Below are 221,795 nucleotides of genomic sequence, written 5' to 3' on the forward strand. Positions count from 1 at the left end.
TCCGGCACCCCGTAGACGGCGGCACGCTTGGCGCCCCAGCCGCCGGCGAAGATCCCGGAGCCGCGGACGACGCCGTCGGGGTTGATGCCGTTGACCTTCACGCCGTAGTCGCCGAGCTCGGCCGCGAGCAGCCGCACCTGGTGGGCCTGGTCGGCCTTGGTCGCCGAATACGCGATGTTGTTGGGTCCGGCGAACACCGAGTTCTTGGAGGAGATGTAGACGATGTCGCCGCCGAGGCCCTGCTCGATGAGCACCTTCGCCGCCGCCTTGGAGACCAGGAACGACCCCTTGGCCATGACGTCGTGCTGGAGGTCCCAGTCGGCCTCCGTGGTCTCCAGCAGCGGCTTGGAGATGGAGAGGCCGGCGTTGTTGACGATCAGGTCGAGCCCGCCGAACTGCAGCAGCGCCTCCTGGATACCGGCCTGGATGTCGGCCTCGCTGGTGACGTTCGCCGCCACCCCGATCGCCACATCCGTGCCGCCCAGCTCGGCCGCGGCGGCCTGCGCCTTCGCGAGGTCGAGGTCGGCGATGACGACGCACGCGCCCTCGGCCGCGAGCCGGGTGGCGATGGCCTTGCCGATCCCGGAGGCCGCGCCCGTGACGAGCGCGATGCGGCCCGCGTGCGACTTGGGCTTGGGCAGGCGCTGGAGCTTGGCCTCCTCCAGCGACCAGTACTCGATGTTGAACTTCTCCGCGTCCGAGATCGGCGCGTAGGTCGAGAGCGCCTCCGCGCCGCGCATCACGTTGATCGCGTTGATATAGAACTCGCCGGCGACGCGGGCGGTCTGCTTGTCCTTGCCGTAGGAGAACATCCCGACGCCCGGGATGAGCACGATCGCCGGGTCCGCGCCGCGCATCGCCGGGGACTCGGGCGTCGCGTACTGCTTGTAGTAGGCGGTGTATTCGGCCCGGTACTGATCGTGCAGCTCCGTCAGCCGGGCGATCGAGTCCTCGACGGAGGCGTCGGCCGGGAGGTCGAGGATGAGCGGCTTGACCTTGGTGCGGAGGAAGTGGTCGGGGCAGGAGGTGCCCAGAGCGCCGAGCCGAGTGTGCTCGGAGGACGCGAGGAAGTCGAGCACCACGTCGTCGTCGGTGAACGAGCCGACCTGCGGCTTGTCCGTCGACGCCAGCCCGCGGATGGTCGGCGCCAGTGCCGCTGCCTTCGCCCGGCGCTCGGCCGGGGCCAGGGGCTCGTTCGCCGGGATGCGCGGCCCGAACGGCTCGGGTCGGCCGTGCGCTGCGATGTAGTCGGCGGCCGTCTGGATGATCCACAGCGAGTTCGCTTCGGCCTCCTCGGAGGTGTCACCCCACGCGGTGATGCCGTGCCCGCCGAGAACCGTACCGATCGCGTCGGGGTTCGCCCCCTTGATCGCGGCGATGTCGAGCCCGAGCTGGAAGCCGGGGCGGCGCCACGGCACCCACACCACGCGACCTCCGAAGATCGTCGACGTCAGCGCCTCCCCGTCCGCCGCGGTCGCGATCGCGATACCGGAGTCCGGGTGCAGGTGGTCGACGTGCGCGGCATCCACCAGGCCGTGCATGGCCGTGTCGATCGAGGGGGCAGCGCCGCCCTTGCCGTGAAGGGTGTAGTCGAACGCGGCGACCATCTCGTCCTCGCGGTCGACGCCGGGGTAGACGTTCTGGAGGGCGCGCAGGCGGTCCAGCCGCAGCACAGCCAGGCCCGCCTCCTTCAGCGTGCCGAGGTCGCCGCCGGAGCCCTTCACCCACAGCAGCTCGATCGGCTCACCCGTCACCGGGTCGGTCTCCACACCCTTGGCGGAGGCGTTGCCCCCGGCGTAGTTCGTGTTCTTCGGGTCGGCGCCGAGGCGGTTCGACCGGGCCAGGAGGGCCGCGACGGTCTCGTTCGTCATTCTGCGTGGTTCCTTCGGTGGGAGGTCTGCGAGTGGATGATGCGGAGGCTCAGGCGCCCCAGCCGGCCTGGGTGCCGCCGACGCGCTCGGTCTCGATCTTCTGCTGGTAGCCGGAGGCCTTGTAGGCGGCCATCGGGTCGGCGGGGAGGCCGCGGGTCTCGCGCCAGGCGGCCAGGTCGGCGCGGACGTCCGTGTTGAAGGCGTCCATGAACACCGTGTTGGCGGCGAGCACATCACCCGCGGTCTGCGCTGCGGCGAGCGCGTCGGTGTCGACCAGCAGCGCCTTGGCGGTGGCCTCCTGGACGTTGAGCACCGAGCGGATCTGGCCCGGGATCTTCGCCTCCAGGTTGTGGCACTGGTCGAGCATGAACGCGACGTCCGGGTTGGCGTAGCCGCCGCCGCGGATGACCTCGAATACGATCCGGAACAGCTGGAACGGGTCGGCGGCGCCCACGATCAGGTCGTCGTCGGCGTAGAACCGGCTGTTGAAGTCGAACGAGCCGAGCTTCCCGAGGCGCAGCAGCTGCATCACGATGAACTCGATGTTCGTGCCCGGCGCATGGTGGCCGGTGTCCAGGCACACCAGCGCCCGCTCGCCCAGCGCGGCGGTCTGCACGTAGCTGGTGCCCCAGTCCGGAACGTCGGTGTGGTAGAACGACGGCTCGAAGAACTTGTACTCCAGCACCAGGCGCTGGCCCTCGCCGATCCGCGCGTAGATCTTCTGGAGGCTGTCCGCCAGGCGGTCCTGCCGCGCCCGCATCGAGTCCTGACCCGGGTAGTTGGTGCCGTCCGCGAGCCAGATCTTCAGGTCGCGCGACCCGGTCTGGTCCATGATGTCGATGCACTCGAGGTGGTGGTCGATCGCCTTCTGCCGGATCCGGTCGTCCCAGTGCGTGACCGACCCGAACTTGTAGTCGTCGTCCTGGAACGTGTTCGAGTTGACCGTGCCGAGCTCGACGCCGTTGTCCTCCGCGTGCTTCTTGAGGTCGGCGTAGGAGTCGACCTTGTCCCACGGGATGTGCAGGGCGACCGAGGGCGCGAGACCGGTGTGCTTGTTCACCTGCGCCGCGTCCGAGATCTTCTCGAACGGGTCGCGCGCCGTGCCCGGCGTGCCGAACACCCGGAAGCGCGTGCCCGAGTTGCCGAACGCCCATGAGGGCAGCTCGATCGCCTGCAGCGCGAGCTGCGAACGGATGTCGTCGGTGAGGGTCATGGTCTCCCTTTCGGTCGGAACGGGTTGGAGTTCAGGCGTGAGCGTCAACGCTCACGGTCGACGGGACGGCGGAGCCATAGCGCTCCGCTTCGATCTGCCGCAGCGACTTCCCTTGCGTGGCCGGAGCCCAGATCACGCCGATCAGCAGCGCGACGGCGAGGAAGCCGATGAGGATGAGGCCGACGGTCGGCACGCCCGTGCTGGCGAGCAGCACCGGGAACACCGAGCTGAGCAGGCCGACGGCGATGCGCGCCGCGAAGAACAGGACGCCCTGCGCGCTCGCCCGGTACGGGGTCGCGAACAGCTCGGCCGTCCACACGCCGTAGAACGCCTGCGCGCCGATGCCGGAGGCCACGCCCCAGGTGATCGCGAAGGTCAGCAGGGTCGGGAGGCCGGGAGGCGCGAACACGAGCACGAACCAGGCGACGATGCCGAGCACGGCGCCGATCCCGTAGAGGATGCGACGGGACATCCGGTCGGCGAGCCGCATGAAGCCGAAGTAGGTCGCGGCGACCGTGCAGCCCCAGACCAGCACCTGCAGGAGATCCTGCTCGACCGCGCTGTGCACGCCCGCGGCCTCGTAGACCCGCGGCATGAAGATGCCCGCCTGGCCGGCGACCAGGTTCCAGAACCCGTAGACGCCGAACAGGAACAGCAGCGCGGTGAGGTTCACCCGCTTGGAGAACAGGGCACGCATCCCGCGCCCCGAGGCGGCGGTGGAGACGGCGCCGGTCTTGACGTCGGTCCAGAGCTTCGACTCCGGCAGGCCCTGGCGGACCCACCAGACGATGCCGACCACGACGAAGAGGTGGAAGAAGATGATCCGGCTGCCCAGCAGGCCGAGCGGCGCGAGCGCGGCGGCGAGGGCGAAGCCGATGAGCGGGCCGATCGACCAGGCGAGCTGCGCCATGCCGACGTGCTTGGCGCGGGCGTGGTCGGGCGCCTGCTCGGCGATGTAGGTCCAGGAGGCCGGGACTCCCGCGCCGACCGCGATGCCGGTGATGAGGAACGCCGCGAACAGCATCCCCGCGTTGACGGCGAACACCGCGAGCAGGACGCCGAGCATGTAGAGCAGGAGGTCGTAGGTGTAGATGAACTTGCGGCCGAGCCGGTCGGTGAGCGGTCCGCCGAGGATGGCGCCGATCGCCGCGCCGAACGCGTTGGCGCTGAACGCGGCGAGGATGCCGACGAACCCGTCGGTCAGATGGAACTCCGCCTGCCAGAACCCGAGGCTGGTGGCGATCGCGATGATCGACCCCGACTCGATGTAGTTGCTCATGGCGACGGAGCTGGTGGCCCGCCATCCGGTGGTGCTGCTGCTTCCGACTCTCACGTCTTCGTGTCCTCTCTGCTCAAACGAGGTGGAAGTACTCGGTCAGCCGCGTCATCGTGCTGTCCGGAGCGGTCTCCTCCGCGAAGAAGCCGGCCATCGTGGCCTGCCAGCGCGCGTTGACCTCGCGCTCGTTCATCGCGGCGATCGCGCCCTCGAAGTCGTCGGTCTCCAGGACACCGACGACGAGCGCTTCCTCCCGGTCGACGAAGAGGGAGTAGTTCGACCAGCCCGTCTCGCGCAGTGCGTCGAGCATCTCCGGCCAGACCGTCTCGTGCGCGGCCAGGTAGTCTGCGACCCGCTCCGGCTTCAGCCGCATCGTGAAGCACACCCGTTCCACGCCAACTCCCTCGTCGTCTGTGTTCATCGTTGATCTCAGTGTTGTGAATCGATTCAAGCTGAATCGATTCAAAGCATACCACGCGGCGCGGTGCCGAGCAGAGGCACTCGCGCCGCATGGTCGCTCACCCCGTCTCAGCGCAGCGCGCCCACGGACGAGGGAACCTCCGCGGTGACCGAGACCGGCCCTCCGCTGAGCCGCTGGTCCTCGCGGCCGGGCAGCCGCAGGATGCCGTCGACGCCCTCCGGGAGCTCGGCGTCGACCGTCAGGAGGTCGCCGTCGAGGCTCCAGCGCACCGACACCCGGCCGTGCCGGCTCTCCAGCGAGGTGGCCGCCTCGGTGAGGCCGCCGCCCGGCTGCGGGGCGACGAGCACCGACGCGTAGCCGGGCTTCAGCGGCGCGAGGCCGCCGACGACCCGGTGCATCCAGTCCGCCACGGCACCGAGCGCGTAGTGGTTGAAGGAGGTCATCTCGCCCGGGTTGATGGTGCCGTCCGGCAGCATCGAGTCCCAGCGCTCCCACACCGTGGTCGCGCCCATCGTCACCGGGTAGAGCCACGAGGGGCACTCCTTCTCCAGCAGGAGGCGGTAGGCGACTTCGGTGCGGCCGGTCCGGGTCAGCGCGTCCGCGATGAACGGCGTGCCGGCGAACCCTGTGGAGATGCGGTAGCCGGCCTCCGCCGCGAGCTCGGCGAGCCGGTCGCCCGCGAACTCCTCGTCCGCCTCGTCCAGCAGCCCGAAGACGATCGCCAGCGAGTACACCGTGGTGCAGTCGCTCTTCACCACGCCGCCGGAGACATACTCGCGGTTGAACGCGGCGCGGAGGTCCGCGGCGTGCGCCTCGAACTCCGCGTGCTCCGCCGTGCGGCCGAGCAGCGCCGCCGTGTCGGCCAGGATCCGCGCCGACCGGTAGGCGCACGCCGTCGCGACGACGCCCTTGTCGGCCTTCGCCTTCGCCGGGTCCTCCGGCGGCGCATCCGGGTCGATCCAGTCGCCGAACTGGAAGTTGCCGTCCCACACGCCGGCCGGCGAGAGCAGCGACTTCACCCGGCGGACGTGCGACGCCATCGAGTCGAACTGGCGCTCCAGCACCGCGGTGTCGCCATACGCCTCGTAGAGGTCCCACGGCACCCAGACGGCGGCGTCGCTCCAGAGCGCTGTCGTGTTCGGCTTGCCGAAGTCCTCGGGGTGCGGCATGTACTTGAGCACGTCCGGGATGACGAAGCCGACGATCCCGTCGTTGTGCTGCTGCTCCAGGTCGAGGTCGACCAGCCAGTCGGAGAGGAACGCGTCCACGTCGTAGAGGTAGGCGGCGGTCGGCGCGAACGCGGCGATGTCGCCGGTCCAGCCGAGGCGCTCGTCGCGCTGGGGGCAGTCGGTGGGGACGTCCACGAAGTTGCCGCGCATGCCCCACACCACGTTCTCGTGGAACTGGTTGAGCAGCGGGTCGGAGCTGCTGAACTCGCCGGTGCGGGTCAGCTCGGAGCCGATCGCGACGGCCGTCAGGTCCTCCGCCTTCAGCTCGCCCGGCCAGCCGGTGACCTCGGCATAGCGGAAGCCGTGGAAGGTGAAGGTCGGCTCGAACTCGTCCACGCCGCCGCTGAGGAGGTAGCGGTCGGTCGCCTGAGCCGAGCGCAGCGGGCGCACGCCGAGTTCGCCGTGCTCCAGCACCTCCGCGTGCCGGATGGTCACCTCGGTTCCGGCGGGACCCTGCACGCGGACCTTGATCCAGCCGACCAGGTTCTGCCCGAAGTCGATCAGCGTCTTGCCCGACGGGGAGGTGCTGATCTCCTGCACCGGGAGGGCCGCCCAGCGCTTCACCGAGGGGCCGATGTACGGCTCCAGCTTCGCGGTGTCGAACTCGACAGCATGCGTGCCGGTCCAGCCCTCTCCGGCGAAGCCGGGCTTCTTCCAGGCGTCGTCGCGCAGGCGGGCGTCGATGGTCTCGCCGTCGTACAGGTCGTTCGCGAGCACCGCGCTCGGGCCGCTGGTCCAGGCGTCGTCGGTGACGATCAGCTGCGTGCTGCCGTCGGCGAACTCCACCTCCAGCTGCGCGAAGGCGCCCTGGGTGTCGCCGTACCAGGAGCCGCCTCCCGACCAGCCGAGGCGGCCGCCGAACCATCCCTTGCCGAGGGCGAGGGCGAGCACGCTCGTCTCCTCGACCAGCGCTGTGACGTCGTAGGTCGCGTAGCGGAGGCGCCACTCGTAACTGCTCCAGCCGGGAGTGAGCACGTCGTCCGAGACGGGACGGCCGTTCAGCCAGGCCTCCACCACCCCCTGGGCGGTGAGCGTGAGCGTTGCACGGGTGACGGCGCCGTGGCCGTCCTCCAGTGCGAACTCCCTGCGCAGCAGCGGGGCTCCGTCGAAGGCCTGGTCGGCGGCGATCATCTGGGCGTGCCAAGTCATGTTTCCGTGTCTCCGGTTTCGTGTCGTTCGGTGTCGGTGTTCGTTGTCGGTGGATGGAGGCCGTCAGCCCTTGACCGCGCCGCTCGTCATACCGGCGACGATCTGCCGGTTGAAGAAGATGTACGCGACGAGCGGTGGGATGGTGATCAGCAGGATGTCCATGAAGAGCAGGTTGTAGAAGCTCAGGTTCTGCCCCGCGAAGGTGTAGAGCGTGGTCTGCACGGTGGCGTTGTCGGAGCCCGGCAGGAAGTACAGGGGACCTGCGAAGTCGTTGAAGACGAACACCGACTGCACCACGATCACGGTCACGATCACCGGCTTCAGCAGCGGCAGGATGACCTGGAAGAACAGTCGCACCCGGCCCGCGCCGTCCAGCACCGCCGCCTCGTCCAGCTCCTTGGGCACCGTGTTGAAGAAGGCCCGGAAGAGCAGGATGCAGAACGAGAGCCCGAAGGTGGTCTCGATCAGGATCATGCCCGGCATGGTCTTGTAGAGCCCCGTCCCCTGCAGCACCCAGATGGTCGGCACCACGGCGGGCGGCACGATCAGGCCGGCCAGCACGAAGAAGTTCACGACAGGGCCCCACTTGCTGCGCTTGCGGGCGAGGATGTAGCCGGCCATCGCCGACAGCACCACCATGAGCGCCACCGAGCCGACGGTGAGGATGAACGAGTTGAGGAACGCCCGCCAGATCAGGCCGTCGCCGCTCTGCAGCACCGCGATCAGGTTCGGGAGGAACTGCCACTCCTTCGGCCAGGTGAAGGCGAGGCTGGAGGCGTCGTCCGGGGTCTTCGACGCCTGCAGCACCACGAAGGCGAAGGGGACGAGGAAGACGACGACGGAGACGAGGATCGCGACGACGCCGACGATCCAGGCGCGGGCCTTCGTGCGGGTCACAGCTCCACCTGCTTTCTGTTCAAGACGTACGACAGCGGCACCATGATCAGCGTCACCACGAGGAAGAGGACGACGTTGCCCGCCGTCGACAGGCCGTAGAAGCCCGCCTGGTACTGCTTGTAGATCACCGACGCGAGCACGTCGCTGGTGAAGCCGGGGCCGCCTCCCGTGGTCGCCCAGATGATGTCGAACGAGCGCAGTCCGCCGATCAGCGACAGGATGATGACCGTCGCGGTCGCGCCGCGGCTCAACGGGATGGTGATGCGGCGCAGGATGTTCCAGCCGCCGGCGCCGTCGATGCGGGCGGCCTCGTAGTACTCGGTGGGGATGGCGACCATGCCGGCCATGAAGATGAGCGTCGCGATGCCGACGCCCTTCCAGATGTCGACGCCGGCGATCGTGTAGAGCGCCAGGTTCGGGTCGGTGAACCAGCCCGGCTGCGGGAGGCCGAAGAAGCCGAGCACCGCGTTGACCATGCCGTGGAACGGGTCCAGCAGCGACTTCCACAGGATGCCGACGCCGATCGTCGAGAGCAGGACCGGGAAGAAGACGACCGCCCGCAGGTAGCCGCGGCCCACGACCGGGGAGGTCAGCAGCAGCGCCAGCGCGAAGCCGAGGATCACCTTCGCGCCGGAGGTCAGCACGGCGTAGATGAGGGTGTGGATGAAGCTCGTGTAGAGCTGCGGGTCCTGGAAGAACTGCACGTAGTTCGCGAACCCGATGAACTGGGAGTCGAACAGCGACCAGCGGGTCAGCGAGAAGTAGAAGGACGAGACCGTCGGGATCGCGAAGAAGATCACGTAGAGGACGATCGCGGGGATGAAGAACCAGCTCGGGTAGTGCGAGCGCATCCGGCTCTTCCGTGGTCTGTTCCGTACCGAGGCCCCCACCTCGGTGATGATGTCGGCCGCTTGGGTGGCGGTCGCGGGGCTTGCCGTCGACATAGTCTGCTCCTCGTCGAGTCTTCTGGGGTGGTGCCCGGGCCGGCGCCGCAGCGCCGGCCCGGACGGGCTCACCAGCCCTTGATACCGAGCTGCTGGGCCTGAGCCTTCACATCCTGGTCGTAGAGGGCCGCGCCCTGCTGGGCGTTGGAGATGCCCGAGCCGACCTGGATCAGGATCTTCTCCAGGTTCGGGCCCTTGATCGGGGACAGGAACTCGAGCGCGAGGCCCGTCTTCTTGTCGTCCTGGTACTTGAGCTCATCCTTGACCAACGCCGGAGCGCTGTCCGGGACCGTGCAGGTGCTGATCGCGAACGGGCCGGCGGGGGTGCCTGCGCTGTTCTGGATGTCGCAGCCGGTGGGCGAGTTGATGAACGCGACCAGCTTCTTCGCGGCCGTCAGCTTGTCGCCGGTGGTGGTCTTCGGGATGTACGCGCCGCCCGGCTCCCAGACGGTGGCGTGCGGGGCGCCCGAGTCGGTCGGGACCGCGAAGTAGCCGATGTCGTTGATGTTGTCCGGGTTGGACTGCAGCACGTTGCTGATCACGGTGGTGATCATCGGGTACTGGGCGCCTTCGCCGGTCGCCAGCATCTTCAGGGCGTTGACGTTCGTCAGGGACGCGTAGTCCTTGTTCATCAGGCCCTTGTCGAAGATCTCCTGCGTGTGCGTGAAGCCCGCCAGCGCCGGCTGCTTCGAGTACTTCGCGTTGGACTTGTTGGCCGTGTAGTCGTCGGCCCACTTCGGGTCGCTCGCGTTGACGTTGGCGAAGTCGGCCAGCACGAAGAGCTGGCTGGTCCAGGTGTCGCCGTAGGACTGGATCACCGGGGTGATACCTGCGGCCTTGATCTTCTCGCTGTTGGAGATGAACTCGCTCCAGGTGGTGGGCACCGACAGGCCGAGCTTCTCGTAGACCTTCTTGTTGTACATGATGCCGCCGTCGAAGGTCGTGCCGGTCGGGGCGCCGTAGGTGCCCTTCGAGGTGCTGACCGTCTTCTTGAAGTCGTCGGTGATGTCCTTCACCCACGCTTCGTCGGTGAGCGGCTGGAGCTGGGTGTCGGGGTGCAGCGCCTGGAACAGCGAGCCCGAGTTGTAGAGGAACACGTCGTTCATGTCCCCGGTGGAGAGGCGCGTCTTGATGAGGTTGTCACCGTCCGTGCCCGTCGGCCGGGTCTCGACCTTGACCGTGATCTTGGGGTTGGCCTTGTGGAACGCGGTCGAGAGGTCGTTCGCGAACTTGGTGCTGGCCGGGTCGTTGCCCGCGGCGAGCAGTGAGATGGTCACTGGGCCGTTCGAGTTTCCGCCCGACGAGCTGCAGCCGGCGAGCGCGAGCGCCGCGATGGCGATGCCGCCGAGTGTGGCGACGACCCTGGTCGTCGTCCTGCGAGAGAACATCAAATACCTCCTTGTATTCGGGACGCTTCCGCCCCTGGGTGTTCGGGGTGTTTTGAAACGCTTCACATGAAGATAAGTCCTGTGGAGGATTACGTCAAGAACCAATTGTGTCGATTCAGTAACGACGGCCGAATGGCACGCTGAATCGCGCGTTCAAGCCGAGCGACTTCGCGCGCTGAGTTGATAATATGGCTTTGACCTGGTCTTTAATTGTGGTGCGCGTCAGGTGAAATCATTCTCATCCCGTGTCGACTTGAAAATTGTTTCGATTCAACCCGAGCATCCGTTACGATGACCGGCGAGAGGGGAATCACTATGGCTTCCGCAAGCGTCAAAGACGTCGCAGCACTGGCTCAGGTCTCGGTGGGGACCGTGTCAAACGTGCTCAACCGGCCCGAGATCGTGTCCGCCGAGACGGTCGAACGCGTCCACCTCGCGATGGAGAAGCTCTCCTACGTGCGCAACGAGGCCGCCCGCCAGCTCCGCCTCGGGCACAGCCAGGCGATCGGTCTGATCAGCCTCAGCGGCGCCAATCCGTTCTTCACCGACGTGGCCACGGCCGCCGAGAATGCTGCGGCGGACGCCGGCTACTCGGTGATCGTCGGCAACAGCACCGAGCGCCAGGACCGCGAGTCGGGCTACCTCAACCTGTTCGAGGAGCTCCGGGTGCGCGGCGTGCTGCTCGCCCCGGTCGGCGACGCGGCGGCGCGGCTGCGACGGATGCGCGACCGCGGCATCCCGGCCGTTCTGGTCGACCGGGTCAGCAGCGACAGCACCTTCAGCTCGGTGTCGGTGGACGACGTCGCCGGCGGCGCGATGGCCGCGACCCACCTGATCGAGACCGGCCGCACGCGCATCGCCTTCGTCGGCGGCCCGCTCGCCATCCAGCAGGTCGCCGACCGTCTGGCCGGCGCCCGCTCGGTCGTCGAGCGGCATGCCGGGGTGACCCTGGAGGTCGTGGACGTGGAGGCGCTCAACGTCCTGGAGGGCCGCCGCGCCGGCCAGGCCATCGCCGACCGCGCTCCCGCGGACCGTCCGGACGCGGTCTTCGCCGCCAACGACCTCCTGGCGATCGGCCTGCTGCAGACCCTGATCATCGACGGCACCCTCGCGGTCCCGGACGACATCGCCCTGATCGGCTACGACGACATCCAGTTCGCCGGCGCCTCGGTCGTGCCGCTCACCTCCATCCGCCAGCCGAGCCACCTGATCGGCGAGACGGCCGTTCAGATCCTGCTCGAGGAGGCGGCCGACCCCGAGCTGGAGGCGCGCCGGGTGCTGTATCAGCCGGAGCTGGTGGTGCGGGCGAGCACGACGCGGCGGTAGGGCGAACTCAGTCCTGGCGCTGGCCCTCCAACCGCCACACTTCGCCCAGCACCATCCCCTCGGGCCCTTCGGCGGTCGTGACGAAGTGATCGACGTGCTGGTTGATGAAGGCCTGCCAGCGCTGGTTGGCAGGGTCGTCGTCCAGCGCGCGCATCGCCGCGGCGAAGTCGTCGCACTCGACCAGGTGGAACAGGTCGCGTCCGCTGCGCCAGATCGTCCAATCGTGGACGCCGAGCCGCGCGAAGGAGGCGGCGAGGTCGTCGGGGATGACGACGTGCGCTTCCTCGTAGGCGGCCTCGTGGCCTTCGCGGAGGACGGAGTGCAGGGCGACGCGCATGAGGTTCCTTCCGGCGGTGGTCTTGGATTCCTATAGGAAATAGTAATAGGGTTGTGCAGACGGCGAAAGGACCCTCATGCGATTCATGCGACTCGGCCCGGCGGGTGCGGAGATCCCCGCCGTCAGTGACGGCGAGACGGCCTGGGACCTGCGTCCGTTGACCGCCGACCTCGACGGCGCGTTCCTCGCCGCGGACGGGCTGGCGCGCGCGGAGGCCGCTGCCCTCACCGGCGAACTGCCCGAACTCGACATCGCGGGCCTGCGTGTCGGCGCGCCGATCGCCCGCCCGCAGGCCGTGATCTGCATCGGCATGAACTACGCGGCCCACGCCCGCGAGTCCGGCTCCGAGCCGCCGACCGACATCGTGGTGTTCTACAAGCACCCCAACACGGTCGTGGGGCCGAACGACGACATCCTGCTGCCGCCCGGCTCCACCACGACCGACTGGGAGGTCGAGCTCGCCGCCGTCATCGGCACCCGCGCCCGCTACCTCTCCTCGCCCGAGGAGGCACTGGGACACATCGCCGGCTTCACCGTCGCCAACGACGTGTCCGAGCGCGAGTACCAGCTCCAGCGCTCCCTCGGGCAGTGGAGCAAGGGCAAGAGCTTCGAGACCTTCAACCCGCTGGGCCCGTGGCTGGTGCCGACCGCCGAGGTCGGCGACGGGTCCGGGCTGCGGATCTGGTCGACCGTGAACGGCGAGCCGCGCCAGGACTCCACCACCTCCGACCTGATCTTCGGCGTCGCCGAGATCGTCTACCGGCTCAGCCAGTTCACGGTGCTGGAACCCGGCGACCTCATCAACACCGGCACGCCCGAAGGCGTCGGCCTCTCCGGCCGGTTCCCCTACCTCGGCGCCGGCGACGACGTGACGCTCGGCATCGACGGGCTCGGCGAACAGCACAGCACCGTCCGCCCGGCCCCCTGACCAACCGCAATCCGTTCCGGAGTTGTGTACGCCCGCGCCCGGCGTGTCGCGTGCACGACTCCGGAAGCGATTGCAGACCAACACTAAGGAGACGACGTTGTCCGACTTCGAAGGGCTCGTGGCCGCGGTCACGGGCGGAGCATCCGGCCTCGGCAAAGCCATCGCCGACGAGCTCGCGAGCCGGGGCGCACGTGTTTACGCGCTCGACCTCGACGCATCCAACGTCGCCGAACCGCACACCGGCGTCCGCTGCGACATCGGCGACGACGAGAGCGTCCGGTCCGCGATCGCGGAGGTCGTCGCCGACGCCGGCCGCCTCGACATCGTCATCGCCAACGCCGGCATCGGCGCCCAGGGCGACGTGGAGGCCAATGACGACGCCGAATGGGCGCGGGTCCTCAACGTCAACGTCATCGGCTCCGCCCGCACCATCCGGCACGCCATGCCGCAGCTGAAGGCATCGTCCTCCCCCGCCGTCGTGCTCACCAGCTCGATCGCGGCATGGGCCGGCCTCCCGCAACGGGTGCTGTACTCCGCCTCCAAGGGCGCCATCTCGGCTATGACGCTCGCGATCGCCGCCGACTGCCTTCCGTTCGGGATCCGCGTCAACGCGGTCGCCCCCGGCACCGCAGACACCCCCTGGGTCGGTCGTTTGCTCGACAGCGCCGCCGACCCCGACGCCGAACGCGCCGCCCTCGAAGCCCGCCAGCCCAGCGGCCGGCTCGTGCAACCGCAAGAGGTCGCCGACGCCGTCGCCTACCTCGCCTCGCCGCGCTCCGCCTCCACCAACGGCGTCATCCTCGCCGTCGACGGCGGCATGTACTCCCTCCGCCCGCGCCGCTAGCCCCCCTCTCACCCGCGCCCAGCAACGCACGAAGGGCACGTCGTTGTCACTTTTCGAGTGGAAAAGTGACAACAACGTGCCCTTCGGCGGTCTCCGTCAGGTCAGGATGACGGGAGCGGGGGCGAGCTCGGGGTCGTAGAGGTGCGCGTAGAGCGACTCGGGGAGCATCTCCATGCCGATGCCCGGAGCGAGCGGCGCGCGGTAGCGGCCGCCCTCCAGCTCGACGGGGGTGACGAAGTGCTCGTGCAGGTGCTTCGTGTACTCGATCATCCGGCCCTCCTGGCTGCCGGAGACCGCGACGAAGTCGAACATCGAGAAGTGCTGCACCGCCTCGCACAGGCCGACGCCGCCCGCGTGCGGGCACACCGGCACACCGAACTTGGCGGCCAGCAGCAGGATCGCGATGTTCTCGTTCACCCCGGCGACGCGCGTGGAGTCGATCTGCACGATGGCGGCCGCCTCGGCCTGCAGCAGCTGCTTGAACAGCACCCGGCTCATCCCGTGCTCCCCGGTGGCGATGCGCACGGGAGCCACGGCGCGCGCGATCGCCGCGTGCGCGAGCACGTCGTCGGGGCTGGTGGGCTCCTCGACCCAGGCCAGGTCGAACGGCTCGAGCGCACGGATCCACTCGATCGCCTGGTCGCGGTCCCAGCGCTGGTTGGCGTCGATGGCGATGCGGATGTCCGGGCCGACGGTCTCGCGGGCGATGCGGAGGCGACGGAGGTCGTCCTCCAGGCGGTCGCCGACCTTCAGCTTGATCTGCTGAAAGCCCTCGTCGACCGCCTCCTTCGCCAGGCGGCGCAGCTTGTCGTCGGAGTAGCCGAGCCAGCCGGGCGTCGTGGTGTAGCCGGGATAGCCGACCGCGAGGAGCTCGGCCTCGCGCGTGGCCCGGCCGGGCTCGGCGGCGCGGAGGATCGCGAGCGCGGCCTCCCTTGTCAGCGCGTCGCTGAGGTAGCGGAAGTCGACCAGGTCGACCAGCTCCTCCGGCGTCATGCGCGCGAGAAGCTGCCAGAGCGGGAGGCCTGCACGCTTGGCCTTGAGGTCCCAGAACGCGTTGACGACCGCGCCGATCGCCATGTGCATCGCGCCCTTCTCCGGGCCGAGCCAGCGGAGCTGGGAGTCGTGGACGAACTCGCGCCAGAAGCCGCCGAGGTCGTCGAGCACAGCCTCCACGTCCCTCCCGATCACGCGGTGGGCGACGGCCTCGATCGCGGCGACCTGGACGTCGTTGCCCCGGCCGATCGTGAAGACGAAGGAGTGACCCTCCAGCCCGTCGGGAGCGTCGGTGCTCACGCGCAGGTAGGCGGCGGAGTAGTCGGGGTCGGGGTTCATCGCGTCGGAGCCGTCCAGCAGGGCGGACGTCTCGAACCGCACATCCAGGGTCTCGAAGCCGATCACGGTGCTCATAGGAAACATCCTATTGGATATAGGTACAAATCGCCACCGCAGCCACCCCCGCATTCGTGCCGAATGTGCGTTTTGCGGCGCGCAAAAGCGATATTCGTGACGAATGTGCGTGAGGGACTAGTCGTCGAGGCTCGTCGCGATGCGCGTGTACGACTTCGTGATGTGGTCGAGCATGGCCTTCTCGGCGCGCGCGGCGTCGCCGGCTCGCAGCGCCTCCAGGACGGCCTCGTGCTCGCCCGAGGTCTCGTCGACCACGCCGTGCTTGAAGTAGATGCGGTACTGGTGCATGTGCGAGCGCAGCCGGAAGATCGCGTCGGCCAGCAGCGCGTTGCCGGAGTGCGCCGCGATCAGGCGGTGGAAGTCGGCGTCCGCGTTGGCGAAGTCCTTGTAGTCCTTGAACCGGTCATCGCCGGTCTGCGCCGCCTCGCCGCTGCGGTGCATGTCCTCGCAGAGCTGCTCCAGCTGGTCCAGCGTCCCGGCGTCGATCTCCCCCGCCGCGTTGCGGGAGGCGTAGGGCTCCAGCAGGCGCCGCATCTCGAACAGCTCGCGCAGTCCCTCGCTGTCCAGCAATGGCGCCGCGGTGTACCCCTTGAGCGCCTTCTTCACGACCAGCCCCTCGGACTCCAGTCGCGCGAGCGCCTCGCGCACCGGGGTCGGCGAGACGCCGAGCTGGCGGGCGATCCCGTCGATGCTGGCCCGGCTGCCCGGCTCGATCACCTGGTCCATGAGCAGGCCGAGCACGGCGTCGTAGACGTCGTCGGCCAGCGCCCGCCGCGCGGGCAGGAAGTGTTCGCTGGAGGAAGGTTCGATGCTCATGTGCACATCCTAGGCTTGCGGGCCTGCTAGATAGAGGAAAGAGGATGCAGGATGTTCGGCGGCGTGAGCCCCGCGGCATCGAGCTCCGCCCACAGCTCGTCCGGCACCCGTGGCTCGGCCAGTGCGGCGTTGCGGACGATCTGCTCCGGGGTGTCGGCGCCGAGCACGACCGTGGAGATCGCGGGATGCCGCAGCGGGAACTGGACGGCGAGCTGCGGGAGGGTGAGACCGTAGGGCCGCGCGACATCCGCGATCCTGCCCGCACGCTCGACCAGGGCGGCGGGGGCGGCGCCGTAGTCGAACGTCGCCCCGGCTCCTGGACGGTCGGTCGCGAGGATCCCCGAGTTGAAGACGGCGGCGATCACCACGTCCACCCCGCGCTCCAGCGCCGCCGGGAGCAGGTCGGCCCCGGCGGTCCCGTCGAGCAGGGTGTAGCGGCCCGCGCACATGACGACGTCGAGGTCGGTGTTCCGCACGAAGCGCTCCAGCATCGCGGACTGGTTCATCCCTGCGCCGTAGGAGCGGATGACGCCCTGCGAGCGCAGCTCCTCCAGGGCGGGGAACGCGCCGTCGAGCGCCTCCCGCTCGTGCTCGTCGGGGTCGTGGACGAAGAGGATGTCGATGCGGTCGAGGCCGAGCCGGTTCAGGGAGTCCTCCACTGAGCGCAGCACGCCGTCGCGCGAGTAGTCGAGCCGCCGCCGTCGCGTCGACGGCACGTCGAACAGATTGGCGATGTCGGTGTCGCCCTGCCGGTGGTCCGGGTTCGGCTCCAGCACCCGGCCGACCTTGGTCGAGACCACGTACTCGTCGCGCGGGAGGCCGCGCAGCCCCTCGCCGAGGCGTTCCTCCGCGAGGCCGAGCCCGTAGTGCGGCGCCACGTCGAAGTACCGGATGCCGGCCTCCCACGCTGCGGGGACGATGCCGGGCCAGACGTCGTCCGGCCGCGCGCTGTAGAGGTTGCCGAGCGCTGCGACGCCGTAGCCGATCGGGCCGAGCTCGACGCGCGTCATCACGCCACCCTCCGGTCGTCGATCGCGTCGAGGTCCCACTCGATCCCGAGGCCCGGCGCGTCCGAGGCGACGCCGTGGCCGTCGCGGACGACCAGCTCGCGCTTCGTCACCGCGCGAAGCTGCGGGATGTGCTCCAAGTAGAGCGCGTTGGGCACGGCGCAGCAGAGCGCCACGTGCAGCTCCATGAGGAAGTGCGGCGCGACGGCCACGTTGAACGACTCGGCGAGGTGCGCGACCTTCAGCCACGGCGTGATGCCGCCGACCCGCGCGACGTCCACCTGCACGATGGAGGCGGCGCCGGCCTGCAGGTACTCGCGGAAGTGCCCGACCGAGTACATGGATTCCCCCACCGCGATCGGCAGCGTGGTCGACTCCGCGAGCCGGCGGTGGCCGGCGACGTCCTCCGCGGGCAACGGCTCCTCGAACCAGAAGATGTCCAGCGGCTCGAACAGCGCGGCCCGGCGGATCGCCTCCGCGGCCGTCATCGACTGGTTGGCGTCGACCATGATGTCCATGCCCGGCCCGACTGCGGCCCGCACGGCGGCGAGCCGCTCGGCGTCCTCGTGCCCGCGCGGCTTGCCCACCTTGATCTTCACCCCGTTCATGCCCCGGCGCTGCGACTCGACCGCCTGGGCGACCAGCTCGTCCGTGTCGAAGTGCAGCCAGCCTCCCTCGGTGTCGTAGAGCGGGATGCTCGGCCGCGATCCGCCCGCGGCGACCCAGAGGGGAAGCCCGGAGGCCTTGCAGCGCGCATCCCACACGGCGGTGTCCACGGCGGCGAGCGCCAGCGACGTGATCGCGCCGACTGTGGTCGCTCGCGTAGCCGAGAAGAGAGCGCGCCACACGGCCTCCGGACGATTGGCGTCCATCCCGACCAGCACGTCGAGCAGGCAAGTGCGCAGGAGGCTGAGCACAGCCTCCCCGCCCGTCCCGATCGTGTAGCTGTAGCCGATGCCCTCCACTCCGCCCGCGGTGCGGAGGCGGACGAAGATCGTCTCCTGCTTGAGGAACGACTGCACGGCGTCGGTGCGGACGGTCTCGACCTCGAGGTCGCTCAGCCACGCCTCGGCGCTGACGATGGTCCCGTCGACAGCGGTGCGGGCGGAGGGCGGGGCGAGAGTCATGCGGTGTCCTGCTTTCTGGTGGATGGTCGGGAGGCGGCCGGGCGGTGACCGGGTCAGCGCCCGCCGAAGCCGCCGAGGGCGACGCCCTTGATGAGCTGCCGCTGCAGCACCGCGACGATGATCAGCGACGGGATGATCGCGAGGGTGGAGGCGGCCATCATCAGGCTCCACTGCGTCCCGTGCTCGCCCGTGAACATCGAGAGCCCGAGCGGCACGGTCGCGAGGTCCTGGCTGTTGATGATGATGAGCGGCCAGAGGTACGAGTTGTAGTACCCGACGAACGAGAACACACCGAGCACCGAGATGGGCGCCGCGAGCTGCGGCAGGAGCACCGACCACAGCGTGCGGAATCGGGAGGCGCCGTCGATGATCGCGGCCTCCTCGTACTCGATCGGGATGGTCAGGAAGAACTGGCGCAGCAGGAACGTGCCGAACGCGGTGAACGCGAACGGGATGATGAGCGCCACGTAGCTGTCGACCAGGCCGAGCTGGTTCATCATGATGAACAGCGGCACGACCAGGACCTCCTGCGGCAGCACGAGCGTGAGCACGTAGAGCAGGAAGAGCCGGTCGCGGTACTTGAACCGCAGCCGCGAGAACGCGTAGGCCGACAGCACGGCGACGATCACCGAGAGCAGCGAGCCGCAGAGTGCGACGAAGAAGCCGTTGAAGATGAACCGGCCGAACGGCACGAGCGTCCACGCGTCGACGAAGTTCGACCACTTCACCTCGGAGCCGATGAACGACGGCGTGGGCGAGAAGACCTCCGACTCGGGCTTGAGCGCCGAGAAGAACATCCAGATGAACGGGAACGTGAACACCAGCGCGACGATCGCGACCGCCGCCGTGTTCAGCCAGGTCGTCGCGACCACCTTGCGCTGGGCGGGGCGCAGCCGGCGGCGCACCCGGGTTGCCTCACTTGTCATAGTTGACCCACCTCTTCTGTCCGGCGAACTGCAGCGCGGTGATGAGCATGACGACGATGAACAGCATCCACGCGAGCGCGGACGCGTAGCCGAGCCGGTCGAACACGAAGCCGTTGCGGTACAGGTAGAGCACGAACGTGTTCGTGGACTCGCCCGGACCGCCCTGCGTCAGGATCTGCGGCTGCACGAACACCTGGAACGCGCCGATCATCGTCATGGTCATGGTGAAGAACAGCGCGGGCGAGATCATCGGCAGGATGATCGAGCGCATCCGCTGCCAGGCGTTCGTGCCGTCCATCCGGGAGGCCTCCAGCAGCTCCTTCGGGATGCCGGCGATGCCCGCCGAGAGCACGATCACGTTGTAGCCGAACGACTGCCAGACCGACATCGCGATGACCGAGGCGAGCGCGAACCGGGAGTCCGAGAGCCAGCTCGGCCCCTGGATGCCGATGGAGTGCAGCGCCGAGTTGACGATCCCGTTGTCGCTGAGCAGCAGCCGCCAGACCAGCGCGTTGGCGACCATCGGCGTGATGGCCGGCAGGAAGAAGATGACCCGCCAGAAGCCGGCGCCCTTGACCCGCGTGTTCAGCCACAGCGAGACCGCCAGGGCGAGCGCGAGGTTCAGCGCGGTGTAGACGAACGCGAAGATCACCGTGTTCAGCAGGACGGTGTAGAACGTCGGGTCACTGAACAGCTTCTGGTAGTTGGCGAAGCCGACGAACGTCGGTGTGCCGAACAGCGGCCATTCGAAGAAGCTGATGACCAGCGATCCGAGCAGCGGTACCACGATGAAGAACGTGAAGCCGGCGAGACCCGGCCACAGGTAGGCGAGGGCGGTGAGGCCGTCGCCCTTCCGCTTCTTGGGGCCGCGCGGCGGCGACGGGTGCGGGACGTGGAACGGCCGGGTCTCGGGCGCGGCGGGCGCCGCCGTCTCCTCCGAGACGACGGCGCCCGTGATCAGTGGCGAGGACATCCGCCTACTGCCCCACCGAGTTCTGGATCGTGTTCATGACATCTTTGGCGGTCTTGTCACCCCGGTAGCCCTCGACGCCGTACTGGGTGAAGAGGGTCTCGACCTGGTTCCAGGTCGGAGTGGTGAGTTGTGCCTTGGCATCCTTCAACAGGGCCTGCACCGCGGTGTACGCCTCGGGGGTCTTGCCCTCCGCCCAGGCCGCCTGCGCGTCGGGACGGGACGGGACGATGCCGCGCTTCTCGGCCTGGCCCTTCAGGACGCTGGTGTCGGTCATGGCCATGATCGCCTTGAACGCGCTGTCCGGGTCCTTGCAGTTCTTCGCGATGCCGAAGCCGGAACCGGCCGTCATGCCCTTGGCGTCGCCCGACTGGGTCGGGACGATGGTCACGCCCAGCTTGAACTTGGCGGCGGCGGCGAAGGTGCCGTACATCCACGGACCCTCGATCAGCATGTCGCTCGCGCCGGAGGTGAACGCCGACTGGGCGACGTCGCTGCCGTCCGCGGCCTCCGGAGCCTTGGCGATGCCCTCCTTGGAGACGAGGTCGAAGTACGACTGCACCGAGTCGACCAGCTTGGAGTTGGTCAGGTCGAGCTTGCCGCCCTTGACCGCCTCTGCGCCGTCGGCGATGGCCCACGCGTTCGGGATGAAGAAGCCCGGCTCGATGGCGAGCGCCTTGTGGTCGGCGGTGGTCAGCTTCTTCGCGTCCGCGAGGAACTGCTGCCGGGTGTAGCTGGCGCTCGGCAGCGCGAGGCCGGCCTTCTGGAACGCGTCCGCGTTGTAGTAGAGGACGATCGGCTCGGCGTCGTAGGGGATGGCGCGGATGCTGCCGTCCACCGTCATGCCCTTGAGCATGGACGAGTCGAACTTCGAGGTGTCGAGCTTGTACTTCTTGATCAGGTCGGTCAGCGGCATCAGCAGCCCGGAGAGCTCCTGCGCGCGGGCGGCCTGCGTGGTCAGGAGGCAGGGCGGGTTGGATCCGCTCAGCCGGGTCTTGACCTTGGTCCAGTAGTCGTTGAAGCTCGGGCCCTCGATCGTCACGTCCAGCTTGGGGTCGACCTTCTTGCCGAGGTCGATGAAGCCCTGCCACTGGTCGCGGTCGCTCTGGCTGCTGACCCAGGTGTACATGCTGATCGGGCCGCCGGACGCGTTGCCGCTTCCGCCTCCCGCACAGCCGGCGAGCGCGGTGAGCGCTCCTGCCAGCAGAATGGCGGTACCGGCCCGTACCGCTGCGCGCTTGGTTCGTGGTGTCACGTGCTGTGCCTCCTTCATTGGATTCATCAAAGTGATCGCCGTGTTGGCGCGATCCTATAGGGTGTTTGATATAGGTTTCAAGTAGTCCGGACGTTCTATCCGGCGAGCGGCTCGAAGTCGATCGCGATCACGTCGATCAGCGCTCCCGAGGCGGCAGGCGCAGGGATGTGCAGCTCTCCCTGGGCCTCGCCGGTCTGCTCGGCCTGCTCGTGGACTTCGACGTTCAGCTCGAATGGAAGCTCCTCGCCGGTCGCGAGGAGCCGCACCGAACGGACCCGCTCCACAGGGATGCCGCGGACGATCACCTGCTCGATCGGACGCATGACGAGATGCAGGTAGAGCCTGCCCTGCCGCGCAGTGGACGGACCGTAGAAGTCGACGCCGCTGGTGGGCGCGACGCCGACGACACTCTCCGCGTGGGCGTCCATCCAGGCGCCGATCTCCTCCAGGGTCGTCACCTGCGACCCGTTGAGGCTGCCGTCTCCCTTCGGGCCGATGTTCAGCAGGAGGTTGCCGCCGCGGGAGGCGACCTCGATCAGCGTGGTCAGCAGCGACACCGTGCTCTTGCTCTTCGTGTCGCCTGGGCGCCAGGCCCACATCTGCCCGATGGTGAGGCAGAGCTCCCACGGGCCGTCCGGGGCCGTCACCGGGAAGCCTTGCTCCGGTGTCTTGTAGTCGCCCTGGCCGAGCAGCCGGTCGTTGATGACGACATCCGGCTGGAGCGATTTGATCAGCGCGCGCAGCCCGGCGCTGTCCCACTCCTCTTCCGACCGCTCCCACTCGCCGTCGAACCACAGCAGGTCGATCGTGCCGTAGCCGGTGAGCAGCTCGGTGAGCTGGCCGCGCAGGTAGTCCTGGTACCGCGACCACTCCTCCGGCGTCGGGCGGCGGTGGCGGTCGTCGGCGACGGGGGTCCCCGCGTTGGCGGGGTCGGCCGCGGCCGGCCAGTGCTCGAGCGGGTACGGCCGGTCGCTCATCGTGAACGCCGGGTAGTCCGGGTGGTTCCAGTCCGGGAGGCTGTAGTAGATGCCGACGCGGATGCCCTCCGCCCGGATGGCCTCCACGAACTCCCTGGTGATGTCGCGGCCGAACGGCGAGTGCTGGATGCCGAACTCGGAGTGCGCGGTGTGGAACATCGAGTAGCCCGCGTGGTGACGCGCCGTGAAGACGACGTAACGCGCGCCCGCCTGCTTGGCGAGCCGGGCCAGCGCCACGGCATCCCACTCGACCGGATCGAAGGTCGCCGCGGTCGACTGGTACTGCTCGACCGTCACAGTGTCCTCGACGCGGTCGGAACCGGGGATGATGGAACGACCGACCAGCGGCCAGGAGATCTCGATCCCCTGCTGGCTGGCGTGGTCCCAGTGCACGAACAGGCCGAAGCCGGCGCCGGTGAACCATTCGCCGCCTGGCAGCTTCACGAGGTCGGTGCGCACGAATGAGTCGGGCACAGTCGAGTCGGGCGCGGCGGTGAGGGTAGGGGTCACGGAACGAACTCTCCTTCGAGTAGGTCTTTCAGGGCCAAGCCTATTGCCTATAGGATATCTGCCAGGGGATCGATCCACAATCGCCCCGTCCACCACATCCATTCAGCGCAGAAGGAGCCTCAGCGTGGCCATGTTCAAAGACGACCCCGTCCGCCCCGAGAACTACCGCCGGTTCGAGCGCGAAGTCCCGCAGTGGTTCGGCGACGCCAAGCTGGGCGTCTTCGTGCACTGGGGCCCGTACTCGGTGCCCGCCTGGGCGGAGCCGATCGGCGAGCTCGGCACCATCGAGAAGGAGTACTGGTTCCGGCACAACCCGTACGCCGAGTGGTACTACAACACCATCCGCATCGAGGGCAGCCCCGCGGCAGAGCACCAGCGCGAGGTCTTCGGCGGCGCCCCGTACGACGACTTCCTCGACCAGTGGGATCCTGCCGAGTTCGACCCGGAGGAGTTCATCGCCCTGGTGAAGAGCACCGGTGCCGGCTACTTCGTGCCGACCACCAAGCACCACGACGGCGTCACCCTCTGGGACGCGCCGGGCACCGACGGCCGCAACACGGTCGCCCGCGGTCCGCGCCGCGACCTCGTGGGCGCGTTCGAGAAGGCCACCCGCGACGCCGGCCTCCGCTTCGGCGTCTACTACTCGGGAGGCCTGGACTGGCACTTCTCGCAGCTTCCGCCGATCACGTCGGAGGGCCAGGCTTTCGGCCGCCCGGTCGACGCGGCCTACGCCGAGTACGCGTACACGCACGTGGATGACCTCATCGAGCGCTACTCGCCCGACATCCTCTGGGGCGACATCGAGTGGCCGGACGCCGGCAAGCCGTCGGGGCCGTTCAGCATGGAGAAGCTGTTCGAGAAGTTCTACGCCGCCCGCCCGGACGGCGTCTCGAACGACCGCTGGGGCGAGACGCACTGGGACTTCCGCACGAGCGAGTACCAGCAGGGCACCGACGTGGAGGCCTCCGGCGCCTGGGAGAACTGCCGCGGCATCGGCTTCTCGTTCGGCTTCAACCAGGTGGAGGACGAGACGCACCTGCTCAGCGGACCGGACGCCGTCAAGTCGTTCGTGGACATCGTGTCCCGCGGCGGCAACCTGCTCCTCAACGTCGGCCTCACCGCGCGCGGCACCGTGCCCGACCTGCAGCGGCGGACGCTGGAGCACCTCGCCGCGTGGAACGCCGTGAACGGCTCGGCCGTGTTCGATTCGACCACGCTGGACTCGACTGTGGCCTCCGCTTCGGACGAGCCGTGGGTGCGTTGGACCCGCACTGACGACACCGCGAACGCCTTCGTGGACGCCATCGGAGAGGTCCACCTGCCGGCCTCCGCTGCGGTGGATGCGGCGAGCGCCCGTCTCGCCGACGACACCCCGGTCGCGGCATCCCGCGACGGCGACGTCATCGTCGTGGCGCTGCCGGAGCCTGCTGTCGCCGGCCCGACCCTCGTCCGTTTCGACCTGGCCGCCTGAGATGACGGTCGACGCCCACCTGCACCTCTGGGACTTGGACCGGGTCGCGTACCCCTGGCTGACCGACGCGCTGGCGCCGATCAACCGGACGTTCGCGTTCGGCGAGGTGCGGCCCCAGCTGGAAGAGGCGGGCGTCGACCGGGTCGTCCTGGTCCAGGCCGCGAACTCGGTGGAGGACTCGGCGGCGATGTTCGCCGTGTCCTCCCCGATGGTCGCCGGGGTCGTGGCCTGGGTCGACCTGCTCGACCCGGAACTCGCCGCGCGCCAGCTTGACGAGTGGTCGTTGCATCCGTCGTTCGTGGGGGTGCGGCACCTGATCCACGACGAGCCCGATGCCGACTGGCTGGCGCGACCGGACGTGCGCGCGTCGCTCGCGCTCCTCGCCGCGCGCGGTCTCAGCTTCGATGTGATCGGCGTGCTCCCCAGGCACCTGGAGCACGCGGTGTCGATCGCGGACGAGCTTCCTTCGCTGCGGCTCGTCATCGACCACCTCGGAACTCCGCCGGTCGGCGCCGCGAGCGCGGAGCCGTGGGCCGGGCTCCTCACCGCGCTCTCGCAGCGCCCGAACGTGTGGCTGAAGCTGTCGGGCCTGACCACCCTCGGCGCCGGTTCGGACGCAGCGCGCCTGCGCCCGTACGTCGAGCACGCTCTCGACGCCTTCGGGGCCGCGCGCGTGCTGTACGGCGGGGACTGGCCGGTGTCGACGCTGGCCGCCCCCTACGCGGACACCTGGACACTGACGCAGGATCTCCTCGCCGACCTCTCCGCCCCCGAGCGCGCCGACGTGCTGACGCACGCCGCCGAGCGCGCGTACCGCCTGCCGCCGAAACGTGACTAATCGCGGAAATTCAGCCGCGATTTCCGCAACTACTCACCGTTCGGTGGTGAGGTTGGTGGTCATGGAGAGGCCCGCGAAGGCTTGGCGGGCGAAGCGGGCGATGTAGCGGCGGAGGTTCTCGACCTCCTGCGGGTCCCAGCCGAGGGTGACCTCGTCCACCTGGGCCTGCGCGACCGCCATGATGCGCTCGCCCAGCTCGCGGCCGGCGGCGGTCAGCGCGACGAGCACGCTCCGCTCGTCCCGCGGCGACGGCACCCGCTCCACGAGGTCGATCTCCTCCAGGCGGCGGACGATCTTGGAGATGTTCGCCTTGCCCGTCCCGAGGGTCGCCGCCAGGTCGGTCGGCCGCAGTGCTCCGCGATAGGCGAGCTGGTTGACGACGACGAACATCGGAATGTCGTCGACCGGGAATCCGATCTGCTCCATCACCCGCACGCGCACGTCCCGGCTGTCGGCCCAGTGCACGATCGACGCGATCGACAGGCGCAGGTCGAGCGGGTCCTGCTCGATGACCGGCGAGAGGTCGGGGTCGTCCGACACGCTGCCACCTCCTTCTGTCGCGTGTGGCCAGTATCGCAGCCGGGCTCACCGCTCCCGCACGACTCGCACCGGTCCGAGCAGACCGTGCGGGCGCACGACGGTGACGTGCGGCTCCTGCCGCCCCAGCAGGAACAGCCCCATGTCCGGGATGTCGTCGTAGTACCCGCGCGCGATGAGCCGGTTGTTCAGGGAGCTCGCCACCCGGACCACGACCGTGTTCACTCCCTCCCGGGCCGCGTCGGTGATGTCGACCACCGGGCGCGAGGTGTCGAACCCCACGGCCTCGCCGCCGTTCACGACCACCGAGCCGAGCCCTCCCGCGGTCGAGCCGAGGTCGAGCAGCAGCCGCTCGCCGGACGCCGCGGCCGCCTGGAGGGTGAACGACGTGCGGTACTCCGCCACGCCCGACACCTCCGGCCCGACGCCCGCCAGCTCACTCCACGGCAGCAGTTCGGAGCCCTCCGCCGACAGCACGCCGACCGCCGTCGTCGGGCGCACCTCCCGGCTCTCGTAGCCGAGGCCGCGGTCCTCCACGATCAGCTCGTCCTCGCCGGCGTCCCAGCTCTCGACGGCGATCGTCCAGCCGTCGACCTCCGTCACGACCTCGCGCTCGACGGGCTGCGACGGCGCCGGACGCTGCGAGCGGTCCATCGTGAGCAGCGCGGTCTCCCCCGGTGCGAGCGCGACGGTCACGAGCGTGCGGTCGCCGTCCATGCGCACCCCGTGGTGCTCGGCGACCGCGCCGGTCCACGGGTCGACCCGGTACGGCGTCCCGAGCCCGGGCAGCGCGACCTCCACCACGGTGTCCTCGCCGGTCTCGTAGAGGAAGTGGTAGAGGTACACGTGCAGCAGGTCGCCGTCTTCGCGCAGGTAGCCGAGCACGTCGCGGTTCTCGGCGGTGAACTCGGCGCGGCCCACCACGCCGAGGTCGCGCAGCGCCGCCACGGTGCGTGCGGGGTCGTCCACCTCGGTCACTGTCGGGAGGCTGCGCAGCTCGGCCAGGATCGCGGCGAGCTCGTCGTCACGGTGGTCGAGCCCCGGCGTCCGGGAGGCCGCGCGCTCGTTGACGATGTACTCGCCGGTCATCAGCAGTTTCAGCTCGCGCGCGCCGTTGACGATCAGCACCCGGAGCCCCTGCCGAGCCCAGTCGAGCAGGTGCTGCGCGACATCCGCGCTCAGCGCCTCCTGGTACACGATCAGCGCCTGGTAGCCCGGACCGTCCGGCTGAACGAGCCCGTCGCCGAAGACCACCTCGTCGCGCAGCAGCAGCGAGCCGTCGAGGAACTCGTAGCTCCAGCCGGCGTCCTGCATGCCGAGGTCCTGCCACCAGTGGTTCTCGCGGTTCCGCATCCACATCTGCCCGTAGGCGACCTCGTCGGGGATGCGCTCGCCGTTCGCGTCGAGGAAGAACATCCCGGACATGTTGTCCACGAAGTGGTCGGTGCGCAGGATGCCGACGTCGATGCGCGGACGGCCCTGCCGCAGCAGGTACTGGAACCGACCCACAGCCTTGTTCCACTGCGGGTAGAACTCGCTGGCCGGCTGGCGGAGGTCGAATCGCTCCGAGAATCCGGGCCACATCCCCTCGTGCCCGGGCCACTCGGTCGCGCCCTCCGCGCCCGCCGTGCTCGCCCAGCCGTGCAGCACCGTCTTGGTGATGCCGGCCGCGAGCTGGGTCGCGATGATCTGGTCGTAGAAGCGGTGGTCGAGCATGTGGTTGCGCGTCGTCGCGCCGGTCTCCGACGAGTACTGCTTGCCGAACAGGTGCGCCGGCCCGGCGAGCAGCCGGTACGCGTCGATCTGGGAGCCGAACTCCAGGGACTCGGTCTCGATCCCGTCGACCTCCGGGCCGGGACGGGTCAGCTCGAACGGGAGGCCGTAGCTGATCTCCGAGCGCAGCAGGATGCCGTTCTCGTGCAGAAACTCCGCGAACGGCCGCAGCATGTTCTCGATGTAGAGGTCGGTGAGCGTCTCCACGTAGTCGTGCCGCACCTTCTCCACCGTGCCGCGCTGCGCCTCCGTCGGCTGGAAACGGTAGGTGGTGGCGGAGGCCATCAGCAGCACGCTGCGGGTGAGGAACGGCAGCCACGGCGTGATGTCGTACCCGCGGCGCTCGCGGAACTCCCGCGCGACCGACGCGCCCCAGAACAGCCCGCCGTCGCCCCAGGTGTTCAGCTCCAGGGAGTCCATGTACATCTGCGCGCGCGGGTTGCGGGCGATCAGGGCGCGCAGCTCGGGCGTCAGGACGGTCGAGCCCCAGTAGTCGATCACCGCGTCCACGCCGGCGCGCTCCAGGTAGTTGACCGTGTAGTTGACGCTCGCGGACGGGGAGGCCGTCTGGCCGGTGCCGTGCGACCAGAAGGTGAACAGCCTCCACTCGCGGTCGGCGGCGGGCTCCCAGTCGAGGGCGCCGTCGCCGACGAGGGCCGTGAGGTCGAGGACTCCGTCCGCGTCCAGGACGGGGACGTCGCCGTCCTCGACCACGGGCGCCGCCACCACCGCGAAGAACTCCTGCGTCCTCGGCGCGATGCGGTGGCCGGGCAGCAGGCTCTCCTCCCGCTGGGCGTCCAGGTCGATGCGTCGGAGCGCGCCGCTGCGGCCCGCGCCCGCGCGGACCTCCTCGACCACGTAGTTCAGCTCGCGCGCCGCGGCCGGGTGGTCGGGGTCGATCGTCGGCAGGTTCGCGTTCGACCAGTTGGTGCCGGAGGTGAAGCTCACCGACATCCCGCGCGCGGTGGTCTCCTCGACCACGAGCTGCGAATCGTGCACCCACTCCTCCGAGCCCCAGCCGTACCGCGCGTGATCGATCGCCTGCTCGTCCATCGCCAGGAACTCCATGCCGCCGAAGCCGAGCCGGTGCGCGGCGTCGATCTCGGAGCGCAGGGTGCGGTCGGTGTGGAGGCCTTCGGCCAGCCACCAGCGCAGCTCCGGGCGGTACTCGATCGGCGGGTCCTGCAGCGCTGCACGGTGGGCGTCGAACGTGCGGGGCTGGTCTTCTGCGGGCATCGGCGATCTCCTTCGAACGACGGGCTGGTGTCGTGAGCATAGCACTTGTTTTCCTCACGACACTACTGACCGTCGGTTCAGGGCGTCCCGCGACAATGTCGGTATGCAGCCTTCGCCATCACCTGCCGACCCGCACGCGCTCGCTGGGCGTGGCCTCCGTCTGGCCGCCGACGGCCGCCGCGCGATCGTGGGGATCGTCGGCAGCCCCGGTTCCGGCAAGACGACGCTGGCCCGCGCGGTGGTCGAGGCCGCGAACGAGCAGGCCGGCGAGCCGGTCGCCGCCTACCTCCCGATGGACGGCTTCCACCTCGCCGACGCCACTCTGGAGGCGCTCGGCCGCCGCGACCGCAAGGGCGCTATCGACACCTTCGACGGCTGGGGCTTCGTGGCGCTGCTCGCGCGCGTCCTCGCCGAGAGCGATCACCCGGTCTACGCACCGGCCTTCGACCGCGCGGTCGGCGAGCCCATCGCCGGGAGCGTGGCCGTCCTGCCCGGCACGCGGCTGATCGTCGTGGAGGGCAACTACCTGCTCGCGCCGACCGACCCGTGGTCGCGCATCCCACCGCTGCTGTCCGAGTCCTGGTTCGTCGCGACGCCCGAGGAGGAGCGGATGCGCCGGCTCGTCGACCGGCACACCCGCCACGGCCGCACCCCGGAGGCCGCTCTCGCCTGGGCGCGCGACGTCGACGGCGCCAACGCCCGCCTCATCGAGCAGACCGCGGCGAGCGCCACTCTCATCGTGGACGGCGGACTCCCAGTCGGCGCCGCTTAGCCTGGAGGCATGACCGACACTTTCGACACCGTCACGATGTTCGGCGCGGACTGGTGCCGCGACTGCATCCGCTCCAAGTCCCTCCTCGACCGCCTCGGCGCCGACTACGAGTACATCGACCTCGTCGCGCGCCCGGAGGAGGCCGACCGCGCCCACGCGATCAGCGGCCGCACCAACATCCCCGTGATCGTGTTCCCGGACGGACGGCACCTGGTGGAGCCGAGCGACGCGGAGCTGCAGGCGGCGCTGGAGGTCTAGCGAGCCATAGCGTCAAGAACTACGCGCCGCCAGCTATCAGCATCCCCGACGGACAGGTATAGCCATCGGAAATGCTGGTCGTCACTGAGCCGGACAGCCAGTGCCTCACCGGTTCCGGAGTAATTCCAGAAGTGCCGCTCACCGTTCAGGTGGAACGTTCCGCAGAGCTTGCCAAGGAAGTCGAGCCCCGGACCTCGCCACCCGATCGGGAGCCGCGCAGGTGAGTGCTCCACGCGAAGCTCAGTGATACTCGAAAGCGGAACGACGACAGCCCGGCGGCAGCACCACAGACGATCCAGCCCACGGGGAACGATGGTGAGCACAGAGTCCTCGACACGAATGTCGTTCCTACCCGTCATCGCAAGCTCACGGCCCATCCGCTGAGAGCGCGGGGGCGTCGGGGTCGCCGAAACGCGCAAGTAGTCGCCGAGGGAATCTGGGATGCACAAGCTCACCGAGCCTTGCGATCCGCGAACCGCTCGCGCACAAGACAGCGCCGATCATGACGAGCCCGAAACTGCCGATGCCGATCAGGGCGATGATCATGACGTGAAGGGCGATCGCCAAGGTGATCGCGACCTTCGCTGCGGCCGGTTTCGGGATGAATATCAGAACGACGATGCTGAGTTCCATCGCGATGGCACCCCACGAGGATGCCAATGTCACCAAGGGAACGCTCGTAAGGGCACGAGCAACGTCGCCGAGAGGCCCGCTTGCACCGAACATCTCCTCGCGGGTCACGTAGTACATCTGCGATCCGTCAGCCCAGGTGTCGACCGCGAACTTCGATGTCGCGCTTTGGAAGTAGATGAAAGCGACTTGAACTCGAATAGCGAATTGCGCGCCCTTCGAGATGCCGCGAAACACTGCGCTAGTCGATTCGCCTCGCCCCCAGTGCCAGAGACGCGGATCGCCGATATAGACGAATACCAGCAGGAACGAGAGGCTCGTGGCGATGAGGTCGCCACCGTCCGGCAATGCCAATACGCCAATGAAGGACACACTCATGTAGGCGTGGAGGATGCAGGTGTAACGCGGAAGAACCCCGGAGGCGACGATCAGCAGGGCGATCACTTCCACCACGGCCGCGCCGTCAGGCGAAGGTCCGATACAGAAGAGGGAGATCCTCCCGAGATACTCCCCACACGAATCCTGAATGGACTTGCCGCCTACCGGCACCAGGAATGCCCGTACGTCCGAGAACACAAATACCGTCGCCTGCGCCAGAGCGAGAAGAGACCGCCCGAGTCCGATGATCGGCGAAATGGTCACGCTGGCCCTGCGATCAACCTGCAACGCAACAGCGCTAGTCACAAGTGAGCTCGACCTTCACGACGCGAAGGTCCGTTCGCCAGCCTTCGTACTCGTCTCGGAACGACCACGGGACGGGCTCCGTTTCCGCGAGCATATGGGTACCGCACAACGTCGCAAAGGTCGAATGATTTCGCATCCTCACTGGCTCCTTCTCGTCCGCTGCTTGAACACAATCACCCGGTGTCGAGAGGCACACGGTCCACAGCCCCGGTTCGATTTCCATCGCGAGGTTCGCCATTTCCGGCCCTTGAGCGCGTTGCGATCGCGAGAATCCGAAGGCGTTCGAAGGCAGGGAATTGGGAAAGTCGGTCGCCGCCGATATTCGGTTGCCACTGACCGAGTAAGCCGCGTACTCCGAATCATCCGGAGGCTTGGTGAAGAACGGCCACGACTGCGGAAACACAGGCAGAACGTATCTGCGCAGGACGTCCCCCTCTCCTTGCTGGCGAGGGAACAACACGGTGCTGTTCGCGGACAGAAACGCCGAGAGCGCGATCATCGAGACCAGCATGAGTCCCGAGGCGCGCGACGCGAGCGTTTCGCGCGCACGAGAGTTCTCTTTCACGCGGCCGCTATGAGGCGAGAGCCCTGACTGTCGACTCGCGGACGCGATCCATGTCCGACGAGGAGGTCGCTCCTTCGACGTCGTCGAGGTACGCAATGAACACGCCCCCGACGAGCGCGATTGCCATCGCCGCTCCGGCGATGGTGGCCGCGATCCCGACCGTCGTAGCGACCACAGCCGCATTCGCGACGACGGCCACGTTCCAGACCACGACCAGGTCGCCCCGCGCGCTGCGCACGGGCTTGGTGGACATCACTTGGCGGAACTCGGTGAAGACGTCGTCCGTCTCCACGAATTCGATGAAGTCGACGCTGAAGCCGTTCAAGCCCTTGTTGATCTTGATCGGATCGCCACTTCGAATCGCAGGTGCCCACACTGCCGAGAAAGCCGGAAAGCGATCGATGAACGTGTCCGTGACAAGCGCTAACGCATCGGTATCGACATCCATTGGGACTCGCGCGAAGCCGAGTTCTAGCGGGAGTTCGGGATGAGCGTCTGCGATGGGTCCGGTGCCGGTTAGCAGAAGCCTCAGTAAGTCGCGATCCGAAGCGGTCGCGATTCGGCTATCGAATCCCCTCTCCTTGGTAACCGCGCGAGAACCGCTCTCGGCCTCAAGTCCAGCTCCGTACGCTGGTGGCGCTCCGATCGACACGGGGGCCATCACTAGGACGGCAGAAGAGACCCAGGCGGTTAGTTTACGTGAATGCATCATTGCCTCCGCTTTCGTTTAGCGTCTAGCTAACTACAATGCGAAATTTAAGGCAAGGCGGCGCTCGGCTGCGTCTGGTCACACTACGACTGGACCGCCAGCACCACTAACTCCCGCGTCGATCGCGTCATCGCCACGTACCGGTCGACCGCCCCCTCGATCCCGTCCCCGAGCCCGTCCGGGTCCAGCAGCACCACCAGGTCGAACTCGAGCCCCTTCGACTGCGCGGGCGTGAGGACGCGAAGGCGGTCGGAGGGCGACGACCACCCCAGCGTGCCCTCGGCGGCGATCACGCACCCGATCCCCGCCGGGTTCTCGTCGAGCCACCGCGCCACGATCCCGTCGAGGTCGTCCCGCCGACCGCGCACCACCGGCAGCCCGCTGCTGCGGACCGAGGTCGGCACGTTCGCGTCCGGGATGGCCGCCCGGATCACCGGCGCGGCCTCGGCCATGATCTCCTCCGGCGTCCGGTAGTTGACGGTCAGCGTGGACACGCGCACGTCCGGGATGCCCGCCGCCGCCAGCCGCCCGGCCCACGAGTCCGTGAACCCGTGCCGCGCCTGCGCCCGGTCGCCCACGATCGTGAAGCTGCGCGACGGGCAGCGCCGCAGCAGCATCCGCCACTCGGCGTCGGTGAGCTCCTGGGCCTCGTCCACGACGATGTGCGCGAACGGCCCGGCCAGCAGGTCGGGGTCGAGGCTCGGGAGGGCGGCCTTGTCGATGAGGGAGCGTTGCGCGTCCTCCCCCTTCAGCATCGTGACCAGCCCCTCGCCGTCGTCGGCGGCGATCAGGTCGTCCACCACGCGGTTGCGGCCGTCGCGTTCGAAGGCGAGCACGGCCTCCCGCTCGCGCGCCACCCGGTTCGCGGCCGGGTCGCCGATCCGCTGCCGTGCGGCGTCGAGCAGCGGGAGGTCGGAAAGCGTCCACGCCCGGGGCTCCTCCCGCCGCAGCGCCCGCACCTCCTCGTCGCTCAGCGACGGCGCGCACGCGCTCAGGTAGGCGGGTACCGAGAACAGGTCGCCGAGCACGCCGGCCGGGTCGAGGAGCGGCCACGCGCGGGTGAAGGCCGCGCGGAGCCCGTCGTTCCGGGTGAGCTGACGGCGCAGGGCGGCCTCCGGGATCGCGTCGCCGGCCTTCGCCACCAGGATCGTCAGCAGCTCCTCCCACACCTCGTCGCGCGCCTCGTCGTGCGGCGCGCCCGCGCCGACCGCGTCGAAAGCGTCCGCCCAGTCGTCGGGCGTCAACGGGAGGTCGGCCCACTCGGTCTCCACGACCATCCCGCGCGACGGCGGGACCTCGTGATAGCGGACCGCCCGCTCGACCGCCGTCACCATCGCGGCCGACGCCTTGAGCCGCGCGACCTCCTCGTCGACCTCCGGCTCGGCAGACGCGCCCTCCGGCAGCAGGTCGCGCAGCGTGCAGAGCTGCACCCCCTCCTCGCCGAGGCTCGGCAGCACGTCGGAGACGTAGGCGAGGTAGGCCGGGCTCGGCCCGACGAACAGCACGCCGCCGTGCCCCTGCGACAGCCGCGGGTCGGAGTACAGCAGGTAGGCCGCGCGGTGCAGCGCCACGACCGTCTTCCCGGTGCCCGGGCCGCCGTCCACGACGAGCGCGCCACGGGAGCCGTCCCGGATGATGGCGTCCTGGTCGGCCTGGATGGTCGCGAGCACGTCCCGCATCCGCGGCGACCGGCTCGCGCCGAGGCTCGCGATGAAGGCCGACTGATCGTCCAGCGCGGCCCGCTCGGTGGCGTCGTCGAGGGCGTCGGCCGCGAAGACCTCATCCCAGTAGTCGGCCACCCGCCCCTTCGCCCAGCGGTAGCGCCGCCGGCTGACCAGCCCCATCGGATCCCCGAGCGTCGCCCCGAAGAACGGCTCGGCCGCGGGCGACCGCCAATCCACGAGCAACTTCTCGCCGTCGCCGCCGGTGAGCCCGAAGCGGCCGATGTACACGGTCTCCGCGGCGTCGGTGACCATCCGCCCGAGGCAGACGTCGATCCCGAACCTGCCGAGCGCGCGCAGCCGGGCGCTCAGCCGCCGGACCTCGGTGTCCCGGTCGAGCGCCTTCTGCCCGTGACCGCCGGGCGCACGCAACTCGGCGGCTAGCTGATCGGACAGCTCGGCGACGGTCTTCCGGAGGGTGCCGTCGATGGCGGCGAAGTGCCGTTCGTCGTCGGCGATGAGGGCGGGAGCGGACTTGGCGCAGAGGTTCTCGGGCAGGGCGAAGGCAGGCGGGGAGGCAGTCACGATCGACGATTCTCCGCCCCCACCGGGGCCTTGCCGCAAGCCCCCTGCCCTCCCGTATCCTGGAAATGCAGGGGGAGAGCGTCACACCAGTCGCGCAGGTGCGCCGTGGCCCGGGCAGACGAGGCGCGGAGCGGACGCGGCGATCGCGGCGAGCGTCGCATCGGCGGCCGCGCGGTCGCTGATGAGCAGGCCAGGGAGGTGCACGAGCCGCCCGCCGGAGACGCGCGCGGCGTCGCCGATGAACGCGACCCCGCGCCACCGCACGAGGTGGTGGCCTGGCGTGTGACCCGGCGCCGGGACGGCGACGACACCGGGGGCGACCCCGGTCTCGGCCGTGTCGGAGAGCTCGGTCAGGTCCGGCAGCTCGGCGCGGCCCAGCCACCCGCTCCGGAACATCGCGCGGCGCATGCGCGTGGGCGGCGGCTCCTCGCCGCGCAGGATCCGCGCGTCCGCGGCGCCCAGCCACACCCGCGCGCCCGTCGCGTGCTGCACGGCCGCCGCGCCGCCGACGTGGTCGGGGTCGTAGTGGGTGAGGACGACGTCGGTCACCCTCGGGATGCGCGCTGCCGCGAGTTCGGCGACCACGGCCTCCGCCCCGGATCGGAGCCCTGTGTCGACGAGCACCGCCCGGTCGCCCTCCTCGATCAGGTAGGCGTTGCCGGCGCGGGCGGACTGCAGCCGATGGACTCCGGGAATCACTTCGCGCATGAGTGGGATGCTAGTCCGCGTGCAGCCTCCCGCCGAGGGGCACGTTGTTGTCACTTACGCGCCAGACAAGTGACAACGACGTGCCCCTCGGCGGCGATCGGCGTTAGCCGGTGGGGGCTTCCACCCGCGCGAGCTGGCGCAGGAAGGCCGCTGCCGCCGGGCTGGGCTCGTCGGACACGGCCACCGCCACTGTCCACTCCGGCACGTCCCCGCTGAGCGCGACCGCCCGCAGCAGCTCCGGCCGCTTGCGCCCGAAGCTCGCCGGGACGACCGCGATTCCGAGGTTGTAGCCGACCAGGTCGAGCAGGGGGTGGACGTCGTTGACCTCCATCGCCGCGCGATAGTCGAAGCCGGCCGCAGCGAACGCGCGCCTGGCCAGCGTCTGCGCGGCCCAGCCCTCCTGGAAGCCGACCAGCGGCTCGCCGCGCAGGGCCTCGATCGGGATGCTGTCCTGCGCCGCGAAGGGGTGCTCCGGGTGACAGAGCACGAGCAGCGACTGGGTGCTCAGCGGGCGCAGCCGCACACCGCTCGGCGCGTGGCCGGTGTCGACGACCACGGCGACATCGGCGCGGCCTCCGGCGACGGCCTCCACCAGCTCCTCCGACCCGGAGTACCGCAGCCGGACCTCCACGCCGGGGTTCGCCGTGCGGAAGGCCGCGAGCTCGGCCGGGAGGTCGACCGACCCGAGGCACGGCTCGGCGCCGATCGTCAGGCGGCCGCGCAACAGGCCGCGGACGGCGGCCACGGCATTGCGGGCCGCGGCGGCGCTGGCCAGGGTGCGCACCGAGTCCGCGAGCAACGCCTGGCCGGCCGTCGTCAGCTCGACGCGGCGGGTGCTCCGGATGAACAGCGACGTGCCCAGCTCCTGCTCCAGTGAGCGGATGGAGGCCGACAGCCCGGACTGGGAGATCTGCAGCAGTTCCGCCGCGCGCGTGAAGTGCCGCTCTTCGGCGACGGTGACGAAGTGCTCGAGCTGGCGAAGTTCCATTCAGCAATAGTACGTGTCAATCACCCTCCCTCCATCACCCCGACAAGTGACCGATTCGTGTCGAATGTCGACTCTGCGCGCTTCATACTCGCGATTCGTGCCGAATCGGTGCCGCCCGGGCACAATGAGCACCATGCGCATCCTGCTGATCGGCGCCGGTGGCGTCGGAAACGCCATCGCGAAGATCGCCGCCCGCCGCTCGTTCTTCGAGTCCATCGTCGTCAGCGACTACGACCTGTCCCGGGCGGAGGCCACGGTCGCGTGGATCCGCGAGCGGCACGGCGAGAACGTCGCCCGCCGCTTCACCGCGACCCGCATCGACGCCTCCGACCCGAGCTCGGTCGCGGCCGTCGCCCGCGAGCACCGCGCCACCCACGTCATGAACGCCGTCGAGCCCTCCTTCGTGGAGTCGATCTTCGCGGGGGCACTCTCGGCGGGCGCCGACTACCTCGACATGGCCATGAGCCTCTCCCACCCGCACGAGACCGAGCCGTACCGCCGCACCGGTGTGAAGCTCGGCGACGCCCAGTTCGCCGAGAACCAGCGCTGGGAGGCCGCCGGCCGCCTGGCCCTGGTCGGCATGGGCGTCGAGCCCGGCCTGTCCGACGTGTTCGCCCGCTACGCCTCCGACGAGCTGTTCTCGCACATCGACGAGCTGGGCACGCGCGACGGCGCGAACCTCGTGGTCCGCGACGACGACGGCAACGAGATCTTCGCGCCCTCCTTCAGTATCTGGACCACGATCGAGGAGTGCCTCAACCCTCCCGTGATCTTCGAGAAGCGCCGGCTCGCCGAAGAGGGCGACGGCTGGTTCGCCACCCCGCCGTTCAGCGAGCCGGAGGTCTTCGACTTCCCCGAGGGCATCGGCCCGGTCGAGTGCGTCAACGTCGAGCACGAGGAGGTGCTGCTGATGCCGCGCTGGCTGGACGCCGAGCGGGTGACCTTCAAGTACGGGCTCGGCGCGGAGTTCATCGGCGTCCTCAAGACGCTGCACCTGCTCGGGCTGGACTCCACGTCGCCCCTGCGGGTCCGCAGCGCGGCGGGCCCGGTGGAGGTCGCCCCGCGCGACGTGGTCGCCGCGGCCCTCCCCGACCCGGCCGGCATCGGCCCGCGGATGACCGGCAAGACCTGCGCCGGCGTGTGGGTGACCGGCACGGGAAAGGACGGCCTCCCGCGCAGCGTGTACCTGTACCACGTGGCCGACAACGAGTGGACGATGCGGGAGTACGACGCGCAGTGCGTGGTGTGGCAGACGGCGCTCAACCCGGTGATCGCGCTGGAGCTGCTCGCCAACGGGACCTGGAGCGGCGCCGGCGTGCTCGGGCCGGAGGCGTTCCCGGCGCGGCCGTTCCTCGAGCTGATGGAGCGGCCGGTGGCGGAGGGCGGCTACGGCCAGGCCTGGGGGCTGCGGGAGCCCTGACCGCCGATGCCGGCGCTACCGGCGCCCGCGCTACAGCCGCAGCACGCTCGGGCGCGGAAGCCCGAGGTCTTCGAGGAGGTCGCCCAGCTTCCGGTCCAGCTCGTAGCCGGCCTGGGTGATCTTGTTGTTGCCGAACCCGCGCAACGGCATGCTCGGCTGCTCCACGCTGAGCACGGTGCGGCCTCCACCCACGTCGTGCAGTTCGACGCGCAGCGGCGCGTAGAGCAGCGCGCCCGCGTCGTGCCGGTACATCCGCGCGGCCGTCGCGTAATCGCCGACGAGATAGCCGGCGCTCGCTATGTCGACGCCGCCCACCCGCATGACCGGGCGCGGGTCGTCGGTCCAGAACCGCACGAGGCCGTGCATCCCCGGGCCCTCGAGCATGCGCGTCAGCGTCGACCAGTCCGCGCCCTGGTCCAGGAGGCCGCTCTGCAACCTCCGATCGAGCTCGGGCACCTGCTCCTCGAACGCGCGCCGGAGCTGGGCGAACGGCACCTCGGCCTCCAGCTCGATGCGCCGCGCCTCGACGGTGTGGATGCGCTCGGTCGCGCGGTACGTCACGCGACCACGGTGCCGGCCGCGGACGGCACCGCGAACGGCGGGACGCTCACACCCTCGCTCAGCGCCTCCGCCGGGTCGGCGCCGACCGCGAGGATGCGGTTCCCGCCGTCGACGTGCACAACCGTCGGCACGAAGCTCTTCGCCTCCGCGTTGTCCAGCTGCGCGTAGGAGATGACGATGACGGTGTCGCCGACCTCCGCCAGGTGCGCCGCCGCCCCGTTCACCCCGATGACGCCGCTGCCGCGCTCACCGGCGATCAGGTAGGTCTCGAACCGGGAGCCATTGGTCACGTCGACGACGGCGACCTGCTCGCCGGGCAGCAGGTCGGCGGCCTCCATCAGGTCGAGGTCGACGGTCAGCGAGCCGACGTAGTGGAGGTCGGCGTGGGTGACAGTGGCGCGGTGGATCTTCGACTTGAACATGGTGCGGAGCACGGGACGTTCCTTTCGTGGCCTGATATCCATTCTCCCGCGGTTCGGGGCGGTCGCGGCGCGCTCGGGAGAATGCGCACGCGAGAATGGAGCGTGCACAACCTCGGACTCCTCTTCGACGTCGACGGCCCGATCGCCAGCCCCGTCACCCGGACCATCGCCATCCGCAGCATCGTCACCGACCTGGTCGCGATGACCGCTGCGGGCGTGCCGATCGCGTTCATCACGGGCCGCTCAGGCGACTTCATCCGCCACCAGGTGGTCGCGCCGCTGTGCGACGCCGGCCTGGGCGACGCGCTGGAGTCCCACGGCGCCCGGATGTTCGGCGTGTTCGAGAAGGGCGGCGCGTGGGCGCCGGTCACGGGTGAGGGGATGGGCGAGGTCGCGGTCGACGCGTCGGTCGCCCTTCCCGACGCGGCGGTCGACGGCATCCGCACGCTGGTTCGGGAGCGCTTCGCCGACACGATGTTCTTCGACGAGACGAAGCGCGCGATGATCTCCGTCGAGCAGCGCACCGACGTGGACGCGGAGACGTACCAGGAGGCCCAGGCCCGTTTTCAGGACGCCGCCTTCGACCTCCTGACCGGCCTCGGTCTCGGCCTGCGCTACGGCGAGCGCGTCGCCCCCGACGCGGCCGGCGACGTCCCGTTCCGGATCGACCCGACGATCATCTCCACCGACATCGAGTCCGTGCTGCTCGACAAGGACCGCGGGGCCCAGCGCGCGTTCGACTACTTCGCCGAGCGCGGCCCGCTGCCGCACCGCTGGAGGTCGATCGGGGACTCGCGCAGCGACTACAAGATGGCGGACTACGTCCACAGCACCGGCCGGGAGGTCGCCCACGTGGACGTCCGGCCTGCGGACGGCGTGCTGGAGCGGCCGTACGAGGTCATCACGATCGGCGACGCGGTGCACGACACCGCCGGCGCGGAGTTCCTGGCGCACTGGCGTCGGGAGCTAGGGCTCGACGAGGAGTAGGCGGCTCCCCGCGCGTCACGCCGCGCGGCCGCGCACGTGCGCGATCGACTCCCGCATCTCCCGAGCGAGCTCGAGCATTCCGGCCTCCTCCGCCGCCACCAGCGCGTCGGCCTGGTCGGCGTCCGCCGCCGTGAACCACGACGCGATCGTGACGCCGTGTCCCGGCCGCCGCACGACCTCCACCGCGTCGCCTGCGCCCACCGTCCCGGCGTGCACGACCGACAGGTACGCGCCCACGCGCCCCGCCTCGCTGAACCGGCGCACCCACTGCGGCTCGCCCATCCGGCGCTGGAACGTCGCGCAGGGATTGCGCGGACAGGTCACCTCGACCACCAGCTTCTCGCCGATCCGCCAGCGCTCGCCGATCTCGGCGCCGTCGACGTCCAGGCCCGCCGTGCGCAGGTTCTCGCCGAAGAGTCCGGGCGGGATGGGCCGGCCGAGCTCCGCGGCCCACCACGCGGCGGCCTCGTCGGCGTAGGCGTAGAGCGCCTTCGTGGAGCCGCCGTGGTGCTTGCGGTCGGCCTGCACGTCGCCGTAGAGTCCGAGCCCGCGCACCTTCAGCCGCGACTCCACCGGCTGCTTGTCGATCGCCGTCACACCCACATTGCCGTCATCCGGCCGCAGCTGCGCGACTCGGCACACCGCAAGAACCCGAGCCTCGTCACCCCGTTCACCCATGCCCCTCAGTATGCCCGCCCCGCACCTCCCCACCGCAGCCAACGGAGGAGATCACGCCATTCCGCGGCTCGATCTCCTCCGCTCACTATCGCCAACCGGCGTGCCGCGCGCGAACTCCTCCGTTGCCGACAGGCCCTACCGCACCCCGCGCATCATCCGCAGCACCCACGGACTCATCACCGCCAGCACAACGCCGATCGCCACCGCGACCGCGCCGATCACCCCGAAGTAGACGCCCTCCGTCGCCGGCGAGTACAGCTTCGCGAGTTGCCCCGACATCGCCGTCCCGAGCGCCACCGACAGGAAGTACAGCGCGACCATCTGCGCTTGGAACGCGTGCGGCGCCAGCTTCGTCGACGCCGACAGTCCGACCGGCGAGATCAGCAGCTCCGCGATCGTGAAGACGAGCAGGATGCCGACCATCGCGAGCAACGGCGTGCTGTTCGCTCCACCGCCCGCCCAGAACAGGAAGAGGAAGAACGCGAGGCCCATCACGACCGTCCCTGCCGCGAACTTCAGCGGCGTCGACGGCTGCCGGTCGCCCCACTTGGTCCAGATCGCCGCGAACACGCCGGACAGGATGATGATGAAGATCGGGTTGATGGACTGCACCCACGACACCGGGAACTCCCATCCGAAGAGGTTCCGGTCGAGCCGCTCGTCCGAGTAGATCGTCACCACCGTGAACTGCTGCTGGTAGAGCGACCAGAACGCCGCGCTCGTGATGAAGAGCGGGATGAAGGCGACGATCCGGCTGCGCTCCGTACTGCTCAGCAGCTTCGAGCTGAGGATGACGACGAAGTAGGCGATCGCCGCGATGATGGTGACGCCGATCACCCAGAGGGCGAGGTTGATCGCGTTGATGAGCCCGGTGAGGACGAGGGCGACGATGACGATCACGCCGGCCACGCCGATCCCGATGATCAGCGGGAGGCGCTTGCGCGGCAGAGGGTGCGGCACCTCGCGCGCGATGTCGGGGAGGCGCTTGCGGCCCAGCGAGTACTGGATGAGGCCGATGGCCATCCCGACCGCGGCGAGCGCGAACCCCCAGTGGAACCCGAGCGTGGACTGCAGAAGCCCGGTCAGCAGCGGCCCGAAGAATGCGCCGAGGTTGATGCCGAGGTAGAAGAGCGAGAACCCCGCGTCCCGGCGGGAGTCGTGCTCGTCGTAGAGCGTCCCGACGATGCGCGTTGCGTTCGCCTTCAGGCCACCGCTGCCGACGGCGACGAACAGGAGGCCGACGATCACACCGGCGAAACTGGGCAGCAGGGCGAGCGAGACGTGCCCCGCCATGATGACGACCGCACTCCAGAACAGCACCCGCTCGGATCCGAACAGCCGGTCCGCCAGCCACGCGCCGAGGATCGTGGAGAGGTAGACGGCCCCTCCGTACGCGCCGACGATGCCCGCCGCGGTCGCCTGGTTGACGCCGAGGCCGCCCTGGGCAGCGCTGTAGTACAGGTAGATGAGGAGGATGCCCTGCATCCCGTAGAACGAGAACCGCTCCCACATCTCCACACCGAAGATGTTGGCGAGCGAGCGCGGCTGCCCGAAGAACCCGTGACTGGCGTCGGTGGGCGTGGCCGTGGTGGTCGCTCCACCCGCCGCGGGCTCGCGGTCGGGGTCGTTGGGTGTGTTGCTGTCACTCATGGCGCCCATGCTCCCATGACCGGCGGCAGAGGTGAACGCCGGGATTCACATTTCGTACGTAAGACTCCACGGGCAGGAATGGTCCTGAAACAAAACAGGGGCCCCTTTCGGGGCCCCGCGCCCGGTAGCCGAAGCATCCGGGGGTGTTATTTCAGTCTAGCCCACATCCCCGGCTTTCCCGAAATCGCCCCTCACCGCTCCCCCAACTCCTGCAGCACCGCCTCCAACTGCTCCACCGCCCAGTCCAGGTCCCCCGGCTCCACCACGATCGGCGGCGCCAGCCGGATGTTCGAGCCGTGGGTGTCCTTCGCGAGCACCCCGCGCTCCATCAGCAGCTCGCACACCTCGCGCCCCGTGGCGAGCGCAGGGTCGATGTCGATGCCCGCCCAGAGGCCCGCACCGCGCACCTCCCGCACGCCGTGACCGATCAGCCGCGCCAGGTCGCTGTGGAGGCGGCGGCCCAGGAGTTCGGCGCGTTCCTGGGGCTCACCGGTCGCGAGCAGCGCGACGACGGCGCGGCCGACCGCGGCGGCCAGCGGGTTCCCGCCGAACGTCGACCCGTGCTCGCCCGGGTGGAGGACGCCCAGCACGTCGCGGTTCCCGACGACGGCCGACACCGGGACGATCCCGCCGCCGAGCGCCTTGCCGAGCAGGTAGAGGTCGGGCACGACCCCCACCAGGTCGCACGCGAACGTGGCCCCGACCCGTCCGAGGCCCGACTGGATCTCGTCGGCCACCAGGAGGACCCGTCGCTCGTCGCACAGCGCGCGCAGCGCGGGGAGGAACGACGGCGGAGGCACGACGACGCCCGCCTCGCCCTGGATCGGCTCCACCAGCACCGCGACCGTGTCGTCGTCGATCGCGTCGGCGACGGCGGCGGCGTCCCCGTACGGCACGCTGCGGAATCCCGGCGTGTACGGCCCGAACCCGTCGCGCGCGTCCCGATCGTCCGAGAAGCTCACGATCGTGGTGGTCCTGCCGTGGAAGTTGCCCGCCATCACGACGATGTTCCCGCGCCCGTCCGGCACGCCTTTCACCCGGTAGCCCCACGCCCGCGTCACCTTGATCGCGGTCTCCACGGCCTCCGCGCCGGTGTTCATCGGCAGCACCATGTCCTTGCCGGCGAGCGCGGCGAGCTCGGTGACGAACGGGCCGAGCTGATCGTTGTGGAAGGCGCGGCTGGTGAGCGTGATCCGGTCGAGCTGCGCCCGGGCGGCATCAAGCAGCAGCGGGTTGGAGTGGCCGAAGTTGACGGCCGAGTACGCGGCCAGGCAGTCCAGGTAGCGGCGGCCGTCGATGTCGGTGACCCAGGCGCCCTGGCCTTCGGCGATGACGACGGGGAGCGGATGGTAGTTGTGCGCCGCGTGCTCGTCCTCGAGCGCGATCGCCTGCGCCTGGCGCCCCGTCGGCGCGGGGGTGGACGGGTGGATGCGGTGGGCGACGGTGTCGGTCATGGTCGTCCTCTCTGGGTCGTGCGGCACGTCATCGTGCGGCAGGTCGTCGTACGGCAGGTCGGCGTGCGGCGGGTCGGCGACGGGCGCAGCCGTCCTGGGCAGGCTTCATCGCCGGCCGGGACGTCACGGCGCCGCCACCGAAGCTGTGAGCTAGTCTCACACGCGGATGTCAGCGATTGGCTGCGTCTTCGCGCACGAAATCGCCGCTCTTGCCCACGGTTCGCAGCATTCGTGCGCGAACGACCGCACGAACGCAGCCCAACTCGCCATCGCGCTCATCCGTTGCGCTTTCGCGCACGATTCCCGCGTAACCTCCACCTCCGCGCAAAGATTCACCGTATGCTTGCGCCGTGGACAACCTCGATCGCAGCATCCTCGACCTGCTCCGTCAGAACGCGCGCGCCGGCTACGGCGACATCGGCGGCGTGGTCGGGCTGTCCGCGTCCGCGGTCAAGCGCCGCGTCGACAAGCTGGTCGGGGACGGCGTCATCCGCGGCTTCACCATCCAGGTGGACCCGGCCATCGACGGGATGAGCACCGAGGCCTACGTCGAGCTGTTCTGCCGCGGCACCGTCTCGCCCGAGGAGCTGTTGCGCATACTCTCCGCCGTCCCGGAGGTCGTCGACGCGGGCACGGTCACCGGCAGCGCCGACGCGATCGTCCACATCCGCTCGCGCGACATCCCGAGCCTGGAGGCCGCGCTCGAGAAGGTGCGCCTGGCGCCGAACGTCGACCACACCCGCAGCGCGATCGTCCTCTCCCGGCTCATCAACCGCGGCAACAACTGACGTCGCGAATCTTCTATCCGCCCGCCGCCGACGGGTGGATGCTGTCCCCATGACCACGACAGCACGAGCGACCATCCACGTCGGCGTCCCGCGCGCCGACGTCTGGCACGCCATCACCGACCCCGACACGATCGCGCGCTACCTGTTCGGCAGCCGCGTGGAGACCGACTGGCAGGAGGGCAGCCCGATCCTCTACCGCGGCGAGTGGGAGGGCAAGCCCTACGAGGACAAGGGCACGATCCTGGAGGTCGTCCCCGGCGAGCGCCTCGTCTCCAGCTACTACAGCCCGCTGAGCGGCAAACCGGACGTTCCGGAGAGCTACCAGACCGTCTCCTACCTGCTCGCCGACGACGCTGGCGGCACCGAGGTGACCATCACCCAGGACGGCTGCGCCGACGCAGCGGAAGCCGAGCGGATGAGCGAGAACTGGGGCATGACGTTGGGCTCGCTCAAGTCCGTGGTGGAGGAAACCTGACGACCGTTCTGCGAAAACATTCAGCAGACGTCAAGCCTCCGACCCCCCGATCCGAGCGCGACCACGGCGATCAGTGGCACGATGGGCGCATGAAGCTGCTCGTTGTCGAAGACGATCCGGACATGGGAGGCCTCGTCGAGCGGGGTCTCGCCGCCGAAGGATACGACGTCACCCTGGTCACCAACGGCGTCGACGCCCTCATCGCTCTGCGCGGGGACACCTTCTCCGCCGCCGCGATCGACGTCATGCTGCCCGGGATGAGCGGCTTCGAGCTGTGCCGGCACATCCGGGAGGCCGCCAACCCGATGCCGATCCTGCTCCTCACGGCGCGCGACGCCATCGAGGACCGCGTGCACGGCCTCGACTCGGGCGCCGACGACTACCTCACCAAGCCGTTCGCGTTCGCCGAGCTGGCCGCGCGTGTGCGTGCGCTGCTGCGCCGGGAGCCGACCGGGATGCGGCCGCAGGTCAGCGTCGGCCGGCTCACCATCGACTCGCACGAGCACCAGGCGCTGGTGTCCGGGCACGAGATGCCGCTCAGCCGCCGGGAGTTCACCCTGCTGCGGCTGTTCGCCACGAACCCGGACAAGACGCTGTCGCGCGCCGACATCCTCGAGTCGGTGTGGGGCACGACGGACAACATCGGCACCAACGTCATCGACCAGTACGTCTCGTACCTGCGCAAGAAGCTCGACCTGGCCGGCGCGGGCCTGTCCATCGTGACGGAGCGCGGCCGCGGCTACCGGCTGGACGCGAAGAACGCTCTGGAGTCGAAGGGCGACAAGGCCGAGGCCAAGACGACGACGGAGACGCCGGCGCCGTGACCTGGCTGCGGCGCCTGTCGATCTCCGCGCGCATCACGATCGGCAGCCTCATCGTCGCCACCCTGTTCGGCCTGGTCGCGGTGGTGGTCATCCGGGTGGGGGTGTCCTCCATCCTCCACAACGCGACCGTCACGCTCCTCAACAACGACGTCACCGCGCCCGCCGCGTCGGTGCTGGCGAACCCATCAGGGCCGTTCGACCTGCCCGGCGGCGGCCAGGAGCTCGCCATCGTCGACTCGAACGGCGTCATCCTCGACTCCACGCTTCCGACGGCGCTGGAGAACCGGATCGACCATCTGCTGTCCTTCCCGCCCTCGGCGACGACGGTGCAGATCGCGGACGACACCTACGAGGTGCTCGTGAAGCCCGTGGTCACCAAGCGCGGCACGATGCACGTGGTCGCCGCGCGCAACGACGAGACGACCTCGCTCATCCTCGACCGCCTCACCCTCGCGCTGCTGATCGGCGCCGGTGTGCTCATCTTCGGTTTCGGCGGGGCGTCGTGGCTGCTGGCCCGCGCGGCGCTGAGACCGGTGAGCCGGATGCGCGAGCAGGCCGACCGGATCGCGGGCGGCGAGCCGGCGGGGACCGACGACGCCGCGGGCCTGCTGACCGTCGGCCCGGCCCAGGACGAGCTCTCCGAGCTGGCGACAACACTGAACGACCTGATCCGCCGGCTGCGGGCGTCCGCCGACCGCGAGCGGCAGATGGTGTCGGACGCCAGCCACGAGCTTCGTACTCCGCTGGCCGTGCTGCGCGGACAGCTGGAGCTGGCCGAGCTGGACGCGGGCGACGCCGACGCGCTGCTGGACGACATCCGCTCCTCCCACTCGACCGCCCTACGCCTGGGCACGCTGGCCAACAACCTGCTGGAGCTCTCGCGGATCGAGGCCGGCCCGTCCAGCGGGCGGATCAATTGGCGCACGCTGGTGGACGAGCTGACCGACGCGATCGACCGCGCCCGCCTCCTGGTCAGCAGCGCCGAGGACGTCGGCTCGATCTCGGTGGACTTCGAGTACGACCCCAAGCGGCGACCGAGCGCGGACGCCAGGGTGGCGCTCTCGCCCACGGACTTCGGGCGCATCCTGGACAACCTGCTCGGCAACGCGATCACGGCGATCCGTGCCAGGGACGCCCGCTCGGACACCGGGCCGGTGCCGCGGTTGAGCGATGTGGTGGACGGCCCGATCGAGGTCGTGCCGCCGGAGCCGCGGCCGGCCGCGGTGGAGGACGTCGTGAGCGCCGCGCTGCGCGTGGAGCCGGAGTGGGTGGTGCTCACCGTGCACGACTCGGGGCCGGGGATGCCGCCGGAGTTCATCCCGGTGGCCCTGGACCGCTTCACCCGTGCCGATGGGGCGCGCACCACCTCCCGGGCCGGTGGAGGCGGCGGTCTCGGCCTGGCGATCGTGGCGGCGCTGGCGGGTGCGGCGGGAGGCTCGGTCCAGCTCGCGAACGCACCGACCGGCGGTCTCGTGGTGACGGTGCGGCTGCCGCTCGTACGGGTCTGACGCGGAGCGACGTCGCCGGGTCAGTGCCCGGTGTGGTCGGAGTCCACTCCCGCGTCCGGCCCCTCATCCAGGCTGTCGATCGACGCGAGGTCGTCCGCGTCGAGCTCGAAGTCGAAGACCGCGAGGTTCTCCGCCATCCGCTCGGGGTTGCGCGACTTGGGGATGGCGACGAGGCCGTTCTGGACGTGCCAGCGGAGCACGATCTGCCCAACGGTGCGGTCGTGCTTCGCCGCGACCTCCGCGAGCACCGGCGCCGCGAGCAGGTCCCCAGAGCCGCCGATCGGGCTCCACGACTCGGTCACGATGCCGTGCTCGGTCCCGTACGCGCGCTGCTCGCGGCGCTGGATGGCCGGGCTGAGCTGGATCTGGTTGACCGCAGGCGCCACTCCGGTCTCGGCGATGAGGCGGTCGATGTGGGCGGGCTTGAAGTTGGAGACGCCGATCGCGCGTGCCTTGCCGCTCTCTTGGAGCCGGATGAAGGTCTCCCAGGTGGAGACGTACTGGTCGCGCCCGGGCAGCGGCCAGTGGATGAGCAGCAGGTCGACGTAGTCGAGTCCGAGCCGTCCGAGGCTGTCGTCGAGTCCGGCGACGGCGCGGTCGTCGCCCTGGTAGCCGCCGTCGAGCTTGGTCGTGACGAACCACTCCTCGCGGGTGAGCCCGCTGCCGCGCACTCCCCGGCCGACGCCGGTCTCGTTGCCGTACTTGGCCGCGGTGTCGACGTGGCGGTAGCCGAGCTCGGCCGCCGCGACGACGGCGCGCTCGACCTCCGCGTCGTCGAGCGGCCAGGTCCCGAGGCCGAGCTGCGGGATCCTGGTCCCCGCGTTGAGGGCGATCGCGGGCACGGCGACGGTAGGTCGGTTCTCGGTCATGCGTCTCAGCGTAGCCCCGGGTAAGGTGGCGCTCATCGGAAGGAGTGCCATGCCCGCCACACCCCCGCCTGACCCCGGCCTGCCGACCGACGTCCCGCTGCCGACCGACCCGGACGCTGTCGCCCTCGCCGTGGAGGCCGCGATCGAGGCCGACGACCTCGCCCTCCTGCGCCGACTCGCCGACGCCGGCAGCTCCGACGCCGAGGACGCCCTGGTCGAGCTCGCCGCCGAGCGCGGCGACCTCGACGAGCTGCGCCGTCTGGCGGCTCTCGGCAATCGCGACGCCGCCGACGAGCTCCTCGAGCTCGAGGAGGAAGAGGAGTAGCGTCCTCCGCCCCTAGATCACCCCTTCCGAGAACGTCGTCGGATTGCCGAAGCGGTGGTTGGTGATCGAGATGGCCTGCTCGTGGAGGAACGGCAGCACCTCGATCCGCCCGGACGGGGTGACCGCGCCGCTGTAGACCGCGACGTCCGGAGTCCCGCCGAGCGCCGTCGCGAGCGCCACCGGGTCACCGCCGATGAGGCGGATGCGGTGCGCCGTGATGCGGCGGCCGCGCACGCGCGACAGCCAGTGCTCGTCGGTCTCGACCACGACCTCCACCTCGCGGGCCTTGAGGAGCTGCTGCGTTCCGCGCGGCAGCGCGATGCTCGTGCTCACCGTGAACGCCGACCGCGCGACCGTCGCGGCCGCCATCACGCGCAGCAGCTCGGGCAGGCCGCCGCCCTCCGAGAGCCGGATGGCGACCGGGACGGGCCGGTAGCGGAAGATGTCCCGCTCCACCCCGAGTGCGGAGACGTCCTTCGCCTGGTGGTACTCGGTGGCTACGGCGATCGCGTCGCTGAGCGCCGAGCGGCGGACGAGGTCGAACGCCGGATAGTCCATCGACGACTGCCCGGACTCGATCAGGTCCTGGACGCGGGGCTCCAGGCCGCGCAGGTGGAGGCTGGAGCTGGACGCACCCGACTCCGGCTGCCAGGAGCCGAGGCCGAGAAGGTAGTTGGGGCCGCCCGCCTTGGTGCCGGCGCCGACCGACGAGCGCTTCCAGCCGCCGAACGGCTGGCGCCGCACGATCGCACCGGTGATGCCGCGGTTGACGTAGAGGTTGCCGGCCTCCACCGCCTCGAGCCACTGCGCGAGCTCGTCGGAGTCGAGCGAGTGGAGGCCGGCGGTGAGACCGTACTCGATCGCGTTCTGGAACCGGATCGCCTCCTCGAGGGTGCTCGCGGTCATGATCCCGAGCACCGGCCCGAAGAACTCGGTGAGGTGGAAGTAAGTCCCCGGCTGCACGCCGGTGCGGATGCCCGGCGACCAGAGCCGGCCGGTGTCGTCGAGCGGGCGCGGTTGGACCAGCCATTCCTCGTCGGCGCCGAGGGTGGTCAGGGCGTGCAGCAGCTTGCCCGACGCGGGCTCGATCAGCGGCCCCATCTGGCTCACCGGGTCCTGCGGGTAGCCGACGCGCATGCTCTTCGTCGCGTCGACGAGCTGGTTGCGGAAGCGCTCGGAGCGCGCCGCCGACCCGACGAGGATGACCAGGCTCGCGGCCGAGCACTTCTGCCCGGCGTGACCGAAGGCGCTCTTCACGATGTCGGCCACGGCGAGGTCGTAGTCGGCGCTCGGCGTGACGATGATGGCGTTCTTACCGCTGGTCTCGGCGAGCAGCGGGAGCTCCGGCCGCCAGGAACGGAACAGCTTGGCCGTCTCGTACGAGCCGGTGAGGATGACGCGGTCCACGCGCGGGTCCGCCACGAGCTGCCGGCCGAGGTCGTTCTCCGCGACGTCGACGAGCGCCAGCAGGTCCTGCGGGATGCCGGCCTCCCACAGCGCCTCCACCATGACGGCCGCGGCACGACGCGCCTGCGGGGCCGGCTTGATGACGACACCGCTGCCCGCGGCGAGCGCCGCCAGCACGCCGCCGGCGGGGATCGCGACCGGGAAGTTCCACGGCGGCGTGACGACCGTCAGCGCAGACGGCACGAAGACCGCGCCCTGCACAGCGTCGAGCTCGCGCGCGTGCGACGCGTAGTAGTGCGCGAAGTCGACGGCCTCGCTCACCTCGACGTCCGCCTCGGCGATCGTCTTGCCCGTCTCGCTCGCCATGACCTCGATCAGGCGGTCGCGGTTGGCCTCCAGGGCGTGCCCTGCCCGGTCGAGGACGGCTCCGCGCTCGGAGCCCGGCCGGGTGCCCCACGCGGCGCCCGATGAGCGGACGGCGGTCAGGATGCGGTCGAGGTGCCCGGCGTCGGTGACCTCCGCCGCAGCGATGGTCTGGTTGCCCAGGTCGCTCGTAGCCGAGCGGGCCAGGATGCGCCCTCCCCACGCGCGGTTCGCGGCGAGCGACGGGTCGGTGTCCGCCGTGTTCTGGAAGCCGGTCGAAGCGGCGCCCGCGACAGCAGGCGACTCCAGTGTGACGCCAGCCGAGCCCCGGGTCAGCCCCAGCACAACGCTGGTGAGCCCCTCGTCAGCCGCACCCGAACCGGAGCCACCGCCGAGCGATGCCTCCGCGTCCACCGCAGGCGGTCGCGTGAACGACTCCGCCGTCTCCTGCTCCCACTCGCGCGAGCGGTCCTGCTGCCGGTTGGGCAGCGGAGCCGCCCCGCGTGGCGAGGCGTCCGCCGCCAGCTCGGCGACCGACGCGAGGAAGCGGTCCCGCTCCCGGTCGAAGAGCCCCCGATCCGAGCCCAGCTCGAACACGGCCGACATGAAGTTCTCGGGGCTGGCGTTCTCCTCCAGCCGCCGGATGAGGTACGAGATCGCGACATCGAACTCGCCAGGGTCGACCACGGGTGTGTAGAGCAGGAGCTGCCCGACCGTGCGCTTGACGGCTTCCGCCTGCTCCGTCGCCATGCCGAGCAGCATCTCGAAGTCGATGCGGCCGGTCACGCCGCGATGCGACGCGAGCAGCCAGGCGTAGGCGACGTCGAACAGGTTGTGACCCGCGACGCCGATCTTGACGGCGTCGGCGTGCTCCGGGGTCAGCGCCCAGTCGAGGACGCGCTTGTAGTTGGTGTCCGTCGCCTGCTTGCTCCCGTAGGTCGCGAGCGGCCAGCCGTGGATCGCCGCGTCCACCCGCTCCATCGCGAGGTTCGCGCCCTTCACGACGCGCACCTTGATCGGCGCGCCGCCCTGGGCGCGGCGCTGCGCGGACCACTCGGTCAGCCCCTGGAGAGCGTCCAGCGCGTCGGGGAGGTACGCCTGGAGGACGATCCCCGCCTCCAGCCCGAGCAGCCCCGGGCGGCCGAGGATGCGCTCGAAGACCGCGATCGTGAGATCGAGGTCGCGGTACTCCTCCATGTCGAGGTTGATGAACTTGGGCGACGGAGAGGCCGCGGCCAGCTCGTACAGCGGCACGAGCCGTTCCACGACCCGGTCGACCGTCTCGTCGAACGACCACATCGAGAGCTGGGAGGCGATGGACGACACCTTGATCGAGACGTAGTCCACATCGTCGCGCGACAGGAGCGCGCGCGTGCCCTCCAGCCGCCTGGCGGCCTCCTCCTCGCCCAGCACGGCCTCGCCGAGCAGGTTGAGGTTGAGGCGGGCGCCGTGCCCTTCCGGGTCCCTCGGCGAGCGCAGGTGCGCGATGGCCGGCCCGAGCTTCTCGGGCGTCGCGTCTACCACGAGGTGCCCGACCATGCTGCGCAGCACGCGCCGGGCGATCGGGATGACGACCCACGGCAGCACCGGCCCGAAGACGCCGCCGAGCCAGACGGCCGCGCGCATGTACCAGGGCAGGAAGGCCGGGATCTTCTTGGCGACCCGCTGCAGGTTGTACCCGGCCACGAACAGGTCCTGCGGACGTGCCACCCCGTCGACGAACCCGACCGCGAAGTCGAGCCCGCGTGGGTCGCGCAGCACTCCGGCCAGTCGCTCGGCGGCTGGATCACGCGGGGCGTCCTGGCCGCTGCGAGCGCTCTCGGCGAGCCAGCGCCGAACGAGCTCGACGGCCTCCTGGGCCAGTTGCGCGGGCGGCACCTCGCCGGCAGCGTGCGCGCCGGCCACAGGCGCGCTCGGCGCCTCGGTCCGCAGCGTGCGTGCGTCGTCCGTGTCTTCAACCATGTCCACGACTGTATTCCTCGCTCCTGAGGCGACGCGGGATGTCCGGGGATCCGTGGATAAGTCGCAGTCGCCACTGCCTGTGGATACATTCTCGGTGTGGTTTACCATCGGCAATAGCGAACGTTTCCGAACAATATCGTTCACCTAGACCGAATGGTTGGCATGCTCGACATCCGCAGGCTCCGCCTCCTCCACGAGTTGAGGATCCGCGGCACCGTCGCCGGTGTCGCGGCAGCCCTCTCCTACAGCCCGTCCTCCGTCTCCCAGCAGCTCGCCACCCTGGAGCACGAGGCCGGTGCGGTCCTCCTCGTGAAGTCCGGGCGCCGCCTGCAGTTCACGCCGCAGGGCGAGCTGCTCGCCCAGCGCGCCGCCGCCATCCTCGACGCCCTCGACTCCGCGGAGGCCGCCGTCGCCGGCTCCGCCGCGACCGTCGCCGGCGTCGTCCGGGTCGCGGTCTTCCAGTCCGCCGCCCACGCGATCCTCCCCGCGGCCGTCGCGGCCCTCGCCCGCGACTACCCCGAGTTGCGGGTGGAGGTCGCCGAGCACGAGCCCGAGCAGGGCCTCTTCGACGTCTCGGCACGGGACTTCGACCTCGCCGTCGCCGAGCAGTACCCCGGCAGCACCCGGTCGCTGCGCGCCGACCTCGACCGCACCGCCCTGGCCGCCGACGGCATCCACCTCGCCACCTCGGCCGACCGCACCGCGCGCATCCGCGCGACCTCCCTCGCGCACGCCGCCGAGCTCCCCTGGGTGCTGGAGCCGGAGGGGACGGTGTCGCGCACCTGGGCCGTCCAGCTCTGCCGCGCCGCCGGCTTCGAGCCGGACGTGCGCTTCGAGACGGCCGACCTGGTGACGCACATCCGGCTGGTCGCGTCGGGCAACGCGGTCGGCCTCCTCCCCGACCTGGTCTGGGCCGGCGCGCGCCCGGAGGTGGCGCTCCTCCCCCTCCCCGGGTCGCCGCGGCGCACCATCTTCACGTCGGCGCGGCGCTCGTCCGCGTCGGCCCCCGGCGTGGTCGCCGCCCGCAGGGCGCTGGCCGACGCGGTGCCGCCCGAGCACGCGCCCTAGCTGAGTGCCAGTCAAAAGAATCTCCAAAAAGAAGTCCTCGGCATTGTGACCGTCACGATCAACCAGTCGCGCCACGAATGGCTGCGGCCACCAGCATCGAGGCAACCACAAAGGCAATGACGGTGAGCCCAATGCCAAGAAGAGGCAGCCACCAGGTGCGCCCGGAGCCGCCTCGACGAAGACTGACCGAGACAATCGAGAGAACGATTCCGACGAGGACAACAGTTGGCGTAATCCAGGTCGTGACTTCAAGGAGCTCATAGTCGCACTGTGTCGGGATGGCGCTGCACGCAGCAATCCCCATCTGCTGAAGAATCACGAAAAACGAGAGCACAGCGCCGACGACAATCAAGAGAATCAGCAACAAGATCGTCGCAACGAGATTCCCCGCACCAACAGAACCCCGAACCGCAGGTTCGACTCGTGCTCGAAACAGGTCATCCTCCAGGTCGAAAGACATCGCCCTCTCCCTTCATCAAACGGCTGAGCCCTGGGCTGTCAGATTCGTCTGACAAAAATAGTCCCCTGGAAGACAGTACGAACGAATGATCGGGAGGTACCCCAGGTTGTACGAGGGAGGCAGGTAAGTCAGCTGTCTGAAACTCTAATGCTAGTGGGATAGATGATGAGCCGGGGCATGGTCGGCGGGTGCTCACGGGGTGGTGGCGGGCGGGCAGCCTAGTAGTTCGCGCAGTTGCGTCTGCGGACCACGCGGTGCCGCCCGAGCACATCCCCTAGGCTCTGAGCCATGACCGACCCCGCAGCCTCCCCCGCAGCCGCGAGCCACGATGTCGTGATCGTCGGCGGCGGGCACAACGGCCTCACCGCCGCCGCCTATCTCGCCAAGGCAGGGCGCAGCGTCATCCTGCTCGAACGGCTGGACGACGTCGGCGGCGCGGCCGTCAGCGCCCAGGCGTTCCCCGGCGTGGAGGCCCGGCTGTCGCGCTACTCCTACCTCGTCAGCCTCCTGCCGCAGCGGATCATCGAAGACCTCGGCCTCGACATCCGGCTGGCCCGGCGGCGCTACTCCTCCTATACGCCCGTGCCCGGCGACCCCGACGGCGCGGGCCTCCTCATCGACAACACCGACGCGGAGGCCACAGCCGCGTCCTTCGCCCGGATCGGCGCCGCCGACGACGCCGAGGCGTTCGACCGCTTCTACGAGTCCACGGGGGCTGTGGCCCGCGCGCTCTGGCCCACGGTCACCGAACCGCTGCTCACCCGCAGCGAGGCGAAAGCCCTCGTCGGCGACGACGAGCTCTGGGACGCGCTCATCGAGCGCCCGATCGGCGGCTTCATCGAGTCCCGCCTCCGGAACGACCTGGTGCGCGGCGTCGCGGCGACGGACGCGCTGATCGGCACGTTCGCCAGCGTGGACAGCCCCGACCTGTCCCAGAACCGCTGCTTCCTCTACCACGTGATCGGTCAGGGCACCGGCGAGTGGGACGTCCCGGTCGGCGGCATGGGCTCCGTCACCGGCGAGCTCGCCCGCGTCGCCCGCGAGGCCGGCGCGCGCATCGTCACCGGCGCGGACGTCACCTCCATCAGCCCGGACGGCACCGTCTCCTACACGCGCAACGGCCACGAGCGTCGAGTGGACGGCGGCACCGTGCTCGTCAACGTCGCCCCGGACGTGCTCGACCGCCTCCTGGGCGAGACCGCCGACCCGCCCCGCCCGCGCGCGGAGGGCGCCCAGGTCAAGGTCAACCTCCTCCTGGAGCGGCTGCCGCGACTGCGGGACGAGTCGGTGGACCCGGCCGCGGCGTTCGGCGGCACGTTCCACATCAACGAGACGCTCACGCAGCTCGAGTCCGCGCACGACGGGATGCTGCGCGGCGTGATGCCCGAGCTCCTTCCCTGCGAGATCTACTGCCACACGCTGGCGGACCCGAGCATCCTCGACCCGGAGCTCGCGGAGAGCGGAGCGCACACCATCACGGTGTTCGGCCTGCACACCCCCGACCGCTGGCTGACCGACGACAACAACGACGCCACCCGGCAGCGGCTGCAGGACGCGGTGCTCGCCTCGCTGAACTCGGTGCTCGCCGAGCCGGTCGAGAGCCTCCTGCTCACCGACGGCGACGGCAACCCCTGCATCGAGACGAAGACCACCCGCGACCTCGAGCAGGCGCTCAACATGCCGGGCGGCAACATCTTCCACGGCCCGCTGTCGTGGCCGTTCGCGGAGGACGGCGACGACCTGCGCACCCCGGCCGAGCGCTGGGGCGTCGCGACGCGGCACGACCGCATCCTGCTCTGCGGCTCGGGAGCCCGCCGCGGCGGCGCGGTGAGCGGACTCGGCGGCCACAACGCGGCGATGGCGGTCCTGGAAGGCTGATCGCCCGCGCCTTCGAGGACTGGAAGGACTCGCACGCGACACCCAGGCGTGGCCCCCTGCCGGAATCGCGAACCGGTGACTAGTGTGTGGATCACGAGGGGGACTCTGTAGGAGGTCACCATGATGCCGCAGCCGACAGGACGACTCGTACGCAAGGACGACGGAGTGTACGTGGTGCTCGACCGCATCTTCAAAGCTCCGATCGAGGAGGTGTGGACCTACTTCAGCAGGTCCCCGCGGCTTGCCGAGTGGATCGGCGAGTACACGGGCACGGGCTCGACCGGCGCCGTCAAGTTCCGGATGAACGCGGAGGGCGACGATGCCGAGTGGCAGAACGTCGCCGTCATGCTCTGCGACGCCCCGCACCGACTCCACGTCGACGTCGGCAAGGCGCCGGACTCGCTCGTGATGTTCGTCCACCTGACGGAGGCCAGCGGCCACACGACCGTCACCTTCGGCCAGCGGCTGCGCGCGATCGGCACCTCGGCGGACTACTGCATCGGCTGGGACTACTACCTCGACCGCCTCGTGGCGGCGCACAACGGCAAGCCGCTGCCGAACTGGGACGACTACTACCCGGCGATGCGCGAGCACTACGAGACCCTGTGCCGCGAGCTGGACCACGACATCCGCGTCGAGCACCAGACCGCTCAGCGGAACGGCACCACCGGCTGAGCGCTCCTGCCGTTAACGGCCGCGCCGGCCGCCGCTCAGTGCCAGCGGTGGTCCTGAAGGGTGATGCGCGGCCCCCTGCGCTGGAACCGGAACCCGCTGGCCAGGATCAGCCGCACGACGCGCTGACGCTGGCCGCGCCACGGCTCCAGCAGTTCGAGCATGCCGTCGTCGTCCACGCGCGAGCCGGTGAGCGCCTCGCCGACCTGATGCGCCAGGTGGTAGTCGCCGACGCTGACCAGGTCGGGATGCGCGTGCGAGCGCTGCATGGTCTCGGCCGCGGTCCACTGCCCGACGCCGGAGATGGTGCGGAGGGCGGTCTCCGCTGCGTCGAGGGAGGCGGCGGCTCCGATCGCGCGCTCCAGCGACGGAGCCAGCACGAGCACCGCCTGCGCGGCACGGGCGCGCCGCGGGTCCACTCCGGCGCGATGCCAGTCCCACGACGGGATGCCGCGCCACTGCTGGAGCGTCGGCACCACCCGCATCCCCTCGGGTGCGGGCCCCGGCGCCGGCTCGCCGTACCAGCGCAGCAGCCGCGCCCAGGAACGGTAGGCCTCCAGGCTGGTGACGCGTTGCTCGATGATCGCCGGGAGGAGCGCCTCCAGCACGAGCCCCGTCCGCGTCAGGCGGAGCCCGGGGTTGCGGTGCAGGCTCTGCCTCAGCAGCGGATGCGACCCGACGTCGAGCGCCGACCAGTCGTCGCCGCTGCCGAGCAGCCCCGGCACCGCGGAGATCACCCAGTGCGCGCCGGGACCCCACGCTGCCGCCGCGACGCTGCCGTCGGCCACGGGCCGGAGGACGCGGAGCGTCGCCGGCCCCTCCGGCGTGCGCCAGGTGCGCCACATGCCGCCGAGGTCCCAGGTGGTCGTCGGGTCGTACGCCCCGCGGCCGAGCTGGCCCAGCGTGCCCGGGAGGTCCAGTGGACCGTCCGGACGGTACACGGTCTCCACGGCGCGCCCGGAGGGGGCGCCAGCGGGGAGCACGGCGGTCATGCACGGCATGCTACGTCACGCGGCTGACTGCGGCGCCGAGGACGGGGCTGGCCGCCTGTCGGTGGCCTCCCCTAGGTTCGCCTCATGGGAATCGACATCGAAGCCGACGCCGTCGCGCGCCTCCGCGACCGCGTCCACGGAACCGTCTACGTGCGCGGCGACGAGGGGCTGGCCGCCGAGGTCGCCTGTTTCAATCCCACCGTCCACCACGACCCGGATGTCGTGGTCGCCGTCATCGACGAGGAGGACGTCGCGGAAGCCGTGCGCTTCGCCCGGGAGCAGGGCCTCCCCGTGCGCGTCCAGGCCACCGGCCACGGCTCGGAGGCCCCGATCAGCGGCGGCCTCATCGTCTCCACCCGTGCACTCGACGCGATCGACGTGGATGCCGCATCCCGCCTCGTCCGCCTGGGCGCGGGAGTCCGCTGGGCGCCGGTCATCGCCGCGTCCGCCGAGTTCGGGCTGGCCCCGGTCACCGGGTCCTCGACCAGCGTCGGCGCGGTCGGCTACACCCTCGGCGGTGGCCTCGGCCCGCTGGCCCGCACGCACGGCTTCACCGCCGACTGGGTGCGCGGCTTCCGCGTCGTCACCGCGGAGGGCGACGTCGTGACGGCCGACGCCGACTCGCATCCCGAGCTGTTCTGGGCGCTCCGCGGCGGCAAGGGCGGCCTCGGTGTCGTCACCGAGATGACGCTCGAGCTGGTGCCGCTCACCACTCTCTACGCGGGCAGCGTGTTCTTCGAAGGCGAGGCGATCGAGCCGGCCTTTCGTGCGTGGGTCGACTGGGCGGGCTCGCTCGGCGAGGTGGCCACGACCTCCGTCGTGCTGCTGCGCATCCCCGACGTCGACGGGCCGCCTCCGCCGCTGCGCGGGCGCACCGTGCTGAGCGTGCGGTTCGCCTACCCGGGCGACGCCGCGGAGGGCGAGCGCCTGTTCGCCCCCATCCGCGCGGCGGCGCCGGTCTTCCTCGACGTCGTGGGCGAGATCCCGACGACGGCGGTCGCGACCATCCACAACGACCCGGAGGAGGGCTCCCCTGCCTGGATCCGCGGCTTCATGCTCGACGACTTCGACACCGCGGACGGCGACGCCCTGCTCGACGTCGCCGGCCCGCGGGTCGAGTCGCCCTTCCTCGCCCTGGAGATCCGCCAGCTCGGCGGTGCGGCCCGGCGCGACACGAACGACGGCACGGCGGTCGGCGGACGCGACAGCGGCTTCACCCTGAGCGCCATCGCCGCCGATCCCGCGACTTTCGCCTCCGCCGCGCCCGCGTCGGCAGAGGCGATCTCCCGCGCGCTGGAGCACCGCATCTCCGCGGTCACCAACGTCAACTGGGCGGCCGACCTGACCGACCCGGCCACGTTCGCGGCCGCCTGGCCGGCCGACGTGGGCGCTCGGCTCACCGAGGCGCGCGCCAGCTATGACCCGGAGGGCGTCTTCGCGTTCGGTCCGGCCTGAGCGGCGGCGCTCACTCGGCCCCAGCGCTCAGTCGGCCCAAAGCCTCAGTCGGCCCAGACGCTCGGCGCCTCTGCGCGCGTCGAGGGCAGCGTTGCGTCCGCGCCCCACTCGAGCAGCCACTCCGGGACGGTGACATCGGTCGGCGCGGGCCCGACGGCCTCCAGCAGCTCCTCGATGGACACGACCCCACCGCTGCGCTTCAGGAACCGGCCGCGGATGAATGCCTGGGTGTAGATCTCGCCGCCGACCGTGAACCGCTGCTCGACGTAGACGGCCTTCTCGTCGAACCCGAGGATGCGCGACTCGACCACGAACGACTGCCAGAGCTCCAGCGACTTGCGGAACGAGATGGTCTCCGACGCGACCACCGGATACCAGCCGCGCTGCTCGAAGATCCCCCAGACGCCGTTCCTGCGCAGCAGGTCGAACCGCCCGATATCGGCGATCGACAGGTACACGCCGTTGTTCATGTGCTTGAGGATGTCGAGGTCCGTCGGCATCACCCGGAAGCGGGTGCGCGCCACGTCCCAGTGGCCTAGTCGGGCGCCGAACCGGGAGAGGAGCGCGTGGAGCATCGTCCGGAAGATCATGTGCACGCGGTCATGTTAGTGAAGCGCCAAGCCCTCCTCATCTTCGTTGTGGACCCTCTCCAAGCCCACTAGGGTTCTGCGAGGGGGAAATCGTGCTGAATCGAATATTCCGGGGACTCACTGCGTCGAAAGCCGCTCGCGCACGTGCTCGACGAACGGCGGCCGTGGCGGTCGCCGCCGTCGCCGTCGTCTCGCTGCTCGCGGGCTGCGCGCTGTTCGGGGGCGGAGGCCGGCCGGGCGCCGCGCCCACGCACTCGCGGACGCCCAAACCCACCACGACGCCGATGGCGGAGGATCGCAGCTACGGCACGGCGACCGCGACACCCACGCCCACGCCCACGCCCGTTCCCCCGCCGACGCTCACGCCGGTCCCGGCCGGCACCGTGGTCGCGGAGGCGAGCGTCGCGTCGCCCAAGGGCAGCATCCACTTCCACTACCGGGTTGTCTCGAACGGGAACGACACCTACTCGGCGGAGTTCTCGAACTTCACCTCGACGGTCCCGGTCCCGGTGTCGGTCACCTTCATCGATACCCCGCCCCGCGTCGGCGACGGCCTGACCTACCACGGCGTCGGGGACCACCAGCTCGGTGGCCCGACTTCCGCCCCCGCCCCGGCGTCCACGGCGCTGCTGGCCGGGGCCGGCCAGCCGTCCTATCTCGGCACGCTCGTCACCTACTCCTCAGCGTCAACCTTCGACGGAGTACCGCAGGAGCTCGGCCCGGACAAGGTGCTCGCAGTGGACACGGTCCGCTGGTCGGTGCCGGTCCGTCCGTCGAACGTGCACCCCGTCGACTCGGGAGCCCGGCCCAACGCGGCCGGCGCGGTGACGGCGAAGACCGCGAGCGGCGCCCCGAGACGCTATGAGGTCGCGCAGGGCGACACGACGACGGCCGTCGCCGACCGTTTCGGCATCCCGGTGGAATGGCTGCTCTGGCTCAACCCGGACCTGCCCGGGGACGGCGGCAACCAGTACCTGCTCGCGTCGACGGCGCTGAACCTGGACCCGGACAGCCTGTAGGAAGGACGCCGCTCTTCGTCCCCGGTGGTCGAGACCACTCAGCGCGGCAGCGGCACCTCGAGGAGGCTCGCTCCCGCTGGCGGCGCCGAGAGCGCCTGGTCGAGCTCGCCCTTGGTGCCTGCACGCCCGTACTCCCAGCCGTACGCGCGCGCGAGCGCCGACAGGTCGACCGCCTGTGGCGTGTACAGCACCCGGTCGAACGCCTCGGCCGGCGCGGTCGCCGCGACCTCCAGCCCGTCGAAGATCGTCCCGCCGCCGTCGTTGCCGACCACGACCTGCAGGTGCGGGCGCGCCTCCCCCGCCCCTCCGAGCAAGGCGCCCACATCGTGCAGCAGGGTGAGGTCGCCGAGCAGCACACGGGTGACACCCGCGGCAGCGCCGGCCTCCGCCGCCCGCGCCTCGGCGGCGAGTGCGATGCCCGTGGCCGTCGCGATCGTCCCGTCGATGCCCGCGAGCCCGCGGTTGGAGTGCACCACGATCTTCTTCCCCTGCACCAGCCGGTCGGCGTCGCGGATGAGGCGGGACGCTCCCAGCACGAGCCGGTCGTGCGGCCAGGTGTATCGCCAGAGCGCCTCCGCCAGCAGCGGCCGGGTGATCGGCGCGCGGACCGCGGCCAGCTCGGCGCGCGCGAACGCGAGGGCGTCGGCCGGCTCGTACGATCGCGCTTTCTCGACGTCGGGGGCGGACGCCGCGGGGTCTGCCGCCCGCTCGGCCTCCTCGGTCAGGCGCCGGCTCGCGAAGACCCAGCTCCCGACCCACGACCGCACCTCCGGGCTGCGGAGGTCGACGCCGGCGGGCGCGCTGACGCCCCCGACGACCCGTGCGCGCCGGCCCGGGTTGTACGCTTCGCGACCGGTCGGCGCGACGACCAGCACCTCGACGTCGTCGCGCAAGAGAAGAGCCGGGACCTCCCGGCTGAGCGTGGGATGCCCGAACACGACGGCCCGCTGCACCCTGGCGCCGAAGGATTCGTCCCGCAGCAGCTCGCGGTACGCGACCACCAGCTCCGGCCCGAAGCGGGCGCCGCTCGACACCTCGGCGAGCAACGGGTAGCCGCCCGTGCGGGCGAGCTCCGCTGCCGCGACTCCGGCGTCCGCTCCGGCGACGACGACCGTGAGCGGGCCCTCAGGCAGCTCCACGACCTCACGGCCGAGCGCCGCCGGTCCGGCCGTCGCGGGCAGGTCGCCGCGGGCGACCCCCCGCACGGGCGGGACCGCGACCGACAGCGGCTCACGGAATCCGACGTTGAGGTGCACCGGCCCTGGGTCCGCGGTCGCCGCGCCCACGGCCTCCTCGACGGCGGAACGCGCGAGCGCCCGCGCCTCCTCGGCCTCGCCCTCCGCGCCGACGGGTGCCGTGACGTCATGGCTGGCGCGCACGACGGTCCCGTAGAGCCCGTCCTGCCGCGTGGTCTGGTTCGAGCGGATGCCACGCAGCTCGCTCGGCCGGTCGGCGGTGACGACGATCATCGGGATGCCGGCCTCGTGGGCCTCCAGCACGGCCGGATGGAGGTTCGCGGTCGCCGTGCCGCTGGTCGTGACGATCACCGTCGGGGCGCCGGTCTCCCGGGTCAGCCCGAGCGCGAGGAAGCCGCCGACGCGCTCGTCGATCCGCACGTGCAGCCGCGCGGCCCCCGCGCGTTCGAGCTCGGCCGCGGCGAGCGCGAGCGCCTGCGAGCGCGATCCCGGGCTCACGACGATGTCGGAGACACCCGCCTCCACGAAGCTGGCGAGGAGCGCGAGGGCGTAGTCGGTCGCCGGGTTCCCGGTCTGCTCCACCTCCGCGGGCTCTTCCGAGACCCGCGGGTCACCCATCCCGTCGGCCGGTCTGGTCGTCTGGACCGTTGTCGTCGAGGTCGGCCAGCTCCTTCTCGAGCCGGCGGATGCGCTCCTCCTGGTCGTGGTCGATCCGGAGCTTGCCGAGGAACGCGGGGTCGTCGTCCGGGGCGCTGATCCTCCGGCCGACGTCTGCGCGTCGTCGGCCGCGGCCGATCAGGAACCAGAGGATCCCGCCGATGATCGGGAACAGGACGATGACGAGCACCCACACGGGCTTGGGTAGGCCACGCACCCTGGAACGGTCGAAGAGAGCGCAGTCTGCCACCGAATAGATGTAGAAAACCGCGGCTGCGACGCCGAGGACTATCCAGAGGCGAACCATGCCTACATCGTAACTCTCAGCGAGCCTGCCTAAGCTGGGAGGGTGAAGCGGATTCCCTCTTGGTTGACCTACACCGTGCTGCGCCTCGTGCTGTTCGCGGTGCCGCTCGTGATCCTGCTTCTGCTCGGAATCGTCTGGTACGCGTCCGTCATCGCCGCAGCCCTCATCGGTCTGTGCCTCTCGTATATCCTGCTCGCCAAGCAGCGCCACGCGGTCGCGTCCGATCTGTACGCGGCGCGCCACCGCGACAAGCCGGCTCCGTCAGCGGACGACGCCGAGGACGAGGCCATCGACGCCGCGCAGGCGGAGGCCGCTGCGGGCGACGCCCACAAGAACGCGCCCGGTCAGAAGGCGTAGGCCGCGCCGAGCGCGAGCGCCACGAGCAGTCCGGTGAGGCTGGTGAGCTGCAGCGCCGTGATGAGCTCGCGCGGCGCCTTGCCGAACAGCGTGATGACGCACGCCGGCAGCGCGGCGAGCAGCGCGAACATCCCGAACCACGCGAACGGGTAGAACAGCGCCAGCACCGCGAGGATGCCGAACGGCACGAGCAGGAACACGCAGAACACGATCCGGGAGGCGCGGTTGCCGAGCAGGACGGCGAGCGTGCGCTTCTTGGCGAGGCGGTCGGGCTCGATGTCGCGGATGTTGTTGACCATGAGCACCGCGCACGCGATGAGTCCGGCGATCACGCCGCCGAGCCAGGCCTCCTGGTTGACCGTCTTGGCCAGCATGTAGGTCGTCCCCGCCGTGGCGACCAGACCGAAGAAGACGAAGACGAACACCTCGCCGAGGCCGTAGTAGCCGTACGGACGCTTCCCCCCGGTGTAGAACCAGGCGGCCGCGATGGCCGCGGCCCCGACGATGAGCACCCACCAGAGTTGGGTGAGCAGGACGAGGATGAGCCCCGCGACCGCCGCGAGGCCGAAGAAGGTGAGGGCGACCGTGAGCACCTTCTTGGGCGCGGCCTTGCCCGAGCCGGTGAGGCGCCCCGGCCCGACGCGGTACTGGTCGGTGCCGCGGATGCCGTCGGAGTAGTCGTTGGCGTAGTTGACGCCGATCTGGAGCAGCACGGCGACCGCCAGGCAGAGCAGCGAGCGGATCGGGTGCCAGATGCCCGCGCCTTCCACGACCTTCGCCGCGCCGACGCCGATGAGCACGGGAGCGATCGCGAGCGGGAGCGTCCGCAGCCGCGCGCCGGCGATCCAGTCGGATGCCGTGGCCGGACGCGCGGCGGAAGCCTTGGCGCCCGGGCGCCCGCTCCGCCCGCCACGAGGTCCGCGCGCCGGGGGCGGCACCATCCGCTGCATTCGAGGGTTGTTCTGGCTCATCACAGTGGGAATCGTAACAACAACCGCTATGCCCCAGGCCGTTCGGAGTTGTCGCCACGCGCGAGCCGCGCGGCCGCGACGCGGTCCGGCTTGCCGCTGCTGAGGTGCGGGAGCTCGCCGACGGTCACGATCCGGGCGGGCGCCGCCGCTCGCCCGAGCTGCTCGGCGACCAGGCTCCGGAGTCCGGCGAGCTCGGCGCTGCCCGTCGTGACGACGACCGGGACCTGGCCCCACCGCGCGTCCCCAGCCGCGACCACGACCGCGTCCCCGAGCCCGTCCCAGGAGCGGACGAGTCGCTCGACCGTGTCCAGCAGCACCTTCTCACCGCCCGAGATGATGACGTTGTCCGACCGCCCGCGCACGGTCACGCGACCGTCGCGCACCTCCCCGAGGTCACCCGTGCGATACCACCGGACGCCGTCCTCCTCGTGGAACGCCGTCGCCGTCCGCTCGGGATCGCCGAGGTAGCCCTCCGCGAGCGTCGGCCCACTGATCTCGAGCAGGCCGTCCACCTCCCGAACGACAGTCGGCCCGATCGGAACCCCGTCGTAGACGCACCCGCCCGCCGTCTCGCTCGACCCGTAGGTCGCGAGGAGCCGCGCCCCCAGTGCCTCGGCCCGCTCACGCAGCCCGCGGTCGAGCGCCTGCCCGCCGACGAGGATGCCGTCGAACCTGCGCAACGCGGACCCGACCTCGCGGGCGCCCCCCTCGGCCGCGTCGACGAGCCGCGTGAGCTGCACCGGGACGAGCGAGGTGTAACGGAGGTCATCGGCCAGCTCGCCGGCCAGCCCCGCGAACCGCAGCGGATCGAAGTGGCCATCGCCGTAGACGACGGGCTCCGTCCCGGCTGCCAGGGAGCGGACCAGCACCTGCGCTCCTGCGACGTAGTGCGCCGGAAGGGCGAGCAGCCACTGCCCCTGACCTCCCATCGCGCCGGCGGAGGCGGCCGCACTGGCCAGCAGCGCGTCGACGGAGAGGGCGACCCGCTTCGGCACCCCGGTGGAGCCGGAGGTCTCGATGACGAGCGCAACGTTCTGCGGAGCCCGCTCAGCCGCGCTGGGCCACGCGCCGTCCGCGCCTCCCGCGTCGCTCGGCCACGCGCCGTCCGCGCCCACGCTCCGCGGCACCACCGCCGCTCCGCCCTCCGAGAGCGCCTCCCTCAACGCCGCGAAGACCTCCCCCGTCCGGCGAGCGTCCACGACTCGATACGGTCGCGTCACCTCGCCCTCACCACTGCGTCCATCCGCCCGCTCCGATCACCCGCGCCGCACCCGCTCAGTACTGCCACGGGAACGGCGACCAGTCCGGCTCCCGCTTCTCGAGGAACGCGTCGCGCCCCTCCACAGCCTCGTCGGTCCCGTACGCCAGCCGCGTCGCCTCCCCCGCGAACACCTGCTGCCCGACCATCCCGTCGTCCACCGCGTTGAAGGCGAACTTGAGCATCCGGATCGCCGTGGGCGACTTCGTCAGGATCTCCTGCGCCCATTCGACCGCCGTCGCCTCGAGCTCGGCGTGCGGAACGACCGCGTTCACCGCCCCCATCTCGTACGCGCGCTGCGCCGAGTACTCGCGGGCCAGGAAGAACACCTCGCGCCCGAACTTCTGCCCGACCTGCCGCGCGAAGTACGCGCTCCCGTAGCCGGCGTCGAACGACCCCACGTCGGCATCGGTCTGCTTGAACTTGCCGTGCTCCTCGCTGGCGATGGAAAGGTCGCACACCACGTGCAGCGAGTGGCCGCCACCCGCCGCCCACCCCGGGACAACGGCGATGACGACCTTGGGCATGAACCGGATCAGCCGCTGCACCTCGAGGATGTGCAGCCGACCGCTGCGCGCAGCGTCGATGCCGGACGCCGTCTCACCCTCGGCGTACTTGTACCCGTCCCGGCCGCGGATGCGCTGATCGCCTCCCGAGCAGAACGCCCAGCCGCCGTCCTTCGGGCTCGGCCCGTTACCCGTCAGCAGCACGACCCCGATCTTCGGGTTCGTGCGGGCGTCGTCCAGCGCCGCGTACAGTTCGTCGACCGTGTGCGGGCGGAAGGCGTTGCGCACCTCGGGCCGGTCGAACGCGATCCGCGCGATGCGCCCGCTCACGTCGTGGTGGTACGTGATGTCGGTGAGCCCCCCGAATCCGGGGACGTCCGTCCACACCGCGGGGTCGAAGAGGTCTGATACTGCCGAAGACATGCCACAAGCCTACGGTCGAGCGCAATGCGAAATCGGGTCGCGTGCCAAACTGGTGGAATGCTGCCCGAACTCACCGACCTGTTAGGGACAGCGCGCGTCGTCACGCTCCCGATGCGCTCGCGATTCCGCGGCATCACCGTCCGGGAGGCCGTCCTCTTCGAGGGCCCGGAGGGCTGGACGGAGTTCTCCCCCTTCGTCGAGTACGACGACCAGGAGTCCGCCGCCTGGCTGCATGCCGCGATCGACTTCGGCTGGCGCACCGCCCCCGCGGCTCTGCGCGACCTGATCCCCGTCAACGCCACCGTCCCGGCCGTCGCGGCGGCCGACGTGGCCGCCGTCCTCGACCGGTACCCGGGTGCCCGCACCGCCAAGGTGAAGGTCGCCGAACCCGGCCAGACCCTGGCCGACGACGTGGCCCGCGTCCGGGCGGTCCGCGAGCACCTCGGTCCGGAGGGCCGCGTGCGCGTCGACGCGAACGCCCTGTGGAACGTGGACGAGGCCGAGCACGCCATCCACGCGCTCGCCCCGTTCGACCTCGAGTACGTCGAGCAGCCCTGCGCGACCGTGGAGGAGCTGGCCGAGATCCGCCGGCGCACGCGCTATATGGACATCCCGATCGCCGCCGACGAGAGCGTGCGCAAGGCGAGCGACCCGCTGGAAGTCGCGCGCGCCGGAGCCGCGGACCTGCTCGTCATCAAGGCCCAGCCGCTCGGCGGCATCCACTCGGCGCTGCGGATCGTGGCGGAGGCCGGCCTCCCGGTCGTCGTCTCCAGCGCGCTGGACACCTCGGTCGGCATCGCGATGGGCGCGCAGCTCGCCGCCGCTGTGCCCGACCTCGCGTTCGACTGCGGCCTCGGCACCGTCGCGCTGTTCGAGCACGACGTCGCAGAGTCGCCGCTCATCCCGGTGGACGGTGCGATCCGCGTCGGCCGCGCCCGGGTGTCGACGGCGCAGCTCGACCGCCTTGCCGCGCCGGACGACCGCACGCAGTGGTGGCTCGACCGCGTGCGCCGCTGCTACCGGATCGTGGAGCACGCGGCAGCGCTCTGACACCGGCGAGCGCGTCAGCCGTACAGCCGCTCCGGCACCTCGAGCCCGTAGATCGCGCGTCCCGAATCCCAGATCGCGCGGCACGCCGCCCGGAGCAGGTCGAGCTCATCGTCGCCCTCGCTGACGATACGGACATCGTTGCCGTCGACGGCGACCGTCGACTTCCCGACCGTGACCGCACCGTTCTTCGCGGTCTTCGCCTCCGGGTACGGCTCATCCAGCCCGCGCAGATCGCCCAGGATGTAGGTGGGCCGCGAGTTGGCGTCCGCCGCGAGCAGCTGCTTGGCGCGGTCGATCCCGGTGAGCACGAGCACGGAGTCGATCCCCGCGCGGTTCGCGCCGAGGATGTCCGTGTCGAGCCGGTCGCCGATGAACAGCGGCTTCGTCGCGTGGAACCGTGCGACGGCCTCCTCGAAGATCGCCACCTCCGGCTTTCCCGCGACGAGCGGGAGCCTGCCTGCAGCGGTGTGGACTGCGGAGACCAGCGTCCCATTGCCCGGCGCGATGCCGCGCTCGACCGGGATGGTCCAGTCCGTGTTCGTCGCGATCCACGGACGCTCGGCGTCGGTGCGACCCTGGAGGGCGAACGACGCCTCCGCGAGCTGCGCCCAGCCGATGTCGGGAGAGAAGCCCTGGATGACCGCGGCGGGGTCGTCGTCGGCCGAGCGCGTGACGGAGAACCCGCCCTTTTCGACCTCGTCCACCAGGCCGTCGCCACCGACGACGAGGATCGTGGATCCCGCCGGCACATGCTGACTCAGCAGCCGGACGGCGGCCTGCGGCGAGGTGACCACGTCGCGCGGTTCGACATGGAGGCCCAGCTCGCGCAGGTGCGCCGCGACAGAGGCGTCGGTCCGCGAAGCGTTGTTGGTGATGTAACCGACCCTGACGGTTTCAGCCACACTGTTCAAGCTGTCGACGGCATACGGGATGGCGTTAGGCCCTGTGTAGACGACCCCATCGAGGTCGGCCAGCACCAGGTCGACACCGTTCAACGGCGTCACAGCGTCACTCCTCCGTCGAAACAGCGCCATCGTGCCGCTCGTCCTCCGTGGTCTCATCGGTCACGGCGTCGTCGGCTGCGGCGGCGGCTACGGCCTCATGAGTCACAGCCTCATCAGCGACAGACTCATCGGCCGCGGTTTCGTCAGCGACAGCGTCTTCAGCGACAGCCTCATCAGCAGCGGACTCGTTAACAGCGGCTTCATCAGCAGTGACTTCGTCTGCCGCTTCATCGCCGACCGCGTACTCGTCTTCGGATGCCACGCCGACGCTGAACTCGCCGTCCGCCTCGTCCGCGTCCAACGACTCGAGGTCATCCATCACCACTGCCAGCTCGAACTCCTCCTCGATCACGTGGACCGTTTCGAGTTCGGCGTCGGCCTGGGCCTCCTCGAGCGCGAGCTCCGCACGTTCGGCGCGCTCGCGCCAGGACGCGGAGTCGGCGTCGCGGCCGAGTGCTTCGAGCACCTCGGCGTAGGCGTGGAAGAGGTCCGGACTCCAGGTGAACGCACGGTTCGGGTCGAGCTGCGGGATCTCCAGCTCGGCCAGCGCGGCCTCCTCCTGTCCCAGGTCGAGCCGGGCGCCCGACATGGCGATCGCCAGCGCGACCTGGACCTCGGACGGCAGCGTGCTGCGGTCGATCGACCGTCCCAGCTCGAGCGCGCGGTCGGGTCGGCCGACCCCGCGCTCGCTGTCCACCATCAACGCGATCTGGTCGTTGGAGCCGGTGATCCTCCGGTACGTGCGGAGCTCGCGCAGCGCGAGCGCGAAGTCACCGCTCGCGTACGCGGTGATGGCGAGCGTCTCGCGCACCACACCGATGCGTCCGGCGCGGCGCGCGGCCGACAGGGCGTGACGGTGAGCGAGCTCAGGGTCCTCGTCGATCAGTCGCCCGGCCATGACCAGGTGCTGCGCGACCCAGTCGGCGTTGTCCTTGCTGAGCGTCTTGAGCTCGACGCGCGCTTCCTTCGGCAGGTCGCGAGCCTCGACATCCGCGGGGAGGTCGGGGTCATCGTGCCGTGGGCGTACCGACCGGAGTTCCCGAGCCAGCTCCTCTTCGGCGCTGAGCTCGTACTCGTGCTCGCGGGCGTCGCGATCACCGCGCGCGGGACGACCGTCCCTCGTCCACAGCTTGTCGTCGGAGCGGCCATAGCCTTTCGAGCCCCCGGCGCCGCCCGGGCGACCTGCCCGATCACCGTGCGAGCCCTGACCGCCCCGGGACCCGGCGCCGTCGCGCCCGCCGGCGAACCCACGGGATCCGGCCCCGTCACGCGAACGTGTCGCATCCCAGGAACCACCGCGCTGCCCACCGCGAGCCTGCTCGCCGTCGCGGCGCTGCCCGTCCCGGTTCCACTGGCCCTCACGACGCTGCCCATCGCGGCCCTGACCGCCACCGCTCTGAGAACCGCGGCCCTGGCCGTCGCGATTCCACTGACCGCCACCGCCCTGGCCCTCGCGACGCTGACCATCGCGGTTCCATTGGCCCTCACGACGCTGCCCATCGCGGCCCTGGCCATCACGGTTCCACTGACCGCCACCGCCCTGACCGCTATGGCGCTGACCATCACGGTTCTGACCGCCACCGCCTTGGCCGTCACGGCGCTGCCCATCGCGGCCCTGACCGTCACGGTTCCACTGACCGCCACCGCCCTGATTGCTATGGCGCTGACCATCACGGTTCTGACCGCCACCGCCCTGACCGCCACCGCCCTGGCCGTCACGACGCTGACCATCACGACTCCACTGGCCCTCGCGGCGCCGCCCATCGCGGTTCTGACCGCCACGATTCTGGTTGTCATGACTCTGGCCATCACGGTTCTGCCCGCCGCGACCGTATCCGTCGCGGCCCTGCGCTCCGCGGCCCTGCGCATCATTGCGCTGAGCTCCGCCGCGCTGACCGTCGCGACTCCACTGACCGTCTCGCGGCCGGCTCGGTCCACCGGTGCGCGAGACGCCGCCGGAGCCACCCTTGTGGTCCGTGCGGTCGCCATCCCGGGACCGTCCGTAGCCCTGTCCGGAGTCGCGCCGAGGGGCGCCGCCGGAGCGGTCACCGTCCCGGCTGCCGCTGTTGCGTGGGCGATCCGAGCCTCGACCGCGGTCGCTGCCGCTCGAGGCGGACGTCCTGTCGTCGTCTGCCGGTGTATCGCTCACGACTTCTCCTGTCGGGGTGCCGGGGGTTTCCGCCCAGCCTATGTGCGTGGATCGCGCCGGGCACCGCCCGAGCGAAATTGTGCCGTTAACGCGAAATGGCCACCCATCACTGGGTGGCCATCTCACAAAGAAGTCCGGCGGTGTCCTACTCTCCCACAGGGTCCCCCCTGCAGTACCATCGGCGCAGAGAGTCTTAGCTTCCGGGTTCGGAATGTAACCGGGCGTTTCCCTCTCGCTATGGCCGCCGAAACACTATTGATGTATCAAAGTGAACGATCAAGCTTCGCTTGAATCAGTTCTCGACCGTACATCGAGAACCACATAGTGGACGCGGGCAATCTCAGCCCCTCATACCCGCCTTACAACGGTATGAGAGTAGTGATTATCAAATTATCGGCTTATTAGTACCGGTCAGCTCCATGGGTCTTTAGTCCCCACTTCCACATCCGGCCTATCAACCCAGTAGTCTAGCTGGGAGCCTCTCGCCCGAAGGCATGGAAATCTCATCTCAAGGCCGGCTTCCCGCTTAGATGCTTTCAGCGGTTATCCATCCCGAACGTAGCTAATCAGCGGTGCTCCTGGCGGAACAACTGACACACCAGAGGTTCGTCCAACCCGGTCCTCTCGTACTAGGGTCAGATCCTTTCAAATTTCCTACGCGCGCAGCGGATAGGGACCGAACTGTCTCACGACGTTCTAAACCCAGCTCGCGTACCGCTTTAATGGGCGAACAGCCCAACCCTTGGGACCTACTCCAGCCCCAGGATGCGACGAGCCGACATCGAGGTGCCAAACCATGCCGTCGATATGGACTCTTGGGCAAGATCAGCCTGTTATCCCCGAGGTACCTTTTATCCGTTGAGCGACAGCGCTTCCACAAGCCACTGCCGGATCACTAGTCCCGACTTTCGTCCCTGCTCGACTTGTCAGTCTCACAGTCAAGCTCCCTTGTGCACTTACACTCGACACCTGATTGCCAACCAGGTTGAGGGAACCTTTGGGCGCCTCCGTTACTTTTTGGGAGGCAACCGCCCCAGTTAAACTACCCACCAGGCACTGTCCCTGAACCGGATTACGGTTCTAAGTTAGATATCCAAAGTGACCAGAGTGGTATTTCAACATTGACTCCACGAACACTGGCGTGTCCGCTTCAAAGTCTCCCACCTATCCTACACAAGCCACTCCGAACACCAATACCAAGCTGTAGTAAAGGTCACGGGGTCTTTCCGTCCTGCTGCGCGTAACGAGCATCTTTACTCGTAGTGCAATTTCGCCGAGTTCGCGGTTGAGACAGCTGGGAAGTCGTTACGCCATTCGTGCAGGTCGGAACTTACCCGACAAGGAATTTCGCTACCTTAGGATGGTTATAGTTACCACCGCCGTTTACTGGGGCTTAAATTCTGAGCTTCGCCGAAGCTAACCCTTCCTCTTAACCTTCCAGCACCGGGCAGGCGTCAGTCCGTATACATCGTCTTGCGACTTGGCACGGACCTGTGTTTTTAGTAAACAGTCGCTTCCCACTGGTCTCTGCGGCCTTCAAACGCTCCCGGAGCAAGTCCGTTCACGCCTCAGGCCCCCCTTCTCCCGAAGTTACGGGGGCATTTTGCCGAGTTCCTTAACCACGATTCTCTCGATCTCCTTAGTATTCTCTACCTGACCACCTGAGTCGGTTTGGGGTACGGGCGGCTTGAACCTCGCGTCGATGCTTTTCTCGGCAGCATAGGATCACCCATTTCGTCAATAAAGACTACGCATCGTGCCTGGGCCTATGTGAGAGACGGATTTGCCTATCTCTCGGCTTACACACTTACACCGGGACAACCATCGCCCGGCTGGGCTACCTTCCTGCGTCACACCTGTTAATACGCTAGCCGCACCAGCATGGGGTCGAGCGTTAGGCCCGGACCGTCACCCCGAAGGGATCAGTGTCCAGGATTAGGACTCTTAGCACCACTGGATTAGCTTGGGCGGTTCTTCGCCGGTACGGGAATATCAACCCGTTGTCCATCGACTACGCCTGTCGGCCTCGCCTTAGGTCCCGACTTACCCAGGGCGGATTAGCCTGGCCCTGGAACCCTTGGTCTTTCGGAGGACGGGTTTCTCACCCGTCTTTCGCTACTCATGCCTGCATTCTCACTCGTGTGGCGTCCACGGCTGGTTTACACCGCCGCTTCACTCGCCACACGACGCTCTCCTACCCATCAACACGGCTGGACCACGAAGGCCTACCAATAATGTCAATGCCACAACTTCGGTGGCGTGCTTGAGCCCCGTTACATTGTCGGCGCGGAATCACTTGACCAGTGAGCTATTACGCACTCTTTCAAGGGTGGCTGCTTCTAAGCCAACCTCCTGGTTGTCTGTGCAACTCCACATCCTTTCCCACTTAGCACGCGCTTAGGGACCTTAGTTGGTGGTCTGGGTTGTTTCCCTCTCGACGATGAAGCTTATCCCCCACCGTCTCACTGCTGCGCTCTCACTTACCGGCATTCGGAGTTTGGCTGACGTCAGTAACCTTTTGGGGCCCATCGGCCATCCAGTAGCTCTACCTCCGGCAAGAAACACGCAACGCTGCACCTAAATGCATTTCGGAGAGAACCAGCTATCACGAAGTTTGATTGGCCTTTCACCCCTATCCACAGCTCATCCCCTCAGTTTTCAACCTAAGTGGGTTCGGTCCTCCACGACGTCTTACCGTCGCTTCAACCTGGCCATGGATAGATCACTTCGCTTCGGGTCTAGGACATGCGACTGAATCGCCCTATTCAGACTCGCTTTCGCTACGGCTACCCCTCACGGGTTAACCTCGCCACATATCGCTAACTCGCAGGCTCATTCTTCAAAAGGCACGCTGTCACCCCTACAAGGAGGCTCCAACGGTTTGTAAGCAAACGGTTTCAGGTACTATTTCACTCCCCTCCCGGGGTACTTTTCACCTTTCCCTCACGGTACTTGTCCGCTATCGGTCATCTGGGAGTATTTAGGCTTATCAGGTGGTCCTGACAGATTCACACGGGATTTCTCGGGCCCCGTGCTACTTGGGATACTCTTCGCGCCATTGGACCATTTCGGCTACGGGGTTGGCACCCTCTATGACCGGCCTTTCAATGCCGTTCGCCTATGATCCTTTGTAACGCTTGCAGTTCGGCAGAAGCTGCTGAAAAGTCCCGCAACCCCGACCATGCAACGCCTGCCGGCTATCACACATGATCGGTTTAGCCTCTTCCGGTTTCGCTCGCCACTACTAACGGAATCGCTTTTGCTTTCTCTTCCTGTGGGTACTGAGATGTTTCACTTCCCCACGTTCCCTCTACCCGCCCTATATATTCAGGCGGGAGTCACTGGGTCACCTTGCGGGCCCAGCGGGGTTTCCCCATTCGGAGATCCTCGGATCAAAGCTCGTTTATCAGCTCCCCGAGGCTTATCGCAGATTACTACGTCCTTCTTCGGCTCCAGATGCCAAGGCATCCACCGTTTGCTCTTAGAAATTTGAAATCACATGAGTTTTAGAATCGATCGACGTCTCATCTGCCGAAGCAGAATTTGACGCAGATTGACCAATGATCTAATAAATCAGATCATCTTTTGTGATCCGAACCCGAAGGTTCGAATCTAAGATGCTCGCGTCCACTGTGTAGTTCTCAAAGTACGGGCGGTACCTTCTCCGCCGGCCTAGTTATGGCCGACCAGAAAAGGTCCAGAGGATTCGGTTCTCATCCGATCGGATGAGGTCCGGTCCCTCAGGACCCAACAGCGTGCATGTACGGGGCTTCCAGGTCCGAACCTTTCCTATCTACAAGAGATGTACTGAGTTCGAGCCGTTCGGCTCCGCACCAATGTCAATGTTCCACCCATGAGCTAACCGGCTGAGACGTTCGCTCAGATCCGGCGCCTGGACACCCGAGGGTGCCAGATGCTCCTTAGAAAGGAGGTGATCCAGCCGCACCTTCCGGTACGGCTACCTTGTTACGACTTAGTCCTAATCACCGATCCCACCTTCGACAGCTCCCTCCACAAGGGTTGGGCCACTGGCTTCGGGTGTTACCGACTTTCATGACTTGACGGGCGGTGTGTACAAGGCCCGGGAACGTATTCACCGCAGCGTTGCTGATCTGCGATTACTAGCGACTCCGACTTCATGAGGTCGAGTTGCAGACCTCAATCCGAACTGAGACCGGCTTTTTGGGATTCGCTCCACCTTACGGTATTGCAGCCCTTTGTACCGGCCATTGTAGCATGCGTGAAGCCCAAGACATAAGGGGCATGATGATTTGACGTCATCCCCACCTTCCTCCGAGTTGACCCCGGCAGTCTCCTATGAGTTCCCGCCATTACGCGCTGGCAACATAGAACGAGGGTTGCGCTCGTTGCGGGACTTAACCCAACATCTCACGACACGAGCTGACGACAACCATGCACCACCTGTTTACGAGTGTCCAAAGAGTTGACTATTTCTAGCCCGTTCTCGTATATGTCAAGCCTTGGTAAGGTTCTTCGCGTTGCATCGAATTAATCCGCATGCTCCGCCGCTTGTGCGGGCCCCCGTCAATTCCTTTGAGTTTTAGCCTTGCGGCCGTACTCCCCAGGCGGGGCGCTTAATGCGTTAGCTGCGACACGGAAACCGTGGAATGGTCCCCACATCTAGCGCCCAACGTTTACGGCGTGGACTACCAGGGTATCTAATCCTGTTCGCTCCCCACGCTTTCGCTCCTCAGCGTCAGTTACGGCCCAGAGAACTGCCTTCGCCATCGGTGTTCCTCCTGATATCTGCGCATTCCACCGCTACACCAGGAATTCCATTCTCCCCTACCGCACTCTAGTCTGCCCGTACCCACTGCAGGCCCGAGGTTGAGCCTCGGGATTTCACAGCAGACGCGACAGACCGCCTACGAGCTCTTTACGCCCAATAATTCCGGACAACGCTCGCACCCTACGTATTACCGCGGCTGCTGGCACGTAGTTAGCCGGTGCTTTTTCTGCAGGTACCGTCACTTTCGCTTCTTCCCTACTAAAAGAGGTTTACAACCCGAAGGCCGTCGTCCCTCACGCGGCGTTGCTGCATCAGGCTTGCGCCCATTGTGCAATATTCCCCACTGCTGCCTCCCGTAGGAGTCTGGGCCGTGTCTCAGTCCCAGTGTGGCCGGTCACCCTCTCAGGCCGGCTACCCGTCGTAGGCTTGGTGGGCCGTTACCTCACCAACTACCTGATAGGCCGCGAGTCCATCCTTGACCGAAGTTCTTTCCACGCACAGGAGATGCCTCCGTGCGTCATATCCGGTATTAGCTTCCGTTTCCGGAGGTTATCCCAGAGTCAAGGGCAGGTTACTCACGTGTTACTCACCCGTTCGCCACTAATCCCCTAGAGCAAGCTCCAGGTTCATCGTTCGACTTGCATGTGTTAAGCACGCCGCCAGCGTTCGTCCTGAGCCAGGATCAAACTCTCCGTAAAATGTTTTGCTCCAAGTCGCAAGCGACTGGAAACATAGTGCAGGATCGGAGAGGAAATATCTCGTCTCCTGCGAGTTTGTCTTGACTAGTTTCGAATATCTACTGACATTCTGTTTCTAATCCAAAGGAATCTCATGCATCGACTTTCAGACCGAGGTCTTCGGGTCAATGCCGAGGTTTTTGGCATTTGACATTGTGCACGCTGTTGAGTTCTCAAGGATCGGACGCTCTCACCTTCAACCCTCTCGGGTTTCTCTGTGAGGCAACTTCTCTACCTTACCACTCTCAGTCAGTTTGTCAAGTTGGCCGTTTCGCGCTCTCGTTCATCCATCGTGGGATACATCCGATTTGCACGAACCGAACCGGTCAGACCTGCTCAGTGAGTGGGGTGTTAATCCTAAGCGCAACAAAGCAACTCTTTCAAGTTGAGATTTGCCGCTAGGCTAAGGATTCGGTCCCGCTTGAGGCCGGGGAGCTCTTCCGCTCTCCCGCACCTTTGGGGTGACAAGTAAGTACTTTACGCAGGCCTCCGGGACGTCGCAAATTCCGGGTACATCCCGGGCGTGTCGCAGGGCCGGATCCGCGTGATTCCGCGGAAGTCGCCCCCAGGAACGCGAAAACGCGGCCGCCTCGAGGGCGACCGCGTCATGCGGGAGGGACCGGATCGGCTCAGGAACCGAGTCCCGAATACGCGTGCAGTCCGTGGAAGAACACGTTGACGACGCCGAAGTTGAAGAGCACCGCAGCGAAGCCGATGATCGCGAGCCACGCCGAACGCGATCCGCGCCAGCCGCGCGTCGCCCGCGCGTGGATGTAGCCGGCGTAGATCACCCAGATGATGAACGTCCAGACTTCCTTGGTGTCCCAGCCCCAGTAACGACCCCACGCCTTCTCGGCCCAGATGGCTCCGGCGATCAGCGTGAAGGTCCAGGCGATGAAGCCGACGATGTTGATCCGGTACGCCAGGTTCTCGAGAGCGGCCGCGCTCGGAAGGGTGGCGAGGAACTTGAACTGCTGGGGCCGCGACTCCTCGACTTGGCGTTCGCGCCGGTACTGCAGGAGCTGGAGCCCCGACAGCGCGAAACCGAGCGCGAAGAACGCCGTGCCCAGCACGGCGACGATGATGTGGATGACGAGCCAGTACGACTGCAGCGCCGGCTGCAGCGGGACCACCGGGACGTAGTACCGCAACAGGGCGATCCCCTGCAGCACCAGGACCAGGCCGATGATGAACGTGCCGAGGTACTTGATGTCCCACTTGAGGTTCGCGACCAGGAAGACGCCGACGATGACCAGCGTGCCGGTCATCGAGAACTCCCACATGTTGGCCCACGGCACGCGGTCGGCCGCGATGCCGCGGAGCACTGCGGCGATCAGGTGGAAGCCCCAGCCCACGATGGTGAGACCGAACGCCCACTTGATCGACGCCGACGAGGCGGCGCCGTTCATCACGTCGTCCTCGAGTCGTGTGCTGATCCGGGATGACAGCCGGCCGAGCGCGGACGACGGCGGCGTCGCGGGAGGCGCTTCTGCCCCGCCGCCGGACGCGGACATCCGCGCGGCCGTCGCTCCCACCGGTAGGGCGACCTCCGCCCGCCGGGCGACGGCGCTCGGGACGACCGCGGCCTCCTCGGCCGTGGCTCTGGCTCCTCTGCGGGCGAGGTCGAGCGCGAACGCGATGAACGCGGCCGCGTAGAACCCCATCGCCACATAGATGAAGACCGTGGACAACTGGGACAGGGTTTCGGTCACGAGTGCAAGCCTAATTCGTCGGGGTTCGGGTGAGGAGTGCGGTGTGCTCGTCGGCGACGGCGGTCACAGCCGCAAGGAGGTTGGGGTCCTCACCACGGGCGAGGCCAGCGTACTCCAGGGTCAGCGAGCCGTCGGGGTTCTCGACGGCCTTGACCCAGATGCGCCGCCGCGGCACGAAGAGCGACGTCAGCAGGCCGCCCAGGATGAGGATCGCGAAGAGCAGGACCCAGCCCTGGGCGGGGTCGTGGTGGACGTCGAGTGACGCGTAGCGCTTGACGTCGCCCATCGAGATCGTGCCGAGCCCGCTCGGGAGCTCCACGGTCTGCCCCGGCTTCAATTGCAGGGCCTTCGTCTTCGTGCCGGGGCCGGCGAGCTGGGACATCTTGTCGGTGTTCAGGCTGTAGACCGATTGCGGGACGCCGCTGTCGACGCCGAGGTCGCCGGCGTAGACGTTGAGGCTGAGGACGGGATCGTTCAGCCCGGGGAACGTCGACGTCAGGGCGCCGGCCGCCGTCGCGCTCTTGCCGACCGTCGGGTAGAAGAAGCCGATCATGCCGACCTGCTCACGGAGGCCGTCCGGCACCTTCACCCAGCCGAGCGAGGTGAGCTGCGCGTCCTCGGCGATGAACGGCACCGAGTCGCTGAACACCACCTTGCCCTTCGGATCCCGGACGGTGATCGTCGGCGCATAGCCGTTGCCGAGCAGGTAGACGTTCGTGCCGCCGATCGCCAGCGGCTCGTTGACCTTGATCGTCGAGTCGCTCGAGGTGTCGCCCGGACCCGTCGTGGTCACCTTCGCGGTGTAGTCGAGCGGGGTGCCTTTAGCGTTCGGGTTCTTGGTCTCGTACGCGACATCCAGGCTGTTGACCCGGATGGAGAACGGCTCGAGCGACCCGTCGGAGAAGAATCTCCCCGGGTTGAACGAGTTGTAGGACGGCAGGCTGTTGACGAAGCTCTGGCCGACCACGACGACCTTCTGGCCGGTGTAGCCGAAGCCTCCGCCGATGCCGACGGCGACCAGCACGCCGAGCAGGGCGATGTGGAAGACGAGGTTGCCGGTCTCGCGCAGATAGCCGCGCTCGGCGGAGACCGAGGTCGATCGGGCGTCCTGGTAGAGGGAGACCCGGTAGCGCGAACGGCGGAGCACCTGGCGCGCCGCTTCGATCGGGTTGGGGCCGTCCGCGCGGAGCTCGGCAGGGAGGATGCGCGCCTGGAAGGCCGACATCCGGGTGAGCCGGACGGGCGTGCGCGGCGGCCTGGCACGGAGGGCGCGGAAGTGGTGCGCCGTGCGCGGGATGATGCAGCCGATCAGCGAGGCGAACAGCAGCAGGTAGATGGCCGAGAACCAGAACGACGTGTAGACGTCGAAGAGCTGGAACTTGTCGAGCACCGGCGCGAGCTGCGGGTTGTCGCTGAAGTACTTGGTGACGCCGTTCGGGTCGGCGCCGCGCTGCGGGAACAGCGAGCCGGGGACGGCCGCGATCGCGAGCAGGAGCAGCAGGAAAAGCGCCGTGCGCATGCTCGTGAGCTGGCGCCAGGCCCAGCGAAGCCAGCCGAGCGGGCCGAGCTTGGGCTGGACGACGTTCGGGTCCTCGCGCGGAGGCGCGACGTCGATGTGGTCAGATGGCCGGGACAAAGCCGGAGATCACCCCCAGGAACTGCGACATCAAGGCGGTCCAGAGACCGGTGGCCATCATCACGCCGATGACGACGAGCAACGCGCCGCCGATGATGTTGATGACCCGGATGTGCCGCTTGAGGAAGGCCACCGAGCCGGCGACCCAGTCGAAGCCGAGGGCGACCAGCAGGAACGGGATGCCGAGGCCGATGCAGTAGAAGAGTCCGAGCAGGGCTCCGCGCCACGGGGACCCGCTGCCGACGCTCAGCGCGCTGATCGCCGCGAGCGTCGGGCCGATGCACGGCGTCCAGCCCAGCCCGAACACGACGCCGAGCAGCGGCGCCCCGATCAGACCGGTCGCCGGACGCCAGGTCGGCTTGATCGTGCGCTGCAGGAAGGAGAACTGGCCGATGAAGACCAGGCCCATCAGGATGACGAGCACGCCGAGCACCCGGATGACCACCTCCTGCCAGCGGACCAGCCACAGGCCGAGCGCGCCGAACGCGGCTCCGTAGGCGATGAAGACGACGGCGAAGCCGAGGACGAACAGGGCGACCCCGGTCAGGACCCGGCTGCGATCGCGCTTGCCGCCCGGGTGGCTCATCCCGCCGACGTAGGCGAGATAGCCGGGCACGAGCGGGAGCACGCACGGGGAGGCGAACGAGACCAGTCCCGCGAGGAGCGCGATGGGGAGTGCGAGCAGGAGCTGGCCGCTGAAGACGATCTGACCGACGTTCACGGTCACTTCCCGGCCACGGCGTCGGAGATGAGCGAGTCGAGGATGCTCTTGTCCGGGATGGCGCCGAGGATACGGGCGGCCACACGGCCCTGCTTGTCGATCACGATCGTGGTCGGTGTGGCCTTGGGCGGGACGGTCTTGCTGAAGGCGAGCAGGACGGACCCGGTGTCGCGGTCGAGGACGGAGGGGTAGGTCACGCCCTTGTCCTGTTCGAAGCTGGCCGCGGTGCTCGCGGAGTCGTAGAGGTTGACGCCAAGGAAGCTGACGCCCTGCGACGCGTACTTCTGCGACAGCGACTCGAGGTCGGGAGCCTCCACCCGGCAGGGCGGGCAGCCCGCGTACCAGAAGTTCACGACGAGGACCTTGCCGGCGTAGTCCTTCGAGGACACCGCGGTGCCGTCGGCGAGCGTGCCGGAGAAGGCGACGGGGGCGCCGCGGTTCGCTGCCGCGTACTCGCTCACGCTGCCGTCGCCTGCGATGTAGTTCTGGCCGTTGCCGGAGCGGTACTGGTTGGCGAGGGCGTCGTTGGACGTGCACCCGGAGAGCAGGAGCGCCGTGGCCGCGGCGGCCGCGGGAAGGAGGAGCGCCAGGCGGCGTCGAGCGGAGAGTCGGACGGAGGTCACACGGCCCCCACATCGGTCGCTGCGCCGATCAGGCTGCCGGCGGGCTCGACGTAGCCGACCTCCACCACCCGGATGACGGGCGGGGCGTCCGGGTCGGCCGGGACCTGTGCCTCGCCGGGACGCGGCTGGGGTGCAGGGGCCGGTTCGGTGGTCCGCTCGAAGGTGGTGATGCTGGAGAGCGCGCAGCGCCGCTTGCGCGGGTCGTGCGGGAACCGCTCCCCCGCTGCCGAGAGGTGCATGACCCAGATCGGGAGCTGGTGGCTGACGAGGACGACATCGCCGGACTCGACGGAGTCGAACGCGTCGTCGACGGCCTCCTGCATCCGCTTCTCGATGCGGGTGTACGCCTCGCCCCAGCTCGGCCGCGGCGGGTAGACGATGAAGGGCCAGTTGGCCGGGTTCTTCAGGGCACGGCGCATGTTGGTGCCCTCGAAGTGGTTGGTGGGCTCGATGATCCGCTCGTCCACCTCGGGCTCCAGGCCGAAGGCCGCCGCGATCGGCGCCATCGACTCGCGGGTGCGCTGCAGCGGCGACATGCGCAGCAGGGACACCGGCCGGGAGCGGGCGGCCAGGTCGTCGGCGGCGGCCTGGGCCATCCGATGGCCGAGCTTGGACAGCCCGAAGCCCGGCAGCCTGCCGTACAGGATGCCGTCGGGATTGAACACCTCTCCGTGACGGACGAGATGTACCTGGCTTGCTACCACCGCACCAGTCTACGGAGCGGCTTGCCTTGAATTCACTGAGCGTGGGAGCGCTGGCCACCCGGCCTCCCCTCTCGGGCGGTAATGGCGAGCGGTAGGCTTGTCGCTCGTGACCGCACGCGCTTTGATCAAAGACCTCGCCGCTCTGCCCGACGGCCCCGTGAGCGTCGCCGGATGGGTCGAGACCGTCCGCGACCAGAAGAAGGTGCAGTTCGTCGTGCTGCGCGACGAGTCGGGCGCTGTTCAGCTCGTCAATCCGCGCACCGTCGACGAAGACGGCGCCGTGGTCGCCGACGAGCCCGCGACGACCATCTCCGGTCTGTCGCAGGGGTCGTTCGTGCGTGCCACCGGCGAGCTCAAGCACGACGAGCGGGTCAAGCTCGGCGGCATCGAGATCAAGCTGAACACCCTCGAAGTCGAGACGGCCGCCATCCCCGAGACGCCGATCGCCGCGGACAGCGGCATCGACAAGCGCATGGACTGGCGCTTCCTCGACCTCCGCGAGCCGAAGCACAACCTGATCTTCCGCGTGCAGACCACGCTCGAGCACGCGATGCGGCAGTACTGGGTGGACAACGGCTTCATCGAGATCCACACCCCGAAGCTCATGGCGTCGGCGTCCGAGTCGCGTGCGGAGCTCTTCGAGGTGCCCTATTTCGAGACGACCGCGTACCTCGCCCAGAGCCCCCAGATCTTCAAGCAGATGGCGCAGGCCGCCGGCTTCGGACGCGTGTTCGAGATCGGCCCGGCGTTCCGTGCCGACCCCAGCTTCACCAGCCGGCACGCGACCGAGTTCACGAGCGTCGACACCGAGCTGAGCTGGATCGACAGCCACGAGGACGTCATGAAGGTGCACGAGGACCTCCTGGTCACCGGTTTCACGGCGGTCAAGGAGAAGCACGGCGCGGAGATCGAGGCGCTGTTCGGCGTCGAGGTCACCGTTCCGACGACTCCGTTCCCGCGCATCCCGCTGGCCGAGGCCAAGCGCATCGTCGCCGAGCAGGGCTACGAGGTGCCGCGCGCAGACGACGACATGGACCCCGAGGGCGAGCGTCGCATCTCGGCGTACGTGAAGGAGACCCACGGGCACGAGTTCGTGTTCCTGACGGACTACGCGTCGAGCATCCGGCCGTACTACCACATGCGTCACGCCGAGGACCCGTCGATCACCAAGAGCTACGACCTGATCTTCAACGGCGTCGAGATCTCGACAGGCGCCCAGCGCGAGCACCGCGTCGAGATCCTCGAGGAGCAGGCCGTCGACAAGGGTCTCTCGGTGGAGGAGCTGGAGGACGTGCTCGCGACCTTCCGCTACGGCATCCCGCCGCACGGCGGATTCGGGATGGGGCTGGCGCGCGTGCTCATGCTGATGCTGCATCTCGCCAACCTGCGCGAGACGACCTATCTCTTCCGCGGACCGACGCGACTGACCCCGTAGGCGAGAGCGCAGTCCACTGCTCGCCGGCCACCAGGATGTGGCCGAGGAAGCGGAGCCCGATGGTGGCCGCCGCCTGATCGAGCCTGCGGGTGAGGACGGTGTCGGCCACGGACGGGTCGAGCGATCCCGCCGGATGATTGTGCGCGACGGCGAACGACCGCCCGCCGCGGGTGAGCACGGCCTGGAGGATATCGGCCGGCTGGATGGACCGCTCGTCGACGCCGCCGTCGCGAACGAGCACGAGCTCCAGAGGCCGGGCCGCGCGATCGGCGACGACCACGACGAACCGCTCGCTGTCGCGGTGCAGCAGCTCGGGTCGGACCACCTCCGCGATGGCGTCGTGGTCGACCAGCCGCGTCCATGCGGATGATCGCCCGGCTCTGCGCCAGATCTCGATGATGGCGACGAGCCGGCCTGCAGTCGCTGGGCCGACGCCCGGCAGGGTCTCCAGCCGGGCGAAGTCCATCGTCGCGAGCCCGGGGAACCCGCCGCAGCGGGCCAGGATGGCGCGCGCCAGGGACAGGACACTCCGCCCCACCTGACCGGAGCCGAGGACGAGGGCGAGGACTTCGTCGTCGGTGAGCGAGCCGACGCCGAGCCGGCGCATCCGCTCCCGTGGACGGTCGTGATTCGGTACATGGGCAAGGGACTCCTCTGCTTCTTCCGACTCGGACATGCGTCCACGCTAGGAACCGGACGGGGCCGTTCGTGGCCGATCGTCTCAATCTGTGGAGAACTGGCCAGCGGCCTCCACCTGTGGATGACAATGGGTGGAGAGAATCAGCCGACGAAGGAGTCGCCCCGCAATGACCAGCAGCATCCCCGAACCCCGCCCGAACGATGTCGTCATCCTGTCCGCCGCGCGCACGCCGCTCGGCAAGGTGACCGGCGTGCTCGCGAGCCAGACCGCCGTGCAGCTCGGCACCGTCGCGCTGCGGAAGGCGATCGAGGAGTCCGGGCTCCAGGCGTCCGACATCGACACCGTGATCTTCGGGCAGGTGCTCCAGGCCGGCGCAGGTCAGAATCCGGCCAGGCAGACGGCCATCGCCGCCGGGATCGGCTGGGACGTCCCCGCGACGACCATCAACAAGGTGTGCCTGTCCGGGCTTGCCGCCGTGATCGACGCCGCACGGCTCATCCGCGCCGGCGAGGCGACCGTGGTCGCAGCGGGCGGCCAGGAGTCCATGACGAACGCCCCGCACATCCTGCCCGGCTCGCGGAAGGGCTGGACCTACGGCTCGCTCGAAGCGCTGGACACGGCCGCCTACGACGGGCTGACCGACGCATTCGACAAGATCTCGATGGGCGCCTCGACCGAGAGCTACACGGAGAAACTCGGCCTCACGCGGGAGGCGCAGGACGCGTTCGCGGCGTCGTCCCACCAGCGCGCGGGCGCTGCGGCGGCCTCCGGGGTCTTCGCGGAGGAGATCGCGCCGGTCAGCATCCCGCAGCGCAAGGGCGACCCGATCGTGGTCGCGGTGGATGAGGGCGTGCGGCCGGACTCGACGGTGGAGGTGCTGGCCAAGCTGCGGCCGAGCTTCGCGGAGGGCGGGACGCTCACCGCGGGCAACTCGTCGCCGCTGAGCGACGGCGCGGCGGCGCTCATCCTCACGTCACGGGAGAACGCCGAGCGGCTCGGTCTGGAGTGGCTCGCCGTCGTCGGGGCCAGCGGGCAGGTCGCGGGGCCGGACAACTCGCTGCACTCGCAGCCGTCGAACGCCATCAATGCCGCACTGAAGCGGGCCGGGTGGAGCGTGGACGAGCTGGACCTGGTGGAGATCAACGAGGCGTTCGCTGCGGTGGCGCTGCAGTCGACGGCCGACCTGGACCTCGATGCGGAGAAGGTCAACATCCACGGCGGGGCGATCGCGCTGGGGCATCCCATCGGGGCGTCGGGGGCTCGGCTGGCCGGGCATGCGGCGCATGAGCTGGCCAGGCGGGGGTCCGGGCGGGCGGCTGTGGCGCTGTGCGGTGGCGGCGGGCAGGGGGATGCGCTGCTGCTGTGGCGTTGACAACGGAGGAGATCGGGGTGGGCTGACCCCGAATAAGCAGTCAACGGAGGAGATCCGGCCCGGGATGGGGCGGGTCTCCTCCGTTGTTTGCGGGTGGCCGGAGGCCGGGCTACGGGAGGTGGCGTTCGGTGGGGCCGGTGTAGAGGGAGAGGGGGCGGATGAGGGAGTTGGCGGCGTACTGCTCGAAGATGTGCGCGGTCCAGCCGGTGACGCGGGCTGCGGCGAACAGCGGGGTGAAGGTCTCGGTGTCGAAGCCCATCAGGTTGTAGGCCGGGCCGGACGGGTAGTCGAGGTTCGGCTTGATGTTCTTGCGGTCGCCCATCGCCTTCTCGAGCGCGTCGTAGAGGTCGAGCATGTCCTGGCGGTCGTAGTGCTCGACCAGCGTCTCCAGGGAGGCCCGCATGGTCGGGACGCGCGAGTCGCCGTTCTTGTAGACGCGGTGGCCGAAGCCCATGATCTTGCGCTTCTCGGCGAGGGCGTCATCCAGCCAGGCTTCGGCCTTGTCAGCGCTGCCGATCTCGTCGAAGGTGTGCATGACGGCCTCGTTCGCGCCGCCGTGCAGCGGGCCCTTGAGCGCACCGATGGCGCCGGTGACGGCCGAGTAGACGTCGGACAGAGTGGACGCGATGACGCGCGCGGTGAACGTCGAGGCGTTGAAGGAGTGCTCCGCGTAGAGCACCAGCGAGACGCGGAACGCGTTCACGACGACGTCGTCCGGCACTTCGCCGAAGGTCAGCCAGAGGAAGTTCTCGGCGTAGTCGAGGTCATCGCGCGTCTCCACCGGGTCGAGCCCGCGACGGCGGCGCTGGATGTACGCGACGATCGTCGGGAGCTGAGCGAAGAGGTAGACGGCGCGGCTGTGGTTGAGCTCCGGGTCGAGGATGCCGTCCGGCTGCTCCAGCGTCGGGTCCATGCCGCCGAGCTGGCTGACGGCAGTGCGCAGGGCGTCCATCGGGTGCGCCGACACGGGGATGTCGTCGAGCACGCGGCGGGTGCGGTCGTCCATGCTGCGGAGGCTGCGCTCCAGCTTCACGAACCCGGCCAGCTCCTCCGGCGTCGGCAGCTCGCCGTTCCACAGGAGCCAGGCGACCTCCTCGAAGGAGCAGTTCGCGGCCAGCTCCTGCACGGGGTAGCCGCGGTACAGCAGCGAGTTGGTCTGCGGGTTCACGGACGAGATGGTCGTCGTGTCCACGACGACGCCGGCCAGGCCCTTGTGGATCTCGGGGTCGGTCATTGTGCTGCTCCTTCGCTGCTGTGGTCGTGACTCGTGCTGGACGCGGGTGTGAGCAGTGCTCAGCGGCGCACCTCGAAGTTGTACACCGAGGTGTCGAACGCGTTGTAGCCCTCGTAGTCAATCAGGTCGTACAGCTCGGCGCGATGCTGCATCGATCCGAGCAGCGGCTCCAGGGTGCCCTCCGCCAGGAGCTGGTCGAGGCCGCGCTCGGCGGCCCCCATCGCCAGGCGGAGCAGGGAGACCGGCCAGATGACGATGTTGACGCCGATGTCGCGGAGCTGGTCGACGGTGAAGAGGTCGCTCTTGCCGAACTCGGTCATGTTGGCCAGGATCGGCACGTCCACGGCGGCACGCACCGCCGCGAACTCGGACAGGTCGGCCATCGCCTCCGGGAAGATCGCGTCGGCGCCCGCGTCGACCAGAGCTTTGGCGCGGTCGATCGCGGCCTCCAGCCCATCGACGGCGCGGATGTCGGTGCGCGCCATGATCAGCAGGTTCGGGTCGCGGCGGGCGTCGGCGGCGGCGCGGATGCGCTTGAGCGCGGTGTCCTCGTCCACGACCTGCTTGCCGTCGAGGTGGCCGCAGCGCTTCGGGTTCACCTGGTCCTCGATGTGGAGACCGGCGACTCCGGCGTCCTCCAGCGTCTGCACGGTGCGTGCGACGTTCATCGGCTCGCCGAAGCCGGTGTCGGCGTCGACCAGGGTCGGGAGGTCGGTCATCCGCGCGATCTGGGCCGCGCGGCCGGCCACCTCAGTGAGGGTGGTGAGCCCGATGTCCGGGAGGCCGAGGTCGGCGGACAGCACGGCGCCGGAGATGTAGACGCCCTCGAAGCCCTTGCGCTCGATGAGGCGCGCGCTCAGCGGGTTGAAAGCGCCAGGCATCCTGACGAGCTCGCCGGACGCCAGCCGCGCCCGGAACGCCGCGCGCTTCTCGTGCGCGGGAAGGGAGGAGTACAGCATCAGAACAGTCCTCTCGGCGCGGGAAAGCCGGCCAGCAGGCCGGGGCGCGCGGTGATGGTGAGGCCGCCGAGCTCGGCGGCGGACAGCTCGGGCAGGCGCTCGGCGAGGGCGAGGAAGCGCTCGATCTCGGCCTCCTCCAGCACCTCCGCCGCGAGCGAGCGGAACTTGGCGACGTAGTCGGCGCGGGCGAACGGCCGGGCGCCGAGCGGGTGGGCGTCGGCGACGGCGATCTGGTCCTCGATCACGCGGCCGTCGGCGAGCGTGATGACGACGCGGCCGCCGAACGCCTTCTCGGCCGGGTCGATCGAGTGGTAGCGGCGGGTCCACTCCGGGTCCTCGGTGGTGGTGACCTTGCCCCACAGCGCGACGGTGTCGGGGCGGGCGGCACGGGTCGGGAGGTAGGACTCCACGTGGTGCCAGCCGCCGTCCTGCAGCGCGACGGTGAAGATGTACGGGATGCTGTGGTCCAGCGTCTCGCGGGACGCGGCGGGGTCGTACTTCTGCGGGTCGTTCGCGCCGGAGCCGATCACGTAGTGCGTGTGGTGCGAGGTGTGGATGACGATGCTCTCCACTCGCTCGGGGTCGGCGGCCTCCGGGTGCTCCTTGTGGAGCTTGCGGGCGAGGTCGATCCACGCCTGCGCCTGATACTCGGCGGAGTGCTCCTTGGTGTACGAGTCGAGGATCGCGCGCTTGCCCTCGCCGGCCTCCGGCAGCGGCACGTCGTAGGACGCGCTCGGGCCGTCCAGCAGCCAGGCGATCACGCCGTCCTCGCCCTCGTAGATCGGGGTCGGGCTGGTCTCGCCGCGCAGCGCCCGGTCGATCGCCTCGACGGCCATCTTTCCGGCGAACGCGGGCGCGTGCGCCTTCCAGCTCGAGATCTCGCCCTTGCGCGACTGGCGGGTGGCGGTGGTGGTGTGGAGGGCCTGGCCGATGGCCTGGAAGATCGTCTCCGGCGGCAGGTGCAGCAGCGTCCCGATGCCGGCCGCGGCGCTCGGGCCGAGGTGGGCCACGTGGTCGATCTTGTGGGCGTGCAGGCTGATCGCCTTCGCGAGGTCGATCTGGATCTCGTAGCCGGTCGCGATGCCGCGCACCAGGTCGCGGCCGGTCAGCCCGTAGGCGCGGGCGGCGTGCTGGGCGACGGCGGTGATCGGCGGGATGTTGTCGCCGGGATGCGAATACTCCGCGGCAAGGAAGGTGTCGTGGTAGTCGAGCTCGCGCACGGCGACGCCGTTCGCCCAGGCGGCCCACTCCGGGCTGACGCGGGTCCGCTGCGGCTCGCCGAACACGGTCGCGCCGTCCTGCGGGTGCTCGGTGGAGGCGGCCAGCTCCTCCAGCTGCGCGGCGGGCAGCGGGTGGGCCAGCGCCTGCGAGCGGGCCGACACGACGGGCCGGCGGGTGAGGGAGGCCGCGGCGACGGCGGCGTTGTCGATGACGCGGTTGATCACCATATCGGCGACCTCGGAGTCGACCTCCACCGGGTCGGCGGCGACCTCCGCGATCTTCCAGGCGAGCTGATCCTGACGGGCGAGGTTCTCGTCGCTTCTGTGCACACGAACGTTGTGGAGCTTCACGTAACGAACCTACCTCGCCTACGCTCCTGCTATGGTCCCGCCGCCCTCCCTGCTCGCCTTCGCGCTCGCGTCGATCGCGCTCATCGTGATCCCCGGGCCGAGCGTGCTGTTCGTCATCGGCCGGTCGCTGGCCCTCGGCAGGCTGGGCGGCCTCCTGAGCGTGCTCGGCAACGCGCTCGGGATGCTGCCGCTCGTCGTCGCGGTCTCGCTCGGGATCGGGGCGCTCGTCGCGCAGTCGATGGTCGCGTTCACGATCGTGAAGTTCGCGGGAGCGGCCTACCTGATGTACCTCGGGGTGCAGGCCATCCGGCACCGCAGGCACACCGCGGTGACCCACGAGGCGACGCCGCCGCGGCGGTCGCGCTGGCGGATCATCGGCGAGGGGATGCTGGTCGGGGTCACCAACCCGAAGTCGCTGGTCTTCTTCGTGGCGGTGCTGCCGCAGTTCGTCGACTACCAGGCGGGCGGAATCCCGGCGCAGCTGTTCGAGCTCGGGCTGGTGTTCCTGCTGCTGGCGCTGACGTTCGACAGCGTGTGGGCGCTCGCCGCGGGGACCGCCCGGGCGTGGTTCGGGCGGTCACCGAAGCGGGTCGAACGGCTCGGCGCGACCGGCGGAGTGCTGATGATCGGGCTCGGCGGCATCCTCGCGCTGACCGGGAACAAGCACTGAGCAGCGGTCAGATGTCCCCTGCGGTCGCGACCGGGGTGACCACGGCGCGGCCCAGCGAGTGGAAGTGCGCGTTGAAGCCCAGCACGGCCGGCGTCGACTCCGGGTCGAGGTCGAGGCGGTCGACGTCGAGGGCGTGCACGACCACGTGATAGTGGTGCGTGCCGGTTCCGGGAGGCGGGCCAGCACCGGTGAAGCTCTTCGAGCGCAGCTCGTTGGAGAGCATGGCGGCGCCCTGCGGGAGGCTCGCGCCACCCTCCGCCCCCGCACCGGACGGCAGCGAGGTCACCGACGCCGGGATGTTGTAGACGGCCCAGTGCCAGAAGCCGGAGCCGGTCGGGGCGTCCGGGTCGTGGATGGTGACGGCGAAGCTCTTCGTACCGGCGGGGAACCCGCTCCAGGAGAGCTGCGGCGACACGTCGCCACCGCCTCCGCCCGCGCCCCACTGAGCGCGGCCGAGCGGGCGGTCGTCGGCGACGTCGTCGCTCGTGACCGTGAACTGAGGAACGGCGCCGAAGCGCTCCAGCGGATCTTTCGACATAGCGCTCACGCTACGCCTGCTGCGTCGTCTCCGTCACGGTCGCGGGGACGGGACGCCGGCGGAAGCGGCGCGGAAGCCCGACGATCCCCCAGCCGGTCACGCGCAGCATGGCCTCGGCGACGATGCCCCCGCTCATCTTGGAGACACCGTGCTCGCGCTCGACGAACGTGATCGGCACCTCCACGACGCTGAGGCCGGCGTCGTATGCGCGGCGCAGCATGTCGATCTGGAAGCAGTAGCCCTGGCTCTCGACGTTCTCGAAGTGGATGCGGCGGAGCGCGTCGGCGGTGAAGGCGCGGTAGCCGCCGGTCACGTCCTTCGCCGGGACGCCCAGCCAGAAGCGGGAGTACGTGCTGCCGCCCTTGGACAGGAACCGTCGGCGCGCGGGCCAGTTGACCACGCCGCCGCCCGGGACCCAGCGGGAACCCAGCACGAGGTCCGCGCCGTCCGCCGCATCGCCCTGCGGGAGGTGGCGGAGCGCCGCGAGCAGGGAGGGCAGCTCCTCCGGGCGGTGCGAGCCGTCGGCGTCCATCTCGACCACCGCGTCGTACCCGTCGTCGAGTGCCCAGGCCATCCCGGCCCGGTAGGCGGCGCCGAGGCCCTCCTTGCCTGCGCGGTGCAGCACCTTGACGTTGGCGTCGGTCGCGGCGAGCGCGTCCGCGAGCTCGCCCGTGCCGTCCGGCGAACCGTCGTCGACCACGAGCACGTCGACCTCCGGCGCCGAGGCGCGGATCCGGCCGACCACGGGTCCGATGTTCTCCCGCTCGTTATAAGTGGGCAGGATGACGATGGTTCGCATACAACCACTCTGGTCCATTCCGCTGAACGGATGACTAACGAATCTGTCTGTTCTCGCAGTCGCCGCTGCTAGCATCCCCCGGTGCCCGTCGCGAAAGTCCTCCTCTATTACGCCTTCGCACCCTTGTCGGACCCGGACGCCGTGAGGTTGTGGCAGCGCGATCTGTGCGAGGCGCTCGGGCTGCGCGGGCGCATCCTGCTGTCGAAGGACGGCATCAACGGGACGCTCGGCGGGGAGCTGGGCGCGCTCAAGCGGTACCTGCGCAAGACCAAGGAGTATGCGGCGTTCCACGACCTCGACGTGAAGTGGAGCGACGGGTCGGGGCTGGACGTGTCGGGCAGGAGCCTGGACTTCCCGCGGCTGTCGGTGCGTGTGCGCGAGGAGATCGTGTCGTTCGGTGCGCCTGCGGAGCTCCGTGTGGATGCGTCGGGCGTCGTCGGAGGGGGCTCACGGCTCGATCCGGATTCGCTGCACGCGCTCCTGGAATCCCGCGACGACGTGGTCTTCTTCGACGGACGCAACCGGTTCGAGGCGGAGATCGGCCGGTTCCGCGGAGCGGTCGTGCCCGAGGTGGCGACGACCCGCGAGTTCGTCGCCGAGCTCGAGAGCGGGCGGTACGACCACCTCAAAGACAAGCCGGTCGTGACGTACTGCACCGGCGGCATCCGCTGCGAGGTGCTGTCGGGGCTGATGCGCTCGCGCGGGTTCGGCGAGGTCTACCAGCTCGACGGCGGCGTGGTCCGCTACGGCGAGCGCTTCGGGGACGACGGGCTCTGGGAGGGGTCGCTGTACGTCTTCGACGGGCGCAGGTCGGTGCGGTTCTCCGACCACGCCGCCGTGGTCGGGCGCTGCGCGGGGTGCGGGACGGCGACTGACCGGATGCGGAACTGCAGCGATCCGTCGTGCCGGGAGCAGCTGGTGGTGTGCGAGGAGTGCGACGTGGTGGGGTGCGCCGCGCACGCTGCGTGACGCGAGGGTAGTCCTCCACAGACTCCGGGTTCGGCGAGTTCTCCACCGATTCGTGGGAACCATTGCTGGCCGTTTCGCGTTGCGGCCAAGATGAACCTCATGGATCCGGTCATCACCATCGTCTGGATCGTGTCCTTCGTCGTCGTCACGGTCACGGTCACTGGCCTCTCGCGGCGCGTCAACTGGTCGGCGCCCGTCGTGCTGGTGGTCGTGGGCGCGATCGCGTCCTTCATCCCCGGGGTGCCGCAAGTGGCGCTGGAGCCGGAGGTGGTGCTCTACGGGCTGCTTCCTCCGTTGCTGTTCGCGGCGGCCATCCAGACGTCGATCGTCGACGTGCGCGCCAGGCGCGACGGCATCCTCCTGCTCTCGGTCGGGCTCGTGGTGTTCACGGTGGTCGTGGTCGGCTTCACGACGTGGCTGGTGGTGCCGGCGATCACGGTCGCAGCGGCCTTCGCGTTCGGGGCTGTGGTGGCGCCGACGGACACGGTGGCGGTGACGGCGATCGCCGGCCGGGTGCACCTCCCGCGGCGACTCGTCACCGTGCTGGAGGGCGAGAGCCTGCTCAACGACGCGACCGCGCTGGTGGCGCTGAACGCGAGCATCGCCGCGATCGTCAGCATCGTGAACCCGTGGGCCATCGCCGGAGACTTCGTGATCGCGGTCGTGGTCGGGGTCGGGATGGGCCTCCTCGTGGGGTGGGTGCTCTCGCTCATCCGCAAGCAGCTCCGCTCACCCGTGCTGGACACCTCCATCGGGCTGATCACGCCGTACCTGGCGTTCATCCCGTCGCAGTTCCTGCACGGGTCGGGCATCCTGTCGGTCGTCGTGGCCGGCCTGTACCTCGGCTACCGCTCGCCCACCATCCAGACCGCGGAGGCCCGGATCGCGGAGACGATCAACTGGCGGACGATCGAGTTCCTGCTCGAGAACGCGGTCTTCCTCTTCATCGGGCTGGAGCTGTCGAGCATCCTGAACTCGGCGTTCCGTTCGGGCATCACGGTTCCCGAGACGGTGTGGATCTGCATCGCCGTGCTGCTGGCGCTGTTTCTGGCGCGGTTCCTCTGGATGGTCGGCACGACCGCGCTGTACCGATACGGGCCGCAACGCCTCCGGGAGCGCGGCTGGACATGGCCGACCGGCATCGCAGTGTCGTTCGCCGGGATCCGCGGGGTGGTGACGCTCGCGGCGGTGTTCCTGCTGCCGGAGTCGACGCCGCACCGCGAGTTCCTGCAGTTCCTGGCGTTCGTCGTTGTCGTGGCGACCCTGCTGGAGGGGCTCGCGCTGCCGTGGGTCATCCGGAGGCTGAAGCTGCCGCCCCCGGACTTCGCTCAGGAGGCGGGCGAGATGGAGCGGCTGCTCGCCGAGGCGCAGGCGGCCGGGCTGGAGCACCTGGAGTCGCGGGTGACTGGGCAAGAAGACGAACGGGTGATCGAACGGCTGCGCGTCAACGCGGTGTTCCTCTCCGAAGCGCTCGAGAACCCCGTTCCGGACGCGGAGGTCCCTGCTCCGCTGGAGTACCGGAAGCTGCGGCGGTCGATGATCGTGGCGGAACGGCAGGCGGTCCTCGAAGCACGGGCCGAAGGGCGATACCAGGAGCCGGCGGTGCGGTCGGTGCTCGCTTTCCTGGACGCCGAGGAGTCGGCGCTGAAGGCGGGAGGGGCGGAGGGGAAGAAGCTGATGTGAAGGTGAGGTTGGGGCCCTACTGGGTGGCGGGCTGCTGGGCTGCCGTGGCCGATTCCGTGGCGATCGCGGCGGAGGGCCCTCCGCGTCGCTCGCGCAACCGGGGGCGTCGGGCCCACAGCCGTGAGCGCTGGGACGACAGCGCGAGCACCACCAGGATGTCGAGCGGGAGGCCGAGGATGTTGGTGCGGAGGGTGACCTGCTCGCCGCCGTTGAAGAAGTCGATCGCGGCCAGGATGATCAGCAGCGCGCTGTACGACATGGCGACGATCCGCGCCCAGTTGCTCCCCGTGAAGACGAGCAGGGCGATCGCGAAGTAGAACACCAGGCCCGCCGCGAACAGGCCCATCGCGATCCCGAAGACCAAGTCGGCGCTCTGCTGTTCCGCGGCGGTGAGTGCTTTGCCGGTCGCGGACACGAGCTCCGACCGGATGAACAGCGGCCAGGCCAGCACGGTGAGCACCACGGTCAGCACGCCCGCCAGCACACGCAGCACCATGAGAAGGAAGCCGAGTGTCGTCGGCACCGGGCGGTGTTCCACGCGGGCGAGCCTTCGCTGATCCGCGTCCGCGGCGACCGCGACGGCGCGGGGCTCCACCAGCACTTCCGACAGGTCGACGACAGGGAGGTCGCCGTCGGTCTCGATCGCATCGCCGCCGCCGTTGCGTGCGTGATAGCCGGACGAGAAGTCGCGGATCACCGCGACCCCCGCGCCGACGTCGGCGCTCGTCAGCGTGGAGACGATGTGGTCGCGTTCGATGTCCGTGTTCGCGTCGATCTTGTGCGTGATCTGGAGTGTGAACAACGAGAAGCCCACCGAGCGGTCGAAAGTCCCGGCCGCCAGCCAGTCGACGCGGTGGCCGCCCGGCAGGAGCCAGCCCTCCGGGCACCGCCAGAACCGGACGTGGTGGCGCTTGGCCGGATTGCCCTTGACCTCCTGCTGATACGCGACGTCCTGCTGGTGCCCGAACAGGAAGAGCGGGCTCACCGGCGCCTCGTCGTAGCTGCGCCGCAGCACTGTGGAGGTGATGATGCGGCGGCTGGAGGCGGCGGTCACGTCGTCGGCGCGCGTCCACCCGGCCTGGGTCATCGCCTCGTCGAGCTGCGCCTCCGACCCCAGCAGCGCCAGGTTGATCGGGTCGCCGAGGAGACCGTCGCTGGTGCGGGCACGGCCGATGAAGTAGTCCGGCACGTAGATCTGGGTGAGGATGCGGTGCAGGCGCGGAAGCACCAGGTAGGCGAGGACGATCCAGAAGACGACGAAGAAGAGGAGCAGGAACCAGCCCCACGAGAAGCTCTCGGTGAAGATGAGAAACGCCAGCCAGACGGCCGCGACGCCGCCGAACACGAAGAAGAGGTTGTCGACGACGGCGTTGACGGACACGCGCCTCCCGGTGGCCGAGAGGGTCTTGACCGGACCGGGCGCGCCAGCGGTCGAGAGGGCGGCCGGATGCTCGATCGGCCCTCGCCCGCCCACCGCGGGCTCCGCTCGCGGCGGCCCCTCCGGCTCAGCGGCACCCGCCATGCGCTCATCCTAGAGCGCGCCGGGCGCGGGTCGTAGGGTGGCGTCATGACCACCATCACGGAACGCGGCGCCGAGCTGCGCCGCCTCCACGACGCCCCCGAACTGCTGCAGGTCGTCAATGTGTGGGACGCGATCAGTGCGAAAGCCATCGCGGCCCTCCCGGAGACCCGCGCCCTCGCGACGGCCAGCCACTCGATCGCGGCGACACTCGGGTACGAGGACGGCGAGAACATCCCGCTCGACCTGATGCTGGACATGGTCGGCCGCATCGTCGCGACCACCGACCTCCCGGTGAGCGCCGACCTCGAAGCCGGGTACGGCGACCCGGGCGAGACGATCCGCCGGGCGATCGGCGTCGGCGCGGTCGGGGCCAACCTGGAGGATCAGGTGCGCCCGTTCGAGGAGGCCGTCGCTCACGTGCGGGCGGCCGTCGCGGCGGCCGACGCCGAGGGCGTGCCGTTCGCGCTCAACGCGCGCACGGACGTGTGGATCAGGAACGTGTACCCGACGGCGGCGGAGAAGACCGAGGAGGCGATCCGGCGCGGTCGGGCGTTCCTGGACGAGGGTGCGACCTGCGTCTTCGTGCCGGGCCGCCTCGACGAGGAGACGGTGACGCAGCTCGTCGCCGGGCTCGGGGCGCGGAAGCTGAGCGTGATCGCGGTGCCCGGCTCGCTGCCGCCGGCGCGGCTCCACGAGCTGGGGGTCGCGCGGGTCTCGTACGGGCCGTGGCCGCAGCGCGTGGCGCTCGCCGCCGTGCAGCGGACGGCGGGTGAGCTGTACGCGGGTGGGGAACTGCCGGCGGATGTCCCGACGCTGAACTGAGCCGCGAATCGCCCACCCGTCGCCACGACCGAAGGACAAGAATGAACGACTTCCGTGCCATCGTCATCGAACAGGAGAAGGAGGGGTCGCGCATCCTAGCGCACACCGCCGAGGTGCGGCGGCTGACCGACGCCTTCCTCATGCCCGGGGATGTGACGGTCGCCGTCGAGTTCTCCGACCTCAACTTCAAGGACGGGCTCGCCATCGCCGGGAAGCCGGGGGTCGCGCGGGTGTCGCCGCTCATCCCTGGCATCGACCTGGTGGGCGTCGTGGAGGCCTCCGACGATCCGCGCTGGCGGCCGGGCGACCGGGTCGTGCTCAACGGCGACGGGATCGGGGAGAGTCATCACGGCGGCCTGGCCGAGCGAGCGCGGGTGCGGGGGGACGCGCTGGTCCGGGTGCCGGACGCGCTGAGCTCCGAGCAGGCCGCGGCGATCGGGACCGCGGGGTTCACGGCGATGCTGGCCGTACTCGCGCTGGAGCGCAACGGGGTCGAGCCGGAGGCCGTGCATGCAGCCGGATCGAGCGTCCTGGTCACGGGAGCGGCGGGCGGGGTCGGGTCGGTCGCCATCGCCTTGCTGGCGAAACTCGGTTATCCGGTTACGGCCTCCACCGGGCGCCCGGAGGAGCTCGAAGGCTACCTCACCGATCTCGGGGCGACGGCGATCGTCGACCGGGCCGAGCTGTCCCTGGAAGGGCGGCCGCTGCAGAGCCAGAAGTGGGCGGGAGCCGTGGACTCGGTCGGCAGCCACACGCTCGCGAACGTGCTCGCGCAGACCCGGTACGGCGGGACGGTCGCGGCGTGCGGGCTCGCGCAGGGCCCCGACCTTCCGGCGACCGTGATGCCGTTCATCCTGCGGGCGGTCACGCTGGTCGGGATCAACTCCGTGGAGGCGCCGGCCGCGCTCCGCGAGACGGCCTGGCGGCGGCTGGCGACCGACCTGGACGAGGAGGCGCTCGCCGCGATGACGCGGTTCGTCCCGCTCGCGGAGGCCATCCCGGCGGCGGAGGACATCCTGGCCGGGAGGCTGCGTGGGCGGACGGTGGTCGACGTTCGGGCGTGATGCGCCTCGCTGCCGTTAGGCTGACCGCATGATCGTGCTCGCGACCGTCGTCGTCACGCTGGCTGCTGCGCTCCACGTCGGGATCTTCTTCATGGAGAGCGTCGGGTGGGTGCGGCCCGCTGTGTGGAAGCGGTTCGGGGTCGCGGATCAGGCGGCGGCGAACACCACGCGGCCGATGGCATACAACCAGGGGTTCTACAACCTCTTCCTCGCGATCGGCGCGATCATCGGGCTGATCCTGTTCGGGGTGGGGGCGCACGCGGCGGGGCTGGCGCTCATCTACTTCACGATGGGGAGCATGCTCGCGGCGTCCGTCGTGCTCGTGACCACGGGTCGCGGGTATCTGCGCCCGGCGCTCATCCAGGGCATCCTGCCGCTGATCGGCATCGTGCTCATGCTGTTCTCGTAGCCCGGCGCTCAGCGCAGGGAGGGCGCGACCGACTCGGGACGGAGGCCGCGCCCGATCAGGCGCGCGGTGAGCCGCTGCGCGACGGGGGTGGCCGCGCCGATGGCCAGCCGCAGCGCGGGCGACGGCGAGCGCGACAGCAGCGGGCCGGCGCCGGGGCGGGAGATGCCACGATGGGCGGCGAGCTGGATGCGCTGCATCCACTCGACCGGCGGGAGGCGGCGGCGCTGCACGGCGTCGAGGAGGCGGAGGTCGACGGGGCCGTCGCGCAGCGGTGCGGCGAGCGCGTTTGCAGTGGCGACGGCGTCCTGGACGGCGTAGTTGACGCCGACGCCGAAGGCAGGGGACATCGCGTGCGCAGCGTCCCCGATGGCGAGGAAGCCGTGCCGGTACCAGCGCGGCAGCCGGTCGATCTGGACGCTCAGCAGCTTCAGCGGCTCCCAGTCGGTGATCGTCTCCAGCGGCTCGCGCAGGAACGGGGCGGCCCCCGCCACGGCCGAGCGGAACGCCGAGAGGCCTCCCGAGCGCAGAGCGTCGATGCCGCCCTTCGCGATCACGAGGCCGGTCTGGAAGTAGTCGCCGCGGTCGATCGTGATCACCATCGCGCCATCGCCGAGGTAGGCGAGCGTCGACGGCTGGGTCTGCGCTGGCTTCGGGAGGCGGAACCAGATGACGTCGATCGGCACGCCGAACCGCCGGGGACGCAGGCCGGCGGCGGCGCGGAGGGCGGAGTCGCGGCCGTCCGCCGCCACGGTGAGGTCGGCCTCCACCCGCACGGGTCCGTCCGGTCCCTCCGCGGAGAGCCCCCGCACCACGCCGCCGTCGCGGATCAGCCCGGTCGCCTCGGTGCGCAGGAGCAGCCGGAAGTTCGGATACCGCTCGGCCTGCTCGGCCAGGAAGGTCAGGAAGTCCCACTGCGGCGCGAGGACGAGGAAGTCGTCGGGCGGCGGCAGCCTCCCGAAGTCGATGGGATGCAGCCGGGTGCCGTCGACGACGGCGTCGAGCGTGCGGATGCTGGTGTGCGGGAGGCCGAGGAACGCGTCTCGCAGTCCGAGCTCGCCGAGCACGCCGACGGTCGACGGGTGGATGGTGTCGCCGCGGAAGTCGCAGAAGAAGTCGGCGTGCTTCTCCAGCACGACCACGTCGAGCCCGGCGCGGGCGAGGATCAGCCCGAGCATCATCCCGGCGGGTCCGCCCCCGGAGATGGCGCAGGATGCCTGCAGCGATTCCATCACCACGCAGCGTAGTCTCCCCCCATGACGATCCTCGGCTCCGTCCTCCTCGCGATCGCGGCCGTCGTGCACCTCGTGTTCTTCGCGATGGAGAGCATGCTGTGGTCGTCGCCGAACGTCTGGCGTCGGTTCGGGCTCACGACGCAGCGGGACGCGGACGTCGTGCGGCCGATGGCCTACAACCAGGGGTTCTACAACCTGTTCCTCGCGGGCGGCACGGCGGTCGGGCTCGTGCTGTACTGGACGACCCTGCGACACGTCGGCTTCGGGATCATGTTCTTCACGGGGGCGTGCATGGTCCTGGCCGCGATCGTGCTGCTCACGACGGGGCGTCGGTTCTGGGGCGCGGCACTGCTGCAGGGGGTGCCGCCGCTGGTGGGGCTGGTGCTGTTCTCGGTCGCACACGCGGGGTGAGCCGCGCGGCGGCGGTCAGTCGATGATCTCGCCGTCGGCCGGGATCTGCCCCACGTCCACGCGCAGCGCCTCCACCAGCTTCGCGGCGTGCGGCGTCGACACGATCACGCGCGAGAACTCCTCGCCGTCGAGGTCGACGACCACCGCGGCGCGCTGCTTGCCCTTGATGAGCAGGAAGTCCTTGCCGCCGTGGAACTTCCAGGTGCCGACCGAGAGCGTGAGCGGGACGGCGGCTCCCGGAGCGCGGATGCCGCGGATCCAGATCCACGGGTCCTCCGTGATCGCGACCGAGCGGATGCTCTCCCGCGGGATCACGAGATCCTCCCGACGCACGGAGAGCACCTTCTCGGCCCGGGTGAGGCGGATCTCCAGGCGGTCGGGGTGAACGTGCAGGTCGGCCATAGGTCTATCCTGCCCGCCGACCGGGGTCGGCGGGGGTCGCGAATCTCACAAACCCGTAACCGTTGGCTTGGAGGGCAGCCAAGGAGGGCGCCCAGCGGTGGCAGGACTCTCATGATCCGCTTGCCCGAGCGGCATGTATCCTTCTCGTCGTGGCAACGCAGCGGCGAACTCCGGGCTCGCAGACTTCACTTCGTGAAGCCAACCGGGCTCGCATTGTCGACGCCATCAAGAAGCACGGCGGCCTGACGCAGGTGGAGCTGGCCGGTGCGACGGGGCTCTCCCCCGCCACGGTCTCCAACATCGTCAAGGAGCTCGCCACCTCCGGCGTGCTGCACACCGCGCAGAGCATCCGCTCGGGCCGACGCGCCCAGCACGTCACCCTCGCGCACGCGCTCGGGCTCGTGGTCGGCGTCCACTTCTCCACCCGGCACCTGCGCGTCGCGCTGGCCGACGTGGCGAACACGGTCGTCGCCGAGAACCACATGCCGCTGGCCAAGGACCACCGCGCGGACAACGAGCTCGACAAGGTCGCGCTGCTGCTGAACGACATGCTCGACTCGGTGGACGCGTCCCGCGACGAGGTGCTGGCGGTCGGCCTCGCGGTGCCGGCGCCGCTCGACAGGGCCACCGGCACGATCGCGCGCAGCGGAATCATGCGGGGCTGGGACGGCGTCGTGATCGCGGATGCCCTGGAGCGCCGGGTGAAGCGCCCGGTCTTCATCGACAACGCCGCCAACCTCACGGCCCTTGCGGAGTCACGGCTCGGCGCCGGCCGCGGCAAGCGCACCTCGATCACGCTCGACGTCGGCGACGGGATCGGCGCCGGCCTGCTGCTCAACGGCCAGCTCTTCCGCGGGAACAACGGCGTCGCCGGCGAGTTCGGCCACACCACGATCCGGGAGAACGGCCCGCTCTGCCGCTGCGGCAACCGCGGCTGCCTGGAGGCCATCGCCGGGGGCCCTGCCGTCCTGGACGAGCTGCGCGACCACCTCGGCAGCCTGAAGCTCGGCGACGTCGTCCTCCAGGCGATGGCCGGCGACGCCCGGTGCATCCGCGCGATCGCGGACGCCGGCCGGCACATCGGGATCGCGACGGCCAACCTCTGCAACCTGCTCGACCCGGAGCGGGTCGTCGTCGGCGGCGAGCTCGCCCGCGCCGGGGAGCTGCTGCTCGGCCCGATGCGTCACGCGGTCGAACGCTCGATCATCGTCAACGAGGACCTGATGCCCGACATCGTCCAGGGCCAGCTCGGCGTCCGGGCGGCGACCCTCGGCGCCGTCGCCCACGCGGTCGACAGCATCTCGATCACGGGCGGCGGCGTCGCCGTCTGAGACCGCGACGAGCCGGTGTCCCCCGTTGTCCCCCGTCCGTGACGAACCGTTATCGAAAGCTTGAATTCAAGTATTGACGCCAAGCGGCGGCCCCTGACACACTCAACCCAGTCGCCAACGTCGGCGGCTTCGAATCGGAGGTTTTTCAATGAAGATCGCCACCAAGAGAGCGGTCATGGTGTCCGCTGCGATCCTGGCCACAGCACTCACCCTCACAGCCTGTTCGAACGGTTCCGGCAACACCTCGACGAACAACGCGTCGGGCGCCGCGAACGCCAAGATCGGTCTCCTCCTCCCCGACTCCGTCACCGCCCGCTACGAGGCGGCGGACAAGCCCTACTTCGAGGCGAAGGTCAAGTCGCTCTGCTCCGGCTGCACGGTCCTGTACGCGAACGCTGACGGCGACGCCAGCAAGCAGCAGCAGCAGGCCGAGTCCATGCTGACCCAGGGCGTCAAGGTGCTCGTCCTCGACCCGTTCGACGGGCAGGCCGCCGCGTCGATCGTCGGAGAGGCCAAGGCCAAGAACATCCCGGTCATCTCCTACGACCGCCTGATCAACAGCCCGGACCTCAACTACTACATCTCGTTCGACAACGAGAAGGTGGGACAGCTCCAGGCGACCGCGCTGGTCGACAAGCTGAAGAAGGACGGCGTCCCCGCCGGCAGCGGCATCCTGATGGTCAACGGCTCGCCGACCGACAACAACGCCACGCTGTTCAAGAAGGGCGCGCACAGCGTCATCGACAGCAGCGGCTACAAGGTCCTCGCCGAGTACGACACACCAGGATGGGACCCGGCCCAGGCCCAGAACTGGGTGTCCGGCCAGGTTTCGCAGTTCGGTAAGAAGATCACGGCTGTGTACGCCGCCAACGACGGCACCGGCGGCGGCGCGATCGCCGCTATGAAGGCCGCCAACGTGAGCCCGCTCCCGCCGGTCACCGGTCAGGACGCCGAGCTCGCTGGTATCCAGCGGATCCTCGCCGGCGACCAGTACATGACCGTCTACAAGGCGCTGAAGCCGGAGGCCGAGCAGGCGGCGACGCTCGCCATCGCTCTGACCAAGGGCCAGAAGCCGTCCGAGCAGACCGTTCAGGTGGCCACGGCAGGCGGCGCGAAGATCGCGTCCATCCTGCTGACCCCGGTCGCGGTGACCACGGACAACATCGAGTCCACGGTCGTGAAGGACCAGTTCTACGGTCCCAACTCCGCCGCGATGATCTGCACCGCGGACTACAAGGCGGCGTGCGACAAGTACGGCATCAAGTAGTCGTCGAACCACCAGGGGCCACCCGGCCCGGGGCGCGGAATCCCGCATCCCCGGACCGGGTGGTTCCGCCATACAGTTAGCCCAAGCACCGACAGCTACACGCGCACGACGCGTCAGGCCCGAAGGAGAACGCCGTGACGATGGAATCCGCGGTCACCGACCAGGAGCGGTCCAGCCGAGAGCCCATCCTCTCTCTACGAGGGGTGTCGAAGGGATTCGGTGCCGTCCAGGCGCTCACCGACATCCACCTCGACGTGTACCCGGGGGAGGTCGTCGCGCTCGTCGGCGACAACGGGGCAGGCAAGTCCACCCTGGTCAAGATCCTCGCGGGGGTCCACCCGCAGGACGCAGGGACGATCACCTTCGACGGCCAGGACGTCCACATCCCGTCGCCGTCCGCGTCCCGCGGGCTCGGCATCGCCACGGTGTTCCAGGACCTCGCGCTCTGCGACAACCTGGACGTCGTGTCCAATCTCTTCCTCGGACGGGAGGTCACCCGAGGAACGCTCGACGAGGAGGAGATGGAGAAGCGGTCGTGGAGCCTGCTGCGGCAGCTCTCGGCGCGCATCCCGTCGGTGCGCATCGCCGTCGCGTCGCTCTCGGGCGGTCAGCGCCAGACGGTCGCGATCGCCCGCTCGCTGATCGGCGACCCGCGCGTCGTCATCCTCGACGAGCCGACAGCGGCCCTCGGCGTCGCGCAGACCGCCGAGGTGCTCAACCTCATCGAGCGGCTCCGCGAGCGCGGGCTCGGGGTCATCCTGATCAGCCACAACATGGCGGACGTCCAGGCCGTCGCCGACCGGGTCGCCGTACTGCGGCTCGGCCGCAACAACGGGGACTTCCGCGTCCCCGACGTCAGCTACGAAGAGATCATCTCGGCGATCACGGGCGCCACCGACAACGTCGTCGCGCAGCGGGCCGAACGCATCGAGGAGCGCGTGGAGCACGTCGAGCACAGCGAAGGGAAGCAGGACTGATGACCAAGGCACCAGAGACTCCGGCCCAGGTCGCGGCCGACCTGCAGGACGAGCGGCTCATCCGCGAGGAGGGGCTCGGCGGCGCGGTCCGCGCCTTCGGGCGCCGTGTGCGCGGCGGCGACCTCGGCTCCCTGCCGGTCGTCGTCGGGCTCGTCGTGATCTGGGTGGTCTTCCAGATCCTCAACCCGAACTTCCTCAGCGCCAACAACCTGGTCAACCTGACGCTGCAGTGCGCGGCGATCGGGACGATCTCCATCGGCATCGTGCTCGTGCTGCTGCTGGGCCAGATCGACCTGTCGGTGGGCTCGGTGAGCGGTGTGTCCGCGGCCATCCTCGGCGTCGGCTTCACGCAGCTGCACTGGCCGCTGGCGCTCACCGTGATCGTCGCCATCCTGGCGGGCGCGGCGATCGGCTTCCTGTACGGCCAGCTCTTCACCCGGTTCGGCGTGCCGAGCTTCGTGATCACGCTGGCCGGCCTGCTGGGCTTCCTGGGCGTGCAGCTCTGGATCCTCGGGCCGAACAGCTCGATCAACATCCCCTACAACTCGTGGATCGTCAACTTCGCGCAGCAGACGTTCCTCCCGCCGTGGGCGGCGTACGGACTGGCGGTCATCGCCGCGGCCTCGATGTTCTGGTCCGACTGGCGTCGCAACGTCCGCCGTCGCAACGCCGGGCTGTCCGAGGGGTCGATGGCCGTCGTCCTGATCAAGGCGGGGCTGCTCCTGGTCGGCCTGTGCATCGCCGTCTGGTACCTCTCGACGGACCGCGGCACCGGTGCGATGTTCCTGTTCTTCGTCGTGCTCGTCATCATCATGAACTTCTTCCTGACGCGCACGAAGTGGGGCCGTTCGGTCTTCGCCGTCGGAGGCTCGGTGGAGGCCGCACGCCGTGCCGGTATCAAGGTGAACCGGGTGTTCATCAGCGTGTTCATCCTGTGTTCGACGTTCGCGGCGATCGGCGGCCTGCTCGCCGCGGCGCGACTCGCGTCGGTCAGCGCCGGATCGGGCGGCACCGACACGAACCTGAACGCGATCGCCGCGGCGGTCATCGGCGGTACGAGCCTCTTCGGCGGACGTGGATCGGCCTGGTCGGCGCTGCTCGGCATCCTGGTCATCCAGTCCATCTCGAACGGTCTGACGCTGATGAACCTCGACTCGTCGTACCGCTTCATGATCACCGGCGCAGTGCTGCTGCTCGCCGTGATCATCGACTCGCTGTCCCGCCGCTCGCGCGAATCGCACGGGCAGGCATAGCGGGACAGCACTCCGGGCGGGTGTGAGAAGGTGGACCGGTGACCCGAACCACCACCTTCCACGCCCGCCTTCTCCGTTCGGGAGTGGACCCGCAGACGGTGACCGTGCGGGCGTCGTCGGACATCCCGCCGCGCACGCTGCGCCGCGCGGCCGGTGGCGGCGGGGAGCTCAACTTCGACGTCTACGCACTGCTTGACGCCGACGGCTGGCCGCGGTCAGCGACCTACACCTACGTCGAATCCCTCTCCCGCACCCCCTCCCCCGCCGACACCTGAGCCGAGGGGCACGTTGTTGTCGCTTTTCGCGCCCGAAAGTGACAACAACGTGCCCTTCGGGGGGTGGGGGTTGGGAGTGCGTGGGTAGCGGGTTAGGCGGGCGTCGCTTGGGACGCGGCGCGGGCGGCGGCCGGGAGGGCCGCGAGGATGCGGTCGACGGCGGTGTCGTCGTGGGCGGCGGTGACGAACCAGGCCTCGAAGACGCTCGGCGGCAATGAGACGCCCGCGTCGAGCATCGCGTGGAAGAACGGCCGGTAGCGGAACGCCTCCTGCGACAGCACCTCGGCGTAGGTCCGCGGCGCGGCCGCGAAGTCGCCGAATACGAAGCTGAACAGGTTGCCCGCACGCTGCACGCGGTGGGCGACGCCCTCCGCGGCCAGAGCATCGGAGACCGCGCCCGACAGCGTCTCGGCCACGACGTCCAGCCTGTCGTAGACGGCCTCGTCGGCGTGGGCCAGCGTGGCGAGGCCGGCGGCGACCGCGACCGGGTTCCCCGAGAGGGTGCCCGCCTGGTAGACCGGGCCGGTCGGCGCGAGGAAGTCCATGAGCTCCGCGCGTCCGCCGACGGCCGCCAGCGGCATGCCGCCGCCGATGACCTTGCCGAAGGTGACCAGATCGGGCGTGTAGCTGCGGTCCAGGCCCCAGTAACCCGCGTCGCTCACGCGGAAACCGGTGAGCACCTCATCGAGGATGAGCAGCGCGCCGTACTCGTGGGCGAGGTCGGTCAGCGCGGCGTTGAAGCCCTCGTCGGGGGCGACGACGCCCATGTTCGCGGCGGCGGCCTCGGTGATGACGGCCGCGATGTCCGGGCCGTTCGCCTCGAAGGCGGCGCGCACGGCGTCCAGGTCGTTGTACGGGAGGACGAGGGTCTGCGCGGCCGTGGCCTCGGTGACGCCCGCGGAGCCGGGCAGCGACAGCGTCGCGAGCCCCGAGCCGGCCTCGGCGAGGAGGCTGTCGGAGTGGCCGTGGTAGTGACCGGCGAACTTGATCAGCAGCGGACGACCCGTGAAGCCGCGCGCCAGGCGGATCGCGGTCATGGTGGCCTCGGTGCCGGTGGAGACGAGCCGCAGCTTGTCGATGAACGGCACCCGCCCGAGCACGGCCTCCGCCAGCTCGGTCTCGGCCGGCGTGGAGGCGCCGAACGAGAGCCCCCGCGCGGCAGCTGCCTGCACGGCGTCGATCACGGCCGGATGCGCGTGGCCGAGGATCGCCGGACCCCACGACGCGACCAGGTCGACGTACTCGCGCCCCTGCGCGTCCACGATGTAGGGCCCGTGCGCCGACACCATGAACCGCGGGGTGCCGCCGACCGAGCGGAAGGCGCGGACCGGGGAGTTCACGCCGCCGGGGATCACGCGCTGCGCACGCTCGAACTGGGCGAGGTTCACATCGCCGATCGCGGCGCCGTCGGCAAGGCCCTGCAGGTCCTGGGAGTCAGTGTTGTTCATCGCAGCCATCCCGCGACCTCGGTCGCCCAGTAGGTGAGCACGGCGTCGGCGCCCGCGCGGCGCGTGCCGATCAGGGTCTCCTCGATGACGCGCTCGCGGTCGATCCAGCCGTTCGCGGCTGCGGCCTCCACCATCGCGTACTCGCCGGAGACCTGGTAGGCCCAGACCGGCACGTCGCTGATGGCGGCGACGTCGCTGAGGACGTCGAGGTAGCTGAGGGCCGGCTTCACCATGAGGATGTCGGCGCCCTCGTCGAGGTCGAGCTGCGCCTCGCGCAGGCCCTCGCGGCGGTTGGCCGGGTCCTGCTGGTAGGCGCGGCGGTCGCCGGAGAGCTGCGAGTCGACGGCCTCCCGGAACGGGCCGTAGAAGCCGGACGCGTACTTGGCGGCGTAGGCGAGGATGACGACGTCGATGCGGCCGGCGGCGTCGAGCGCATCGCGCACGGCGGCGACCTGACCGTCCATCATCCCGCTCAGGCCGAGGAGATGCGAGCCGGCCTCCGCCTGAGCGATGGCCATGTCCCGGTAGCGCAGCAGCGTGGCGTCGTTGTCGACATGGCCCTCGCCGTCGAGCACGCCGCAGTGGCCGTGGTCGGTGAACTCGTCCAGACACAGGTCGGTCTGGACGACGAGCGCGTCGCCCACTTCGGAGGCGAGCGCGCGGGTGGCGACGTTGAGGATGCCGTCCGGGTCGGTCGCGGCGGTGCCGGTCGCGTCGCGGGTCTCCGGGACGCCGAAGAGCATGACGCCGCCGACGCCGGCCTCCGCGGCCTCCACGGCCGCGCGCTTCAGGGAGTCGAGGCTGTGCTGCACGACGCCGGGCATGGAACCGATCGGCTGCGGCTCGGAGGCGCCCTCCCGCACGAACAGCGGCAGGATCAGCTCGGCCGGGTGGAGGCGGGTCTCGGCCGTCAGACGGCGCATGGCAGGTGACTGCCGGAGGCGCCGGGGCCGTACGACGGGATGCAACTCACTCACTCTCCCCAGCCTACGCCGCAGCGCCGGGTGCTCGCGCACGCTCAGGAGGCGGCGGACCGGTGCGCGGTCGCGGCGGCGGCGACCGCCTCGATGAGGGAGGCTGCCGTGCGCTCGTCGGCGATCACGTCGACGCGGAGGCCGTACTCCCTGGCATCCCGTGCGGTCTGCGGGCCGATGGCCGCGACGAGGGTGGTCTCCGGGATCGGGCCGAGCTGCACCTGCACCTGCTCGGCCACCGATCCGCTCGTGACGAGGATGGCCTGGACGAGGCCGTCCCGCACGTCCGAGACGATGTTCTCCGTAACGCGGATGCCGATCGTCCGGTACGCGACCACGGACTCCACGTCGTGACCGATACGGCGCAGCCCCTCGGTGAGGAGGGGTTTGGCTATCTCGGAGCGGAGGGTGAGGATGCGCAGCGGGACGACGCCCTCGGTCGCGGCCTCCCACTCGGCGAGCAGTCCGCGCGCAGAGTTGTCCTCCGCCGGGACGAGGTCGACGGCGTACCCGGCGGCGGCCAGCGCCGCGGCGGTGGTCTCGCCGACGGCCGCGATCCGCGTGGAGGGCGGGACGACAGCGCGGGCGGCGCTCAGCACGTCGACCGTGGTGGCGCTGGTGACCGTCACCCAGTCGAAGCCGCCGGCAGCGAGCCGCGCCAGGGCGGCCTCCAGTGCGGGGGCGTCGGCGGTCGGCGCGAAGTTGATCATCGCGGCCACGACCGGCGACGCCCCCTTGGCGCGGAGGTCGGCGGCGACCGAGTCGCCCCACGGCCCTCCCCGGGGCACGAGCACCCGCCAGCCGGCGAGCGGCTTCGGAGAGGACGGCGTGGAGGGCATCATTCGCTCCCGAGCGGGGCCAGGTCGGCAGCCCCCGCGCCGAGCAGTTCGGCCACCACGCGGGCGCCGACCTCGCGCGCGACCTCGTCGAGGTCGGCGTGGCTGAAGGAGTCCGGTGTGGCGGCGTGGGATGCCGTGAGCCGCTCGGTCCCGTCCGGGCGGTACACGGTGGCGGTGAGGAACAGGAGGCCGTCGTCGACCAGCGCGGACGCGCCGATCGGGGCGGCGCAGCCGGCTTCGAGTCCGGCGAGCACGGCGCGCTCGGCGGAGGCGCAGGCATGCGTGGTCGCGTGGTCGACGGCCTTGAGCGCGCGGGCGACGTCGCCGCGGCCCGTCTGCTCACCCGTGCGGACCTCCAGCGCGAGCGCGCCCTGGCCGGGAGCGGTGGGCACCTGCGACAGCGCGAAGAAGTCGGTCACCGCGTCGAGGCGGCCGAGCCGGCCGAGGCCCGCGGCGGCGAGCACGACGGCGTCGAGGTCGCCCTCCGCCACCCGCCCGAGCCGGGTGTCCACGTTGCCGCGGATGTCCACGACGTCCAGGTCCGGGCGCACCGACTTGACCTGGGCGACGCGGCGCGGCGAGCCGGTGCCCACCTTCGCGCCCTCCGGCAGCGTGTCGAGCGTGAGGCCGTCGCGCGCGCACAGCGCGTCCCGGGCGTCCGCCCGCTTGGGCACCGCGCCGATGACGAGCCCGGGCGCCGGCGCGGTCGGCAGGTCCTTGAGCGAGTGGACGAGCAGGTCGCACTCGTCGGCCAGGAGGGCCTCCCGCAGCGCGGTGGCGAACACCCCGGTGCCGCCGAGCTCCGACAGCGACTCGCGCGAGGTGTCGCCGTGCGTGGTGACGGTGACCAGCTCGATGTCGAGCCCGGTCGCGCGGGCGATCGACTCGGCGACGGCGGTCGTCTGCGCGACAGCGAGCGCGCTGCCCCGTGTGCCGATGCGCAGCACGCCGTCGCGGCGCGCGGACGCGCCCTCGGCCCTGCTCACCGTGCCGTTCACGGTGCGAGTCCCGCGGCCGCCGGCTTGAAGCCGAGGCGGACGTTCTCGCAGCAGCCAGGGCGGCACACGTCGTACCAGGGGCCGAGCGTGGTCAGGGCGGGACGCTGCTCGACCGGGACGCCGTCACGGCGCTCCAGGACGAGGTCGACCAGGCCCTTCACGTAGCGGGCGTGGGTGCCGGGGGTGGGCACGCGGACGGCGACGAGGCCGTTCTCCTCGCTGGTCTCCATCGCCTCGTTGTCGAGGTCCCAGAGCACCTCCATGTGGTCGCTCACGAAGCCGAGCGGGACGATGATCACGGCCTTGACACCGAGCGCCGGGAGCTCGGCGATGCGGTCGTTGATGTCGGGCTCCAGCCACGGCATCGACGGCGGGCCCGAGCGGGACTGGTAGACCAGGTCCCAGCCGATGACGCCGCCGGCGGCCTCCTGCGAGACGACCTCCGCGACGGCGAGGTGCTGGGCCGCGTAGGCTCCGCCCTCACCGAAGCCGCGGTCGGCGGGGCCGGACCTGGCGGCGTCCGTCGACGGGATGGAGTGCGTCGAGTAGAGGATGCGGATCTCGGTCGCCGGGTCGATGCCCGGGATGCGCTCGCGCAGTTCGTCCACGGCGTTGCGGACGCCCTCGATGAACGGCTCGACGAAACCGGGGTGGTCGAAGAACTGGCGCACCTTGTCGATCTGGATGGCGCCCTCCAGCCCCTTCTCCTCCAGCACGCGGGCGAAGTCCTCGCGGTACTGGCGGCAGCTCGAGTAGGAGGAGTAGGCGCTGGTCGCGATGGCGATCAGCTTGGTGAGGCCGCGCTCCTGCGCCTCGGCGAGGGCGTCCTCCAGGTACGGGTCCCAGTTGCGGTTGCCCCACAGCACGGGGAGGTCGATGCCGCGCGAGGCGAGCTCGGCCTCCAGCGCGGCCTTCAGCTCGCGGTTCTGGTCGTTGATCGGGCTCACGCCGCCGAAGTGGCGGTAGTGGTGGGCGACCTCCTCCAGGCGCTCCTCCGGGATGCCGCGGCCGCGGGTCACGTTGCGGAGGAACGGGATGACGTCGTCCTGACCCTCCGGGCCGCCGAAGCCGGCGAGGAGGATCGCGTCGTACGCGACGGGCTCGGTCACGTGCTCCGGGCCGGACGCGGCCGCGTCCGTCGCGCCGAGCACTCGGGGAACGGCCTCCGCCCCGATCAGGTCGGCGCTGGTCACTGCAGCACCTCGACGACCTCGGCGGGCTCGATGCGGCGGCCGGTGAAGAACGGGACCTCTTCGCGCACATGGCGGCGCGCCTCGGTGTAGCGGAGGTCGCGCATCACGTCGACCAGGTCGGTGAGCTCGTCGGCCTCCAGCGGCAGGATCCACTCGTAGTCGCCGAGGGCGAAGGCCGCGACCGTGTTGGCCAGCACACCGCGGAACGCGGCGCCCTTGCGGCCGTGCTCCGCGAGCATCTTCGAGCGGTCAGCGTCGGGCAGCAGGTACCACTCGTAGCTGCGCACGAACGGGTAGACGCACAGCCAGCTCTTCGGCTCCTTGCCGCGCAGGAAGCCCGGGACGTGCTGGCGGTTGAACTCGGCGTCGCGGTGCACGCCCATCGCGTTCCACGTCGGGAGGAGCGCCGTGAACAGGCGGGTGCGGCGGAGCTGGCGGAGACCCCACTGCAGGGCCTCGGCCTCCGGGCCGTGCAGCCAGATCATGATGTCGGCGTCGGCCTTGAGGCCGCTCACGTCGTAAAGTCCGCGGGTGACGACGCCGTGCAGCTCGATGTCGGCGATGACGCCTTCGAGCTCCTGGACGGCCTTGGGGACGTCGGTGCCGTCGAGGTCGTCAGGACGGGCGGGGTCCCGGCGCAGGACGGCCCACAGCGTGAAGCCGCTGGGGCTTTCGGGGGCGGTGTCTTCGGGGGCGGTCGACTCTGCCGGAACGGCAGCCGGGGTACTCATACCGACAGTCTCCCTCGCAAAGCTGAGAAGGCAAAAACCAGGGCTCAGCGGCGGGAGGCGGCGACGATCCCCCAGACCGCGCCTCCCACGACGACGGCCACCCCGACCGCCAGGCCGACGAGCGCCAGCGGGTTGTCGTCGCGGAGCCTTCGGAACCGCTCGGACGCCCGCGCGGGCACGTTGACCTTGTACTGGATGGCGTCGATGGTCGCGGCCAGGTCGGCGCGGGCCTTCTCGACGCCGCTTCGGTCAGTTGTCATACTTGCCCAGCCCCTTCACGGCGTCGATGTCGGACTTGACGCTGGCGATGGTCTCCTTGGGCGCCGCGCCGTCCACCCGTTTGAGCGAGCCGACGCCGAAGAGCACCAGGATCGCCGCGATGACCACGAGGCCGCCGAAGACGATGAGCGCGGCGGCCCAGCCGGGCAGCACGAGCGCGAGGCCGAGGATCGCGGCGGCGACGAGCACCCCGAGCGCGAAGAAGAGGAAGGCCGCGGCGACCCCGAAGAGGCCTATGCCGATCCCGGCATACTTCGCCTTCTCGGCGTACTCGGCCTTCAGGTTCGCCAGCTCGGCCTTGACGAGCTGGATCAGCAGCCGCGGGAGCGACGCGATCAGCTCACCGAGCGACTGCGACCTGGCACGTTCCCGATCGGTCATCGGCTCACCGCCCTTCCGTGACACTCGTACTGACTGCGCTACCGGATCACTTCGTCAGGATCATCTCGCGTGACGGCGACGACGGCCACCCCCGTGGTGCGGGAGTCGGCGCGAGCCTCCTTGCGGCGATCGTTCGCCCGGACCACGGCCTTCTTGATCGTGATGTAAATCGCCTCGGGAGCCTCGCCGACCTTCTCCGCGACGAAGTCCTCGACGGCGTTCACCTGCTTTTGCACCCCAGGCGACTCCCAGACCTTGAGGGCTGCCGACTTCATCTGGTCGTAACGCTTGCGACCGGCGCGCGTGCCGAGCACGTAGCCCACCGCCGCCCCCGTCACGAAGAGAATCTTGCCCCGCATCCGTCCTCACCCCTCCAGGTCGTCGGTCAGTGCCTTCCAGCGTAGACCCCTGGCCCGTTCCGCCACCCGGCGCGCGTCCGGGATGACGGACGCGAGACCGGTTCCGGTCAGCCAGGAGCCGGTCACCTCGAGCCCTTCGACGTTCTCAGCTCCGTCGCGGACGCGCTGGATGCGCTCCCGCTGCCCCACTGTCGCATAGGGGAGGGCGTTCGTCCAGGGGGTCCGGGCGAACGCGGAGACAGCGGATTCCGTGAGCGGAATATTCAGCAGCGCACCGGCGTCGGCGACCGCGCGCTCCCGGAGCTCGGCGTCGGAGAGGGCGAGCGTCTCCGACGCCCGGCCGGCGCGGCCGTAGGACAGCCGGACCACGTGGCGGCCGGAGCCGGCTGCCTCCGCGACCCACGCCCACTTGGCGCTGGAATGCGTCATCGCCTTGGCGGAGACGCCGGAGTCCGGGCCGTCGGCGACGAGCACGCCGGTGCCGCGCGGTGCGGCGCCGACCCGGTCGTCGGTCAGGACGAGCGTGACCAGCTCCACACTGGACGCGGGAGGCCAGTCGAGACCGGCGAGGTCGCCGAGCGCTGCGTCCATGCCGGGGAGGAGCGCGAGGGCGGCATCGGCGGGGGCGGTGACCACCACGGCGTCGGCGTCGAGGACGGTGCCGTCCGCGAGAGTGACCGTCCAGCGGGCGGCGCGCGAGGTGGCGGGCTCCGCGGCTGGCTCGGCCTGCTCCGCGGGGAGCTGCCCGGCGAGCCCGAGCCCGTCGAGCGCGGCCTCGTCGACTGCGTCGGCCATCGCGGCCTCCACCGCTGCGGCGGCGACGTCCTCCGGGTCGGGTGCGACCCGCGGCGTCACCGAGGCGACCGCCGCGTCGGTGCGGATGGTCCCGCCCCGCGCTTCGATCTCCGCGGCGAGCGCCGCCGGAAGGCGAAACATGCCCCCGCGGATGCCTCCGACCGCGCTGCCCGGCTTGGCGGCCGAACGCAGCTCGCCCACGGCCCCGGAGAGCGAGCCGAGCCGCGTGAGCGCGGCATTCAGTCCAGGAGCGACCACATCCACGTCGAGGTCGTCGGGATCGGCCGAGTACACGCCTGTCACGACCGGGGACACCAGCTCGGCGAGGACCTTCGACCCCATTCGCTTGCGCACCAGGGTGCCGAGCTTGCGCTCCTGGCCGATCTTCAGCACGGGGAGGAGCCGGTCCAGGTACGCGCGCACAGCGCCGCCCCAACCGATCGCGGCGACGACGTCCGTCGCCAGCGGGGAGCTCGGGATGCCGAGCAGGCCGGCCTTCGGCAGCGGGACCGTTCGGGTGCCGTTGCGGACCCACGCGCCGGCCGGGTTCGGCTCCACCACGTCGTCCGCGAGGCCCAGGTCGTCAAGCAGGGCGGCGACGTGGCCGCCGCGGGTCGCGAAGCTCTCGGCGCCGGCGTCGACCGTGATGCCGCCGAGCTCCAGCGGCGCAACCGAACCGCCCACGCGGCCGGAGGCCTCCAGCACGGTGACCTCGAAGCCCGGACGGGCGCACTCGCGCGCCACGACCAGCCCCGAGACACCTCCGCCGATCACGACGATGCGCGTCGGCGGGGCCTCCACCGCGTGCCGGATGCTCTCCGTGACGGCGTCGTGGTCGAGCGGCTCGGAGGTCATGCCCGCCATCCGTGGACGAGCTCGACCACGCGGGTCAGCACCGTCGGGTCGGTCTCCGGCGGGACGCCGTGGCCCAGGTTCAGCACGTGCGCCGGCGCCTCTCGGCCGCGCTCCAGGACGTCCACGACGTGCGCCGACAGGACCTCCCACGGTGCGTCGAGCATCGCCGGGTCGACGTTGCCCTGCACAGGGACGACGTGGCCGAGCCGGCGCGCGGCCTCGTCCAGCGGCGTGCGGTAGTCGACCCCGACCGCGTCGGCGCCCACCTCGTGCATGGCCTTGAGCAGCTCGCCGGTTCCGACGCCGAAGTGCACGATCGGCACATTGCGGACCAGCGGCTCGTCGTTCACGGGAGCGTCGGCGTCGGCGGCCTGCGGTCGCGGCACCTCGTAGGTGAGGTCGCGGATGTGCGAGAGCGCCCGCGCGGAGGCGGGGGCGACGTGCTCGACGTAGTCGTGCAGCGACAGGGACCCTGCCCACGAGTCGAAGAGCTGGGCGGCGCTCGCTCCCGCCAGGAGCTGCGCCCGCAGGAAGGCCCCTGTCACGTCGGCGCTCCACGCCATCAGCCGGGCCCAGGTCTCCGGGTCGGCGTGCATGAGCGTCCGTGCGCGGATGTGGTCCTTGGAGGGGCCGCCCTCCACGAGGTAGGCGGCCAGGGTGAAGGGGGCGCCGGCGAAGCCGATCAGCGGGGTGTCGCCGAGCTCGGCCGTCGTCAGGCGCACGGCCTCCGAGATCGGCGCGAACGTGTCGGCGCCGAGGGAGGCCGGGTCGACCTCCTCCAGCCGTGCCACGTCGGCGGCGGTGCGCACCGGGGTCTCGAACACCGGACCCTTGCCGGGCTGGATCTCCACGGCGACGCCGGCGAGCTTCAGCGGCACCACGATGTCGCTGAAGAAGATGCCCGCGTCCACGCCGTGCCTGCGCACCGGCTGCAGCGTGATCTCGCTCGCCATCGCGGGGTCGAGGCAGGCGTCGAGCATGTGGGTGCCGACGCGCAGCTCCCGGTACTCGGGCAGCGACCGCCCGGCCTGGCGCATGAACCAGACGGGGACGGTCTCCTGGCGTTCGCCCTGATAGGAGCGGATCAGGCGACTGCCCGCTGTTCGGCCTTCGGAGAGCGGGTGGGTCGGGTCGAGGGAGGTCACCCGACGATTCTGCCAGGGCTGAATCTGCCAATCCCCCGGGAATCGTGTCGAACAGACTCAGGACGGGGTATCCCGATTCGAGTCTGGTCGGCGCCGAGCGTATTCTTTCCCCCGTGCTTCTCTGCTTCTCGTCGAGCCACCGCACTGCGGAGTTCGACCTCCTCGAACGGCTCGAGCGCCATGCGCCCGCCGTCACCGCGGCACTCGCGGAGCAGCACGGGATCGTCGCAGGCTCGGTCGTCCTCGCCACCTGCAACCGCTTCGAGGCCTATCTCGACGTACACGCGCTCGACGTGGACGCGCAGCCGCTCGTCGCGGGCGCGACCACGGACCAGGTGATCGAGACCGTCGCCGCCGCCAGCGGCATCGACGCCGGCCTCCTCCGCTCCTCCAGCGCCGTCTACAGCGACGACGCCGTCGCCGAGCACCTCTTCTCCGTCTCCAGCGGCCTCGAGTCCGTCGTGGTCGGGGAGGGCGAGATCGCCGGGCAGGTGCGCAGGGCGTTGGAGTCGGCCCGCACCTCCGGCACCGTGACCGCACGCCTGGAGCGCGTCTTCCAGGTCGCGTCGCGGACCTCCCGCGGGGTCAAGAACCAGACCGGCATCATGACGGCCGGACGCTCGATGGTCCGCCTCGCGCTCGAGCTGGCGGAGAGCCGGATCAGCGACTGGGCCGCTGTGCGCGTGCTCCTCGTCGGGACCGGCAAGTACGCCGGCGCCAGCCTGGCCGCGCTCCGCGAACGCGGCGTGGTCGACGTGCAGGTGTTCTCGCCGACCGGGCGCGCGGCGAAGTTCGCCGTGTCGCACGATGTCGTCCCCGTCGAGTCCGACGACCTCCTGGAGGCGCTCGGCGCCGCCGACCTCGTCGTCACCTGCTCGGCCGTCACCGACCACGTGATCACCCGCAACCTGCTCGCGGACGCGATCGCCGCGCCGGACGCCGCAGAGCGCCGCCTCGTCATCGACCTCGGCCTCCCCCGCAACGTCGACCCGGCCGTCGCAGCGCTGCGCGACGTCGAGCTGCTCGACCTGGAGACCATCAGCATCCACGCGCCGGTCGAGGAGCTGAACGCCGCGGCCGACGCCCGGGAGCTCGTCGGCGCCGCCGCCGCGGAGTTCGCGGCGCAGAACGCCGAGCAGGCCGTCACGCCCGCGCTGGTCGCCCTCCGCACCCACGTCTTCGGCATCCTCGATGCGGAGATCGCCCGAGCCCGCTCGCGCGGCGACTCGACCGAGCAGACCGAGGCGGCGCTGCGCCACCTGGCCGGCGTGCTCCTGCATACCCCGTCTGTCCGGGCGCGCGAGCTCGCCAGGAGCGGCGAGGCGCAGGCGTTCGTGGACGCGACGTCGGCGCTGTTCGGCGTGGAGGTCGAAGAGGCGCCCAGCCCGCTGGCGCTCCGAGCCGTCGACGACGAGACCGCCGCCTCCTGACGTCCGTCCAGGAGCACCCACCAGAGGAGGACACGTGAGCGACGAGGCCACGATCACCGCCACCGAGCCGCACGCCGCCACCGGCCTGCCCTACGCCGCGGAGGAGCTGCGCACCGAGCGCCTGCTGCTGCGCCCGCTGAACAGCGGCGACCTGGAGAACGGGCACGAGTTCGAGCGCCTGAAGGACGTCGCCCGTTACCTGTTCTGGGAGGTGCACGACCACGACGAGTCGGCAGAGCACCTGCGCAAGCGCATCGCGATGAACCGCCTCGCCGCCGACGGCGACGGCATCGTCTACGCGGTCGAGCTCCCGGACCCGGAGGGCGGCCACAGCCGGGTGATCGGCCACGTGAGCCTGTTCCTCAAGAAGGCGGAGTGGGCGAAGTTCGAGATGGGCTGGGTCTTCCACCCGGCGGTGCACGGCCGCGGCTACGCGACCGAGGCGACGACCCGCCTCCTCGAGCTCTGTTTCGACACCCTCGGCGGCCACCGCGTCTTCGCCCAGCTCGACGCGCGCAACGAGGCCTCGGCCCGGCTCTGCGGGATCATCGGGATGAAGCAGGAGGCCCTCCTGCGCCAGAGCGAGATCTTCAAGGGCGAGTGGTCGGACACCGCGGTGTTCGCGATCCTGGAGGACGACTTCCGCGCGGGCCGGTGAGGTCGCCGGCATCTGAAATCATAGATGCGTGCACCTCTGCTATGTCGATGACTCAGGCGACCCGTCTCGGGGAAAGCTGCTGACGGCCCTTCTCATTCGAGACACCGATTGGGCCGACGTGCTCGACGCGTGGCTCACGGGTCGCGAGGAACTGCATCGGCTGTTCGGCGTCCACAAGCGCAGGGAGCTCCACGCGAACGAACTGTTCAAGGGACGCGGACAGTTCTGCGAGAGCCCGGAACAGGAATCGGCGTTCAGCAGCCGCGCCCGCGCCAAGGCTGCCCGCATCGCATTGGGTCACTTGAGCGAGGGCAGCTCCTTCGAACTGGTCACCACACGCTGCGATCGCGGCGTACATGCAGACCTCGGCCCACTGGCCGGCCGACAGCGACGAGGGCGTCCACTGGCTGAGCCCAACGCAAGAACCCCCGGCATGAGCCAGGGGTCCGCGGATCGCAATACCCCGCGAGCAGTCCAAAGCCTGCATGGAGTTTTGCAATGTCCAGGCTACTACAAAGTAGCTTCCCTGCTCTGACGAGCCCAAACGCGGTCGCCGCATCCTCAGTAGGATGGACGGGTCCCCCACAACCCCCGGCACCGAACAGGGAGCACCCATGGCCGCACCGTCGAGACTGGAATCCGTCATCACGCTGGCGCAGCACCGTGGATTCGTCTTCCCCTCCGGGGAGATCTACGGCGGCACCCGCTCCGCGTGGGACTACGGTCCACTCGGTGTCGAGCTCAAGGAGAACATCAAGCGCGAGTGGTGGAACGCCTTCGTGCGCGGCCGCGGCGACATGGTCGGCCTCGACTCGGCGATCATCCTGCCCACCGCCGTGTGGGAGGCCTCCGGTCACGTCCAGGTGTTCAGCGACCCGCTGACCGAGTCGCTCATCACGCACAAGCGCTACCGCGCCGACCACCTCTTCGAGGCCTACGAGGCCGAGCACGGCCACGCGCCGGCGAACGGCCTCGACGACATCGCCGACCCGGACCACCCGGACAAGGTGGGCCAGTGGACGCCGATCCGGCAGTTCTCCGGCCTCATGAAGACCTTCCTCGGCGTCGTGGACGACGAGTCCGGCCTCCACTACATGCGCCCGGAGACCGCACAGGGCATCTTCACCGACTTCGCGCACGTGCTGCAGGCCGCGCGCAAGAAGCCGCCGTTCGGCATCGGCCAGATCGGCAAGGCGTTCCGCAACGAGATCACGCCGGGCAACTTCATCTTCCGCACCCGCGAGTTCGAGCAGATGGAGATCGAGTTCTTCGTCGAGCCCGGCACCGACGAGGACTGGTTCCAGACCTGGATCGACCTCTGCTGGGACTGGTTCGTGGACCTCGGCATCGACCCGGCGAACATCCGCCGCCTGGAGCACGAGAAGGACAAGCTCGCGCACTACTCCAAGCGCACGATCGACATCGAGTACAAGTTCGACTTCGTCGGCAGCGAGTGGGGCGAGCTGATGGGCGTGGCGAACCGCACCGACTTCGACCTGAAGACGCACATCGAGCACTCGGGCAAAGACCTCAGCTACTTCGACCAGAACAAGAACGAGCGCTACGTCCCGTTCGTCATCGAGCCGTCCTTCGGCCTCACCCGCGCCCTGATGGCGTTCCTGGTCGACGCGTACGACGAGGAGGAGGTGCCGAACGCCAAGGGCGGCACCGACAAGCGCACGGTGCTGCACCTCGACCCGCGCCTCGCGCCCGTCAAGGTCGCCGTCCTCCCGTTGTCCCGCAACGAGGCGCTGTCGCCGCTCGCCCGCGGCCTCGCCGACACGCTCCGCAAGCGCCGCAACGTCGACTTCGACGACTCGGGCGCGATCGGCCGCCGGTACCGCCGCCAGGACGAGATCGGCACGCCGCTGGCGGTCACGGTCGACTTCGACTCGCTCGAGGACGACGCGGTGACCGTGCGCGACCGCGACACGATGAAGCAGGAGCGCATCCCGCTGGAAGGCCTCGACCGGTACCTCGCAGAGCGCCTCCGCGAGATCTGACGTGGCAGGCCCCGCACAGGCGGGTCAGCGGCTCTGGGCGTGGTGCGTGCGCCACGGCGCTCTGCTCTCGCTGATCGTCTCCGCCCTCCTGGTGCTCTACTTCGCCGTGTCGGTGATCCACTTCGCCCTCGACCGGCATCCGCTGTCGCTGCTCGACGAGCACGTCCACCTGGACACCGCCCTCAAGATGCACAAGGGTCAGCTCTCCTACCGTGGGGCGCTGATCGACCAGGGCGTCGTGAAGGAATGGGCGTGCGGGGTCGGCCACCAGGCCGGACCGACGCTCCGTGGCTGCGCCGACCCGCTGCTGTCCGCGGACTCGCTGCCGAGCGGCAAGTACACGAGCGGCTACATCCACTACCCGACGTACTTCGCGGGAGCCGAGCTGTTCCGGAGGCTCCTGGAGCTGTTCCCCGGCGACCACTACCCGCTGGACGAGTACCGGCTGTTCAGCGCCGTCGTGATGATCCTCGGCGTGATCGCCAGCGGTGTCGCCGCCTACGCGCTCGGCATCCGCCGGGTGGGGCTGATCGCGGCGGTGACCGCCCCGGTCGCCGCCTCGACCATCATGGTCATGGGCGGCATCGTCAACCCGAACGCGCTGGGCGTGCTCTGCGGCGCGCTCATCGCGGGCACCGGCATCGGCTGGATGCGCCGCAATCGCGGCTTCGTGTGGTTCGCCCTAGCGAGCGCGTTCGGCGCGTGCGTGGCGGTGGTGTGCTCGCTGCCGGTCGGAGGCTTCCTGTTCGCGATGCTCGCCGTCCTCGTCGGCCGGCGCTTCGGCTGGACCGTCGGGCCCGAACGCTGGGAGCCCCGGTGGTGGCAGCTCGTGACCACGGCCGCAATCGTGGTCGCGCCTGTCGTGATCTGGGGCCGCTACATCGCGGCCTCCGCCACGGTCTCGAACGCCACGGTGTACGGCGGGCTCGCGTTCGAGGGCTGGCGGAAGGTGATCGTCGGGGTCTTCCAGGAGATCGCGTCCGTCCACACGCCGTGGACCGACTGGGACAAGGCGATGCCGGCGTCCAAGGCCTTCCTCGGGCAGATCATGCGGGGGATCGCCGCCGGCTGGCCGGTCTGGCTGACCGTGCTGATCTTCGGAGCCCTCGTCTTCACGGTGCTGCGGAGCAACTTCGACGAGCGCTTCCAGTTCACCATCGTGAAGTTCGCGCCGCGTGTCCTGAACCCGCTCCACCTGCTCGCGCTCGGGACGCTGCTCACGCTGCTGCTCTACCCCGTCGCCCTGCGGCTCTCCAACGTCCTCACCTTCGGGATCGACGTGGGGATCGTCGCCCGCTACTCGATCGCCTTCGGCCCGCTCCTCGTCATCCTGCTCCTGCTCCGCGTGCCGCAACGGGCCATGCACTGGGTGCTCGCGTTCGCCGGGGCATTCGGCATGATCGGCGTTGCGGGCGTCTGGCTGTAGCGCCCTATCGACCCTCAGCCGCTAGGGTGGGGGCCACCGCGACGGAGACACCATGAGCACGGCTCCCACTGACACCGCACCGGCGCCGGCGGCCGATCCCTCCCCGGGACGCCCACCGGCGTGGGCGATGCTGCGCGCCTACGTGCAGGTCGCGCCCGCGAGCGTGACGCTCGCCGTGATCCTGCTCGCGACCTCCATCGCGACCGGCACGCTGTGGAGCGCCGCGAGCGTGGGCGGCGGCTCGCTGGTCTGGGCGGCGGGCGTCCCGACGACCATCCGGGCAGGGTACTGGTGGACGCCGTTCACGGCGCTCTTCGTGCCGGAGGACCCGATCCAGCTCGTGATCTCGTTCCTGCTGGCGCTGACGGTGCTCGCGGCGGCCGAACGGCTGCTCGGCACCGTGCGCCTCATCATCGCCTTCCTCGTCACCGGTGTGCTGGGAATCACGCTCGGCGTGCTCGGCCAGTGGGCGGCGGCGAACGTGGGAGAGATCCTCGCGCACGCCACCGAGTTCGACTTCACGCTGGACCCGACCATCGGGATCGTGGGGGCGCTGGTCACGGCGAGCGCGTTCGCGACGACACTGTGGCGCAGGCGCATCCGGCTGCTGACCTTCGCCACCGTGGTCATGTTCGTGCTCTACAACGGCGACCAGAACAACGTCTACCGCCTGTTCGCGGCGCTGCTCGGCCTCGCGCTCGGCGTCATCCTGCGCCGCGGGCCGCTGCACCGGATTCGCCGCAGCTCGCACGGGGAGACCCGCACTCTGGTCGCCGCGATCGTCGCGATCACCGCGATCGGCCCGCTGGCCGCGCTCCTGCCGCCCGGCGGCCTCGGCCCGCTCTCGTTCATCTCGGCCCTGTTCCAGCATCGGGAGGTCGCCGCAGCGACGGTGCTGGCAGCGTGCAAAGCCTCAGACACGACCAACTGCCATGACGAGCTCGCGGCCGTCTCCGTGCAGGGGGTCGGCCCCCTGCTGCTCAGCCTGCTGCCGCTGGTGCTGCTCATCGTGACGGCCATCGGCCTCCGCCGCGGCCGGCACTTCGCGTGGCTGCTCGGGATCGTCGTCAACGCGGCGATGATCCTCCTCCCGTTCACGGCGCTGCCCGGCGGCGACATCAGCATCAACGTGGACAGCATCGATGCACTCGCGCCCGCGATCGAGGTGCTGCTCTGGCTGCTGGCGACGCTGCTGGTTCCGCTGGCGTCGATCGCGCTGCTGGTGGCCACGCGGCGCCAGTTCCAGATCCGCGCGCCCAGGGACGCGGTCGTGCGCTTCACCATCCTGGCGGTCGTCGCGTTCGCGCTGCTGGCGGTCCTGTACCTGATCGCGGGCCTGGCGACGCTGTCGTCGTTCGTGCCCGAGGCCTCCATCGGCGATGTGTTCGCGTCCGCGCTGCGGCGGTTCGTGCCCTCGGGCTTCGAGTCGGTGCTGGGCCCCGTCATCGTGCCGACGTCGCCGTTCACGCTGCTGCTCTACCAGTGGGTCGGCCCGGTGTTCTGGCTGATCTTCGTGATCGGCACGATGCGCCTGTACCGGGCGACCTCCACCGGCCGCACGGTCGGCGACGAGCTGCGCTACCGGGAGCTCCTGCGCGCGGGCGGCGGCGGGACGCTCGGCTTCATGGGCACCTGGCCGGACAACGTCTACTGGTTCTCGGAGGACGGGGACGCCGCCGTCGCCTACCGGGTGATCAACGGGGTCGCGATCACCCTGTCCGATCCGGTGTGCCGCCCTGAACGGGCCGAGCAGACGATCATCGACTTCATCGGCTTCTGCGACGCGAACAGCTGGACGCCCGCGTTCTACAGCATCCACGGCGCGTTCCTTCCGGTGTTCGAGTCGCTCGGCTGGCAGAGCGTGTCGGTCGGCGAGGAGACGCTGATGCACCCGCAGACCTTCGACATGCAGGGCAAGCCCTGGCAGAAGGTCCGCCAGGCGCACAACCGCGGGGTGAAGGAGCGCATCTCGACCCTGTGGACGACGTGGGCCGAGCTGGCCCCGATCCAGCAGAACCAGATCGTCGCGCTGAGCGAGCAGTGGGTGTCGGAGAAGGAGCTGCCAGAGATGGGCTTCACTCTCGGCGGGATGGCCGAGCTGAAGGACCCCGAGGTGCGGCTCTACCTCGCCTACAACCCGGCGGGCGACCTCCAGGCGGTCACGAGCTGGCTGCCGAGCTGGCACGACGGCCGGGTGGTCGGCTACACGATCGACTTCATGCGCCGGGCGGACAAGAGCATCCCGGGCATCATGGAGTTCGTCATCGCGTCGGCTGCGCAGCGGATGCGCGGCGAGGGCGTGGAGGTGCTGAGCCTGTCGGGGGCGCCGCTGGCGACGAAGCCCGCCGGGCCCGCTGCTGCGGACACCGAAGCGGATGCCTCCGAGGAGGGACCGGCGGTGATGGACCGGCTGCTCGCGTTCCTGGCCAGGACGCTGGAGCCCGCCTACGGTTTCGCGTCGCTGTTCGCGTTCAAGAGCAAGTTCAACCCGACGTACGAGACGCTGTGGCTGGCGTACCCGGACGCGGTGTCCCTGCCCGCGATCGGCAACGCGATCGGGCGGGCGTACCTGCCGGACGCGAACGCGCGGGAGTACCTGGCGCTGGCGCGGACGCTGCTGGGGTGAGGGGCGTGCGCACCGCGATGATCATCGGCGGCACCGGGCAGATCGGCTCTGCCGCCGCACGCCGGCTCGCCGCCGACGGCTGGTCGGTGCTGGTCGCCCACCGCGGCCGCCATCCCGGCGACACCGCACTGAACGACCTGGACGTCGCGACCGTCCGCCTCGACCGCGACGACACGGACGCCTTGCTCGCGCTGGCCCGCGGTCACGACCTGGTCCTCGACACGGTCGCGTACGAGCCGAAGCACGCCGACCAGCTCGCCGCGCTCGCGGGCGACGTCGGCTCGCTCGTGGTGATCTCCACCGGCTCCGTCTACGTCGGCCGGGAGGGCGGCTACCTCGACATCGTCACCGGGCCGGACGACTTCCCCGACTATCCCCTCCCGCTGCGCGAGACGGACCCGACGGTCGACAACGACGAGCGTACGTACTCGCCGCTCAAGGCGGCGATGGAGCGCCGGCTGCTGGCAGTGGAGGGGCTGCCCGTGAGCATCCTCCGCCCTGGCGCCATCCACGGCCCGTTCAGCCCGGCGCTGCGGGAGTGGTACTTCATCAAGCGCGCGCTGGACGGCCGCCGGACGGTGCTGCTCTCCGACGACGGCGCCAACCGGTTCAGCACGTCGTCCACCGTGAACATCGCCGAGCTGGTCGCGCTGTGCGCCGCGCACCCCGGCCACCGCGTGCTCAACGCGGTGGACGAGGACGCCGTCAGTGTCGCGGAGATCGCCCACGCCGTGTACGCGGCGCTCGACCAGGAGGTGGAGGTCGTCGGCTTCCCGGGTCCGCCCGTGGACGGGGTCGGCGGCACGCCCTGGAGCGTCGCGCACCCGCTGCTGCTCAGCATGACGGCGGCCACCGTACAGCTCGGGTACCGCCAGCCGGTCCCGTACCGGGAGGCCGTCGTGGACGCGGTGGACTGGGCCGTGCGGGAGGTGCGCGCAGCCGAGCGCCGCGGGGAGGGCTGGGAGCAGGCCTTCCCGACGCTCGCGCAGCGCGCCAGGGACGACCGCTGGTTCGACTATGCCGGGGAGGACGCGTTCATCGCGGGGCGGTGACAGACAAGGCGCTGACGGCATTGCTGGTGGATATGGACGAATTGAGCGTTTTGAGCGATAATTGACCGCATGAATGCCGCTGCCCGCACGAAGGATGCCGTCGTCGTCGACCCCCCGCTCGACCTCAGCGAGTTGCTGAATCTGGCGAACTTCCTGGAGCACCACTCGGCTCCCGCCGTGCTGGTGGGTCCCGATGGCGAGCAGATCGCTCTGCCCCTCGAAGCGTACGAAGTGCTCTGTCAAGTGGTGACTGCGATGCAGCGCGGCGAGTCCGTGAGCGTCGAACCTATCGATCGACAGCTCACAACACAGCAGGCGGCGAGCCTCCTCGGCATCAGTCGCAGTACCTTGGTCCGGCTGCTGGACGAGAACGAGCTGCCGTTCGACCGGCTCGGCGAGTCTCGGCACCGTCGGTTGCGTCTCCACGACGTGCTCGCATATCGGGATCGCACACGCGTCGACCGGCGCGTTCGTCTCGACGAACTGACACGCCAGGCCGACGAGGACGGCCTCTATGACGTCGATGGCGAAGCCTATCGGCACGCGCTCGGCGAGGCCCGGAAGTCCTAGCGTTGGCGCTGTTCACGGCCTTCTGGATGCGTGCGTCCTCGTGCCTGTGGCCCCCTGCGACACGATGCTCCGACTGGCTGACAACGGCGCATTCAGGCCCTTGTGGTCCTCACGCGTGATCGAGGAGACGCAGCGTGCACTGGAAACGCGTGCATCCGACCGTCGATCCGAATCGGTTCCGCAGCAGGCTCAGATCGATGAACGATGCGTTCGACGACGCGCTCGTGACAGGGTGGGAACCGTTGACAGCGGGGATACACCTCCCTGACCCGAAGGACGCGCATGTCGTGGCGGCGGCACTGGTCGGACGAGCCGACGTCATCGTGACCCAGAACACGAAGGATTTCCCAGACCGCGTACTCAAGCCGCTAGGTCTTGACGTTGTCCGTGTCGATGAGTTCCTGCTCGATCAGTTCGATCTCTCCCCCGCGAGCGCCTGTCGTATCGTGAACGAGCAGGCGGCGGCGATGAAGCGACCGCCCGTGAGCACCGGGCAACTGCTGGACCGGCTCGCACGCAGCGGTGCACCCATTTTCGCGAGACGGGTCGAGATGGAATTCGAACGGGAGGCCTGAGCCGCCCTCAGAACACATACTCCAGCAGGTCCAGCCCCACCGTCCGCATCCCGTCGATCACCGACAGCCGCGCCGGCAGCGCCGTGTCGTCGAAGTACGTCGACACCGCATAGGTGACCCCCGCGCGCGGCCCGCGCAGAACGCCGACCTCGCTGCGGACTCCCGCGTCGGTTCCGGTCTTGTTGACCAGCAGGATGCCATGCTCTGGATGCCGGTGTGAGTGCGGGTCGAGGCCGAACGCGCTCGACACCAGGGAGAAGTCGCTGTTCAGCGACAGCCAGGAGATGACCTGGCGACTCGTCGCGGCGTCCACGACCTCCCCGCGGGCCAGCGCAGAGAACAGCCAGGTGAGCTCGTTGGCGCTGCCGACCGAGAGCTGCGGGGCGTCGTCCGGGCCGCGGTGGTCGCGGACCAGGTCGAGGAGGGCGGTGCGGGTGAGCCCCAGGGACTCCGTGCGGGCGCTCACGGCCTCCAGGCCGACGCGGCGCAGGAGGACGTTGGTGGCGAGGTTGTCGCTGGTGGCGCCGACGAGGGCGGCCAGGTCGGCGACCGGGAGGGCGGGGACCTGCAGGTGCTGCCAGATGCCGGACTCCCCCGCCGTGTCCTGCGGGGCGCGGTCGAGCTGGGCCAGCGGGCTGAGCTGCCGGGACTGGAGGCGCGCGGCGACCTCCACCAGCAGCAGCACTTTGCCGATGCTCGCCGTCGGCATCACGACGTGGTCGTCCACCGAGAAGAGCACCTCGCCGGTGGACAGGTCCGTCGCCCGTGCCGAGACCTGGACGCCCTGCACGGCCAGCCGGCCGAGCGCGTCGAAGCCGCGGCTGAACACCTCCGGAGCGGGTGCAGCAGACCGGCGGTGCCGCCCACGGCGTGCGCTCGTGTGCCTGCGGCGGTGGTCGGTCTCCGGGGTCTGGATCGTCACAGTCGCGCTGGGTCTTTCTTCCGAGTCGGGGCTTCGGTCCGTGCTGCGGTCCCCCCGGCCCGCGACGCGTCGAGGCAGGGTTTCCTCGACGCGATAGGGACGATGTTACCTCGCCGGAGGGGCGGCTGGGCGATCCCTTTCGCGCAGTCCTGCGCGCGTCACCAGATGGTCACGCGCTCCTCGGGCGACAGCCACAGCGCGTCGCCGTCCGCGACCCCGAACGTCTCGTAGAACGCGTCGATGTTGCGGACGATCTGGTTGCAGCGGAACTCGTTCGGCGAGTGCGGGTCGATCGCCAGCAGGCGGATGACCTCCTCGTCACGGCCCTTCTGCTGCCAGGCCTGCGCCCAGCTCAGGAAGAACCGTTCCGCGCCGCTCAGGCCGTCGACCACGGGAGGCTGCTCGCCGCCCAGCGAGAGGAGGTAGGCCTTCCAGGCGATGCCGAGACCGCCGAGGTCGCCGATGTTCTCGCCGATGGTGAGGGCGCCGTTCACATGATGGTCGGGCACCTGCGCCGGGGCGAGCGCGTCGTACTGGGCGATCAGGCTGCCGGTGCGCTTCTCGAACGCGCCGCGGTCGGCGGCGGTCCACCAGTCGTCCAGCTTGCCGTCGCCGTCGAACTTGGAGCCCTGGTCGTCGAAGCCGTGGCCGATCTCGTGGCCGATCACCGCGCCGATCGCGCCGTAGTTCGCTGCGGCATCCCTGGTCTCGTCGAAGAACGGGTACTGCAGGATGGCCGCGGGGAACACGATCTCGTTGAAGCCCGGGTTGTAGTAGGCGTTGATCGTCTGCGGGGTCATGAACCACTCGTCGCGGTCGATCGGCTTGCCGATCTTGTTCAGCTCGCGGTTGAACTCGAACAGCGCGGCAGCGCGCACGTTGGCGACCAGGTCGGTCGGGTCGATGACGAGCGCGGAGTAGTCGCGCCACTTGACCGGGAAGCCGATCTTCGGCGTGAACTTGTCGAGCTTGTCGAGGGCGCGGTCGCGGGTGTCCTCGCCCATCCACTCGAGCTTCTGGATGCTCTGCCGGTACGCCTCGATCAGGTTGGCGACCAGCTCGTCCATCTCCTGCTTGGCCGCGGGCGGGAAGTGCTTCTCGACGTAGATGCGGCCGACGGCCTCCCCCATCACGCCCTCCACGAGCGAGACGCCGCGCTTCCAGCGGGCCCGCATCTCGGGCGTGCCGGTGAGGGTGCGGCCGTAGAAGTCGAAGTTGGCGTCCACGAAGTCGCCGGTCAGGTACGGGGCGGAGTCGTGGATGATCTGCCAGGCCAGCCAGTCCTTCCAGGACTGCAGCTTCTCCTCGGTGAGGAGGCCCGCGACGCCGAAGGTGAAGGACGGCTGGCGCAGGACGACCTCAGCGAGCGCGCCCTGCGGTGCGCCCAGGCCGACGGCCCAGTCGTCCAGGCCGGCCGAGCCGAACAGGGCCGTGGCGTCGGCCCAGGAGAACAGGTTGTAGGTCTTCTCGGAGTCGCGGGAGGTCACGTTGTCCCAGTGCTGCGCGGCGATCTCCACTTCCAGGTCGTAGACCCGCTGGGCGCGCTCGGGCGCGTCCTGGAAGCCGGCCAGCTCGAACATCCGCTGCACGTGCGCGGCGAAGGCCTCCCGGATGGGCGCGAACCGCTCCTCGCGGAAGTAGGACTCGTCGGGCAGCGAGATGCCCGCCTGCTCGGCGAACACGAGATAGCGGCTGGGGTCGCCCGGGTCGTTGTCGACGAAGAGCTGGTAGATGCCGCCGACACCGTGGCGCTCCAGCTCGCCGAGGGTCTTCAGGAACTCCGGGATGGTGGCGACGTCATCGGCGATCGCGAGCTGCGCCCGGATCGGCTCGACGCCGAGCGCGTCGACGCGGTCCTCGTCGAGGAAGCTCGTGTAGAGGTCGCCGAACTTGCGCTCCTCTGTACCCTCGGGGGCGGACTGCGCGGCCTCCACGATCTCGCGGACGGCGGCCTCCGACTTCTCGGCGAGCTCCATGAAGGAGCCCCAGCGCGCCTTGTCTCCCGGGATCTCGGTACGGTCGATCCAGGTGCCGTTCACGTGCCGGAACAGGTCGTCCTGCGGGCGGATCGTGGGATCGAGTTCGTCGGTGGCGATGCCGGAGGAGAGCGTCATGCGCTCCAGCCTACGGCGCGGGCGCCCCGCCTGTCAGGTGCGCGCGCCGCCGGAGACGCGCGGGCGGGACTGCTGCCGCGCCGGGACCTCGGGAGGCGCGGTCCGCCGCGGACGGAGACAGGCGTACGAGTTCAGGAAGAGCGCCGCCAGGACCAGCTCGGCGAGGATCGAGACCGTGCCGGAGAGGCTGCCGAACCCGGCGAGCGAGAAGCCGATGTTGACCACGGCGAGCAGGGCGTAGCCGACGCCGAAGACGCCGGACAGGAGCGGCCGGTTCGTCATCCGCCACCACGGCCGCGCCGCCCGCACGGGCTCCCCCGGCCCGCGGAACATCCGGGAGACGATGTACCAGCCGGCGACCTGCAGCACGGTCAGCACGATGGAGGCCGGCTCCGAGTGGAGCGCGTCGAACAGCAGCGCGAGCGCCACGTTGACCGCGAGCAGAACCGCGACCACCAGCGCCTTCCGCGCCGGAGTGGTGAAACGCATGTCGATCCCCCTGGTGAGTCCGATCATTAGCATTTCAGATGTTCACGGGCGGCAGGCGAGGCACGCCGCTCGCGCGTCACATATCGCGCGACGCCCGGATCTGCTCCCACTCGTTCAGCATCTCCGGCAGTCGGTCCTGCATGAACCGGTAGAAGCCGGCCATGTCGCGCAGCCGCTCGGTCGCCGGGTCGTCCGGGTCGTCGAGGGCGGCGAGGCCGGCGTCCGCCTGGTCGGCGAGCACGCCGTAGATCGGGCTGTTGCGGACCATCAGCGCGTACCAGTCGGCCGGCATCTGGTACAGGTCGCGGCGGCTGCCGTTCTGCGACAGGCGCCGCACGATCCCGAGGGTCTGGAGGTAGCGGACCGCTCCGGAGATCGCCGCCGGGCTCGCGTCCAGCCGCTCGGCGAGCTGCGCCGCGGTGAGACCGGCCGAGTCGGTGACCGTGAGCGCCATCAGCACGCGGGCGGGCATCTTCGGGAACCCCGCGGCGGTGAGCACCGCCGCGGAGTGCTCCATCATCTCCGTCAGAGCCCGTTCGTCCCTGGCCATGCCCGTCCCTAACCGATCGCGAAGTCCCGGCGTCGGATGAGCGCCGCCGCGGCGGCGAGCGCGACCACCGCGATGCCGAACATCCAGTATCCACCGGTCCAATCGACCTTCCCGACGACGACAGGGGCGTCGGCGAACGGGGAGAAGTGGCGCAGCCAGTCCGGCACCTTGATCAGGGCGCCGAAGATGCCGAGGAAGGCGCCGGCGCCGAGGGCGGCCCAGCCGACCGGGACGGTCCAGCTCGGCAGCACCACGAACACCAGCGTCAGCACGCAGAGGTAGACGAGCGCCACCGGGAACTGGGCCGCCGCGGCGGCGAACGCGTCGTTGAAGACGGACGCCTTCTCCCCGGCCGCCGTCGCGGACAGGCCCGCCGCGAGTGCCGCCGCCAGCAGCACGAGCACGATCGCGATCAGTCCGACCAGCACGAAGTCGAGCAGCCAGCGGACCCGGGAGACCGGGGTCGACATCATCACCTCGGCCGAGCCTCCGACCTCCTCCTGGCGCAGCCGGATGACCGCCTGCACCGCGCACGCCGCGGCGAGCACGCCGACGATCGACATGATCGCGGAGAGGAAGAGCGCCGTCATCGGGCCGGAACCACCTGCGCCCAGGTGGGCGACGGCGTCCCGGATGTTCCCCAGGCTGGGGTCGTTCGAGATGGATGTGCTGACCACGCTGCCGAGCGCGCCGGCGAGCACGCCGGTGGCGAGGCCGCCGATCGTCCAGCCGAGGACGGTCGGCCACTGGAGGCGCCAGGCGAGCCCGAGCGGGCCGTTCAGCATCGGGAGGGCGTCCCGCCGGCCCGCACGCTCCGGGACGATCCCCGCACCCGAGTCGCGCACGGCCTGGAGGCCGAACACCGCCGCGAGGAGCACGACCGCGAAGCCGAGCTGGAGGAGCAGCGGCGTCCAGTCGTTGCGGACGTACGGAGAGAACTGCTCGCCCCAGCCGATCGGGGTGAGCCAGGTCGGCCAACCCGAGACCATCGTCGTGCCGGAGCTCGTCACCGTGCCGATCGCGTCACCGATCCCGCGCAGCACCCAGGCGAACACCACGACGGCGGAGGCGTAGCCGTTCGCGCCGCGCGAGGTGCTCATCACCTGGGCGAGCAGGAGGCCGACCGCGAGGAAGGCGATGCCCGCCCCGCCGACCGCGGCCCCCGCGACGAGCGAGCCGTACGCCGGGAGGCCGGACGCCATGAAGCCGAGCGCCGTGGCCAGCGCGAGCACGATGTCCGCGAGGACGCCGTGGATGACCGTCGCGACCGTCGGAGTGAGCCGCGCCGCGGGGGTCGAGCCGACGAGCTCGGCGCGACCGGACTCCTCCTCCGCCCGGGAGTGCCGGACGGCGAGGAACGTGTTCATCAGCCCGGCGAGCAGCGCGAGGAAGGTGTAGATCTCGAAGAAGGTGACCGCGGCGAGGCCCGTGCCCTGCGGGAGGCCGCGGAGGACGAGCACGGTCGGGTTCGCGATCGCGAGCCGGATCAGCTCCGCGCGGCCGGTCGCAGACCCGTAGGTCTGGTCGATGCTCGCCGCGGAGAACAGCGCGAGGAACGCGATGCAGAGGATCCAGATGAGGAGCTGCCAGCGGTCGCGGCGCAGACGCTGGCGGAGCAGGACGCCCAGGGTCGCGACGCGCCCGCGTTCGGGGACGGCGGTGTGCCCGGCGCGCGTGGCCGGGCGGTCGGTGGTCGTGGTGCTCATCGCCCTTTCGCCTCCGCCTCCAGCTCGGTCACACCGGCGAGCTCGTCGCCGTAGTGGCGGAGGAACAGCTCCTCCAGCGACGGCGGGGCGACGGTCAGGCTCTTCGCGTTCAGGTCGGCGAGCGCCGCGAGGACTGGCGGGAGGCCGTCGCTGTCGGCGGTGAACTTCACGCGGCCGTTGTCGGTGCGAAGGTCGTGGGCGTCGGGGATGCGGGCGAGCTGCTCGTCCGTCACCCCGTCGGCCGCGAACGAGATCTCGGTGCGGGTCAGATGGCGGAGCTCGTCCAGGGTGCCGGTCTCGACCGTCTTGCCCTCGCGGATGATGCTGACCCGGTCGCAGAGCTGCTCCACCTCGGAGAGGATGTGGCTGGACAGCAGGACGGTCGCGCCGTCCCGGGAGATGCGGGCGATCTCGGCGTTGAAGGTGGCCTCCATCAGCGGGTCGAGCCCACTGGTCGGCTCGTCGAGGATGTAGAGGTCCGCCGGGGTCGCGAAGGCGGCGACGAGCGCGACCTTCTGCCGGTTGCCTTTGGAGTAGGCGCGGCCCTTCTTGGTCGGGTCCAGCTGGAACACCTCGATCAACCGCTTCTTGCGCTCGGCGTAGGCGGCCTTGTCGGCCGTGCCGCCGCGGAGCCGGGCGAGGAGGTCGATGGCCTCGCCGCCGGAGAGGTTCGGCCAGAGGCTGACGTCGCCGGGGACGTAGGCGATGCGGCGGTGCAGGGCGACGGCGTCCCGCCAGGGGTCGCTGCCGAAGACGCGGGCGGTGCCGCCGTTGGAGCGCGCGAGGCCGAGGAGGACGCGGATGGTGGTCGACTTGCCTGCGCCGTTCGGCCCGAGGAATCCGTGGACTTCACCCTCGGTGACGGTGAGGTCGAGCCCGTCGAGTGCCCGGACCCGGCCGAATCGCTTCTCGAGGCCCGAGGCCTCAATCACTGTGGTCATGCGCGTGACTTTACGCTTAATTCAGTAATTTGTGAAAACTTTTAACGGAGCCCTTACACGTGTCCGGGTCAGGTCGGGACGCACTGCAGGTCGTCGATGCCCGCGTACTGGTGGGTGGAGGCGGTGTCGGGGACCGTGTAGGTGTACGGGACACCCGCCTTCAGAGACACGGTGTCGGTGTGCTGATCGATGGAGTCGCCGTCGACGGTGTCCGCGAACCCGACGATCACCTCGGCGGCGGGGCAGTCGCGCTGGGAGGTCAGCAGGAAGGTCCACCCCTGCTCCGGCTGGATCGTCACGCCGTCGATGACGTAACTCTGGTCGGCCGCCGACGGGTCTCCGCTCGACGGGGCGGCGGACGGCGCGGCGGCGGAGCCGTGCGGGGAGGCGGCGCTCGCGAGGCCGCGCTGGGCGCTGCCGGCGAGGGCGATGACCGCGACGAGCAGGACGACGAGGAGGAGGGCGGTGCTGCCGAGGGCGATGCCGATGATGGCGCCGTTGGAGAGCGGCGTGCGGGGGCGGGTGGGGTAGGCGGGGGGTTGCGGAGGATATGCCGACTGCTGAGGAGCGGTGTACTGCGGCGCGGGGGCAGGCTGGGATGGGAACCCGGGCTGCGGCGGCGGGTATGCGGCGTGCCGGGGTGCCACTCCCTGCGGCACTTGAGCCGGCTGCGGCGGGTATCCCGGCTGATTCGTGTTCGGCGCCGGCGGCACCCCCCCGCCCGGCTGCGGCCCCAGTCCGATCGGCGTCGTCCCGCCCTGCGGCCGTCCCCAGCCCTGCGCCGCACCAGTGCTCTGCGGCGGCTGCCAGCGGACCCCGGCGTGCAGGGCGTCCCGGGCCCGCGCGAGCGCGTCGACGGCGGCGATCTCGCTCTCCGGAACGGTCGCGATGTGCGCGGCGTACGCTTCGGTGATCTGCGCTTCGGTCGCGTTCTCGGGGAGCCCGAGCAGGGCGGCCGCCTCGGCGGGCGTCATGGTCGCACCGCGGTGACGCCGGACCGGCCGGGGATCATGCGCTCTTGCTGCATGCGTTGATCGTAGCGGCCGGTCGCGGCCCGACACGGGGTCGGCGCGGCGCTCAGCACCCGGCCAGGATCCCCTTCAACGCCGCACCCTCCGCGGCCGTCACCCACAGTCCGTACTTCGCCTTGACTGCGACCTGGCGGGCCGCATACTCGCAACGGAATCCGCGATTCGGCGGCAGCCAGGTCGCTGCGTCGCCCGCGCCCTTCGCCTGGTTCGTCGCCCCGTCCACCGCCAGCAGCTCGAGCGGGTCGTTCGCGAGCTGGACGCGCGCCTCCTGGCTCAACGCCTGGGCGCCGGTCTGCCAGGCGTCGAGCAGTGCGACGACGTGGTCGATCTGGACGAGCGCGGAGGTCTGCACCCCACGGGTGAACGCGATGCTGCGGCCGGTGTACGGGTCGCTCAGGGTGCCGGTGAGGACCGCGCAGTCCGTGCGACGGGTGACCGCGGCCAGGTCGCGGGCGAGGACGTCGTCCCGCGTGTCGCAGCCGTTCTTGTCGACGTCGAGCCACGCCTCGCCGAAGCGGCCGACGCGGTCGTACCCGGTCGCCGGCGCGCGGCCCTTCACCGGGAGCTGCGCGAGCGCGGCGCGCGCGCCGGGCGCGTCGAGCAGGCCCGCCGCCGTGCGGGCGCCGGGCGGGGAGGCGGGTGCCGGCGTCGAGGCGCCCGCCGTCGTCGGCTCGGCCGGTGCAGCTCCGCCGTTCAGCGCCGCGTAGCCTCCCGCTCCGGCGAGGGCGAGCAGAAGCGCGACGGCAGCGACCGGCCACGGCGCCGCACGGACGTCCTGCTCACAGGAACGAGTCGTCGGCGAGGCCGCGATGAAGCCCGCGCCGGGAGAGGTGGACTCCCGGCCGTTGTGAGGTCGCGATCTCGCCGAGCTCCCGCATCACCCTCCCGAAGTACGGCGCGGCGGTCGCGTTGCGGTAGGCGCCCGGGTTGAGGTCGGCCTCGTTGCGCAGCCGGATCTCGGCGCGGGCGGCCTCGACCGGGGCGATGATCTTGGCGCCGCTGCGGTAGCGGATGAGCCGATGCACCCACTGGTCCAGAGCCTCCGGAAGCCCAGCCGGGACGCGATCGTGCTCGGCGGCGAGGGAGGCGCGGTGGGCTCCCGCGCTGTCGGGCGCGGTGGCGTACCGTTCGCGCGCCGGGCCGTCCGCCGCCCGCCGCTCGGAACGGAGCACCGCCAGGAGGTCGTCGCTGCGGTTGGCCTGCTGCGCGAGCAGGCCCAGCGCGTCGACGGCCGAGCTGTACTCGTCCTCGTAGCCCGAGTAGTCGCCCGGATGCGCAGACCGGTCGTGGAGGAGGTCGGTGCGCGCGGACGCCGCCTGCCCCTTGGTGAGCACCGTGCGCCCGTTGCGCACCCGCTCGAGACGCCAGGACCAGGTGGACAGCAGTTCCGGCATCAGGTGGCTCATCCCTCCACTGTAGGAACAGCCACCGACACCGGGGCGACCGACACGAGGTCGCCGGGACGCGGCCGTGTTCCGGGGACCACCAAACGATGTCACCCCCTCGCGATAGCGTTGTCCCCGCCGTGAACGTCCTCCCCCGCCGACCGCTCGACCGCGAGATCCTGCGCCTCGCCGTCCCTGCGCTCGGCGCCCTCGTGGCCGAGCCGCTCTTCCTGCTGGCCGATTCGGCGATGGTCGGGCACCTGGGCGTCGCGCCGCTCGCCGGGCTCGGGATCGCGAGCGCCATCCTGCAGACCGTCGTGGGGCTCATGGTGTTCCTCGCCTACTCGACCACGCCCGCCGTCGCACGTCGGCTGGGCGCGGGTGACGAGCGCGGGGCGGTCGCCGCCGGCGTGGACGGGAGCTGGCTGGCGCTCGCGCTCGGAATCGTGCTCGCGGCGGCCGGATGGGCGGCCTCCCCACTGCTGGTGGGGCTGTTCGGCGCGTCCGGGGAGGTCGCCGCCCAGGCGGAGACCTACCTCACCATCTCGATGCTCGGGCTCCCGGCCATGCTGCTCGTGTTCGCGATGACCGGGCTGCTGCGCGGCCTCCAGGACACGCGCACCCCGCTCGCGGTCGCCGTCGCGGGGTTCGGGGCGAACATCGTGCTCAACTTCTGCTTCATCTATCTGGCCGGGCTCGGGATCGCCGGCTCCGCGATCGGGACCGTCGTGGCGCAGTGGGCGATGGTCGTCGTGTACGCGGTCGTCGTCGTCCGGCACGCGCGACGCGTCGGCTCCCCGCTGCTCCCGCACCATGCCGGGATCGGCCGGACCGCCCGGGCGGGGGGATGGCTGTTCCTGCGCACGGCGAGCCTGCGCGCGGCGATGCTGCTGGCCGTGTTCTGCGCGACCCGGCTGGGACCGGAGGAGCTCGCGGCCTTCCAGGTGACGATGACCGTGTTCGCGACGCTCGCGTTCGCGCTGGATGCGCTCGCGATCGCGGCGCAGGCGCTGGTCGGCAAGGGGCTCGGCGCCGGGGAGCTCGGCGACGTCCGGGAGGTGCTGCGCCGCTGCGTGCAGTGGGGGCTCGGCGCCGGCCTGGTCCTGGGGGCGGCGACGGTCGCGCTCAGCCCGGTCGCGGCTGGGCTGTTCACGAGCAGCCCGTCGGTGGCGGCGCTGCTTCCGGCGGCGCTCGCCATCATCGGGGTGAGCGCGCCGCTTGGCGGCTACGTGTTCGTGCTCGACGGCGTGCTGATCGGTGCGGGGGACGCGCGGTATCTGGCGTTGACGGGGGTGCTGAACGTGGCGGTGTTCGTTCCGCTGGCGCTCGCGGTGGTGGCGTGGGGGTCGCCTGACGCGGGCGGGCTGGCGGCGCTGACGGCGGCGTTCGCGTTCGGGTACCTCGGTGCGCGGGCGGTGACGCTCGGGCTGCGGGCGCGTGGGCGGGCGTGGATGCGGGCGGGAGCGGAACGGTAGCGGGGCGCGATCGCGCACCCCGCTACCTTCAGCTCACCCCAGCCACTCCCGCGCCGCCACCACCAGCGCCCGCACGCCCACGTCGATCGTCGGCTGCGCCACCGGCGCGAAGAACGGCGAGTGGTTGGACGGGATGTCCGTCTCCACGGTTCCCGCCGCGATCGCCGCGCGCACGGTCTCGGGGTCGCCGCCGCCGAGCAGCCAGTAGACGAGCGGGACTCCCGCCGCCGTCGCCAGGTTGCCGACGTCCTCGCTGCCGGACAGCGCACCCGGCTCGAGCACGGCCTCCTCGCCGAACTCGGACGCGAACGCCGCGTTCACGCGGGCCGTGGCCTCCACATCGTTGACCGTGACCGGGTAGCGCTCGCCCCACTCCGTCGTCGGCTCGTGCGGGGAGCCGCTGGCCTGCAGCTCCGCGCGGAGGATGCGGTCGACGCCCTCCAGCACGCGCGCGCGGACCGTCTCGTCGAAGCTGCGCACGCTGATCCCGAGGGTCGCCGACGGCGCGATGATGTTGTTCTTGGTGCCGGCGTGGAGGGTGCCTACGGTGACGACCGCGGTGTCCTGCGGGGCGGTCTCGCGCGACACGACGGTCTGGAGGCGCATGACCGCGGAGGCCGCCATCACCACCGGGTCGATGGTGGTCTCCGGGCGCGAGCCGTGGCCTCCGCGGCCGCGCAGGGTCACCTCGAAGGCGTCGACCGCGGCCATCGCGGCGCCGGGATGCGCGCCCACCATGCCGGCGGGGAACGGGGTCACGTGCTGGCCGAGCACGACGTCCGGCGCAGGGACCTTCGCGTAGAGGCCGTCCTGGACCATCACGTCCGCGCCGCCGCCGTGCTCCTCCGCCGGCTGGAACACGGCCACGATCGTCCCCGACCAGTCGTCGGTGGACGTGGCGAAGCGCTCGACGGCCCCGAGCAGGCAGGTGATGTGGATATCGTGGCCGCACGCGTGCATGACCGGGACGGGGTTGCCGTCGTCGCCTGGCGCGGTCTGGGTCGACGCCCACGGGAGGCCGGTCTCCTCGCGAACGGGCAGCGCGTCCATATCGGCACGCAGCAGCACGGTCGGGCCGTCGCCGTTGCGGAGCACGCCGGCGACGCCGGTGCGTCCGATGCCGGTGTGCACCTCCAGGCCGAGGGCGGACAGCTGCTCGGCGACGATGCCGGCGGTGCGGTGCTCCTGGAATGAGAGCTCGGGGTGGGCGTGGAGGTCGCGGTAGAGGGCTTCGAGGTCCATGCGGTCCACCCTATGCGGCGAGGGCGGTGAGGCCTCTACCTCCGCGGTTCCGCCGTCGTGTTGCCGCGGTGGAACTCGCTGGTGAAGGAGGTGGGGGTCGGGGCGCGGCCCTCCAGCATGTCGACGATGGCGCGGCCGGCGGCGCGGCCCTTCTCGACGGCGGGCTGGACAAGGGTGGTCAGGTCGTAGGGCCAGAGGCCGTCGACGCGGACGCCGTCGAAGCCGACCACGCTGACGTCGCCCGGCACCTCCAGGCCGAGCTCCTCGGCGGCGCGGATCACGCCGGCGGCGAGCAGGTCGCTCTGGGCGACGATCGCGGTGGGGCGTCGCGACGGGTCGGAGAGGAGGGCGGCGCCGGCGATGCGGCCCTCCTCCACGAACGAGCCGCGGGTCGTCCAGCCGCCCGCGTCGGGGAACACGTCCCGGGCGCCGGCGAGGCGCTCGGTGGCGGTCGTGGAGCTGCTGGCGCGCACGATCGCGGACGTCAGCGGTCCGCGCGCGCGGTCGCGCGGGAGCGGCAGTGTGACGACCGCGATGTCGCGGTGGCCGAGGTCGTGGAGGTGCTGGGCGGCGAGGCGCGTGGCCTCCCGGTTGTCCTGGCCGATCGAGGGGACGTCGTCGGCCGGGTCCCCCTCGATCGCCACGAGCGGGATGCCGCGCCGGCGCAGCATCGCGACCGACTCGTCGAGGCGCGGGCTGCAGCCGACCAGCACCACGGCGTCCATCGGGGCGTCCTCGATGCGCTGGGCGGTCTCTCCCGCGTCGGTGAGGATGAGGAGGCCGGCGTCGACGGCGGCGATCTCGTCGGAGATGCCGTCGAGCAGGGCGATCTTGATCGGGTCTCGGAACGCGTCGCCGACCCGCTCCTCCATCACGACGCCGACGATCCCCGACCGGCCGCGGCGCAGCGAGCGGGCGCGCGGGTCGGGCCCGGCGTAGTCGAGCTGCTTGGCGGCGTCCAGGACGCGCTCGCGCGTGGAGTCCGAGACCGGGCCCGTGCCGGAGAAGGCAAGGGAGGCGGTGGAGTTGGAGACACCGGCGAGGCGGGCGACGGCGGCCAGCGTCGGCCGGGCGCCCGCGAGGGGTGTGCTGCTGTCGTTCACGTGTGGTAGCTTAGTCGAATCGTTTCGATCGAAACGATTCGAGTGACGAAATCCACTCCCCCACCAGAACCCGCCGGCCGCTCGCGGCCCCCGCTCCCCCCAGGACAGCCGATGTCACAGCCGACCCCGACGACGACCCGCGACCGCGGCGAACTGCGCGCCTGGCGCAACGCGGTCTTCGTGATCTTCATCCTCAGCGGACTCGCGATGGCGACATGGGTGGCCCGCATCCCCGGCGTGCGCGACGACCTCGACCTCGGCCGCGACCCGTCGTCGGTCGGACTGCTCATCCTCGGGATGTCGGCCGGCGCCATCGTCGGACTGTCGGTGTCCTCCCTCGTGCTGGTGCGCTTCGGCCCGCACAAGGGGATGGTGGGGAGCCTGGTGATCGTGGCGATCGGCACGCTGGCGATCGGCTTCGGCTCCACGGTGTTCCACGCGGTGCCGATGGTGGCGGTCGGCCTCATCCTGCTCGGCTTCGGCAACGGGATGGTCGACGTGATGATGAACGTCGAGGGCACCGCGGTCGAGCGCCGGGTCGGCAAGACCCTGATGCCGCTCATGCATGCCTTCTTCAGCCTGGGCACGGTGCTCGGAGCCGGGATGGGCGCGGCCGCCGCGGCCCTCCACATCGGTGTCGTGTGGCACCTCTCCTTCATCGCCGTGGTGCTCGTCGTGGTGGCGCTGGTCGCGATCCGCTTCATCCCGCGGGAGGCGGACCTCGGCGATGAGACGGCCGAGAAGCCGCGCATCCCGTTCGCTCAGAGGCTGCGCGCGTCGCTGGCGGTGTGGGCGGACTGGCGGCTCATCCTCATCGGCGTCGTCATGCTCGGCATGGCGTTCGGCGAGGGCTCGGCGAACGACTGGATCGCGCTGGCCACGGTCGACGGCCACGGCCAGTCCAACTCCACCGGCGCGCTCGTGTTCGGATTCTTCGTCGCTGCGATGACGCTCGGCCGCGTGCTCGGCGGGCCGATCGTCGACCGCGTCGGACGCGTCGCCGCGATCCGCGTGACGGCGGCGATGGGCGTGGCCGGCCTCCTGCTCTTCATCCTCGGCGGCCCGCTGTGGGTGGCCGTGATCGGCACGGTGCTGTGGGGCTTCGGCGTCTCGCTGGGCTTCCCGCTCGGGATGTCGGCGGCGTCGGAGGGCAACGAGAACCCGGCCGCGCGCGTGTCCGCGGTCGCGATCATCGGGTACTGCGCGTTCCTGGTCGGGCCGCCGCTGATCGGGTTCCTGGGCAAGGAGTTCGGCCTCCTGAACGCGCTGTACCTCATCCTCGTGCTGCTGGTGGCGTCGTTCCTGGCCGCGCCGGCCGTGCGCCCCGCGGCCGAGCGCCGGACGCGCCTGCAGCCCGCCGCCGAGTAGCCCCGCCGCCGCACTCCGCACATTCGGCACGAATGTGGGGTATCGCGCCGCCGAACGCGACATTCGTCACGAATCGTGCGTCGCAGTGATGCCTGGATTCGGCACGAATGTGGGGTATCGCGGCGCGAAAGGCGACATTCGGCACGAATGTGCGAGCTACGCGAACGCGATGCAGACGGGGGTCGGCACCGGCGTCGCGCCGAGGCGGCGCAGCGCGCGTGACGCGGCGTCGAACGCGAAGACGACCACCTCGTCGCTGTCCTGGCACGCGGCGAGCACCCGGTCGCCCTCCGGCGACAGCACCAGGTCGCGTGGGGCGCGGCCTCCTGCCGCTACGACCTCTACGAGCTCCACCGCCGACCCCGCCGCATCGAAGGCGAACACCGCGATGGTGTCGTCCCCGCGGTTGGTTACGAGCACCGTTCGCCCGTCGTCCGTCACCCGCACGGCGGCGGGCAGGTTCGCGCCCGCGGCGTCCGGGCCGCGCGTGCCCGCCGAGGCGACCCGCTCGAACCGGTCGCCCTCCCGGCGCAGCACGTCGAGGGTGCTGTCCAGCTCGTTCAGGAGGAGGGCGTGCCGGCCGTCCGGGTGGAACGCGAGATGCCGCGATCCCGCAGCGCCGACCGCGACGGTCGCCCCCGGGCGCAGCGTCAGCGCACCCGCCGACGACAGCGCGTACCAGCGCACCTCGCCCAGCCCGAGGTCGACCACCACGACGTCCCCGGTCACCGGGTCGACCGAGAGCTGGTGGACGTGCGGAGCCTCCTGCCGGGCAGCGTCGGGGCCGCGGCCCTCGTGCTGCACGAACGCGGTCCGCTCGCCGATCGCGCCGCCGTCGAGCGCGAAGACCGAGACCGTGCCGCCGACGTAGGTCCCGGTCAGCAGGAATCGGCCAGAGGGATGCAACGCCAGGTGCGCGGGCGAGTCCCCGCCGCTCGACACGCGGCCGAGCGGCCGCAGGGAGCCGTCCGCCGAACGCGCGAACGCCGAGACGCCGCCGTCGGGTCCGGTCTCCTCGACCGCGTAGACGTGGGAGCCGTCCGCCGACACCGCCACCCACGACGGGTTCGGCACCTCGGCCGCCACGGCGACGTCCACGACCGCCGTGCCGTCGAAGCGCGCCGAGAGCACACCATCGGCGTGACCGTCGACGTGCGGGAGGCGCTGCGTGTACGTGCCGATGAGGAGGTCGTGGGCCATCCCCTCATCCTGCCAGCACCGCGAATGCGCCGGCGCCGCGGCTGTGCCAGCATCGCCGATGTGCCAGCACCGTACACTTGACCGGTGCGCCTCGTGATAGCCAACTGTTCCGTCGACTACGCCGGCCGCCTGAGCGCCCACCTCCCGCTCGCCAAGCGCCTGCTCATGCTCAAGGCCGACGGCAGCCTCCTCGTCCACTCCGACGGCGGCTCCTACAAGCCGCTCAACTGGATGAGCCCCCCCTGCACGCTCACCGTCGACGAGCCGGACGAGCTGCAGCAGGAGGCCGGGATCACCGAGGTCTGGCGCGTCAGCCAGGCGAAGACGGCCGACATGCTCGTCGTGTCCATCCACGAGGTGCTGCACGACTCCGCCCACGAGCTCGGCATCGACCCCGGGCTGCAGAAGGACGGCGTGGAGGCGCACCTCCAGAAGCTGCTGGCCGAGCAGATCCAGCTCCTCGGGGACGGCCACGTGCTGGTCCGCCGCGAGTACATGACCGCCATCGGCCCTGTCGACATCCTGGCCCGCGACGAGCGCGGTGCGTCGGTCGCCGTCGAGCTCAAGCGCCGCGGCGACATCGACGGCGTCGAGCAGCTCACCCGCTACCTCGAGCTGATGAACCGCGACCCGCTGCTGGCGCCGGTGTCCGGGGTGTTCGCGGCTCAGGAGATCAAACCCCAGGCCCGCACGCTGGCCGAAGACCGGGGCATCCGCTGCCTGGTGCTCGACTACGACGCCATGCGGGGGCTGGACGACAGCGACAGCAGGCTCTTCTGATGGCCGCACCCGTTGGACGCTTCCCGCAGACCTACGAGAACGGCGCCGTCCGAAAGGCCCTCGCCGCCATCGCCGCCGAGCCGACGATGGAGCACCTGGACGCGCTGCTCGCCGCCGCGACGAAGGGCGGCCTCGTGGTCGACGTCACCGGGTCCGAGCCCGGTGAGGTGCGGCTGCGGACCATCCAGTCGACCGCGGGCGAGCCGGTGCTGCCGCTGTTCACCTCGATGAAGGCGCTGCGCAACGCCGTCGGAGCCGCGGGAGGCACGGGCACGCGCGTGCAGGCCGTGATCGTCCCGGCCGCCGAAGCGCTCGGCTACATCGCCAACGCCGACTTCGTGGCCGTGCAGTTCGACCCGGGAGCCGCCAACACGATGGTCGTCGCCCGCTCGCACATCGAGTCGGCTCTCAGCGAGCACTGACGATACATTCGTACATCTCACATAGCATTAGACGGCTATGACAAACCCGACCACCACCACTGAGGCGCCCGCGCCCGTCGCGCGCACCTGGACCTGTGTCCTCTTCGACCTCGACGGCACCCTCACCGACTCCGCACCCGGCATCACGTCCTCCCTGGTGCGCATGTTCGAGACGCTCGGCCTCCCCGTCCCCACCCCCGCCGAACTCGTGGAGTACGTCGGGCCTCCGCTGCTCGACTCGCTGCAGGGGATGGCCGGCTTCGACGAGGCGGGCGCCCGTGACGCGCTCACCGTCTACCGGGCGGACTATGCGGCCAACGGCGCGTTCGACAGCGCCGTGTTCCCCGGCGTCCGCGGCCTCCTCCAGCGACTGCAGGCCGCCGGCATCCCGCTCGCCGTCGCCACCAGCAAGCCGGAGGCCCAGGCCACTCGCATCCTGGAGCACTTCGAGCTCGCGCAGTACTTCGACGTCATCGCCGGCGCGACCGAGGACGAGAGCCGCAGCGCCAAGGCGGACGTCGTGGCCGACGCGCTGCGCCGCCTCGGCGAACTGGGCGTCGCGCTCGACCACACCGTGATGGTCGGCGACCGCGCGTACGACGTGGAGGGTGCGGGCGAGCACGGCATCCCGACGATCCTCGTGGAGTGGGGCTACGGCTCCCCGGCCGAGGCGGCGGGCGCGATCGCGGTCGTGCACTCGGCCGACCAGCTCAGCACGCTGCTGCTGGGCTGAGCGGGCCGCCAGAACCCACGGCGGTCAGCGTCGGAGGGTGCGCAGTAGGCTGGAGTGTTGTACTACCGAACCGCATACAGCACTAGGAAGAATGATGCGCACCAACAGCAAACTGCTCGTCCCCGCCGCCGTCGTCGCGGCACTGTCCATCGCCGCACTGACCGGCTGCTCCGGCAGCGGTAACGGCTCCAGCTCGACGCCCTCGGCGTCGGCTTCCCAGGAGGCGGCCTCCAAGTCGCTCCCCTCCGACTTCCCGAAGTCGGACGTCCCGATCGTCGCCGGCACCATCCTCGTGGCCAACGGCGACAAGAACGACGGCTGGTCCGTCACCGTCCAGCCGAAGGACAAGAACGGCTTCGCCGACGCGAAGGCCGCTCTCGAGAAGGCCGGTTACACGGTCCAGCCCGGCGCGACCGACAGCAAGGCCGTCTACAAGAACGCCACGTACACCGTGGCCGTGGGCACCCCCGGCGTCGCCGTGACGTATCTCGTCACCGCCAACTGACCCGGTAGCCGAACAGTGAGTAGTGGCGGGAATCGCACGGTCGATTCCCGCCACTTCTCACGTTTCGGGGGCGCTACGCGTCGATGATGCGGACGAGTTCGTCGATGAAGGCGGTGAAGGTGTCGGCGCGGCGGATGAGGCCGAGGACGGCCTCCCGGTCGGAGAAGACCTCCACGAACTGATCGAAGACGGTCTGGAACGCGGCTCGGCCGCCCTCCGAGAAGGCGATGAACGCGATCACGTTCACCCGCGCGTCACCCCAGTCCATCGCGGTGTCGTTGACGACGATCGCGATCGCCGTCCGCTTGGCGTTCATCGTCATGGCGTGCGGCACCGCGAGGGTGTCGGTGAACGCCGTGGACGACATCTGCTCGCGCTCGACCGCCTGCTCCACGTAGTCGCGCCCGATCGCGTCCGCGGCGATCATCCTGTCCCCGAGCGCGCGGATCATCGTGATCGCGTCGCGCGCGTAGAAGTTGCGCAGGAACAGGCTCTCGTCGAAGTACTCGAGCAGCTCGTTCTTGATCCCGGCCCTGCGGCGCTGCCGGCGGATGCGCGCGACCGACTGCCGGATGTGCTCCACGTCCGTTGCAGTGAGGAACGGCTGCACGATGACCGTGTTCTCCCGCCGCCCGCGCGGGTCGATCGTGGTCAGCACGAGGTCGGCGTCGATCGCGGACCAGTCGGCGTCGGTGGAGGTGATGACGCTGACGATGTCCAACTCGTCGCCGAGCGCGCTCTCCAGCTTCTCGCGCAGCAGGATGTGCATGTCGTAGTAGTTCGGGCAGACGACCGCGGTGCGCACGGCGTCCCGGCGGCGCGATTGCTGCTCCAGGTACGCGCCGACGTGCATCGCGATGTAGGCGATCTCGTCGTCGTTGACCGCGATCCCCTCCGCCGCCTGCAGCCGGCTGGCGATGTAGACGGCCAGCTCGTAGGTCATCGGGTACGAGCTCTTGATGGAGCGCGTGAGCGGGTTGCGGGAGTAGGTGTTCTCGTGCGCCCTCGCCACCAGGTTCTGGACGTGCAGGGTGAGCCGCACGATGAAGTCCTCGTCGCGGAGGTCGACCAGGTACTCGGCGGAGGCGCGCGCGACGATCCCGCGCACGATGTCGAGGTCCGCCTCGCTGACGAACTCGGCGACGCTGTCCGCGCGCGCTCCCGGCGCGATGACCCGCGTGCGCAGCAGGATGGCGAGGTAACGCAGCTCGGTCGGGTCGAGCTCCACGTCGAAGTGCGTGCGCACGAGGCCGCCGAGGTCGTCCGCCAGCCCGCGCAGGGCCTCCCCCGCCTCTGCCGTGCCTGTCGCGGGGAGCACCCGATCCTTGGCGACGCGGTCGAGGGCGACGGCCATGTGCAGCAGCACGTCGTTGATGCCGTACTCGTTGACGAAGAACCCGCGCGCGTCCAGCATCTCGACCAGGTCGGACTTGAACGCGGCCAGGCCCTCCGACGCGAACGCCTCCTGGATGCGCGAGATGTCCACGACGCCCTGCCGCATCTCGTCCCGGAACAGCCGGCTGATCAGCTTGCGCCGCGCGATCTCCGGCCCGTTCAGCCGCGCGACCGGACCGTGGCGGTCGAGCTCGAGCTCGGTGTCGGCGAGGAGGCTGCGGACCCGGGTGAGATCCGACTCGATGGTCGAATCGCTCACGAAGAGGCTTTCCGCCGTCTCGTAGACGTCGATCCCCTCCGGCTCGTCGAGCAGCCGCCTAGCGAGGAACGCGAGGCGCTCCTGCGGCGAGCCCGCCGCCGGGGAGGCACCCGTCGCGTCGGCCAGGTAGGCGGCGTACGCGTCGCCCTTCACGCGGTAGCCGCTCGGCCCCGACTCGACCAGCTCGCCGAGCGCGGCGGAGTAACTGCGGATGCTGCGGGAGGTCACGCCCAGGTCGTGCGCGAGCTCGGCGGCCGTCACCCAGGCAGCACGACGCGCCAGGATGTCGAGCATCCTCGTCTGCTTCGCCGAGAGCGCCATGCGACGCGACCACCTTTCCGCAACCGAGTCAATCACTCGGCCGGGGTTCCCGCAGGCGGGCCGCGCCAGATTTCCGCCCCTCAGGAAGAACGGCTGGGCGCGCGTTCAGCCCTCCGACTGCGCTCCTTCCCTGCCGGCTCCCGCCGTCGCTCCAGCCGGGCGACGGGCGAGAAGACGAACGCGAACAGCGCACGCCAGACCTTCGCTCCCGCCCGCTCGACGACGAGGTGGATGCCCGCTGCCACGATCAGGACGACGACGAGAGCAGCCACGACCCCGGGCCAGATCGCCTCCGGGTCCACCCAGGCATTGAGCAGCGCATACCCGAACACCGCGTGCGCGAGGTACAGCGGATAGGTCAGCGCGCCCAGAAACCGGCTCCCCGGGATCGGGAGGGCGGCCACTTTCGGCCGGGTCAGGACGAACACCAGCGCGAAGAGCAGGACCACGACGACGCCCAGCACGACCGGGTTCGTCGCCGCGCCTTCGCCGGACTCCTCCGCCCGCCGGACGGTCGCGACGACGCCGCCGATCGCGCTCGCGACCAGACCGGCCGCCCGCAGCGCCGTCCATCCCGAGCGGGACACCATCGCGATGATCGCGCCGCCCGCGAACAGGGTGAACAGGTCGCCGCACAGCGGGAGCGCCGCCACGCGCGGCACGAAGAGGGTCGTGCCCAGCATCCCGACCGCCCAGAGCGGGAAGAACGTCTCCAGCCAGTGCCGCCGCCGGAGCAGCAGGAAGAGGAACACCAGAGCGTAGAACTGCAGCTCGAGCGTCAGCGTCCAGTAGACGCCGTCGAGCTGCGGCTGCCGGAAGGCGGCCGGAGCCATCGTGAGGTTGGCGAGGAACTTCGGGAGGAGCTCGGCGGGCGGCGACTGCGCAGTGAGCAGCAGCGTGGCCGAGGTGAGCGCGACGCCCGCCCAGTAGGCGGGATAGAGCCGCGTCGCCCGTCCGGCAGCGAACGCCGACGCCTCCCGGCCGGAGGCGGAGAGGAAGATGACGAACCCGCTGATGAGGAAGAAGAGCTGCACGCCGAGGAAGCCGTAGGCGGCGAGCCAGGTGACCGGCGTGGAGGTGAAGGCGTGCACGGCGCCGTTCTCGGGGCCCCAGAACAACCAGTGGTAGGCGACGACCGAGAGGGCGGCGGCGAGGCGGAGGATGTCGAGGAGGGCGAGGCGGGAACGCGTCGCGTGGTCGGTGGGGATCGGCATACGCGCTCCTTCGGTCGACTCCCGATTTTAGAGCATCAATGTCAATGTAGCATTCCTGCCTGAGCAAGCCGTTTCCGCACCCCCAGGAAGAAACCTTCCTGGCCCCCACCTGGGCGTCAGGACGAGCATGGTCACGATCCACCGGACCACCCGATCCACTCCGTTTCACCCGTTCGTGCACCACCGAAAGGCATGAGGTCGATGAAGATCATCGTTGTCTGCGGCGCCGGCGCCTCCAGCACCTTCGTCGCCGTGAAGCTCCGCAACGCCGCTGCGGCGCGCGGGCTGCAGGTGCAGGTCGCCGCGGGCAGCGCGAGCCAGCTCGACTCGCTCGCCGCGGTGGACGTCGTCCTGGTCGGCGCGCATCTGGAGTCCGTCGTCCCCGCGCTTCGTGCGCGGGCCGCCGCCACCGGCACCGCCGTCGCCGTCCTCCCCGCCGTGTCGCCCGCCGCGCTCGACGGCGCACTCGCGCTGGATCTGGCCCTGAACGCGAAGGCCGAGGCACGATGAGAGCCTCTGGCACCGCGGAACCGCGGCGTACCGTGCCAATCGACAACGAAGGAGACCGGAACAATGGCTGAGCGGATCATCACCGTCGGATCGACCCACGGGCTGCACGCCCGTCCCGCCAAGCTCTTCGTGGAGGCCGTCGGCGCCTCCGGTGCGAAGGTGTCGCTGTCGAAGGAGGGCGGCCGCACGGTGGATGCCGGAAGCATCCTCGGCGTCATCTCGCTGGGCATCGACCACGGCGACAAGATCGTGCTGACGACCGACGCCGCGAACGGCGAATCCGTCCTCGACGACCTGGCCGTGATCCTCACCACGGACCACGACGCCTGATCATGTCCGAGATCGTGGAGACGACACAGCTCACCGGCGCCGGCATCGGCCAGGGCATCGCCCTGGGCCCGGTGCTCCGGATGTCCGACCCGCTCCCCGAGCCGGAGAACACGTTCAGCACGCGCACCCCGGACGAGGAGAAGGCCCGCGTCGCACAGGCCGTCGCGACCGTCGCCGCCGACCTGCGCGAGCGCGCGGGCCGGGTGTCCGGGACGGCGGCGGACGTGCTGGAGGCGCAGTCGATGATGGCGGAGGACTCCTCCCTCGCCGACGACGTGGCCTCCCGCATCGACGGCCGCGCCACGGCCGAGCGTGCGGTGTTCGAGGCCTTCGGAGTCTTCCGCGACATGCTCATCGGCCTCGGCGGCTACATGGGCGAGCGCGCCAGCGACCTGGACGACGTGGCCCAGCGGGTGATCGCGGCGCTGGAGGGCCGCGCCGCGCCGGGCGTGCCGGAGTCCGACGAGCCGTACATCCTGGTGGCCCGCGACCTCGCTCCGGCCGACACGGCGCTGCTGGACCTGACGAAGGTGCTCGGCCTGGTCACCCGGGAGGGCGGCCCGACCTCCCACACCGCCATCCTGGCCCGCGAGAAGGCGATCGTCGCGATCGTGGGCGTCGCCGGGGCGGACGACCTGGCCGCGGGCACCGAGGTGATCCTCGACGCCGGGGCCGGCACGGTCACCGTGGCGCCCAGCGCGGCGCAGAGCGACGACGCGCGCCGCCGCATCGCCGAGCGGGAGGCTGCCCTCTCCGGCGGTCTGGAGCCCGGCGCACTGGCCGACGGCACCGCGATCCCGCTGCTGGCCAACCTCGGTTCGGCCGAGGGCGCGCAGAAGGCGATCGACGCGGGAGCGGAGGGCGTCGGCCTGTTCCGCACGGAGTTCCTCTTCCTCGACGCGCGGATGGCGCCGACCGTCGAGCAGCAGCGCGAGCAGTACGTGAAGCTGCTGCAGGCGTTCCCCGGCAAGAAGGTCGTCGTGCGGGTGCTCGACGCGGGCGCGGACAAGCCGTTGGAGTTCCTCAACGACGCGCACGAGGACAACCCGGCGCTGGGCCTGCGCGGCATCCGGTCGCTGCGCGCCAACGAGGACATCCTGCGCGAGCAGCTCACCGCCCTGGCGGAGGCCGACGCCCAGACGAAGGCCGACCTGTGGGTCATGGCCCCGATGGTCGCGACCGTCGAGGAGACCCGCTACTTCGTTAAGCTGGCCGGCGAGTTCGGGCTGAAGACGGTCGGCGTGATGGTCGAGGTCCCCTCCGCCGCACTGCTGGCCGACCGGGTGCTGGCCGAGGCCGCGTTCGCCTCCATCGGCACCAACGACCTCACCCAGTACACGATGGCCGCCGACCGCCTGCTCGGCTCGGTCGCCGGCTTCCAGGACCCGTGGCACCCGGCCGTCCTCCGCCTCGTCGGCGAGGTCGGCGCGGCCGGCACGGCGCACGGCAAGCCGGTCGGCATCTGCGGGGAGGCCGCCGCCGACCCCCTGCTCGCGGTGGTGCTCGTCGGCCTCGGCGCGACCACCCTCTCGATGTCGCCCGCGGCTCTCGCCGACGTGCGGCTGTCCCTCACGCGTTACACCCTCGACCAGGCGAGAGCCCTGGCCGGGGCAGCACTGGCCGCCGATGGCGCGGCCGAAGCCCGGGAGGCCGTCCGAACCACGGCCGCCGGGTTCGCCCAACCACCTGCCTAGGCAGGACCGACACAGAAACGAGGCACCATCATGACATCGGCGACAGCGACGACGCCGAAGCAGCCCAGAAGCGCTCGCGTCCACGTGCAGCGCTTCGGGACCTTCCTCTCGAACATGGTCATGCCGAACATCCCGGCGTTCATCGCCTGGGGGTTCATCACGGCCCTCTTCATCGCCACCGGCTGGCTCCAGAACACCGGCTGGGCGATCAGCGGGATCCTGGGCGGCTTCGGCGACCAGGCCAAGATCGGCTGGAGCGGCGCGGCGACCGTGCTCGCCCAGGACCCGAGCGGCCACACCTTCCAGCAGTACGTGGGCCTCGTCGGCCCGATGATCACCTACCTGCTGCCGCTGCTGATCGCGAACACCGGAGGCCGCATGGTCTACGGCGTGCGCGGCGGCGTGGTCGGCGCCATCGCGACGATGGGTGTCATCGTCGGCTCCAACATCCCGATGTTCATCGGCGCCATGATCATGGGCCCGCTCGGCGCCTGGGTGATGAAGCAGGTGGACCGCCTCTGGGAGGGGAAGATCAAGGCCGGCTTCGAGATGCTGGTCAACAACTTCTCCGCCGGCATCGTCGGAATGCTGTTGTCGATCGGCGCCTTCTTCGGGATCGCACCGCTCGTCGAGTGGCTGAGCAGTGTCCTGAGCAACGCGGTCAACTGGCTGATCTCGGTGCACCTGCTGCCGTTCGCCAGCCTCCTGATCGAGCCGGGCAAGGTGCTGTTCCTCAACAACGCGATCAACCACGGCGTGCTCACCCCGCTCGGCATCGAGCAGGCGCAGCAGCAGGGCAAGTCCATCCTGTTCCTGCTGGAGGCCAACCCCGGTCCCGGCTTCGGCATCCTGATCGCCTACTCGATCTTCGGGATGGGCATCGCCAAGGCCAGTGCGCCGGGTGCGGCCCTGATCCAGTTCGTCGGCGGCATCCACGAGATCTACTTCCCGTACGTGCTGATGAAGCCGATGATCGTCATCGCGGCGATCCTCGGCGGCATGACCGGCATCGCGATCAACGTGACCTTCAACTCCGGCCTGCGCGCCCCGGCGTCCCCCGGATCGATCATCGCCGTGCTGATCCAGTCTCCGCTCACGAGCATCCCCGGCGTGGCACTCTCCGTCGTCGGCGCAGCGACGGTGTCGTTCGTGGTCTCGTCGATCATCCTGCGGGCGAGCCGCCGCCGCGACATCGCCGCGGGCAACCTGGGCGACCTGACCGCCGCCGTCGCGCAGACCGAGGCCAACAAGGGCAAGGAGTCCTCGATCCTCGAGGGCCTGGTCCAGGAGGGCGAGCACGACACCGGCGACGCGCAGGGCGACGGCACCGACCGGCTGGTGCGCAACATCGTCTTCGCGTGCGACGCTGGGATGGGCTCGTCCGCGATGGGCGCGTCCGTGCTGCGGAACAAGATCAAGAAGGCCGGCGTGGAGGGGGTCACGGTGACGAACCAGGCCATCAGCAACCTCGACGGCACGGCCGACCTGGTGATCACGCAGCGCGAGCTCACCGACCGGGCCAAAGGCCAGTCGCCTGACTCGCTACACGTTTCCGTCGACAACTTCATGAACAGCCCCAAGTACGACGAGGTCGTCGACCTCGTCGCCAAGCAGCAGACCGTCACGGAGGACGCCACCAAATGACCGACACGATTCTCGACCGGGCGAACGTCGTGGCCGCGGGCAACGCGACCACGCGGGAGGACGCGATCCGGGAGGCGGGTGAGCTGCTCGTCAGAGCCGACGCCGTGCAGCCGGGTTACGTCGACTCGATGGCGCAGCGCGAGGCGACCGTCTCCACCTTCATGGGGAACGGCCTGGCCATCCCGCACGGCACCAACGAGTCCAAGGACGAGATCGTGCGTTCGGCGCTCTCCTTCATCCGCTACTCCTCGCCGCTCGACTGGGGCGGCGAGGAGGTGCGGTTCGTCGTGGGCATCGCCGGGAAGAACAACGAGCACCTCGACATCCTGAGCAAGATCGCCATCCTCTTCTCGGAGGAGGACGACGTGCAGCAGCTCATCGACGCGCCGGACGCGGACGCCCTGTTCGCGCTGCTCGGCGACGTCAACGACTGAGACGGGGGCTCGCATGAAAGCCGTCCACTTCGGCGCGGGCAACATCGGCCGCGGCTTCGTGGGGCTCCTGCTCCACGAGGCCGGGTACGAGGTGGTGTTCGCGGACGTCAACGCCGAACTGATCGACGCGCTCGACGCGGCGGACTCGTACGAGGTCCACCTCGTCGGTGACGACGCGGAGACCAAGACCGTCACCGGCTTCCGGGCGATCAACAGCGCGACAGCGGAGGACACGCTGGTCGCCGAGATCGCGACCGCCGACGTGGTCACCACCGCTGTCGGCCCGCGCATCCTGCGCTTCGTCGCACCGGTGATCGCGCGCGGGCTCGCGGCCCGGGCATCCGATGCTCCGCGGCTCGCGGTGATGGCGTGCGAGAACGCCATCGGGGCGACGGACCTGCTCGCGGCGGAGCTGATGGACGGCCTCCCCGACGACGACACCCGCGACGAGCTGGCCGCCCGCGCGGTGTTCGCGAACACGGCCGTCGACCGCATCGTCCCGGCCCAAGCGCCGGACGCGGGCATCGACGTGACGGTGGAGACCTTCTACGAGTGGGTGGTCGACAGCAGCCCGTTCAACGGGAACGTGCCGCCGATCCCGGGCGCCCACTTCGTGGACTCCCTCGGGCCGTACATCGAGCGCAAGCTGTTCACGGTCAACACCGGGCATGCCACGGTGGCCTACACCGGCTTCCTGGCGGGCGCGACGATCATCAGCGAGGCGATCGGCATCCCGTCGGTGCTGGCGGCGACCGAGGCGGCGCTGGCGGAGACGTCGGCCGCACTGAGCGCCAAGCACGGGCTGGACCCGGAGGACCTGGCGGCGTACCGGGCGAAGATCCTGAACCGCTTCCGCAACCCCTACCTGATGGACGAGGTGACCCGCGTCGGCCGCGAGCCGCTGCGGAAGCTCGGCCGCAACGACCGGTTCGTCGGCCCGGCCGCGGACTACGTGCAGTACGTCGGCGGCGTCCCGGAGGCGCTGCTCGCCGCGATCGGCGCTGCGCTGCGCTTCGACGTGCCCGAGGACACGCAGAGCATGGAATTGCAGCAGTTGCTGCGCGAAGCCGTTGCGGAGGACATCGTGCGCGAGATCGCCGGTGTGACCGACGGCGAGCCGCTGTTCGCGCCGCTGGTGGCGACGGTGCGGGCGGTGCAGGAGCCCCCGCGGGTCAGCGGCGCTTGAAGTAGACGAAGAGGTGCTTCTCGCGAGCGAGCAGCACGGCGGCGACCGACCCGATCACGGTGGCGCAGGCACCGGCAACGACGACCCTGCCCGCCAGCACCGAGAGCGCCGGCAGCGCGTCCGCGCCACCGACGACCACGATGAGTGCACTGATCGCGCCGGTCGCCCAGAGCGCCGCGAACGCGACCCAGACCGTCGTCTCGACGACGAGTTGCGCGGCGAGATCGCCTGCGCGAACGCCGCTGTGCCGGGCGGCGGCGAACTCCAGCCGCCTCCGCCACGCCGCGATGAACCCGAGGCTCGCTGCCACGACCGCAGCCGCCGCTGGCGCGAACCGGGTGACCCGCACGTCGAACCGGTCGGCTCCGTCGAACCGCACCCCGACTGTCGAGTTGAGCTGCTGCACTTGCGGCGGCTGGGAGTCGATCACGCCGGTCTCCGACCTGACCGTCGTCGGAAGCAGCCGCTCCACAGCCGCCGACTGCGGCCACACCTCGACCCAGCACTGATCGAACGCGCGTGTGTCGTTCGTCGGCATGAGGATCGCGTATCCGAGTCCCGGCGTCCGCCCATCGTCGGCGTAGTCGTACACGCCGCCGACGACCGTCTCGCCCTCGCGCATCCCGATGATGTCACCCACATCGGCCCCGAGCGTCGACGCGACCTCGGCGGACACCAGCACCCCAGCACCGGGTTCGACCCCGCCGAGCGACTCGAAGCCGCCGAACAGCGGGCTGACCACGAACGCCGGGATACGCGAACCGGGGAGCCGGTCGACCGTCACCTTGTCCGCCGCCCTGATCGCGCCCGCCGCCCGCACACCCTTCACAGCAGTGAGGCTCTCGCAGGCCGCACCGTCGATCCGGCCGTCGGCGACGTACACGGTCGTCGCCGCTCCGGATGCGCGGTAGCGGCGGCCCTCCGCCTGCAGGGCGGCGACGCTGGTCACCTCCACGGCCGCGAGCGCCGCCAAAACGACGCAGAGCACGACGCCGAACACCCCGCCCCGTGTCGTGCCGGAACGCAGGTTGAGCAGGGCCTCAATGACGATCGCGAGCGGACGCATCAGTGGGCCGCCAGGTCGATGGCCGACGTGCACGCATCCCTGGTGCGAGCGTCATGTGTCGCGACGACGATGATCGTGCCATCGTCCGCCAGCGTGGAGAGCGCCTGGTTTACGGCATCGGACGATGTCGTGTCGAGCTGGGCGGTGGGTTCATCGACCAGGAGAAGGTCGGGAGCCGCCGCCATGCCCCGTGCGAGCATGAGCCGCTGAGCCTCCCCGCCGGACAGCTGATGGAACGGCGCCGACGCGACGGCGGCCAGCCCGACGCGGGCGAGCCGCTGCCGCGCCTCGCGCCGGGCGTCGGCGTGCAGCATCCCGCGCGCGAGCAACGGCAGGGCGACGTGGTCCTCCGCGGTCCTCCCCGCGACGCCGTGCGGGTTCTGGAACACCCAGGCGATGGATCGCACGCTGTCGCGACGCACGGTGCCTCCGGTGGGCTCGGTCCAGCCGGCGAGGATGCTGAGCAGGGTGCTCTTGCCGGAGCCGGATGGCCCGGTGAGGGCGTAGACGTTGTTGGGTGTGAGTGTGAAGGTCACGTCGGAGAAAAGCGGCGCGGCCTCTCCGAAACGGTGAGAGAGTCCGGTGACCGCTACCTGCACGATGGGGCTCCACGCACGCCGAGCTCGACGCGGGTGACGGTGGGACTGGCGGTGGGCTTTTCGGCGCCCTTTTCATAAAGCTGTACGAACGTCTTGCCGAGCTGGGACCCGACCATCCGCACCGCGCGCGGCTTCTCCCCGCTCAGGACGCATGCCTCATCCCCCTCGATCGCATACAGGGCAGCGGGGGGAACGACGAGCGTCGCGACGGGCTCGGCCAGCCGGAAGTCGACGGAGACGGTGACGGCGCCGTCTCCATTCCCGGCGTCCTGCTGTCCGGGCCCCGATGCGTTGCCGAGCGCAGACCGATACGACGCGGTGTCGGCGAGTGTACGCAGCGACGCCTCGTCGGCGACGATGCCGTGCGCATCCACAGGGATCACCGCACTGTCGACGGCGACCTCTCGTGCCCCGGCAACGACATCACCGGGAATGCCCTGCACCGTCGCGGAGGCGACTGCACGCGTCAGCGTCGCGAGCGGGTCCCCTGCTGCCACCTGGTCCCCCACCTGCACGTCGCAGGACACGGCCGTGACGACGGGAGCGGGAAGCCAGACGAACAGGTCGGCGGGAGCCGCCTGCCAGTCCGCCGACGCATGACCGTTGCTCTGAGCGAGCGCACGCACGGCAGCGAGAGTGCCCCGCCCGAACTTCCCGTCCACGGCGGTGTCGTACCCGAGACGAGCGAGCTCAGCCTGCAGCGCCGACACGTCCGGCCCGGTGTCGCCCGCGGCGATGTCCCGCCACAGCGGCTGGCCGGTGGCCAGGAAGACGAGAGGATCGTCGTTGACGGAGACGGTCGACGTCCCAGAGGTCAACTCACCGCCCGGGACACACGACAGCGCGGTCACGCGCCCTTCGCGCGGCATCGCGAGCGAACGCTGGGCGCCCGGCACGACGGCGAGGCCCAACTGACGCCCGTCGGCGAACTGCTGCGACGACACGGGAACCGACCCGGTGCTCACGGAACGCGCGATGTCGGCGGGCGTGCTCGCTGGCGCGATGGCGACGCCGATCGAGACACCGACGCTCAGCGTCGCGACGCCGACGGCCACGAGGAGCGAGGCACGGCCGGGGAGGCGGCGTGGGGGCATGCGGGGTCAGCCTCCCCTGGTTTCGAGCCCAAGCGGGTCGTTGAAGCAGCGCCCCGCTTTGTCCGACTCATGGTTGAACGAGAACGTCCACTCGTCGAGTTCGCGCGCGTAATCCTTCGCGGAGTAGTCCTTGTCGACCAGCCCTGCCTTGACGAGGCACGCGGCGACGATGGTGTTCTCGTCCAGGTGCTGGGGGTTGCGCAACATACGCGCACGAAGGCCGCTCACGACATCGAAGGGGCGCGAGCACTCGCGGAGTGCCTTCTGGACGACGGGATCATTGCCGTCGACGCTGTTGGTGACGCTGAAGCGCCCATAGGCGTCGTCTATCGTGACGGTGAAGTCCTTTGCCGCCATGCAGGCGATGAACTGATCCCCGATCTCCGAATAGTCAGCGTCGGTGATCGACTCCTTCGCGAGAATCCGATGTGCGGTCCCGTCCGTCGTCATTCGGTACATCTCGGCGAAGTCCGCTGCCCAGACGCCGGAGAACGACGGCACCGCCCCGGTGAACTCGTTCTGGGTGGTGCTGTCGTCCTCCGGGGTTGCATCATCTGATGTGACGCAACCGGCGAGTGCCGTGGCGGTCAGGCACGCGAGAGCGATGCCCATCGCCGACCGCATTCTCCTCATCTGTGTACGCTCCGGATCAGTACTGGAAGCCGTACCCGGTGGTCCCGGCCCAGCACGCATTCTGATTCGACCACGCACCCCTGCCCGCCCAGTTCGCGTACTTGGTTCCACTCATCGTGTTGTTGAAGTGGCGAATACTTCCCGACGAATCCGTGTGGTTGTACGCGCGCCACTTCTCCAGGCCGACGTGGTACGTCGCCGCCTGCGCAGGCGCGGCAAACGCCAGCCCTGCACCGCTCATGATCCCGGCCGCAACCGCGATCCCTGCGATCTTCTTGATGATTCCGTGCTTCATTGCGTTCCTTTCGTCGTGTCTCCTGTGACACGCGTAGGACCGTAGCATTAATATGTGAAGCCGTAAATGTTTGTAATAGCGCCTCGTGCGAGCGGACCGACTCGGCCAGGGAGGCGGCGTTCGGGCGTGCGGGGTCAGCCTCCTGTCGCTTGAACCGCCGAGCGCTGAGCGTCCTGCCGTCGCCGCGTTAGCGCGGGACGATCGTGGCCGCCGGATCGAGACACCAGTCGAGAACCGATGGCCACGTTCCGTATCCGGACGCGGGCGTGAGGTGCCCGCCGCCCGGGATAGTCGTGAGCGGGATGCCGAGCGGCCCGGCGAAGACGGCGTGCGCGCCCTCCGGGTTGCACGGGTCGGCGTCGGACGCGACGATGCGGGTCTTGGCCGCGGGCCTGCTGGGGTCGAGCGCGGCGAACGCGGCGACCTCCGGGTTCTCTCGCAGGTAGGCGGGCGACGGCGGTGCGGCCAGGAGCACGCGCTCGACGGGCGACCCGGCCCCGGCGTCGTCCGGTCGCGCGCCCAGCCAGAGCATCGCACTCAGACTGTGGGCGACCACGGTCACCCGCGCTTCCCCCTCCGACGCCTCCCCGAGGGCCGCCGCCGCAGCCTCCCGCCACGCGCTCAGGTCCGGCTGCTGCGCGTCCGGGAGCTGCGGGTAGACGACGCGCTCACCGCGCTCGCGCAACGCGGCGGCGAGCTCGTACTGCCAGTGCCCCGGCGGGCGGAAGTTGCCCCAGCCTTGCAGGATCAGGAACGCGCGCATGAGGCCGAGCGTAGCGCCCGGCCGGGCACGGCCTCCGTCCGGTTTCCGTCCGCGACGACGGGGATGCCCGCGACGAGCACCCACGGGATGCCGGCCGCCTGCAGACGCGGCGATTCGAAGGTGGCGCGGTCAGCGACCGTCGCCGGGTCGAACAGCACGAGGTCGGCGGTCATCCCCGGTGCGATGCGGCCGCGGTCGGTGAGGCCGAGGCGGCCCGCCGGTCGCGCCGAGAGGTGCACGATCGCGTCCTCCAGGGTCAGGACGCCCTCCTCGCGGACGTAGTGGCCGAGGTAGCGCGGGAAGGTCCCCCACGCCCGCGGGTGCGGCTTGTTCCCGACGAGGAGGCCGTCGCTGCCGCCGGTGTGACGCGGATGACGCATGACCGTGCGGACGTTGTCCTCGTCGCCGACGTGCTGGAGGATGCCGGTGCCGAGCCGGTCGGCGACCAGGAGGTCGAGGGCGACCTCGGCGGGAGGGCGGCCGTCCGCCGTGGCGAGGTCGGCGATCGTGTGGCCCACCCGCTTCGCGAGCGCGGGATCGCGCACCCCGGAGACCTCCACGGCGCTCCAGTCGACGGGGACGCCGTGTGCGCCGTCGGAGCCCGTGACGTCGAGCTCGTGGACGATGCGCGCCCGGGCCGCGCGGTCCTGGAGCCGTCGCAGCGTGGCATCGGGGCCGCCTGCCGCCGCCCAGCCGGGCAGCAGGGCGGAGAGCGTGGTGGACCCCGCGAGGTACGGATAGCTGTCGAGCGTGATGTCCACGCCGTCGGCGAGCGCGCGGTCGATGAGTGCGAGCAGCTCGCCCGCGCGCCCGCGGTTGACGGCGAAGTTCATGGTCGCGTGCGTGAGATGGAGGGCGCAGCCGGATCGGCGGGCGATCCCGATCATCTCCGCGTAGCCCTCGAGCGCGCCCGCGCCGTAGGAGCGCTGGTGCGGGGCGAAGTACCCGCCGCGCGCAGCCACGACCTCGCAGAGCGCGACCACTTCGTCGGTGCTCGCGAACATCCCTGGTGCGTAGCTGAGGCCCGCCGACAGGCCGAACGCCCCCTGCCGCATCCCGCGGTCGACCTGGGCGCGCATCGCCGCGAGCTCGGCCGGGGTCGCCGGACGGTCGTCCGCACCGACGACGTCGAGGCGGACGGTGCCGTGCGGGACCAGGTAGGCGACGTTCGCCGCGACGCCGCGCCGGTCGACCTCGGCCAGGTAGCCGGCGACGTCCGCCCAGCCGGCCTCCGGACCCCGCGGACCGTTCCAGCCGGCGAGCTGCTCGCGCAGGAGGCCGAGCGTCCCCTCGCTCGCCGGTGCGTACGACAGGCCGTCCTGGCCGACGACCTGCGTCGTCACGCCCTGGGTCACGGCGGGCAGGTTCAGCGGATCGTCGAGCACGGCCAGGTCGGAGTGCGCGTGCATGTCGATGAAGCCGGGGGCCACGGCGAGACCGGCCGCGTCGATCGTGCGGGCGCCCGTGGCGTCCAGCCGGCGTCCGGCCTCCACGATCCTGCCGCCCTCCACGCGCACGTCGCCGATGCGCCCGGGCCGGCCGCTCCCGTCGAGGAGGAGGCCGCCGCGGATGAGCAGCGGCGTGCCATCCACGGCAGCGCTCACCCTGCCGCCGCCGCGGTGAACGCGCGCGCCTTCTCGGTCACCGCGTCCCACGCCGCCGCCTCGATGTCCGCCACCCCGACAACGCTCGACCCGGCCGTGACCGCGAGTGCGCCCGCCGCCATCCACTCGCGCGCGTCGCGCGTGTGGAGGCCGCCGGACGGCACGAACGGGACGCCGGGGAACGGGCCGCGCAGATCCTTCAGGTAGCCGGGTCCGACAGCGGACGCCGGGAACACCTTCACCGCGGCCGACCCCAGCTCCACGGCGCGCATGACTTCCGACGGGCTGAGCGCCCCGAGCATGATCGGCACCCCGGCTTCGCGGGCGACGGCGGCCGCGCCCTCGCTGAGGCCGGGCGTCACCAGGAACCGCGCGCCCGCCGCGATGGCCGCCTCCGCGGTGCGCGCGTCCGTGACGGTGCCCGCTCCGACCAGAGCGCCGTGCGGCTCCGCAGCGGCCGCCGCGATCACGGCCTCCACGTCCGGGGTGGTGAAGGTGAACTCGACCGTGCGGATGCCGCCGGCGACGAGCGCCTGGCAGAGCGCGGCAGGGTCGTCGATGCGCGGGGCGCGGACGACCGCGAGCGCGCGGTCGGCGGTGAGGGTCTCGATCAGCATGGTGCTCCTGTCAGCCAAAGGTCGTCTCCAGCATCCCGATCACCCTCGGCTCACCCGCGAGCGCGTCGTCCACCACCGCGAGCGCGCGCCACTTGTCGAACGTCGTGCAGGGGTGCGAGAGCCCGAAGCGGATGACGTCGCCGACCTCCACCGCCGCGTCCGCCGGCACCCGCACGAACGCGTGCTGATCGTTGAGCGCGCTGACGACGGCGCCCTCCAGCGGGACGGCCACGGGCTCCCCGAACCGCCGGATCGCCTGCGGGATCGGCAGCCCCTCGTCGTACGGGAGGTCGCGCTTGCCCGCGTCCACGAGCACCAGCCCCGGCTCGGGGCGGGAGACCACGGTCGCCCAGCCGTGGATCGCGGAGTGGAACTCGCGCCCGTCACCGCCGCGCCGCAGCGGCGTGATGGAGCGGTAGAAACCGTCGTCGTGCGTGATGTAGGCACCCGACCGCAGCAGCACCTCCACGTCCCGGCCGCCGCCTCCCGCCGAGCGGCGCGGCGCGAGCACGTCCGCAACCTGGTCGAAGTAGGCGCTGCCTCCGGCCGTGAGGATGACCGGCCCGTCCTGTGGATAGAGCCCGGCGGCCTCGATCGCGTCGTGCAGGGCCAGCAGCTCCTCCAGGTAGCGCTGGACGCGGTCGAGCGACTCCGGCGTCGCGTCGTGCGCGAGGGCGCCTTCGTACCCGGCGACCCCGGCGAGTCGCAGGACCGGGGAGGCCGCGACCGCCGCAGCGACGGCGAGCGCCGCCGCCGGTCCGCGGGCTCCCGTCCGCCCGCCGGCCCCACCGAGCTCGACCAGCACGGCGAGCGGGGCAGCCGGACCGGCGTCCGTCAGCGCCTCCGTCATGATCTCGACCGAGCGCAGCGAGTCGGCCCAGACGGTCAGCCGGTCGGCATCGGGCGCGAGCGCTCGCAGCGCCGCCGGCTGCACGAGCGCGTTCGCGAGCAGCACCCGCGGGACGCCCCAGCCGAGCGCGACCGACGCCTGCCAGGGCGTCGCCACCGTGATGCCCCAGGCGCCCGCGTCGAGCTGGCGCTGCCAGAGCTCGCGGCTCATCGTCGTCTTGCCGTGCGGCGCGAGGGCGACGCCCGCCTCCGCGCACCACTCGGCCATCGTCGCGAGGTTGTGGGCGACCGCGGACTCGCTCAGGGTCACGATCGGTGTCGGGAAGTCGCGCAGCAGCGGGCGCGTGCGCGGGAGGTCGGCGACGTCGGCGGAGGTGAAGCCGAGCGGCGCGGCCTTGAACTCGTCCATCCATCTCCTCGCCGTTGCACGATACGCAACGCTCGTTGCACATCCAGTGCACTCCTGTCTAGCATGAGCCGAGGCCATCGCGAAAGGCCGACGGCACGAGAAGGGGAGGACGGATGGCGGCGCCCGCAGCTCTGGTCACCATCGGCGAAGCAATGGTCGTGCTCTATCCCGACCACCACCTCCCGCTCGCGGAGGCGCACAGCTTCGGCTCCGACGTCGGCGGCGCCGAGTTCAATGTCGCCACCACGCTCGCCCGCCTCGGCCTCCCGACCGCGTGGGTGTCCCGGCTCGGGGTGGACGGCTTCGGCGACCGCGTCCTCACGGCCGCGCGCGATGCCGGCGTCGACACCTCGGCCGTCGAACGGGACCCGGGCCGCCCGACCGGCCTCTACGTCAAGGAGCCCGTGGCCGGCCCCGGCGGCGTGCGGACCCGGATGCACTACTACCGGAGCCGGTCGGCGGCGTCCGCGCTCGGTGTCGAACAGCTCCGCGCCGAACCCGCTGCCGCGCTGCTCGGAGGGGCAGCCATCGTCCACACCTCCGGCATCACACCGGCGCTCTCGGACTCCACCGCGGAGGTGGCGGCGAACCTTCGCACGCTCGTCGGCTCCGGCACCCTCGTCAGCGTCGACCTCAATCTCCGCCCGGCCCTCTGGACCGGTCGCGACCGCGCAGCGCTCGACAGCCTGCTCGGCCAGGCCGACCTGCTCTTCGCCGGGCACGAGGAGGCGCACGCCCACTTCGGGCACGCGGACCCCGCCCGGCTTTTCGCCGACCTCCCGCACCTGCGGACGCTCGTGCTGAAGGACGAGGAGCGCCGCGCCTCCGCGTACCGGCGCGACGGCGGCGAGACCCACGTGCCGTGCCTGACGGTGGAGGTCGTGGAGCCGGTCGGCGCGGGCGACGCGTTCGCGGCGGGGTTCCTCGCCGGATTCGCGGAGGGCCGGGACGACACGGCCGCGCTGCGGCTCGGGCACTCGCTCGCCGCACTGACGCTGATCGGCCACGGCGACCGGCCGCTGACCGTGCCGACCCGCGGCGAGCGCGACGCGATTGCGGCGGCGGCGGACGACGTGTGGGAGCGCTGGCGGGTGCACCCGGGCGAGATCCCGTGGCACGCGGCGCCACCGTCCGCGGCGCCCCTGGCCTCCGCACCCGTGGACCGCATCCCATGAGCCAGTCCGTCGCCCGCGCGCTCGACGTCCTCGACCTCCTGTCCCGGGGCGTGCGCACCCTGGATGCGCTGTCGGCCGAGCTGGGCGTCCACAAGTCGACCGTCCTCCGGCTGCTGCAGACGCTGGAGTCCCGCGGGTTCGCCGCTCACGACACCGCACACCGCTACCGCGTCGGCCCGGCGGTGTTCGCGCTGGCGTCCGACGCGCTCGACGCCGTCGACGTGCGCACCGCGGCGGCGCCGATCCTGCGCGCGCTGGCCGCCGAGACCGGCCAGACCGTCCACCTGGCGACCTACCAGGACGGCGTCGTCACCTACATCGACAAGGTCGAGTCCCGCCAGGGCCTGCGGATGTACAGCCGGATCGGCCTCCCCGCGGCCATCCACGCGACCGCGGTCGGCAAGGTGCTGCTCGGCGGCCTCGACCCGGCCGAGCGCGAGCGCGTCGCCGCCGGCCTCGACCTCCACGCCTTCACCCCGCGGACGCACGTCACCGTCGCCGGGCTGCTCGCCGACGTCGCGGTGAGCGCCGAGCGCGGCTGGGCCGAGGACCACGAGGAGCACGAGACCTTCATGAACTGCGTCGGCGCTCCCGTCCACGGACCGGACGGACGGGTCGCCGCGGCCGTGTCGATCTCCGTGCCGAACGTGGTGCTGGCGCACGACGGCGTGCTCGCGCTGCTGCCGGCGCTGCTGGAGGCGACCGAGCGCATCTCGGCTGAGCTGGGGGCGCGGACGCCGACGACCGCCTCCGCGCCCACTCTGTCCCCCGCCCCACCGAAGGAGACCCCATGACCGACCGCATCGCCCTCACCACCCCCGACGCCCCCGCGCCCGCCCACACCTTCTCGCAAGGGGTGAGGCGCGGCCCGTTCCTGCAGGTCTCGGGCCAGGGCCCGGTGGACCCGGCCACGAACGAGTACCTCCACCCCGGCGACGTGAAGGCGCAGACCGAGCGCACCCTCCGCAACGTGGAGGCGGTGCTCGCGGCGGGCGGCGCCGGCTTCGACGACGTGATGATGCTCCGGGTCTACCTGACGACGCGCGACGACTTCGCGGCCATGAACGAGGCGTACGGGGAGTTCCTGGCGGGCCGCGTCACCTCCCGCGTGCTGCCGGCGCGCACCACGGTGTTCACCGGGCTGCCGCGGGCGGAGATGCTGGTGGAGATCGACGCGTTCGCGGTGATCGGCTGAGCGGGCGAGCCCGGTCTGACAGTTCACCTCAACCTCACACCCCCGAACCACCCCGGTGGTACGTTTCGCATGTGAGCCGTATCGTCGCCGTGGCGCCCGTGCTGCCCGCCCGCAGCTACAGCCAGGGCGAGATCACCGCCGCGCTCCTCGCGATGATCACCAGCGACCCGCAGCGACAGGCCGTCATGCGGCGCATCCACGCCGCCAGCGGGGTCGAGACGCGCAGCCTCGTGATGCCGCTCGAGCGGTACAGCTCGATCGCGTCGTTCCGCGAGTCGAACGACTTCTTCATCGCCGAGGGCACCACGCTCGCCGAGCGCGCCGTGACCCAGGCGCTCGCGACCGCGGGCCTGCGCGCCACGGACGTCGACTACCTCCTCTTCACCTCCGTCACCGGGATCGCCGCCCCCTCCATCGACGCCCAGCTCGTGCAGCGGCTCGGGATGCGGCCCGACGTCAAGCGGCTGCCGAGCTTCGGGCTCGGCTGCGTCGCCGGAGCGGCCGGGATCGCCCGTGTGCACGACTACCTGGCCGGGCACCCCGGCGAGATCGCGGTCCTCCTCTCGGTGGAGCTGTGCTCGCTGACCGTGCAGGCGCGCGACGACTCGATGGCGAACATCGTCGCGAGCGGGCTCTTCGGCGACGGCGCCGCGGCGGTCGTGATGGCGGGCGACGACCGCGCCCGCGAGCTCGGCCTCCCCGGTCCGGAGGTCGTCGACACACGCAGCCGCATCTACCCCGACACGGAGGACGTGATCGGCTGGGACATCGGCGGGACCGGCTTCCGCATCGTCCTGAGCGCCGGCGTGCCCGACGTGATCGACAACAACTTCGCCGACGACGCCCGCGGCCTCCTCGCCGAGCACGATCTGGAGGTGTCGGACGTCAGCGCCTGGGCCGCGCATCCCGGCGGTCCCAAGGTGCTGGAGGCCTTCGCCCGGGCCCTCGACCTGCCTGCGGACGCCCTGGAGGCGAGCTGGAGGTCGCTGGCCCGCGTCGGCAACCTGTCGTCGGCGGCGGTGCTGCACGTGCTGGCCGAGCAGTTGGACGTGCACCCGGCCGGGACGGTCGGGCTGCTGTTCGCGCTCGGGCCCGGCGTGACCAGCGAGCTGGTGCTGCTGCGGTGGGCCGCGGGGACGGAGGCCGCGGACACCGCCGCGCGCACGATCGGCTCGGCCGCGTGATCTGGTACACCGTCCTCATCCTCGCCACCGGCGCCGAGCGGATCGCCGAGCTCGTCGTCTCCGCGCGCAACGCCCGCTGGTCGTTCGCCCGCGGCGGCGTCGAGTACGGTCGCGGGCACTTCCCGCCGATGGTCGCCCTCCACAGCGGCCTGCTGCTCGCCTGCCTGGCGGAGGTCTGGCTGCTCGACCCGCCGTTCCTGCCGTGGCTCGGCTGGCCCATGCTCGTGCTCGTGCTGGCGAGCCAGTCGCTGCGCTGGTGGTGCATCGCGACGCTCGGCCCGCGCTGGAACACGCGCGTCATCGTCGTCCCCGGCCTCCCACTGGTCGAGCGCGGCCCGTACCGGTGGCTGCGTCACCCGAACTACGTCGCCGTCGTCGTGGAGGGATTCGCCCTCCCGCTCGTGCACACGGCGTGGATCACTGCGCTCGCCTTCACCGTGCTGAACGCGGTACTGCTGCTGGGCTTCCGTCTCCCGTGCGAGAACCGGGCGCTCGCCACCCCCGCCGCCGCGTCCGCCTCCTCCGCCTCCGCATGACGACCGAGCTCGTCGTGGTCGGCGGCGGTCCGATCGGCTTGGCGTGCGCCATCGAGGCGCGGCTGGCGGGCATGGAGGTCGTCGTCGTGGAGCCCCGCGACGACCCGATCGACAAGGCCTGCGGCGAGGGCCTCATGCCGGGCGCCCTCGCCGCCCTCCACCGCATCGGAGTCGACCCGCCCGGCCACCGGCTCGACGGGATCGCCTACCTGGACGGCGCGCGACGCGTCGAGCACCGTTTCGCCGAGCGGCCGGGACGCGGCGTCCGCCGCACCGTACTGCACCGCGAGCTGGCCCGGCGCGCCGCCGAGCTGGGGACGCCGGTCGTCCGCGATCGCGTGGCCGGACTGACCCAGCGCAGGGACGGCGTGGAGCTGAGCCTCGCGGGCGGGGAGACGATCGACGCCCCGTGGGTGATCGCCGCGGACGGCCTCCACTCCCCCGTCCGGCGGCTGCTCGGGCTGGAGGGGCGCGCGCAGCACCCCGTCCGCCGGCGGTACGGGCTGCGCCGGCACTACGCGGTCGCGCCCTGGACCGACCTGGTCGAGGTGCACTGGTCCCCGCTCGTGGAGGCCTACGTGACGCCCGTGGACGACCGCACCGTCGGCGTCGCCGTGCTCGGCCCGCGTCCGCTCGACCAGGAAGCGGCGATCGCCACGATCCCGGAGCTCGCCGACCGCCTGGCCGGTGCGGAGCCGGTGACGGATTCGCGCGGCGCCGGACCGCTCCTGCAGCGCTCGCGCTCCCGGGCATCGGGCCGCGTGCTGCTGGCCGGGGACGCCTCCGGGTACGTCGACGCGCTCACCGGCGAGGGGATGCGGGTGGGGTTCGCGCAGGCGCGCGCCGCCGTCGCCGCCGTGCGCGCGGGGAACACCGAGCAGTACGAGCGCGCGTGGCGGGCGACGACGCGGGACTTCCGTATGCTGACGACCGGGCTGGTGGTCGCCGCCCGGTCGCCGTTCCGTCCGCGGATCGTGCCGACCGCGACCGCGCGACCGCAGCTCTTCGGCGCGATCGTCGAGCGACTGTCGCGCTGAGACGGGCGTCGGCTCCCTCTCTGGTCTCCTGTCGTCTCATCGCGTAGTATGTTGCCGGTAGATGACACATGCGGTATTTTGCGAGGTGCGTTCGTGACTCTTCAAGACCTCTCCCCGGCCACCCCGGACGTCGAGGCCATCCCGGACGTCCGAGCGGAGTGCCCGCTCGCGGACGAGCCTCCGGAGACGCCCGAGCGGCCGACCGCCATCGCCGGCACTCTGACCACGGCCCGGAGGACGACGGTCACGTTCTACCTGTCAGAGACGCTGCGCAACCGCGCCCGCGCTGCCTACCGCTCGACTTCGTTCGAGGAGAAGGACAGCAGCTGGTCCGAGATGCTGAACAAGGCCCTGATCGCGGAGGTCGAACGGCGGGAGGCCGAGTACAACCGCGGGGAGATGTTCCCCGAGAGCGAGGCGCCGCTGACGCCGGGGCGGCCGATCGGGTTCTGAGGGATAGTGGGAGGACGCTCGGCGATGGGCCGGGCCGGTCCTCCGACCGACCCAGCCCTGTCGCGTGGTGCGAGAGCGTCCGTCACCGCGTGTGGTGGCGGCGCTCCCTGTTCGCGGCTCCGAAGAGCAGCACGGTTCCGATCATCGCCAGCAGTGCGGCGATCGACCCGAAGGTCAGCGCGTCCGAACCGGTCGACGCCAGCATGGATGCGTTCGGCCCGGTCGATCCGAGCGCGGATGAGCCCAGGGCGGTCGAACCCAGCGCAGACGATCCCAGCGCGGACGAGCCCAGCGCGGTCGAACCCACGGCGGTTTCGCCCAGCGCGATCGAGCCCAGCGCGGTGGAAGCCACCGTTGCCGGGTCGGTCCCGGTGCCGGTCGAGGCTCCGGACCCTGCGGTCCCGCCGGCCTGACCCGTCCCCGTGACCGTCGTACCGGACGCGACCGGAGTGGTCGCGGCACCGGTCGTCGCGTCCCCGCCGACAGCGACCGCGTCGGCGCCCACTGTGACTGGAAGCGCGACACCGATCGGCAGCTGCGCGCCACCGAGGATGCTGCCGTCACCCGTCGTGACCGGCGTGGTGACCGCGCCCGACGTGGCTGGAGCGGTCACGGCACCGGTGGAGCTCGCGTCACCGAGCACGGCGACCGAGTTGCCGGAAGCGGTGACAGGAGCCGCCGCGGACACTGGAGCCTGAGCACCCGAGCCCACACCATCCGTACCCGAGGTGGTCAGACCCGAAGCCGAGGGAGCCGACGACGCCGGAGCGGACGAAGCCGTCCCGCCGCTGCTCGCGTCGCCAAGCACCGCCACCGAGTTGCCGGAAGCGGTGACAGGAGCCGCCGCGGAGACGGGCACCTGGGCACCCGAGAGCACACCATCGGAACCCGAGGTCGTCAGACCTGAGGCGGGAGCGGTGGACGTGGTGGACACCGGAGCGGCCGAACCTCCGCTGCTCGCATCCCCCAGCACCGCCACCGAGTTGCCGGTCGCGTTCACCGGAACCGCGGCGGAGACCGGCGCTTGAGCACCGGACAGCACACCATCCGAACCCGAGGTCGTCGCAGGGGCGGGCGCGGGCGCAGGTGCAGCGGCCGCCGGCGCAGCGCCGCTGGTCGCGTCGCCCGCCGCACTCGCCGCGTTCCCGGACACCGTGACCGGCACGGACACGCTGAGCAGGGCCTGGTCGCCTCCGGCCACGGACCCGAGTCCGCTGGTGGTGACGACGGGAGCCGGCGCCGGGGCTGCCGGAGCGGCGGACGTGCCGGAGGCCGTGGAGTCGCCGAGCACGGCGATCCCGTTTCCGGTCACGGTCACCGGCGCCGTGACGCCGATCGGGGCCTGGTCGCCCGAAGCGACGCCGCCGGATCCTGTTGTCGTCGATGGTTCCGCGGCGTTCGCGGCCGCGGTGCCGGCGAGCCAGAGCCCGCCGACGCAGAGGGTGAACCACAACCCTCTGGAGACATACTTGTTCATCGTTCAGCCTTTCGAGTGAGTGTCGGACTCCCGGTCGGGAGTTCGGGTTCCGTGTCCGCGCCGCGCGGTGCGCAGGGCGGTCGGAACCTACTCAGTCGGGGCTGATGTCGTGATCGAATCCGGGTGAAGTCGGGAGGTCGTCGTCCGCCGGGAGGCCGGCGCGGACGCTCACGACGGCTGCGGGCCAGGCCGCGCTGCCGCCGAGCGTGGCGAAGCCTGAGCTGTAACCGCCGGCCTGGGCGGCGGCGGGGCTCGTCCCGAGCGCACCCGAGGGGGTTCCGGGCGACGGCATGCCCTGGTCCGGGTTCGGGGCGTCGGCGAGCCGTGCGGATGTCGCACCGGTGGTCGGCGTGGAGGCCGGCGAGTACGGAGCGACAGCACGCACAGTGCTCGCCGCAGCGGCAGACGCGAGAGCGACGGCCGGCTGGACGTCATTCGAAGGGATGACGGACTGCTCGCGCGCAGGCCCAGTGACTCCGGGAACTGCGAGCGGTCGGACGGTGCCCACCACGACTCCCGCGACGCCCGCGAGGACGCCGTCGGCGGCGGCCGCGATCGGCGCGGTCAGCGTACTGACGGGATGGTTCGCAAGCACCGACGTCACCAGGGTGAGCGGCGCGGTAAGAGTGCGCGCCAACGCGGTCTGCGGGGCCGGAGCCTGCGAGGCGGGAGTGCCGGCGGCGGGAGCGACCAGCTCCACCGGAGCCGCCACCACCCGATCCGCCACCTGTGCGACCGGGCTCACCACGGCCTCCACCGGCGCCGCGGCCGCCACCTGCTGCACCACGCTCGCCACCGGCTGGACGACCTGCGCCGCCACCTCCCGGACGGGAGCCGGAGCGGCAGGCGTCACCGACACGACGGTCGCGACCACTCCACCCAGCGGGCCGGGGGCCGGCGCTTCGGCCGCGTTCGCGGTGCCGCCGCCGAACAGCAGTCCCAGCGCCACGATGCCGCCGCCGAGGACGAGGGATCCGATCAGAAGCCGCGCGGGAGCGAGAGAGGAGCGCCGCACTTCGGGCACATCCACCACACGATCACCCCCTGATCGTCGGTCTTCCGTTCGAGACAGGTGCGAGTGTACGCCCCTGTCTACTGGACCGGAAGGGGCCACTTCGAGCGGCCGACGCGACCGCGACGACGGCAAGGGCCGCGACCGTCATCGCTGTCCCGACCCAGAGCGGGGACGCGTAGCCGAGCCCGGCCGCGATGGTGAGGCCGCCCAGCCAGGCGCCGATCGCGTTGCCGACGTTGAACGCGGCGATGTTGGCCCCGGAGGCCAGCGTCGGCGCGGCATCGGCCGAGCGGAGGACGCGGAGCTGGAGGCCGGGGACCGTCGCGAAGCCGAACGCCCCCATCAGCACGAGCGCGACGACCGCGGCGACCGGGAGGGCGGCGAGCAGCGCGAACGCGGCGAGGACAACCGCGAGCACGGCCAGCACGACGACCAGCGTCCCGTCGATCGAGCGATCGGCGAACCGGCCGCCGACCGCGTTCCCGGCGAACAGCCCGAGCCCGAACAGGATCAGCAGCCACGGGACCGCGGCCGCGGGGAAGCCCGAGAGCCCGGTCAGCGTGTAGGCGATGTAGGTGAAGGCGCCGAACATCCCGCCGAAGCCGAGGACGGTCGCCGCCAGCGAGAGCCAGAGCTGGCCGGAGCGGAAGGCGCGGAGCTCGGTGCGAAGGCCTGAGGCTGCGCCGGAGACCGGGCCGGATGTCGCGGGGCCTCCCGGCACCAGCACTGCAACCCCGGCCAACGCCACCACTCCCACCACCGTGATCGCCCAGAACGTCGACCTCCACCCGAACTGCTGGCCGAGCAGCGTCCCGAACGGCACGCCCAGAACATTGGCGGCCGTCAGGCCGGTGAACATGATGGCGATGGCCCGCGCCTTCCGGCTGGGGTCGACCAGGCTCGCGGCGACGACAGAGCCGATACCGAAGAAGGCGCCGTGGCAGAGGGCGGCGACGAGGCGTCCGGTGAGCATCGTCGGGTAATCGGTCGCCAGGGCGGAGATCGCGTTGCCGAGGATGAACAGCACCATCAGTCCCAGCAGCACCGTCTTGTGCGGGAGGCGGGTGACGGCGGCGGTGAGGCCGATCGCGCCGACGGCGACGGCGAGCGCGTAGCCGGAGATGAGCCACCCGGCCGCGGCGGCGTCGACGTGGAAGTCGGCGGCGACCTCGGGCAGCAGCCCGGCGATGACGAACTCGGTGAGGCCGATGCCGAAGCCGCCCAGCGCGAGGGCGATCAGGCCAGCAGGCATGAGAACTCCTGGGAAAGTCGGGGATGGAGGGGCGACCGCGTAGACTAAGTAATTGCAGACGCGTCATAAATAGTTGCACATGCAATTACTTTACGCAAGCACGAGCCACGAACCGAACAGCGAGGAGATCGCACATGGGCATCGCCGACGACGCCGTCGAGGTGCGCGCACAGGGCTGGCGCACCCTCGCCGCGCTGCACAACTTCATCGAGAACGAGCTGGAGAAGGCGCTCTCCCGGGCAGCCGGCCTCTCCGTCGTCGAGTACACCGTCCTCGACGCCCTCAGCCGGCAGGACGGCTGGCACATGCGCATGCAGCAGCTCGCCCGCGCCAGCGCGCTGAGCCCGTCCGCGACCACCCGGCTGGTCAACCGGCTGGAGGAGCGCGGCCTCCTGACCCGCATCGACTGCCTGGACGACCGGCGCGGCATCTACACCGAGCTCACCTCCGGCGGCCACGAACTGCTCGACAGCGCCCGTCCGGTGCACGACGACGCGCTGGAAGCTGCCCTCCAGGAGGCGCACAGCATCCCCGAGCTCGCCCCGCTGCTCGTCGCCCTGCCGCAGCTCGCCCTCGCTCGCAGCTGACTACCTCGCCGAGGGGCACGTTAACGCCCCTAAAACGGCCCGGTAGGGGCGTCTACGTGCCCTTCGGCAGGGGCGCGCGGATGTGGCGCGCTGTCAAGTCTGGCGGGCGCGGGCGGCGTTGGCGTATAACGGGGAACATGGCCGACGCGATCACGTCCTGGATCGACCGCTATCGCCGCGCGTGGGAGACGAACGACCCCGACGACATCCGGGCGCTCTTCACCGAGGACGCGAGCTACCGCACCGAGCCGTTCGCCGAGCCGTGGGACGGTCACCTCGAGATCGTGGAGGGCTGGCTCGACGCGCAGGACGACCCGGGCTCGGTCGACTTCGAGTGGCGGCTGCTCGGCCAGGACGGGTCGCAGTACTTCGTAGAGGGCGTCACCGACTACCACGACGGGCCGACCTACTCGAACCTGTGGGTCGTGGTGCTGGCCGGCGACGGCCGCGCCGAGGAGTTCACCGAGTGGTGGATGGAGCAGCAGGCCTGAGCCTCCACGGCGACGGACTCAGATCAGCCCGCCCAGCCACAGTCCCAGCCCGGCCGCGGCGAGCGCGAGGATCAGCATCCCCACGCCGTTGAACAGCGCCGCCCGGTACCTCCGCTGCTGCGCCAGCCGCACGGTCTCGTAGCTCGCGGTGCTGAACGTCGTGTAGCCGCCGAGGAACCCCGTGCCGAGGATGGTCCGCCACTCGGGCGGGAGGCCGTGCGCGAGCGCCAGCCCGGTGACGAGACCGAGCAGGAACGACCCCGTCACGTTGATGACCGTCGTGCCGAACGGGAAGTTGATCCGGAACCGGCTGCGCAGCACCCCGTCGAACACCAGCCGCGCCACCGCTCCGAGGCCGCCCGCGACCGCGACGGCGAGCACCAGCAGCGGCGTCACCGGCCGGCCCCCGCCCGGCGCGCGCGACGCCTCCCGAGCGCAGCGGCCGCAGCGATCCCCGCCACCGACGCCAGCGCGCCGATCAGGATGGTCGCCACCGCGTACCCGATACCGGCGCCGGGATTGTGCGCCGCGAACAGCCCGTCCGTGTCCACCGCGAACGAGCTGTAGGTCGTGTACCCGCCCAGGATGCCGGTGCCGGCGAACAGCCGCAGGTCGCGGCGCCGCCCGGCGTCCGGTCCGCGCAGGGCCAGCGCCTCCAGCAGCCAGCCCAGCACGAACGCGCCCGTCACGTTGATGACGAGCGTGATGAGCGGGATGCCGCCCACGGTCGGCACCGCGGCCGACAGCAGGTAGCGCACCGTGGTGCCGATCGCGCCGCCGGCGAAGACCAGCAGGACGGAGCGCCAGTGCAGGTGCACCGGCAGCGGGGTTCTCGCGGGCAAGCGTCATCCACCCTTCACAATGAAGCGCAGGAACTATCAGCGACCGTCGCGGTTCGGGCCGTGGGCCCCGGCGAGATCCATCGCCGCTGGACCACTATACCGGCGGGTCCTCCCACGGCAGCGCGCCCGAACCGCTGACCGGCGCCAGCGGCACCACGATCACGGGCCGGTGCTGCCGGTGCGCCAGGTGCACCGCGACGGAGCCGTTGAAGAACTCGCGGAGGCTGCCGCGCAGGCCCGCCTCGCGCGTGCCCACCACGATGTACCGCGCGTCCATCTCGTCGGCCAGCCGGGCGAGCGCCCAGGCCGGGTCGCCCGCGAGCTGCTTGAGGGAGTACGGGACGCCGCGGCCGTTCAGCGCCTCGCGGATGTCGGACTCCAGCTCGGCGTCGAAGGTCTCGTCCTCCACCTCGGGGAGGTCGGGGTCGTACGGCAGCGCGACGACGGTGCCGTCCACGTAGCTGGAGACCAGGTACCGGTTGGGGTCGACGTTGGCGCACACCAGCGGGACGTCCAGGTCGTCGGCGAGCCGCGCCGCCGCGTCGAGCACGGCGGTCGGCTGACCGGGGACGACCGCGACGAGCACTCCCCCGGGTCTGACGCCGGCCGATCCGCCGCCGCCCGCCCCATTGCCGCCGATGCCGCTCATGCGACTAGTGTGCACCATCGCGTGGGCCACGATCTTGCGGGCCACGCGGTGAGGCGCTCCCTTGGCTCCTCCCCGACCGTGGAGTACGTTCGGACGCGAACCCAGGGAGGCCACGCAATGACCGACGACAAGGCCGCGCTCCCCCGCGAGCGCCGCCGGACCACCCGCGGACTCCGGCCGCTGCCGGAGCTGACGCGCGATGCGACGGCCCAGGTCAAGCGGCTGCTCACCGCCGAGCTGGCTCTGTTCAAGGCCGAGATGGCGGCGAAGGCGAAGGCCGCGGGGGTGGGCGCCGGCCTCCTCGTCGGCGCCCTGGTGTTCGTGTTCTTCGCGCTCGGCGTCCTCGTCGCGGCCGCCGTGTTCGCGTTCGCGCTGATCGTCCCGGGCTGGCTGGCGGCACTGATCGTGGCGGGCATCCTGATCGTGCTGGCGATCATCGTCGCCCTCATCGGCCGGGGCATGCTGAAGCGCGGGATGCCGCCGGTCCCAGAGGATCTCGGGCCGGAGCTGAAGGCCGACGTGCAGGCGCTGAAGGGGGAACGGCCGTGAGCGGCAAGGGGATGAACACGCTGAAGCTGGAGCTGGAGGAGACCCGCGACCAGCTCGCCGGGACCCTCGACGACATCTTCGCCACCTTCAACGTGCGCGTGCAGATCCGGTCGCACCCCGTCGCCGCCGCTGCGGTGTTCCTGGCGGTGCTGGGCGGCGCCGCCGCTCTCGTGGCACGAGGGATCGCGCGTGGCCGCTGAGGCCTCCCGGCGCCGCCTGCCGTGGGGCTACATCCTCAAGCGCACGCTGCGCAGCTTCGGCCAGGCGTCGTGCACCGACCTCGCGGCGGGACTCACCTACTTCGGCGTGCTGTCGCTGTTCCCGGCCATGATCGCGCTCGTCAGCGTCCTCGGCCTGGTCGGCCAGAGCAAATCGGGAATCGACGCGCTGTTCGGGATGATCGACCAGCTCGCTCCCGGGATGCTCACCGTCATCCAGGCCCCGATCGAGGCGCTCGCCTCGTCCCCCGCCACCGGCGTCGCGCTGGTGATCGGCATCGTCGGCGCGATCTGGTCGGCGTCCGGGTACGTCGGCGGCTTCGGGCGCGCGCTCAACCGGGTGTACGGCGTGCGGGAGGGCCGCTCGGCGTTCAAACTGCGCCCGGTCCAGCTCGGTGTGACGCTCGCGTCGCTGGTGCTCATCGCCATCGTGGCGGTGCTGCTCGTGATCTCCGGGCCGGTCCTCCAGGCGCTCGGCAACGTCCTCGGCGTCGGGGACGCGGCCAAGACGGCGTGGTCGGTCCTGCGCTGGCCGGTGGTCGTGTTCGCGCTGGTGCTGCTGGTCGCGCTGCTGTACTCGGCGACGCCGAACATCCGGCAGCCGCGGTTCCGCTGGCTGACCCCCGGGGCCGTCGTGGCGATCGTCCTGCTCGGCGTCGCGTCGGCCCTGTTCGCCTTCTATGTCGCGAACTTCGGGCACTACGACAAGACGTACGGCACGCTCGCCGGGATCATCGTGTTCCTGCTGTGGATCTGGATCGCCAACGTCGTGCTGCTGCTCGGCGCGGTCTTCGACGCGGAGATCTCCCGCGCCCGGCTGATCCTGGCCGGAGTGGAGGTCGAGAACGGCTACGACCTGCCGCTCAAGTCGGACAAGGCCATCGTGAAGGCGCGGGACGCCGAGGCGGCCGACATCCTGGCCGTGCGCGCCATGCGGCGGAAGCTGCGCTGACGCTGTCGATTCCGCGCCGGCCGGTTCGACGTCCTGATGACGACAGAGAGGATCGCTCATGGCCCAGTTCGCCATCTTCATCTACGGCAACGGCGTCGCCGGCGCTCCCGAGGAGCTCGCCGAGCACGACCGGCACTCGGAGGACCTGATCGGCGACGGCTCGCTGACCGCGGCGTTCGCGCTCGCCCCGTTCACGGAGGCGACCTCCGTCCGCGGCGACGGCGTCACGGACGGGCCGTACACCGAGAGCAAGGAGATCATCGCGGGCCTCGGCATCGTGGAGGCCGCCGACCGGGAGGCCGCGCTCGCGATCGCCCGCCGCAACCCCGCCACGTGGCAGGGCGGCGGCGTGGAGGTCCGCGAAGTGGTCGGCATGTACATTCGCCCGGCAGAGAGGTCCGATACCCTCCTGCCATGAGCGGTGAGGGATCCACGGAGCGCGACGCACGACCCGGGCACGACGTCCCGGACAGCAGAGGACGCACCGGGCTGCACCGTACCGGCCGTTCGGCAACAGGCAACCCCGCTGTCCGCGTGACGGACGTGGAGGTCGTGTCCGACGGCTGGCACGTCCTGCGCCGGACCACCTTCGACTACCGCGGGCGCGACGGCGCGTGGGTGACGCAGGCGCGCGAGACCTACGACCGCGGCAACGGCGCGACCGTGCTCCTGTACGACCCCGTCGCGCGCACAATGTTGCTCACCCGGCAGTTCCGCTTCCCGGCGTACGTCAACGGCCACCCGGACGGGATGCTGGTGGAGGCCGCCGCCGGCCTCCTGGACGGCGACGACCCGGACGAGGCGATCCGCCGCGAGGCTGCGGAGGAGCTGGGCGTGCGGGTGGGCGACCTCCGCCACCTGTTCGACCTGTTCATGAGCCCGGGCTCGGTGACCGAGCGCGTGCACTTCTACGCGGCCGAGTACCGGCCCGGCGAGATCGTCGGCGGGGGCGGCGTGGCCGAGGAGGGCGAGGAGATCGAGCCGGTCGTCGTGGGGTACGACGACGCTCTCGCGATGGTGGCGCACGGGCGGATCGTGGACGGGAAGACGGTCATCCTGCTGCAGTGGGCGGCGCTGAACCTGTTCTGAGCCCGACCGCCGCCGGCGCGTGTCAGTGCTGCAGGAACCGCTCAACGAGCAGGCTCACGCCGATGAGCACCATCATCGCGCCGGACAGCTTCCCCACGATCACGAGGGCGCGCGGCCGGGACCGCAGCAGCCGGCGCGCGAGCAGGGCGACCAGCGTGTAGATGACGGCGACGTCGGCCAGCTGGATCGCACCCAGCACCAGCATCTGGGCTGCCGGCGGCATCCCCGTCGGCGAGGTGAACTGCGGCAGCAGCGCGAGGAACAGCAGGAGGCCCTTCGGGTTGAACCCGGACACCCCGGCGCCGCGGAGGAACTGGGAGGTCGCGCTCCCGACGATCGGCTCGCCGTGCGGTCCGACCGGCTCGGCGCGCTTGACGAGGGCGGTGATCCCGAGCCAGACCAGGTACGCGCCGCCGCCGAGCGTGAGCGCCGTGAGGACCACCGGGAACCGCGTGACGAGCGCGCCGACGCCGAGCGCGACGGCCGCGATGACCAGTGCGTAGGCAGTCAGCATCCCGAGGATCGAGGGCGCTGCGGACTTCGCGCGCACGCCGGCGCCCATGATGTAGGCCCAGTCGGCGCCGGGCGTCAGCGTGAGCAGGACGGCGATCGTCCAGAACTGCGCGACCAGAGCGGGATTCATGAGGCAGAAGCTACGGCAATATCCGCGAAAGGTGCTTCGCTATCTGCGACAGAATCGCCGAAACAGCGGGAGAATAGTTTTCATGGACAGCCTCGACCGGGAGATTCTTTCAACCCTCCAACAGGACGGCCGCATCAGTGTCACCGAGTTGGCCTCCCGGGTCGGGCTGAGCCTGTCGGCCTGCCACCGACGGGTGCGCGAACTGGAGCAGTCGGGCGTCATCGAGCAGTACCGCGCAGTGGTGTCGCCGACCGCGGTCGGGCTGACGTTCGAGGCGATCGTGTTCGTGACGGTCAGCCGCACCGACCCGGACACGGTCGGCGCGTTCGAGGAGGCGGTGGTCGCCATCCCGAACGTGATCGAGGCCGAACGCCTCTTCGGCGACCCGGACTACATGCTGCGCATCCTGACGCCGAGCCTGGCGGCCTACCAGGAGCTGTACGACGGGGAGCTCGGCGGGCTGCCGGGCATCCAGCGGATGACGTCGACGCTGGTCATGAAGCGGCTGGGGTCGGGGGTTGCGGTGCCGTTGGGGTGAAGCGCCGGCGATTCGGCACGAATGTCGTGATTGCCTCGCTCAAAGCCGCGATTCGGCGCGAATCGTGGGTGGCTCACCCGTACTTGAGCGTCGCCCCCTGTGACTTCAGGAAGTCGATGTGCACGTGGTTGCAGGTGTCGTCGAACGGGGCGAAGTTCTGGACGCTGATCGAGCCGCGGCACTCCGCCTGGCCCAGGCCGGAGCCCTTGGGGACCAGCGGGTCGAGGAGACGGATGAGCTGGAGGGACTTGGAGTCGCCGCCGGTGAGGGCCGAGCCGTTGAGGAGGTAGAAGTCGACCGCGTGGCCGCCGCCGTCCGCGTAGTGCGCGGAGTCGGTGCCCGCGCCCTCGATCTGGCCGGTGCACTTGCGGTTGATGTCGCTGATGCCGACCTGGCTGAAGTTGTCCAGGGCGACCGAGATCGCCTGCAGCACGCGGTAGTCGACACCGCAGTTCGGAACGACCTTGCCCTCGGCCAGGTTCGCGATCTCGGGGATGTGGTTCGGCGTGGAGCCGACCAGGCGGCCCGCGGCGACCGCGCCCATGAGCTGCACGGCCAGGGCCTGCACGGTGGGCGACACGCTGCCGTTGGTGGTCGAGTCGAGGGCCTGCGGGCTCTCGGCGATGCCGAGGCCGTCGCGGGAGACGACCTGCGCGGTGGCGTTGCCGCCGGTCAGGGTCTGCACGGCGAGGGCGGTGCGCGCGGCTCCGGCGACGGAGGCCTCGCCCGTCGTCGCGTAGGCCGGGAGGGAGGCGGTGCCGAAGAACGCGGTCAGCGCGACGAGCACGAAGAGGTGGAAGCCGCGGCGGTGGCGGCCCTCGGTGTGGAGCTTGCGGTAGATGCCGAGACGCGGGTGGCGGGGGTTCGTGCGGTCGGCGACCGACGGGCCGGCGGCGACCTGCGCGGCGGGGACGGCCGACTGCTGCGCGACGGCGGCTCGCCGCTCGGCGCGGGACGGGCGGGTCGGCTTGACGACGACGCGCTCGCGGACGACGCGCTTCTTCTTCCGCGGCGCGGTGTGCTGCTCGGCGTTTAGCTGCTCGGCGTTCAGCTCCTCCGCGCGACGGCGGGCGACGGCGCGATCGGCGGCGACACCCTCGGCCGCGGGGGTCTCAGACAGGCTCTCGGCGAACAACGACGCGATGCCGTCCTCCCGAGCAGCCCGAGGCGCGACTGCGGCGACCTGCGGCGCCTGCGCCTTCGCGGCGGCCTGCGTCCGGCGCGCCTGGGCGCGTTCGGCCTCCAGGGCGGCGCGGCGGCTCATCGGCGCCGGAGCGGCGGGAGCCGCCGGGACGACCGGCGCGGGCGGGGCCAGCGACTCGGCCCGCGTGAAGTCCGTGATCGGGTCGGCCACTGCCTGCGTCTGCTCGTCCACGTCGAGTACGACGGGTCCCCGAGTACTGCGGCGAGGCCGCAAAGGGGCAGAGGACTCGGGCAAACTGGCCTTCCTGGGAAGAACTGAACTCGCCTGGGACGGTCGGGTCCGAGCGTCGCGGGGGGACGACGCGTTCAGGCGTACCGATCATTCTTATCAAATTTCCGCTGAACGTTCTATCAATGCAGACGAATAGATCGAACCAATTCTGGGCGTGACGCCGGCGGACGGACGAACTCGCGCAGGAAAGCGGACAGCCGGAGAATGCCGCGGGAAGCCGGGGGCGGGGCGCATCCCGCGCGTTCGGGTCGCGCGGAAACACCCCGGCCCTGACCAAGACGGATGCGGGCTCCGATCACCTCGAAGGTAACCCTGCGAGTCCACTCAGACCCCGCCGGGTACGGCTGGTACGACTGACGTTCGCCCGCCCGACGGGATGTCAGGGAATCGCCACGGCGAGCTCGACGCGGCCGGCGGCCTCCTGCAGTGCGACGACCCCGCGCTCGGCCAGCTGACGGAGCCCGATCCCCGGCACGGCGGCGGACAGCGCCCCTCCGGAGACGATCATGACCGAGACGCCGTCACCGGGCGCAGCGAGCACGTCGAGCGTGACCTCCGACCCGTCGCCGTGGCGCACCGCGTTGGCCAGGCCCTCCGAGATCGTGTCGATCACCGCGGCGGCGCGCCCGGGCTCGCGGAGGCGCTCCCAGACGTCGTCGCCGAACGACGACCGCAGCGGGATGGCGCACGCCCAGCTCTCGACCAGCGCAGCGATCCGCTCGGCGGCGTCCGGCTCCACGCGCGGCGCGCTCAGCTCGGCACGGATGCTCGACACCACTCTGCGCAGCTCGGCCGACGCATCCGCCGACGGCCCCGCTGCCAGGGCGAGCGCGGAGGCGATCAGCTCGGACTGGACTCCCGAATGCAGCAGTCTCGCGAGCGCGGCCCGCTCCGTCTCGAAGGCGCCTCGAATGGCGGCCGCCGCGCGGATGTTGTCCTGGACCGCCTCCTCGAGCTCGCTCTGATCCCGGCGCACCTGGGCCGTGAGCGAGGCGACGAAGGCGACCCCGAGGCCGACCAGCCAATACGAGGCAGCCTCGAACCAGACCCGCTCGGGATCGCCGCCCATGAGGCGGACCGTGACCTCGCTGCTCGCCGAGAGCAGCAGACCGATCAGGACGTAACCGATCGCGAGGGCCACCGCACGCAGCGCGGGCGGAGTCCGCGTCGCCGCGAGCCCCAGCAGCACGTTCCCTCCCCACATCACGAGGAGGCCGCACAACAGCGGGGGGAGGCAGAAGAACAGGCCGTACTGCCAGACGCCGAACGGGAGCACCATCACCGCGAACAGCACCGCGAGCAGGAGCGGAGGGGCGGCCTGCATCCCGCCGAGAACCGATGCGATCCAGTCGTGCTTGCGCACGCGGCCGGCTTCGGACTCCTCCCCTGCTGGGGCGTCGGCGTCGAAGACCCGGTGGCTGGCCGGTCGCACGATCTGCTCGGCCACCTCGCGGAGCAGGTTCGCCGCGTCGACCGGACGGATCCCGCGGCTCTCGGCCGCGACGGTGGCACGCTCCAGCCCTTCGGAGACGGCGTCCAGGGCGGAGTCCCGCAGAGCGCGCGCACGGTCCGCCGCCAGCAGTGCATCGCGAGCCGACGCCTCCTGCGCCGCGCGCAGCCGTCGATAGACGCCGAGATGGTCTTCGACGAGCTGGACCGCGATGGCGATGAGGGAGAACACGGCGACAGTCGTCACCAGGTTGATCGCCATCCGTCCGCCGAAATCACCGGCGGCGGCAGGGATGCCCAGCACCCATCCGGCGGCGAGGAAGAGGACGGGACGGAGGACGCCGATCACAGCGAACACGGCGATCACCGTCGCCGCGCGCACCGGGGCCGGCATGACACGCAGCAGCGCCCAGCCCACGAGCAGGAGGAGGCCGACCCCCAGGTGTTCGACGGAGGCCACCGCGACGACCGCCGAAGGGCCGCCGGTGACGTACTGCAGCCCCGACATCACGGTCAGCGCGACCGGGGCCGTGATCAGCCACGTCCACCAGGTGATGGCGTGACGGCCTGTCGCCTGGGCGACGATGCGCCGGATCCTCGACGCGACGGACGGCTTCACAACCCCGACCCCGGGTCGCCGAACGTCGCCGTGTAGAGGGTCGCGGCTGCCACCCGCGGGGCGATGCCGTCGTCTCGGGTGAGGCCGAGCGCCTGGAAGACGCGCTCGACGCTCTTCTCGACCGCCCGCACCGAGACGCCGCGCCGGCGTGCGATCTCCGCGTTCGTGAGGCCGGCGGCGAGCAGCCGGGTGGTCTCGCGCTGGGCGGGGCTCAGCCGCAGGAGGGCGCCCTGCGAGCCGGTCGTGCCGGTCAGGTGCTCGACGGGCCGGTCCGCCAGGACGGCCTCCGCGGCGTCGACCAGCTCGGCGACCGACCCGATCGCGCCCTTGTTGACGAAGGAGGCGCCCTCGACGGTGTCGCGGGCCTGGGCTGCCGCGGCCTCCCGCGACAGGTTGCTGAGGAACATCACCGCGACGTGCGGGGCGCGCTCCCGGACGATCGTCGCCAGCTCCACGCCGTTGGGCCGGGAGCCGAGGTCGATGTCGGTCACGAGCAGGTCGGGGTCGGCGTCGTCCACGAGCCGTAGCGCGTCCACCGCGGAGGGCGCCGCGGTGATCTCGAACCCGCGCTGCGCGAAGGCGTCGGCCACGAGCGAACGCATCAGGGCGTGGTCCTCTACCACGAGCACCCGCCTGCGCCACATACCGACCGCCACGTTGGAAAGACTAACCGGGCGAAGAGTATGTAATGCCCGCATTACGCGCCCCCCGTTCGGGATCAGAACGGTGGAGATGGGTGATGTTGCCCGCCCCGGGGTTCGCGCGGCCCGGGGCGGGCGGTCTGGGTCAGCTGCGGACGAACCGCAGCGTGACGAGTTCGAAGGGCCGGAGCGCGAGCGTCCTCCCGGCGTCTCCGGTCACACGCTCGAGCAGGTCGGTGCGCTCGATCCGCTCGTACGGGAAGCCGACCGCGAGCGTGGTCGAGGCCCGCGAGCCGTGCGCCTCGTACAGCCGCACGACGACGTCGCCCGAGCCGTCCTCGGCGAGCTTGACGGTCTCGACCACGACGCCCGCCGACGAGGAGGCGACGAGCGGCTCGATCGAGGCGGCGGCCGGCCGCAGCGGGAGGTTGAGCCGGTAGCCCGTCTCGATCGCCGCGTCCACGCCGCCGACCACGAGGGAGCTGCGCAGGGTGTGCTCGCCCTGGTCGGCCTCCGGGTCAGGGAAGAGCGGCGCGCGCAGGAGGGTCTGCCGCACCAGCGAGTAGGTGCCGCCTCCCTCGCGCTCGTGCCGGGTGATGTCGTGGCCGTAGGTCGCGTCGTTGGCGACGCCGACGCCGAAGCCGGGCTCCGCCACGTGCACCCAGCGGTGCGCGCTGGTCTCGAACCGGGCGACGTCCCAGCTGGTGTTGGTGTGCGTCGGCCGCTCGATGTGCCCGAACTGGATCTCCGAGCGCGCCGAGGTCGTGTGGACGTCGACCGGGAAGCCGAGCTTCAGCATCCGCTGGCGCTCGTGCCAGTCGACGTGGGTCTCGATGTCGAGCGCGGGCGACCCGGCGGCGAGGGTCAGCGTCTGCGTCACCGTTGAGGCGCCGAAGCGGCGGACCAGACGCAGCGACACCGACTCGGGCGTCTCGGCGGCGACCTCGAGGGACTCCACCCGCGTGAGGTCCTCCCCTGCGAGCCGGTACTCGATGTCGACGTCCCAGGCGTCCCACTGCGTGGGGGTGTCCCGGAAGAGCTGGAGGAGGTTGGCGCGGGTGCCCGCGGGGACCACCTCCCGGCCGGTCGCGAGCTCCACGATCGAGGGGATGAGGCCCTCGGCGTCGACCGTGACCGCGATGCGGTCGTTGACCAGCCGGAGGCCGTCGCCGTCGCGCTCGACGCGGGCGTCGGAGCCTCGGGCCGGGACGCCGATGGCACCGGGCGCGATCCCGTCCACGGTGTAGGGCGAGGCGTTGGCGACGGCCCCGCGATCGGCCGCGCCCGCGGCGAGCGCCGCCAGCGACCTCCCGATCACGTCCTCCAGGCTGCGCGCCACTTCGGCGTAGTTCTCGACGGCCTGGTCGTGCACCCAGCCGATGGACGACCCGGGCAGGATGTCGTGGAACTGCTGCAGCAGCACCGTCCGCCAGACCTCCCGCAGCTCCTCCGCCGGATACGCCGCGCCGGCCCGGACCGCTGCGGTCGCGGCCCACAACTCGGCCTCGTGGAGCAGCGCCTCGCTGCGGCGGTTGCCCTGCTTGGTGCGCGCCTGCGAGGTGTAGGTGCCGCGGTGGAACTCCAGGTAGAGCTCCCCCGCCCACACCGGCGCCGGGTCGAACTCGGCGCGCGCGGCGGCGAAGAACGCGGACGGCGCCGCGACCCGGACGGTCGGCGAGCCCTCCAGGTCGGCCGTGCGCGCGGCTGCGGCGACCATCTCGCGGGTCGGGCCGCCGCCGCCGTCGCCGAACCCGAACGGGACGAGGGAGGTGTTCGCCCGGCCCTTGTCGGCGAAGTTCTGCTCGGCGTGCGCGAGCTCTCCCCCGGAGAGGATGGAGTTGTAGGTGTCGACCGGCGGGAAGTGCGTGAAGATGCGCGTGCCGTCGATGCCCTCCCACTCGAAGGTGTGGTGCGGAAACGTATTGGTCTCGTTCCACGAGATCTTCTGGGTGAGGAAGTAGTCCATCCCGGCCTCGCGCGCGATCTGCGGCAGGGCGCCCGAGTAGCCGAACGAGTCGGGCAGCCAGACCTCGCGCGGCTCGTAGCCGAGCTCCTCCAGGAAGAACCGCTTGCCCTCCACGAACTGGCGGGCCATCGCCTCCGAGCCGGGCATATTGGTGTCCGACTCGACCCACATCCCGCCGACCGGCACGAAGCGGCCTTCAGCGACCCGCACGCGGATGCGCTCGAAAAGCTCGGGGTAGAACTGCTGCATCCACGCGAACTGCTGCGCCGAGGAGCACGCGAACACGAAGTCCGGGTCCTGGTCCATCAGGTCGAGGACGTTGGAGAACGTCCGCGCGCACTTGCGGATCGTCTCGCGCACCGGCCACAGCCAGGCGGAGTCGATGTGCGCGTGGCCCACCGCGAACACCCGGTGCGCCGTCGCAGCCGCCGGCGATGCCAGCACGTCCGCAAGCGCCGCGCGACCGGCCGAGGCGGTCGCGCCGACGTCGAACGGGTCGACCGCGGTCACTGCGTCCTCCAGCGCGGCGAACAGCGCGGCCCGGCGCGGCGAGGTCGCCGGGAGCTCGGCGGCCAGGCCCCGCACCGTGAAGATGTCCTGGATCAGCTCCCACACCTCCCGGTCGCGGTGGACGACGTCCACCCGCCGCAGTGTGTAGATGGAGTCCGTCGGCGCCGTCGACTTCCGGCCGACCGGCGTCGGCCGGAACGACCAGTCCGACCCCACGTCGGGGTTGGAGGCCGCCTCCACGAACAGCTCGAACGACTCCCCTGGAGCCGCCTGGAGCCGCACGTAGTTGTTGAGCGGCTCCAGTGCCTTGACGATCGCGCCGTCCGTCGCCCAGACCAGCCCCTCCGCCTGGAAGCCGACCTGGCCGGCGGTGAACCCGAGGTCGACGACCAGCTCCACCTCATCGGCGGTGGCCTCCCACTCGGCCGGGACCGTCCCGGTCACGCGGAACCAGACCGTGCCCCACGGCCGCCCCCACGGCCTCCCGACGGCGAACGGCTCGAAGGCGCCCTCCATCGCCTGGGCGAAGGGCACCGGCTCGTCCGGCACCTCCCACGCCTCCACGGTCACCGGGACGGACGCCCGCTCGAGGGCGGGCGCCAGGCGCTCGCGGACGAAACGGTCGACCCGCAACTCGGCGAGCTGGTTCTGCTGGTACAAGGAGGACTCCTTCTATATAAGAGGTACGGCTAGCCCTTGACGGCCCCGGCGAGCGCGGACGAGCCGCCCAGCGCACGGGACACGATCACGTAGAGCGCGATGACGGGCACGGAGTAGATGAGCGAGTACGCGGCGAGCTGGCCGTAGGCGACCGCGCCGTACTGCCCGAAGAACGTGAAGATGCTCACGGCGGCCGGCTGGTTGCCCGGACTGAGCAGCAGCACGAACGGGACGAAGAAGTTGCCCCACGCGGCGACGAACACGTAGATGAACACCACCGCGATCCCCGGCCGCACGAGCGGCACCACGACGGTCCACAGGGTCTTCATGCTGGACGCGCCGTCGACCCAGGCCGCCTCCTCCAGGGAGATCGGCACGGAGTCGACGAAGTTCTTCGTCATCCAGATGGCCATGGGGAGCGATGACGCCGCCATGAACAGGATCGTCCCACCCAGCGAGTCGATCAGGTTGAGCGACACGAACAAGCTGTAGACCGGCACCATCATCGCGGTGATCGGCAGGCAGGTCCCGAACAGGATCGCGTAGAGGAACGGCCGGTTGAACCGGTTGCGGTAGCGCGACAGCGGGTAGGCGGCGAGCACCGCGATGACCACGGTGAGGATCGCGCACCCGGCCGACAGCAGGAGGCTGTTCCACAGCGGCACGAACGCCAGCTCGGGCGTGAGCACCTTCTGGAAGTTCTCCAGCGTCCACTGCTTCGGCCACGCGACCGAGAGGGTCGCGCCCCCGTCGAACGAGGCCAGCACCACCCACACCAGCGGCAGCACGAAGACCACGCCGATGAGCAGCAGGAGGACGTTGGCCGTCCACTTGAGGGCGATGCCGTTGGGCGACGAGAGTCTCATCAGTCCACCTCCGTCTTGAGGGCGCGCACGTAGACGATCGCGAAGACCGCCCCGACGAGCAGCAGGATGGTCGCGATCGCGGTGCCGTAGCCGAGCTCGGAGAACTTGAACGCCTCCTGGTAGGCCAGCACCGGCAGGGTCATGCTCTTGTTGCCAGGTCCGCCGCCGGTCATCACGTAGATGAGCGTGAAGACCGAGAGCGTCTGGAGGGTGATGAGCATGAGGTTGGTCGAGATGCTGCGGCGGATCATCGGCAGCGTCACGAGGAAGAACCGCTTGGCCCCGTTGGCGCCGTCGACCTCCGCCGCTTCCGTGATCTCCGGCGGCACCTCCTGCAGCGCCGCCGAGTAGACCAGCATCGAGAAGGCTGCGCCGCGCCAGGTGTTGGCGAGGATGATCGACAGCATCGGGAAGGCGAACAGCCACGACGGCCCGACGATGCCGAACCCGGCGAGGATCGCGTTGAGCGTGCCGTGCTGGCTGAAGAAGGCGTACGACGCGAACGCCGCCACGATCTCCGGCAGCACCCACGCGCCGACCACGAAGGTCGAGACGAGCGCCCCGACCCACCGGCTGCCGCTGCGCATCAGCAGGGCGAGCACCATGCCGACAACGTTCTGGCCGATGACCGCCGAGCCGATCAGGAAGACCAGGGTCAGCCAGACCGAGACCGGGAAGTCCGGACTCTTGAACAGGTCGATGTAGTTCTGGAGGCCCACCCACTGCGCCGACGCCGCCGCCGAACCGGTGAGCGACATGTTGGTGAACGAGCCGTAGAACGACGACAGGATCGGCCCGACCAGGAAGACGACCAGCAGGCCGATCGCCGGGATCAGGGGGACGGCCCGGGCGAGTGAGCGCCGGGCGTGTGCGCGCGAACGTGTCCTCGGACCGCGCGGCGGCCGGACCGGGGTGGTCCGGCCGCGCGCGTCGGTGCCGACGGCATCCAGAGTGGAGGTCACGTTACTTCGACTCCGTCTTGTCCTTACCGACGATCCCCACGACCGAGTCGTCGTAGGTCTTGGCCGCCTGCGCCGGCGTGGCCTGCCCGGTCATCACCGACTCCATCGCCACCTGGATGCCGTTGGAGATCTTCGGGTAGTCCGGGGTCGCCGGGCGGAACTTGGTGACCGCGACCAGCGAGGAGAAGAACTCCGACGTCGGGTTGGACGTCTTGTACTTCTCGTCGTCCGCGACGTCCTTGCGTACCGGGATGCCGGCCGTGTTGATGTTGTACTCGAGCGAGCGCTGCTTGTCGGTCACGAAGGTGATGAACTTCCAGGCCGTGTCCTTCGCCGAGCTCTTGGAGCCCATCGAGAACGTCCAGCCGCCGGAGAGGCTGATCGAGCCGGGCGCGCTGCCGTTCTGCGTCGGCATCTTCGCCGTGCCCATCACCTTGTCCCAGTCGGCCCACGGGGTGGCGCCGGTGGGCAGCCACGCGTTGGAGGCCCAGGAGCCGTCGAGGTTGATGGCCAGCTTGCCCTGCGGCACCAGCTCGTTGTTGATCGTGTTCTGGTAGTTGGTGTCGCTGGTGACCTCCTGGCTCGGGCCGAGGCCGCCCTGGTAGACCTCCTTGATCACGTCGAGCGCGTCGGTGAACGCCTTCGAGCCGGTGATCCACTTGGAGTTGGAGTCGTCGTAGAGGCCCTTCTGGCTCGCCCCGTACATGAGCATCTCGAAGCCCTGCATCGAGCTGGCCTCACCCGCGGCTTTGCCGGAGAAGATGTTGAGCGGGATGACGCCGGGGTCGGCGGCCTTGATCTTCTTGGCCGCGCTGATGACGTCCTGCCAGTTCTTCGGCTGCCACGGCGTGGGGATGCCGGCCTTGGCGAAGATCTGCTTGTTGTACCAGAGCCCGCGGGTGTCGGTCCCGGTGGGGATGCCGTACACCTTGCCGTCGTCGCCCTTGCCCGCGTCCTTGGCGTTGTCGAAGAAGTTGGACCAGTCCGACCACTTGGAGACGTAGGAGTCGAGCGGCGCGAGGTACCCGGCCTGGGCGTCGGCGCGGATGAGGAAGGTGTCCTCGCTCATCACGTCAGGCGCGGTGGTGGCGGCCCGGTTCATGAGAGCGAGCTTGGTGTAGTAGTCGTTCTCCGCGGCCTTGATGGGCACCAGGTCGACCTTGGTGCCGGGATTGGCCTTCTCGAAGTCGGTCTTGGCCTTGTTCATGAAGTTGGCCATGATGTCCGACCCGAAATCCTGGAAGGCGACCTTGATGGTCTTGCCGTCACCACCGCCGGACGACGACGAACAGCCCGCCAGTGCGACGAGCGCGGCGGCGGCGACTGCTGCGACCACAACCCTGCTTCGCTTCATCGATGCTCCTTTGCATTGGGGTCCTCCGGCTCCCATGCCGCGGACTCTTCGTAATTTATAAATCAAATTGATTTATAAGTAAAGAGGGTGCGGGAAATCGACGGTCTGCCCTCGGGTGGGGGCGTGGTGAGACCCCGACGCTTCAGTCAGCACCCCGAAGAAGAAGTGCTCGAAGCACGCTCACTGCTTGTTCAGCGGAAGCCGTCGTTACGGCGACATCTGTTCCATTCCGCAGGGTGACTACGATCGCCGGGCCCGAGCGAAGGACGAGCGCTCTGCCGTGGAGGCCCGCACGGTATCCCCACCCGCCCCAACGCAAGGGCTCCAGGATGATCGTCTCCGCTGCGGCCACATCAGCGAGGGCAACCGATACGAGCGTGATCCCGAGAGTCGCCGACCGCGCATGCAGACCACGACGATCTACGGTCACCCGGATTCGGGCGAACGCGTACGACGTCAGAGCGAGGACCGACATGACGATCGCCGCGCCGACGTTCGAGGCATCAACGCCCGCCAACATCATCGGCACGAAGCCGAAACCGCCGGCCGCGAGGAGGCAGACTACCGATGTGCAGACGAAGAGCGGCACCGACTGGCTGTGCGACCAGGCTACGGACTCGCTTGGGGTGAGCTCCAGATCCACGCCTTCACTGACGCTGTCGGAGGATGAGTTCGCCGGCGCCACAGCAAACGGCGCCAACCCATAGAACAGAGCGGCAATGGCCCAGAATCCATTGGCGCCGATTCCCTGATCTGGATGACTGGCGAGGCCGCCACTGATCAGCCAAGCCGCGGTCGCGGTTGCAGCGACCGAGCCCGAGATGAGGAACGTGCGGCGGTGGTGGTCGTAGCTCATCGGGCTCAGTGCAGCGTGCCAGGAGAATGCGGCAGAGGTTGCGGCGATCACGAGGGCGCTGATCGCGAAAGCGAGCGTGGGGAGGTGCGAGACGACCTTGTCTCGGGACCATTGGGACGGAAGTTCCGCAGGCAGGATCGACCACCACGCCACGACCGACCACACGATCGCGAGGACGGGAAGTGTCACGAGAGCGGCAGCGGCGATCATCCGCAGCGTGGCAGCCCGCTCACCCGCCGTGCCGTTCATAACAACTCCTCCAGGTATCTGACCAACTGCTGACGGGAGACACCCCGCCCAGCCGCTCCACGAACGAGCGCATCGACAGCTCTCGAAACATCGCTTGGCAGCGGTGCGGGCGCTGGTAGAACGCGAGCTCCTTGTCCTCTGCGCACTTCGATCAAGCGAGCCACGCTGAGAATGGAGTATGCGCGCAGCACGGTGTGAATGTTGACCCCGAGTCCATCCGCCAACTCCCTCGCCGCCGGAAGCTTCTCTCCAGCCGAGAGGACACCGTCGCGGATGTCCGTCCGGATGGAATCAGCGATCTGCTCAGCCAGCCCAATGGGCGACGCCCGATCAAGCCTGACTAACATATCGTAACTGCACCGAAAAAACTATAGCCGTGGGATGGCGTCTTCAACCGCCGGACCCCGGCGCTGTTGCACGGCGAGCCGTATGCGACGACCAGCAGAGCCGAGCAGATCGCCCTCTGGCCAGAGCAGGATGAGCAACGCCGCCCACATCGTGAACGCGAAGCTCCACAGCCCCATCGTCACGGCGATCGCGAAGTGCAAGGCGCCGCCCAGAGGGAGAAGGATCAGCCGCGCGCGCACCGGCAGGAATATTGCGATGCCGAGGGCGAACTCGAGCAAGAGGGTCCCCCAAGTGACCGCCGCGACAGGTATTGGCTGCGCAAGGAGCCAGTCCGTCACGGACCGCAGAGGACCCGCAGGCCCGAACATCGGGTCACGAAGCCAGTAATAGACCGCTGAACCGTCGAGCCATTCGGGGACAGCGAGCTTGGCGAGGCACGCGTTGATATAGATGTACGCCACCTGAACCCGCAAAACCCCGAGCGCTATGTGTGCCGTCATCACCGCGTACGGATGCTTGCGCGGGCGAGAGTCGTCGACACGCGCCCAATGCCATCGTCGGCTGTCGGTCACCGAGAGCGGGATCAGCAGCAACGCAAGCACGGCGGCGATCTGGTCCCCGCCGTCGACGACGGTGAGCGACGCCTGGTTTCCGAAGAGCACCCACCACAGAGGAAGGGCAGTGTAGCGGGGACGCCAGCCAGCGGCCGCGACGGCGAGGATGAGAATGCCCACCCATCGCGCCGCCTCGTGGCCGCCCGCCGGCGTCACGCACCACATACTGAACGCCGCCGGGCCCGCGCAGAATAACTGATCCACACCTGCCGCCGGTCGAATCAGAGTGGATATGGAAGAGGCGAGAAGGGTGCCTATCCCCGACAAAGCGATCAGCGTCCGGGCGAGCGCGATGTTGGCTGTCCACACGTCCCGTGCCAGCGTCCGTGCGACGATCCGGTCAGCGAAGCTCAACATGCCACATCCAGGTAGATCACCGACACATCCTGCTTCGCCTGCCCGATATTGGCCCATGCCCACGGCGGCGGCAGTGCCCGTGAAATCGCCGTGCGACCGCACAGCGTCGGCTCGGGTGAGCGGTTCGCCACGCGAGTCCATTCCGCGTCCGAGGCGCTCGCCTCCAGGCACGTCGTGATGGACGAGTCCGCCGAGCACGGACGCCACTCCCGACCTGCGACTTCTGTGAAGAGCATGCCGATCTCGATTCCCTGGGCCCGCGAGACTCGATTCCACCCGAAGAAGTACTGCGCCTGGCTGTGCGGATATGCCGATGCCGACGACCACTGTCCCGCGTTCTGGCGGTACGGCAGCAGTTCGTCTTCCCTCGGCGAGCGGGTGAAGAATCCCCACTGCTCGGGCATGACGGTCTGAACGGAGGTCTTCGCCGCGAGCTGCCATGACGTTGTCAGTACGTTTTCGGGTTGATTCGTCAGATAAACGAATCCGCCCACGAGCACCCAGAATGCGGCCAACGCCAAGGCGAAAATCGTGACCCGCCGCCGAGGAAGCGTCAGGTCGCTCATCAGCGTGCGAGTCGAAGGGTAGCCTCCGCGATCCACTTCTCGTAGGAGAGCTGCGGCTGCCCTTCCGGAGACCGCGGGCCTGCGTACCAGACCGAAACTGCGACTGCAGCGACCTGCAGAATCGCGGCTCCCGCGTACACCAGAGCGCCAACGGCGAAGAGCACCACCTGAATGCATCGCGGCGTCACGGTGGCGGTATTCGAGCCGTCCGGGTAACCCAGGTTGTCCAGAGTGGTGTCAAGCGCTCGACCCAGGCCGGCGAACGCATCCCTTACCTGAATGACGTCGCCACTCTGGGCCTGCGCGGCGAACTGAGCGATGAACCCGGGATCCTCAGCCCGAACGTCGGCGACGATTCGGTCGATTTCGCTTTCGACCTCACGCGTGATCTGCACCGGGGCCGTCAGGTCGCCGAGCACCCGGCCCGCTTTACCCTGGCCGAAGACGACGCCGCGGAACAGCTCCTCACCGTCGAACCGGTCACTCATGACTCTGGCTGCCGTGGTCATCCGCTCCGTCGCCGCCGCAGTGGAAGCAGATGCCGCGCTCACGCCACTTGCGACCAAACCCAGGGCCAGCGCCCCGACCACCATCGTCTTCGTCATCTTCCTCATCGGATGGACTCCATTCGTTTCAGCGCCGTCGTTGGCTGCTGAAATGTCAACCTATAGAGTCGGCTCCCAAACGTAAAATTTCTCTATAAAAATTAGAGATTGCTCACCCTCGCCCCACCCGCGGCGAGAACGTCTCATTAAGCACCAGACACGCCGCCCCCACCGCCGCCACGTCCTCCCCCACAGCACTCCCCTCCAGCAGCACCGGATGGGTCAGTATCCCCATGTCGATCTCGGCGAGGCGGTCGTCGAGCTGGGCGAGGTAGCGCCGCTCGACCCGCGACCACGACGGGCCGCCGAACACCACGCGGTCCAGGTCGAGCAGGGCCGTGAGGTTCGACAGGTAGAACGCCGTGTTGCGGATGGAGCGGTCGATGATCGCCGCTGCGCGCTCGTCGCCGGCGTCGGCGGCCTCGGTCAGCTGGGTGAAGAGCGCGTCGACGACCTCCACGTCGAGGTCCAGATCGACCCCATCGACGACCGACAACCCCGCCGGCGCCGTCAGCACTCCGGCCCACAGCCCCTGGATCACCAGCCGCTGCGGCCTCACCGACTCGCCCCAGCACCCGCGGCGGCCGCACGCGCACAGCGCTCCGCCCGGGTCCACCAGCGCGTGGCCCGCGTCGCCCGCGTTGTCGGTCGAGCCGGTGTAGACCTCGCCGCCGAGAACCAGGCCGATGCCGGCGCCCGTGCCGTAGTAGACGAACGCGTAGTCCTTGCTGGCGCCGGCGGGGTCGCGCCAGCGCTCGGCCACGGCCGCGCTGATCACGTCCTTCGCGACCAGCGAGGGGAGGCCGGTCGCGGCGGTGAGCTCGTCGCGGAGGTGGAAGTCGTTCCAGCCGGGGATGAGCGGCGGACGGACGACGACGCCCGTCTCGGTGTCGAGAGGGCCGGGGGCGGCGACGCCCACCCCGATCACCCGGGACGCGTCGACGCCCGGGGTTGCGAGCAGCACGCGGATTGCCTCCAGGATGACGGCGAGCGTCGCCTTCGCGTCACCGTCCGGAGGGGACGGCCGGCGCAGGTGCTCGACCACCTCGCCCTCCAGGTCGAGGAGCACGCAGGTGATCACGGTGGGGTCCAGGTGCACGCCGACCGCGTAGGCGCCGGCGGGGTCGAGGCGGAGCAGGGTTCGCGGCTTGCCCGGGCTGCCCTCGCTCTGCTTTCCGGCCTCCCGGATCAGCCCCTGGCCGAGCAGCCGGCGGGTCACGTTCGTCACTGTCTGCGCCGACAAGCCCGTGACCGAGGCGAGCTCGACGCGGCTGAGGCCGGCCTCCGAGCGGCGCACGGCGTCCAGCACCACGGTCTCGTTGAACGCGGCGATCGCCGGGAGGTTCGCTCCCTTCGGCACGGCATCCTCCTCCACGCTCGGGTCGGGAACCCGGCGTCCCTCGTAATATACCCACGCACATCCAGGTTTCCGGTTCCGTACATCTGTACCCCAGCCCGCGCCCAGCCTGGTGGGGCATCGTGAGAGCCGTGGAGATCGTGGTCGACGTCGTGCTGCTCGTGCTCGCCGTCCTCGCGATGGCGGCGGGGTGGAGCAATGGCGCCATCCGCGCCGCGGGGGCGCTGATCGGGCTCGGAGTGGGGCTCTCGCTCGGACTCCTGCTGGCGCCGATGGTCGTGAACTGGATGGCCGCCTCCGGGCTGACCGGCGTCAGCCAGCGCTCGATCGTGGCCGCGGTGGTCCTGGTCGTGTGCGCCGGCATCGTCTACGCGCTGGCGACCGCGGCGGCGTCGGTGATCGGCAAGGTGCTCCGGCACGGGCCGGTCAAGTGGGTGGACTCCCTGATCGGGGCGGTCCTCGGCTTCGTCACCTGGGCCGTCGTCGTCTGGCTCGTCGCCGGCTTCGCGATGGCCACCAGCCTCGCGACCGTGGTGCAGGCCGCGAACTCGTCGCAGGTCGTCTCCACCCTGAACAGCATCGCGCCGATCCCCTCCTCGACCGTGCTCGGGGCTGTGGACGACGCCCTCGCGGGTGCCGGCCTCCCGAAGGTCTTCGAGGGCGGCGAGTCGATCAAGACGATCGGCGCGCCCGACCCGAACGTCCCCGCCGCGGTCGCCTCGGCGCAGCAGTCCACCGTCACCATTCTCGCGTCGAAGCCCGCCTGCGGCGTGGACTCGGAAGGCAGCGGCTGGGTCGTGCAGCCGGGCCGCGTGGTCACCAACGCGCACGTCGTCGCCGGCGCCTCGTCCGTCGTGGTCCGGGAGTCCGGCGGCACGACGGTCGACCGGGCCACGCTCGTGGCGTTCGACCCGGAGCGCGACCTGGCCGTGCTCGACGTCACCGACCTCCGGGCGCCTGCGCTGCACCTCGGCCAGAACCTGGGCGCGGGCGATTCGGCGTACGCGGCCGGCTACCCAGGTGACGGACCGTTCACGATCAGCCCGCAGCGCGTCCGCGACCAGGTCACCGCCCGCGGGACGGACATCTACCAGAGCGGCGCGGTGGAGCGGCAGATCTACTCGCTGCGCGGCACGATCCGCCCCGGCAACTCCGGCGGCCCGCTGCTCGACCAGGCGGGCGACGTCGTCGGCGTCGTCTTCGCCCGCTCCACCATCGACCCGCAGACCGGCTACGCGCTGACCCTGGACGAGCTCCACCCGGTGCTCGCCTCGGTCGGCGCGGCGCCGATCAGTTCTGGAGCCTGCTCCGCGGGCTGACGACAGGCGCCGTCGCGTGGTTGGCTTGAGCCATGAAGGCTGTCAGCTACACCTCGACCGGCGACTCCGACGTCCTCGTCCTCGGCGAGCGCGCCGAGCCGCACCCCGGCGACGGCGAGGTGCGCGTGCGCATCCACGTCTCCGGCGTCAACCCGACCGACTGGAAGGCGCGCCAGGGCAGCGGCCCGGCCGACCTCCCACGTGCACAGGTGCCGAACCAGGACGGCGCCGGAGTGGTCGACGAGGTCGGCGCGGGCGTCACCACGGTCCGCCCCGGCGACCGGGTCTGGGTGTGGGATGCCGCGTACCAGCGACCGGACGGCACCGCCCAGGAGCTCGTCGTCCTCCCGGAGTCGCTCGTCGTGCCGCTGCCGGAGGGTGTGGGCTTCGACGTCGGAGCCTCGCTCGGCATCCCCGCGCTCACGGCGCACCGCGCGCTCACGGCGCACGAGGGCGTGGCAGCAGAACTCGCGCCGGGCACGCTCGACGGGCGGACGGTGCTCGTCGCGGGAGGCGCGGGAGCGGTCGGCCACGCGGCCATCCAGCTCGCCGTCTGGGCGGGCGCCACGGTGATCGCGACCGTCAGCAGCCACGAGAAGGCCGAGCTCGCGCGCGCCGCGGGCTCCCACCACGTCGTCAACTACCGCGAGCCGGACACCGCCGAGGCGATCGGAGCGCTCGCCCCGCGCGGCGTCGACATCGTCGTGGAGGTCAACGCCAGCGCCAACGCCGAGCTCGACACGAAGGTCGCCGCCCGTGGCGCCACGATCGCGGTCTACGCCGACGCTCCCGGCTCGACCGCGGTGACGATGCCGATCCGACCGGCGATGCAGAAGAACCTGCGCTGGCAGTTCCTGCTCACCTACACGGTCGCGCCGGAGGCCAAGGCGGCCGCGGTGCGGGCGGTGTCGGCTGCCGTCGCGGCGGGAGCGCTGCCTGTGGGCGCCGAGCACGGCCTCCCGATCACCCGCTTCTCACTGGAGGAGACGGCCGCCGCCCACGACGCCGTGAAGGACGGCGCCGTGGGCAAGGTGCTCATCGACCTGGCGTGAACGCGGGCTCCGCGGAGGCCGCCGCCTCGGCACGCACGCCGCGCGCCGACTTCACGATCTGGACCACCATCGCCACCGCGGCGGCGACGGCGATGGCCGCCGCGTAGCCGAGCGCGGTGGGCAGCAGACCGATGACGCCGATCAGCTCGCCCGCCGCCAGCGCGGGGACGCCGTAGGCCAGGTAGCTCACCAGGAAGACCCCGGCGAACAGCTCGGCGCGCTGGTCGTTCGGCGCGAGCGGGGCGATGATCCGCAGCATCGCCGAGAATCCCGCGCCGAAGCCCGCTCCCGCGACGACCGCGCCTGCGAACAGCACGGGCAGGAGGCCGGCGCCGATCCCGATGGCGGTCAACGCGATCCCGGCCATGATCGCCGCCATCGCCCAGACCGTCGTGGTCCGCGCCGGCGCGCGGGTCAGCAGCAGCCCGGCGACAGCGCCGACCGCGGGCGGAACGGCGACGATCGCGCCGTTCAGGAGGCCGGAGTCCAGGTGGAAGACGCCGTGCAGGATCGACGGGGACAGCCCGATGAACAGCCCGGCGAGCATCCAGGTCGCGAGGAAGAGCGGCAGCGCCGCCACGAACTCGCCGCGCGCGGCACGCGGGATGAACAGCCGCGGCGTCAGCGAGCGCAGAGCGCCAGGACGGGCCGCGACAGTCTCCGGCGACGCCAGCACGACGAGGATGCCCGCGGCGAACAGCAGCACCAGCGTCACGAAGACCAGCGTCGTCGGCTGGGCCGTGAACTGGACGGCCAGCCCGGTGAAGAACGCACCGAGCGCGATGCCGCCGACCGGGGCCGTCGAGCCGATGGTCGCGCCGAGCTTCTTCTGCCGCTCGGGGGCCAGCTCGACCAGGGAGGCGGTGAAGGTGCTCATCGCGGCGCCGGTGGCGACGCCCTGCACCGAGCGGGCGGCGATGATCGACCCGATGTCCTTCGAGAACAGGAACATCAGCATCGCCGCGATCTGGAGCGCGAGCGCGCCGACCAGCACGGGACGACGGCCGATGTGGTCGGACAGGGAGCCGGCGACGAGCAGCGTGATCAGCAGCGTCACCGCGTAGATCGCGAAGGCGACCGTCAGCAGCCAGGACGGGAAGCCCCACTCCTGCTGGTACAGGACGAACAGCGGGCTGGGCGCGCCGACGGCCAGCGCTACGGCGACGAACGCCAGGGCGGTGCCGGTGAACGCGGCGGTCGGGCGCAGCCGCAGCGCGCGCGGCCTGGTTGCGGCGGTCGACCCGGTCGCCAGCGTCGGGCGCTCGAGCGTCGGGCAGCTCTCCCCTGCAGTGGACATGTCGGCCTCCTAAAAGCAAATTTCATTGCTTTAATGGACTATAAAGCGCGGTCTGGTAAAAAGCAACAATCTTTGCTTTAAGCTATTCCCATGATTACGACCACACCGTCGAAGCGGACGGGCGGACGCAGCGCCGCGGTCATCCACAGCGTGCGCACCGCCGTCGAGGAGCTCGTCCGAGAGAAGGGCAGCGAGCGCGTCACCGTGCCGATGATCGCCGAGCGCGCCGGGGTCAACCCGACCAGCATCTACCGGCGCTGGGGCGACCTCCCGACCCTCCTCAACGACATCGCCACGTACCACCTCGACCCCGACCGTCCGCTCGCCGACCGCGGCGACCTGCGCGACGACCTCACCGACTGGGCGAGCGGGATCGTCACCCACTTCCGCAAGCCGGTCAACGCGGCCCTGCTGCGCGGCGGCGCGGGCGCGGCGGGAGAGCGCACCTCCGACTGCCTCCGCAACCGGCGAACGGAGGCCGAGATGCTGCTCGCGCGGCACCCGGAGGCCGACGTGACCGAGGACGACGTGATGGACGTCGTGATCGCCCCGATCGTGAACCGCGTCATCTTCCAGCCGTGGACGCTCGGCGACACCACGGCGGAGGACATGGTCGCGCGCCTGTTCCGGCCGGGCGCCGGCGCCGCCCGGTAGGCGCCGGCTCTGCCCGCTAGGCATTGTCTGGGCCCGCTAGTCTCGTCAGAATGGCACGCCGACCCCGCACCGAACAGGAGCGCGCCGCCGCCCGCTCCGGCTGGGCGGTCGGCGTCGCGACGGCGCTGTACGGCATCTCGTTCGGCGCGCTCGCGACCGCGTCGGGACTCGACGTGTGGCAGGCGTGCGTCCTCAGCCTCGTCATGTTCAGCGGCGGATCGCAGTTCGCCCTCATCGGTGTGCTCGCGTCGGGCGGGGTCGCCGCCGGCGGCACGGCCATCGCCTCCGCCGCCCTCCTCGGCGTGCGCAACTCCTTCTACGCGCTGCGCCTGTCGCGCATCATCGGCCCCGGTTTCTGGAGGCGGACCGCGGCCACCCAGCTCACCATCGACGAGTCCACGGCGGTCGCCACCGCCCAGACCGAGCCGCGCGCACAGCGCATCGGATTCTGGGTGACCGGCCTCGTCGTCTACCTCGGCTGGAACCTGATGACGCTCGCCGGGGCGCTCCTCGGCAACCTGATCGGCGACGTGAAGGCGTATGGCCTGGATGCGGCCGCGGCCGCAGCGTTCCTCGGGCTCCTCTGGCCGCGGCTGAAGGCGCGCCAGACCCAGGCGGTCGCCGTGGCCGCCGGGTTCGTCGCGACGCTGCTGACGCCCGTCCTCATGCCGGGACTGCCCGTGCTCGCGGCAGCGGTCGTCGCCATCGTGTTCGGCGTCCTCAACCTGTTCGGCCGGGGCGACGACCGGCCGCATCCCGACCCGATCCCGATGGAGCGGGAGGTCGAGCCGTGACGACCTGGAACATCATCCTGCTCGGCTCGATCGCCGTGCTCGCGCTCAAAGCCGTGGGCTGGCTGGTCCCGCCCAAGGCGCTCGACCATCCCGTCGTCGCGCGCACGAGCGACCTGCTGACGGCCGCCCTGCTCGCCGCGTTGATCTGCGTGCAGACCTTCGGCGCCGGGCAGTCGCTGCATCTGGATGCGCGGCTGCCCGCGATCGCCATCGCCGCGGGGCTGTACGCGCTGCGTGTGCCGTTCATCGTGGTGGTGCCCGCGGCTGCCGTCGTCGCGGCGCTCATCCGGCTGCTGACCTGAGGCCCGGGGCCCCACGAGCCGGGGGCTCCGCCGGTGTCGGCGGCCGTCTCTAACGTTCTGACGTGACCGTATCCTGGCATCCCGTGGCGAACGCCCAGCCCTCGGAATGGGTGCTGAGCCAGGGTGCCCTCGGCACGCCGTACGCGGTCGTCCGGCGGTTCGCGTTCGGCGACCTGAACCGGCCGGACGTCTGGTATCGCGTCGTCACCTGGGCGCCGGGCTCGGACGGCCGGGAGCTGATCGGCTGGTGCCGCACGCTGGAGGCCGCGGCGGCCGTCGCGTGGGACCACCGCTGCGCCGCCGAGTCGTGGCGGCATCACATGGCCGCACGGAGGTCGGACACGGCGACGATGGCGGCGAAGCGGCCCAGCGCCGCCGACCTCGTGCGGTTCTACCGCGCTGCACTGGCGGCGCAGGGAGTCCACCCGTTGCGCGGGTCTCCTCCCCGGACGACGATGGAGCGATGACCCAGCCGCCGGACCCGCAGACGCCGGACCCGCAGCCGCCGGACTCACGGACGCCGGCCACGCAGCCGCCCGACCCGCAGCCGCCGGGCCGGGACGACATCGACCCGGACGACGGGCGCCCGGAGTCGGCGACCCAGCGCGCCGACCGCAACTGGAACGAGATCCTGCAGGAGCTCCGGGTCACCCAGACGGGCACCCAGCTCATCAGCGGCTTCCTGCTCGCGATCGCGTTCCAGGCGCGCTTCGGCACGCTGGACGCGTTCCAGGTCGGCTTCTACCTGGTCCTCGTCGTGTTCGCCGCCGGCAGCACCGCGCTCGGGCTCGCACCGGTGGCGCTGCACCGCCAGCTCTTCCGGCATCACGAGAAGGCGCAGTCCGTCGCCATCGCCAACCGGCTGCTGAGGATCAACCTGGCCCTCGTGGCCCTGCTGACCTCCGGCGTGGTGTTCTTCGTCTTCGATGTGACGCTGGGCCTCACCGCGGCGATCGTCGCGGGCGCCGGGATCCTGCTGGTGCTCGCGCTCCTGCTGATGGTGTTCCCGGCGGCCGTGCTCAGCCGGCTCCGCCGACGCGCGGACTGAGCACCTCGGAGAGCTCGAGGAGCATCTCTTCCAGCACCGCCGCCGCCTTCTCGTCGCCCAGGACCACCGCCCGCACGAAGTCGAGGACGCGCTCCCGCGACACCGCCGCCGCGCCCTCGTCCGACAGTGTGACGTAGCGGACGAAGCGCGGAATGAGGTTCTCGATCGTCTCGGCGAGCACGCGGTCGGGGATCACGGCCAGGATGGCCGCGGTCGAGCGCCGGAACGCGTCGATCGGCGAGGTGTCGCCCGCTCCGTCGCTCTCGCGCTCGAGCCGCTCGGCCACGACCGTCAGCTCCAGCTCCGTGTCCACATCGACACCGTGGACCGCGTGGCGGATCGCCCGGGGCATCAGGAGGCGCAGCACGCCGATGACGTCGACGATCTCGCGGATCTCGAGGGGCGACACCAGGGTGTAGCGGTTGGGGGCCGTGCGGATCAGGCCGACCTGCTGCAGCCTGCCTATCGCCTCGCGCACCGGGGTGCGGGAGACGCGGAGCGCGTCGGTGAGCTCTCCGTCTTTGAGGCGCTCGCCTGGTGCGAGGTCTCCTGTGATGATGCCGGCGAGGAGTACCGCGTAGACATCGTTTCGGAGGAGGCGCCGGTCGGCCGCGAGCGATGGGAAGCGCTGGCGGAGTTCTTCGAGGGTCATGGGGGAACTCGTTTCATGAACTCAGTTTTGCTCTGGTATATTTATAGATTACCAGTAAGCATCTGACCAGAGCAAACTGCTCGTTCCACCCCCGACCCAGGAGCACCCGACCATGCCCATGCCCACCGACCACGTCGCCCGCATCTCCCTCTCCGAAGAGGCCTACGTGCGCATCGAAGCCGCCATCATGGACGGCACCCTCGAACCGGGTGAGCGCCTCCGCGACGTCGACCTCGTCGAGTGGCTGGGGATCTCCCGCACCCCCATCCGCCACGCGCTCGATCGGCTCGCCGAGCAGGGCCTCGTCGAGATGGAGCGCAACCGCTTCACGCGCGTGGCCCAGTTCGACATCCACGGCGTCCTCGAGTCCGTACAGGTCGCCGGCGACCTGTGGGCCGGCGCGGCGTTACGCGGGCTCCCGCTCTGGGAGGCCGACGACGACGAGCTGATCGGCGACATCCAGGCCGAGCTCGTCGCCGCGGCTGCGAACGACGACACCGCCCGGTTCGTCACCGTCTTCGCGCAGCTCGTCGTGGCGTTCGCCCGGATCGAGGACAACGACGTCCGCATCCGCACGCTCGGCAATGTGCTCCCCCAGGTCAGGCGGCTCGGCCGTAAGCTGCACGGGCGCCTCGACCCGCTCGCCCTCGAGCGCTTCGCCCGCGACCTCCGCGAGGCCACCGCACGCCGCGACGGTCGCGCCGCTGTCACGCTCATCGACGACTATGTGACGCGCATCGGGGAGGTCCTCGACACGCTGTGACCCCCGTTTCGAGGACGGGACCCCCACCGGCGATCAGGGTCACCACGGGTACGGATATCCGTGGTGGCCCTGATGCCGCGACCCCGCGCGCGTCCTAACGTGAGATCCAGGCCGCCAGAGGGGGAAGTCCCGGGGGGAACTGTCCAGGGGGGGACACAGAAGGCCGGTCCCGAACGGGGACCGGCCTTCTGCTCTGTCTACAGCTGCCCGAGAGCGGCGCCGACTACTTGGTCAGCGGCTCCAGGGTCGGGTCGTTGGCGTAGGCCTCCGCCGCGTTCGCCTTGGTGACGATGATCGGCTTCAGGAGGAAGGCCGGGACGACCTTGGCGCCGTTGTTGTACGACTTGTCGTCGTTCGTCGCCGGCTTCTTGCCCGCCTGCAGGTCCTTGACCATGTCGATGGCCTGCTTGACCAGGTTGCGGGTGTCCTTGTTGATGGTCGAGTACTGCTCGCCCGCCATGATGGACTTGACCGACTCGGCCTCCGAGTCCTGACCGGTGACGATCGGGACCGCCTTGCCGGCGCCCTTCACCGAGGTGATGATGGCGCGGGCCAGGGTGTCGTTCGGCGACAGGACGCCGTCGAGCTCGGTCGAGCCGTAGCTCTTCGCGAGCAGCGTGTCCATGCGGGTCTGCGCGTTCGCCGGCAGCCAGCCCTGGGTCGCGGTCTGCTTGATGTCGGTCTCACCGGAGACGACCTTCAGCGTGCCGTCGTCGATCTTCGGCTGAAGGACCTTCATGGCGCCGTCGAAGAAGACCTTCGAGTTGGCGTCGTCGGGCGAGCCGGAGAACAGCTCGATGTTGAACTTGGTCTTGCCCGGGTACTTGGCCTTCATGCCGTCGAGGAGGGCCTGGCCCTGCAGCTCGCCGACCTTCTCGTTGTCGTACGCGACGTAGTAGTCGACGTCCTTGGTGTTGAGGATGAGGCGGTCGTACGCGATGACGGTCGCGCCGGCGTCGTGCGCGGCCTTGGCCTGCGCGGCGAGCTGGCCACCGTCGACGGCGCCGATGATGACGACCTTGGCGCCGTTGGTGATCATCGACTGGATCTGCGACTGCTGGTCGGAGACGCCGGAGCCACCTGCGTACTGCACGTCGCCCTTGAAGCCGGCCGCCTTGAGGCCGTCGGTGAACAGGCCACCGGCGAGAACCCAGTTCTCCGACGTCTTGGTCGGGAGGGCGACGCCGATGGAGGCGTCCTTGGCGAAGCCGGAGGCGGTGGACGCCGTGCCGGAGCCGTCACGGCTCGAGCAGCCCGACAGGGCCAGCGCGGCGGCTGCAGCGACCGCCACGGTCGCGAGTGCGATCTTGCGCATTCTTATCTCTTTCTCTGGTTGTGATGGTGCAGGGTTCGGGAAGGGAGGTGCGGGTCAGGAGGTCAGCGACCGCGCCGAGTCCTCGGCGGGGTCGGACGTGGGGAGCACGGCGGGCTGCTCGGCGCCGGCCGCGTCGACCGCGGACTCCCTGCGGCCGCGGCCGCCGAGCAGGCGCCCGATCAGCGAGGGGCCGCCGCGGCGGTGCGAGTAGACGTCGATGCCGACGGCGATCAGGAGGACGAGGCCCTTGATGATCTGCACCCAGTCGCTCGTCACTCCGAGGAGCTGGAGGCCGTTATTGAGGACCGCGATGACGAGACCACCGACGATCGAGCCGGCGACGGTTCCGATGCCGCCGGAGACCGCGGCGCCACCGATGAAGACGGCGGCGATGGCGTCGAGCTCCCAGCCGAGGCCGTCCTGCGGACCGGAGGAGATCGAGCGGGCGACGGCGATCATGCCGGCCAGCGCAGCGAGCACGGACATGTTCATCATCACGTAGAAGTTGACGCGCTTGATCTTGACGCCGGACAGCTCGGCGGCGTGCGAGTTGCCGCCGACCGCGTAGATGTGGCGGCCGAAGATCGTGCTCCGGGTGACGAACGAGTAGAGGATGATCAGGACGCCGAGGATGATGCCCGAGACCGGGAACGAGGTGCCGACGCGGCCTCCCGCGAACAGGAACGTGAAGTAGATCACGACGGCGTCGAGCACGACGACCTTGAAGACGCTCACCCACAGCGGCGCCTTGTCGGAGCCCATCCTCGACTGGCTGCGGCGGGTGCGGACCTCCAGCAGCGCGATGACGACGGCGATGACGATGCCGAGCAGCAGCGTGGAGTTGTTGTAGCCGGTGTCCGGGCCCCACTCGGGGAGGAAGCCGCCGCCGATGAACGTGAAGCCGTCCGGGACCGGGATGGTGTTCGCGTTTCCGATGAGCTGGTTGAGGCCGCGGAAGATCAGCATGCCCGCGAGGGTCACGATGAACGCGGGGACGCCGACGTAGGCGACCCACCAGCCCTGCCAGGCTCCGATCACGGCGCCGACGGCGAGGCCGAGCACGATCGCGAGCGGCCACGGGAAGTTCCACTGCGTCATCGACTGCGCGACGATGATGCCGACGACTGCCGCCACCGAGCCGACCGACAGGTCGATGTGGCCGGCGATGATCACCATGACCATGCCGATCGCCAGCACCAGCACGTACGCGTTCTGGTTGACCAGGTTGATCAGGTTGACCGGGTCGAGGGTCTTGCCGCCGGTCAGGATCTCGAACAGCAGCACGATGACGACGAGCGCGCCCAGGATGCCGAACTGGCGACCGGTGGACTGGCCGCCGCCGAACATCTTGCCGAGGTCGCGGATACCGCCGGACTTCTTCTTCTCTTCGATCTGAGTCGTCATTATCGGGTGGCCTTCTTCTTGGCGGAGGTCATGCTCTTCAGGAGCGTTTCGGGGGTGGCTTCGCTGATGGGGAGCTCGTTGGTGATCTGCCCCTCGAAGATCGTGTAGATGCGGTCCGAGATGCCGAGCAGCTCGGGCAGCTCGGAGGAGATGACGATGACGCCCTTCCCCTGAGCGGCGAGCGCCTGGATGATGCCGTAGATCTCGTACTTGGCGCCGACGTCGATGCCGCGGGTGGGCTCGTCGAGGATGAGGATGTCCGGGTCGGTGAACATCCACTTCGCCAGCACGACCTTCTGCTGGTTGCCGCCCGAGAGGGTCGCGACACCGCGGTCGACGTCCGGGGTCTTGATCCGGAGGCTCTTGCGGTACTCGTCCGCGACCGCGTACTCCTGCTGGTCGTTCACGACGCCGCGCTTCGCGATCTTCTTCAGCTTGGCGGCGACGATCGACTGCTTGATGTCGTCCAGGAGGTTGAGGCCGAGCACCTTGCGGTCCTCGCTCACGTACGCGAGGCCGTTGTCGATGGCCTCCGACACGGTGCGGACCTGGATCTGCTTGCCATCCTTGTAGATCTCGCCCGAGACGAAGGTGCCGTACGAGCGGCCGAAGACGCTCATCGCGAGCTCGGTGCGGCCGGCGCCCATGAGGCCGGCGAAGCCGACGATCTCGCCGCGGCGGACGGTGAAGCTGGAGTTCTTCACCACGAGCCGGTCGGCGACCTGCGGGTGCTGCACGACCCAGTCGCGCACCTCGAAGAGGACGTCGCCGATGTTCGGCGTGCGGTCGGGGAAGCGGCTCTCGAGCGTGCGGCCGACCATCCCGCGGATGATGCGATCCTCGTCCACGCCGTCGCCCTTCACGTCGAGGGTCTCGATCGCCCGGCCGTCGCGGATGATCGTGATCTGGTCGGCGACCTTCTCGATCTCGTTGAGCTTGTGGCTGATGATGATCGAGCTGACGCCCTTGTGCTTGAGGCCGACGATCAGGTCGAGCAGGTGGGCGGACTCGGCCTCGTTGAGCGCGGCCGTCGGCTCGTCGAGGATGAGGAGCTTGACGTCCTTGTTCAGCGCCTTGGCGATCTCGACGAGCTGCTGCTTGCCGACGCCGATGTTCTTGATCTGGGTGTCCGGGTCGTCGTTCAGGCCGACGCGCGCGAGCAGCTCGACGGCGCGGCGCTTGGCCGCGCTCCAGTCGATGACGCCGCCGCGACCGGGCTCGTTGCCGAGGAAGATGTTCTCGGTGATCGAGAGCTCGGGGATCAGCGCGAGCTCCTGGTGGATGATCACGATGCCGCGCTGCTCGGAGGACTTGATGTCCTTGAAGCGCATGACTTCGCCCTGATAGACGATGTCGCCCGTATAAGTCCCGAACGGGTACACGCCGGAGAGGACTTTCATCAGCGTGGACTTGCCCGCGCCGTTCTCGCCGCAGATGGCGTGGATCTCGTTGGCGTGGACGGTGAGGGAGACGTCTTCGAGCGCCTTCACTCCCGGGAATTCCTTGGTGATGGCGCGCATCTGCAGGATGACTGCGTTCGACGGCATCGTCGCTCCTTGGTGTGCTGTTCGGGCTGGGTACGGCTGCGCGGCTGAGTCGCTTGCGCCTAAGTAGTAAACGCTAAGTTCAGTCTTGACGTCAAATAGTGAAGACAACGACTCGGTAACGGCCCTGCGGATTCGTCACGAATGTCGCTAATGGCGCGCCGAAAGGCGACATTCGTCACGAATCCGCGAGCTACTCGTTGCCGTCGAGGGCGCCCTGGATGACCAGGGCTGCAGCTCCGAGCGATTCGGCGCGGTCGCCGAGCGACGAGATCCGCACGACCGTCGTCTCGGCGATGACCGGGATCGCGTTGTGCTGGATGCCGCGCCGGATCGGCTCGAGGAGCGCGTCCCCGAGCCCGACCAGCGGTCCTCCGATGAGCACCAGCTCCGGGTTGATGACGTTCGCGATGCTGCCGATGGCCTGGCCGATCGCCGTCCCGGCGTCGCTCACCACCCGCAGCACCGCCGGGTCGCGCTCGCGTCCGCGCCGCAGGATGTCCGCCGTGCTCACCGGCGCGTTGACCCCGTGCCCGAGCGTCTCGATCATCACGCTCGTGGACGCGATCGTCTCCAGGCAGCCGCGGTTGCCGCACCGGCAGATCACGCCCTGCTCGGTGACCGGCGTGTGGCCGAGCTCGCCGGTGATCCCGAGGAACCCGTAGTACGGCAGGCCGTTGAGGATCAGCCCGGCGCCGATGCCGGTGCCGATCTTCACGAAGATCAGGTTGCGCACTCCCCGGTTGGCGCCCCAAGTCACCTCGGCGAGCGCACCGAGGTTGGCGTCGTTGTCCACGACCACCGGGAACCGGAACGCGTCCTCCAGGTCGCGCAGCCGCACGCCGACCCACTCGGGGAGGATGGCGCCCTGCAGCACGGTACCGGTGCGCCGGTCGATGGGACCGGGGATGCCGATCCCGACCGACAGGACGGCCTGCCGGTCGTGCCCGCCGGCCGCAAGAATCCGATCAAGGAGCTCGGCTGCCTGACGGACGGCGTCGGCGACGTCGTAGCCGAGCGGCAGCGCCATCTCGTCCTCCGCGATCACCTCGTAGCCGAGGGTGGAGAGGACGATGCGCGCGTGCCGCCGGCCGAAGTCCACGCCGACCGCGATGTCCCCGGTGTCGGTGAGCTGGACGAGCAGCGCGCGGCGGCCGCTGGAGGTCACAGGCGAGGTCTCGACGACGCCCTTCGCGGCCATGTCGCGGACGATGTTGGACACGGTGGCGGTGGAGAGCCCCGTCCCGCGCGCCAGCTCAGCCTGGGTGGATGGTCCGTTGGCCAGGAGGAACTCGACGAGCCGCTCCTGGTTCAAGTGCCTCAGCGCGCCTTGCGACCCGGGATTGCGTGCGCCACGCGAGGGAAGACCCTGTGTGGCGGTCATGCGATAAGAGTGAATGATGTCTGAGATGTAGTCAAGTTGTGAACGTAACGGTTGCACAGGGGCGGCTGCGAAGGTGTTCAGGCGGGCTGCGACAATGGACGCATGCCCATCCTGAACAAGGACATGCAGGTCTGCATCTCGCTGTCCGGCCGCCCCAGCAACCTCGGCACGCGGTTCCACAACTTCCTGTACGACGAGCTCGGGCTGAACTTCGTCTACAAGGCGTTCACCACCGACGACCTGGAGGGCGCCGTCCGCGGCATCCGGGCGCTCGGCTTCCGCGGCTGCTCGGTGTCGATGCCGTTCAAGGAGGCCATCATCCCGCTGGTCGACAACCTGGAGCCGTCGGCGCTCGCGATCGAGTCGGTCAACACCGTCGTCAACGAGGACGGGCTGCTCACGGCCTCCAACACCGACTACGAGGCGGTGGCCCAGCTCCTCTCCGAGCACGCGGTCGACCCCGCGTCGCGCGTCGTCGTGCGCGGGTCGGGCGGCATGGCCAAGGCGGTCGTCGCTGCGTTCCGCGGCGCCGGGTTCGACGACCTGACGGTGCTGGCCCGCAACGAGGAGGCCGGCACAGCGCTGGCCGCCAAGTACGGGTACACCTGGAGAGCGAGCGAGCCCGAGCCGGACTTCGACGTGATCGTGAACGTCACCCCGCTCGGGATGCGCGGAGCCGACGAGTCCGCACGGTCGTTCGGCGACGCGTTCGTGGAGCGCTCGTCCGTCGTGTTCGACGTCGTCGCGTTCCCGTCCGAGACGCCGCTCGTCGCTGCGGGACGGGCGGCGGGCAAGCGGCTGATCACCGGCGCGGAGGTCATCGCCCTGCAGGCGGCGCGGCAGTTCGAGCGGTACACCGGCGTCGCGCTCACCCCGGACCAGGTGACGCGGGCGTCCGAGTTCTCCCGGGCCGAGTGATCAGGCAGTCTGGGTGATCAGGCAGCATGGCCGGCCCGAAGCCTAGACTTACCGACGTGCCCGAAGACCTTCTCGCCCTGGAGAATCAGGTCTGCTTCGGCCTCGCCGTCGCCGCGCGCAGCGTGATCGCGCTGTACCGGCCCGTGCTGGAGCCGCTCAACCTGACCCACCCGCAATACCTGGTGATGCTCGCCCTCTGGGAGCGCGAGCCGCGGTCGGTGAAGGAGCTCAGCGATGCGCTGCAGCTCGAGCCGGCCACCCTCTCCCCGCTGCTCAAGCGGCTGGAGGCGAACGGCTACGTCGAGCGCAGGAGGAGTTCGACCGACGAGCGCGCGCTGGAGGTCACGCTCACGCGCGCCGGACGCGAGCTGCGTGCCGAGGCGGAGAAGATCCCGCCGCGGATCGTGGAACGGCTCGGCCTTCCGGTCGACGACATCCTGAACCTGCGCGAGAGCCTGCGGACGATCATCGCGGCGGCTGTACGGGAGTCCTGAGGGCCTCAGGCGGCGATCGGGCCTCAGGCGGCGATGGGGCAGACCAGCCGGCTGGCGTCGCGCTGGCCCTCGGGCCGCAGCACGGAGTGCTCGGTCATCGGGTGCCGGCAGATCGGGCACGGCGCGGCCGGCGAGCGGAGGTCGGGGCCTTCGGGATGCCCGGCGCCGAGCTGCGCGGGACCGGCCACACGGATCAGCTTGGCGTTCCAGCTCGCGTACCACTGCGCGAAGCGACCGGACATCTCGACTCTCCCACCGATGATCTGATTAGTTAGGGCACTAACTAATAGTGTAGCGCGATTCGACCATGACCCGGGGGTCAGGGTTTACGCTGACGGCGGAGCGAATCATCCCGGCTCCGCGAGGTGGAACATGCAGATCGGCGAGCTGGCCGTCCGCGCCGGCGTGACGGTGAAGGCCGTCCGCTACTACGAGCGCCTCGGGCTCGTCGCGCCCGGGCGACTGCCGAACGGCTACCGCGACTACGACGACGCCCAGCTGCGCGCGGTCCGTGAGATCCGCGAGCTGGCGGCCACCGGCATCCCGCCCGGGAAGGCCGCACCCTTCATCGCCTGCCTCGGCTCCGGCCACGCCCGCAGCGACGAGTGCCCCGCCTCCGTCGCCGCCTACCTCGACGGTCTCGCCGAGGTGGAAGCCGCGATCGCGGTCCTGGAGGCGCGCCGCGAACAGCTCGCCCGGCGCCTCGCCTCGGCGACCGGCGACGTCCCGCAGGCGCCCGACACCGGGTACGGCTGCACGGTGGCCGGAGATCATCCCACGGGATGACCCCCTCCCGACCATCGACCGATGCCCCCCGCGCCCTCCCCCGCTTGACTTGATGTCGTGACCGCTCCGCCCGGCGGACGGCCACCCATCAGCCGGACGAGGGGCCGGCCGAAGAGGGGAAGACGATGACCACGCTGGAGCACCGCCACCACCAGGGGGGCCTGGTGCGAGCACGGGGAACGCTCGCGGAGGTGGCGGACAACGCCTACCTCAGGCTGCTCTCCACGCTGGTCATCCTCGCGGCCGGCGCCGCGTCACTGGTTCTCGTGATCGGATTCGTGCTCGACGTTGTCGTGCCGCTGGTCTTCGGGAACGAGCTGCGGGCGCTGGCCGTGCTCTTCCCGCACTGAGGCGCCCCTCCCCGCGGCCGCCCCGGAGGCCTAGAGTCGCCGCATGTCGCTCGTCTTCTCGGCTCTTGCGTCCCTCGACGGCTACACCGTCGACACCTCCGGCTCGTTCGACTGGGCCACTCCTGACGAGGAGGTGCACGCCGCCGTGAACGCCCGGGAGCGCGGCATCGGCACCTACCTCTACGGCCGTCGCATGTTCGAGACCATGCACGTGTGGCAGGACATCGGCTCCAATGACGAGCCCGCGGTCATGCGCGAGTACGCGGACATCTGGCGCGACGCCGACAAGATCGTGTACTCGTCCTCGCTCACCGGTGTCACGACGCCCCGCACGACGGTCGAGGCGGTGTTCGATCCGGTCGCCGTCCGCGCGCTGGTGGAGGCCGCGCCCGGCGACGTGTCGATCGGCGGCCCGACGCTCGCGGCGGAGGCCTTCCGCGCCGGACTGGTGGACGAGGTCATGCTCTACCTCGTCCCGGTGTCCGTCGGCGGTGGCACGGCCGCGCTGCCGACCGATCTCATGCTCGACCTCGAGTTGCTGGAGGAGCACGCCTTCCCGTCCGGGACCGTGATGCTGCGCTACCGGGTCAGCTCACCCGCAGCGTGACGCTGGGCCGGTCGAGCGCGAGCTCCAGGTCGTGCAGCGTGACGCCATGCTCGCCGAGGATGGCGACCGGGTAGAAGAAAGCGTCGTACCCGGACCCCGTGCCGGGGAGGTGCACGCCGTCCGACTCGAACGGGAGCGGGTGGCCGGAGGTGCGGGTCACCAGGTCGCCGTCGTCGCCCAGCTCCACCGAGACCGAGCGGGTCGGCGCTCCGCGCTCCAGGAAGCTCCAGCTCATCGCCGGCAGCCGCACGTCGATCGTCGCCCGGTAGAGGTCGCGCTGCTCGCTGAGGAGGCCGGCGGCCCAGCCGACCGTCTCGGTGGCGCCGTGCAGCAGCATCCAGCCGTTGATGGCGGAAGTGAGGACGAGCAGTCCTGAGCCTTCGCCGAGGTGCGGGTTCTCGCACCAGGAGAACTGCTCGTCGAGGATCTCGGCCTCCAGCTCGGTCGCGACGCCGCGCGCGGGACCGGCGGGCAGGAAGATCCAGCTCCCGCTCGCGAACACGTCGAAGAGCGGCTCGCTCAGCACCGGGACGTCCTCGGACACGAGAGGATTCTACGGCGCGGCGGCAATCAACCGGCGAGGGGCACGTTAACGCCCCTAAAACCCGGTTTTAAGGGCAACTACGTGCCCCTCGGCGACCGATCAAGCGCCGGTCGCGAGCCGGTCGACCCGGCGCAGCGAGCGGTCCACGAGCGTGATCACCAGGAACAGCGCGCCGGCGCCGAGCATGAACCAGGCCAGGTCGTGCAGGCCCCCGGTGTCCGCCGTCGTGTGGAAGAACGCTCCGGTCGCCGCCGAGGCGAGCATCGCGCCCAGGTACATGAAGGTGCGCAGCAGTCCCGACGTCGCGCCCATCCGGGTCGGGTCGGCCTGGTGATAGAGCGTGTTCTGGATGGCGAGGTTCACCAGACCCTGCGGGACGCCGGTGACGATCGCGATGAGCACGAGGAACCAGATCGCGGCCTCCGCTCCCACCAGGAGCAGCAGCACCGCCATCACGATCTGACCGGCCGCGCCCACGATGAGCTTCCAGCGGATCTCCGGCTTGCGCCCGAACAAGGACGCAACGACGATCCCGACCCCGAAGGTCGGCAGCAGGATGAGGCCCGCAGCCGCCGGCGACAGGCCACGGCCGCCCTCCAGCCACTGCGTGAACCCGTAGAGGTAGCAGTACGAGACGGTCGCCGCGAGCACGGCGCGCGCGTACGTGACCAGCAGAGGGATGTTGCCCGCGAACACCCGCACGTCGATGAACGGGTCGGGGCGGCGCAGCTCCCAGAGCGCGAAGGCCGCAGCGAACACCGCGGCGAGCGCGAGCAGCCAGAGCTGCGCGAGGTGGATGTTCATCAGGAAGAGCAGGAGGCTCACCAGCGTGGCAGCGAACAGCGCGACGCCGAGGTAGTCGAGCCGTCCCCGCGCCGGCCGGGTCGCGTCCAGCGCCGTCGACTTCGGGAGGAAGAGCAGGCTGAGCACCAGCGACGCGATCGCCAGCGGGATGTTCACAGCGAAGGTCGCGCGCCAGCCGCCCACCTGGATGAGGAGGCCGCCGAGCGTCGGCCCGATGACCGCGATGGTCTGGGTCGTCACCGACAGCGCGGTCAGCACGCCGGCCGGGCTCCGCATCCCGGTGCGGGTCGCCTCGCTGCGGATGAGGTACATGGCCGCCGGGTAGCCCGCGCAGGTGCCGAAGCCGAGGATGACGCGCGCGATCACCAGCACCGCGATGTTCGGCGCGAACACGCCGATCACCCCCGCCAGCCCGGTGAGGATCGCGCCGGCGACGGACAGCCGCCGCGGCCCGAACATGTCCACCAGCCGGCCGACGAGCGGCTGCCCGATCGAGGTCGCCAGATAGAGGGAGGACACCAGCCACGCCGTCTCGGAGGCCGGCGCGCCGAGCGCGGTGGCGATGGGCACGAGCGCGACCGCGATGATCGACGAGTTGACCGGGTTGAGGACGGCGCCGATCATCATCGGCGCGAGCAGCCGCCGGTCGAACCGGTCGGCGGGGCCTGGCTTGGCGGCGATCAGGTCGATCACGCGCTCACCAGCTTGTCGATGAGCACGGTCGCGGCGAGCACCGTCTGGCGCTCCTCCTCGGTGAGCCGCTCCTCCATCGCCTGCACGAGCCACTCGCGCCGGGCGTCCAGGTTGCCGCTCTCGGCCTCCCGCCCCGCATCGGTCAGGGAGACGAGCTGGCGGCGGCCGTCGGTGGGGTCGGGCGTGCGGACGACGAGGCCGAGCTCCTCGAGCGACGCGATCGTGGTGGCCATAGACTGCGGGCGCACGCCCTCCAGCTCGGCCAGGCGGGAGGCCGTGTTGCCCTCGCCCTTGCCGATGCGCGCCAGCGCGGACGACTGCTGCGCGCTCAGACCGGCAGGCTCGGTCGCCACCTCGCGCAGCCGGCGGCGGAGCCGCGCGAAGGCGACCCGGAGGTCGAGGGCCGCACGGATGGAGGAGGCGGAGGGATCGGGCATATCGACAGTCTAGCTGCTCAGTTGCAACTGTGCAGCTCAGACTGTCTAATCGCGGTTCACGCGCGACGGCTAGGCTGCCGCCCGTGACCACCCCCGCCTCCCCGGCACCCGGCGCGCTCGCACGGCGACTCACCCTCGGCGACGCCGTGACGATCGGCCTCGGCTCGATGATCGGCGCCGGGATCTTCGCGTCCTTCGCCCCTGCCGCCGCGACCGCCGGCGTCGGACTGCTGGTCGGCCTGGTCATCGCCGGCTTCATCGCCTTCTGCAACGCGACCTCCTCCGCGCAGCTCGCGGCCCAGTACCCGACCTCCGGCGGCACGTACGTCTACGGGCGCGAGCGGCTGGGCGAGTGGCCCGGCTTCCTCGCCGGCTGGTCGTTCGTGGTCGGCAAGACCGCCAGCTCGGCCGCCATGGCGATCACATTCGCGACCTACGCGGTGCCCGCGGCCTGGGTGAAGCCCGTCGCCATCCTCGCGGTCGTGGTGCTGACGCTCGTCAACACGCTCGGGATCACGCGGACGGCGCTCCTCACCCGCATCCTGGTGGGGGCGGCCCTCCTCGCCCTCACCGTGGCCGTGGCGATCGGCTTCACGCACACCGCGGCGAGTGTCTCCTCCCCCGGCACCGCGCCGACGGTCTACGGCGTCCTCCAATCGGCCGGCTTCCTCTTCTTCGCGTTCGCCGGCTACGCCCGGATCGCGACCATGGGCGAGGAGGTCGTCGACCCGGCACGCACCATCCCGCGCGCGATCACGACCGCCCTCGCGATCGCGCTCGTGGTCTACGCGCTCGTCGCCGTCTCCGCCCTCCACGCGCTCGGCGCCGCAGGACTCGCGTCGGCGGCCGCCCCGCTCAGCGCCGTGGCCGACACCACGGGAGCGGACTGGCCGGGCATCGTGATCCGTGTCGGCGCCGCCGCGGCAGCACTCGGCGCCCTGCTCGCGATGATCGCCGGCATCGGGCGGACGAGCCTCGCAATGGCCCGCAACCGCGACCTCCCGGGCTGGTTCGCCGCTGTGCACCCGCGCTTCCGCGTCCCCTACCGCGCCGAGCTCGCTCTCGGGCTCGTTGTCTGCGTGCTCATCGCGGTGACCGACCTCCGCGGCGCGATCGGCTTCTCGTCGTTCGGCGTGCTCCTCTATTACGTCGTCGCGAACGTGTCGGCCTGGACGCAGGACCCGGCGAACCGGCGCTACCCCCGCGCGCTGACGGTCGCGGGAGCGGTGGGATGCCTAGTGCTGGTCGTGACCCTGCCGGTGTCGTCGATCGTGGCGGGCGTCCTGGTGCTGGCGGCGGGGGTCGTCTACCGAGCCGTGCGGCTGCGTGTCGCGCGGTGAGGCGCGAGCGTCCTCAGATCCGTTCGGGGCATGACCGGCCGGTTCGCCCCGTGCCGCTGCCGACCCCGAGTGCTTTACTGAGAAGAACTCAAAAGGGGGCACATGATGGAGAAAGCGACGTATCTGGGCACCGACATCGCGGGGATGATGCATGCGGCGCGCGCGGAAGCGCGGCGCATCACGGATGCGAACAAGGGTGACCTGGTCAGCGACCACAAAGCCATCCTCGACCGACTCGAAGCGGCCGACCTGATCACCGACGAAGAAGTCGAAACACTTCTGGCGTTGTACAAACTCGGATACGAGGCCGGGGAGAAGAAGACCGATCCCCAGCGGGCGTACTTCGAGTCGTGGGAGATGTACGACACGATGGCCGCGGGCGGCAAGGCCAGTCCCGTTGCGCTCGTCGTGGCGTCGGCCGCTGTCGGCTCATTCGAGATCTCGGTCAATCCGGAAGGGTCCACGACGGTCGCGATCGCCCGGGTGAGCTACGGCTCGAGTCTGGCGGGCATCGGAGCCGGCATCGGATCGCTCCTCGGCGGGCCGGCCGGTGGCGTGCTCGGCGGGGCGATAGGCGGCCTCATCGGTGGAATAGTCGACGACAAGAAAAGCAAGTAGAAACGCTCACCAGGCAACGCAGAAGGGCCGGCTCGACTTTCCCGTCGAACCGGCCCTTCGTTCGTGCGCGAGGGGGGACTTGAACCCCCACGCCCTTGCGGGCACTGGCACCTGAAGCCAGCGCGTCTGCCAATTCCGCCACTCGCGCGAACCCAGGAAGACTAACACGACAGCGTCTCCGACACCGAATCCGCGGGACCCCCTGAACACGCTCTTCACCTGTGAGGCAGCCGTGCGGGGGTGTCTTCCAGGGGGTTCCGACTAACATGCATGTAGCTGGCCAAGCCGGGAGCGGGAGACTAGTGGGCATTCTGGACAACTTCGAGCGGGGGCTCGAGCGCGCCGTCAATGGCGCGTTCGCGAAGACCTTCCGTTCCGGGCTGCAGCCCGTGGAGCTCACCAGCGCCATCCGCAAGGAGATGGACACCAAGGCGGCCGTCGTCTCCCGGGACCGGGTGCTGGCGCCGAACCGCTTCGTCCTGAGGATGTCTGCCGCCGACTACAAGCGCATGAGCTCGATGGGCGCCGCACTCACCGACGAGCTCGTGTCGTTCGCGCAGAAGCACGCCACCAGCCAGCACTACGCGTTCGCCGGCGGGCTCGCCATCGACCTCCGGGAGGACCCCGACATCAGCGTGGGGATGCTCCGGATCGACTCCGAGAATGTGAAGGGCGACGTCGCCTGGACGCCGGTGCTCGACATCGACGGCCGGCACTACCCGCTCACCGGGGGCCGCACGGTCGTCGGCCGCGGACAGGATGCCGACATCACGGTCGACGACACCGGCATCTCGCGCCGGCACGTCATGATCACCTGGGACGGCCACCGCGCCCAGGTGGAGGACCTCGGCTCCACCAACGGATCGAAGCTGAACGGGCAGCCGGTGAAGAAGGCGATCCTCGAACCCGACTCCGTCGTCACCATCGGCCGCACCCGCATCGTCTTCCGGGTTCTCCCGCAGGCGGCGCCCTCCCCCGGCTCCGCGCAGGGCGACAACTTCTGGAGCACCTCGTGAACCCGAGCGAGCTCACCCTGCTGGTGCTGCGGTTCGGCTTCCTGCTGCTGCTGTGGCTGTTCGTGTTCGGCATCGTCTATGCCCTCCGCACCGACCTGTTCGGCCAGCGCGTGCGCAAGCTCCCGGAGTCGCAGGCGGCCGCCTCGCCGTTCCCGACCCCGGCGGCCGCGCCCGCCGCAGCCCCCGCAGCGGTCCCCGTTCCCGCCGGCCCGACCGAGCCGGTCATGCAGCACGCCCCCGTCTCCAACCTCCCGGCCGGCGCCAACACCGCCGTGGGAGGCACGAAGGCCAGCGTCCAGACGGCCCACCGCCTCGTCCTCACCTCCGGACCGCGCGCCGGCACCGAGCTCGCGCTCGGCCGCGACCCCATCACCATCGGCCGGTCCAGCGAGTCCGGGCTGGTCATCCGCGACGACTACACCTCCACCCACCACGCCCGCCTGCTCCTGTGGAACGACGAGTGGATGATCCAGGATCTGGACTCGACAAACGGCACGTTCCTCGACGGCCGCCGCGTCACCGTCCCGACCCAGGTCCCGCTCGACACCCCGATCAAGATCGGGACCACCACATTCGAGCTGCGACGGTAACCCGTGGCAGGCAATCGGGCAGCGGCCGTCTCCCACGTCGGGAAGATCCGCTCGAACAACCAGGACTCCGGCTATGCGGGGCATGAGCTGTTCGTGGTGGCCGACGGCATGGGCGGCCATGCCGGCGGGGACGTCGCCAGCGCGATCGCGGTCAACCGCATCAAGGAGGCCGACGGCGAGTACGACACGGCTCCGGAGGCGGAGTTCGCCCTCCAGTCCGCGCTGATCGCCGCCAACTCGCTGCTCGCCGAGACCGTCTTCGAGCATCCGGAGCTCACCGGGATGGGCACCACCGTCAGCGCGCTCATGCGGGTCGGCGACGAGATCGCCATCGCCCACATCGGCGACTCCCGCATCTACCTCTTCCGCGACGGCGAGCTCAGCCAGGTCTCTGTCGACCACACCTTCGTGCAGCGGCTGGTCGACAGCGGCCGCATCACGGAGGAGGAGGCGATGGTCCACCCCCGCCGCTCGGTGCTGATGCGCGTGCTCGGCGACGTCGACGCCTCCCCCGAGATCGACACCCTCATCCTCGCGACGCGGCCGGGCGACCGCTGGTTGATCTGCTCGGACGGGCTCAGCGGCGTCGTGAAGAACGACGACCTCCTCGCGGCCCTCGGCGCGCGCGACGCGCCCAAGCAGGTCGCGGACAAACTCCTCAAGCAGAGCCTCGACGCCGGCGCGCCCGACAACGTCACCGTCGTGATCCTCGACATCGCGGACGTCGCCCGCGGCGACGTCGTGAAGGAGCCGATCACGGTCGGCTCGGCGGCGGCCCCCCTCCAGTTCGGGGAGCCCAAGCCCGCGACACGCGCCACGCGCCTCCCGACCCTCCGCCTCCACCCGGTGCGGCCCGCCACCGGCCCGACGCACTTCGAGCCGCAGTCGGAGGACTATTTCGACGAGCTGATCGAGGAGGACGAGCGCCGGGTGCGCCGCCGCCGGCTCACCTGGATGATCGGGCTGGCAGTGCTCGTCGTCGCGATCGTGCTCGCGGTGCTCTTCGGGTACCAGTGGACCCAGTCCCGCTTCTTCGTCGGCTCGTCGCCCACCGGCAAGGTCGCGATCTACCAGGGCGTGCAGCAGAACCTCGGGCCGATCGTGCTCTCGCACGTGTACGAGGAGTCCGATGTGCCGGTGAAGAGCCTCCCGCAGTACGACAAGCAGCTCGTGCAGCAGACCATCAACGCGGACGACCTGGCGGCCGCCCGCGCGATCGTGGACCAGTTGACCGATGCCGCAAAACAGTAGCGTGAGCGAGCGGAAGCAGGCCAGGCCGGCCACCGGCCCGGTCAAGCGGCTGCGCCTTCCCGCCAAACAGCGTAACCTCGAGTTGTTCCTCCTGGCCATCGCGTGCGGCATCAACGCGGCGGCGATCGTGCTCGTCCAGCTCGGCGCGCTCGGCCACCTCGACCTCACGCTCGTCTACCTCGGCGCCGGCCTGGCCGCGCTCGTGCTCGGGATGCACATCGCGCTGCGGATCGTCGCCCCGCAGGCCGACCCGTTCCTGCTCCCGATCGCCACCGTCCTGACGGGCATCGGGATCGCGGAGATCTACCGGATCGACATCCACTTCAAGGACTCCGGCTGGAACAGCGCTGGCGTCAAGCAAATCGCCTGGGCCGCCATCGCCATCGCGTGCGCCATCGCGGTCATCGTCGTCATCCGCAACCACCGCGTGCTGCAGCGCTACACCTACATCTTCGGCCTCGCCGCGCTCGTCCTGCTGCTCCTTCCGATGCTGCCTGGCATCGGCAGGGAGATCTACGGGGCGCGGGTGTGGATCGGAATCGGCCCGTTCAGCTTCCAGCCGGGCGAGCTCGCCAAGCTCTGTCTCGCGATCTTCTTCGCCGGCTACCTGGTGCAGGCCAGGGACTCGCTGTCGATGGTGGGAAAGAAGTTCCTCGGCATCCGCTTCCCACGCGCCCGCGACCTCGGCCCGCTGCTGATCGTCTGGCTGATGTCGATGGCCGTCATCGTGTTCCAGCGCGACCTGGGCACCGGCCTCCTCATCTTCGGGCTGTTCCTCGTGATGGTGTACGTCGCCACCGCCCGGATCAGCTGGGTGATCCTCGGTCTGCTGCTGATCGGCGGCGGCGCGGTCGTCGCCAGCCAGCTCCTGCCGTACGTCCACGACCGGTTCGCGAACTGGCTCGAGCCGTTCTCCCAGAAGGTCTACGACGCGCAGGGCGGCAGCTTCCAGCTCGTGCAGGGCCTCTTCGGCCTCGCGCACGGCGGCCTGATCGGCACCGGGCTCGGCCAGGGCCAGCCGTGGGTCACTCCGGTGTCGCAGAGCGACTACATCATCGCCAGCATCGGCGAGGAGCTCGGCCTGGCCGGCCTGTTCGCGATCTTCGCTCTGTACTTGATCTTCGTGGCCCGCGGCCTCCGGATCGGCTTCGCCGGCCAGGACGACTTCGGCAAGCTGCTCGCGGTGGGGCTGTCGTTCACGGTGGGCCTGCAGTGCTTCATCGTCATCGGCGGCGTGACGCGGGTGATCCCGCTCACCGGTCTGACGACGCCGTTCCTCGCGGCGGGAGGCTCGTCCCTGGTGGCCAACTGGATCATCGTGGCACTGCTGCTGCGACTCTCCGACACCGTCCGCAACCAACCCCGTCTGGTGGTGAGCTGAACGATGAATCGTGAGATCAAGCGGGTCAGCACGATCGTGCTGGTGATGTTCCTGGCACTCCTGGTGTCCACGTCCATCCTGCAGGCGTTCCAGGCGGACAGCCTGGCCGCCGACGCGCGGAACACCCGCGCGCGGAACGACAGCTACGCGGCCCAGCGCGGCGCCATCCTCGTCGCCGGCCAGCCGATCGCGCAGTCCGTGCCATCGAGCGACCTGTACAAGTGGCAGCGCGAGTACAGCAACGGGCCGCTGTACTCGGCCGTGACCGGCTTCTACCCCGTCAACGGCGAGGCGACCGGGCTGGAGGGCGCCCTCGACGACCGGCTGTCCGGCACCTCGAACTCGCAGTTCTTCGAGCGGATCAACTCGATCCTGACCGGCAAGAACCCGCAGGGCGCGACGGTCGAGACGACGATCGACCCGAAGGCCCAGCAGGCGGCCTGGGACGCGCTCGGCAACTACCAGGGCGCCGTGGTGCTGCTGGAGCCGAAGACCGGCAAGATCCTCGCGATGGTCACGAAGCCCACCTACGACCCGAACGTGCTGGCCTCCCACGACACCGCGGCCGTCAACACGGCCTACCAGCAGCTCCTCGACACCGCGGGCAGCCCGCTCACCAACCGCACCATCGGCGGCAACCTCAACCCGCCCGGCTCCACGTTCAAGCCGGTGATGAGCGCCGCAGCCTTCGGGACGGGCCAGTTCACCAAGGACAGCCAGCTGCCGAACGTGGCCTCCCTCCCCCTCCCCGGCTCGCCGACCGTCGTCAAGAACGACTCGCTGACCACCTGCGGCCCCGGCGCGACGGTGTCGATCGCGACCGCGCAGATCCTCTCCTGCAACATCCCGTTCGCGGAGCTCGGGATGCAGCTGCAGCCGCAGGTCATCAAGGACCAGGCAGACAAGTTCGGCTTCAACCAGCCGCTGAGCATCCCGATCCCGGTCGAGAAGAGCGTCTACCCGCTCTACACCGACCCTGCGGAGCGGGCGCTCGGCTCCTTCGGGCAGAAGGACGACCGAGCGACCCCGCTGCAGATGGCGATGGTGTCGGCCGCGGTCGCGAACGGCGGCAAGCTCATGACGCCGAACCTGGTCGACTCGATCCGCTCGTCGGATCTGCAGCCGATCGAGACGTTCCAGCCCCAGCAGTTCTCGCAGCCGATGAGCCAGCAGAACGCCGACACCATCAAGCAGATGATGGTCGACGGCGTCGATCACGGCGTTGCGAGCAATGCAAGAATAGACGGGGTCGAGGTCGGCGGTAAGACGGGGACGGCGCAGAACGGGTCGACTGATCCTTACACCCTGTGGTTCACAGGATTCGCGCCGGCGAACGACCCTCAGTTCGCTGTTGCGGTAGTCGTTGAAAATGGCGGTGGACGCGGTCAGAACGGCACGGGTAACTCCATCGCCGCGCCGATCGCGAAAAAAGTACTAGAGGCGGTGCTGAATAAATGAGACCCACAGCAGGGCTCACCTTCGGAGGACGTTACGAGCTGCAGTCGCGCATCGCGATCGGCGGCATGGGCGAGGTCTGGCAGGCGACCGATCTGGTCATCGGCCGCACCGTCGCCATCAAGATCCTCAAGGACGAGTACCTCGGCGACCCCGGCTTCCTCGAGCGCTTCCGCGCGGAGGCCAGGCACGCCGCGCTCGTCAACCACGAAGGCATCGCGAACGTCTACGACTACGGCGAGGAGGAGGGCAGTGCCTTCCTCGTGATGGAGCTGGTGCCCGGTGAGGCGCTCTCGACCATCCTCGAGCGCGAGCACGTGCTCAGCACCGACCGCACCCTCGACATCGTCGCGCAGACCGCCGCCGCCCTGCACGCCGCGCACGCAGCCGGGCTGGTCCACCGCGATATCAAGCCGGGAAACCTCCTGATCACGCCGGACGGCCGGGTCAAGATCACCGACTTCGGCATCGCGCGCATCGCCGACCAGGTCCCGCTCACCGCCACCGGCCAGGTCATGGGAACGGTCCAGTACCTGTCGCCTGAGCAGGCGTCAGGACACCCGGCCTCGCCGACCACCGACATCTACTCGCTCGGCATCGTCGCCTACGAGTGCCTCGCGGGCCGGCGGCCGTTCACCGGTGAGTCGCAGGTCGCCATCGCGATGGCGCAGATCAACGAGGCGCCGCCGGAGCTGCCGGCCACGGTCGCCGAGCCGGTCCGCAACCTCGTCTTCGCCTGCATCGCCAAGAACCCCGCCGACCGCCCCGCCTCGGCGGCACACCTGGCGCGTGCGGCGCAGGCCCTGCGCCGCGGCGACATCCGTGCCGCGGCCGCGTCGGTTCCCGCCATCCTCGGCGCCGCGGTCGCCGCCGACGCCGCGACCGTGCTGATGACCTCCGCCAACCCCGCCCCGACGCAGGCCACCACGGTCCTGCCCGCCGCGGCCGCCGGTGCCGCCGTCGAGGAGGAGGAGACCGAGGAGCCGGTCGAGGAGAAGAAGCGCAGCCCGTGGACCTGGCCGCTCATCGCGCTCATCGCGCTGCTGGCACTGGTCCTCATCGGGACGATCATCGCGCTGCTCGCGCAGCCCAAGACCCCGGTCGCGACCAGCACGACGCCCCCCGTCGTCCACACCACCCCGCCGCCCGCATCACCGACTCCCTCGGCCACCCCGACCAGCACGACGGTGCAGATCAACGAGGGCGACTACCTCGGCCTGACCGGCGACCAGGCCAGGCAGAAGCTCCAGGGCGTCGGGATGGTCGCCGACGTGCAGACCGGCTCTGCGGCCTCCTCGGCCGGCCAGGTCAACACCGTGTACTCGGTCAACCCGACCGGCCCGGTGCAGAAGGGCACGACGATCACCATCAAGGTGTACGGACCGGTGACGCCGATCCCGACGCCGAGCGACTCGGTCTCCGCCAACCCGCCGTCCGGCCAGGGAGCGGCCAACTCGCAGATCACGGTGTCATTCGGCTCCGCGACCTGCCCTGCGGGCCAGAACCTCACCGGGCGCCGGCTGTTCGTCAACGGGCAGCCGCAGGCCCCCGTCAACGACTCCAAGTTCACCTGGTCGCCGACCGCAGCGGGCAACTACACGCTCAGCTATTCGATCTTCTGCAACCAGGGCGAGTCCGTGGAGTCCGCCCAGTCGCCCACGACCCCGTACACGGTCGTGCCTGCAGGCGGCTCGACCTCCCTCCCGTCGCCGTGATGGGAGCCGCGCCGCGCTGACGACGTCCGGTCTGCCCCCGCCCGGGGGAGACATCCAGAGTCAGCCCGCTACACTATCCGGAGCCATCAGCCACCACCCGAAAAGGAGCCCGCCTTGAGCCCAGATAGCCGCCTGCTCGCAGGCCGATATCAGGTGGGCGAGCTCGTCGGTCGCGGCGGCATGTCCGACGTGCACCGCGGGACGGACACCCGGCTGGGCCGCACGGTCGCCATCAAGCTGCTCAAGCCGTCCCTGGCGACCGATCCGGCGTTCCGCACGCGCTTCCGTCAGGAGGCCCAGGCCGCGGCGCGGATGACGCACCCGACCATCGTGCGCGTGTTCGACGCCGGCGAGGAGACCGTCCGCGAGCCGAACGGCCACGAGGCGCAGCTCCCCTTCATCGTGATGGAGTACGTCGACGGCGTTCTTCTGAAAGATCTCATCAAGCGTGGCCCGCTGGAGGTCGCCGAGGCGGTCCGGATAACCGAGGGCATCCTGACGGCGCTCGAGTACTCGCACCGCGCCGGCGTGGTGCACCGCGACATCAAGCCGGGCAACGTCATGATCACGACGACCGGCCAGGTCAAGGTGATGGACTTCGGCATCGCCCGCGCCATCAGCGACTCCTCCGCCACGGTCGCGCAGACGACCGCGGTGCTCGGCACCGCCAGCTACTTCTCGCCCGAGCAGGCCAAGGGCGAGACGGTCGACGCTCGCACCGACCTCTACTCGACCGGCGTCGTACTGTTCGAGATGCTGACCGGGCGCCCGCCGTTCCGCGGCGACACCCCGGTCGCGGTCGCCTACCAGCACGTCAGCGAGACGGCCGTCGCGCCCAGCACCGTGAACCCCAAGGTCTCCCCGGCGATGGACACCGTGGTCGCCCACGCCCTCACCAAGGACCGCTTCGAGCGCTACCAGACCGTCGCCGACTTCCGTCACGACCTGGAGGAGGCCGCCGCAGGGCGCGTCCCCGTCCACAAGCATCCCGACGAGTTCTCCGAGACGCTCTTCGGGGCGCCGCCGAGCTCGGTCTCCGGCCCGGAGGCCGCCTTCCGTCAGCTCGCGGAGGACCAGACGATGGTCCGCACGCAGCGCCGCCCACCGGTCATCTGGATCTGGGCCGGCATCGCGGTGATGGCGGTCGTGATCGTCGCCGTCCTCGCCTGGGTGCTGAGGATCGCGCCGGGCACGACCATGCCGGACACCTCCCGCGAGGTCCCCAACCTGTCCGGCCAGACGCTCGACAAGGCGACTCAGCAGCTCGAGGACCTCAAGCTCAAGTGGACGCAGTCCACGGAGGCCAGCTCGACCTACGGCAATGGTCAGGTCATCCGCACCGATCCCGCCGCCGGGATCGTCGTGGCCACCGGCGACACCATCAACGTCTTCGTGTCGACGGGCAAGAAGTCCGTGTCCGTCCCCGACCTCACCAATATGACGCAGGACGCCGCGAAGCAGGCGCTGACGACCGCAGGACTCACCCTCGGCCCGGTCACGACGCAGAACTCGGCGACGGTGCCTGCCAACGTCGTCATCCAGACCTCGCCCGCCGCCGGCAGCAACGCGCACGAGGGCGACGCGATCGGCCTCACGGTCTCCAGTGGCAAGGTCACGCTGACCGACCTCACCGGCCAATCCCTGCCCGCGGCCACCTCGCTGCTCCAGCAACTCGGGCTGACGGCCGATCCGAAGGCCGACACCACCTGCAAGCAGAACGCCGGCGCGCCACTGGTGCACACGCAGTCGGTCGCGCCGGGCGACGTGCCCCAGGGGAGCACGGTCGGCCTCACCTACTGCTCGGGCTGACCGACCGGGAGGCTCGGCTCAGCCCAGCTTCACGAGCGGGTTGAGCGAACGTGACGCCTCCGCGGCGCCGGCGAGACCGCACTTCTCGAGCCAGTTGCCGAGCATCCGGTAGCCGCCCTCGGTGAGCACCGACTCCGGGTGGAACTGCACGCCGTAGATGGGCGCGGTCGTGTGCTGCAGCGCCATGATGACGCCGCCGGCCGTGCGCGCGGTGACGACGAGGTCGTCCGGGAGGGTGCCGTCCACGACCGCCAGCGAGTGGTAGCGCGTCGCCGTGAACGGCTGCGGCACGCCGTCGAACAGCAGGCTGTCGTCATGCTCGACCTGCGAGGTCTTGCCGTGCATCAGCTCCTCGGCGTTGGTGACCACGCCGCCGAACGCCTCTGCGATCGCCTGGTGCCCGAGGCAGACCCCGAGCAGCGGCATCCCCGCCTTCAGCGCGAGCTCGACGACCGGGATGGACACCCCGGCGTCGGCCGGCTTGCCCGGTCCTGGCGACACCAGCACCGCGTCGAACTCCGCGACGCGCGCCGGCAGGTCCTCGATCGCGATGTCGTCGTTGCGCACGACCTCGGTCTCGGCGCCGAGCTCACGGAGGTAGCCGTTGAGCGTGTAGACGAAGCTGTCGTAGTTGTCGATGACGAGTACGCGGGTCACGGCCCAACGGTACCTTCCTGGGGTCCGAGGAGCGAATCCACCCACGGGAAGACCCAGGTCACCAGCGCCCACAGCGCGACCGCGAACAGGACCACCAGGATGATGATGCGCAGCCAGACCGGTCCGGGGAGGACGCGCCACAGTGCTCCGTACATGGTTCAGCCTCCCGTCACCGCGGCGCGGATCTCATTCGGAACGTCCTGCGTCGGCTGGTAGCCCGCATAGACGTTGTAGGCGATCAAGCGTTCGCCCGCGTGGAACGGCGGATTGCACGTCGTGATCGTCATGAGCCTGTCGATGGGCTGCACGTCGGGATGGTGCGGCACCGCCGCGATCACCTGCACCTGCGTGGGCTGCACGTACTCGAAGTTGCGGAAGACGTAGGTGTACCAGCCGTCCTTGGTCTGCACGTAGATGCGGTCGCCGATGTGCAGCTTGGACAGGTCGATGAAGGTGTTGCCCCAGCCCGAGTCGTGGCCCGCGACGGCGAAGTTGCCGACCTCCCCCGGCATCGCCGTGCCTGCATAGTGGCCGACGCCCGCGGTGTAGCTGTTGAGGACCTTCTCGACGTCGACCGTCTCGCGGATCGTGCGCTTCCAGTCCGGCCCGAGGCGCGGGATGTAGATCACGG

Annotated in this window: 216 protein-coding genes, 1 tRNA gene, 3 rRNA genes and 1 riboswitch (2 of these 221 running past the window's edge); of the genes, 92 read left to right on the forward strand and 128 right to left on the reverse strand. The window is 70.2% G+C overall.

The window, feature by feature from the left end:
• From ACFQ9V_RS02520 to ACFQ9V_RS02555, 8 genes are all read right to left on the reverse strand, one after another.
• Positions 1 to 1,871 carry the 5' portion of a bifunctional aldolase/short-chain dehydrogenase gene (locus tag ACFQ9V_RS02520; RefSeq protein ID WP_382457605.1) on the reverse strand. 166 nt of this gene lie to the left of the window's left edge, so the window shows 1,871 of its 2,037 coding nt (coding positions 1-1,871); it begins with the start codon at positions 1,869 to 1,871; its stop codon lies off the left edge, out of view.
• 49 nt (positions 1,872 to 1,920) lie between these two features.
• Complete coding sequence (gene rhaI / locus ACFQ9V_RS02525) at positions 1,921 to 3,084, reverse strand: L-rhamnose isomerase (protein ID WP_382457606.1); 1,164 nt, start codon at positions 3,082 to 3,084, stop codon at positions 1,921 to 1,923.
• Positions 3,085 to 3,115: 31 nt separating this feature from the next.
• A complete protein-coding gene (locus ACFQ9V_RS02530) occupies positions 3,116 to 4,417 on the reverse strand; it encodes an MFS transporter (protein WP_382457607.1) in 1,302 nt (433 codons plus the stop codon).
• A gap of 19 nt (positions 4,418 to 4,436) precedes the next feature.
• On the reverse strand, positions 4,437 to 4,781 hold the full coding sequence (locus tag ACFQ9V_RS02535; RefSeq protein WP_382457608.1) for an L-rhamnose mutarotase: 345 nt from the start codon (positions 4,779 to 4,781) through the stop codon (positions 4,437 to 4,439).
• A gap of 107 nt (positions 4,782 to 4,888) precedes the next feature.
• Positions 4,889 to 7,159, reverse strand: a complete 2,271-nt coding sequence (locus ACFQ9V_RS02540) for a family 78 glycoside hydrolase catalytic domain (protein ID WP_382457609.1) — start codon at positions 7,157 to 7,159, stop codon at positions 4,889 to 4,891.
• Positions 7,160 to 7,222: 63 nt separating this feature from the next.
• Complete coding sequence (locus ACFQ9V_RS02545; protein ID WP_382457610.1) at positions 7,223 to 8,056, reverse strand: carbohydrate ABC transporter permease; 834 nt, start codon at positions 8,054 to 8,056, stop codon at positions 7,223 to 7,225.
• Entirely contained in the window at positions 8,053 to 9,000 is a 948-nt protein-coding gene (locus ACFQ9V_RS02550) for a carbohydrate ABC transporter permease (RefSeq protein ID WP_382457611.1), read from the reverse strand. The genes ACFQ9V_RS02545 and ACFQ9V_RS02550 overlap by 4 nt, the downstream gene beginning before the upstream one ends.
• A 68-nt stretch (positions 9,001 to 9,068) precedes the next feature.
• Entirely contained in the window at positions 9,069 to 10,388 is a 1,320-nt protein-coding gene (locus tag ACFQ9V_RS02555; RefSeq protein ID WP_382457612.1) for an ABC transporter substrate-binding protein, read from the reverse strand.
• A gap of 315 nt (positions 10,389 to 10,703) precedes the next feature.
• Here ACFQ9V_RS02555 and ACFQ9V_RS02560 point away from each other — a divergent pair, with 315 nt between their 5' ends.
• On the forward strand, positions 10,704 to 11,714 hold the full coding sequence (locus ACFQ9V_RS02560) for a LacI family DNA-binding transcriptional regulator (RefSeq protein ID WP_382457613.1): 1,011 nt from the start codon (positions 10,704 to 10,706) through the stop codon (positions 11,712 to 11,714).
• 7 nt (positions 11,715 to 11,721) lie between these two features.
• Here the strand turns inward: ACFQ9V_RS02560 and ACFQ9V_RS02565 are convergent, their stop codons facing one another.
• Positions 11,722 to 12,051, reverse strand: coding sequence for an L-rhamnose mutarotase (locus tag ACFQ9V_RS02565; protein ID WP_382457614.1), 330 nt, complete (start codon positions 12,049 to 12,051; stop codon positions 11,722 to 11,724).
• A gap of 76 nt (positions 12,052 to 12,127) precedes the next feature.
• On the opposite strand from ACFQ9V_RS02565, the gene ACFQ9V_RS02570 reads away from it, so the two are divergent.
• Together ACFQ9V_RS02570 and ACFQ9V_RS02575 are read left to right on the forward strand one after the other, a co-directional pair.
• On the forward strand, positions 12,128 to 12,979 hold the full coding sequence (locus ACFQ9V_RS02570; RefSeq protein ID WP_382457615.1) for a fumarylacetoacetate hydrolase family protein: 852 nt from the start codon (positions 12,128 to 12,130) through the stop codon (positions 12,977 to 12,979).
• 97 nt (positions 12,980 to 13,076) lie between these two features.
• Positions 13,077 to 13,823, forward strand: a complete 747-nt coding sequence (locus ACFQ9V_RS02575; RefSeq protein ID WP_382457616.1) for an SDR family NAD(P)-dependent oxidoreductase — start codon at positions 13,077 to 13,079, stop codon at positions 13,821 to 13,823.
• Positions 13,824 to 13,919: 96 nt separating this feature from the next.
• Here the strand turns inward: ACFQ9V_RS02575 and ACFQ9V_RS02580 are convergent, their stop codons facing one another.
• The 8 genes from ACFQ9V_RS02580 to ACFQ9V_RS02615 all read right to left on the reverse strand — a co-directional run bounded on the left by ACFQ9V_RS02580 (position 13,920) and on the right by ACFQ9V_RS02615 (position 22,818).
• Entirely contained in the window at positions 13,920 to 15,230 is a 1,311-nt protein-coding gene (locus tag ACFQ9V_RS02580) for an enolase C-terminal domain-like protein (protein WP_382457617.1), read from the reverse strand.
• Positions 15,231 to 15,347: 117 nt separating this feature from the next.
• Positions 15,348 to 16,046, reverse strand: a complete 699-nt coding sequence (locus tag ACFQ9V_RS02585; RefSeq protein ID WP_382457618.1) for a GntR family transcriptional regulator — start codon at positions 16,044 to 16,046, stop codon at positions 15,348 to 15,350.
• A 26-nt stretch (positions 16,047 to 16,072) separates the two neighbouring features.
• Entirely contained in the window at positions 16,073 to 17,056 is a 984-nt protein-coding gene (locus ACFQ9V_RS02590; RefSeq protein WP_382457619.1) for an aldo/keto reductase, read from the reverse strand.
• A complete protein-coding gene (locus ACFQ9V_RS02595; RefSeq protein WP_382457620.1) occupies positions 17,056 to 18,180 on the reverse strand; it encodes a mandelate racemase/muconate lactonizing enzyme family protein in 1,125 nt (374 codons plus the stop codon). Before ACFQ9V_RS02595 ends, ACFQ9V_RS02590 begins: the two co-directional genes overlap by 1 nt.
• Before the next feature lie 53 nt (positions 18,181 to 18,233).
• The gene (locus tag ACFQ9V_RS02600) at positions 18,234 to 19,106 is read right to left on the reverse strand and encodes a carbohydrate ABC transporter permease (protein WP_382457621.1); all 873 of its coding nucleotides are present in this window, start codon (positions 19,104 to 19,106) and stop codon (positions 18,234 to 18,236) included.
• Positions 19,096 to 20,079, reverse strand: coding sequence for a carbohydrate ABC transporter permease (locus tag ACFQ9V_RS02605; protein WP_382457622.1), 984 nt, complete (start codon positions 20,077 to 20,079; stop codon positions 19,096 to 19,098). Before ACFQ9V_RS02605 ends, ACFQ9V_RS02600 begins: the two co-directional genes overlap by 11 nt.
• A 4-nt stretch (positions 20,080 to 20,083) precedes the next feature.
• Positions 20,084 to 21,331, reverse strand: a complete 1,248-nt coding sequence (locus ACFQ9V_RS02610; protein WP_382457623.1) for an ABC transporter substrate-binding protein — start codon at positions 21,329 to 21,331, stop codon at positions 20,084 to 20,086.
• Between the two features lie 95 nt (positions 21,332 to 21,426).
• Complete coding sequence (locus ACFQ9V_RS02615; RefSeq protein ID WP_382457624.1) at positions 21,427 to 22,818, reverse strand: alpha-L-fucosidase; 1,392 nt, start codon at positions 22,816 to 22,818, stop codon at positions 21,427 to 21,429.
• 130 nt (positions 22,819 to 22,948) lie between these two features.
• On the opposite strand from ACFQ9V_RS02615, the gene ACFQ9V_RS02620 reads away from it, so the two are divergent.
• Both ACFQ9V_RS02620 and ACFQ9V_RS02625 read left to right on the forward strand, forming a co-directional pair.
• Complete coding sequence (locus tag ACFQ9V_RS02620; RefSeq protein WP_382457924.1) at positions 22,949 to 24,289, forward strand: alpha-L-fucosidase; 1,341 nt, start codon at positions 22,949 to 22,951, stop codon at positions 24,287 to 24,289.
• A 1-nt stretch (position 24,290) separates the two neighbouring features.
• Positions 24,291 to 25,127: an amidohydrolase family protein gene (locus tag ACFQ9V_RS02625; protein WP_382457625.1), complete on the forward strand. Its 837-nt coding sequence runs from the start codon at positions 24,291 to 24,293 to the stop codon at positions 25,125 to 25,127.
• Between the two features lie 33 nt (positions 25,128 to 25,160).
• Here ACFQ9V_RS02625 and ACFQ9V_RS02630 read toward each other — a convergent pair whose 3' ends face one another.
• Both ACFQ9V_RS02630 and ACFQ9V_RS02635 read right to left on the reverse strand, forming a co-directional pair.
• The gene (locus ACFQ9V_RS02630; protein ID WP_382457626.1) at positions 25,161 to 25,667 is read right to left on the reverse strand and encodes a MarR family winged helix-turn-helix transcriptional regulator; all 507 of its coding nucleotides are present in this window, start codon (positions 25,665 to 25,667) and stop codon (positions 25,161 to 25,163) included.
• Positions 25,668 to 25,712: 45 nt separating this feature from the next.
• Positions 25,713 to 28,673, reverse strand: a complete 2,961-nt coding sequence (locus ACFQ9V_RS02635; protein ID WP_382457627.1) for a glycosyl hydrolase — start codon at positions 28,671 to 28,673, stop codon at positions 25,713 to 25,715.
• A gap of 103 nt (positions 28,674 to 28,776) precedes the next feature.
• Between ACFQ9V_RS02635 and ACFQ9V_RS02640 the strand changes: the two genes are divergently transcribed.
• Both ACFQ9V_RS02640 and ACFQ9V_RS02645 read left to right on the forward strand, forming a co-directional pair.
• On the forward strand, positions 28,777 to 29,445 hold the full coding sequence (locus ACFQ9V_RS02640; RefSeq protein ID WP_382457628.1) for a nucleoside/nucleotide kinase family protein: 669 nt from the start codon (positions 28,777 to 28,779) through the stop codon (positions 29,443 to 29,445).
• Between the two features lie 9 nt (positions 29,446 to 29,454).
• Positions 29,455 to 29,703, forward strand: a complete 249-nt coding sequence (locus ACFQ9V_RS02645) for a glutaredoxin family protein (RefSeq protein WP_370055601.1) — start codon at positions 29,455 to 29,457, stop codon at positions 29,701 to 29,703.
• 366 nt (positions 29,704 to 30,069) lie between these two features.
• Here the strand turns inward: ACFQ9V_RS02645 and ACFQ9V_RS02650 are convergent, their stop codons facing one another.
• The 6 genes from ACFQ9V_RS02650 to ACFQ9V_RS02675 all read right to left on the reverse strand — a co-directional run bounded on the left by ACFQ9V_RS02650 (position 30,070) and on the right by ACFQ9V_RS02675 (position 36,233).
• Positions 30,070 to 30,975: a sporulation-delaying protein SdpB family protein gene (locus ACFQ9V_RS02650; RefSeq protein ID WP_382457629.1), complete on the reverse strand. Its 906-nt coding sequence runs from the start codon at positions 30,973 to 30,975 to the stop codon at positions 30,070 to 30,072.
• A gap of 34 nt (positions 30,976 to 31,009) precedes the next feature.
• A complete protein-coding gene (locus ACFQ9V_RS02655) occupies positions 31,010 to 31,582 on the reverse strand; it encodes an SdpA family antimicrobial peptide system protein (RefSeq protein WP_382457630.1) in 573 nt (190 codons plus the stop codon).
• A gap of 7 nt (positions 31,583 to 31,589) precedes the next feature.
• Entirely contained in the window at positions 31,590 to 32,030 is a 441-nt protein-coding gene (locus ACFQ9V_RS02660) for a hypothetical protein (RefSeq protein WP_382457631.1), read from the reverse strand.
• 344 nt (positions 32,031 to 32,374) lie between these two features.
• Entirely contained in the window at positions 32,375 to 34,540 is a 2,166-nt protein-coding gene (gene helR / locus ACFQ9V_RS02665) for an RNA polymerase recycling motor ATPase HelR (protein WP_382457925.1), read from the reverse strand.
• A 78-nt stretch (positions 34,541 to 34,618) separates the two neighbouring features.
• On the reverse strand, positions 34,619 to 35,245 hold the full coding sequence (locus tag ACFQ9V_RS02670) for an MBL fold metallo-hydrolase (RefSeq protein ID WP_382457632.1): 627 nt from the start codon (positions 35,243 to 35,245) through the stop codon (positions 34,619 to 34,621).
• A 103-nt stretch (positions 35,246 to 35,348) separates the two neighbouring features.
• Positions 35,349 to 36,233, reverse strand: a complete 885-nt coding sequence (locus tag ACFQ9V_RS02675) for a LysR family transcriptional regulator (protein WP_382457633.1) — start codon at positions 36,231 to 36,233, stop codon at positions 35,349 to 35,351.
• Positions 36,234 to 36,366: 133 nt separating this feature from the next.
• Between ACFQ9V_RS02675 and ACFQ9V_RS02680 the strand changes: the two genes are divergently transcribed.
• Positions 36,367 to 37,653: a saccharopine dehydrogenase C-terminal domain-containing protein gene (locus ACFQ9V_RS02680; RefSeq protein WP_382457634.1), complete on the forward strand. Its 1,287-nt coding sequence runs from the start codon at positions 36,367 to 36,369 to the stop codon at positions 37,651 to 37,653.
• Between the two features lie 30 nt (positions 37,654 to 37,683).
• On the opposite strand, the gene ACFQ9V_RS02685 is transcribed toward ACFQ9V_RS02680, so the two are convergent.
• Positions 37,684 to 38,214, reverse strand: coding sequence for a hypothetical protein (locus ACFQ9V_RS02685; protein ID WP_382457635.1), 531 nt, complete (start codon positions 38,212 to 38,214; stop codon positions 37,684 to 37,686).
• On the reverse strand, positions 38,211 to 38,648 hold the full coding sequence (gene panD / locus ACFQ9V_RS02690; protein ID WP_382457636.1) for an aspartate 1-decarboxylase: 438 nt from the start codon (positions 38,646 to 38,648) through the stop codon (positions 38,211 to 38,213). The genes ACFQ9V_RS02685 and panD overlap by 4 nt, the downstream gene beginning before the upstream one ends.
• A 90-nt stretch (positions 38,649 to 38,738) precedes the next feature.
• On the opposite strand from panD, the gene ACFQ9V_RS02695 reads away from it, so the two are divergent.
• The gene (locus ACFQ9V_RS02695) at positions 38,739 to 39,623 is read left to right on the forward strand and encodes a hypothetical protein (RefSeq protein WP_382457637.1); all 885 of its coding nucleotides are present in this window, start codon (positions 38,739 to 38,741) and stop codon (positions 39,621 to 39,623) included.
• Positions 39,624 to 39,638: 15 nt separating this feature from the next.
• On the opposite strand, the gene ACFQ9V_RS02700 is transcribed toward ACFQ9V_RS02695, so the two are convergent.
• From ACFQ9V_RS02700 to rocD, 3 genes are all read right to left on the reverse strand, one after another.
• The gene (locus ACFQ9V_RS02700) at positions 39,639 to 40,301 is read right to left on the reverse strand and encodes an MOSC domain-containing protein (RefSeq protein ID WP_382457638.1); all 663 of its coding nucleotides are present in this window, start codon (positions 40,299 to 40,301) and stop codon (positions 39,639 to 39,641) included.
• Between the two features lie 135 nt (positions 40,302 to 40,436).
• Complete coding sequence (locus ACFQ9V_RS02705; RefSeq protein ID WP_382457926.1) at positions 40,437 to 41,813, reverse strand: peptide MFS transporter; 1,377 nt, start codon at positions 41,811 to 41,813, stop codon at positions 40,437 to 40,439.
• Between the two features lie 329 nt (positions 41,814 to 42,142).
• Positions 42,143 to 43,405: an ornithine--oxo-acid transaminase gene (gene rocD / locus ACFQ9V_RS02710; RefSeq protein ID WP_382457639.1), complete on the reverse strand. Its 1,263-nt coding sequence runs from the start codon at positions 43,403 to 43,405 to the stop codon at positions 42,143 to 42,145.
• 350 nt (positions 43,406 to 43,755) lie between these two features.
• On the opposite strand from rocD, the gene ACFQ9V_RS02715 reads away from it, so the two are divergent.
• From ACFQ9V_RS02715 to ACFQ9V_RS02730, 4 genes are all read left to right on the forward strand, one after another.
• Entirely contained in the window at positions 43,756 to 44,193 is a 438-nt protein-coding gene (locus ACFQ9V_RS02715; RefSeq protein WP_179603987.1) for an Lrp/AsnC family transcriptional regulator, read from the forward strand.
• A gap of 49 nt (positions 44,194 to 44,242) precedes the next feature.
• A complete protein-coding gene (locus ACFQ9V_RS02720; protein ID WP_382457640.1) occupies positions 44,243 to 44,668 on the forward strand; it encodes an SRPBCC family protein in 426 nt (141 codons plus the stop codon).
• An 89-nt stretch (positions 44,669 to 44,757) separates the two neighbouring features.
• A complete protein-coding gene (locus ACFQ9V_RS02725; protein WP_382457641.1) occupies positions 44,758 to 45,492 on the forward strand; it encodes a response regulator transcription factor in 735 nt (244 codons plus the stop codon).
• Entirely contained in the window at positions 45,489 to 47,000 is a 1,512-nt protein-coding gene (locus tag ACFQ9V_RS02730) for a sensor histidine kinase (protein WP_382457642.1), read from the forward strand. The genes ACFQ9V_RS02725 and ACFQ9V_RS02730 overlap by 4 nt, the downstream gene beginning before the upstream one ends.
• 20 nt (positions 47,001 to 47,020) lie before the next feature.
• Here ACFQ9V_RS02730 and ACFQ9V_RS02735 read toward each other — a convergent pair whose 3' ends face one another.
• Positions 47,021 to 47,869, reverse strand: coding sequence for an aldo/keto reductase (locus tag ACFQ9V_RS02735; protein WP_382457643.1), 849 nt, complete (start codon positions 47,867 to 47,869; stop codon positions 47,021 to 47,023).
• A 49-nt stretch (positions 47,870 to 47,918) separates the two neighbouring features.
• Between ACFQ9V_RS02735 and ACFQ9V_RS02740 the strand changes: the two genes are divergently transcribed.
• Positions 47,919 to 48,194: a hypothetical protein gene (locus ACFQ9V_RS02740; protein ID WP_382457644.1), complete on the forward strand. Its 276-nt coding sequence runs from the start codon at positions 47,919 to 47,921 to the stop codon at positions 48,192 to 48,194.
• Positions 48,195 to 48,206: 12 nt separating this feature from the next.
• Here the strand turns inward: ACFQ9V_RS02740 and ACFQ9V_RS02745 are convergent, their stop codons facing one another.
• Positions 48,207 to 51,926: a proline dehydrogenase family protein gene (locus tag ACFQ9V_RS02745; RefSeq protein WP_382457645.1), complete on the reverse strand. Its 3,720-nt coding sequence runs from the start codon at positions 51,924 to 51,926 to the stop codon at positions 48,207 to 48,209.
• Between the two features lie 162 nt (positions 51,927 to 52,088).
• Here ACFQ9V_RS02745 and ACFQ9V_RS02750 point away from each other — a divergent pair, with 162 nt between their 5' ends.
• Positions 52,089 to 52,994: a LysR substrate-binding domain-containing protein gene (locus tag ACFQ9V_RS02750; protein ID WP_382457646.1), complete on the forward strand. Its 906-nt coding sequence runs from the start codon at positions 52,089 to 52,091 to the stop codon at positions 52,992 to 52,994.
• Positions 52,995 to 53,052: 58 nt separating this feature from the next.
• Here the strand turns inward: ACFQ9V_RS02750 and ACFQ9V_RS02755 are convergent, their stop codons facing one another.
• Positions 53,053 to 53,454, reverse strand: coding sequence for a hypothetical protein (locus ACFQ9V_RS02755; protein ID WP_382457647.1), 402 nt, complete (start codon positions 53,452 to 53,454; stop codon positions 53,053 to 53,055).
• Positions 53,455 to 53,742: 288 nt separating this feature from the next.
• On the opposite strand from ACFQ9V_RS02755, the gene ACFQ9V_RS02760 reads away from it, so the two are divergent.
• Together ACFQ9V_RS02760 and ACFQ9V_RS02765 are read left to right on the forward strand one after the other, a co-directional pair.
• Positions 53,743 to 55,332 carry a phytoene desaturase family protein gene (locus ACFQ9V_RS02760; RefSeq protein WP_382457648.1) on the forward strand — a complete coding sequence of 530 codons (1,590 nt, stop codon included), beginning with the start codon at positions 53,743 to 53,745 and terminating at the stop codon, positions 55,330 to 55,332.
• 120 nt (positions 55,333 to 55,452) lie between these two features.
• Entirely contained in the window at positions 55,453 to 56,007 is a 555-nt protein-coding gene (locus tag ACFQ9V_RS02765; RefSeq protein WP_382457649.1) for an SRPBCC domain-containing protein, read from the forward strand.
• Between the two features lie 35 nt (positions 56,008 to 56,042).
• Here the strand turns inward: ACFQ9V_RS02765 and ACFQ9V_RS02770 are convergent, their stop codons facing one another.
• Positions 56,043 to 56,996, reverse strand: a complete 954-nt coding sequence (locus ACFQ9V_RS02770) for a DNA-3-methyladenine glycosylase family protein (protein WP_382457650.1) — start codon at positions 56,994 to 56,996, stop codon at positions 56,043 to 56,045.
• Between the two features lie 84 nt (positions 56,997 to 57,080).
• On the opposite strand from ACFQ9V_RS02770, the gene ACFQ9V_RS02775 reads away from it, so the two are divergent.
• Complete coding sequence (locus tag ACFQ9V_RS02775; protein ID WP_382457651.1) at positions 57,081 to 58,451, forward strand: FAD-binding oxidoreductase; 1,371 nt, start codon at positions 57,081 to 57,083, stop codon at positions 58,449 to 58,451.
• Positions 58,452 to 58,495: 44 nt separating this feature from the next.
• On the opposite strand, the gene ACFQ9V_RS02780 is transcribed toward ACFQ9V_RS02775, so the two are convergent.
• The gene (locus ACFQ9V_RS02780) at positions 58,496 to 59,041 is read right to left on the reverse strand and encodes an acyl-CoA thioesterase (RefSeq protein WP_382457927.1); all 546 of its coding nucleotides are present in this window, start codon (positions 59,039 to 59,041) and stop codon (positions 58,496 to 58,498) included.
• A 164-nt stretch (positions 59,042 to 59,205) separates the two neighbouring features.
• Here ACFQ9V_RS02780 and ACFQ9V_RS02785 point away from each other — a divergent pair, with 164 nt between their 5' ends.
• Positions 59,206 to 60,060, forward strand: a complete 855-nt coding sequence (locus tag ACFQ9V_RS02785; RefSeq protein ID WP_382457652.1) for a LysM domain-containing protein — start codon at positions 59,206 to 59,208, stop codon at positions 60,058 to 60,060.
• A 38-nt stretch (positions 60,061 to 60,098) separates the two neighbouring features.
• Here ACFQ9V_RS02785 and menD read toward each other — a convergent pair whose 3' ends face one another.
• Both menD and ACFQ9V_RS02795 read right to left on the reverse strand, forming a co-directional pair.
• Positions 60,099 to 61,874 (reverse strand): 2-succinyl-5-enolpyruvyl-6-hydroxy-3-cyclohexene-1-carboxylic-acid synthase, encoded by a 1,776-nt coding sequence (gene menD / locus ACFQ9V_RS02790; RefSeq protein ID WP_382457653.1) that lies wholly within the window; start codon positions 61,872 to 61,874, stop codon positions 60,099 to 60,101.
• Positions 61,867 to 62,220: a PLD nuclease N-terminal domain-containing protein gene (locus tag ACFQ9V_RS02795; RefSeq protein WP_382457654.1), complete on the reverse strand. Its 354-nt coding sequence runs from the start codon at positions 62,218 to 62,220 to the stop codon at positions 61,867 to 61,869. The genes menD and ACFQ9V_RS02795 overlap by 8 nt, the downstream gene beginning before the upstream one ends.
• 63 nt (positions 62,221 to 62,283) lie before the next feature.
• On the opposite strand from ACFQ9V_RS02795, the gene ACFQ9V_RS02800 reads away from it, so the two are divergent.
• Positions 62,284 to 62,577: a DUF4229 domain-containing protein gene (locus ACFQ9V_RS02800; RefSeq protein ID WP_382457655.1), complete on the forward strand. Its 294-nt coding sequence runs from the start codon at positions 62,284 to 62,286 to the stop codon at positions 62,575 to 62,577.
• Here ACFQ9V_RS02800 and ACFQ9V_RS02805 read toward each other — a convergent pair.
• From ACFQ9V_RS02805 to ACFQ9V_RS02815, 3 genes are all read right to left on the reverse strand, one after another.
• The gene (locus ACFQ9V_RS02805; RefSeq protein ID WP_382457656.1) at positions 62,565 to 63,548 is read right to left on the reverse strand and encodes a 1,4-dihydroxy-2-naphthoate polyprenyltransferase; all 984 of its coding nucleotides are present in this window, start codon (positions 63,546 to 63,548) and stop codon (positions 62,565 to 62,567) included. The genes ACFQ9V_RS02800 and ACFQ9V_RS02805 overlap by 13 nt on opposite strands.
• A gap of 26 nt (positions 63,549 to 63,574) precedes the next feature.
• Positions 63,575 to 64,747 (reverse strand): AMP-binding protein, encoded by a 1,173-nt coding sequence (locus tag ACFQ9V_RS02810; protein WP_382457657.1) that lies wholly within the window; start codon positions 64,745 to 64,747, stop codon positions 63,575 to 63,577.
• 76 nt (positions 64,748 to 64,823) lie between these two features.
• Positions 64,824 to 65,735, reverse strand: coding sequence for a 1,4-dihydroxy-2-naphthoyl-CoA synthase (locus ACFQ9V_RS02815; RefSeq protein WP_382457658.1), 912 nt, complete (start codon positions 65,733 to 65,735; stop codon positions 64,824 to 64,826).
• Between the two features lie 57 nt (positions 65,736 to 65,792).
• Between ACFQ9V_RS02815 and ACFQ9V_RS02820 the strand changes: the two genes are divergently transcribed.
• A complete protein-coding gene (locus ACFQ9V_RS02820) occupies positions 65,793 to 66,785 on the forward strand; it encodes an o-succinylbenzoate synthase (RefSeq protein ID WP_382457659.1) in 993 nt (330 codons plus the stop codon).
• A 14-nt stretch (positions 66,786 to 66,799) separates the two neighbouring features.
• On the opposite strand, the gene ACFQ9V_RS02825 is transcribed toward ACFQ9V_RS02820, so the two are convergent.
• The 10 genes from ACFQ9V_RS02825 to ACFQ9V_RS02870 form a co-directional block, all read right to left on the reverse strand.
• A complete protein-coding gene (locus tag ACFQ9V_RS02825; RefSeq protein WP_382457660.1) occupies positions 66,800 to 67,819 on the reverse strand; it encodes an HAD-IIA family hydrolase in 1,020 nt (339 codons plus the stop codon).
• On the reverse strand, positions 67,794 to 69,938 hold the full coding sequence (locus ACFQ9V_RS02830) for a hypothetical protein (RefSeq protein ID WP_382457661.1): 2,145 nt from the start codon (positions 69,936 to 69,938) through the stop codon (positions 67,794 to 67,796). The genes ACFQ9V_RS02825 and ACFQ9V_RS02830 overlap by 26 nt, the downstream gene beginning before the upstream one ends.
• A gap of 132 nt (positions 69,939 to 70,070) precedes the next feature.
• A 5S ribosomal RNA gene (rrf, locus tag ACFQ9V_RS02835) occupies positions 70,071 to 70,187 on the reverse strand.
• 132 nt (positions 70,188 to 70,319) lie between these two features.
• Positions 70,320 to 73,433 (reverse strand): 23S ribosomal RNA (locus ACFQ9V_RS02840).
• A gap of 429 nt (positions 73,434 to 73,862) precedes the next feature.
• A 16S ribosomal RNA gene (locus ACFQ9V_RS02845) occupies positions 73,863 to 75,386 on the reverse strand.
• Together the 16S, 23S and 5S rRNA genes form the textbook arrangement of a ribosomal RNA operon.
• A gap of 668 nt (positions 75,387 to 76,054) precedes the next feature.
• On the reverse strand, positions 76,055 to 77,137 hold the full coding sequence (gene ccsB, locus ACFQ9V_RS02850; RefSeq protein ID WP_382457662.1) for a c-type cytochrome biogenesis protein CcsB: 1,083 nt from the start codon (positions 77,135 to 77,137) through the stop codon (positions 76,055 to 76,057).
• Between the two features lie 10 nt (positions 77,138 to 77,147).
• Complete coding sequence (locus tag ACFQ9V_RS02855) at positions 77,148 to 78,773, reverse strand: cytochrome c biogenesis protein ResB (RefSeq protein WP_382457663.1); 1,626 nt, start codon at positions 78,771 to 78,773, stop codon at positions 77,148 to 77,150.
• A complete protein-coding gene (locus tag ACFQ9V_RS02860) occupies positions 78,757 to 79,494 on the reverse strand; it encodes a cytochrome c biogenesis CcdA family protein (RefSeq protein ID WP_382457664.1) in 738 nt (245 codons plus the stop codon). Before ACFQ9V_RS02860 ends, ACFQ9V_RS02855 begins: the two co-directional genes overlap by 17 nt.
• Before the next feature lie 2 nt (positions 79,495 to 79,496).
• Positions 79,497 to 80,117 carry a TlpA family protein disulfide reductase gene (locus ACFQ9V_RS02865; protein WP_382457665.1) on the reverse strand — a complete coding sequence of 207 codons (621 nt, stop codon included), beginning with the start codon at positions 80,115 to 80,117 and terminating at the stop codon, positions 79,497 to 79,499.
• Positions 80,114 to 80,821: a histidine phosphatase family protein gene (locus ACFQ9V_RS02870; protein ID WP_382457666.1), complete on the reverse strand. Its 708-nt coding sequence runs from the start codon at positions 80,819 to 80,821 to the stop codon at positions 80,114 to 80,116. The genes ACFQ9V_RS02865 and ACFQ9V_RS02870 overlap by 4 nt, the downstream gene beginning before the upstream one ends.
• A 106-nt stretch (positions 80,822 to 80,927) precedes the next feature.
• Between ACFQ9V_RS02870 and aspS the strand changes: the two genes are divergently transcribed.
• A complete protein-coding gene (gene aspS / locus ACFQ9V_RS02875) occupies positions 80,928 to 82,256 on the forward strand; it encodes an aspartate--tRNA(Asn) ligase (protein WP_382457667.1) in 1,329 nt (442 codons plus the stop codon).
• Here aspS and ACFQ9V_RS02880 read toward each other — a convergent pair.
• The gene (locus ACFQ9V_RS02880) at positions 82,180 to 82,932 is read right to left on the reverse strand and encodes a RadC family protein (protein WP_382457668.1); all 753 of its coding nucleotides are present in this window, start codon (positions 82,930 to 82,932) and stop codon (positions 82,180 to 82,182) included. The genes aspS and ACFQ9V_RS02880 overlap by 77 nt on opposite strands.
• A 130-nt stretch (positions 82,933 to 83,062) precedes the next feature.
• Between ACFQ9V_RS02880 and ACFQ9V_RS02885 the strand changes: the two genes are divergently transcribed.
• The gene (locus ACFQ9V_RS02885) at positions 83,063 to 84,268 is read left to right on the forward strand and encodes an acetyl-CoA C-acetyltransferase (protein ID WP_382457669.1); all 1,206 of its coding nucleotides are present in this window, start codon (positions 83,063 to 83,065) and stop codon (positions 84,266 to 84,268) included.
• A 109-nt stretch (positions 84,269 to 84,377) separates the two neighbouring features.
• Here ACFQ9V_RS02885 and ACFQ9V_RS02890 read toward each other — a convergent pair whose 3' ends face one another.
• Genes ACFQ9V_RS02890 through ACFQ9V_RS02900 form a run of 3 tightly spaced genes read right to left on the reverse strand, consistent with a single transcriptional unit; the run spans position 84,378 to position 88,032 of the window.
• Positions 84,378 to 85,502 (reverse strand): bifunctional 2-methylcitrate synthase/citrate synthase, encoded by a 1,125-nt coding sequence (locus ACFQ9V_RS02890; protein ID WP_382457670.1) that lies wholly within the window; start codon positions 85,500 to 85,502, stop codon positions 84,378 to 84,380.
• A 59-nt stretch (positions 85,503 to 85,561) separates the two neighbouring features.
• Positions 85,562 to 86,461 (reverse strand): methylisocitrate lyase, encoded by a 900-nt coding sequence (gene prpB, locus ACFQ9V_RS02895; protein ID WP_382457671.1) that lies wholly within the window; start codon positions 86,459 to 86,461, stop codon positions 85,562 to 85,564.
• Positions 86,461 to 88,032 carry an MmgE/PrpD family protein gene (locus ACFQ9V_RS02900; RefSeq protein WP_382457672.1) on the reverse strand — a complete coding sequence of 524 codons (1,572 nt, stop codon included), beginning with the start codon at positions 88,030 to 88,032 and terminating at the stop codon, positions 86,461 to 86,463. Before ACFQ9V_RS02900 ends, prpB begins: the two co-directional genes overlap by 1 nt.
• Positions 88,033 to 88,063: 31 nt before the next feature.
• On the opposite strand from ACFQ9V_RS02900, the gene ACFQ9V_RS02905 reads away from it, so the two are divergent.
• Positions 88,064 to 88,702, forward strand: a complete 639-nt coding sequence (locus tag ACFQ9V_RS02905; protein WP_382457673.1) for a LysE family translocator — start codon at positions 88,064 to 88,066, stop codon at positions 88,700 to 88,702.
• Between the two features lie 7 nt (positions 88,703 to 88,709).
• Here ACFQ9V_RS02905 and ACFQ9V_RS02910 read toward each other — a convergent pair whose 3' ends face one another.
• Positions 88,710 to 89,240 (reverse strand): YbhB/YbcL family Raf kinase inhibitor-like protein, encoded by a 531-nt coding sequence (locus ACFQ9V_RS02910; RefSeq protein WP_382457674.1) that lies wholly within the window; start codon positions 89,238 to 89,240, stop codon positions 88,710 to 88,712.
• A 10-nt stretch (positions 89,241 to 89,250) separates the two neighbouring features.
• Positions 89,251 to 90,039, reverse strand: coding sequence for a polyprenol monophosphomannose synthase (locus tag ACFQ9V_RS02915; RefSeq protein ID WP_382457675.1), 789 nt, complete (start codon positions 90,037 to 90,039; stop codon positions 89,251 to 89,253).
• A gap of 81 nt (positions 90,040 to 90,120) precedes the next feature.
• Between ACFQ9V_RS02915 and ACFQ9V_RS02920 the strand changes: the two genes are divergently transcribed.
• Positions 90,121 to 91,008 (forward strand): rhodanese-related sulfurtransferase, encoded by an 888-nt coding sequence (locus tag ACFQ9V_RS02920; protein WP_382457676.1) that lies wholly within the window; start codon positions 90,121 to 90,123, stop codon positions 91,006 to 91,008.
• Positions 91,009 to 91,107: 99 nt separating this feature from the next.
• Positions 91,108 to 92,691, forward strand: coding sequence for a Na+/H+ antiporter (locus ACFQ9V_RS02925; protein WP_382457677.1), 1,584 nt, complete (start codon positions 91,108 to 91,110; stop codon positions 92,689 to 92,691).
• A 16-nt stretch (positions 92,692 to 92,707) separates the two neighbouring features.
• Here ACFQ9V_RS02925 and ACFQ9V_RS02930 read toward each other — a convergent pair whose 3' ends face one another.
• The gene (locus ACFQ9V_RS02930) at positions 92,708 to 94,213 is read right to left on the reverse strand and encodes an LssY C-terminal domain-containing protein (protein ID WP_382457678.1); all 1,506 of its coding nucleotides are present in this window, start codon (positions 94,211 to 94,213) and stop codon (positions 92,708 to 92,710) included.
• A 45-nt stretch (positions 94,214 to 94,258) separates the two neighbouring features.
• On the opposite strand from ACFQ9V_RS02930, the gene ACFQ9V_RS02935 reads away from it, so the two are divergent.
• The 3 genes from ACFQ9V_RS02935 to ACFQ9V_RS02945 are packed head-to-tail and all read left to right on the forward strand — an operon-like array spanning position 94,259 to position 96,508.
• The gene (locus tag ACFQ9V_RS02935) at positions 94,259 to 95,035 is read left to right on the forward strand and encodes an isocitrate lyase/phosphoenolpyruvate mutase family protein (RefSeq protein WP_382457679.1); all 777 of its coding nucleotides are present in this window, start codon (positions 94,259 to 94,261) and stop codon (positions 95,033 to 95,035) included.
• A gap of 41 nt (positions 95,036 to 95,076) precedes the next feature.
• Complete coding sequence (locus ACFQ9V_RS02940; protein WP_382457680.1) at positions 95,077 to 96,099, forward strand: MDR family oxidoreductase; 1,023 nt, start codon at positions 95,077 to 95,079, stop codon at positions 96,097 to 96,099.
• 28 nt (positions 96,100 to 96,127) lie between these two features.
• Positions 96,128 to 96,508, forward strand: a complete 381-nt coding sequence (locus ACFQ9V_RS02945) for a DUF1304 domain-containing protein (RefSeq protein ID WP_382457681.1) — start codon at positions 96,128 to 96,130, stop codon at positions 96,506 to 96,508.
• Positions 96,509 to 96,516: 8 nt separating this feature from the next.
• Here ACFQ9V_RS02945 and ACFQ9V_RS02950 read toward each other — a convergent pair whose 3' ends face one another.
• A complete protein-coding gene (locus ACFQ9V_RS02950; protein ID WP_382457682.1) occupies positions 96,517 to 97,737 on the reverse strand; it encodes an FAD-dependent oxidoreductase in 1,221 nt (406 codons plus the stop codon).
• Positions 97,738 to 97,761: 24 nt separating this feature from the next.
• Here ACFQ9V_RS02950 and ACFQ9V_RS02955 point away from each other — a divergent pair, with 24 nt between their 5' ends.
• Positions 97,762 to 98,151, forward strand: a complete 390-nt coding sequence (locus ACFQ9V_RS02955) for a DUF1304 domain-containing protein (RefSeq protein WP_370055542.1) — start codon at positions 97,762 to 97,764, stop codon at positions 98,149 to 98,151.
• A 15-nt stretch (positions 98,152 to 98,166) separates the two neighbouring features.
• On the opposite strand, the gene ACFQ9V_RS02960 is transcribed toward ACFQ9V_RS02955, so the two are convergent.
• A complete protein-coding gene (locus tag ACFQ9V_RS02960; RefSeq protein ID WP_382457683.1) occupies positions 98,167 to 98,553 on the reverse strand; it encodes a hypothetical protein in 387 nt (128 codons plus the stop codon).
• 149 nt (positions 98,554 to 98,702) lie between these two features.
• Here ACFQ9V_RS02960 and ACFQ9V_RS02965 point away from each other — a divergent pair, with 149 nt between their 5' ends.
• The 5 genes from ACFQ9V_RS02965 to ACFQ9V_RS02985 all read left to right on the forward strand — a co-directional run bounded on the left by ACFQ9V_RS02965 (position 98,703) and on the right by ACFQ9V_RS02985 (position 103,656).
• On the forward strand, positions 98,703 to 99,884 hold the full coding sequence (locus tag ACFQ9V_RS02965; protein WP_382457684.1) for an ROK family protein: 1,182 nt from the start codon (positions 98,703 to 98,705) through the stop codon (positions 99,882 to 99,884).
• A gap of 148 nt (positions 99,885 to 100,032) precedes the next feature.
• A complete protein-coding gene (locus ACFQ9V_RS02970) occupies positions 100,033 to 101,151 on the forward strand; it encodes a sugar ABC transporter substrate-binding protein (protein ID WP_382457685.1) in 1,119 nt (372 codons plus the stop codon).
• 140 nt (positions 101,152 to 101,291) lie between these two features.
• Positions 101,292 to 102,128, forward strand: coding sequence for an ATP-binding cassette domain-containing protein (locus ACFQ9V_RS02975; protein WP_382457928.1), 837 nt, complete (start codon positions 101,292 to 101,294; stop codon positions 102,126 to 102,128).
• The gene (locus tag ACFQ9V_RS02980) at positions 102,128 to 103,381 is read left to right on the forward strand and encodes a sugar ABC transporter permease (RefSeq protein ID WP_382457686.1); all 1,254 of its coding nucleotides are present in this window, start codon (positions 102,128 to 102,130) and stop codon (positions 103,379 to 103,381) included. Before ACFQ9V_RS02975 ends, ACFQ9V_RS02980 begins: the two co-directional genes overlap by 1 nt.
• A gap of 38 nt (positions 103,382 to 103,419) precedes the next feature.
• Positions 103,420 to 103,656, forward strand: coding sequence for a hypothetical protein (locus tag ACFQ9V_RS02985; protein ID WP_382457687.1), 237 nt, complete (start codon positions 103,420 to 103,422; stop codon positions 103,654 to 103,656).
• A gap of 92 nt (positions 103,657 to 103,748) precedes the next feature.
• Here the strand turns inward: ACFQ9V_RS02985 and hemL are convergent, their stop codons facing one another.
• From hemL to hemE, 11 genes are all read right to left on the reverse strand, one after another.
• Positions 103,749 to 105,113, reverse strand: a complete 1,365-nt coding sequence (gene hemL / locus ACFQ9V_RS02990) for a glutamate-1-semialdehyde 2,1-aminomutase (protein ID WP_382457688.1) — start codon at positions 105,111 to 105,113, stop codon at positions 103,749 to 103,751.
• The gene (gene hemB, locus ACFQ9V_RS02995) at positions 105,101 to 106,027 is read right to left on the reverse strand and encodes a porphobilinogen synthase (RefSeq protein ID WP_382457689.1); all 927 of its coding nucleotides are present in this window, start codon (positions 106,025 to 106,027) and stop codon (positions 105,101 to 105,103) included. Before hemB ends, hemL begins: the two co-directional genes overlap by 13 nt.
• A 95-nt stretch (positions 106,028 to 106,122) precedes the next feature.
• Positions 106,123 to 106,920, reverse strand: a complete 798-nt coding sequence (locus tag ACFQ9V_RS03000; protein ID WP_382457690.1) for a uroporphyrinogen-III synthase — start codon at positions 106,918 to 106,920, stop codon at positions 106,123 to 106,125.
• On the reverse strand, positions 106,917 to 107,915 hold the full coding sequence (gene hemC / locus ACFQ9V_RS03005; RefSeq protein WP_382457691.1) for a hydroxymethylbilane synthase: 999 nt from the start codon (positions 107,913 to 107,915) through the stop codon (positions 106,917 to 106,919). The genes ACFQ9V_RS03000 and hemC overlap by 4 nt, the downstream gene beginning before the upstream one ends.
• Positions 107,912 to 109,108, reverse strand: coding sequence for a ferrochelatase (locus tag ACFQ9V_RS03010; protein ID WP_382457692.1), 1,197 nt, complete (start codon positions 109,106 to 109,108; stop codon positions 107,912 to 107,914). Before ACFQ9V_RS03010 ends, hemC begins: the two co-directional genes overlap by 4 nt.
• Complete coding sequence (gene hemQ / locus ACFQ9V_RS03015; protein WP_382457693.1) at positions 109,105 to 109,839, reverse strand: hydrogen peroxide-dependent heme synthase; 735 nt, start codon at positions 109,837 to 109,839, stop codon at positions 109,105 to 109,107. The genes ACFQ9V_RS03010 and hemQ overlap by 4 nt, the downstream gene beginning before the upstream one ends.
• A gap of 44 nt (positions 109,840 to 109,883) precedes the next feature.
• Positions 109,884 to 110,099 carry a DUF3618 domain-containing protein gene (locus ACFQ9V_RS03020; RefSeq protein WP_370055530.1) on the reverse strand — a complete coding sequence of 72 codons (216 nt, stop codon included), beginning with the start codon at positions 110,097 to 110,099 and terminating at the stop codon, positions 109,884 to 109,886.
• Entirely contained in the window at positions 110,089 to 110,499 is a 411-nt protein-coding gene (locus ACFQ9V_RS03025) for a phage holin family protein (protein ID WP_382457694.1), read from the reverse strand. The genes ACFQ9V_RS03020 and ACFQ9V_RS03025 overlap by 11 nt, the downstream gene beginning before the upstream one ends.
• Positions 110,500 to 110,537: 38 nt before the next feature.
• Positions 110,538 to 110,837: a hypothetical protein gene (locus ACFQ9V_RS03030; RefSeq protein WP_382457695.1), complete on the reverse strand. Its 300-nt coding sequence runs from the start codon at positions 110,835 to 110,837 to the stop codon at positions 110,538 to 110,540.
• A gap of 27 nt (positions 110,838 to 110,864) precedes the next feature.
• Positions 110,865 to 112,508 carry a protoporphyrinogen/coproporphyrinogen oxidase gene (locus ACFQ9V_RS03035; RefSeq protein ID WP_382457696.1) on the reverse strand — a complete coding sequence of 548 codons (1,644 nt, stop codon included), beginning with the start codon at positions 112,506 to 112,508 and terminating at the stop codon, positions 110,865 to 110,867.
• Positions 112,505 to 113,653 carry a uroporphyrinogen decarboxylase gene (gene hemE, locus ACFQ9V_RS03040; protein WP_382457697.1) on the reverse strand — a complete coding sequence of 383 codons (1,149 nt, stop codon included), beginning with the start codon at positions 113,651 to 113,653 and terminating at the stop codon, positions 112,505 to 112,507. The genes ACFQ9V_RS03035 and hemE overlap by 4 nt, the downstream gene beginning before the upstream one ends.
• Before the next feature lie 113 nt (positions 113,654 to 113,766).
• Here hemE and ACFQ9V_RS03045 point away from each other — a divergent pair, with 113 nt between their 5' ends.
• Positions 113,767 to 115,083, forward strand: a complete 1,317-nt coding sequence (locus ACFQ9V_RS03045; protein ID WP_382457698.1) for a glutamyl-tRNA reductase — start codon at positions 113,767 to 113,769, stop codon at positions 115,081 to 115,083.
• A gap of 34 nt (positions 115,084 to 115,117) precedes the next feature.
• Positions 115,118 to 115,741 carry a GNAT family N-acetyltransferase gene (locus tag ACFQ9V_RS03050; protein ID WP_382457699.1) on the forward strand — a complete coding sequence of 208 codons (624 nt, stop codon included), beginning with the start codon at positions 115,118 to 115,120 and terminating at the stop codon, positions 115,739 to 115,741.
• A gap of 52 nt (positions 115,742 to 115,793) precedes the next feature.
• Here ACFQ9V_RS03050 and ACFQ9V_RS03055 read toward each other — a convergent pair whose 3' ends face one another.
• A complete protein-coding gene (locus ACFQ9V_RS03055) occupies positions 115,794 to 116,099 on the reverse strand; it encodes a hypothetical protein (protein WP_382457700.1) in 306 nt (101 codons plus the stop codon).
• Between the two features lie 256 nt (positions 116,100 to 116,355).
• Here ACFQ9V_RS03055 and ACFQ9V_RS03060 point away from each other — a divergent pair, with 256 nt between their 5' ends.
• From ACFQ9V_RS03060 to ACFQ9V_RS03085, 6 genes are all read left to right on the forward strand, one after another.
• On the forward strand, positions 116,356 to 117,744 hold the full coding sequence (locus ACFQ9V_RS03060) for a glycine--tRNA ligase (RefSeq protein WP_382457701.1): 1,389 nt from the start codon (positions 116,356 to 116,358) through the stop codon (positions 117,742 to 117,744).
• Position 117,745: 1 nt separating this feature from the next.
• On the forward strand, positions 117,746 to 119,170 hold the full coding sequence (locus tag ACFQ9V_RS03065) for a hypothetical protein (RefSeq protein ID WP_382457702.1): 1,425 nt from the start codon (positions 117,746 to 117,748) through the stop codon (positions 119,168 to 119,170).
• 52 nt (positions 119,171 to 119,222) lie between these two features.
• Complete coding sequence (locus ACFQ9V_RS03070; protein WP_382457703.1) at positions 119,223 to 121,796, forward strand: phosphatidylglycerol lysyltransferase domain-containing protein; 2,574 nt, start codon at positions 119,223 to 119,225, stop codon at positions 121,794 to 121,796.
• A gap of 5 nt (positions 121,797 to 121,801) precedes the next feature.
• Positions 121,802 to 122,848: an NAD-dependent epimerase/dehydratase family protein gene (locus ACFQ9V_RS03075; protein ID WP_382457704.1), complete on the forward strand. Its 1,047-nt coding sequence runs from the start codon at positions 121,802 to 121,804 to the stop codon at positions 122,846 to 122,848.
• A gap of 69 nt (positions 122,849 to 122,917) precedes the next feature.
• Complete coding sequence (locus ACFQ9V_RS03080; protein WP_382457705.1) at positions 122,918 to 123,418, forward strand: excisionase family DNA-binding protein; 501 nt, start codon at positions 122,918 to 122,920, stop codon at positions 123,416 to 123,418.
• Between the two features lie 134 nt (positions 123,419 to 123,552).
• Positions 123,553 to 123,993, forward strand: coding sequence for a PIN domain-containing protein (locus ACFQ9V_RS03085; protein ID WP_382457706.1), 441 nt, complete (start codon positions 123,553 to 123,555; stop codon positions 123,991 to 123,993).
• A gap of 7 nt (positions 123,994 to 124,000) precedes the next feature.
• Here the strand turns inward: ACFQ9V_RS03085 and ACFQ9V_RS03090 are convergent, their stop codons facing one another.
• The 9 genes from ACFQ9V_RS03090 to ACFQ9V_RS03130 form a co-directional block, all read right to left on the reverse strand.
• Complete coding sequence (locus ACFQ9V_RS03090) at positions 124,001 to 124,915, reverse strand: serine hydrolase (RefSeq protein ID WP_382457707.1); 915 nt, start codon at positions 124,913 to 124,915, stop codon at positions 124,001 to 124,003.
• A gap of 158 nt (positions 124,916 to 125,073) precedes the next feature.
• Positions 125,074 to 127,029, reverse strand: coding sequence for a M13 family metallopeptidase (locus ACFQ9V_RS03095; RefSeq protein ID WP_382457708.1), 1,956 nt, complete (start codon positions 127,027 to 127,029; stop codon positions 125,074 to 125,076).
• A 33-nt stretch (positions 127,030 to 127,062) separates the two neighbouring features.
• Positions 127,063 to 127,518 carry a hypothetical protein gene (locus ACFQ9V_RS03100; protein ID WP_382457709.1) on the reverse strand — a complete coding sequence of 152 codons (456 nt, stop codon included), beginning with the start codon at positions 127,516 to 127,518 and terminating at the stop codon, positions 127,063 to 127,065.
• A 76-nt stretch (positions 127,519 to 127,594) separates the two neighbouring features.
• Positions 127,595 to 128,068, reverse strand: a complete 474-nt coding sequence (locus tag ACFQ9V_RS03105) for a GbsR/MarR family transcriptional regulator (RefSeq protein ID WP_382457710.1) — start codon at positions 128,066 to 128,068, stop codon at positions 127,595 to 127,597.
• Positions 128,069 to 128,076: 8 nt separating this feature from the next.
• Entirely contained in the window at positions 128,077 to 129,774 is a 1,698-nt protein-coding gene (locus tag ACFQ9V_RS03110) for an ABC transporter permease (protein WP_382457711.1), read from the reverse strand.
• Positions 129,771 to 130,715, reverse strand: coding sequence for an ATP-binding cassette domain-containing protein (locus ACFQ9V_RS03115; RefSeq protein WP_382457712.1), 945 nt, complete (start codon positions 130,713 to 130,715; stop codon positions 129,771 to 129,773). The genes ACFQ9V_RS03110 and ACFQ9V_RS03115 overlap by 4 nt, the downstream gene beginning before the upstream one ends.
• 68 nt (positions 130,716 to 130,783) lie before the next feature.
• Positions 130,784 to 131,689, reverse strand: a complete 906-nt coding sequence (locus tag ACFQ9V_RS03120; RefSeq protein ID WP_382457713.1) for a hypothetical protein — start codon at positions 131,687 to 131,689, stop codon at positions 130,784 to 130,786.
• 103 nt (positions 131,690 to 131,792) lie between these two features.
• Positions 131,793 to 132,305 (reverse strand): HNH endonuclease family protein, encoded by a 513-nt coding sequence (locus ACFQ9V_RS03125; protein ID WP_382457714.1) that lies wholly within the window; start codon positions 132,303 to 132,305, stop codon positions 131,793 to 131,795.
• A gap of 220 nt (positions 132,306 to 132,525) precedes the next feature.
• On the reverse strand, positions 132,526 to 133,152 hold the full coding sequence (locus ACFQ9V_RS03130) for a hypothetical protein (protein WP_382457715.1): 627 nt from the start codon (positions 133,150 to 133,152) through the stop codon (positions 132,526 to 132,528).
• Positions 133,153 to 133,238: 86 nt separating this feature from the next.
• Here ACFQ9V_RS03130 and ACFQ9V_RS03135 point away from each other — a divergent pair, with 86 nt between their 5' ends.
• Positions 133,239 to 134,606: an MATE family efflux transporter gene (locus ACFQ9V_RS03135; protein ID WP_382457716.1), complete on the forward strand. Its 1,368-nt coding sequence runs from the start codon at positions 133,239 to 133,241 to the stop codon at positions 134,604 to 134,606.
• A 33-nt stretch (positions 134,607 to 134,639) separates the two neighbouring features.
• Here ACFQ9V_RS03135 and ACFQ9V_RS03140 read toward each other — a convergent pair whose 3' ends face one another.
• Positions 134,640 to 135,848, reverse strand: a complete 1,209-nt coding sequence (locus ACFQ9V_RS03140; protein WP_382457717.1) for an amidohydrolase — start codon at positions 135,846 to 135,848, stop codon at positions 134,640 to 134,642.
• Between the two features lie 35 nt (positions 135,849 to 135,883).
• On the reverse strand, positions 135,884 to 136,951 hold the full coding sequence (locus ACFQ9V_RS03145; RefSeq protein ID WP_382457718.1) for a LacI family DNA-binding transcriptional regulator: 1,068 nt from the start codon (positions 136,949 to 136,951) through the stop codon (positions 135,884 to 135,886).
• A gap of 111 nt (positions 136,952 to 137,062) precedes the next feature.
• On the opposite strand from ACFQ9V_RS03145, the gene ACFQ9V_RS03150 reads away from it, so the two are divergent.
• Positions 137,063 to 138,319 carry an MFS transporter gene (locus ACFQ9V_RS03150; RefSeq protein WP_382457719.1) on the forward strand — a complete coding sequence of 419 codons (1,257 nt, stop codon included), beginning with the start codon at positions 137,063 to 137,065 and terminating at the stop codon, positions 138,317 to 138,319.
• A 156-nt stretch (positions 138,320 to 138,475) separates the two neighbouring features.
• Here ACFQ9V_RS03150 and ACFQ9V_RS03155 read toward each other — a convergent pair whose 3' ends face one another.
• Positions 138,476 to 139,519: a lactonase family protein gene (locus ACFQ9V_RS03155; protein WP_382457720.1), complete on the reverse strand. Its 1,044-nt coding sequence runs from the start codon at positions 139,517 to 139,519 to the stop codon at positions 138,476 to 138,478.
• Positions 139,520 to 139,603: 84 nt separating this feature from the next.
• On the opposite strand from ACFQ9V_RS03155, the gene nucS reads away from it, so the two are divergent.
• The 4 genes from nucS (at position 139,604) to ACFQ9V_RS03175 (ending at position 141,959) form a co-directional block, all read left to right on the forward strand.
• Complete coding sequence (gene nucS, locus ACFQ9V_RS03160) at positions 139,604 to 140,299, forward strand: endonuclease NucS (RefSeq protein WP_382457721.1); 696 nt, start codon at positions 139,604 to 139,606, stop codon at positions 140,297 to 140,299.
• On the forward strand, positions 140,299 to 140,721 hold the full coding sequence (locus ACFQ9V_RS03165; RefSeq protein WP_382457722.1) for an SseB family protein: 423 nt from the start codon (positions 140,299 to 140,301) through the stop codon (positions 140,719 to 140,721). The genes nucS and ACFQ9V_RS03165 overlap by 1 nt, the downstream gene beginning before the upstream one ends.
• 37 nt (positions 140,722 to 140,758) lie before the next feature.
• A complete protein-coding gene (locus tag ACFQ9V_RS03170; RefSeq protein WP_382457723.1) occupies positions 140,759 to 141,454 on the forward strand; it encodes an HAD hydrolase-like protein in 696 nt (231 codons plus the stop codon).
• A 94-nt stretch (positions 141,455 to 141,548) separates the two neighbouring features.
• Positions 141,549 to 141,959, forward strand: a complete 411-nt coding sequence (locus tag ACFQ9V_RS03175) for a hypothetical protein (RefSeq protein WP_382457724.1) — start codon at positions 141,549 to 141,551, stop codon at positions 141,957 to 141,959.
• Between the two features lie 73 nt (positions 141,960 to 142,032).
• On the opposite strand, the gene ACFQ9V_RS03180 is transcribed toward ACFQ9V_RS03175, so the two are convergent.
• Together ACFQ9V_RS03180 and ACFQ9V_RS03185 are read right to left on the reverse strand one after the other, a co-directional pair.
• On the reverse strand, positions 142,033 to 143,934 hold the full coding sequence (locus tag ACFQ9V_RS03180) for a BglG family transcription antiterminator (RefSeq protein WP_382457725.1): 1,902 nt from the start codon (positions 143,932 to 143,934) through the stop codon (positions 142,033 to 142,035).
• A gap of 80 nt (positions 143,935 to 144,014) precedes the next feature.
• Positions 144,015 to 145,148 (reverse strand): acyltransferase family protein, encoded by a 1,134-nt coding sequence (locus tag ACFQ9V_RS03185; protein WP_382457726.1) that lies wholly within the window; start codon positions 145,146 to 145,148, stop codon positions 144,015 to 144,017.
• Positions 145,149 to 145,349: 201 nt separating this feature from the next.
• Between ACFQ9V_RS03185 and ACFQ9V_RS03190 the strand changes: the two genes are divergently transcribed.
• From ACFQ9V_RS03190 to ACFQ9V_RS03215, 6 genes are all read left to right on the forward strand, one after another.
• Entirely contained in the window at positions 145,350 to 145,658 is a 309-nt protein-coding gene (locus ACFQ9V_RS03190) for a PTS sugar transporter subunit IIB (RefSeq protein WP_382457727.1), read from the forward strand.
• Positions 145,659 to 145,721: 63 nt separating this feature from the next.
• Positions 145,722 to 145,988: an HPr family phosphocarrier protein gene (locus ACFQ9V_RS03195; RefSeq protein ID WP_370055496.1), complete on the forward strand. Its 267-nt coding sequence runs from the start codon at positions 145,722 to 145,724 to the stop codon at positions 145,986 to 145,988.
• 2 nt (positions 145,989 to 145,990) lie between these two features.
• Positions 145,991 to 147,682 carry a phosphoenolpyruvate--protein phosphotransferase gene (ptsP, locus tag ACFQ9V_RS03200; RefSeq protein WP_382457728.1) on the forward strand — a complete coding sequence of 564 codons (1,692 nt, stop codon included), beginning with the start codon at positions 145,991 to 145,993 and terminating at the stop codon, positions 147,680 to 147,682.
• Positions 147,683 to 147,712: 30 nt separating this feature from the next.
• Entirely contained in the window at positions 147,713 to 149,326 is a 1,614-nt protein-coding gene (locus tag ACFQ9V_RS03205; RefSeq protein ID WP_382457729.1) for a PTS mannitol transporter subunit IICB, read from the forward strand.
• Positions 149,323 to 149,760 carry a PTS sugar transporter subunit IIA gene (locus tag ACFQ9V_RS03210; protein ID WP_382457730.1) on the forward strand — a complete coding sequence of 146 codons (438 nt, stop codon included), beginning with the start codon at positions 149,323 to 149,325 and terminating at the stop codon, positions 149,758 to 149,760. Before ACFQ9V_RS03205 ends, ACFQ9V_RS03210 begins: the two co-directional genes overlap by 4 nt.
• A 13-nt stretch (positions 149,761 to 149,773) precedes the next feature.
• Positions 149,774 to 150,946 (forward strand): mannitol-1-phosphate 5-dehydrogenase, encoded by a 1,173-nt coding sequence (locus tag ACFQ9V_RS03215; protein WP_382457731.1) that lies wholly within the window; start codon positions 149,774 to 149,776, stop codon positions 150,944 to 150,946.
• Here ACFQ9V_RS03215 and ACFQ9V_RS03220 read toward each other — a convergent pair.
• The 9 genes from ACFQ9V_RS03220 to ACFQ9V_RS03260 all read right to left on the reverse strand — a co-directional run bounded on the left by ACFQ9V_RS03220 (position 150,933) and on the right by ACFQ9V_RS03260 (position 158,875).
• Entirely contained in the window at positions 150,933 to 152,012 is a 1,080-nt protein-coding gene (locus ACFQ9V_RS03220) for a hypothetical protein (protein WP_382457732.1), read from the reverse strand. The genes ACFQ9V_RS03215 and ACFQ9V_RS03220 overlap by 14 nt on opposite strands.
• Complete coding sequence (locus tag ACFQ9V_RS03225; RefSeq protein ID WP_382457733.1) at positions 152,012 to 152,548, reverse strand: ATP-binding cassette domain-containing protein; 537 nt, start codon at positions 152,546 to 152,548, stop codon at positions 152,012 to 152,014. The genes ACFQ9V_RS03220 and ACFQ9V_RS03225 overlap by 1 nt, the downstream gene beginning before the upstream one ends.
• Before the next feature lie 53 nt (positions 152,549 to 152,601).
• Complete coding sequence (locus ACFQ9V_RS03230; protein WP_382457734.1) at positions 152,602 to 153,705, reverse strand: peptidoglycan-binding protein; 1,104 nt, start codon at positions 153,703 to 153,705, stop codon at positions 152,602 to 152,604.
• Between the two features lie 6 nt (positions 153,706 to 153,711).
• Positions 153,712 to 154,317: a hypothetical protein gene (locus tag ACFQ9V_RS03235; RefSeq protein WP_382457735.1), complete on the reverse strand. Its 606-nt coding sequence runs from the start codon at positions 154,315 to 154,317 to the stop codon at positions 153,712 to 153,714.
• 37 nt (positions 154,318 to 154,354) lie between these two features.
• Positions 154,355 to 154,633: a hypothetical protein gene (locus ACFQ9V_RS03240; protein ID WP_382457736.1), complete on the reverse strand. Its 279-nt coding sequence runs from the start codon at positions 154,631 to 154,633 to the stop codon at positions 154,355 to 154,357.
• A 187-nt stretch (positions 154,634 to 154,820) separates the two neighbouring features.
• Complete coding sequence (locus ACFQ9V_RS03245; protein ID WP_382457737.1) at positions 154,821 to 155,396, reverse strand: RBBP9/YdeN family alpha/beta hydrolase; 576 nt, start codon at positions 155,394 to 155,396, stop codon at positions 154,821 to 154,823.
• Positions 155,381 to 156,988 carry an amidohydrolase family protein gene (locus ACFQ9V_RS03250; RefSeq protein WP_382457738.1) on the reverse strand — a complete coding sequence of 536 codons (1,608 nt, stop codon included), beginning with the start codon at positions 156,986 to 156,988 and terminating at the stop codon, positions 155,381 to 155,383. The genes ACFQ9V_RS03245 and ACFQ9V_RS03250 overlap by 16 nt, the downstream gene beginning before the upstream one ends.
• A gap of 8 nt (positions 156,989 to 156,996) precedes the next feature.
• Positions 156,997 to 157,617, reverse strand: a complete 621-nt coding sequence (locus ACFQ9V_RS03255) for a bifunctional 4-hydroxy-2-oxoglutarate aldolase/2-dehydro-3-deoxy-phosphogluconate aldolase (protein ID WP_382457739.1) — start codon at positions 157,615 to 157,617, stop codon at positions 156,997 to 156,999.
• A 10-nt stretch (positions 157,618 to 157,627) separates the two neighbouring features.
• Positions 157,628 to 158,875 carry an amino acid deaminase gene (locus tag ACFQ9V_RS03260; RefSeq protein WP_382457740.1) on the reverse strand — a complete coding sequence of 416 codons (1,248 nt, stop codon included), beginning with the start codon at positions 158,873 to 158,875 and terminating at the stop codon, positions 157,628 to 157,630.
• A gap of 113 nt (positions 158,876 to 158,988) precedes the next feature.
• Here ACFQ9V_RS03260 and ACFQ9V_RS03265 point away from each other — a divergent pair, with 113 nt between their 5' ends.
• The 7 genes from ACFQ9V_RS03265 (at position 158,989) to ACFQ9V_RS03295 (ending at position 164,455) form a co-directional block, all read left to right on the forward strand.
• Positions 158,989 to 160,050: a sugar kinase gene (locus ACFQ9V_RS03265; protein ID WP_382457741.1), complete on the forward strand. Its 1,062-nt coding sequence runs from the start codon at positions 158,989 to 158,991 to the stop codon at positions 160,048 to 160,050.
• Positions 160,047 to 160,844, forward strand: a complete 798-nt coding sequence (locus ACFQ9V_RS03270) for an IclR family transcriptional regulator (protein ID WP_382457742.1) — start codon at positions 160,047 to 160,049, stop codon at positions 160,842 to 160,844. Before ACFQ9V_RS03265 ends, ACFQ9V_RS03270 begins: the two co-directional genes overlap by 4 nt.
• Entirely contained in the window at positions 160,841 to 161,245 is a 405-nt protein-coding gene (locus ACFQ9V_RS03275; protein WP_382457743.1) for a RidA family protein, read from the forward strand. Before ACFQ9V_RS03270 ends, ACFQ9V_RS03275 begins: the two co-directional genes overlap by 4 nt.
• A gap of 71 nt (positions 161,246 to 161,316) precedes the next feature.
• Positions 161,317 to 162,429 (forward strand): type III polyketide synthase, encoded by a 1,113-nt coding sequence (locus ACFQ9V_RS03280; protein WP_382457744.1) that lies wholly within the window; start codon positions 161,317 to 161,319, stop codon positions 162,427 to 162,429.
• Entirely contained in the window at positions 162,426 to 162,965 is a 540-nt protein-coding gene (locus ACFQ9V_RS03285) for an isoprenylcysteine carboxyl methyltransferase family protein (protein WP_382457745.1), read from the forward strand. Before ACFQ9V_RS03280 ends, ACFQ9V_RS03285 begins: the two co-directional genes overlap by 4 nt.
• Positions 162,962 to 164,002 (forward strand): NAD(P)/FAD-dependent oxidoreductase, encoded by a 1,041-nt coding sequence (locus tag ACFQ9V_RS03290; protein ID WP_382457746.1) that lies wholly within the window; start codon positions 162,962 to 162,964, stop codon positions 164,000 to 164,002. Before ACFQ9V_RS03285 ends, ACFQ9V_RS03290 begins: the two co-directional genes overlap by 4 nt.
• 93 nt (positions 164,003 to 164,095) lie before the next feature.
• Entirely contained in the window at positions 164,096 to 164,455 is a 360-nt protein-coding gene (locus ACFQ9V_RS03295; protein ID WP_382457747.1) for a hypothetical protein, read from the forward strand.
• An 82-nt stretch (positions 164,456 to 164,537) separates the two neighbouring features.
• On the opposite strand, the gene ACFQ9V_RS03300 is transcribed toward ACFQ9V_RS03295, so the two are convergent.
• From ACFQ9V_RS03300 to ACFQ9V_RS03310, 3 genes are all read right to left on the reverse strand, one after another.
• Positions 164,538 to 165,932: a beta strand repeat-containing protein gene (locus tag ACFQ9V_RS03300; protein ID WP_382457748.1), complete on the reverse strand. Its 1,395-nt coding sequence runs from the start codon at positions 165,930 to 165,932 to the stop codon at positions 164,538 to 164,540.
• Positions 165,933 to 166,023: 91 nt separating this feature from the next.
• Complete coding sequence (locus tag ACFQ9V_RS03305; RefSeq protein ID WP_382457749.1) at positions 166,024 to 166,962, reverse strand: hypothetical protein; 939 nt, start codon at positions 166,960 to 166,962, stop codon at positions 166,024 to 166,026.
• A gap of 7 nt (positions 166,963 to 166,969) precedes the next feature.
• Positions 166,970 to 168,199, reverse strand: a complete 1,230-nt coding sequence (locus ACFQ9V_RS03310) for an MFS transporter (protein WP_382457750.1) — start codon at positions 168,197 to 168,199, stop codon at positions 166,970 to 166,972.
• A gap of 134 nt (positions 168,200 to 168,333) precedes the next feature.
• Between ACFQ9V_RS03310 and ACFQ9V_RS03315 the strand changes: the two genes are divergently transcribed.
• Together ACFQ9V_RS03315 and ACFQ9V_RS03320 are read left to right on the forward strand one after the other, a co-directional pair.
• Positions 168,334 to 168,786, forward strand: a complete 453-nt coding sequence (locus tag ACFQ9V_RS03315; RefSeq protein ID WP_382457751.1) for a MarR family winged helix-turn-helix transcriptional regulator — start codon at positions 168,334 to 168,336, stop codon at positions 168,784 to 168,786.
• Positions 168,787 to 168,923: 137 nt separating this feature from the next.
• A complete protein-coding gene (locus ACFQ9V_RS03320) occupies positions 168,924 to 169,277 on the forward strand; it encodes a nuclear transport factor 2 family protein (protein ID WP_382457752.1) in 354 nt (117 codons plus the stop codon).
• 18 nt (positions 169,278 to 169,295) lie between these two features.
• On the opposite strand, the gene crcB is transcribed toward ACFQ9V_RS03320, so the two are convergent.
• From crcB to ACFQ9V_RS03335, 3 genes are all read right to left on the reverse strand, one after another.
• On the reverse strand, positions 169,296 to 169,673 hold the full coding sequence (gene crcB, locus ACFQ9V_RS03325) for a fluoride efflux transporter CrcB (RefSeq protein ID WP_382457753.1): 378 nt from the start codon (positions 169,671 to 169,673) through the stop codon (positions 169,296 to 169,298).
• Positions 169,670 to 170,119: a fluoride efflux transporter FluC gene (locus tag ACFQ9V_RS03330; RefSeq protein ID WP_382457754.1), complete on the reverse strand. Its 450-nt coding sequence runs from the start codon at positions 170,117 to 170,119 to the stop codon at positions 169,670 to 169,672. Before ACFQ9V_RS03330 ends, crcB begins: the two co-directional genes overlap by 4 nt.
• 20 nt (positions 170,120 to 170,139) lie before the next feature.
• Positions 170,140 to 170,213, reverse strand: a riboswitch (Fluoride riboswitch).
• Complete coding sequence (locus tag ACFQ9V_RS03335) at positions 170,214 to 170,768, reverse strand: universal stress protein (RefSeq protein ID WP_382457755.1); 555 nt, start codon at positions 170,766 to 170,768, stop codon at positions 170,214 to 170,216.
• Between the two features lie 117 nt (positions 170,769 to 170,885).
• Between ACFQ9V_RS03335 and ACFQ9V_RS03340 the strand changes: the two genes are divergently transcribed.
• The 5 genes from ACFQ9V_RS03340 to ACFQ9V_RS03360 are packed head-to-tail and all read left to right on the forward strand — an operon-like array spanning position 170,886 to position 173,576.
• Entirely contained in the window at positions 170,886 to 171,317 is a 432-nt protein-coding gene (locus ACFQ9V_RS03340) for a phage holin family protein (RefSeq protein ID WP_382457756.1), read from the forward strand.
• Positions 171,314 to 171,517, forward strand: a complete 204-nt coding sequence (locus tag ACFQ9V_RS03345) for a hypothetical protein (RefSeq protein WP_382457757.1) — start codon at positions 171,314 to 171,316, stop codon at positions 171,515 to 171,517. Before ACFQ9V_RS03340 ends, ACFQ9V_RS03345 begins: the two co-directional genes overlap by 4 nt.
• Positions 171,507 to 172,487: a YihY/virulence factor BrkB family protein gene (locus ACFQ9V_RS03350; RefSeq protein WP_382457758.1), complete on the forward strand. Its 981-nt coding sequence runs from the start codon at positions 171,507 to 171,509 to the stop codon at positions 172,485 to 172,487. The genes ACFQ9V_RS03345 and ACFQ9V_RS03350 overlap by 11 nt, the downstream gene beginning before the upstream one ends.
• A 58-nt stretch (positions 172,488 to 172,545) precedes the next feature.
• Positions 172,546 to 172,905, forward strand: a complete 360-nt coding sequence (locus ACFQ9V_RS03355; protein ID WP_382457759.1) for a YciI family protein — start codon at positions 172,546 to 172,548, stop codon at positions 172,903 to 172,905.
• On the forward strand, positions 172,902 to 173,576 hold the full coding sequence (locus tag ACFQ9V_RS03360) for an NUDIX domain-containing protein (protein WP_382457760.1): 675 nt from the start codon (positions 172,902 to 172,904) through the stop codon (positions 173,574 to 173,576). The genes ACFQ9V_RS03355 and ACFQ9V_RS03360 overlap by 4 nt, the downstream gene beginning before the upstream one ends.
• A gap of 22 nt (positions 173,577 to 173,598) precedes the next feature.
• Here the strand turns inward: ACFQ9V_RS03360 and ACFQ9V_RS03365 are convergent, their stop codons facing one another.
• Positions 173,599 to 174,219, reverse strand: a complete 621-nt coding sequence (locus ACFQ9V_RS03365) for a LysE family translocator (protein ID WP_382457761.1) — start codon at positions 174,217 to 174,219, stop codon at positions 173,599 to 173,601.
• Between the two features lie 82 nt (positions 174,220 to 174,301).
• Between ACFQ9V_RS03365 and ACFQ9V_RS03370 the strand changes: the two genes are divergently transcribed.
• Positions 174,302 to 174,757, forward strand: a complete 456-nt coding sequence (locus ACFQ9V_RS03370) for an Lrp/AsnC family transcriptional regulator (protein ID WP_382457762.1) — start codon at positions 174,302 to 174,304, stop codon at positions 174,755 to 174,757.
• Positions 174,758 to 174,830: 73 nt separating this feature from the next.
• Here ACFQ9V_RS03370 and ACFQ9V_RS03375 read toward each other — a convergent pair whose 3' ends face one another.
• From ACFQ9V_RS03375 to ACFQ9V_RS03435, 13 genes are all read right to left on the reverse strand, one after another.
• Positions 174,831 to 176,132: a hypothetical protein gene (locus ACFQ9V_RS03375; protein ID WP_382457763.1), complete on the reverse strand. Its 1,302-nt coding sequence runs from the start codon at positions 176,130 to 176,132 to the stop codon at positions 174,831 to 174,833.
• 439 nt (positions 176,133 to 176,571) lie between these two features.
• Positions 176,572 to 178,260: a hypothetical protein gene (locus ACFQ9V_RS03380; RefSeq protein ID WP_382457764.1), complete on the reverse strand. Its 1,689-nt coding sequence runs from the start codon at positions 178,258 to 178,260 to the stop codon at positions 176,572 to 176,574.
• Positions 178,257 to 178,916 (reverse strand): DNA-binding response regulator, encoded by a 660-nt coding sequence (locus ACFQ9V_RS03385; protein WP_382457765.1) that lies wholly within the window; start codon positions 178,914 to 178,916, stop codon positions 178,257 to 178,259. The genes ACFQ9V_RS03380 and ACFQ9V_RS03385 overlap by 4 nt, the downstream gene beginning before the upstream one ends.
• Positions 178,917 to 179,046: 130 nt before the next feature.
• Positions 179,047 to 182,037 (reverse strand): alpha-mannosidase, encoded by a 2,991-nt coding sequence (locus ACFQ9V_RS03390; RefSeq protein WP_382457766.1) that lies wholly within the window; start codon positions 182,035 to 182,037, stop codon positions 179,047 to 179,049.
• Positions 182,038 to 182,066: 29 nt separating this feature from the next.
• Positions 182,067 to 182,903, reverse strand: a complete 837-nt coding sequence (locus tag ACFQ9V_RS03395; RefSeq protein ID WP_382457767.1) for a carbohydrate ABC transporter permease — start codon at positions 182,901 to 182,903, stop codon at positions 182,067 to 182,069.
• Complete coding sequence (locus tag ACFQ9V_RS03400) at positions 182,903 to 183,865, reverse strand: carbohydrate ABC transporter permease (protein WP_382457768.1); 963 nt, start codon at positions 183,863 to 183,865, stop codon at positions 182,903 to 182,905. Before ACFQ9V_RS03400 ends, ACFQ9V_RS03395 begins: the two co-directional genes overlap by 1 nt.
• Position 183,866: 1 nt before the next feature.
• The gene (locus ACFQ9V_RS03405; protein WP_382457769.1) at positions 183,867 to 185,219 is read right to left on the reverse strand and encodes an extracellular solute-binding protein; all 1,353 of its coding nucleotides are present in this window, start codon (positions 185,217 to 185,219) and stop codon (positions 183,867 to 183,869) included.
• 142 nt (positions 185,220 to 185,361) lie between these two features.
• Entirely contained in the window at positions 185,362 to 186,324 is a 963-nt protein-coding gene (locus ACFQ9V_RS03410; protein WP_382457770.1) for a hypothetical protein, read from the reverse strand.
• Positions 186,321 to 186,671: a GntR family transcriptional regulator gene (locus ACFQ9V_RS03415; RefSeq protein WP_382457771.1), complete on the reverse strand. Its 351-nt coding sequence runs from the start codon at positions 186,669 to 186,671 to the stop codon at positions 186,321 to 186,323. Before ACFQ9V_RS03415 ends, ACFQ9V_RS03410 begins: the two co-directional genes overlap by 4 nt.
• Before the next feature lie 21 nt (positions 186,672 to 186,692).
• Positions 186,693 to 187,643 (reverse strand): sporulation-delaying protein SdpB family protein, encoded by a 951-nt coding sequence (locus tag ACFQ9V_RS03420; protein ID WP_382457772.1) that lies wholly within the window; start codon positions 187,641 to 187,643, stop codon positions 186,693 to 186,695.
• The gene (locus tag ACFQ9V_RS03425) at positions 187,637 to 188,209 is read right to left on the reverse strand and encodes an SdpA family antimicrobial peptide system protein (protein ID WP_382457773.1); all 573 of its coding nucleotides are present in this window, start codon (positions 188,207 to 188,209) and stop codon (positions 187,637 to 187,639) included. Before ACFQ9V_RS03425 ends, ACFQ9V_RS03420 begins: the two co-directional genes overlap by 7 nt.
• On the reverse strand, positions 188,209 to 188,814 hold the full coding sequence (locus tag ACFQ9V_RS03430) for a hypothetical protein (RefSeq protein WP_382457774.1): 606 nt from the start codon (positions 188,812 to 188,814) through the stop codon (positions 188,209 to 188,211). The genes ACFQ9V_RS03425 and ACFQ9V_RS03430 overlap by 1 nt, the downstream gene beginning before the upstream one ends.
• Before the next feature lie 112 nt (positions 188,815 to 188,926).
• A complete protein-coding gene (locus tag ACFQ9V_RS03435) occupies positions 188,927 to 190,174 on the reverse strand; it encodes an ROK family protein (RefSeq protein WP_382457775.1) in 1,248 nt (415 codons plus the stop codon).
• Positions 190,175 to 190,302: 128 nt separating this feature from the next.
• Between ACFQ9V_RS03435 and ACFQ9V_RS03440 the strand changes: the two genes are divergently transcribed.
• Together ACFQ9V_RS03440 and ACFQ9V_RS03445 are read left to right on the forward strand one after the other, a co-directional pair.
• Complete coding sequence (locus tag ACFQ9V_RS03440; protein WP_382457776.1) at positions 190,303 to 191,490, forward strand: MarP family serine protease; 1,188 nt, start codon at positions 190,303 to 190,305, stop codon at positions 191,488 to 191,490.
• A gap of 32 nt (positions 191,491 to 191,522) precedes the next feature.
• A complete protein-coding gene (locus ACFQ9V_RS03445) occupies positions 191,523 to 192,542 on the forward strand; it encodes an NADPH:quinone reductase (protein WP_382457777.1) in 1,020 nt (339 codons plus the stop codon).
• Here ACFQ9V_RS03445 and ACFQ9V_RS03450 read toward each other — a convergent pair.
• A complete protein-coding gene (locus ACFQ9V_RS03450; RefSeq protein WP_382457778.1) occupies positions 192,526 to 193,839 on the reverse strand; it encodes an MFS transporter in 1,314 nt (437 codons plus the stop codon). The two genes, ACFQ9V_RS03445 and ACFQ9V_RS03450, sit on opposite strands and share 17 nt — an antisense overlap.
• A 90-nt stretch (positions 193,840 to 193,929) precedes the next feature.
• Here ACFQ9V_RS03450 and ACFQ9V_RS03455 point away from each other — a divergent pair, with 90 nt between their 5' ends.
• The 5 genes from ACFQ9V_RS03455 (at position 193,930) to ACFQ9V_RS03475 (ending at position 196,637) form a co-directional block, all read left to right on the forward strand.
• Positions 193,930 to 194,493, forward strand: coding sequence for a TetR/AcrR family transcriptional regulator (locus ACFQ9V_RS03455; protein WP_382457779.1), 564 nt, complete (start codon positions 193,930 to 193,932; stop codon positions 194,491 to 194,493).
• Between the two features lie 50 nt (positions 194,494 to 194,543).
• On the forward strand, positions 194,544 to 195,287 hold the full coding sequence (locus ACFQ9V_RS03460; RefSeq protein WP_382457780.1) for an AzlC family ABC transporter permease: 744 nt from the start codon (positions 194,544 to 194,546) through the stop codon (positions 195,285 to 195,287).
• Complete coding sequence (locus tag ACFQ9V_RS03465) at positions 195,284 to 195,589, forward strand: AzlD domain-containing protein (protein WP_382457781.1); 306 nt, start codon at positions 195,284 to 195,286, stop codon at positions 195,587 to 195,589. The genes ACFQ9V_RS03460 and ACFQ9V_RS03465 overlap by 4 nt, the downstream gene beginning before the upstream one ends.
• A gap of 62 nt (positions 195,590 to 195,651) precedes the next feature.
• Positions 195,652 to 196,056, forward strand: a complete 405-nt coding sequence (locus tag ACFQ9V_RS03470) for a hypothetical protein (protein ID WP_382457782.1) — start codon at positions 195,652 to 195,654, stop codon at positions 196,054 to 196,056.
• Complete coding sequence (locus ACFQ9V_RS03475; protein ID WP_382457783.1) at positions 196,053 to 196,637, forward strand: DUF6328 family protein; 585 nt, start codon at positions 196,053 to 196,055, stop codon at positions 196,635 to 196,637. The genes ACFQ9V_RS03470 and ACFQ9V_RS03475 overlap by 4 nt, the downstream gene beginning before the upstream one ends.
• On the opposite strand, the gene ACFQ9V_RS03480 is transcribed toward ACFQ9V_RS03475, so the two are convergent.
• Complete coding sequence (locus ACFQ9V_RS03480; protein WP_382457784.1) at positions 196,609 to 197,289, reverse strand: GntR family transcriptional regulator; 681 nt, start codon at positions 197,287 to 197,289, stop codon at positions 196,609 to 196,611. The two genes, ACFQ9V_RS03475 and ACFQ9V_RS03480, sit on opposite strands and share 29 nt — an antisense overlap.
• Positions 197,290 to 197,401: 112 nt before the next feature.
• Here ACFQ9V_RS03480 and ACFQ9V_RS03485 point away from each other — a divergent pair, with 112 nt between their 5' ends.
• A complete protein-coding gene (locus tag ACFQ9V_RS03485) occupies positions 197,402 to 198,052 on the forward strand; it encodes a GntR family transcriptional regulator (RefSeq protein WP_382457785.1) in 651 nt (216 codons plus the stop codon).
• Positions 198,053 to 198,275: 223 nt separating this feature from the next.
• Here the strand turns inward: ACFQ9V_RS03485 and ACFQ9V_RS03490 are convergent, their stop codons facing one another.
• From ACFQ9V_RS03490 to ACFQ9V_RS03505, 4 genes are all read right to left on the reverse strand, one after another.
• Complete coding sequence (locus tag ACFQ9V_RS03490) at positions 198,276 to 199,367, reverse strand: substrate-binding domain-containing protein (RefSeq protein WP_382457786.1); 1,092 nt, start codon at positions 199,365 to 199,367, stop codon at positions 198,276 to 198,278.
• Between the two features lie 54 nt (positions 199,368 to 199,421).
• Positions 199,422 to 200,771 carry a multiple monosaccharide ABC transporter permease gene (mmsB, locus tag ACFQ9V_RS03495; RefSeq protein ID WP_382457787.1) on the reverse strand — a complete coding sequence of 450 codons (1,350 nt, stop codon included), beginning with the start codon at positions 200,769 to 200,771 and terminating at the stop codon, positions 199,422 to 199,424.
• Positions 200,771 to 202,318, reverse strand: a complete 1,548-nt coding sequence (gene mmsA, locus ACFQ9V_RS03500) for a multiple monosaccharide ABC transporter ATP-binding protein (protein WP_382457788.1) — start codon at positions 202,316 to 202,318, stop codon at positions 200,771 to 200,773. Before mmsA ends, mmsB begins: the two co-directional genes overlap by 1 nt.
• A gap of 190 nt (positions 202,319 to 202,508) precedes the next feature.
• Positions 202,509 to 203,699 carry an ROK family transcriptional regulator gene (locus ACFQ9V_RS03505; protein WP_382457789.1) on the reverse strand — a complete coding sequence of 397 codons (1,191 nt, stop codon included), beginning with the start codon at positions 203,697 to 203,699 and terminating at the stop codon, positions 202,509 to 202,511.
• 102 nt (positions 203,700 to 203,801) lie between these two features.
• Here ACFQ9V_RS03505 and ACFQ9V_RS03510 point away from each other — a divergent pair, with 102 nt between their 5' ends.
• On the forward strand, positions 203,802 to 204,617 hold the full coding sequence (locus ACFQ9V_RS03510) for a shikimate 5-dehydrogenase (RefSeq protein ID WP_382457790.1): 816 nt from the start codon (positions 203,802 to 203,804) through the stop codon (positions 204,615 to 204,617).
• Between the two features lie 56 nt (positions 204,618 to 204,673).
• A complete protein-coding gene (locus ACFQ9V_RS03515) occupies positions 204,674 to 205,111 on the forward strand; it encodes a MarR family winged helix-turn-helix transcriptional regulator (RefSeq protein ID WP_382457791.1) in 438 nt (145 codons plus the stop codon).
• A 23-nt stretch (positions 205,112 to 205,134) separates the two neighbouring features.
• On the opposite strand, the gene ACFQ9V_RS03520 is transcribed toward ACFQ9V_RS03515, so the two are convergent.
• Positions 205,135 to 205,353: a hypothetical protein gene (locus ACFQ9V_RS03520; protein ID WP_382457792.1), complete on the reverse strand. Its 219-nt coding sequence runs from the start codon at positions 205,351 to 205,353 to the stop codon at positions 205,135 to 205,137.
• Positions 205,354 to 205,483: 130 nt separating this feature from the next.
• Here ACFQ9V_RS03520 and ACFQ9V_RS03525 point away from each other — a divergent pair, with 130 nt between their 5' ends.
• The 3 genes from ACFQ9V_RS03525 (at position 205,484) to ACFQ9V_RS03535 (ending at position 206,854) form a co-directional block, all read left to right on the forward strand.
• The gene (locus ACFQ9V_RS03525; protein ID WP_382457793.1) at positions 205,484 to 205,897 is read left to right on the forward strand and encodes a MerR family transcriptional regulator; all 414 of its coding nucleotides are present in this window, start codon (positions 205,484 to 205,486) and stop codon (positions 205,895 to 205,897) included.
• Between the two features lie 125 nt (positions 205,898 to 206,022).
• Complete coding sequence (locus ACFQ9V_RS03530; RefSeq protein WP_382457794.1) at positions 206,023 to 206,247, forward strand: hypothetical protein; 225 nt, start codon at positions 206,023 to 206,025, stop codon at positions 206,245 to 206,247.
• A gap of 43 nt (positions 206,248 to 206,290) precedes the next feature.
• Positions 206,291 to 206,854, forward strand: a complete 564-nt coding sequence (locus tag ACFQ9V_RS03535) for a dihydrofolate reductase family protein (RefSeq protein ID WP_382457795.1) — start codon at positions 206,291 to 206,293, stop codon at positions 206,852 to 206,854.
• On the opposite strand, the gene ACFQ9V_RS03540 is transcribed toward ACFQ9V_RS03535, so the two are convergent.
• From ACFQ9V_RS03540 to ACFQ9V_RS03550, 3 genes are all read right to left on the reverse strand, one after another.
• Positions 206,835 to 207,398 (reverse strand): hypothetical protein, encoded by a 564-nt coding sequence (locus tag ACFQ9V_RS03540; protein WP_382457796.1) that lies wholly within the window; start codon positions 207,396 to 207,398, stop codon positions 206,835 to 206,837. The genes ACFQ9V_RS03535 and ACFQ9V_RS03540 overlap by 20 nt on opposite strands.
• A 99-nt stretch (positions 207,399 to 207,497) precedes the next feature.
• On the reverse strand, positions 207,498 to 208,895 hold the full coding sequence (locus tag ACFQ9V_RS03545) for an MFS transporter (protein ID WP_382457797.1): 1,398 nt from the start codon (positions 208,893 to 208,895) through the stop codon (positions 207,498 to 207,500).
• A complete protein-coding gene (locus ACFQ9V_RS03550) occupies positions 208,892 to 209,332 on the reverse strand; it encodes a MarR family winged helix-turn-helix transcriptional regulator (RefSeq protein ID WP_382457798.1) in 441 nt (146 codons plus the stop codon). The genes ACFQ9V_RS03545 and ACFQ9V_RS03550 overlap by 4 nt, the downstream gene beginning before the upstream one ends.
• A gap of 83 nt (positions 209,333 to 209,415) precedes the next feature.
• Here ACFQ9V_RS03550 and ACFQ9V_RS03555 point away from each other — a divergent pair, with 83 nt between their 5' ends.
• Both ACFQ9V_RS03555 and ACFQ9V_RS03560 read left to right on the forward strand, forming a co-directional pair.
• The gene (locus ACFQ9V_RS03555) at positions 209,416 to 210,672 is read left to right on the forward strand and encodes an APC family permease (RefSeq protein WP_382457799.1); all 1,257 of its coding nucleotides are present in this window, start codon (positions 209,416 to 209,418) and stop codon (positions 210,670 to 210,672) included.
• 102 nt (positions 210,673 to 210,774) lie between these two features.
• Positions 210,775 to 211,290, forward strand: coding sequence for a hypothetical protein (locus tag ACFQ9V_RS03560; protein ID WP_382457800.1), 516 nt, complete (start codon positions 210,775 to 210,777; stop codon positions 211,288 to 211,290).
• A gap of 64 nt (positions 211,291 to 211,354) precedes the next feature.
• Here the strand turns inward: ACFQ9V_RS03560 and ACFQ9V_RS03565 are convergent.
• A tRNA-Leu gene (locus ACFQ9V_RS03565) sits at positions 211,355 to 211,438 on the reverse strand.
• A gap of 154 nt (positions 211,439 to 211,592) precedes the next feature.
• Between ACFQ9V_RS03565 and ACFQ9V_RS03570 the strand changes: the two genes are divergently transcribed.
• The 7 genes from ACFQ9V_RS03570 (at position 211,593) to pknB (ending at position 220,507) form a co-directional block, all read left to right on the forward strand.
• The gene (locus tag ACFQ9V_RS03570) at positions 211,593 to 212,306 is read left to right on the forward strand and encodes an FhaA domain-containing protein (RefSeq protein WP_382457801.1); all 714 of its coding nucleotides are present in this window, start codon (positions 211,593 to 211,595) and stop codon (positions 212,304 to 212,306) included.
• On the forward strand, positions 212,303 to 212,896 hold the full coding sequence (locus tag ACFQ9V_RS03575) for an FHA domain-containing protein (protein ID WP_382457802.1): 594 nt from the start codon (positions 212,303 to 212,305) through the stop codon (positions 212,894 to 212,896). The genes ACFQ9V_RS03570 and ACFQ9V_RS03575 overlap by 4 nt, the downstream gene beginning before the upstream one ends.
• A 3-nt stretch (positions 212,897 to 212,899) precedes the next feature.
• A complete protein-coding gene (locus ACFQ9V_RS03580) occupies positions 212,900 to 214,147 on the forward strand; it encodes a PP2C family protein-serine/threonine phosphatase (protein ID WP_382457803.1) in 1,248 nt (415 codons plus the stop codon).
• Positions 214,131 to 215,528: an FtsW/RodA/SpoVE family cell cycle protein gene (locus tag ACFQ9V_RS03585; protein ID WP_382457804.1), complete on the forward strand. Its 1,398-nt coding sequence runs from the start codon at positions 214,131 to 214,133 to the stop codon at positions 215,526 to 215,528. The genes ACFQ9V_RS03580 and ACFQ9V_RS03585 overlap by 17 nt, the downstream gene beginning before the upstream one ends.
• Before the next feature lie 3 nt (positions 215,529 to 215,531).
• Entirely contained in the window at positions 215,532 to 216,986 is a 1,455-nt protein-coding gene (locus ACFQ9V_RS03590; protein ID WP_382457805.1) for a peptidoglycan D,D-transpeptidase FtsI family protein, read from the forward strand.
• The gene (locus ACFQ9V_RS03595; RefSeq protein ID WP_382457806.1) at positions 216,983 to 218,698 is read left to right on the forward strand and encodes a serine/threonine protein kinase; all 1,716 of its coding nucleotides are present in this window, start codon (positions 216,983 to 216,985) and stop codon (positions 218,696 to 218,698) included. The genes ACFQ9V_RS03590 and ACFQ9V_RS03595 overlap by 4 nt, the downstream gene beginning before the upstream one ends.
• Positions 218,699 to 218,812: 114 nt before the next feature.
• On the forward strand, positions 218,813 to 220,507 hold the full coding sequence (gene pknB, locus ACFQ9V_RS03600) for a Stk1 family PASTA domain-containing Ser/Thr kinase (RefSeq protein WP_382457807.1): 1,695 nt from the start codon (positions 218,813 to 218,815) through the stop codon (positions 220,505 to 220,507).
• Between the two features lie 18 nt (positions 220,508 to 220,525).
• On the opposite strand, the gene ACFQ9V_RS03605 is transcribed toward pknB, so the two are convergent.
• The 3 genes in view from ACFQ9V_RS03605 to ACFQ9V_RS03615 are tightly spaced (at most 3 nt apart) and all read right to left on the reverse strand, a layout consistent with a single transcriptional unit that may run on beyond the window.
• Positions 220,526 to 221,164, reverse strand: a complete 639-nt coding sequence (locus ACFQ9V_RS03605; RefSeq protein ID WP_382457808.1) for an anthranilate synthase component II — start codon at positions 221,162 to 221,164, stop codon at positions 220,526 to 220,528.
• Entirely contained in the window at positions 221,161 to 221,319 is a 159-nt protein-coding gene (locus ACFQ9V_RS03610; RefSeq protein ID WP_382457809.1) for a hypothetical protein, read from the reverse strand. The genes ACFQ9V_RS03605 and ACFQ9V_RS03610 overlap by 4 nt, the downstream gene beginning before the upstream one ends.
• 3 nt (positions 221,320 to 221,322) lie before the next feature.
• Positions 221,323 to 221,795 carry the 3' portion of a class E sortase gene (locus ACFQ9V_RS03615; RefSeq protein ID WP_382457810.1) on the reverse strand. The gene runs 334 nt beyond the window's last position, so the window shows 473 of its 807 coding nt (coding positions 335-807); the start codon falls outside the window, past its right edge — the gene reads right to left on this strand; it ends in the stop codon at positions 221,323 to 221,325.

The organism is Leifsonia sp. NPDC056665 (assembly GCF_042791795.1).
Taxonomy (GTDB): Bacteria; Actinomycetota; Actinomycetes; order Actinomycetales; family Microbacteriaceae; genus Leifsonia.

What these genes read in the sequence shown, in the direction of transcription:
- ACFQ9V_RS02635 (WP_382457627.1), bottom strand. Translation starts at nt 28,673, where the DNA reads ATGCCCGCAGAAGACCAGCCCCGCACGTTCGACGCCCACCGTGCAGCG.
- ACFQ9V_RS03180 (WP_382457725.1), bottom strand. Translation starts at nt 143,934, where the DNA reads ATGGCGCTCTCGGCGAAGCAGACGAGGATGCTCGACATCCTGGCGCGT.
- ACFQ9V_RS02625 (WP_382457625.1), top strand. Translation starts at nt 24,291, where the DNA reads ATGACGGTCGACGCCCACCTGCACCTCTGGGACTTGGACCGGGTCGCG.
- ACFQ9V_RS03190 (WP_382457727.1), top strand. Translation starts at nt 145,350, where the DNA reads ATGAAGATCATCGTTGTCTGCGGCGCCGGCGCCTCCAGCACCTTCGTC.
- ACFQ9V_RS03240 (WP_382457736.1), bottom strand. Translation starts at nt 154,633, where the DNA reads ATGAAGCACGGAATCATCAAGAAGATCGCAGGGATCGCGGTTGCGGCC.
- ACFQ9V_RS03290 (WP_382457746.1), top strand. Translation starts at nt 162,962, where the DNA reads ATGACGACCGAGCTCGTCGTGGTCGGCGGCGGTCCGATCGGCTTGGCG.
- ACFQ9V_RS03130 (WP_382457715.1), bottom strand. Translation starts at nt 133,152, where the DNA reads ATGAGCCACCTGATGCCGGAACTGCTGTCCACCTGGTCCTGGCGTCTC.
- ACFQ9V_RS03535 (WP_382457795.1), top strand. Translation starts at nt 206,291, where the DNA reads ATGTCGCTCGTCTTCTCGGCTCTTGCGTCCCTCGACGGCTACACCGTC.
- ACFQ9V_RS02885 (WP_382457669.1), top strand. Translation starts at nt 83,063, where the DNA reads ATGACCAGCAGCATCCCCGAACCCCGCCCGAACGATGTCGTCATCCTG.
- ACFQ9V_RS02640 (WP_382457628.1), top strand. Translation starts at nt 28,777, where the DNA reads ATGCAGCCTTCGCCATCACCTGCCGACCCGCACGCGCTCGCTGGGCGT.
- ACFQ9V_RS02740 (WP_382457644.1), top strand. Translation starts at nt 47,919, where the DNA reads ATGCCCGCCACACCCCCGCCTGACCCCGGCCTGCCGACCGACGTCCCG.
- ACFQ9V_RS03205 (WP_382457729.1), top strand. Translation starts at nt 147,713, where the DNA reads ATGACATCGGCGACAGCGACGACGCCGAAGCAGCCCAGAAGCGCTCGC.
- ACFQ9V_RS03025 (WP_382457694.1), bottom strand. Translation starts at nt 110,499, where the DNA reads ATGACCGATCGGGAACGTGCCAGGTCGCAGTCGCTCGGTGAGCTGATC.
- ACFQ9V_RS02975 (WP_382457928.1), top strand. Translation starts at nt 101,292, where the DNA reads ATGGAATCCGCGGTCACCGACCAGGAGCGGTCCAGCCGAGAGCCCATC.
- ACFQ9V_RS03170 (WP_382457723.1), top strand. Translation starts at nt 140,759, where the DNA reads ATGACAAACCCGACCACCACCACTGAGGCGCCCGCGCCCGTCGCGCGC.
- ACFQ9V_RS03150 (WP_382457719.1), top strand. Translation starts at nt 137,063, where the DNA reads ATGTCACAGCCGACCCCGACGACGACCCGCGACCGCGGCGAACTGCGC.
- ACFQ9V_RS02605 (WP_382457622.1), bottom strand. Translation starts at nt 20,079, where the DNA reads ATGTCCTCGCCACTGATCACGGGCGCCGTCGTCTCGGAGGAGACGGCG.
- ACFQ9V_RS02705 (WP_382457926.1), bottom strand. Translation starts at nt 41,813, where the DNA reads ATGTGGGAGCGGTTCTCGTTCTACGGGATGCAGGGCATCCTCCTCATC.
- ACFQ9V_RS02555 (WP_382457612.1), bottom strand. Translation starts at nt 10,388, where the DNA reads ATGTTCTCTCGCAGGACGACGACCAGGGTCGTCGCCACACTCGGCGGC.
- ACFQ9V_RS02600 (WP_382457621.1), bottom strand. Translation starts at nt 19,106, where the DNA reads ATGACAAGTGAGGCAACCCGGGTGCGCCGCCGGCTGCGCCCCGCCCAG.
- ACFQ9V_RS03595 (WP_382457806.1), top strand. Translation starts at nt 216,983, where the DNA reads ATGAGACCCACAGCAGGGCTCACCTTCGGAGGACGTTACGAGCTGCAG.
- ACFQ9V_RS02750 (WP_382457646.1), top strand. Translation starts at nt 52,089, where the DNA reads ATGCTCGACATCCGCAGGCTCCGCCTCCTCCACGAGTTGAGGATCCGC.
- ACFQ9V_RS02745 (WP_382457645.1), bottom strand. Translation starts at nt 51,926, where the DNA reads ATGGTTGAAGACACGGACGACGCACGCACGCTGCGGACCGAGGCGCCG.
- ACFQ9V_RS03035 (WP_382457696.1), bottom strand. Translation starts at nt 112,508, where the DNA reads ATGACCTCCGAGCCGCTCGACCACGACGCCGTCACGGAGAGCATCCGG.
- ACFQ9V_RS03590 (WP_382457805.1), top strand. Translation starts at nt 215,532, where the DNA reads ATGAATCGTGAGATCAAGCGGGTCAGCACGATCGTGCTGGTGATGTTC.
- ACFQ9V_RS02670 (WP_382457632.1), bottom strand. Translation starts at nt 35,245, where the DNA reads ATGCGCGAAGTGATTCCCGGAGTCCATCGGCTGCAGTCCGCCCGCGCC.
- ACFQ9V_RS02735 (WP_382457643.1), bottom strand. Translation starts at nt 47,869, where the DNA reads ATGACCGAGAACCGACCTACCGTCGCCGTGCCCGCGATCGCCCTCAAC.
- ACFQ9V_RS02820 (WP_382457659.1), top strand. Translation starts at nt 65,793, where the DNA reads ATGCTGCCCGAACTCACCGACCTGTTAGGGACAGCGCGCGTCGTCACG.
- ACFQ9V_RS03265 (WP_382457741.1), top strand. Translation starts at nt 158,989, where the DNA reads ATGGCGGCGCCCGCAGCTCTGGTCACCATCGGCGAAGCAATGGTCGTG.
- ACFQ9V_RS02925 (WP_382457677.1), top strand. Translation starts at nt 91,108, where the DNA reads ATGGATCCGGTCATCACCATCGTCTGGATCGTGTCCTTCGTCGTCGTC.
- ACFQ9V_RS03415 (WP_382457771.1), bottom strand. Translation starts at nt 186,671, where the DNA reads ATGTTAGTCAGGCTTGATCGGGCGTCGCCCATTGGGCTGGCTGAGCAG.
- ACFQ9V_RS03475 (WP_382457783.1), top strand. Translation starts at nt 196,053, where the DNA reads ATGACCCAGCCGCCGGACCCGCAGACGCCGGACCCGCAGCCGCCGGAC.
- ACFQ9V_RS03445 (WP_382457777.1), top strand. Translation starts at nt 191,523, where the DNA reads ATGAAGGCTGTCAGCTACACCTCGACCGGCGACTCCGACGTCCTCGTC.
- ACFQ9V_RS03185 (WP_382457726.1), bottom strand. Translation starts at nt 145,148, where the DNA reads ATGCCGATCCCCACCGACCACGCGACGCGTTCCCGCCTCGCCCTCCTC.
- ACFQ9V_RS02970 (WP_382457685.1), top strand. Translation starts at nt 100,033, where the DNA reads ATGAAGATCGCCACCAAGAGAGCGGTCATGGTGTCCGCTGCGATCCTG.
- ACFQ9V_RS02805 (WP_382457656.1), bottom strand. Translation starts at nt 63,548, where the DNA reads ATGAGCCAGAACAACCCTCGAATGCAGCGGATGGTGCCGCCCCCGGCG.
- ACFQ9V_RS03480 (WP_382457784.1), bottom strand. Translation starts at nt 197,289, where the DNA reads ATGACCCTCGAAGAACTCCGCCAGCGCTTCCCATCGCTCGCGGCCGAC.
- ACFQ9V_RS02780 (WP_382457927.1), bottom strand. Translation starts at nt 59,041, where the DNA reads ATGATCTTCCGGACGATGCTCCACGCGCTCCTCTCCCGGTTCGGCGCC.
- ACFQ9V_RS02915 (WP_382457675.1), bottom strand. Translation starts at nt 90,039, where the DNA reads ATGCGAACCATCGTCATCCTGCCCACTTATAACGAGCGGGAGAACATC.
- ACFQ9V_RS02540 (WP_382457609.1), bottom strand. Translation starts at nt 7,159, where the DNA reads ATGACTTGGCACGCCCAGATGATCGCCGCCGACCAGGCCTTCGACGGA.
- ACFQ9V_RS03485 (WP_382457785.1), top strand. Translation starts at nt 197,402, where the DNA reads ATGCCCATGCCCACCGACCACGTCGCCCGCATCTCCCTCTCCGAAGAG.
- ACFQ9V_RS03320 (WP_382457752.1), top strand. Translation starts at nt 168,924, where the DNA reads ATGGCCGACGCGATCACGTCCTGGATCGACCGCTATCGCCGCGCGTGG.
- ACFQ9V_RS02660 (WP_382457631.1), bottom strand. Translation starts at nt 32,030, where the DNA reads ATGGATGTCGATACCGATGCGTTAGCGCTTGTCACGGACACGTTCATC.
- ACFQ9V_RS03220 (WP_382457732.1), bottom strand. Translation starts at nt 152,012, where the DNA reads ATGCGTCCGCTCGCGATCGTCATTGAGGCCCTGCTCAACCTGCGTTCC.
- ACFQ9V_RS02560 (WP_382457613.1), top strand. Translation starts at nt 10,704, where the DNA reads ATGGCTTCCGCAAGCGTCAAAGACGTCGCAGCACTGGCTCAGGTCTCG.
- ACFQ9V_RS03070 (WP_382457703.1), top strand. Translation starts at nt 119,223, where the DNA reads ATGAGCACGGCTCCCACTGACACCGCACCGGCGCCGGCGGCCGATCCC.
- ACFQ9V_RS03100 (WP_382457709.1), bottom strand. Translation starts at nt 127,518, where the DNA reads ATGCGTTTCACCACTCCGGCGCGGAAGGCGCTGGTGGTCGCGGTTCTG.
- mmsA (WP_382457788.1), bottom strand. Translation starts at nt 202,318, where the DNA reads ATGCCGTCGAACGCAGTCATCCTGCAGATGCGCGCCATCACCAAGGAA.
- ACFQ9V_RS02980 (WP_382457686.1), top strand. Translation starts at nt 102,128, where the DNA reads ATGACCAAGGCACCAGAGACTCCGGCCCAGGTCGCGGCCGACCTGCAG.
- ACFQ9V_RS03255 (WP_382457739.1), bottom strand. Translation starts at nt 157,617, where the DNA reads ATGCTGATCGAGACCCTCACCGCCGACCGCGCGCTCGCGGTCGTCCGC.
- ACFQ9V_RS03560 (WP_382457800.1), top strand. Translation starts at nt 210,775, where the DNA reads ATGATGGAGAAAGCGACGTATCTGGGCACCGACATCGCGGGGATGATG.
- ACFQ9V_RS03525 (WP_382457793.1), top strand. Translation starts at nt 205,484, where the DNA reads ATGCAGATCGGCGAGCTGGCCGTCCGCGCCGGCGTGACGGTGAAGGCC.
- ACFQ9V_RS02580 (WP_382457617.1), bottom strand. Translation starts at nt 15,230, where the DNA reads ATGAGCACCGTGATCGGCTTCGAGACCCTGGATGTGCGGTTCGAGACG.
- ACFQ9V_RS03060 (WP_382457701.1), top strand. Translation starts at nt 116,356, where the DNA reads ATGGCCGCACCGTCGAGACTGGAATCCGTCATCACGCTGGCGCAGCAC.
- ACFQ9V_RS02940 (WP_382457680.1), top strand. Translation starts at nt 95,077, where the DNA reads ATGAACGACTTCCGTGCCATCGTCATCGAACAGGAGAAGGAGGGGTCG.
- ACFQ9V_RS02815 (WP_382457658.1), bottom strand. Translation starts at nt 65,735, where the DNA reads ATGTCTTCGGCAGTATCAGACCTCTTCGACCCCGCGGTGTGGACGGAC.
- ACFQ9V_RS03530 (WP_382457794.1), top strand. Translation starts at nt 206,023, where the DNA reads ATGACCACGCTGGAGCACCGCCACCACCAGGGGGGCCTGGTGCGAGCA.
- ACFQ9V_RS02955 (WP_370055542.1), top strand. Translation starts at nt 97,762, where the DNA reads ATGACGATCCTCGGCTCCGTCCTCCTCGCGATCGCGGCCGTCGTGCAC.
- ACFQ9V_RS03300 (WP_382457748.1), bottom strand. Translation starts at nt 165,932, where the DNA reads ATGAACAAGTATGTCTCCAGAGGGTTGTGGTTCACCCTCTGCGTCGGC.
- ACFQ9V_RS03395 (WP_382457767.1), bottom strand. Translation starts at nt 182,903, where the DNA reads ATGAGACTCTCGTCGCCCAACGGCATCGCCCTCAAGTGGACGGCCAAC.
- ACFQ9V_RS02760 (WP_382457648.1), top strand. Translation starts at nt 53,743, where the DNA reads ATGACCGACCCCGCAGCCTCCCCCGCAGCCGCGAGCCACGATGTCGTG.
- ACFQ9V_RS02910 (WP_382457674.1), bottom strand. Translation starts at nt 89,240, where the DNA reads ATGTCGAAAGATCCGCTGGAGCGCTTCGGCGCCGTTCCTCAGTTCACG.
- ACFQ9V_RS03610 (WP_382457809.1), bottom strand. Translation starts at nt 221,319, where the DNA reads ATGTACGGAGCACTGTGGCGCGTCCTCCCCGGACCGGTCTGGCTGCGC.
- ACFQ9V_RS02795 (WP_382457654.1), bottom strand. Translation starts at nt 62,220, where the DNA reads ATGGTTCGCCTCTGGATAGTCCTCGGCGTCGCAGCCGCGGTTTTCTAC.
- ACFQ9V_RS03365 (WP_382457761.1), bottom strand. Translation starts at nt 174,219, where the DNA reads ATGAATCCCGCTCTGGTCGCGCAGTTCTGGACGATCGCCGTCCTGCTC.
- ACFQ9V_RS03135 (WP_382457716.1), top strand. Translation starts at nt 133,239, where the DNA reads ATGTCACCCCCTCGCGATAGCGTTGTCCCCGCCGTGAACGTCCTCCCC.
- ACFQ9V_RS02595 (WP_382457620.1), bottom strand. Translation starts at nt 18,180, where the DNA reads ATGACTCTCGCCCCGCCCTCCGCCCGCACCGCTGTCGACGGGACCATC.
- ACFQ9V_RS03315 (WP_382457751.1), top strand. Translation starts at nt 168,334, where the DNA reads ATGGGCATCGCCGACGACGCCGTCGAGGTGCGCGCACAGGGCTGGCGC.
- ACFQ9V_RS02590 (WP_382457619.1), bottom strand. Translation starts at nt 17,056, where the DNA reads ATGACGCGCGTCGAGCTCGGCCCGATCGGCTACGGCGTCGCAGCGCTC.
- hemQ (WP_382457693.1), bottom strand. Translation starts at nt 109,839, where the DNA reads ATGAGTACCCCGGCTGCCGTTCCGGCAGAGTCGACCGCCCCCGAAGAC.
- ACFQ9V_RS03235 (WP_382457735.1), bottom strand. Translation starts at nt 154,317, where the DNA reads ATGGGCATCGCTCTCGCGTGCCTGACCGCCACGGCACTCGCCGGTTGC.
- rocD (WP_382457639.1), bottom strand. Translation starts at nt 43,405, where the DNA reads ATGACCGACACCGTCGCCCACCGCATCCACCCGTCCACCCCCGCGCCG.
- ACFQ9V_RS02585 (WP_382457618.1), bottom strand. Translation starts at nt 16,046, where the DNA reads ATGAGCATCGAACCTTCCTCCAGCGAACACTTCCTGCCCGCGCGGCGG.
- ACFQ9V_RS02930 (WP_382457678.1), bottom strand. Translation starts at nt 94,213, where the DNA reads ATGGCGGGTGCCGCTGAGCCGGAGGGGCCGCCGCGAGCGGAGCCCGCG.
- ACFQ9V_RS02725 (WP_382457641.1), top strand. Translation starts at nt 44,758, where the DNA reads ATGAAGCTGCTCGTTGTCGAAGACGATCCGGACATGGGAGGCCTCGTC.
- ACFQ9V_RS02535 (WP_382457608.1), bottom strand. Translation starts at nt 4,781, where the DNA reads ATGAACACAGACGACGAGGGAGTTGGCGTGGAACGGGTGTGCTTCACG.
- ACFQ9V_RS02905 (WP_382457673.1), top strand. Translation starts at nt 88,064, where the DNA reads ATGGTCCCGCCGCCCTCCCTGCTCGCCTTCGCGCTCGCGTCGATCGCG.
- ACFQ9V_RS03230 (WP_382457734.1), bottom strand. Translation starts at nt 153,705, where the DNA reads ATGCCCCCACGCCGCCTCCCCGGCCGTGCCTCGCTCCTCGTGGCCGTC.
- ACFQ9V_RS03510 (WP_382457790.1), top strand. Translation starts at nt 203,802, where the DNA reads ATGCCCATCCTGAACAAGGACATGCAGGTCTGCATCTCGCTGTCCGGC.
- ACFQ9V_RS03490 (WP_382457786.1), bottom strand. Translation starts at nt 199,367, where the DNA reads ATGCGCAAGATCGCACTCGCGACCGTGGCGGTCGCTGCAGCCGCCGCG.
- ACFQ9V_RS03455 (WP_382457779.1), top strand. Translation starts at nt 193,930, where the DNA reads ATGATTACGACCACACCGTCGAAGCGGACGGGCGGACGCAGCGCCGCG.
- ACFQ9V_RS03245 (WP_382457737.1), bottom strand. Translation starts at nt 155,396, where the DNA reads ATGCGCGCGTTCCTGATCCTGCAAGGCTGGGGCAACTTCCGCCCGCCG.
- ACFQ9V_RS03110 (WP_382457711.1), bottom strand. Translation starts at nt 129,774, where the DNA reads ATGAGCACCACGACCACCGACCGCCCGGCCACGCGCGCCGGGCACACC.
- ACFQ9V_RS03105 (WP_382457710.1), bottom strand. Translation starts at nt 128,068, where the DNA reads ATGGCCAGGGACGAACGGGCTCTGACGGAGATGATGGAGCACTCCGCG.
- ACFQ9V_RS03020 (WP_370055530.1), bottom strand. Translation starts at nt 110,099, where the DNA reads ATGACAACTGACCGAAGCGGCGTCGAGAAGGCCCGCGCCGACCTGGCC.
- ACFQ9V_RS02770 (WP_382457650.1), bottom strand. Translation starts at nt 56,996, where the DNA reads ATGACCGCCGTGCTCCCCGCTGGCGCCCCCTCCGGGCGCGCCGTGGAG.
- ACFQ9V_RS03430 (WP_382457774.1), bottom strand. Translation starts at nt 188,814, where the DNA reads ATGACGAAGACGATGGTGGTCGGGGCGCTGGCCCTGGGTTTGGTCGCA.
- ACFQ9V_RS03410 (WP_382457770.1), bottom strand. Translation starts at nt 186,324, where the DNA reads ATGAACGGCACGGCGGGTGAGCGGGCTGCCACGCTGCGGATGATCGCC.
- rhaI (WP_382457606.1), bottom strand. Translation starts at nt 3,084, where the DNA reads ATGACCCTCACCGACGACATCCGTTCGCAGCTCGCGCTGCAGGCGATC.
- ptsP (WP_382457728.1), top strand. Translation starts at nt 145,991, where the DNA reads ATGTCCGAGATCGTGGAGACGACACAGCTCACCGGCGCCGGCATCGGC.
- ACFQ9V_RS03585 (WP_382457804.1), top strand. Translation starts at nt 214,131, where the DNA reads ATGCCGCAAAACAGTAGCGTGAGCGAGCGGAAGCAGGCCAGGCCGGCC.
- ACFQ9V_RS03360 (WP_382457760.1), top strand. Translation starts at nt 172,902, where the DNA reads ATGAGCGGTGAGGGATCCACGGAGCGCGACGCACGACCCGGGCACGAC.
- ACFQ9V_RS02720 (WP_382457640.1), top strand. Translation starts at nt 44,243, where the DNA reads ATGACCACGACAGCACGAGCGACCATCCACGTCGGCGTCCCGCGCGCC.
- ACFQ9V_RS03450 (WP_382457778.1), bottom strand. Translation starts at nt 193,839, where the DNA reads ATGTCCACTGCAGGGGAGAGCTGCCCGACGCTCGAGCGCCCGACGCTG.
- ACFQ9V_RS03215 (WP_382457731.1), top strand. Translation starts at nt 149,774, where the DNA reads ATGAAAGCCGTCCACTTCGGCGCGGGCAACATCGGCCGCGGCTTCGTG.
- ACFQ9V_RS02570 (WP_382457615.1), top strand. Translation starts at nt 12,128, where the DNA reads ATGCGATTCATGCGACTCGGCCCGGCGGGTGCGGAGATCCCCGCCGTC.
- ACFQ9V_RS03115 (WP_382457712.1), bottom strand. Translation starts at nt 130,715, where the DNA reads ATGACCACAGTGATTGAGGCCTCGGGCCTCGAGAAGCGATTCGGCCGG.
- ACFQ9V_RS03310 (WP_382457750.1), bottom strand. Translation starts at nt 168,199, where the DNA reads ATGCCTGCTGGCCTGATCGCCCTCGCGCTGGGCGGCTTCGGCATCGGC.
- ACFQ9V_RS03335 (WP_382457755.1), bottom strand. Translation starts at nt 170,768, where the DNA reads ATGAGCGGCATCGGCGGCAATGGGGCGGGCGGCGGCGGATCGGCCGGC.
- ACFQ9V_RS02765 (WP_382457649.1), top strand. Translation starts at nt 55,453, where the DNA reads ATGATGCCGCAGCCGACAGGACGACTCGTACGCAAGGACGACGGAGTG.
- ACFQ9V_RS03000 (WP_382457690.1), bottom strand. Translation starts at nt 106,920, where the DNA reads ATGATGCCCTCCACGCCGTCCTCTCCGAAGCCGCTCGCCGGCTGGCGG.
- ACFQ9V_RS02645 (WP_370055601.1), top strand. Translation starts at nt 29,455, where the DNA reads ATGACCGACACTTTCGACACCGTCACGATGTTCGGCGCGGACTGGTGC.
- ACFQ9V_RS02755 (WP_382457647.1), bottom strand. Translation starts at nt 53,454, where the DNA reads ATGTCTTTCGACCTGGAGGATGACCTGTTTCGAGCACGAGTCGAACCT.
- ACFQ9V_RS02950 (WP_382457682.1), bottom strand. Translation starts at nt 97,737, where the DNA reads ATGGAATCGCTGCAGGCATCCTGCGCCATCTCCGGGGGCGGACCCGCC.
- ACFQ9V_RS03155 (WP_382457720.1), bottom strand. Translation starts at nt 139,519, where the DNA reads ATGGCCCACGACCTCCTCATCGGCACGTACACGCAGCGCCTCCCGCAC.
- ACFQ9V_RS02825 (WP_382457660.1), bottom strand. Translation starts at nt 67,819, where the DNA reads ATGGCGCTGTTTCGACGGAGGAGTGACGCTGTGACGCCGTTGAACGGT.
- mmsB (WP_382457787.1), bottom strand. Translation starts at nt 200,771, where the DNA reads ATGACGACTCAGATCGAAGAGAAGAAGAAGTCCGGCGGTATCCGCGAC.
- ACFQ9V_RS03120 (WP_382457713.1), bottom strand. Translation starts at nt 131,689, where the DNA reads ATGACGCCCGCCGAGGCGGCCGCCCTGCTCGGGCTCCCCGAGAACGCG.
- ACFQ9V_RS03405 (WP_382457769.1), bottom strand. Translation starts at nt 185,219, where the DNA reads ATGAAGCGAAGCAGGGTTGTGGTCGCAGCAGTCGCCGCCGCCGCGCTC.
- menD (WP_382457653.1), bottom strand. Translation starts at nt 61,874, where the DNA reads ATGGGTGACCCGCGGGTCTCGGAAGAGCCCGCGGAGGTGGAGCAGACC.
- ACFQ9V_RS03275 (WP_382457743.1), top strand. Translation starts at nt 160,841, where the DNA reads ATGACCGACCGCATCGCCCTCACCACCCCCGACGCCCCCGCGCCCGCC.
- ACFQ9V_RS03270 (WP_382457742.1), top strand. Translation starts at nt 160,047, where the DNA reads ATGAGCCAGTCCGTCGCCCGCGCGCTCGACGTCCTCGACCTCCTGTCC.
- ACFQ9V_RS03425 (WP_382457773.1), bottom strand. Translation starts at nt 188,209, where the DNA reads ATGAGCGACCTGACGCTTCCTCGGCGGCGGGTCACGATTTTCGCCTTG.
- ACFQ9V_RS03355 (WP_382457759.1), top strand. Translation starts at nt 172,546, where the DNA reads ATGGCCCAGTTCGCCATCTTCATCTACGGCAACGGCGTCGCCGGCGCT.
- ACFQ9V_RS03340 (WP_382457756.1), top strand. Translation starts at nt 170,886, where the DNA reads ATGACCGACGACAAGGCCGCGCTCCCCCGCGAGCGCCGCCGGACCACC.
- ACFQ9V_RS03420 (WP_382457772.1), bottom strand. Translation starts at nt 187,643, where the DNA reads ATGTTGAGCTTCGCTGACCGGATCGTCGCACGGACGCTGGCACGGGAC.
- ACFQ9V_RS03210 (WP_382457730.1), top strand. Translation starts at nt 149,323, where the DNA reads ATGACCGACACGATTCTCGACCGGGCGAACGTCGTGGCCGCGGGCAAC.
- ACFQ9V_RS03505 (WP_382457789.1), bottom strand. Translation starts at nt 203,699, where the DNA reads ATGACCGCCACACAGGGTCTTCCCTCGCGTGGCGCACGCAATCCCGGG.
- ACFQ9V_RS03370 (WP_382457762.1), top strand. Translation starts at nt 174,302, where the DNA reads ATGGACAGCCTCGACCGGGAGATTCTTTCAACCCTCCAACAGGACGGC.
- ACFQ9V_RS03550 (WP_382457798.1), bottom strand. Translation starts at nt 209,332, where the DNA reads ATGCCCGATCCCTCCGCCTCCTCCATCCGTGCGGCCCTCGACCTCCGG.
- ACFQ9V_RS03520 (WP_382457792.1), bottom strand. Translation starts at nt 205,353, where the DNA reads ATGTCCGGTCGCTTCGCGCAGTGGTACGCGAGCTGGAACGCCAAGCTG.
- ACFQ9V_RS03055 (WP_382457700.1), bottom strand. Translation starts at nt 116,099, where the DNA reads ATGTACGCCGCGATCGCAGCGTGTGGTGACCAGTTCGAAGGAGCTGCC.
- ACFQ9V_RS02680 (WP_382457634.1), top strand. Translation starts at nt 36,367, where the DNA reads ATGCGCATCCTGCTGATCGGCGCCGGTGGCGTCGGAAACGCCATCGCG.
- ACFQ9V_RS03195 (WP_370055496.1), top strand. Translation starts at nt 145,722, where the DNA reads ATGGCTGAGCGGATCATCACCGTCGGATCGACCCACGGGCTGCACGCC.
- ACFQ9V_RS03175 (WP_382457724.1), top strand. Translation starts at nt 141,549, where the DNA reads ATGCGCACCAACAGCAAACTGCTCGTCCCCGCCGCCGTCGTCGCGGCA.
- ACFQ9V_RS03080 (WP_382457705.1), top strand. Translation starts at nt 122,918, where the DNA reads ATGAATGCCGCTGCCCGCACGAAGGATGCCGTCGTCGTCGACCCCCCG.
- hemB (WP_382457689.1), bottom strand. Translation starts at nt 106,027, where the DNA reads ATGCGCCGTCTGACGGCCGAGACCCGCCTCCACCCGGCCGAGCTGATC.
- ACFQ9V_RS03140 (WP_382457717.1), bottom strand. Translation starts at nt 135,848, where the DNA reads ATGGACCTCGAAGCCCTCTACCGCGACCTCCACGCCCACCCCGAGCTC.
- ACFQ9V_RS02935 (WP_382457679.1), top strand. Translation starts at nt 94,259, where the DNA reads ATGACCACCATCACGGAACGCGGCGCCGAGCTGCGCCGCCTCCACGAC.
- hemL (WP_382457688.1), bottom strand. Translation starts at nt 105,113, where the DNA reads ATGGCTGCGATGAACAACACTGACTCCCAGGACCTGCAGGGCCTTGCC.
- ACFQ9V_RS02880 (WP_382457668.1), bottom strand. Translation starts at nt 82,932, where the DNA reads ATGTCCGAGTCGGAAGAAGCAGAGGAGTCCCTTGCCCATGTACCGAAT.
- ACFQ9V_RS02550 (WP_382457611.1), bottom strand. Translation starts at nt 9,000, where the DNA reads ATGTCGACGGCAAGCCCCGCGACCGCCACCCAAGCGGCCGACATCATC.
- ACFQ9V_RS03260 (WP_382457740.1), bottom strand. Translation starts at nt 158,875, where the DNA reads ATGGACGAGTTCAAGGCCGCGCCGCTCGGCTTCACCTCCGCCGACGTC.
- ACFQ9V_RS02620 (WP_382457924.1), top strand. Translation starts at nt 22,949, where the DNA reads ATGTTCAAAGACGACCCCGTCCGCCCCGAGAACTACCGCCGGTTCGAG.
- ACFQ9V_RS03460 (WP_382457780.1), top strand. Translation starts at nt 194,544, where the DNA reads ATGGCACGCCGACCCCGCACCGAACAGGAGCGCGCCGCCGCCCGCTCC.
- ACFQ9V_RS02775 (WP_382457651.1), top strand. Translation starts at nt 57,081, where the DNA reads ATGGGAATCGACATCGAAGCCGACGCCGTCGCGCGCCTCCGCGACCGC.
- ACFQ9V_RS03095 (WP_382457708.1), bottom strand. Translation starts at nt 127,029, where the DNA reads ATGACGCTCTCCTCCGGCATCGCCACCGACGAACTCGATCCCACGATC.
- ACFQ9V_RS03165 (WP_382457722.1), top strand. Translation starts at nt 140,299, where the DNA reads ATGGCCGCACCCGTTGGACGCTTCCCGCAGACCTACGAGAACGGCGCC.
- ACFQ9V_RS02675 (WP_382457633.1), bottom strand. Translation starts at nt 36,233, where the DNA reads ATGGAACTTCGCCAGCTCGAGCACTTCGTCACCGTCGCCGAAGAGCGG.
- ACFQ9V_RS02960 (WP_382457683.1), bottom strand. Translation starts at nt 98,553, where the DNA reads ATGGCCGACCTGCACGTTCACCCCGACCGCCTGGAGATCCGCCTCACC.
- ACFQ9V_RS02565 (WP_382457614.1), bottom strand. Translation starts at nt 12,051, where the DNA reads ATGCGCGTCGCCCTGCACTCCGTCCTCCGCGAAGGCCACGAGGCCGCC.
- ACFQ9V_RS02700 (WP_382457638.1), bottom strand. Translation starts at nt 40,301, where the DNA reads ATGGGTGAACGGGGTGACGAGGCTCGGGTTCTTGCGGTGTGCCGAGTC.
- ACFQ9V_RS02890 (WP_382457670.1), bottom strand. Translation starts at nt 85,502, where the DNA reads ATGACCGACCCCGAGATCCACAAGGGCCTGGCCGGCGTCGTCGTGGAC.
- prpB (WP_382457671.1), bottom strand. Translation starts at nt 86,461, where the DNA reads ATGCTGTACTCCTCCCTTCCCGCGCACGAGAAGCGCGCGGCGTTCCGG.
- ACFQ9V_RS02945 (WP_382457681.1), top strand. Translation starts at nt 96,128, where the DNA reads ATGATCGTGCTCGCGACCGTCGTCGTCACGCTGGCTGCTGCGCTCCAC.